Genomic DNA, 228,257 nt, shown 5'->3' on the forward strand with positions numbered 1-228,257 from the left:
CTGTCCTTCACACCGGACTTCGACCAGCCGGTCATCTTCGGCACGAGGGCGATGTTCTCCGCGACCGTCATGTGCGGGAAGAGACCGGAGGACTGGATCGCGTAACCGATCTTCCGGCGCAGCTTCACCGGGTCCATGTCGGTGACGTCCTCGTCGTTGATCCTGATCCGCCCGGACGTCGGCTCGATCAGGCGGTTGATCATCTTCAGGGTGGTGGACTTCCCGCAGCCGGAGGGGCCCACGAGGATCACGGTCTCGCCGGCCTTGATGTCCATGGAGACGTTGTCCACGGCCGGGGCCGCATTGCCGGGGTAGGACTTGCTGAGGTTTTCGAGCTGGATGGTGGCACCCGAGGCGGTGGTGCGTTCCGGGGCCGACTCCGTCGGCCCGGTGGTGGTCTCAGGCACGGATCCCCCTGGGGATGGTCAGCCGCCCGAGGAGGACGTAGGCGGCGTCGAAGAGCAGAGCGAGGATGACGATGCCGATGGTGCCGGCGAGGACCTGGTTGATGGCGTTCGCGCTTCCGAGTGAGGCGAGGCCGCGGAAGATCTCGTTGCCGAGTCCGGGGCCCGAGGCGTAGGCGGCGATGGCGGCGATCCCCATCAGCATCTGGGTGGAGACCCGGATGCCAGTGAGGATGGGCGGCCACGCGAGGGGCAGTTCCACCTTGAGCAGCCGCCGCGTCCGGGACATGCCGATGCCCTTCGCCGCGTCGACGAGGGTCGGGTCGACCCCGCGCAGTCCGACGATGCAGTTGCGGACGATGGGCAGCAGCCCGTACAGCGTCAGGATGATCACGGTGGGCGGTACCCCGAGGCCGACCAGGGGGATCAGCAGACCGATCGCGGCGAGCGAGGGGATCGTGAGGATCGCCGAGGTGGAGGTGATCGCCAGTGAGCCGCCCCAGCCGCTCCGGTAGCTGACGACACCGATCAGGACGCCGAGGAGGGTGGCGATGACCATGCACTGGAAGACGGCGCTGGCGTGCTGATACGTGTCGGTGAGCAGTTGCTGGTGGCGGGTGCCCACATACTCCCAGAAGTTCACATGTTGCTCCGTAGGCTCAGTCGGTGTCCTCTGCAGCCTGCTCAACCAGCGGGATAATACGCAGCGGTACCGGGTTTTCCATGACGATCGCCGTCGAGGCCCGGACGATGCCATCAAAGCCGACCACGCGGTCGATCACCCGCTGGAGATCGGCGTTCGAGCGGGCGACCAGCCGGCAGAGCATGTCCCCGTGCCCGGTCGTCGTGTGCAGTTCCAGCACCTCCGGGACGCCACTCAAGTGGGCCCGTACGTCGGCCCCTTGTCCCTGCTTGATCTCCAGGGTGGCGAAGGCCGTGACCGGGTAGCCGAGTGCCGCCGGGTCCACCTCGGGCCCGAAGCCGCGGATGACGCCATTCGACTGAAGGCGGTCCAGCCTCGCCTGGACGGTGCCGCGCGCCACCCCGAGCCGCCTGGACGCCTCGAGTACACCGATGCGGGGCTCACGGGCCAGGAGCAGGATGAGCCGGCCGTCCAGATGATCGATCGCCATGATCCTTCTCCCGATGGTCAGGCTGTACACATAGTCCGCACATCCTGGCGTGAGGCTGAGCACATTGACCAGTGGATGCGCGAACTGTTGCGCACCTTGCGAAGCGGCGGGAACCTTCGGACATGACTGAGACTCTGCACACCACCCCCGACACCGCCCGGCAGGCCGATCCCTTCCCGGTCAAGGGAATGGACGCGGTGGTCTTCGCCGTGGGCAACGCCAAGCAGGCCGCGCACTACTACTCGACCGCCTTCGGCATGAAGCTCGTCGCCTACTCCGGACCGGAGAACGGCAGCCGCGAGACCGCGAGTTACGTCCTGACCAACGGCTCCGCCCGCTTCGTCCTCACCTCCGTCGTCAAGGCGTCCACGGAGTGGGGCACCTTCCTCACCGACCACGTGCACGCCCACGGCGACGGTGTGGTCGACCTCGCCATCGAGGTCCCCGACGCCCGGAAGGCCTACGCCTACGCCGTCGAGCACGGCGCGACGGGTATCACGGAGCCCTACGAGGTCAAGGACGAGCACGGCACGGTGGTGCTGGCCGCCATCGCCACGTACGGCAAGACCCGCCACACGCTCGTGGAGCGTTCGGGTTACGACGGCCCCTACCTCCCCGGTTACGTCGCGGCGGCGCCGATCGTGGAGCCGGCCGCCAAGCGGACCTTCCAGGCCATCGACCACTGCGTCGGCAACGTCGAACTCGGCCGGATGAACGAATGGGTGACCTTCTACAACAAGGTCATGGGCTTCACCAACATGAAGGAGTTCGTGGGCGACGACATCGCCACCGAGTACTCCGCCCTGATGTCGAAGGTCGTCGCCGACGGCACGCTCAAGGTGAAGTTCCCCATCAACGAGCCGGCGATCGCGAAGAAGAAGTCGCAGATCGACGAGTACCTGGAGTTCTACGGCGGCGCGGGTGTCCAGCACATCGCCCTCGCCACGAACGACATCGTCGCGTCCGTGCGGGCCATGCGGGCGGCGGGTGTGCAGTTCCTCGACACCCCGGACTCCTACTACGACACGCTGGGCGAGTGGGCGGGCGAGACCCGGGTCCCCGTGGAGACGCTGCGCGAGCTCAAGATCCTGGTCGACCGCGACGAGGACGGCTACCTGCTGCAGATCTTCACCAAGCCGGTGCAGGACCGCCCGACGGTCTTCTTCGAGATGATCGAGCGCCACGGCTCGATGGGCTTCGGCAAGGGCAACTTCAAGGCGCTCTTCGAGGCCATCGAGCGCGAGCAGGAGAAGCGCGGCAACCTCTAGGCGTCCTGTCCGGATCGGACCGGCCTTCACGTGAAGGGCGCCCCCTCCCGGCCGGGAGGGGGCGCCCTTCACGCCGTCTACGCGCCGGCCGACGCGCTCGGCTTCACCGCACGGGGTGACGGGGACGGGGCCGCCGACCGCGACGCCTCCGGCTTCTGCCCGGACCCGGACCCGGCCTCGGACTTCGGCGCGGTGTCGGGCGTGGCCCCCGGCTTCGCCGTGGCGGAGGCCGGGGGAGAAGCCGAGGTGGAGGGCTCCGGGTCCGGCGGCGGCCGCATGTCCGCCGGGCCGCCCGCGTCCGGGTCGCCCAGCGATTCCAGTGCCTCCTGGGCCAGGGGGGCCGCCAGCGGGGAGAAGTCCGGATTCGTCCGCAGGGCCTCCGCCAGATGACCGCGGGCCGGTCCGTCCTGGCCGAGGGCCGCCTCGATCGTGCCCAGGTGGTAGGCGTACGAGGCGTCCCGCACGCCCGTCTCCACGGCCTGGTCGGCGTACTGCATCGCCTCCTCCGACTGCCCCGCGCGGTGCAGCGACCAGGCCAGCGTGTCCGCGATCTCGGCGCTGCGGCGCTGTGACGCCCACTCGGTGCGCATCAGCTCGACCGCCGCCTCCGGGTCGCCGTGGTCGGCCTCGAAGCGGGCCTCCGTCAGCGACTCGTCGACCCCGGCGGCCTTGGCCTCGGCGAGGAGCGTGCGGAGCCTCGCGTACTGGGTGCGTGCGTCGCCGTCCAGCTCCAGCGACTCGTACAGCTCGCCGAGTTCGAGCACGTATTCGGGGCGGGGCAGCTTCGCCGTCACCGTCCGGTAGTCCGCCTGCGCCTCGCCCGTGCGGTCCAGCGCCACCAGCGCCCGGGCCCGGCCCGCGAGGGAGGCGAGATGTCCGGGGTCCGTGCGCAGGGCGGCGTCGTACTGCGCGAGGGCCTCGGCGGGCTCGCCGCGCTCCGCCGCGTACTCGCCGAGCCGGTGCAGGGCCGCCGCCTTCTCGGCGGGGGAGGAGGCCCGGTCCGCCGCCTCCTGGGCCGTCGCCAGGGCGTCCTCGCGCCAGCCCTGGTTGCGGTACATCTGGGCCGTCCTGGCCAGGGCCGGGACCCCCTTGCGCAGGGTGCCGAACTTCTCGGTGGCCTTGGCCGCCGCCGCGTACTCGCCGAGGCCGTTGTAGGCGTCGATCAGGACCGGATACGCCGCCCAGGTCTTCGGAGACCGCGCGCGCACCGTCTCGCCCCACTTCTTCGCCGCGAGGTAGTCGTGCCGGGCGTTCGCCAGCGCGCCCAGACCCACCCAGGCGGCCGTGTTCCCGCGTTCGCCGGGCTGGGCGGCCAGCGAGCGCTGGAGCGCCTGTTCGGCGCGGGTGAAGTACGCCGCGTCGGCGGACCGCCGTCCCCACTCCGCGTAGGCCGTGCCGAGCTGCGCCCATGACGGCGCGTCGGACGGGTGCGTCTCCACCCACTTCTGCCGGTCGCCGATGAGCGCCGTGAGGTCGGACAGGGATGCCGGGGACCCGGCCGCCGCGGCGTTCTCGGCCCGCGCGACGGGCCCGGGCAAGGGGGGCGCGGCCTCCTCCGAGTCGTCGGGCACGGCGATCACCGCACCGGCCACGAGTACGGCACCGGCCATCGCGCCGAACGCCGCGCGGCGCAGCGTGGTGCGCATCGACGCGGGAGGCGGGGGGAGGGACGTCGCACCCTGGGGCGGCAGGGTGGAGGCGGGCTGCTCCGGGTTCTGCTGCGGCTTGGCATCCATGGCCATCACTGTGCGTCAGTACGAAGATCGCATCGCGCTGGACGAACGTCGGCGCAGACGGGTTCACACCATTGGCCCTGGGTGCCAGGCTTGGATCATGGACGCTCTCCTCGAACGACTGCGCACGGGTCTCCCGGCCGAGGCCCTGATCACGGACCCGGACATCACCGCCTCGTACGCCCACGACATGGCGAGCTTCTGCGAGGCGGGCAGCCCCGCGGTCGTGGTGCTGCCCCGCACGGTCGAGGAGGTCCAGCACGTCATGCGGACCGCGACCGCGCTCCGGGTCCCCGTGGTGCCCCAGGGCGCGCGGACGGGCCTGTCGGGTGCCGCCAACGCCTCCGACGGCTGCATCGTGCTGTCGCTGATCAGGATGGACCGGATCCTGGAGATCAGCCCGGTCGACCGGATCGCCGTGGTCGAACCCGGCGTCGTCAACGCGACGCTGTCCCGGGCCGTCAACGAGCACGGGCTGTACTACCCGCCGGACCCGTCGAGCTGGGAGATGTGCACCATCGGCGGCAACATCGGCACCGCGTCCGGCGGTCTGTGCTGCGTGAAGTACGGCGTCACCGCCGAATACGTCCTCGGCCTGGAGGTCGTCCTGGCCGACGGGCGGCTGCTGAACACCGGCCGCCGCACCGCGAAGGGCGTCGCGGGATACGACCTCACCCGGCTGTTCGTCGGCTCGGAAGGCAGCCTCGGCATCGTTGTCAAGGCCGTACTCGCGCTCCGCCCCCAGCCGCCGCAGCAACTGGTGCTGGCCGCCGAGTTCCCCTCCGCGGCGGCCGCCTGCGACGCGGTGTGCCGGATCATGGAGCGGGGACACACCCCGTCACTCCTCGAACTGATGGACCGTACGACCGTGCGTGCCGTCAACGCGATGGCCTCCATGGGACTCCCCGAATCGACCGAGGCGCTGCTGCTCTGTGCCTTCGACACACCCGATCCGGCCGCCGACCTCGCCGCCGTAGGAGAGCTGTGCGCCGCGGCCGGCGCCACGGAGGTCGTGCCCGCCGAGGACGTCGCCGAGTCCGAACTCCTGCTCCAGGCACGCCGGCTCGCGCTGCCGGCCCTGGAGACGGTCAAGTCCGCCACGATGATCGACGACGTCTGCGTGCCGCGCTCCAGGCTCGGGGCGATGATCGAGGGCACGGCAGCCATCGCGGAGAAGTTCGGCCTCACCATCGGTGTCTGCGCCCACGCCGGCGACGGCAACACCCACCCCGTCGTGTGCTTCGACCACACCGACGCCGACGAGTCCCGCAGGGCCCGTGAGTCCTTCGACGAGATCATGGCGCTCGGCCTCGAACTCGGCGGGACCATCACCGGAGAGCACGGCGTGGGCGTGCTCAAGAAGGAGTGGCTCGCCCGTGAACTGGGCGAGGTGGGCCTGGAGGTGCAGCGCGGGATCAAGGCGGCCTTCGACCCGCTGGGGCTGCTCAATCCGGGCAAGCTGTTCTGACGGCCCCGCACCCGGTCAGGCCTCACCGTCCGGCGTCTCGTCCTGGGACCAGGGATCGGTCAGCCACAGGTCGTCGGCCGGGAGCGGGGCGAGCAGTTCGGCGAGGGCGCCGTCCAGGCCGAGCAGGGTGCTCTCGGTGCCCGGGGGAACGACCCGCAGGGTGCGTTCCACCCAGGCGGCGACCGCGACGGACGGCACCTCCAGCAGGGCGTTGCCGTCCGGTGAGGTGAGGGCGAAACAGATGACGGCCCGGTCACCGACCTTGGTCGGCCAGATCCGTACGTCGCCGTGTCCGCAGGGCCGGAACACCCCTTCCACCAGCAGTTCCCGGGCGAACGTCCAGTGCACGGGCGATTCGGAACCGATGTGGAAGACGATGTGCACCGCGTACGGGTCGTCGGTGAGGTAGGAGAGGCGGGCGGGCACGGGGACGGACCGCTCGGGCGACAGGACCAGCTTCACTTCCAACTCGCGTTCCACGGCGTTCTGCATGAGGGTGCACGACCTTCCGATGCTCGTGGGCCGGTCCCGTGACCGGCCCGCACGGGGTGAGAGCGCCCTCCCGGACGTCTATGACGCGACTTCCCAGAAAAACTTCCCGCGACCTGGAAAGTGGTCCAAACGACAGGACCGGCCCGGGGGCGCTCGGTGGTCTGATAGATGTGGACCCTTGTATTGAGGCCTCGAAGAGATACGGGACCACGGTGATGAGCGCCCCAACCCCGGCACCCGGTGACGAACGCCCCAGCGAGGGGTACTACCCCGACCCGTCCATTCCCGGATACGTCCGGTACTGGAACGGCGCCTCCTGGGTCCCCGGCACGAGCCGGCCCGCGCCCGCGCAGAGCGGGCCGGCCCCCGCGCCGCAGTCCGCCCCGCCCGCGGACCCGGCGCCGCGGCGTCCGGCCGCCCCGGTCGAGGAGACCGGACCGATGTACTTCGACGAGGTGCCGGGGACGGCCGGGGCCGACGGGGCGCAGGGGAACGTCACCGGTGGGTCCGACGCACCCGGACGGCCCCTGCCCGCGTCCGCGTGGCAGGCGGACACCTCCCGGCAGACCGGCTTCGGCGGCGACCGGGACCGCCTCGTCTCCTGGGGCGGCCAGGACCCGCGTACGCCCGACGCCCCGGCACCCGCCGCCTCCGCGCAGCCCGCGCTGCCGGCCGGCCGGACTCCCGCCGGCCCCGCTCGGGCCGCCGCTCCCGATCCGACCCGGGGCGCGCTGCCGGGCATGCGTGACGGCGGCTCCGCCGCCGGCCGGCCGGAGGCCGGCGAGACCACCGCGGGCGGGGACGCGGCCCGTGCGCCCTCGGGCGGCGAGGCCGTCCGCGCCCCGGGCCCGCGTGAGGAGGGCCCGGTGCGCGCCGAGGGCACGATGGCGATCCGCGCGGTGCAGCCCGGCGCCACCGCGCAGCCCTCCGCCCCGGACCGGCAGCAGGCACCTCACGTACCGCAGGCACAGGCACAGGCACCGGCGGCACAGGTCCAGGCGCCGGGGCTGAGCACGCCTCTGACGCCCGGCCCCGGTGGCGGCTCTGCTTCCTGGGCGCAGCAGGCCCACCAGCTCGCCCGTCCCGAGCAGGCGGCCCGCCCGCAGCAGCCCCGGCCTCAGCCGCAGAGCCCGATGCCGCCCCAGCAGCAGGGCGTCCGCCCCGAGCAGCGTCAGCCGGTCGTGCCCTGGAAGCCGCCGGTGGACGACCCCTTCCAGCAGCTGGCGCGTGCCCAGGCATCCGCCCGGCCCGCCGGTCTGGGCAGGCGGCTGGCCGCGCGGCTCGTCGACTCCGTCGTCCTGGGGGCGCTCGTGGGAGCGGTCGCCCTTCCGCTGGTCACCCGTGCCGTGGAGCACATCGACCGGAAGATCGAGGCGGCCGAGCAGTCCGGTGAGACGGTCACGGTCTGGCTGCTGGACTCCACCACGGCCGGCCTGTTCGGCGGGGTGCTCGCCGCGTTCCTGGTGCTCGGATTCCTCCTGGAGGCCCTGCCGACCGCCAAATGGGGCCGCACGCTGGGCAAGCGTCTGTGCGGTCTGGAGGTGCGCGACATCGAGTCCCACGACGCGCCCTCCCTGGGAGCCGCCCTGCGCCGGTGGCTCGTCTACGGGGTGCTGGCCCTCGTCGTCGTCGGCGTGGTCAACGTGCTCTGGTGCCTGGTCGACCGGCCGTGGCGCCAGTGCTGGCACGACAAGGCGGCCCGCACCTTCGTCGCGGGCTGAGACCCGGCGTACGCCCGTGTGCTGACGCACCGTCCCCCGAAAGCACCTCAGCCCTTGCGGGCCCCCGCGGGCCGGGGTGCACTGCCCCCATGAGCAACGAGCCACCGCCTCCGCCGCCGGGGCAGCCGCCCGAGGACGACCCCTTCTCCAAGCGGCCGCCGCAGGGGCCTCCGCCGGGCGGTTCGCCCTACGGCGGGGAGTCGCCGCCACCTCCGCCCCCGCCGAACGACCCGTACGGCGGCGGGCCCTACGGTGGCGCCGATCCGCTGGCGGGCATGCCGCCGCTCGCGGAGCCGGGCAAGCGGATCCTGGCGCGGCTGATCGACTTCCTCATCATCTCGGTGCCGCTGTACCTGATCTCGCTGCCCTGGGGCGGGGCGGTCGACGTCTCGGACGACGACGACGACTTCGGCAACGCCGTCGGGGACGCCTACAGCGGGCACCAGCTGGTCTGGTCGCTGATCGCCCTCGTGCTGTACGTCGCCTACGACACGTACTTCACGCACAAGGACGGCCGGACGCCGGGCAAGCGGCTGCTCAAGATGCGCGTGGCGATGCTCAACGACGGATCGGTGCCGGACACCAGTTCCTCGTTGATGCGGGCCGCGGTGCTGTGGGTCCCGGCCCTGTTGTGCTGTCCGTGCCTGTGGTGGCTGATCAACATCGTGCTGATGTTCACCAGCAAGCCCTACCGGCAGACCCTGGAGGACAAGGCGGGCAGGACGGTGGTCGTCAGTACCCGCTGAGGCGTGCTGTTCAGCGGTGCAGCGAGTGCTCGCCGATGTGCTCGCGCCGCGCGGCGGCCAGCTCGATCTCCTCGACGGTGCGGTGGGTCCGGGCGGCGGCCGACGGCGCCGTGGAGCTCGGCGTCCTCTTCGCGCTCTTCGCGCGGGCGGGCAGCTGCACGGTCAGGGCGACCAGGAGGCCCAGCGCCAGTGCGGAGCCGCAGACGGCTGCGATCCCGATGCCGGATTCCGCGCCCGACAGCAGCAGCATGGCGAACGCCGAGAGGACGACGGTGACCGAACCGTAGGAGAACTGTGCGGCAGTCGGATGCGGCATGGCGGTATCCGTCCTCGGGGCGTCGTATGGGGGAGTCGCTCGGCACGTTCGCACTGTCAATCGACTCTACGACGGTGGATGCCCGGGAGGGACCGGCGGTAAGCGCGACCTGACCCACGGTACCGGTGCACGGGGGGCGCACGGAGTCACGCTGCCGACGGGCTCGGGATTCGGCGCGCCGGTCGGGCGGATCGCAGGCCCGGATGCCACGTCCGGATAGCGGAACCGGACTCCCACATAGTGCACTTGGCTTGGTCAAGTCAAGATCTGTCTTTTCTCTCATAACTCCGATCGAATGTCGTCACTTGTGACGCGTTTAATCGCGCGCGGCCCTGATTCACACCCGGCCGCGGACGCGAACGCCGGGGAGGACTGCATCAAGTGACCACTCAGAGACGAGCGCTGCGCGCCACCGCCGTGGCCGTGGCGCTGGCCGCCACCGCCGCGACGGCATCCGCCTTCGCCACCGCGCAGGCGTATGACGGGGCGTCGGCATCCGGCGCCTCCAGCGTCGACCGGCGCGACCCCGCGCCGGTCAAGGCGCACGAGCACGACCTGGAAGGCCCCTTCAGCAAGGAGCAGGACGCACAGCGTCAGGCCGCGCTGGAGCAGGTGCTGTCCGGGGACAAGAAGGTGACCGCCCGGGGCGGCTCCAAGGTCGTCCAGCTCGGCAAGAGCAAGTACGTCGAGCTCGGCCGGGAGAAGACCGACAAGATCTTCACGATCCTCGTGGAGTTCGGCGACCAGGTCGACAACACCACGATGTTCGACCCGGACGGGGCCGCCGGCCCGCTGCCGCCCGTCAAGAAGTACGGCGGCACGCCCGGCCCCCTGCACAACAAGATAGCCAAGCCGGACCCGAAGAAGGACAACAGCACCGCCTGGCAGGCCGATTACAACCAGGCCCACTTCCAGGAGCTCTACTTCGGCCAGGGCGCGGGCAAGGACTCCCTCAAGACGTACTACGAGAAGACGTCCTCCGGGCGCTACTCGGTCGACGGCGAGGTCTCCGACTGGGTCAAGGTCCCGTACAACGAGGCCCGCTACGGCTCGGACTACTGCGGCCAGACCAACTGCGCCAACGTCTGGGACACCGTCCGCGACGGCGTCAACGCCTGGGCCGCGGACCAGAAGGCCAAGGGCCGTACGCCGGCCCAGATCAAGGCCGACCTGGCGCAGTACGACCAGTGGGACCGCTACGACTTCGACGGCGACGGCAACTTCAACGAGCCGGACGGCTACATCGACCACTTCCAGCTGGTCCACGCCGGCGAGGACCAGTCCGCGGGTGGCGGAGTCCAGGGCTCCGACGCCATCTGGGCGCACCGCTGGTACGCCTACGGCACCAACGCCGGCGCGACGGGCCCCGCGAACAACAAGGCCGGCGGCGCCGAGATCGGCGACACGGGTATCTGGGTCGGTGACTACACCGCGCAGCCCGAGAACGGCGGCCTGGGCGTCTTCGCCCACGAGTACGCCCACGACCTGGGTCTCCCGGACCTGTACGACACCTCCGGCGGCGGCGAGAACTCGGTCGGCTTCTGGTCCCTCATGTCGGCGGGCTCCTGGCTCGGCACCGGCAAGGGCCAGATCGGCAACCTCCCCGGCGACATGACCGCCTGGGACAAGCTCCAGCTCGGCTGGCTCGACTACGACAAGGCCAAGGCCGCGACGGCGTCGACCCACAAGCTGGGCGTCTCGGAGTACAACACCAAGGACAAGCAGGCGCTCGTCGTCGAGCTGCCCGACAAGGAAGTCACCACCACCGTCGCGAAGCCCGCGGAGGGCTCGAAGCAGTGGTGGAGCGACATGGGCGACGACCTGTCGAACACCCTGACGCGCTCGGTCGACCTGACCGGCAAGACGTCCGCCTCGCTGGACCTGTCCGGCTGGTACGACATCGAGGCCGACTACGACTACCTCTACACCGAGGTCTCGGACAACGGCGGCTCCTCCTGGACCGCGCTCGACGGCACGGCGGACGGCATGGCCATCCCGCGTGACGCCAGCGACAAGCCGGCCCTCACCGGCGTCTCCGGCGCGGTCAAGAGGCTCTCGTACCCGCTGAACGCCTACGCGGGCAAGAAGATCGACCTGCGCTTCCGCTACCAGACGGACGGCGGCGCGGGCGGCAAGGGCTTCACCGCCGACGCCGTCACCGTCACCGCCGACGGCGCGGTGCTCTTCACGGACGGCGCCGAGGGCGACGACAACGGCTGGACCGCGAAGGGCTTCTCGCGGATCGGTGAGTCGTTCACCAACGACTACCCGCAGTACTACCTCGCCGAGAACCGCCAGTACGTCTCGTACGACAAGACCCTTGAGGTCGGCCCGTACAACTTCGGCTTCCTCAAGACCCGTCCGGACTGGGTCGAGCACTACGCGTACCAGAACGGCCTGATGGTGTGGCTCTGGGACACCTCCCAGAAGGACAACAACACCTCGGTCCACCCGGGCCAGGGTCTGATCCTTCCGGTGGACTCCCACGCCAAGCCGCTGAAGTGGACGGACGGCACGCTCCTGCGCAACAAGATCCAGCCCTTCGACGCGCCGTTCAGCTGGTACCCGAACAAGGGCTTCACGCTGCACAACGCGGACGTGGCGCTGAGGATCAAGCCGTCGCTGGGCGTCCCCGCCTTCGACGACCGCAAGGGCACCTACTGGTACAAGGAGAACCCGACGGGAAGTGTCAAGGTTTCTGACACCAACACCCGGATCTCCATCGTCGGCGAGCCGCGCGACGGCTCCACGATGACGGTCAAGGTCGGCCCCTCGGGCAAGTAGTCGACAAAACAGCAGGTCACAGCATGATCGGCCGTCGCCCTCTAGCGGGCGGCGGCCGATCGTGTTTAGGTGCGTCCTACCGGATCCTTATTGACACGAAGTCTTACGGGGGAGCGCGAAGCATGGCAGGCGGAGGTTTCTGCAGATTGCCCAACGGCACGGTGGTGGTGGCACTGGCCCTGAACAGACCGGCGGACGGAGCCGGACCGGGAGGACCCGTGCGGGTCCTCGTCCACGCGGCGAACCGGGCGCGCGCCCTGACCAGGCTGCGCAACCTCGGACTGCGCGCCGTCTATCTCCGGGGCAACTCCCACCCGCCCACCCCGGACGAGATAACGGCCGTCCTGCACCACCCGGACGGGCTGCTGTGGCGGACCGCGCCGCAGGCGGGGCAGGAGCTCTGGCACCCCATACGGGCGCTGCTCGGGCCGTCCGGATACGCCGGGCCGGCCCGCCCGGCCGCCTGAGCGCGGGCCGCTCCCGGGACGGCGGGTCCGGCCGCGCCGGATACGCCTTCCCCGGAGGGTCAGACGACCGGCTTGCCGGACAGCTCCACGCCGGCGGTCCGCATCTCGCCGAGGGCCCGTTCCGTCGTCGCCTCGGCGACGCCGGCGGTCAGGTCCAGCAGCACGTGCGTGGCGAAGCCCTCGCGGGCGGCGTCCAGGGCCGTGGCCCGCACGCAGTGGTCCGTGGCGATTCCGACGACGTCGACGGCCGTCACCGACCGGTCCCGCAGCCACTGGGCCAGCCCGGTGCCGTTCTCGTCGACGCCCTCGAAGCCGCTGTAGGCGACGGCGTAGGCACCCTTGTCGAACACGGTGTCGATGGCGCCGGAGGCGACGGCCGGGGCGAAGTTCGGGTGGAAGCCCACGCCCTCCGTACCCGCGACGCAGTGCGGCGGCCAGGAGCGCTCGAAGTCCGGGGACGCGGAGAAGTGGTCACCCGGGTCGATGTGGTGGTCACGGGTGGCCACCACGTGGCTGTACCCGGGCTGGGCCTCGCCGATCAGGTCGGTGATGGCGGCGGCGACATCGGCGCCGCCCGCCACCGCGAGGCTGCCGCCCTCGCAGAAGTCGTTCTGAACGTCAACGACGATCAAGGCGCGATGCATGACGGTTGTCCTTCGGTGGGGGTCCTGCGTTGCTGTGGACGGGGACGGTGGGGATGCCATCGAGCCTAGAGACTCGGCGCACCGTGCGGGAGGGGGCGCACACGTCGGCTCTCCCTCCCCGGCGCGCCCTGCCCGGCGGGAGCGGCCCCCGGACGGGCCCGGGGGGCTCGGGCCCGCCCGGCGGCCCGGACAGGCCTCACGCCTGCCCCGTGGGTCACTCTCGTACCCCGCCGCCTCAGACGTACTCCGTGGACAGCACGGGCTCCCCGCGTGACAGCTGCATCGCCGACATCGGCAGTCCCGCCCGCGCCGCGGTGTGCCGCTCCCGCGCCGCCTCCAGCGGCTCCCTGCCGACCACCTCGCCGCCCCTGACGAGCTCCACCAGCAGCTGCCCGTCCGCGTACTCCTCGGGCACCTCGCCCGTGCCGATCACCTCGGCCTCGGCGACGCCGTACTCGTCCAGGCGGCGTGCCGCCCACTTGCGGCCACCCCTCGACGTCTTCGCGCCCAGCGACTTCTTCGCCACCGGAAGCACCGGGTCCGCCGGATCGGCCGACCGCGCACGCGCCACCAGCTTGTAGACCATGGAACACGTGGGGTGCCCGCTGCCGGTGACCAGCTGCGTCCCCACCCCGTAGGTGTCCACCGGGGCGGCGGCCAGCGAGGCGATGGCGTACTCGTCCAGGTCGGAGGTCACCACGATCTTCGTCTCCGTGGCCCCGAGCTCGTCGAGCTGCTGCCGGACGCGGTGCGCGACGAGCAGCAGGTCGCCCGAGTCGATGCGTACGGCGCCGAGCTCCGGGCCCGCGATCTCCACCGCCGTGCGCACGGCCTCGGTCACGTCGTAGGTGTCCACCAGCAGCGAGGTGCCCCGGCCCAGCGAGTCCACCTGCGCCCGGAACGCGTCGCGCTCGCTGTCGTGCAGCAGGGTGAAGGCGTGCGCGCTCGTCCCGACGGTCGGGATGTTGTAGCGGAAGCCCGCCGCGAGGTCCGAGGTGGAGTGGAAGCCGCCGATGTACGCGGCGCGGGCCGACGCCACCGCCGACAGCTCGTGGGTGCGCCGGGCGCCCATCTCGATGAGCCGCCTGCCGCTCGCCGCGGCCGACATCCGGGACGCGGCGGCGGCGATCGCGGAGTCGTGGTTCAGGATCGACAGGATCACGGTCTCCAGCAGCACGCACTCGGCGAAGGAGCCCTCGACCCGCAGGAGCGGCGAGCCCGGGAAGTACACCTCGCCCTCCGGGTAGCCCCAGATGTCGCCGCTGAAGCGGTAGTCCGCCAGCCAGTCGACGGTCGGCCCGTCCACGATCCTCTGGTCGCGCAGGAAGGCGAGCATCTCCTCGTCGAAGTGGAAGTTCTCCACCGCGTCCAGCACGCGTCCGGTTCCCGCCACCACGCCGTAGCGCCGGCCCTCGGGGAGGCGGCGGGTGAAGGCCTCGAAGACGGAGCGCCGGTCCGCGGTGCCCGCCTTCAGCGCCGCCTGCACCATCGTGAGCTCGTACTGGTCGGTGAAGAGCGCGGTCGACGGCACACCGACCCGTCGCCCAAGGTCCGCTGAGTTCATGCCGGGGATGCTACTCCCTATTCGTCAAAGTGACGAGATGGGGGCGCCGTTTGTGCGCGGGCCCCTCCCTGGTGGCAGCATGGGGTAGGTGAGCGTTGCTGCCCCCGTAGAGATCGAACGTCCCGAATCGGCCGAGGAGACCTTCGCCGTCCCCGAGCCCGACGTCCCCTGGGTGACGCTGGTGCACAACGACCCGGTGAACCTCATGAGCTACGTGACCTACGTCTTCCAGGCGTACTTCGGCTACTCGAAGGACAAGGCGCACAAGCTGATGCTCGACGTCCACCAGAAGGGCCGCGCGGTCGTCTCCAGCGGAAGCCGCGAGGAGATGGAACGCGACGTACAGGCCATGCACGGCTACGGGCTCTGGGCCACCCTGACCCAGGACCGGAACTGACCGGTCGCCCCCTTCCCCTCCGCCCGACCCACTCATCGGAGAACTCATGGCCGGCCACTTCGAGGCCAACCCAGGCGGCGGCGCGTCCGTCGCGCTCGACGAGGTCGAGGTCGCCATCCTGCGCTCCCTCGCCGTGCAGCTGCTCGAACTGATCGGCCCGGGCGACGAGCCCGCCGAGGGCGAGGACCCCCTCGCCGCCCTCTTCGCCGAGGGGCCGAGCGAACCGCCCTCCGACCCGGCCCTCGCCCGGCTCTTCCCGGAGGCCTACGGCGACGCGGACAAGGAGCTGCGCGAGGCGTCCGCCGAGTTCCGCCGCTTCACCGAGAACGACCTGCGCACCCGCAAGCGCGACGACGCCCTCGCCGTCGTGCGGTCGCTCGACGCGCTCGCGCCCGTGGCCGACAGCGGCGCCGTACTCACCCTCACCGGCGACGAGTGCCACCACTGGCTCGGCTCGCTCAACGACCTCCGGCTCACCATCGGCACGCGGCTGGAGGTCTCGGACGAGGACGAGGGCCAGGACGGATCGCTCTACCGGCTCCCCGACGACGACCCCCGCAAGCCGATGGTGATGGCCTACCTCTGGCTCGGTGCGCTCCAGGAGACGCTCGTCGAAACCCTGATGCAGGACTGAGGCGCTTCGGGCCCGCTCCTGCCGATCCGTTCTTCCCGGTCCGTTCTTCCCGGTCCGTGCTCCGGGTCCGTTCCTCCGGGTTCACTCCTTCGGGTTCGCTCAACTGATGCTCAAATCGGAATAACGATCCCGTCACCTGAATGGCGTTCTTTGCAGCGCCTGGAAACGCTTGTCCGCTTTTTCCTGTGGTGTGCGCCACATAATGTCCGTCGGCCCTGCCGGGCGACCGTGATAAATCTTCACGACCGCCCGGGGACGCCACCCCTGTTCCCGGGGGCGCTACAAGCCGGCCGAACGCCGGCGGCACTCCATCCATATCCGGGGGGATCAGGACCTGATCCGACGCCGACGACGGCGCGGATCGGCGTGGAGAAAGGCGCACCACCATGACATCGGCGCAGGTCGACAACGGACAGGCGGACGGCCCGAAGGCCGTCGACGCCCCGGCGGGCGAGGGCTACCAGCGTGGCCTCGGAGCCCGTCAGATCCAGATGATCGCCATCGGCGGAGCCATCGGCACGGGACTCTTCCTCGGCGCGGGCAAGGCCATCGACAGGGCCGGACCCAGCCTCATCCTGGCGTACGCCATCGCGGGCCTGGTCATCTTCTTCATCATGCGCGCCCTGGGCGAACTCCTCATGTACCGCCCGGTGTCCGGCTCCTTCTCGGAGTACGCACGCGAATTCCTCGGCCCCTTCTTCGGATTCGTGACCGGATGGACGTACTGGCTCTTCTGGGTCGTCACCGGCATCACCGAAGTCACCGCCGCGGCAACGTATATGACGTACTGGTGGGATATCCCGCAGTGGCTGTCGGCGCTCGTGTTCACCTTCATTCTGTACGGCGCCAACCTGATCTCGGTGAAGCTCTTCGGCGAGCTGGAGTTCTGGTTCTCGATGGTCAAGGTCACCGCGATCCTCGGCATGATCCTCATCTGCGCCGGTGTGCTCACGATCGGCTTCTCCGACGCCGGTGACACCGCGACCGTCGCCAACCTGTGGAACGACGGCGGCTTCTTCCCCGAAGGCATCAGCGGCACGCTGATGACCCTCCAGATCGTCATGTTCGCCTTCCTCGCCGTCGAACTCGTCGGCGTCACCGCGGGTGAGTCCAAGGACCCGAAGACGGTCCTGCCGAAGGCCATCAACACCGTGCCGTGGCGCATCGCCGTCTTCTACGTCGGCGCGCTGATCATGATCCTGTCCGTGGTCCCGTGGAGCACCTTCAAGCCCGGCGTCTCCCCGTTCGTCGCCGCGTTCCAGGAGATGGGCCTCGGCATCGGCGCCGCGATCGTCAACTTCGTCGTGCTCACCGCCGCACTGTCCTCGTGCAACTCCGGCATGTACTCCACCGGCCGCATGCTGCGCGACCTCGCCCTCAACGGTCAGGGGCCGAAGGCCTTCACCAGGCTGACGAAGAACGGCCTCCCGCTGGTCGGCACCACCGCCTCCGCCGCACTCATGCTCGTCGGCGTCTGGATCAACTACCAGTGGCCCGGAGACGCGTTCACCTACGTCGTCTCCTTCGCGACCATCTCCGGCATGTGGGCCTGGATCATGATCCTCGTCTGCCAGATCCGCTACCGGGCCAAGGCCGACCGCGGCGAGCTCCCGCAGCCCACCTTCAAGGCGCCGGGCGCACCCTTCACCAGCTGGTTCGCGCTCGCGTTCATCGGCCTCGTCATCATCATGATGGCCGTCGACAAGGACGCCAGGATCTCCCTGTACTGCGCACCGCTGTGGGGCCTCATCCTGGGCGTCTCCTACCTGGTGCTCAAGTCCCGCAACCCCGACAACAAGGCCTTCGCCAAGCGCTGACCCGCGCGACGGCATCCCCGGGACACCGCCGCCCCAACGGCCACGTCCGGCATACGGGCCCTCACGTACCACTCCTCGGTACGCGGGGGCCCGTCTGCTTATCCTGACGCCATGCTGACCCTCACCCAGGCGCTCCACGACCAGATCGTCGCGCACGCCCGCGCCGACCACCCCGACGAGGCGTGCGGAGTGGTGGCGGGCCCGGCCGGGACGGGCCGCGCCGAACGCTTCGTCCCCATGCTCAACGCCGCACGCTCGCCCACGTTCTACGAGTTCGACTCCGGGGACCTGCTCAAGCTCTACCGCGAGATGGACGACCGCGACGAGGAGCCGGTGATCATCTACCACTCCCACACCGCGACCGAGGCCTACCCCTCACGCACCGACCTCACCTACGCCAACGAGCCCGGCGCCCACTACGTGCTGGTCTCCACCGCCGACACCGACGACGCGGGCCCCTTCCAGTTCCGCTCGTACCGCATCGTCGACGGCGAGATCACGGAGGAAGAGGTCCAGGTCGTGGAGGCGTACCCCACCACCGCCTGACGTCCTCGGGGCGGCGCCGCATGCGCCGCCCCGACCCTGCTGTCCGACTCGTGAACGCTCGCCATCCACCATGTGGGATCACACTCCGGATTCCCGGTGGGGAATCGATACGATGAGCCCATGGTTCCCCATGACGTGAGCGACAAGACGCCGGGCATGCTGCTCGTCGCGCGGCTGCACGTCGACCTGTGCAGGCTGTCCAGCGCGATGTGTCCCGCCGCGGCCTGCCCGTGAACCGCCGGGCCTGAGCCGCGGCCCGAGCGCCACCACGCACGCACCACCCCCGCGCGGGGGCAGTCACACGCGCGCCCCACGCCACCTCCCCGCATCCGACAGGAGCCCACGCCATGGCCATCGAGGTCCGCATCCCGACCATCCTCCGCACCTACACCGACGGCGCCAAGGCGGTCGAGGGCAGCGGGGACACCATCGCCGACCTCCTCGCCGACCTGGAGAGCCGCCACACCGGCATCCGCGAGCGCATCGTCGACGGCGACCAGCTGCGCCGCTTCGTGAACGTCTACCTCAACGACGAGGACGTCCGCTTCCTCGACGGCATCTCCACCAAGCTCACCGACGGCGACAACATCACCATTCTCCCGGCCGTCGCCGGCGGCATGCGCTGATGCGGTACGACTCCCCGCTCGCGGCCGTGGGCAACACGCCCCTCGTCCGCCTGCCGCGGCTGTCACCGTCCGACGAGGTCCGGATCTGGGCCAAGCTGGAGGACCGCAACCCCACCGGCTCCGTCAAGGACCGCCCCGCGCTCCACATGGTCGAACAGGCCGAGAAGGACGGCCGGCTGACACCCGGCTGCACGATCCTCGAACCGACCAGCGGCAACACCGGCATCTCGCTCGCCATGGCGGCCAAGCTCAAGGGCTACCGCATCGTGTGCGTCATGCCGGAGAACACCTCGCAGGAACGGCGCGACCTCCTCACCATGTGGGGCGCGGAGATCATCCCGTCGCCCGCCGCGGGAGGCTCCAACACAGCCGTACGCGTGGCCAGGGAACTCGCCGCCGAGCACCCCGACTGGGTCATGCTCTACCAGTACGGCAACCCCGACAACGCGGGCGCCCACTACGCCACCACCGGCCCGGAGATCCTCGCCGACCTCCCGTCCGTCACCCACTTCGTGGCGGGCCTCGGCACCACCGGAACCCTCATGGGCGTCGGCCGCTACCTGCGCGAGAACAAGCCCGACGTCAGCATCGTCGCCGCCGAACCCCGCTACGACGACCTCGTCTACGGCCTGCGCAACCTCGACGAGGGCTTCGTCCCCGAGCTCTACGACGCCTCCGTGCTCACCACCCGCTTCTCCGTCGGCTCCGCCGACGCCGTCACCCGCACCCGCGAGCTCCTCCAGCAGGAGGGCATCTTCGCGGGCGTCTCCACCGGCGCCGCGCTCCACGCCGCGATCGGCGTCGGCCGGAAGGCGGTCAAGGCGGGGGAGAGCGCCGACATCGTCTTCGTCGTCGCCGACGGCGGCTGGAAGTACCTCTCCACCGGCGTCTACACCGCCCCCACGACCGAGGCGGCCATCGAGACACTGCACGGCCAGCTCTGGGCGTGACACGCGCCGGACCGGAACGGGCCCGCGCGAACCAGCGGGACCCAGGACCTCAGGAGGCGTGGGGCGGGGATCACGGTCCGCCCCGCGCCTCCCGCGCGCTCACCCCAGACCGCGCACCCGGTCCCACAGCCCCGGCTCCACCTCACCGGCCTTACGGCGGAACGCCGACACCGCCACGTCCCGCAGCTCGTCCGTCTCCAGGAAGCTCCGCCGGCCCCGCGCGTCCCCCACCGCACCCGGCGGCAACGCGATCACCCCCGGACGCTCCTCATGGTGCTTACTGGTGATCTTGGCGACGACGGCCGTGCCACCCCGCACCGACAGCACCAGACACGGCCGGTCCTTCGACCCGGGCCCGTCCTCGTACGGCACGTCGGCCCACCAGATCTCCCCCGGCCGCGGCTCACCGTGCGGCCGGCCCCTCTTCCGCTCCGGAGCCCGCCCCGGCGGACGGCTCCGCCCGCCCGGACGCCGCGGACCACGCCCGCCCCGGCCCCGCGCATCGGAGACCGACGCCACGAGCGCCAGCAGGACCACGGCGGCCAGCGCCGCCCACCACCACGTGTTCATCCCCCGACCGTACCCGCGCCCCACGGCACCCGGTCTTCCATCGAACCGGTGACAGCACAGGTGAGTTCCCCCACAACGGCAGGCCATGGAGGAGCGACCGCCCGTTTCGCGCCTTAGGCTCGACGGATCGCACGAACCCTCCCCGTTCCCAGGCCTCGGAGGTTCACGCTCCATGAAGCTCACCGTCGTCGGCTGCTCCGGCTCGTTCCCCTCCACGGGTTCGGCATGCTCGAGCTACCTCGTAGAGGCCGACGGCTTCCGGCTGCTCCTCGACATGGGCAACGGTGCCCTCGGCGAGCTGCAGCGCCATGTCGGTCTCTACGACCTCGACGCCATCTTCCTCAGCCACCTCCATGCCGATCACTGCATCGACATGTGCGCGTACTTCGTCGTCCGCTACTACCGGTTCGACGGCGGCCGACCCGCCGCGATCCCCGTGTACGGACCCGAGGGCACCGAAAGGCGCCTGACCACGGCTCACGCCGACACCCCGTCCGACCACGCGATGAGCGAGGTCTTCGACTTCCACACGCTGAAGTCCGGATCCTTCGAGATCGGCCCCTTCTCCGTCCGCACGGAAAAGGTCTGCCACCCCGTCGAGACCTTCGGCATCCGAGTCGAGCACGAGGGCCGGGCCCTCACGTACTCGGGCGACACGGGCACCTGCGAGGCGCTGGCCGAACTCGCGGAGGGCGCCGACCTGTTCCTCTGCGAAGCATCGTTCATCCACGGCAAGGAGGACATCCCGGACCTCCACCTCAACGGCCGGGAAGCCGGCGAGTACGCCGCACGCGCCGGAGCGGGCCGCCTGGTCCTCACCCACATCCCGCCGTGGACGGACGCCGAACGCAATCTCTCCGACGCCCGCGAGGTGTACGACGGCCCGGTCGAGCTGGCGGTACCCGGCGCGGTGTACGAGGTCTGAGTCCCGGCCCGCGCAGGACGAAGCCCCCACCTCCCGGATCGGGCGGTGGGGGCTTCTCGGTTCCGTCTGCCAGGGCTTACGCCTTGGTGAGGTCCTCGACCTCCTCCTCGGGCTCACGGCCCGGGGTGGGGAGGTTGAACTTCGTGATGGCGAAGCGGAATACCGCGTAGTAGATCACCGCGAAGACCAGACCGATCGGGATGATCAGCCAGGGCTTGGTCGCCAGGTTCCAGTTCAGGCCGTAGTCGATCGCGCCTGCGGAGAAGGTGAAGCCGGCGTGCACGCCGAACGCCCAGGTAACCGCCATGGACACGGCGGTGAGGACTGCGTGGATCCCGTACAGCACCGGGGCGATGAACATGAACGAGAACTCGATCGGCTCGGTCACACCCGTCACGAACGAGGTGAGCGCGAGCGAGACCATCATGCCCATCACGGCCTTGCGGCGTTCGGGGCGGGCGGAGTGAGCGATGGCTATCGCGGCCGCCGGGAGGCCGAACATCATGATCGGGAAGAAGCCCGACATGAACTGTCCCGCGTGGGGGTCCCCCGCGAAGAAGCGGTTGAGGTCACCGTGGACGACCGCGCCCGCGGAGTTGGTGAAGTCGCCGATCTGGAACCAGGAGACGGTGTTCACGAACTGGTGCATGCCGACCGGGATCAGTGCGCGGTTGATCAGACCGAACAGGCCGGCGCCCACGGCACCCAGGCCGGTCATCCACTCGCCGAAGTCCGAGATGACCTCACCGATCGGCTCCCAGACCAGGCCGAAGAAGACGCCCATGAGGGTGCCGACGAAGGCCATGATGATCGGAACGAGCCGGCGGCCGTTGAAGAAGCCGAGCCAGTCCACGAGCTTCTTGCGATGGAACCTCTGCCACAGCACGGCAGCGAGGAGGCCCATGACGATGCCGCCGAGCACGCCGGGGTTGTTGTAGGTCGCGGCTATGTCCGCGCCGTCCTGGACCTTGGCCTCGGTGACCGGGAAGGCCTTCAGGACGTTGCTGTAGACCAGGAAGCCGACGAGGGCCGCGAGGGCCGTGGAACCGTCCGCCTTCTTGGCGAAGCCGATCGCGACACCGACGCAGAACAGCAGCGGCAGGTTGTCGAAGATCGCACCACCGGCGGTGGCGAACACCGCTGTGACCTTGTCCGGCAGGTTGAGCTTGTCGTGGACGTCACCCTGTCCGAGTCGCAGCAGAAGGCCTGCCGCCGGCAGAACGGCGATCGGCAGCTGCAGGCTGCGCCCGATCTTCTGCAGGCCCTGGAACACGCCGGCACCCCGCTTCTTCGCGGGTGCCGCCGGGGCGGCAGCGGTGTCCGTACTCATGAACTTCCTCCGGTAAGGCAAGGCGTCGCCGGGGACGGGGATACCGGGGAGGCGACGACTTGAGGAACGCGGCGGAGAGACAGCCGCGTGGTCTGGACCACTCAGTGGTGTAGACCAGTTTTAGCACGGTGAGGGTTGGATAAGGAACCTTCGAATACCTCCTGTTTGCGGCGTAGTTCCACCGCCACCCTGGGTGACACGGCGAAGGCCCCCGGACCGGTGGGTCCGGGGGCCTTGCGGAAGGGAAGGGGCCTCTACTACTTGGTGAGGTCCTCCTCCGTCTTCCTCTCCTCCTCCACGGGCTCCCGCCCGGGGGTCTGGAGATTGAACTTGGTGATCGCGAACCGGAAGATCACATAATAGATCACCGCGAAGCACAGCCCGATCGGGACGATCAGCCACGGTTTGGTGTCCAGGTGCCAGTTGACGACGTAGTCGATCAGTCCCGCCGAGAAGCTGAATCCGGCGTGCACGCCGAACGCCCACGTGACGCCCATCGAGACACCGGTGAGGATGGCGTGCACCCCGTACAGCAGCGGAGCGACGAAGAGGAACGAGAACTCGATCGGCTCCGTCACACCCGTCACGAACGACGTCAGTGCCACGGAGAGCATGAGCCCGGACACCTCCTTGCGCCGCTCCGGCCGCGCGGTGTGCGCGATGGCCAGGGCGGCGGCGGGCAGCCCGAACATGAAGATCGGGAAGAAGCCCGAGGTGAACTGACCCGCCGACGGGTCTCCGGCGAAGAACCGGGAGATGTCGCCCTGGACGGTCGCCCCGTCCCCGCCGGTGAACTCACCCGCCTGGAACCAGAAGAAGGTGTTCAGGAACTGGTGCATGCCGATCGGGATCAGCAGCCGGTTCGCGAACCCGAAGATCGCCGCACCCCAGGCGCCCAGATCGATCAACTGCTTGGCGAACCAGGTCAGCGCGTCACCGACCGGCTGCCAGAGCAGGCCGAACAGGGTGCCCAGGATCACGCAGAGGAACGCCATCAGGATCGGGACCAGGCGGCGGCCGTTGAAGAAGCCGAGCCAGTCGACCAGCTTGGTGCGGTGGTAGCGCTGCCAGACGACCGCGGTCAGCAGGCCGATGATGATGCCGCCGAGGACCCCCGGGTTCTGGGGCGTCCCGGCGGGCAGCGCCTTGGTCACCGAGCCGTCGACCGGGAACGCCGTCAGCACACCCCGGTAGACGAGGAACCCGACCACCGCCGCGAGCGCGGTCGAACCGTCGGCCTTCTTCGCGAAACCGATGGCCACGCCGATGCAGAACAGCAGGGGCAGGCCCAGGTCGCCGTTGAGGATCGCCCCGCCGCCGTTGAGCAGGACCTTGGAGAACTTGTCCCAGAAGGCGCCGTGCAGCGAGGAGCCGAAGAGATTGCCGAGGCTGACCAGGAGGCCGGCGGCGGGCAGGACGGCCACCGGCAGCTGCAGGCTGCGGCCCACCTTCTGCAGGCCCTGGACCGGCCCGTTCCACCACTGCCGCTGCGGTACTGCCGCCGCGCTCGAACTCATCGGCTTCCTCCCGGAACAAGCCTGGTTTGGCCGTCGTTGGAAACTGGTGTAGACCAGTTGCGATACGGTGCGGAGCCCTGCCGGAAGGCAGGGTGCCGGTGATCGTCATCATTGGGGACCGTGCGGTTACTCGCCCGCGAAGTTGGGCCAACCGTGCGTTACCGTGACGAAACGGACCCACGGTGGGCCGCCCCACGCACGCACAGACCAGGGAGAAGGACATGGCCAGCAAGGCTGAGAAGATCGTCGCCGGCCTCGGCGGTATCGAGAACATCGACGAGATCGAAGGCTGCATCACCCGCCTCCGCACCGAGGTCCACGACCCCAGCAAGGTCGACGAAGCCGCGCTCAAGGCCGCCGGAGCCCACGGCGTCGTCAAGATGGGCACCGCGATCCAGGTCGTCATCGGCACCGACGCCGACCCCATCGCCGCCGACATCGAAGACATGATGTGACCGGCTGACACCACCGGCCCACCCGAACCCACGCGCAGGCCCCGCTCCGCCCCCGACCGGCAAGGAGCGGGGCCTGCCGTGCACCCGAACAGACCCCGCGTCCCCAGCCGATAGGCTCGACGCCATGTCTCGCATCGACGGCCGCACCCCCGAACAGCTCCGCCCCGTCACCATCGAACGCGGATGGAGCAAGCACGCCGAAGGCTCCGTGCTCATCTCCTTCGGCGACACCAAGGTCTTCTGCACGGCCTCCGTCACCGAAGGCGTCCCCCGCTGGCGCAAAGGCAGCGGCGAAGGCTGGGTCACCGCCGAGTACTCCATGCTGCCCCGCTCCACCAACACCCGCGGCGACCGCGAATCCGTACGCGGCAAGATCGGCGGCCGCACCCACGAGATCAGCCGCCTCATCGGCCGCTCCCTGCGCGCGGTGATCGACTACAAGGCCCTCGGCGAGAACACCATCGTCCTCGACTGCGACGTCCTCCAGGCCGACGGCGGCACCCGCACCGCCGCCATCACCGGCGCCTACGTCGCCCTCGCCGACGCCGTCGCCTGGGCCCAGGGCAAGAAGATCATCAAGCACGGCCGCAAGCCCCTCACCGGCACCGTCGCCGCCGTCAGCGTCGGCATCGTCGACGGCACCCCCCTCCTCGACCTCTGCTACGAGGAGGACGTCCGCGCCGACACCGACATGAACGTCGTCTGCACCGGCGACGGCCGCTTCGTCGAAGTCCAGGGAACCGCCGAGGCCCAGCCCTTCGACCGCACCGAACTCGACGCCCTCCTCGACCTCGCCACCGCCGGCTGCGTCGACCTCGCCAAGCTCCAGGAAGAAGCCCTCGCCCGCACACTCGGCGAGTAAAGAAGCAACCAAAAGCGCAGCGCACAGCGTCGTAACGAGCACGGGCGCACGGGTCGAACCGTGTGCCCGTCCACGCATCCGCTCCGGGGAGGGACCGCACCATGGCCTCGCGCCGCCACCACCGCACCGCACTCGCCGTCACCGCAACCCTGCTGACCCTCACCGCCGCGGCAGGCTGCGGCGCCGTCGACAAGGCCCTCGACTGCGTACGCACCGCCGACGCCATCGCCACCAGCGTCAACAGCCTCCAACAGGCGATATCCAACGCTTCCAACGACCCCACGCAAGCCTCGGAAGCCCTGGACCAGATCGACAAGGACCTCAAGGACCTCGGCGACACCACCGACAACGCCGACCTCAGCAAGGCGGTCGACGACCTCCAGGCCGGCGTCACCAACGTCCGCGACTCCCTCGACAAGGGCGACGCCACCCCCGACATCACTCCCGTCACCGACGCGGCCACCGAGATCGGCAAGGTCTGCACCCCCTGACCGGGAACGGCCCCACCCCGGGACCGGGAGGGCCGAACCCGTCGGCAGGCGGCGATAATCGACGCATGACGCGCCTGATCCTCGCCACCCGCAACGCCGGGAAAATCACCGAACTCCACGCGATCCTCGCCGACGCGGGCCTGACCCACGACCTCGTCGGCGCGGACGCGTACCCGGACATCCCCGACGTCAAGGAAACCGGCGTCACCTTCGCCGAGAACGCACTCCTCAAGGCGCACGCCCTGGCCCAGGCCACCGGCCACCCCGCCATCGCCGACGACTCGGGCCTCTGCGTCGACGTGCTCGGCGGCGCACCCGGCATCTTCTCCGCCCGCTGGTCCGGCACCCACGGCGACGACCGGGCCAACCTGGACCTGCTCCTGGCCCAGCTCGGCGACATCGACGCCCCCCACCGCGGCGCCTACTTCGCCTGCGCCGCCGCCCTGGCCCTGCCCGACGGCACGGAACGGGTGGTCGAGGGCCGCCTCAACGGCACCCTGCGCCACACCCCGGCCGGCACGCACGGCTTCGGCTACGACCCGATCCTCCAGCCGGACGACGAGACCCGCACGTGCGCGGAACTCACGCCGGCGGAGAAGAACGCGATCAGCCACCGGGGGAAGGCGTTCCGGGCGCTGGTGCCGGTGGTGCGGGAGCTGGTGGGGTAAGTCTCCGGACGCACAAACGGCCTGCGCATCGATCCTTCGATGCGCAGGCCGTTCAGAGTGCGGCGGAAGGGATTCGAACCCTCAAGCCGTTTCACGGGCCACAGATCCTAAGTCTGCTGTGTCACCGATGCACCACCGCCGCTAGCCGTCCGCCATGATACCGGCCTGTCGGCTCGGGTGGTGTGTGAGTCTCGAGGGTGCCCTGTTCGGTGCGCGCCTCCTCGGCACCACGTGCTGGTGATGGCGTGACAGTTCGGGCAGAGGAGACGCAGATTCTCGGCTCGGTCATCCCTCCAGTCACCGTTGATGTGGTCGATCTCCAGGGTGATCGGATTCCCGCGCCAGAGCGGTCCGGTTCCGCATCCACCGCACCGCTCGGGTACGCCGACCTCGGAGAGGGCGCGGCGCAGAAGCGCGGTCTTGGTGCGGCGCTCACCGCGGTGCCTCACCAGTAGATCCCTCGGGTGCCGGGCAGGCGTCGGAGAGGACTTGCCGCGCTGGTGTGCCTGCCCCAGGAAGTGCGAGGTTGACACGCCTTCTTCCGCCATCCACCGGTGCAGCAGATTCCGTTGATGTCCGTTGTCCCGACGGCCAAGCACGCGCAGCAGTTCCGCCAGTGATCGAGAGTTCGCCACTGCCTCACGCAACTCTTCCCGGGATGGGCGGGACGCGACTGTGTCGGAGCCTGTGCGGCGAAAGTGGGAGACATCGATCCCGAAGTGGGCGAACCGTCGTAACAAGTATCGGCCAAGCTGCCCGTGGGGACGAGCGCCGAAGAAGGTCATGACCTCGTCGATGTTCGAGCAGCGCTCTGCGGCATCGGTCAGCCGGTCACGGGGGTACTGGCGCCTCGGGCTCACAGGTCGCTCCGTGCGCGGCGGCCTTTGGCGCGGCCGCGGTATGTGTCGGTCGCCGAATGGCAGTTGGGACAGAGCAGACGAAGATTCTCCAGGCGGTTGTCGCGCCAGTTCCCGTTGATGTGGTCCACTTCGAGCGGGAGCGGGCGCCCTTGCCAGACCGGTTCTGTCTCGCAGAGGGCGCAGAGTTCTGCGACACCCAGTGCTGACATGGCGGATTTGAGGCGGGCGCCCGGAACTCGGCGAGCAGTGGGAGAAGCGTCCTCCGACAGCCACTCCCGGGGCGTGCGGCGCCGCTGCTTCATCCCTGCTCTGGTCAACGGGGTGAAATGCGAGGTACTGATGCCGTATGCCTTGATGCGGCGGCTGATGTTGGTGTGGTGGCCTCCCACCGCTTCGAGTCCGAGGTGATGAAGCACCTCGTACACGCTCGTCGACGCGGCCACCACAGGCTCCAGGACTTCCTTGGTCCATCGAGCACCCTCGCGCTCGAAGTGCCCGGTGGCGACACCCAACTTCTTCATGCGCTCCTGCACGTACCGCCGCGACCCGCTTTTCGGGTCGGCTCCGAGCTTGGTCAGTGCCTCCGAGAGCGTGCGCGACGACGTGGCCGCCTCTGCGAGGCGTTCGCGCGTGTACGGGCTTACTGGCATGTCCCCCTCCGCATCCGGCCACGCGTTCGCGGCCTCGTACGGATCAACGAACCGTTTATCGGATGGTCACGTCCGGAATGCGGCGAGATGCGGAAGGGCCCGTACCGCTTGTGGGGAGGCGGTACGGGCCCTTCCGGGAGGGGGGCGTGTCAGAACTTCGGGTCCGGGCTCTGGGCCTGGACCAGATCGGCCGCCTCCTGCTCCGTCTCCACCGAGGGCGGGGAGCCGGCCAGGGGCTGGTTGGCGGTCTCCTTCATGCAGGCCACCGCGATCACGCCGACCAGGGCCGCCGCCATCGCGTAGTACGCCGGCATGAGGTTCGTGCCGCTCCAGCTGATCAGGGCCGTGATCACCAGCGGTGTGGTGCCGCCGAAGATCGAGGCCGAGAGGTTGTAGCCGACCGACAGGGAGCCGTAGCGGACGTTGGTCGGGAACAGGGCGGGGAGGGCCGCCGACATGGTGCCCAGCAGGCAGACCAGGGAGAGTCCGAGCATCAGCATGCCGGCGGTGATCGCCGGGATGCTGCCCTGGCGGATGAGCAGGAAGGCCGGCAGGGACAGGAACAGGAATCCCAGCATCCCGGTCATCAGCAGGGGCTTGCGTCCGAAGCGGTCGGAGAGCTTGCCGAACCGGCTGATGATCACCATCAGGACCACCATGACGCCGAGCAGGATGAGCAGCCCGTGGGTCTCGCTGTAGCCGAGCTCGTCGGAGAGGTAGGTCGGCATGTAGGACAGGAGCATGTAGTCGGTGATGTTGTACGCGCCGACCAGGGCGATGCAGAGGATCAGTGTCGGCCAGTACTGGCGGAAGATCTTGGCCAGGTCGCCCTTGGCGGTGGACTCGACGTGGTCGGCCGCCTCCGTGGCGTGGGCGGTGCCGCCTTCGAGCTTCTGGAAGGCGGGCGTCTCGTCCAGGCGCAGTCGCAGGTAGAGGCCGACGAGGCCGAGGGGTCCGGCGACGAGGAACGGGATGCGCCAGCCCCAGGACTCCATCTGGCCGGTGTCCAGGAGGGCGTAGAGGAGGGTGACCAGGCCGGCGGCGCCGACGTAGCCGGCGAGGGTGCCGAATTCGAGGAAGCTGCCGAAGAAGCCCCGGCGCTTGTCGGGGGCGTATTCGGCGATGAAGGTCGATGCGCCGCCGTACTCGCCGCCGGTGGAGAAGCCCTGGAGCATCCGGAAGAAGATCAGGAGGACCGCCGCCCACACGCCGATGGTGCCGTGGGAGGGGATGAGGCCGATCGCGAAGGTGCCGACCGCCATGAGGATCATCGTGAGGGCGAGGACCTTCTTGCGGCCGATCTTGTCGCCCATGGGGCCGAAGAACATGCCGCCGAGCGGCCGTACGAGGAAGGCGACGGCGAAGGTGGCGAACGACGAGAGGAGCTGGGTGGTGTCGTTCCCGGACGGGAAGAAGACGTGCCCGATGGTGACGGCCAGGTAGGAGTAGATGCCGAAGTCGAACCACTCCATGGCGTTACCGAGCGACGCCGCCTTCACCGCGCGCTTGACCGCCTGGTCGTCGGTGACGGTGATGTCCGTCCGGCGGAGCCGGGGGTTCTGGCGTTTCCGGATGGCCCGGAAGAGCGCGGGGTGCCGTTTGACCGCATCAGGGTCGGCCGCCTGGTGGGGGTCGGAGGCCGCCATGGCCGGTTCCTTTCGTCGAACGGTGTTCCAGGAAAGGCTTCTGCGCGGTCATGGCGGTTGCAAACCGAATTCACGGTCGTTTGCGACGTCGGTCACATCGTGTGGCGGGGATCGCCCCGGACGGGGTCAGATGCCCAGGTCCTTGATGATCTTGGCGACGTGTCCGGTCGCCTTGACGTTGTAGAGGGCCTTCTCCACCTTGCCCTCTTCGTCGACGACGATCGTGGAGCGGATGACCCCCGTCACCACTTTGCCGTAGAGCTTCTTCTCGCCGTAGGCGCCGTACGCCTCCAGGGTCTCCTTGGAGGGGTCGCCGACCAGGGTGACCTTGAGGTTCTCCTTCTCGCGGAACGTGGCGAGCTTCTCCGGCTTGTCGGGCGACACGCCGATGACGTCGTATCCGGCGCCCGTCAGCAGCTCCAGGTTGTCGGTGAAGTCGCAGGCCTGCTTGGTGCAACCGGGGGTAAGCGCCGCGGGGTAGAAGTAGACGATGACCTTGCGGCCCCTGTGGTCCGAGAGCGAGACCTCCTTGCCGTCGGCGTCCGGAAGGGTGAAGGCGGGGGCGGTGTCGCCTGTCTGCAGTCGCTCGCTCATGTTTCTCCTCGAGTGGCACGCGGGCTGTGTCGCACCGAGCGTAATAGGGGGTGCCGCCGGGTGTAGGGGCGGTCGAGCTGACAGACTGTCGATGAAGGTTTACCGACGACGACCACGGAGGCGGCGCAGTGTCGGATACGAGGACCCCTGCGCAGATCGAGGCGGACATCATCAGCAGGCGGCAGCAGCTTGCGTTGGTGCTGGACGAGATCGGCGTGCGGGTGCACCCGAAGACGATCATGGGTGACGCGAAGGCCAAGGTCGCGTCGACGGTGGACCGGACGGCCGGGCGCGCTTTCGTCGCTGTGAACCGTTCGGTTTCGGACGTGCGGGCACAGTTCGTGTCGGAGGACGGTTCGCCGCGGCTGGAGCGGGTCATTCCGGCGGCGGTGGTGGTGGTCGGCGTGGTGGCGCTGCTGACGCTGTCGACGGGTCGCCGGAAGCGCTGAGGGCCCGTGCCGGGCGTGGCGCGGGGCCGCCGAGGGCCGCTGCCGGCGTGTCGTGTGCCGTGCCGGTGGCCGGTGCCGGCGTGTCGGGCGGCGTGCCGGCGGAGGTTTCCGGGCGGGCCCTGGGGCGTGTCGTGCGGTGCGGGACAGGTAGGTTTCTGCGCGTGAGCGACAACGGCATGAGCAACACCGACGACAAGCTGCCGATCCGGATGCTGCACGACCGTGTGCTGGTCCGGTCGGATTCGCCCGAGGGCGAGCGGCGTTCCGGCGGCGGCATCCTGATTCCGGCGACGGCGGCGGTGGGCCGGCGTCTGGCGTGGGCCGTGGTGGTCGCGGTGGGCCAGAACGTGCGGACGGTGGAGCCGGGTGACCGGGTGCTGTACGACCCGGAGGACCGTGCCGAGGTCGAGGTGCGGGGCGTGGCGTACGTGCTGATGCGGGAGCGGGATCTGCATGCCGTGGCCGCTGACCGGTTCGAGGGTTCGGTGGATTCGACGGGGCTCTACCTGTAGGGCGCGGTGGCGTGCCCGTGAGGCCTGGTGACGGTTTTCACCAGGCCTTTTGCCTGCCCTTTGCTACGGTGGTGGGACCCCGACGAGACGCGCCGTACCGGGTTTTCCGTAAAGACGACGCACCCGTTCTGTTCGCGTGTCTCGTCGTGGAGGTGCTGTCGTGGCCTGGGTTCTGCTGATCGTCGCGGGTCTGCTCGAGGTGGGCTGGTCGATCGGGATGAAGTACACCGACGGGTTCACGCGGCTGTGGCCGAGTGTGTTCACCGGTATGGGGATCGTGGCCAGCATGATGCTGCTGTCGCAGGCGGCGAAGACACTGCCGATCGGTACCGCGTACGGGGTGTGGGTCGGGATCGGCGCGGCGGGTGCGGCGGTGCTGGGCATGGTGGTGCTGCACGAGCCGGTGACGGCGGCCCGGATCTTCTTCGTCTGTCTGCTGCTCGTCGCGGTGGTGGGGCTGAAGGCGACCTCCGGGCACTGACGGTTCAGGTGCGGCCGGGGGCGAGGGGGGCCGTGTCGGCGGGGTGGTGTTCCTCTTCCGGCGCGCCGTGTTCTTGCCGCGCGCCGTGCACTTCGCCCCATGCGCCGTGTTCCTCCTCGGCGGGACGGTTCCGGTCTCCGCCCGGGCGGTTGTCGTCGGGGGTCCTGGGGGCGCTGCCCGCGTTCTCGCGGTCTTCGGACCTCTGTCCTGCCGTTTCCCGGCGGGGCCCGGGGTTGGCGATGCCGTCAGGGGCGGTGGTTCGGGGTGTGCGCGGGACGCGGGAGCTCTCGGTGGTGGTGCGGGTGCCGTCCTGCCCCTCGCCGGATTCACGGGCCTCGCCGGATTCGCGGGCCTCGCGGGACGCGCGGGGGCCGGGGGTCTTATCGGCGTCCCGGGTGTCCCGCGTGTCTCCGGCTTCTTCCGTGTCTTCGGTGTTCTCGGTTTCCTCTTCCCCGTCACTCTCGTCCGGGTCGGGTTCCTCGGGGCCTTCGTCCGCCTCCAGGTCGAAGTCCCGCACCTCGGTGCCTTCCAGCGCTGCCCGGGTGTAGGCGGCCCAGGTCTGGGCGGGTGCGCCGCCGCCGTTCATGCGGGCCAGGCCGAGGGCGCCGTACAGCGGTTTCTGTACTCCGGTCTCGGGGTCCTGGCCCATGACGGCGATGACGGTGGCGAGGTCGGGGGTGTAACCGGCGAACCAGGCGGCCTTGTCCTCCTCGGCGGTGCCCGTCTTTCCGGCGGCGGGGCGGCCCGCGCCCTGGGCGGCGGTTCCGGTGCCGCCGTCGACGACGCTGCGCAGGACGGAGGTCGTGGTGTCGGCGGCCTCGCGGCTGATGGCGCGTCGGGTGGTCCTGGCGGGGAGGGGGAGCGCGTCGCCGTTCTTGCTGATCTTCGCGACGAGCGTGTACGGCCGCTGTTTCCCGTGGTCGGCGAGGGTGGCGTAGGCCGACGCCATGTCGACGGCGCTGGCGGTGGCGGGGCCGAGTGCGATGGAGGGGGAGGCGGTGAGGTCGGGGGTGTCGCGGGGGATGCCGAGGGCGATCGCGGTGTCCTTGACCTCGTCGGGTCCGACGTCCTGGGCCATCTGGGCGTAGACGGCGTTGACGGATTTGTCGGTGGCCTCGCGGACGGTGATGGAGCCGTAGTCGACGTCGTCCTCGTTGGCGGGGGAGTAGCCGGTGGAGCCGGTGGCGCCGCGGACGGTGCGTTCGTTGGTGCCGTCGTAGCGGGTGTTGGGGGTGATCGCGCGGCCCTTCTGGGTGGTGGACCCGTTGGCGAGGGCGGCGGCGAGGACGATGGGCTTGAAGGTGGATCCGACCTGGTAGTCGCGCCGGGTCGCGTTGTTGACGTACTGCCGGGTGTAGTCGATGCCGCCGTAGAGGGCGACCACGTGGCCGTTGGCGGGGTCGATGGAGGCTCCACCGGCGCGTACGTTGCGGTCGGCCTCGCGGTCCTCGCTGGTCTTCGCGAGGACGTTGTCCTTGACGGCGTCGACGAGGGCGTGCTGCTTCTTCTTCTGCAGTGTGGTGGTGATGCGGTAGCCGCCGGTGGCGAGGGTGTCCTCGCCGATGATGCGGTGGGCGGCGAGGTAGTCGTTGACGGCCTTGACGATGTAGCCGCGCTGGCCGGAGAGGGCGGTGGCGGGCTTCACCTTCCCGGGGACGGGGAAGGTCATGGCGTCGCGGTCGGCGGGGGTGAGCCAGTGCTGCTTGACCATGCCGTCGAGGACGTATTTCCAGCGGGCGAGCACGGCGGGCTTGTTCTCCGGGTGGGCGACGACGTCGTAGGAGCTGGGGGCGTTGAGGAGGGAGGCGAGGTAGGCGCCTTCGCCCGCGTCGAGGCGGTCGACGTCCTTGCCGTAGTAGGCGTGGGCGGCGGCCTGGATGCCGTAGGCGTTGCGGCCGAAGTAGCTGGTGTTGAGGTAGCCCTCCAGGATCTCGTCCTTGCTCTGTTCGCGGTCGAGCTTGATGGAGATGAAGAGTTCCTTGGCCTTGCGGACGAGGGTCTGCTCCTGGCCCAGGTAGTAGTTCTTGACGTACTGCTGGGTGATCGTGGAGCCGCCTTGTCTGCCCTTGCCGGTGGCGGTGTTCCAGCCGGCGCGGAGGGTGGCCTTGATGTCGATGGCGTCCTCGGAGTAGAAGTCCCGGTCCTCCGCGGCGAGTACGGCGTGCTGGATGGTGCGGGGGATCTTGCGGAGCGGGATGTTCTCGCGGTTGATCTCACCGTCGCGGGCGATGACGGTGCCGTCCTCGTAGAGGTAGACGTTCGACTGCGCGGTGGCGCTGGCGTTGGCGGCGGGGATGTCGACGAGCTGGTAGCCGGCGATGAATCCGCCGACGAGGACCAGGGCGAGGAAGAGGAAGCCGGCGAGGGTCATGCGCCAGGTGGGGACGGCACGGCGCCATCCGGTGCGTTTGGGCCGCTTGGAGCGCTTCTTGCGCCCTTTGCCGTCCCGTGCGCCGTCGGGCTGCGGGGGCCGGGGGGTCGCGGCCGCGGTCGAGGGGTCCCGGGGGGCCCAGCCCCCGGAGCCCGGCTGACCAGGGTCTCCGCTGTTCTGCGGTGGCTCGTCGCTCATGACTGTGGAGGCTCCTCGACTGCGGACGATTATCCCATAGTGCACTTTTCGGACGGAGAACCCTTGGATCCCTCCACGGAAATGGGGTCGCGGCGGCCGAACGCCCTGGACTAGGGTCGTGCGCTTTGGTCCTGAGTGCCGGAAACGCGAAGGGGGAGGGCCCGCGGTGCGGCTCTATGCGGTGGTTGCGGCCGGTGGGTTCCGGCGGTACGCCACCTACCGGACGGCGACGCTGGCGGGGGTGTTCACGAACACCGTCTTCGGTTTCATCGTCGCGTACACCTATCTGGCCCTGTGGGACGAGCGCCCGCAGCTCGGCGGGTACGACCAGTCGGAGGCCCTGACCTATGTGTGGCTGGGTCAGGCGCTGCTGATGACCTGCGCGATGATGGGCAGCGGCTTCGAGAGCGAGCTGACGGAGCGGATCCGTACGGGTGACATCGCGGTCGACCTGTACCGGCCCGCCGACCTCCAGTTGTGGTGGCTGGCCGGGGACCTGGGCCGGGCGGCGTTCCATCTGCTGGGGCGCGGGGTCGCGCCGATGGTGCTGGGGTCCCTGGCCTTCGACCTGGCGTTGCCGGGTTCGCCGTGGATGTGGCCGGCCTTCCTGGTGTCGGTGCTGCTGGGGGTGGTGGTCAGCTTCGCGCTGCGGTTCCTGGTCGCGCTGTCGGCGTTCTGGCTGATGGACGGGGCCGGTGCGCTGCAGATGGCGATGCTGGCGGGCCTCTTCTTCTCCGGGATGCTCCTGCCCCTGACGCTGTTCCCGGGTGTGCTGGGCGAGGTGGCGAGGGCTCTGCCGTGGTCGTCGCTGCTCCAGGTCCCGGCGGACGTGTTCCTCGGCAGGTACACGGGGTGGGGCCTGTTGAGCGCGTACGCCTTCCAGGCGGGGTGGGCGGTCGTGCTGCTGCTGGCCGGACGTCTGCTGCAGTCCGTCGCGACGAGGAGGGTGGTGGTGCAGGGTGGCTGACGTCCGGGTGGAGGCGGTGGCCGCGCCGGGGCCGGATATCGCGGAGGCCGCCTTCGCCGACCGGTCGAGGTTCGTGGAGGGGGTCCGGGCGTACGGGCTGATCGTGGCGATGTGGGTGCGTTCGACGATGGCCTACCGGGCGTCGTTCGTGATGACGACGGTCGGGAACTTCCTGATGACGGGGTTCGACTTCGTCACGATCATGCTGATGTTCTCGCACGTGGACGCGCTGGGCGGCTACACGCTGCCGGAGGTCGCTCTGCTGTACGGGATGTCGGCGACGGCGTTCGGGCTGTGCGATCTGCTGCTGGGTTCGGTGGACCGGCTGGGGCAGCGGGTGCGGGACGGGACGCTCGACACGCTGCTGGTGCGGCCGGTCCCGGTGCTGGCACAGGTGGCGGCGGACCGGTTCGCGCTGCGCCGGCTGGGCCGGATCTCCCAGGCGCTCCTTGTGCTGGGGTACGCGCTGGTGACGCTGGACATCGAGTGGACCGCGCTGAAGGTGGTCCTGCTGCCGGTGATGGTGCTCAGCGGGGCGGCGATCTTCGGGGCGGTGTTCGTGGCGGGTGCGGCGTTCCAGTTCTACGCGCAGGACGCCTCGGAGGTGCAGAACGCGTTCACGTACGGGGGGACGACGCTGCTCCAGTACCCCCCGTCGGTCTTCGCCCGGGACCTGGTGCGCGGGGTGACGTTCATCGTGCCGCTGGCGTTCGTGAGCTGGCTGCCCGCGCTGTACGTGCTGGGGCGTGACTATCCGCTGGACCTGCCCCGGTGGGTGGCTTTCCTGCCACCGTTGGTCGCGGGTGGCTGCTGGGTGCTCGCGGGTCTGGTGTGGCGGGTGGGGCTGCGGTCGTACCGCAGCACGGGAAGCTGAGGAGTGGGACGTGGACGACATGGACTTCATCGAACTCGACGGCATCGAGAAGGTGTTCGACGTGCGGCGCAGGACGGGCTTCCTGCGCCGTGAGCGGCGGGAGGTGCGGGCGGTGGACGGGATCAGCTTCCGGGTGCCGCGTGGTGAGATGGTCGGCTACATCGGCCCTAACGGGGCGGGCAAGTCGACGACCATCAAGATGCTGACAGGCATCCTGACGCCGAGCGGCGGGCGGTTGCGAGTGGCGGGCATCGACCCGTCGAGGGAGCGGACGAGGCTGGCGCACCGGATCGGGGTGGTGTTCGGGCAGCGCACGACCCTGTGGTGGGACCTGCCGCTGCGGGACTCGTACCGGCTGATGCACCGGATGTACCGGATCCCCGACCGTCGCTACCGGGAGAACCTGGACCGCTGTGTCGAACTCCTCGATCTGGCGGCACTGCTGGAGGTCCCGGTGCGCCAGCTGTCGCTGGGGCAGCGGATGCGGGGAGACATCGCGGCGGCCCTGCTCCATGATCCGGAGGTGCTGTACCTGGACGAACCGACGATCGGGCTCGACGTGGTCTCGAAGGCCAGGGTGCGCGGTTTCCTACGGGACCTGAACGCGGAGCGCGCCACGACGGTGCTCCTGACGACCCACGATCTGACCGACATCGAGCAGCTCTGCGAGCGGGTGATGGTGATCGACCACGGCCGCCTGGTGTACGACGGTGCGCTCGCCGGGCTGCACGAGGTGGGGGAGAGCGAGCGGACGCTGGTCGTGGACCTGGAGCGCGAACTCCCGCCGATCGAGCTGGCGTCGGAGCCCGCGGTGCGGGTGGTGAAGGTGGAGGGTCCGCGGCAGTGGCTGGCCTTCCCGGCGGCCGCGTCGGCCGCGCCGCTGGTGGCGCGCATCGCGGCGGACTATCCGCTGGCCGATCTGTCGGTGCGTGAGCCGGACATCGAGTCCGTCATCGCGAAGATGTACGCACAGGAACCGGTCTCCGAGCGGGCCGGCGGATGAGCCGACCGGTTCGCGGTGCGACACCGGGATGAGTGTCATGGGGTGACCGGTTGTGGGAACCCTGCTTCGTTGCTTCGTTGCTTCGTTGCTTCGTTGCTTCGGCGCCGCGCCTGTAGCAATCATTTGACGAGTCAATTAAATGTGGATTGACTGTTGTTCGACCTCGGAGACGGGCGCCGGTCCGGCCCCGTGCGGCCGAACCACATACGAACCCACTCCCCGGCAGACGGAAAGCAGCGAGATGACAGACGTACTGAGCGGTAAGAAGGCGCTGGTCACCGGAGGCTCGCGTGGCATCGGCGCGGGTGTGGTGCGCCGGCTGGCCGCCGACGGTGCCGCGGTGGCATTCACCTACGTCCGGGCGAAGGACACGGCGGACGCCCTGGTCGCGGAGATAGCGGCGGCCGGAGGCAGGGCCGTGGCCATCCAGGCCGACGCCGCGGACCGCAGCGCCGTCCGCTCGGCGGTGGCGACCACCGTCGCCGAGCTGGGCGGACTCGACATCCTGGTCAACAACGCGGGCCACGGAGAGGTCGCTCCGCTGGCGGAGTTCACGGACGAGGCCTTCGACCGGATCATGGCTCTGAACGTCACCGCCGTCTTCACCGCGATCCAGGCGGCTTCCGAGCACTTCACCGAGGGTGCGCGGGTGATCAACATCGGGAGCGTCGTCGCCGACAGCGTGCCCTTCGGCGGCATGGGGGCGTACAGCGCGTCCAAGGCCGCGGTCGCCGGACTGACGCGGGCCGTCGCCGTCGAGCTCGGTCCCCGGGGTATCACGGTGAACAACCTGCAGGTGGGACCCACGAACACCGAGTCGAACCCGGATTCGGGGCCCGTCGCGCAGTTGATGACGGGGTTCATGCCGATCGGCAAGTACGCCCAGCCGTCCGACATCGCCGACGCGGTGGCCTATCTCGCCAGCCCGGCCGCCTGGTACGTGACCGGTGCGAGCTGGAACGTCGACGGTGGAAGCGGCCTCGGCTTCCACGTCTGACCACGTGTTCCGGCCATGAGGGAGCACGGCCGGGACGGCCGTGGGCTCCGCAGGAGAACGGACGGCCTCCCGCGTCGCGGCGCGGCGCGTGCGACGCGGCGTCGATCCCCCCGTGAATGGCGCAACGGCCGGTAGGCCGACCGGTCATTGCTCTATAGGGTGCGCGGTATGACAAGCGAAAACCCGGACATGCGTGCCTCCGACGCGGAACGTGAGCGGGTCGCGGAGACCCTGCGGGAGGCCGTGGCCGAGGGCCGGCTGGAGATGGACGAGTTCGAGCAGCGGCTGGACGCGACCTACCGGGCGCGCACGCACGGGGAGTTGGTGCCGCTCGTGCAGGACCTCCCGGTCCCCGGCACCCCCGACCGGCCCACGACCGGCCCGGTCGCCGCGCGGACGGGGCGGGACGCCGACTGGGCCGGGCGGATCGGGGGGCGGGCGACGTCGTCGGGGGCCTTCGCCTTCTGGGGCGGCTTCAGCCGCAAGGGCCGGTGGACGGTGGGGCGGCAGTTCACCGCCTTCGCGATGTGGGGCGGCGGGGAGATCGACCTGCGCGAGGCGCACTTCGCGGAGCGCGACGTCGTGATCCGCTGCTTCACCATCATGGGCGGGATGCAGGTGACGGTCCCGCCGGACCTCGACGTCCAGGTGAGCGGGCTGGGCGTCATGGGCGGTTTCGGCGAGCACTCCAAGATCGACGAGGAGGACCCCCACCCGGACTCCCCGCGGGTGAGGATCACCGGGTTCGCGCTGATGGGCGGCGTCGGTGTGGAGCGCAAGCGGAGCAAGGCGGAGAAGCGGCGGCTGCGGGAGCTGGAGGCGGAGCGGCTGCGTCTCCGGAAGCCGGACACGGGAGACGGGCGCAAGGAGCTGGGCTGAACCCCGGCGGCCCGTGCCGGGAGCGCCCCGGGTTTCCCGGCGGCCCGTGCCGGGAGCGCCCGGTGGAGCAGCCCGGTCCTCCCGTCAGAACACGTCGCTCCTCCGCGCCCCGTCGACCTCGTCGAGGTCGACGGCGTGCCCCAGGGTGCGGTAGCCGGTGTCGTTGAAGTGCAGGTGGTCACCGGAGTCGTAGGCGGGCAGGATCCGGTTCGGGGCGTACGGGTCGCGGACCGCCCGGTCGAAGTCGACGAAGGAGTCGAAGACCCGGCCGGACCGGATCTCGTCGTTGACCGCCAGGCGTACGGCGTTGCGCTCGGGCGTCCAGCTCGGGTAGCCCTGGAAGGGGGTCAGCGTCGCCCCGACGACCTTCAGCCCCCGGTCGCGCGCCCGCTCGGCGAGTGCGCGGAGTCCGGCGGTGATGCGGCGGGCGTCCACCTCCTGGGGAGCCTGCTGCACGTCGTTGATGCCGAGCGAGATCACGACGGTCTTCGCTCCGGCGACGGAGAGCACGTCGCGCTCGAAGCGTTGCGTGGCGCTCGGGCCGCCCAGTTTCTTCACGCCGCGGCGGCTCAGCGGGCTGTCGCGCAGGAGACGGTTTCCCGCGATGCCCTGGTTGGCCACGCCGAAGCGGTGTCGCAACCGGTCGGAGAGGACGTCCGGCCAGCGGCTGTTGGCGTCGGTGGTGGAGCCGCTGCCGGCGGTCAGCGAGTCGCCGATCACGACGATCGCGCCGGGCGAGGCGTCGTTGTGGACGTCGACCGCCGTGAGGTAGCGCCACTGAGTGGTGCTCCAGGTGCCGTGTCCGTCGGCCAGGTATGACGTCTGGTGACTCGTGGGGTGCTGGGTGACGGGCCCGGAGGCGTGCGGAGTGCGCAGCGCCACGACGAGGTCGGCGTCGGGTGCGACGGGGACGACGACCGGGTCGCTGACGACCTGTCCGCCCGCGGGGACGGTGACGGCGGGCCGGCCGCGGAAGGTGACCCGGCGGGTGTTGACGGTGGCCTGGTCGATGACGAGGGGGGTGGCACCGAAGAGGTTGGAGAGCGTGATGCGTGCCGCGTCGCCGCCGATGCTGGTGTGCACGATGTTCCGGATGGTGCGGCCGGGGTACCCGTGGGTGGAGTCCGGCTCGGCGCTGACGGGTGCCGCGGTCCAGGTGGCGACCCAGGTGCCGGTGGAGTTCGCCGGGGCGGCCTGGTTACGGGACGCCGCGTGTGCCTCGGGCCCGGGCGGTGCCGTCCGCCGTGCCGCCATGAACGACGTACCGAACGCCACCGCGGCGGCGAGTGCGGCGGTGCCGGCCACGAGGGCGATGAGCAGGGCGTACCCCTGGCGCCTGGGCATGTGCGGTGTTTCTCCTCGCGGTGTGCTGCCCGGCGCAGGGTGCTGCGCGCGGGGTGGTGTCCGAGTCGTTCTCATGATGCGACAGCCCCCGGGGAACTCGGCATGCGGCCCGGGAGTAGGTGGGGTAGGGACAATGCGTACGGCACGGCGTGAGGCGTACGCGGACGGGTGGAGCGGATGGAACAGGACGCGGGGCAGGGAGCGGGACGCGGGCCGGACGGTGACGGCCCCGGGGGTCCGGGGATCGCACCGGCGGGCACCGGGGCCGGGGGGCCGGGGGCCGGGCCGGGCGGTGCGCCGGCCGGGACGTCCGGTGCACGGCCGTCCGGGCTGCCGTTGGGCGGGTTCGCGTACACGGCCGCCGACGAGGAGAAACAGCGCGGCGTGCGCCGCATGAAGACCACCGCCACGGGACTGCTCCTCCTCGTCGCGCTCGTGTACGTCCTCGCCACCTGGGCGGAGAACTCGGGTGTGGGGGGCTGGCCGGGCTACGTCGCAGCGGCTGCCGAGGCCGGAATGGTGGGTGCGCTGGCGGACTGGTTCGCCGTCACGGCGCTGTTCCGGCGCCCGCTCGGCCTGCCCATCCCCCACACTGCCATCATTCCCACCAAGAAGGACCAGTTGGGGGAGTCACTCGGTTCCTTCGTGGGCGAGAATTTTCTCTCCGGAGACGTCGTTCGTGACCGGATTCACGCGCTGCGGGTCGGTGCGCGCCTGGGGACGTGGCTCGCGGAGCCCGCGCACGCCGACCGGGTGACGGCCGAGCTCGCCACGGCTCTGCGGGGTGCGCTGACGGTGCTTCGGGACTCCGACGTGCAGGCCGTCGTCGGGGAGGCGATCACCCGGCGGGCGGACGCCGCGGAAGTCGGTCCGGGCATGGGCAAGATGCTGGAGAGGATCGTCGCGGACGGCGGGCACCGCCGGGTCGTCGATCTCGTCTGCGTGCGGGCGCACGACTGGCTGGTGCTGCACGGCGACTCCGTCATGGACGCGGTGCAGGGCGGGGCGCCCGGCTGGACCCCGCGCTTCGTCGACAAGCGGGTGGGGGAGCGGGTCTACAAGGAGCTGCTGCGCTTCGTCACGGAGATGCGGGACATGCCCGGGCATCCGGCGCGCGGTTCGATCGACACGTTCCTGACCGACTTCGCCGCCGACCTCCAGACGGACAGTGACACCCGGGCCCGGGTCGACCGGCTGAAGTCGGAGATCCTGGGGCGCGGCGAGGTCCAGGACGTCATCGCGTCGGCCTGGTCGTCCGTGCGCTCGATGATCCTGGCGGCGGCCGAGGACGAGCGCAGCGAGCTGCGGCTGCGGGCCAGGGCCTCGCTGATGTCACTCGGCGCGAGGCTGTCCACGGACGAGCGGCTGCAGGCGAAGCTGGAGGGGTGGCTGGAGGACGCGGCGGCGTATGTCGTCACGACGTACCGCACCGAGATCACGTCGCTGATCAGTGACACCGTGGCCGGCTGGGACGCCCGCCAGACGTCGAAGAAGATCGAGGCGCACATCGGCCGCGACCTGCAGTTCATCCGGATCAACGGCACCGTGGTCGGCGCGCTGGCCGGTCTGGCGATCTACTCCGTGTCGAAGGCCCTGGGGGGCTGACCGGGGGCATGCCCGTCCTGTCGTACGGACACGCCCCCGGGTCGTGCGGGGAGTTGCAGTTCAGTACGCACCGCGCGGCGCCCGTGTTCAATCCCCCGGTACGCGCATTCTGCGCGGCGCGTGTTTTCCTTCGCGGTCCGTGGGCCGTCTCAGGCGCTGCGCCGGGTGACGGCCCAGGACGCGGCGGCGATGCCGCCCGCCACGGTGAACACGGCGGGCCAGGCGCCGACCTTCTTGGCCAGCGGGTGCGATCCGGCGAACGCGGCGACGTAGGCGACGGTCAGGGCGGTGGCCGCGCGGGGTCCGGCCTGCCGGTTCCATCCGTACGCCGCCACCGATCCGGCCGCGGCCAGGGCGACGCCGCCCAGCTGGCGCTTCCGGGTCCACCGGGCGATTCCGTACCCGCCGACGAGTCCGCTCGCCGCCACTGCCGTTGCCGGGACCTTCGCCATTGCCGCCACCTTCGATCTCGCGGGTGCCGGCCTGCTGCCGGCATGTGCCGAGGACCCGAGAATAGTTCTCGGGTCCTCGGTGCCACTCGGCCGGGCCGGTCCGCGGGCAGGTGATCGTGCGGGGCCCGGCGGGCGGGGACGCCGGGCGCACCCGTCTCCCCAGGCCGTCCGGGACGCCGGGTGTACGGGCCGCCCGGCGCATGGGCCGCCCGGTCAGTCGGTGCCGAACTCCATTGCCGCGCGGTCCAGCAGCTCGTCGTCGCCCGAGACCTCGCCGCGCGAGGCGATCGCCTGGGCGCCGCCCTCCGGCATGGCCCCGATCAGGCCGGTCGCCGCGGCCTGGGCCGCACCGATCAGCGCCGGCTGGGCGGTGCCGACGAGGCCGAGGCCCGCGAACTGCTCCAGCCTGGCGCGCGAGTCGGCGATGTCGAGGTTCCGCATGGTCAGCTGGCCGATCCGGTCCACCGGGCCGAACGCCGAGTCCTCGGTGCGCTCCATCGACAGCTTGTCCGGGTGGTAGCTGAAGGCGGGGCCGGTGGTGTTCAGGATCGAGTAGTCCTCGCCGCGCCGCAGCCGCAGCGTGACCTCGCCGGTGACGGCGGAGCCGACCCAGCGCTGCAGGGACTCACGGACCATGAGGGCCTGCGGGTCCAGCCAGCGGCCCTCGTACATCAGCCGGCCGAGGCGCCGTCCCTCGTTGTGGTAGTGGGCGAGGGTGTCCTCGTTGTGGATGGCGTTGACGAGGCGCTCGTAGGCGGCGTGCAGGAGCGCCAGGCCCGGGGCCTCGTAGATGCCGCGGCTCTTCGCCTCGATGATGCGGTTCTCGATCTGGTCAGACATGCCCAGGCCGTGGCGTCCGCCGATGGCGTTTGCCTCCATCACCAGGTCGACGGCGGTGGCGAAGGGCTTGCCGTTGATCGTCACCGGGCGGCCCTGGTCGAAGCCGATCGTGACGTCCTCGGGCGCGATCTCGACGGAGGGGTCCCAGAAGCGGACGCCCATGATCGGGTCGACGGTCTCCACCCCGGTGTCGAGGTGTTCCAGCGTCTTCGCCTCGTGGGTGGCGCCCCAGATGTTGGCGTCGGTGGAGTAGGCCTTCTCCGTGCTGTCGCGGTAGGGCAGGCCGTGGGCCACCAGCCACTCGGACATCTCCTTGCGCCCGCCGAGTTCGGTGACGAAGTCGGCGTCGAGCCACGGCTTGTAGATGCGCAGGTGGGGGTTGGCCAGGAGGCCGTAGCGGTAGAACCGCTCGATGTCGTTGCCCTTGAAGGTCGAGCCGTCGCCCCAGATCTGGACGTCGTCCTCCAGCATCGCCCGGACCAGCAGGGTCCCGGTGACGGCCCTGCCGAGCGGCGTCGTGTTGAAGTAGGCGCGGCCGCCGGAGCGGATGTGGAACGCGCCGCAGGCGAGCGCGGCCAGGCCCTCCTCGACCAGTGCCGCCCGGCAGTCGACCAGGCGCGCGATCTCGGCGCCGTAGGCCTTCGCGCGGCCCGGCACGGAGGCGATGTCGGGCTCGTCGTACTGGCCGATGTCGGCGGTGTAGGTGCACGGGACGGCACCCTTGTCGCGCATCCACGCGACCGCGACGGACGTGTCGAGGCCGCCCGAGAAAGCGATGCCGACGCGGTCGCCGGTGGGCAGGGAGGTGAGAACCTTAGACATGGGAAGAGTATGCATGCTCTTGCATGTATATGCAAATGTGCGGGCTGCGGGAGTGTGGCCCGGGGTGCCGGCCGGCCGGCCCGCTCGCGCCGGCTTTTTGATCATTTCGCGACCGGAGTCCGTCGGTCGTGCGTGACGTGACTTCTCGTCCGGCCTTCGGGGCGGAGGGGTGGGGCGACATCCGATCGAGATGTTGATCATCATCTACAGGGGGTACTCTTCGCAGTAGTAACACTCTGTCCGCTGCGGGGTGTATTGGCCTGTTCGCTGGCGGCGACGCCTGGAGTTCGTGCAACGAGCGTGCGACGCAGCCTCCTCCGGCCATTTGCTGCCGAATGGTAGCGCTGCGCGGCGAACTCATTAGCGTAGGAAAGAAACTTGCTTCGAACAATTAAAAAGTTCCGCCTCGCCGTGATCGCCCTCGTCGCTGCTGCCGCGGTCACCGTCGGCTTCGCGGGACCCGCTTTCGCCTACAACGGTCTGCCCGGAGAAACGAATTCCTGGGCCAATGAAGTCGAGAACAACGTGCCGCTGCGGTCCTCGGCCACCGTCTCCGAGGCGTTTGACAACAACGGAAACCTTCTCCAGGTGTGGCGCGGTGCCGACAACGACAACATCTGGGTCTCGTTCAACCACGGGCCGCCGCAGGCCTGGCCTTCGGGTGCCGGGGCCGGGGCGACCGCTCACACCTACGCCGCGCCGCGCGTGATCTACACGTCGTACGGCTTCCGGGTCTTCCACACCGGGACCGACGGGCACATCTACTACGCGGGGCTGCGGTACGCCACCAACATCATCCAGCTGGGTGGTTGGGTCCAGGTGCCCAACAACACCGTGACGGCGAGCTGGTCGCCGCCGTCGGCGACGGCGCTGCCCAACGGTTCCTGGTATCTCGTCTGGACGGGAGCCACGGGACTCGACGTGTGGGGCACCTACTTCAACGGCCCGAACGGCACCTACTCCCTGCCCCGCAACATTCCGGGGGCAGAGACGATCGGAAGCCCCGCGATCAGCTTCGACTCCTCCTGGAATCAGATCGTGGTGACCTGGCGGGGACTGGACAACTTCGTCTACTTCTCGCGGCAGTGGTACGGCCAGAGCGACTGGTCGACTCCGGCTGCCCTCGGGGGAATCCGAACCAATCAGGATCCCGCTGTCAGGCTTCTGGGCAATGGATATGGTGCAATCACCATCCAGAACGCCGCTGACAGGACCCTGCACACTGCGGTCATCTCCAGGGACGGACGTGCCAACGCCTGGTACGACGAAACCAGCCACTGGCAGTCCAACAGCATTGTGTGGCTGACGGCGGTGGGGACGATTCTCTATTACATCTTCACCGCGGACAACGGATTGGTGTACTGGAAGCAGGCGGGCAATTTCAACGCCTTCCCGCCCGCCGGTCCTTCTTCCTGACCGAGGTCTCTCCTGAGGGGCCGCCGACCTGGTCGGCGGCCCCTCAGGCGTGTATCCGGCGCGATGCCGCCGGTCAGACCCTCAGACCCGCAGGACCTCGACGCCCAGCGCGCCGAACTCCTCGACGACGTCCTCCGGTGCCCCCCGGTCCGTGACCAGGACGGACACCGCCCCGGTCTCGCACACCTGGGCGAAGGCCCGGCGCCCGAGTTTCGACGAGTCGGCCACCACGATCACCGTGCCGGCGCATTCGGCGAGGGCTCGGTTGGCGCCGGCCTCGGACTCGTCGTGTGTGGCCGCGCCGAAGCGGGGGTGCACGGCGTCCACGCCGAGGATCGTGTAGTCGAGCGCGAGGGTGCGCAGGACGGAGTCGACCAGGGGGCCGACGAGTTCGTACGAATTCGGCCTGGCGACCCCGCCGGTGACGACGATCTTGACCTGCGGCCGGACCGCGAGCTCGTTGGCGATGTTGATCGCGTTGGTCACCACGGTGAGCGCCGTGCCGCCGCCCGCGGGTTCGGGCCGCACGGCCAGCTCCCTGGCCACCTCGGAGGTCGTCGTACCCCCGTTGATGCCCACGGTGGAGCCGGAGGGGACGAGTTCCGCAGCGGCCTTCGCGATGCGCTGCTTCTCGTCGGCCCTGCGGGCCGCCTTGTACCGCAGCGGCAGGTCGTAGGCGACGGTGCTCACCACCGCGCCGCCCCGGGTGCGGGTCAGGAGGTTCTGCCGCGCGAGTTCGTCCAGGTCGCGGCGGACGGTGGCGGGGGAGCAGCCGAGCTGTTCGGCTGCTTCGAGTACGTCGAGGTGGCCCTGGTCGCCGAGGATCTCCAGCAGCCGGGTCCATCGTGTGTGCGCCGCCACCTGGTCCTCCTTGCTCCGAGCGAACCCTATCGCCCGGGGCGTGCGAGCAGTGCGAGCAGGCGGGCCACCTCCGTGGCGACGGCTTCGCGGGCGGGACCGAGGTAGGCGCGGGGGTCGGCGGCGTTGGCGTGGGTGTCCAGATAGCCGCGGACGGCGCGCGTGAACAGCTTGTTGAGGTGGGTGGAGATGTTGATCTTTGTCATGCCCGCGATGATCGCCTCGGTGAGGCCCCGGTCTCCGACGCCGGAGGAGCCGTGCAGGACGAGCGGGACGCCCACCGCGTCACGCAGCCGGGTGATGAGCGCGAAGTCGAGGGCGGCGTCGCGGGTCAGCATCGCGTGGGAACTGCCGACGGCGACGGCGAGGGCGTCGACGCCCGTGGCTTCGACGAAGGCGCGCGCCTCGTCCGGGTCCGTGCGCACACCCGGGGCGTGCGCACCGTCCTTGCCGCCGATCTCGCCGAGTTCGGCCTCCACCCACACGCCCTCGCCGTGGCAGTAGTCGGCGATCTCCCGGGTGGCGGCCACGTTGTCGTCGTAGGGCAGCTTCGACGCGTCGAACATGACGGAGGTGAAGCCGAGCCGGACTGCCTCGCGGACCAGGGCGGCCGACTCGGCGTGGTCGAGGTGGACGGCCACCGGCACGCCCGCCGTCCGAGCCACGGAGAGCGACGCGAGTCCGATCGCTTCGAGGGAGCCGTGGTAGCGGGCGGTGTTCTCGCTGACCTGGAGGATCACCGGCAGCCCGGCCGTCTCCGCCCCGCGCGCGATCGCCTGCGCGTGTTCGATCTGCACGACGTTGAAGGCCCCGACGCCGGCCGCCCCGGTGCGGGCGCCGTGGGTGATGTCACCGGTGGATATGAGCGGCATGGGCGTCCTTCGCGGAAGCGGGCTGCGTGAACCCAGGCGGGTGATGCTCGAAGTTGCTCATTTATAGCGCGCAGTGAGCAACTTTGAAAGCAAGGGCGCGGCTGGGAGTTCCTTCCCGCCGTTGTCGTGGCGGGTGCGGCGAGAGGCCCGGTCCGCAGCCCGCCGGGCGCGGCTGTAACCGGGTGAACCTCGACCCGGATGGCCGTCCGCGAAGCCCATCGGGAGGCGGTGCAGGCGTAGTTGTCCAACATTGGGCGCACATCCCCCAGAGAGAGGTTGACGTTCCCATGCGTCGTTCCCTACTCGCCGCGTTCACCGCGGCGACCGCCCTCACGGCCATGCTGCCCCTGGCCCTGAGTACACCTGCCGCGTCCGCCGGGGCCGGTGGGGGCGAGCGTGAGCCCTGGGTGGTCCGCAGCGCCGTGATGCGCGCGGACGCCAAGGAGTTCCGCTCCCTGTGCGGCAAGCCGAAGGAGGGCAAGCCCGAGCGCCGCACCTTCCCGCTCTTCCGTCACGGCAAGGGCTTCACGGCGGTGCAGGACTTCCGGCGCAAGGACGCGAACGGCACGGTGTACTGGGGCGGTCACGACCCGAAGCACCCCGAGAACACCATCTCCGTGTCCGTCATCGGCGCGTGCAACGGCGGGCCGGTCACCCTCTCGGGGGCGATCGAATCAGGCTTCCGGCAGTACCAGTACACGCCGTCGGTCAAGCGCTCGGGCGGATACGTGCTGACGGAGATCGACTCCCTGGCGCTTCCCCCCAACGGGCACGGCGTCGACACCGTCGACGTACCCGCGCGCAAGCCGCACAAGCCCCACAAGCCCCACAAGCCACACAAGCCGCACAAGCCCGGTGTGAGGATCGCTACCCCCGAGAACCCCGCGGCCATCGACCTCGTCGTCGCCTACACCCCGGCCAGCGTCGCCGAACTCGGTGGCGTCCCGGCCGTGCAGGCCCGGATCACCTACGGCGTGAACCAGCTGAACAGGGCACTCGCGACGAGCGGCGTGCCGGCCAGCGTGCACGTCGTCAACACCTACCAGACGCAGGCGACCGGCGTCCCGCGCGAGAACGCCGGAACCCTGCTGGGCATGCTCAGCAATTCCGCGAACCCGGTCCTCGGTGCCCCGGCCGCCACGGCGCGAACGACGTACAGCGCCGACCTCGTCGCGCTCCTCGCCGCCATCCCCCCGGAGGACAGCTCCGGGCAGGCCAACCTGCCGACCCCGGCCGCCGCCCCGACCACGGACAGCGCCGCGTTCTCCGTCACGAGCGTCTTCTCCGTGACGGCGTGGGAGAACCTCGCACACGAGATCGGCCACAACTTCGGCCTGAAGCACGACCGTCAGACCGTCGTGAACCAGGGAGGGACCACCCCTCCGAACACCGCCAACTACGGTTTCATCACCGCGGACCAGCAGCACCACACGATCATGGCCTACTCCAGCGCCTGCGCCCAGCCGTGCAAGGTGGTCAACCAGTACTCGAACCTGGAGAACCTGTTCAACGGCCAGGCCGTCGGTGACGAGAACAACAACAACGCCGCCACCGCGACGCGGAGCGCCGACATCCTGGCCGCCTATCGGCCGAGTCTGGTCACCAACCGGGTCTCGCTCAGCCTCGCCTCCAGCCCCGTGGCCGGGGCCGCCAGCCTGAAGCCGAGTGAATACGGTCCGTACGACCCCGGTGTCCAGGTCACCGTGACGGCGACCCCCAACCCCGGCTTCCAGTTCACCGGCTGGCGGGTCGACGGCGTGGCCCAGACCGTCACGACGCCCAGCATCCAGATCACCATGAACGCCAACCGCAGTGTCGTCGCGGAGTTCAGCGAGATCCCGTGACCGTAGGAGCCCTCCACGGCAGGGCAGTTCACTGCCGGGCGGTCCGAGGCGCGGCGCGCCACGCGAAGACGGCCCGGACCGCCTGACGTCTGACGGCCACGCCCCTGGTCCCCTCCGCCCCGCTCAGGGCCGGAGGGGATCCGCGCGCACCGGACCCGGACTTGGACCCGGACCCGGACCCGGGCTCGTACGGGAGGCGCGGGGGATTCTTCGACGTGGACGCCCTCGCCGCCTGGTGACCACGCTCCCGGGGCGGGCGCCGAAATCGGTGGTCAGGTGCCCCGGGCCACCCGTACGGTGCCCGCATGAACACGCAGCTCCGTCTGGAGAAGGTGACCCCGGCCAACGTCCTCGACGCGTGCCGCCTGCGGGTCGCACCCGAGCAGGAACGGTTCGTCGCCCCGGTCGCCAGATCCCTCGCCGAGGCGTACGCCGACCCCGGCACGGCATGGCCCCGGCTGGTCTACGACGGTGACCGGCTGGTCGGCTTCGTGATGGCCTTCTTCGACGTGCGCTTCGACCCCTCGAACCCGCAGGACCGGCCCCGCTCCGGGCTCTGGCGCCTCGCCGTCGCGGCCGGGGAGCAGGGCCGCGGGTACGGCCGCTTCGCCGCGGAGGCCGTCTGCGAGGAGGTACGCCGGCGCGGCGGTGAGCGCGTGACGGTGACGTGGGGCGAGGGGGAGCACGGACCCGAGGAGTTCTACCTCCGGCTGGGGTTCCGGAAGACCGGAGAGAAGAGCGAGGACCAGGTGATCGGCGAGCTGGACCTGCCCTGAGGACTGTGCCGGCCGCCTGCCGGTGACCGCGCGGCCCTTCCGCTCCGGCGGCGGGCCCGGTGATCCACATGCGGTCCGCAGGCGGGGGCGCGAGTATCGGTTCTACGGGCGGTGGCCCGGCTGCGCCTCGGCCCTCTCGGGCCGGTTCTCCCTTCCAGGCGTCCCGGTCCACCTCCCGGCCCAGCCGCCAGGGGGGACTGGAGGAAACCGGATGCCGAGGCCCCTGTGGACCGGAGCGATCAGCTTCGGACTGGTCACCATCCCCATCAAGGTGGTGTCCGCCACCGAGAACCACTCGATCTCCTTCCACCAGTACCACCGGGAGGACATGGGGCGGATCCGCACCCGCAAGGTGTGCGAGCTCGACGGCGAGGTCCTCACCCAGGAGGAGATCGGCAAGGGCTACGAGATCGCCAAGGACCGGACCGTGCCCGTCACGGACGAGGAACTCGACCGGATGCCACTGCCGACGGCCAAGGCCATCGAGATCGTGGCGTTCGTCGACGCCGACAGCATCGACCCCGTCCGGATCAGCGACAGCTACTACCTCGCGGTCGACGGCCAGGTCGCGGCGAAGCCGTACACCCTGCTGCGCAGGGCGCTGGAGCGCAGCGACAAGGTCGCCGTGGCGAAGTTCGCCTGGCACAACCGTGAGCGGCTGGGGCTCCTGCGGGTGCGGGAGGACGCGATCGTGCTGCACTCCATGCGGTGGCCGGACGAGATCCGCAGCCCCGAATCGCTGGCCCCCCGGGAGACGGAGCTGGACGAGGACGAGATCGAACGGGCCGTGCAACTCACGGACAGCATGGCCCTGGACGGCATCTCCGGCTTCCGCGATCGCTACCGGGAGGCCCTGGAGGAGCTGATCGCGGCCAAGTCCGAGGGCAAGCCCCTGCCGGCCGCTCCGGGCGGCGAGGAGGAGGAACCGGGCAAGGTCATGGACCTGATGGCCGCGCTCAACGCTTCGGTGAAGGCGGCGAAGGAGACGCGGGGCGAGGACGCCACCGTGCACGAGATGACGCCCGGCAAGCCCCGCACCCGGAAGAAGGCGGCGTCGGCGCCCCGGAAGACGACGGCCGGGAAGACGGCCGGCCGCAAGACCGCCGCCAAGAAGACCGCCTCCGCCTCCGGTAAGTCGGCGGCGAAGAAGCAGCCGGCCCGGAAGACGGCGGCGAGGAAGAGGACGGCGTCCTGACCGGGCCCTCCGGGCCCGTCCGCCGGGGCGGGGCGAGGGGAACGCTGTGGCCCGCTCAGCCGATGTCGTCCGGCGCGAGATCGGGCCGCAGCCGGTGCCAGGAGGGGTGGCGCAGCCGCCCGGCCTTCGTGCGTGTCGCGTAGCCCACCTCACCGACCAGCCGCGGGAGCACCCACCGCGCGCCCGTGACCCGCGGATCCTCGTCGAAGGGGCACGTGCCGACGGCGGCCACGTCGAGCAGCCCCGCGAGCCGGGTCCGCTCGGCGTCGCTCCACCCCGTGCCGACGCTGCCGGCGTACCGGAGCCCGCCCGGATGCCGCTCACCCACGAGCAGCGCGCCCGGCAGACCGCCGAGGCGGCCGCGGCCGGGCACCCAGCCGCCGACGATCACGTCGACCGTGCGGACGTGCCGGATCTTGATCCAGCTACGGGCCCTGACCCCGGGCTCGTACACCGACGTCAGCCGCTTCGCGATGACGCCTTCGAGCCCGGCCTCCCGTGTCATCGCCAGTGCGCTCTCGCCGTGCCCGACGACGGCCGCGGGCGTCGACCAGTGGGGCCCGTCCAGGGCCAGAGCCTCCAGCGCCGCCCGCCGCTCTGCGTAGGGCCGCGCCGTCAGACTCGTCCCGTCCAGGAACACGACGTCGAACAGCACCAGGTGGGCGGGGACCAGCCGCGCCATGCGGGCCGCCTTCCCCGGTGACCCCGAGAGGCCCATCCGCGACTGCAACCGCTCGAAGTCACCGCGCCCCTGGCCGTCCAGGGCGACGATCTCACCGTCCAGCACCGCCGGCACGCCGCCGAGAGCGTCCCCGAGCGCCGCCAGATCCGGATAGGCGGGGGTGATGTCGGTGCCCGACCTGGCCAGCAGCCGGAGCGTACCGTCCCCCTCCGCGTAGACCATGGCGCGCTGGCCGTCCTGCTTCACCTCGTACGCCCACAGGTCGTCGACGGCGGCGGACGGCAGGCGGCCGGGGGTGGCGAGCATCGGGGCGGTGTGCGGCAGGGAGGCCATGGCAGCACCTTCTCAGCACAGCCCGCGCGGGGCAGGTGATCAGGGCCGGTGAGCCCGCGCGAAACGCCGTGCGCCGATCCGGAGGGGCCGGTAGGGTCACGATCTTCGGAAGGCGCAGGCCCCCGGAGTCCCGAAGGCGCGACGCCCATGGACCAGACCGCTCCCACCCCCGCCCGGCGCGAACTGCGCACCGCCCTGGAGGACCTGTCCGCCGTCTTCGGCGGAATGACGGCCCGGCCGGACGAGATCAACTGCGAGTGCCACTGGGGCAGTGCGGAGGAGCTCGCCCTGCTGAAGGTGCCGGACGTACCGCTCGATCCCGACCTGCTGCGGCGCACCTGGGAGGCCGTCGACTGGACGGACCACGCCGCCGTGCTGCGCCGCGTGCTCCCGCAGTTCGCGGCCGAGCTGGTCGCGGGCCGGGTGGAGCCGCTCTTCGACATGGGCGACGTCGGGCAGTCCTTCGGGCGGGGTCGCTGGCAGGAGTGGCCCGCTGACCAGGCCGGGGCGGTCAGGACCTTCCTGCGCGCCTGGCTCACCGACGTGCTCCGGTCCGAGGACACCCCCGTACCGGCGTACGAGGTGTTCGCGGTCTGCGCCGAGGGCTCGGGCACGGCCGTCCCGTGGCTGGAGGTGTGGGAGGAGACCGCGCATCCGATGGCCGACCGGCACCTGAGGACGGCCGTGGAGCACTGGGAGTACGAGCTGCTGGGGGGCGTCCTTCCCTGGTACGCCTGGGAGCGCGACGGCCCGATGGTGGGGGAGATGACCGCCTGGCTGCTCAGGCACGCCCCGGCGCGGCTGAGGTCGGCGGGTGCGTCCGATGACCTCCTCCACCGGGTCCGGCTGCTGGGCCTCACGGGCGAAGCCCGCTGGGACGACCCGCACTGGCCCGGCCACCGGTACTGAGCGCTCGCCTACCGGTCGGGTCCCCTCGGGTGACTCAGGGGGCGGGGAACGGCGGGGCGGTGAAGGTGACGTCGGCGGCGTGCACGGTGACGTCCGCGTCCCGGCTGAGCGGCCACGCGGCCACCCGCGCGACGGCCGCGGCCGGGACGACGGGGCTGATGCCGGGCTCCGCCGGGATGTCGTAGGTCGCGTGGGCGTCGTGCGGCAGCACGACCCGGTAGGAGAGCGCCACGGCCGTACGCGCCGTGGCCTGCACACACATCTCCGACATCAGGCCGCAGACGGCGAGCGAGTCCACCCCCGCCGAGGTCAGCAGGCCGCCGAGCCCGGTCTCCTGGAAGGCGTCGTCATGCGTCTTGCGGACCACCACTTCCGCCGGGCCGCTCGTCACGGGGTGGTGGAGCTCCCAGCCGGGGGAGCCGGGCTCGTCGGGCGCTCCGGGTTCCCCGTCGTTCTGGACGTGCACGACCAGCGCCCCGGCCGACCGGGCCCGCGCGATCAGGCCGGCCGTCCGGTCCACCAGGCGTGCGGCATCGGGCAGGGCGCCGTCACCGCCGACGAACGCCTTCTGCACGTCGACAACGACGAGTGCCTGCACCGGACTTGTGTGAGTCGTCATGCGGTCATGATGACGTGCGGCGCCGACGTCACGCCTCCAGGGCGTGCCCGGCGAGCGAGAGGCGCAGGGTGCAGACGTCCTCCGCCTCGACGGTGACGGCCAGGCCCCAGTGCTCGCTCAGCATGCGGCCCACGTCCACGAGCCGCCTGCGGTCCTCGGGGGTGTGGGCCGGGTAGCGCGCCCACCCGTGGTCGGCGACCGCATTGCCCAGCTCGGTGAACAGGAGCGCTCTGAACCGCTGTTCCTCGTCGGCCGTCAGCGGGGTGCGCCCGGGCTCGGAGGGCACGGCACGCACGTGGTACAGGTCGCGGATCACGGACGCATTCTGCCAGGCGGGCCCGGCCGCACAGGGGCTCGGCGATGCAGCCGCGCCCGTTGGACCGCCGGCACGCGGCCCGACGGGGCCAGGGGCCTCGCGGGTTCCGCGCGGCGAGCGCGCGGGCCCCGTCGGCGGCCGCGTCAGGCCTTCTTGGTGCAGATCGCGTCGTACGGACGGCCGGGGCTCGGGAAGAGCTCGATGGGGTTGTCCGCGTCCGCCGGGCACGCGTCGGCGTCCTTGGCCAGGGCGAGCACCTTGTTGCCGCCGCCGGCGCACGCGATCTCCTTGGCCTGGTCGTCGACGCAGTCACCCACCACCAACTGGCCGCCGCCCGCGCCCGCGTCACCGGGGTGGTCGCCGGAGAGGTTGCGGCCGCAGACCGTCTTGCTGGGAATGCCGCTGGTCGCGGCGTCCCCGCCGAAGGACACCTTCACGGAGATGATCTCGTCCGTGCCCGCCGGGCATTCGACGGCCCCGGCGAAGATCTCGCCGTCCTTGACCGCGAGCGCCTTGATCGTCGCCTTGGGGTCGTCGCAGTCGACGGCCTGGAAACCGTCCTTGGACTCGGACGTGTCCGGCCCGGCGCAGTCGCCGACCTTCCACTCCTTGGCCGGTTTGCTGCCGCCCTCCGACGTCTGACTGCACGCGGTGGCGGCGCCGAGCACGAGTGCGAGCGTCAGCACCGCCTTCGCGGAGCGCAGGAGGGCCGGGCGAGCACCGCGTCCCGACGCGGAACCGGTGCTCCCTGGGCGGCTGTTCCGGGGTGACGTACTGCCGGGGACGGTCATGCTGCTCCTTGGATACCAGGCGTGTCCCGCACGGCACCCTTCGTGACCGCACGGTGGTTCGGGCGGGAGGACGGCGGGGGTGCGCGCCGTGGTTCCCGGGAGACGGGGCGGGCGCGGGACCGTCACGCAGTCGCAACCGGGCGGCCCGTGCCGGCAACGGGCGGTGCCCGCAACAGCCCGTGCCCGCAACGAGCGGTGCCCGCAACAGCCCGTGCCCGCAACGAGCGGTGCCCGGAGGGGGCGGTACCCGATACCGTCTCGCCCATGGACGAACCGATCTCGGAGCCCCGGCAGTCGGCACCCGGCGACCCGGCCCCCGGGACCGCCGAGACGGACCCGGCCCCCGGGACCGCCGAGACGGCCCCGGACCTGGCGGCGCTGCTCGCCCGTGCGGACGGGCCCGTCACCCGGGACCTGCTCGTCCGCGACCTGAGGGCGCTCGGGCTGGCCGACGGCGACACCGTCATGTTCCACACCCGGATGTCCGCCATCGGATATGTGACCGGCGGGTCCCAGACGCTGATCGGCGCTCTGAGGCACGTCGTGGGCGAGCGGGGCACCCTCGTGGTGACCTGCGGCTGGAACGACGCCCCGCCCTACGACTTCACCGACTGGCCGCAGGCCTGGCAGGACGCCGTACGCGCCGGGCACCCCGCCTACGATCCCCGGACCAGCGAGGCCGAGCACGACAACGGCCGCCTCCCGGAGGCACTGCGCAGGTGGCCCGGGGCCGTACGCAGCCGGCACCCCGACGTGAGCCTCGCCGCGCTCGGGCGGTCGGCCGACGAGCTGATGGCCGACCACCCCTGGGACGACCCGCACGGCCCGGACAGTCCGCTCGCCAGGCTCGTCGCCGCGGGCGGCCGGGTGCTGATGCTGGGCGCGCCCCTGGAGACGCTCACCCTGCTGCACCACGCCGAGGCGCTCGCCGACCTGACGGGCAAGCGGTACGTGGAGTACGAGCAGCCCGTCATGATCGACGGCGAGCGGGTCTGGCGCCGGTTCCGGGACATCGACTCCTCGGGCGGGGCCTTCGACTACTCCTCCGTCACGCCCGCAGGCCGGGATCCGTTCGAGACGATCACGCGCGACATGCTCGCGACCGGGCTGGGCCTGTCGGGCAGGGTGGGCGCGGCGGACAGCCACCTGTTCGAGGCCGCCGAGGTGGTGGACCACGGCCTCGCCTGGATGCGGGCGAAGCTCGGCGGCACCCGCTGACGGACCCGCCCGGCCGGACCGCGCCCCTCGACAGGTCCCCCGATGCCTGCCGGTCCGGCTCCGGTGACAGCCCCGGCCCGGCGAGCGCGCCGTACCGCCGGTGATCAGGCGGCGGAACGCTCCACGGGAATCCACAGCTGTGCGTCCGCCGTGGCCCCGTCCTCGGCCACCCGCACGCTGAGGATCTCCGGGCCGGGCCTGCTCGCGTACGGATTCGACGGGAACCACTGCGTGAACACGTCCCGCCACAGGTGCTGGAGTGCCTGCGGGAACGCCCCCGAGGTGTCGAAGACGGCCCACAGCCCCGCCGGGACGGTGAGCGCATCCAGGTCGTCGGGGACCTCGGCGCCCGTCACCACCCCGTGCCAGTAGTCGAGTTCGGTCCCCTCCGCGCGGCTCGGGTCCAGCTGGTCGCTCACCCCGACGATCCCTGCGGGCTCCTGGTCGGACAGTCCGGCGATCCTCTCCAGGGTTTCCCTGCCGATGCCCCTGATGAAGTCGGCGATCGCCGGATTGACCCCCTCGTGGACGAGCGGTACCCGGGCCTTCCTGCCCACCACGCGGAATTCCGTCCGCTCCACGATCCTGTATCGCATGCTGCTGCTCCCTTCGATGACGAGCCGGAAGGACATCCGGGGCTGGGAGTGCAAGGCCGCACCCGTGCGCCTGGCCTCGCTCGGACCCACGCCGTGCATGGCACGGAACGCCCGGGCGAAAGCCTCGCCGGAGCCGTAGCCGTAACGCGTCGCGATGTCGAGGAGCGTCCGCTCCCCGGCGAGCACCTCGGCGCCCGCCACGGTCAGCCGCCTGCGCCGGATGTACTCCGACAGGGGGAGGCCCGCGAGCGCTGAGAACATCCGCCGGAAGTGGTACTCCGACGTCACGGCGATGCGCGCGAGACCGGCGACGTCGACCGGCTCGTCGAGGTGCGCCTCGATGTGCTCCAGGGCCTTGTTCAGCCGGTCCAGCATCCCGGACTCCTTCCTTTCGGCACTCACGTTAGGAAGCCCCCACCCTGCCGGACCCGACATCCTGTGCACGAAGCGGTCGGGTGGCGCTGAGGCTCGCCGATCCCCACTCGGGCCATGAAGCCGGCCGCCCGGCGCTCCGTTCCGATCCGCACGCCCCCATCCGCACGCCCCCAATGGGTGCTGCACGGCACGGCCATGATCTCCGTCCGGCCGACGGGCGCACCGGCGCTCGCGCAACGCCTGACGATGATGCGACGGGCTTATGCGACACGGAGAGTGATGAGACTGCGGGATCATCCGTTGCGTGATGGGTCTTCTTGCCCCTATGTGGTGAGTGTGCGCTCACCGAGGGTCATATTCGGTGGGTGTGCCGCGCTGAGGCACCTGCGCCCGCAGAGAGCCCTGCGCCTACCGGAAAGGGAATGAGTGTGAGCACTCACTTCGGTGTGATCCGAGGCCGCGCCCTCGCGGTCGCAGTCCTGGCCGTGATCGTCTCCTCGGCGACTGCCATATCGGGGCCCGCCGTCGCGGACGGGGACGACGGCCGCGAGGGAAACGACGGGAACCAGGCGCGCCACTCGGACCACTGGGGCGTGATTGCCCGTAACACCATCGGCTCTCCCGTCGCCGAGCTGCGGAACGGCCCGTTCGGCTCGTTCGACGTCGCAGATCCTTCGGCCGCACCGCCCTACGGGCGGGGCAGTCTCGGCATCGCGGTGGCGGACAACTCCACCTCGCTCAACCCTCCCAGCGAGAAGGTCGACTTCGGCAACGAGGTCGACTTCTTCGGGGACCCCGTGCGGGGCCTGCGCCAGGTCGGGTTCCACGTCTTCCAGACCGGGGAGAACGTGACCTACGGCGGCGCGGAGAACATGCCGAACATCAGGTTCGAGATCGATCCGAACCTGGCCGCGCTTCCGGCCGACAACTACTCCACGATGGTGTGGGTGCCGGATGCCTCGCCCGTGACGAACCGCTGGAGCGACTTCATCGACGCCACCTCGTCCGGCTACTGGTACCTCACGGGCAACGAGGCCCCTGCCTGCAACCAGGCTGCCAGGTGCTCCCTCCAGCAGCTGCAGGCAGCGCTCAACGACGGCGGCCCCGGAGCGACGATCCTCACGGCTGCGGTGGGCAAGGGCCGTGACCACATGTGGATCGGCGCGGTCGACGGTCTCCGCGTCAATCAGAACATCTTCGACTTCGAGGCCAGGGGCGTCAGGACGCATCAGGCCGACTGACGCGGCCGGTTGAACCCTGGACCGGCCGCCGCATCCGCTGGTCCAGGGCTGCGGTCGCGTCGAGCCTGGCCAAGATCTCGACGAACACGTCCTCGCGCAGGGCGACTTGAGCCAGGCGCGGACGGGTCTCGGCGGCGCATGTGGGAGTGGGTAAACGGGTGGCCGCTCGCTTCAACGCCCTGCATCCTGTCCCGGTGGCGGACACTCGTACGGATCAGGACCTGGACCAGGACCAGGAGCGGGGCACCCGGCGCAAGGTCGTCGTCGATCTCGTCGTCATCGCGGTCCTGCTGCTGCCTCTGCTGTTCTCCCTGTGGAGAGGTGCGGCGGACGCGCGGGCGCACCTGAGCACCGACTGGGAGGTCAACCACCGGACCAAGGAGTCGCTTCAGCGGTACGCACTGATGATCATCGGCCTGCCGTCGGCGGGAGCCCTCTGCGGCTGGACGATCGCCGCGCTGCGGGACCGCCCGGCTCTTCTGCCCATGGTCAGGGGCGCGTTGGCCGGGACGCTCACGCTGTGGGCCCTGGGCATCGTGACGTTCGTCAGCGCGCTGATGAACCTGACGAGCACCCCGTGACGTCCGGCCGCTGCGGCAGGGCGAAACCCGCTCGGTCAGGGTGACTTGAGCAGGACGCGGAGCTCGGCGGCGAAGGCGTGCACGTCCCGTTCGCTCGGCAGCCCGGCCGGGGGCTCGGGCACTGCGGCTTCTGCTGCTGCTCCCGCTGTTCCCTGGGCGGAGGTGCGGCAGGTGCGGCAGAGGCCGCCGGGGAGGGCTTCGGGGCGGCCGGGTGCCGCGCACTTGACGCATTCCTCCATCGCCCGGCGCGCGGGCCCGCCGGGCGGGCGCGGCGCGGGGGCGTCGGAGACGTGGGGCGGGATCTTGTCGGTGAGGCGGCGGCGTACGAACCCCACGGGGGAATCCACGTGGGGCGGGAGCCCCGCGGTGAGTGCCTGCGTCAGGTATTCGGTGTCCACCCCGCGCGCGAGCCACCCGGCTGCCCGGCCTTCCAGGACGGCGCAGTCGGCGGCGGACAGGGTGAGCCGGGAGTCGATGCGGCCGAGTCTCGCCAGCGCGAGGTAGGCGGCGGAATGCCCACCGGGTGCGGCGGTCCGCTGCTGAGGCGGGGCGGCAGGGGCGGGCGGCGCAGCGGGAGAGAGCCGGTCCGGTGCCGGGATGCCGGATGCCCGGCGGCCGGATGCGTCGAGGCCGGGCGAGGGTGGCGAGGCGGGTGCCTGCGGCGTGTCCGGCCCGGAGGCGGCGGCAGGGGCGGGCGACGGGGCCTCGGCGGGCGTGGGTGCGTCGACCGGCCCGCCGACGAAGCCGCCTTCGGTGTCCTGGACGCCGATGATGATGCTTCTGATGACGCCCGGAAGGTCCTTGACCGCAGCGGCCCACCACGCGTTGTCCCGGGCTGTGCGCGACCAGAACGTCCGGAACACCCAGCGGAATTGGCCCATCACACGCACCAGGCATCGCACGCGGCGCAGGTGACCCGCGTACGCCACGGTTCTGAGGGCGGTGCCCACGGCCTGCTGGCCGTACAGCGGCAGCTGCTTGGCGAGGCTCTTGACGTCCATCGCCGCGCCGTCGGGAAGCCGGTCGATGAACCCGGCGACGTAGCGCTCGCGTTCGGGCAGCAGCGCGAAGTCGGCTGTGGGGCAGGGAGGTTGTCCGGGCACCGCGCGCTTGCCGTAACCGGGCTTGGCCATCGGGTAGGGCTTCGAGGATGCGGGGGCGCGCAGGGCGGAGCTACTGTGCTGGGTAACCACGGGATCGCCTTCGTGATCGATCTTGCGGTGAGACCCCGGCCTGGTGCGACTAACACCGTGTCGGGGTCGTCTGGTTCTCGCACCGTAGGCAGCAGCCACGCTCCGCCGCAAGTTGCTCACGATTAGTCATACTTGCTGGCCGTGACGGGTCAGGGGGGTCGGGAGGGTTTTCCTGAACCTTCTTTTTCCCCCGGATAAAAGACAGCGCTCGAATCCCGGATCTCGTATCCCGGCGCCCGGGTCCCGAAGCTCAAGCTTCGGGCGGACGAGCCCTTTCGGGTCCCCCGAAGGTGTGATGCGAAGTCCCGGAGCCCGGGACCCGAGCTTCGGGACCCGGGATACGGGAAGCGGGCTTCGGAAGCCGGGAGACGGGACCCGGGAGACGGGACCGGGGACCAGGGAGACGGGACCGGGCCTCGGGACCGCTCGTCGGCCCGCCGCGTCAGCGCAGCGAGTCGGGCAGCTCCTCCCGGTGGATGATGCCGAGGCGCTGGGTCGCGCGGGTCAGTGCCACGTACAGGTCGCTGGCCCCGAAACGCGCGGGCTCCACGACCAGGACGTGGTCGAACTCCAGGCCCTTCGCCTCCCGAGGACCGAGCAGCACCACGGTGTGGGTGAGGTCGGGTTCCGCACCGGCCGTGACGCCGTCGAGCGGGCCCGCGATCTCCTCGTGCAGTGCGCGCGGCGCGATCACCGCGAGCCGCCCCTCCTCGGGCGTCAGCTCGGCCACCGCGCTCGCGACCGCAGCCGCCAGATCGGCCCCGGACTCGCGCGTCCACGGCTTCTCGCCCGTGGAACGCACCGACCCCGGCGGTTCGAACGAAGGGTCCTCGGCCCGGACGACCTTGGCCGCCAGGTCCATGATTTCGGCGGGCGTACGGTAGTTGACCCTCAGCCGCACATGATCGAAGCGGTCGCCGACGTACGGTTCGAGGATCTTGTCCCAGGACCCGACGCCGGCCTCCTCGGACGTCTGCGCGGGGTCGCCCACGAGTGTCAGCGAGCGGGTGGGCGACCGTCGCATCAGCAGCCGCCACGCCATCGGTGACAGCTCCTGCGCCTCGTCGACGATGATGTGGCCGAAGGCCCAGGTCCGGTCGGCGGCGGCGCGTTCGGCCGCGCTGCGGTGATCGGCCTCCTCCTGCCGCTCGGCCATCCGCTCGGCGTCGATGATGTCGTGGGCGGCCAGCCGCTCGGACTCCTCGTCCTCGAACTCGTACGTCTCCGAACCCCGGGAGAGCTCCAGCACACCCTGCGCATAGGCGACCCGCTCCTGGCGCTCGGCTTCCGCCGCCGCCCGCGCGGCGCTGTCGTCGGACCCGAGCAGTTCGGCCGCCTCGTCGAGGAGCGGCACGTCGGCCGGCGTCCACGCGCCGCCGGGAGAGCGCCGGATGGCGTCGGCCTCCCCGTCCGGCACGTACACGGGCTCGGCGAGATAGTCGGCGAGGAACTCCTCGGGGGTGAGCATCGGCCACAGCTCGGCGACGGCGGCGTGCACCTGCTCGCTCGCGGCGACCGCCTTCCCGAGCTGGGCGATGTCGTCCGCACCGAGGAAGTTGGGCCCGCCGTACGGGTCCGCGCCGATGCGCTCCGTGAGCTGCGCGGTGAGGGCGTCGATGATCTGGAACGCGAAGTAGGGGCGGGCGAGGTTGTGCGGCAGCAGGGTGTCGCGGGCGACCTGCCGGGCCTCGTAGGCGATCTCCCAGTCCAGGATGAGGTCACCGTCGTCGTGCGGGACGACGATCGGGGCGCCGGGCTCGGGCAGCGTCTGCCGGTCGCGTACGGCCAGGGCGAGCGCCTCCGCCATCCCCGCCCCGCCCTTGACGGCCGCCGCACGCGGGGTGTCCGTGCCCCGGGCGTGTACGCCGGGGAAGAGCTCGGCCTGCGTGGCGAGCATGACACCGGTCTCACCGAGCGCGGGCAGCACCTCACCGATGTAGCGGAGGAACGCCGGGTTCGGGCCCACGACCAGTACCGCGCGCTTGGCCAGCAGCTCACGGTGCTCATACAGCAGGAAGGCGGCACGGTGCAGGGCGACCGCCGTCTTGCCCGTGCCGGGGCCGCCCTCGACGACGAGGACGCCGCGGTGCGGGGCGCGGATGATGCGGTCCTGCTCGGCCTGGATGGTCCGCACGATGTCGCCCATGCGGCCCGTACGCGCGGAACTCAGCGCGGCGAGCAGCACCGCGTCACCGGTCGGGTCCTCGAAACCGCTGCGCTCGTCGTCCCCGAGGTCCAGGATCTCGTCGTGCAGCTCGGTCACCGTGCGGCCCTCGCTGGTGATGTGCCGACGCCGGCGCAGCCCCATCGGCGTATGCCCGGTGGCGAGATAGAAAGGCCGGGCGACGGGAGCGCGCCAGTCGATCAGAAGGGGTGTGTGCTCGCTGTCGTCCTCGCGAATTCCGATACGGCCGATATGGTGCGCGGCCCCGTCGAGAAGATCGATGCGTCCGAAGCACAGCGAACCGTCCACCGCGTTGAGGGCGGCCAGAAGGCCCGAGCGCTCGGAGACCAGCACGTCACGCTCCAGGCGGGCCTGGAGGCCGTTCCCGACCGGGGTCAGCGCATCCTCGACGCCCTGCGCGGTGTCGCCGCGAAGCGCGTCGACCCGGTCGTAGAGCCGGTCGACGAATTCCTGCTCCTTCTGCAATTCGACGTTTTCGCGAGTTGACAAAACCGCTCCCTGCCGGATAAGGTGATTCTTGTTGCCCCCGGTGTGGGGCCTTTTCTGTGGGCGCACAGAAACACCCAATGTACGTGAGGAAATCCCCGTCCGGCAATTGCGGAGCGGGGATTTCGTGCGTTCGGGGGTGTGCGCGGCCGGCTGTTCGCCCCGGGGCGGCTCGGGTGCCGCCATGGCATCAGCGCCGCAGATCCCGCCCGGTCGACCCGGCCTTGCGGGCCGCCCCGACCAGCGGCACGGCCCCGCGCTTGCACCGCACCATCTGCCGCATGCAGCCCAAGGGCGACCAGCGCCGGGGCGCCGTGCTCGCCCGGCAGGCCGGCCTCCTGTGAATCCGCCGGAGGCCGGCCTGCCGGGCGAAGGGCGGATTCACCCGCCTTCGTACCGCTTACGCGGGTCCGCCGCCGCTTCCCTGCCACGGATACAGGCCGAGCGCCAGGTACCCCAGAGCGCGAGCAACCGTAGTGATGTACGGGACGTGTGATCCCACGTAGTGGCCGGGCTGATCCGAGCCCGAAGTTGCATAGACGGAAAGACCGCGCCAGTCGTTTTCGAGTTCCTGCTGCACCGCGGGCATGGTGAACTGGTAGCTCTGGTTTGCCATCATCTGAATGATGATGCCCTGTACGTCACGGAAGCGGGCCGCTTCGGACGTGGCCTGGATGATGCGCAAGAGCGACGCGGCAGTAGCCTGGAAGTTGTTGCCGCCGTTCTGTTCCGAGCCCCGCTGGAGATACGCCAGCTGGAAAACGGAGTTGTACAGCGAGGCGTAGCTCATCTGCGTGTTGTCGCGGGTGACTCCCGGACCTCCCTGCGCCGGCGGCCGTGCCATCGAGGTGTAGGCGCCGCTGTACTGGAGCCTCTGGTAGTTGGCCGGAGGAAGCAGTCCACGGTCCGAGCTACTGTTACGAAGGTAGTTCATCTCACCTTCGAGATTGAAGTCGCTGTCGTTGAAGTAGTAGGTCACGTTCCCGTTGTTCGGGGAACTCGCATCGACGCTCGTTGTGGTGAATCCGCGCAGGTACATGTTGTTCGGGGTGTACCAAAGTCGCAATTCGGTCTGGTGGCCCTGGGCATTGGTCACGTTCAGGTCTGCCCGCAGCAGGGCGTGAGGAGAAGAGTCCCCGTTCTGCGTGAGGCTGGTGTCCTGTGCGTACCAGTGGCCCGCGGAATTTCGGATGCTCTGCAGGAACGTGCCCCAGGAGCCTGCCATGGCAGCCGGGTTGTCCCACTCCCCGCGCATGTTCACATACACATGCGCGATGCGGAAGTTGCCGGTGTCGGCGTGTGCTGTGCCGGCTCCCGTCAGGAAGGTGGCCGCAGCGATGAGGAGCGCCGTGAGAAGCGCGATGAGACGAGCCGGCTTGCCTTGAATCAAGGAGGGGAGCCGCGTCGGACTGGGGGGCATGGTGCTATTCCTTGGTGTTTTCTCGGTGGTGTCGAAGCTCTTGACGAGGTTGTTTGCTCCGGAAACCGACCATACCAAGTGGATGATGCTTATAATCCATTCACCAGTGTGGTTTCCGTCACGGGCGCACTTTACTGTCCGTATCCGGCCCATCGAGGCGGCCGTGCACCGCCGCCTCGCGGCCGCCATGGTGCGCGCGAACAAGGGCTAAGATCCAATTCCGGTCCCTCGCTGAATCTCCTGTCGCCTCATCTGCTCCCGCGAACCCAGTAAATATGACGACCCCGGTGAGTAGGCCTGGACGGCTACCCCACCATCTTTTTCTAGGCCTTTGTGGCTCCGGAAGCCGGTACATCAAGCTGTGGGGCGGGGAGGGGAAGGTGATTGCGGGTAAGTGACGCATCATCAACCTGTCCGGAGATGTGCTGAGTCAGCGAGGCCGATACCGCAAGGATTGCCCGTTCCTGACGGTCCAGCGGCTCGTCGTCTTTCCGGTCGCGGTTGCCATCAGCCTGATCGTTGGAGGGCTCGCCGCCGTAGCCTGCTTCACATGTCAGAGAGTGGTACGCCCGCAGCACGCGACGACAACCCCGAGGAGACCCGCCGGCTGCGCCTGCGCCGGACGTTCGACGAGGACGCGGAACTGTACGACAGGGCGAGACCCGGATACCCGACGGAGCTCTAATCGACGGTGCGGACCACGCGGCGGAGGTCGCGCGAAGCGGCCGGTTCGGCCCGACGGCCTTCCGCCGCTACGCGCAGGACATCACCTACAGCACGGTGAAGTACCTGGAGACACTGCGGAGTTACTCAGGTCATCGGGCCCTTCCGGAATCCGCCAGGGATGGGCTGCTGGCATGCATCGCGAGCCTGATCGACGGACGGTACGGCGGCAGGGTGACCAAGCGGTACCTGATCGAGCTGGCGGTGTCACGCAGGCGGTGAGGCCCGTGGGCAGCATGGTCAGGCCGTCTCACCCCCGACTCCCGTCGTGGACGGGCAGCCCGGTCCCGAGGGCTCCTGCTGTCCTGGAGAGTGCGCATTCCGCCCAGACCGTCTTGCCCGGACCGAGGCGGTCACGGACGCCCCAGCGGACCGCGAGCGCGTCGACGAGGATCAGACCGCGGCCGTGTTCCTCGTCGTGGGCCGGCAGGACACGGATCTCCGGCCGGGAGGGGTGGATCCTCGGTCGGGAGGGATGGGTGTCGGACACTTCGATACGGATGACGCCCCTGCCGCCGTCGTGAGCGAGGAGCAGAGCGAAGCCCCGGCCGGGGACGAGACCGTGCAGCACGGCGTTGGCGGCGAGCTCGGCGACGACGACGGTGACCGCGTCATGGTGCTCCGATCCGCGCGGATGCCCCCACTCGACGAGTTGAAGTGCGGCGAGCAGGCGCGCGAGGCGTGCCCCGCGCCGGGTGGCGGAGAAGGTCTGGGCGAACACGCCTGGGGTGAGGGTCGCTCGGGTGTGAGGGGCTGGCATGGAATCCAGCCTGCGGAGATGCGGGATCCGGCGGCAGGCACGGCACCGATACAGATCGCCTTGTACTGGTTCACGCGCTGGACTGGGTGGGTCACGGTGCGTAACCATGGGTGGGTCGGGCGGTCGGGCGGAGCTCAGTGAGGCACAAGGAGATACGGGCGCGAATGGTGACGGACAATGGCGGTGCCAGGGGTGGAGCCGGCGCAGGCTGCGGAGAGCCCGAGCTGTCCGACAGCCTCCGGACGTTCGGGGCGGTGCTCAAGGCGCTGCGCGACGAAGCCCGCCTGACCCAGGAGCAGTTCGCGCCGCTGGTCCAGTACTCCACGGCGTACATCGCCAAGATCGAGCAGGGCAAGCGGTACCCGCCCCGGGACCTGTTGGACCGTGCGGAGGAGGTGCTGGGGGACACGGCTGCGCGGGTGCTGGAGGCGGCGGCGAAGAGCCTGACGCGGAAGGCGGGGCTGGCGTCATGGTTCCTGCAGTGGGCGGCCATCGAGGAGGACACGACCTCGCTCTACGCCTACGAGTGCCGGGTCATCCCCGGCCTCCTGCAGCCTGCGCCGTACATCAAGGCACTCTTCGAGCGCCATCTGCCTCCGCTCACCCAAGAGCAGTGTGAACGGCAGGTGTCGGCCCGGCTGGCCCGCCAGCAGCTCCTTGTCGAACGTCCGAACACCATGTTCAGCTTCATCATTGAGCAAGCGCTTCTGGAGCGGCGTCTGGGTGGTTCGGAGGTGACGAATGCTCTCGTCGATCATTTGCTCGTGGTGGGGCGGTACCGCAACGTGGAACTCCAGGTGATGCCTCTGGTCCAGGAGGACCACGCAGGCTTCGAAGGCGAGATGTATCTGGCAGAAACCGCCGATCACCGATGGGCCGGCTACGTCGAAGGACACGGCACCAGCGTGCTCATCAGCGATCCGAAGGCTGCAAGTCACATGCTGCACCGCTATGGCAAGATGCGCTCGCAGGCGCTGAGCCATCAGGCAACGACACGCCTGTTGGAACGGATGCGAGGAGGGTGATGAGCAGCGTGGAGCCGGCCTGGTTCAAGAGCAGTTACAGCGGGGGCGGAGGGGACAACTGCGTAGAGATCGCAGTGCTTCCCGAGGTCGTACTGGTCCGGGACTCGAAGGACGCGCAGAGGTCCGCACTGGCGGTGTCTCCTCGCGCGTGGTCTGCGTTCACGGCACTGGCCGCAGACGCGCACCTCTGAACGGCCCGACCTGTTGGTGAGTGCGTGCTACCCCGCGGCGATCGCGGAGAACGTCAGCACGTCGGCAGGGATCTGGTGACGAAGCTTCCAGACGATGCCCATGGGTTTGCTGCCCTCATGCTCGACGTACTCGGCAGGGCCGAGGAGCATCCAAGGCTGCGGGCCGCCGATGTCCGTCTTCTTGAAGCGCCGCACGAAGAGCAAGACGTGCGTGCCCATAGTTCTATGCGTTCGGTAGCGGATGCCTGTGGGGGACGACTCTGACGTCTGGTGCTGTGACTCCCAGTGGAACAGGAAGTCGTTGCGTGCGTAGTCCTTGTAGCGGGTCTCCGGGGAAAAGTCTTTCTCGTCCTTCTCCAGCGTGATGAACAGGGCATCAGTCTGAATCCCCTCGCACCACCTCACGCCCTCGCGGAAGTTCCCTGGCAGCGAGCCGCCCAAGGCGGACTGGCCCAAGGCGGGAAGAATCTCCTCGCGGCTGTACGAAGCGTGCACCGTCAACGGCAGGCGTGCATGCGTGCCGAGGAGCGGGAGCGGCACATGGTCGGTCTGGCTGAGTCCATGGGCAAGCACCTGCAGCAGCTCGTCGCGGAAGGTTGCCTGAGTGCGCAGTGCGTCGAATCCTGCCTGGTAGCTGCTGAAGCCACCGCCCAACGGCCAGAGGGAGAAGAAGAGCATCCGGGCGAAAGATCGATCCCTTTCGGACAGGTCTGCGTATGCGGGTGGGTCGGTGGCCAGCAGTCGGCTGTAAGCGTCGACCCGCATCGGATCGTCGACGTGCAGGAATGCAGGGGCACGCTTCAGGAGTGCAGCTTCCCCCTGTGGGGCCTCTCCGTGGAGGAGCTTCGCTCGACGCAGCAGGCCCGTCCACGAGTTTCCGTTCCCCCGGTACAACTCCTTGATATCCCGGCCGCTCTCAGCGAGATAGGGTCCCAGGCGGGGCTCGGCGTATGCTGCCACTTCCTGGGCCAGCTGAGTGACGTTGACGCCGATTTGATTGCGGATGTTGTCGATGATCAGGTCCTTGGCCTTCGACTCAAGGATGATCTGGCAGCCGGACGGCAATTGCGGGAAACCTTGCTCCACGCTCGCCAGGAGGCGATTGCGAGTGAGGTTCGTCAGAGCGCGGAACTGGCTTTCGAAGCGGAACTCCTTTCGATGCTGTCCGATGAAGTCCAAGACGGTGAGAACCGCCTTGTCGTCGGTGCGGCGCAGCCCGCGCCCGAGCTGCTGGAGGAAGACGGTGGCGCTGGACGTCGGACGGAGGAGGAGTAGGGTGTCCACGTCAGGGATATCGAGTCCCTCGTTGAACAGATCGACCGAGAAGATCACTTGAAGTGCGCCCGCCCGGAGATCGTCCAGAGCCGCCTTCCGCTCAAGGGGCGGTGTATCTCCCGAAAGTGCACGGGCGTTGAGCCCCGCCCGGCGGAAGAAGTCGGCCATGAAGTGGGCGTGCGCCACCGAGACGCAGAAGCCGAGGGCGCGCATGGCGCCCGGGTTGGTCACCTTGTCCCGGACCGCTTGCACGACCAGTCGGGCCCGCGCGTCGTTGCCGGTGAAGAGATTGCTCAGACCCGCAGCGTCGTATGCTCCGCGCTTCCAGGTGACTGCGCGCATGTCGGTGTTGTCCGTGATGCCGAAATAGTGGAATGGGCTGAGGAGTTCGTTCTCCAGCGCCTCCCACAGCCGCATCTCCGCGGCGATCCGGCCGTCGAAGAACTCGTCCTGGACGTTCAGCCCGTCCATTCGCTCCGGCGTCGCGGTGAGGCCGAGGAGTTCCCGCGGTGCGAAGTGGTCCAGGAGCTTGCGATACGTGGGTGATGTGCCGTGATGGAACTCATCGATCACGATGACGTCGAAGTGATCGGGCGCGAAGCGCTCCAGCGTCCGGGTGTTCAGTGATTGCACACTGGCGAAGACGTGAGTCCAGTCTTCGGGGACTTCTCCCCCGAAGCACAGTTCGCCGAAGTTTGCGTCGGTGAGTACGTTCTGGTATACCCGCAGCGACTGTTCGAGGATTTCCTTGCGGTGGGCCACGAAGAGCAGCCGAGAGCTCTGGTCGAGGGTATGGCGAAGGCGCTTGTAGTCCAAGGCGGCCATCACTGTCTTTCCTGTGCCCGTCGCCGCCACGAGAAGGTTGCGGTGGCGGTCATGCACAGTGCGCTCGACTTCGAGGCGTTCGAGCATGTCGCGCTGATGAGGGTAGGGGCGGACCTCAAGTCCAGAGAGGGTGATCGTGTTGCGTTCGCGATGATCTGAACTACCGGCACGCGACAGCGCGTCGTCCAGTCGCGCTGCGTCCACGTCGGGGTCGTACGGCTCGAATGCCTGCTCGCTCCAGTACGCGTCGAACGTGGCCTCGAATTTGCGCAGCACCGACGGCGTCGCGATGGAGGACAGCCGCACGTTCCATTCGAGCCCGTCGAGGAGGGCCGCCTTCGAGAGGTTTGAGCTTCCGACGTATGCGGTGTCGAAGCCGCTACCTCTGCGGAAGAGCCACGCCTTGGCGTGCAGTCTGGTGGAACGCAGCTCGTAGTTGACCTTCACCTCTGCGCCGAAATCACGAACGAGACGGTCAAGCGCACGCCTCTCGGTGGCACCGATGTACGTGGTGGTCAGGACGCGGATGGGGACGCCGCGAGAGTGCGCAGAAGCCAGGGACTCTTCGAGTACGCGCAGGCCGTGCCACTTCACGAAGGCGCAGAGCAGGTCGACACGGTCGGCCGTCGCCAACTCGGCGCGCAGCTCGAAACCCAGGCTGGGATCATCGGGCGAGTTGGTGATGAGCGCCGTATCGGAGAGCGGAGTTGCGGGGCGGATGGCGTACACGCCTGGGGCTTCCTGCTCCGCGACGGAGAGCAACTGACGAGGTCCGTCAGTGACGAGATCGATCCACTGGGCCGCGCCTTCGATCGTATTGAGGGATTCCAGGATGTGGTTCGCCGCAAGCACCTGCTCGGCAGGGGACAGCCCGTCGAGGATCCGGCGCACGGTTTCGCCGATGTGCCGCGCCAGCACGCGAGGTGCGGACTCCGGTCCGACCAAACCGTCGATGGCCCGCCGACCTGCAGAGTCGAACTGCTGAAGCCGCTCCTGAAGGCGGTGCGTGACGAGCGTTTCGTAGAGGCCGACGACCGGGGTCGCTACCTCTGGAAAGTCGCTGGGCATGGCCGAGTCCCCCTCATCTCGTCACGTACAAGTGCAGTTGTATCAAGTGGCACTGACGGCGACCTCGGGATGGCATTGGCCGATCAACTCGCCCCCGTTTCCGCCAGTGTGGTTACGGCGTGAGCCTGCCAGGGGCGATGCCTTCACCCACGGGCTGGGCATTGCCGCGGTCGGCGCGGCGGCGGTCATCGGGGGCCCGCGGTCCTCTCCGAGGGCTTTCTACGAGGGTGGGCGCGGCAGGCCCAGTGGTGCTGTCGGCTTCCCGCCGTTCCGGGGAGCGGACTCGGGGCCAGGCGTCGCAGCCTTTCGGCCCTGCCGGCGGGAGAGGCCCGCTGGCACCCCGCCCGAAGCCCGGAGCCCCGCCATCCACCCCGCCCTCCTCCTGCCCTCAGGTAGCGAGCGCCGGAGCGGGGGCCGATGCTGGTTCGGTAGGGGTCGTCGAGTGCGGAGGTCCGTCCCCAGGGCTCCGCGAGGGGGCTAAGGAGCTTGCCTAATGGCTGATGCGCCCCTGATGGTCGTGGACGGGGCCGGAGTGGTCACCGGGTGGAGCCGGGCGGCCGAGCGGCGTTTCGGTCCTGCGACCGCCGACGCGCTCGGACTGCACGTCATGGACGTGCTGGCCGGTGACACCGGTCGTGCGGCCGGTGACGGCGAGGTGACGGGGCTGCGGCTGGAACCCCTCGCCGGGTCCGACTGGGCTTTCTGGGCCGCCGCGCCGGACGAGGGCGGGGGCGGTGACGCGGTCGGGACGGCGCTGCTGGACGTGATGTTCACCCAGGCGCGGGTGCGGCTGCATGTGCTCGACCCCGACCTCGACGTCCTGCGGGTCAGCGACCCCTCCGCCGAGGCGGGTGAGACGGCGCGGCTGCACGGACGGCCGTTCCGCTCCGTGTGCGACTTCGAGGAACCGGACCGGGTCGAAGCCTTCGTGCGCGAGGTCATACGCACCGGGGTGCCCGGTGTCGAGGAGCCGTTCAGGGCGCATCCGGACGCGGTGGCGGGCGGCACGCGCACCCTCTCCCTGACGGCGTTCCGGCTCCAGGAGGTGCACGGGACGCGGCTCGGTGCCCGCGGCAGTGTGCTGGGTGCGGCCGTCGCGGTGGTCGACGTCAGCGACCGGGTGCGCCGCCGGCAGCGCGAGACGGCTCTCCTCGCGGTCCGCGACTCCGTGGGCCGCACCCTGGACGTCGAGGCCACCTGCCGCGACCTCGTCGGCGCGCTGGTGCCCGGTTACGCCGACGTGGGTGTGGTCGAGGTCGTCGACGACGTCCTGCGCGGGGAGGCACCCCAGCCGGGGCCACTGGGGCCCGATGTTCCCATGAGGCGCGCGGGGTACAAGGGGGAGAACGAGGCCGCCCATCCGATCGGCGACATCCGCGCGGTGCCGGCGGGCACGCCCTACCGGCGGGCCGTCTCCGACCTGCGGGCCAGGGTCCTGCCCCTGGACGATCTCACCTGGGCCGACGCAGACCCCGCCCGCGCGGGTTCCATCCGCCGCGTCGGGGCCCACACCCTCCTCGTGGCGCCGCTCACGGTACGCGGGGCGGTGCTGGGGCTGCTGACGCTCTACCGGTGCGGGGCCTCCGAACCGTTCACCGAGGAGGACCTGCCCGCGGCCCTCGCGATGGCGTCCCGCGCCGCGCTCGGCATCGACAACGCCTGCCGGTACGTGCACGAGTACACCATCGCCAGCGCCCTCCAGCGCAGACTGCTGCCGCAGAGCCCCGCGCCCCAGCCCGCCGTCGAGAGCGATCATCTGCTGCTGCCCGGCGGGGGATCCGGGAACTGGTTCGACACGATCGCCCTGTCCGGGGCCCGAACGGCCCTGGTCATAGGGGAGGTGGCCGAGCGGGGCATCTACGCGGCCACCACCATGGGACAGCTCCGCACCGTCGTCCACGCCCTCGCGGCGCTGGACCTGGAGCCCGACGAGCTCCTCGCGCGGCTGTACGACACCGCGGCACGCCTGGCCGAGGAACGTGCCCACCTGCCGCAGAGCGACCCGCTGCACCGTGAGCCACTGGCCGCGACCTGCGCGTACGCCGTGTACGACCCCTTCACCGAGAAGGCGACCGTGGCGTCCGCCGGTCATCCCGCTCCGCTCGTCGTCGAGCCGGACGGCGCCGCCTTCGTGGTGGGCCTGCCCGTCGGGCCGCCGCTCGGGGCGCTGGACCGGGCGCCCGTCGCCGCGGTGTCCCTCGCGCTCCCGGAAGGCAGCCTGCTCGCGCTCCACACCAACGCGCTGCGGGGCTACTCCCAGCCGTCCTCCGGTGCCCTGCGCCAGGCGCTGACTCCCACCGACCGGCCGCTGAAGGACCTGTGCGACGCCGTCGCGCGCTCCCTGCCCGACAGCGCCGATCTCCGGGGCGCCGCGCTGCTCCTCGCCCGGACCCACGCCATGCCCCCGGACCGCTACGCCGCGTGGGAACTGCCCTACGACAAGACCGCTCCCGCGACCGCGCGCCGCCTCACGTCCAAGACGCTCGCCGAGTGGCGCATCGAGGACGACACCGGGGACGCGACCGAGCTGATCGTCAGCGAGCTCGTCACCAACGCCGTGCGCTACGGAACCCCGCCGGTGGTCCTGCGGCTGATCCTCGACCGCGGACTGATCTGCGAGATCCGGGACGGCAGCACCACCGCGCCGTACATGAAGTACGCGGGAGCCGTGGACGAGGGCGGCCGGGGGCTCTTCATCATGTCCCACCTCGCCTCGCTGTGGGGCACCCGTTACGCCGCCGACGGCAAGACCGTCTGGTCCGAGCAGACGCTCCGGGAGGGCGGCGCCTGACGGCTCCCGTCCCCGGCCGGGGGTCACACCGGCTTCACGCGGGCTCGTCCTCGGCGAGGGTGTGCGCGACCAGGGCGTTCGCATGGCCGTGTCCCAGGCCGTGTTCCGTCTTGAGCCAGGAGACGATCTCCATGTGCCGGGTCAGGGGCGAGGAGCGGATGAGGTCCTTCCACTCCGCGACGGGGCGGCCGTACTTCTTCTCGATCGAGGGGAAGTAGCTCGCGGGGCCCTTCACTGCGTCGGTCATGCCGTCGTCCCGTCCGTCGTGTTCGCCGTCGTGCGGCGCCGGTGCGCCGTACCGCGCATATGACCGTGGGCGGGCGCGGAAGTCATCGGTGGGACACGGAATCGGTGCGGCGGCGACGCGCGTCCGGCTGCGTCCGGCCGGGTGTGGGAGTGCGCCCGGACGTGCCCGGGCGCACCCGCGTCTCAGCCCGTCCCGTGGCACTCCCGGTACGTGCGCTCCGCGCCGCACCAGCAGGCCGCGCTGCGCGCCGGGGGCCAAGGGACGGCGCGGCCCCGGGCCGCCAGCGTCGTGGCGTACTGGGGGAGGAGGTCCGGGTCGGAGGGCGAGGCGGCCTCCGACGCGGCGAACGCCTCGTAGGACGGGACCGTGCCCGTCACGATGCCCAGGTTGGGCGTGCCCGCCGCGTGCAGGTCGCGCAACGCGGCCTCCAGGCGCGCGAGATGGTCCTCGTGCGAGAGGTATTCCTGGGTGAGTTCCGGGTACGCCGCCAGGAGTTCGCGCAGCTCGTCACCGGGCCAGCGCAGCACCGCGACGGGGAAGGGGCGGGACAACGCCGTGCGATAGGTGCCCAGTTCGGCGCGGAGCCGGTTGATCTCCGCCTGCAGCTCGCTCGGGTCCGACGAGCCGAGGGCCCACAGGCGCTTCGGGTCGTGCAGCTCGTCCAGCGGCACGGCGGCCGTGTGCAGGGTGTCGGCCAGTTCGTCCCAGGCGTCGTGACCGACGCCCATCAGCCGGCGTACCCGGTGCCGTCCGATGAGCAACGACTGGGTCGCGTAGGGGACTTCCTCACCCGGGGCGATCAGTAGGGTCAGCGCCGTCGAGAAGAAGTCGTGGGCGGACTCCAGCTCGTCGTGGGCTTCGAGGGTCTCCGCGGCGATCTCCCACGGGGCCGCGTCCAGCGGGCCGGCCGTGCGGATGCCGTCGATGATCGCGCGGGCCTCGGCCTCGTGGCCGTACTCCCAGAGGTTGGCCGCCTTGAGGGCTTTGACCAGGTGCGGCTGTTCGACGGGGATGTCGGGCGATCCGAGCAGTTCGTCGTAGAGGGTGGTCGCGCGGGCGCGGTCCCCGGCGAGCTCCAGATGGGCCGCTGCCTGGAGGAACAGCGGCTCGTGGTCCTCGGGGTACTGCGCCGCGGTGCGCAGCAGGCGCTCGGCTTCGGTGGTGTGGTCGGCAGGCGTGTCGGGGCGCATGGACCACACGGTACTGCGGGAGGGGGGCGGGATGAGAGGGAGCGTGCTGGAGTGGTGGTGAAGGCCGGAAGACCGCCCGGGGAACGCCCGGCGGCTCCCTCCCGGGAGGGAGCCGCCCGCACGGGGAGGCACCCGCCCACCCGTGGGACCCGGCGCGGGGCACGGCTCCCGGCCGCCGCCGGGCCGTACGGCGTGCTCAGCGCTCCCGCCGGCGTGCTCAGCGCTCCCGCAGGAACAGGACGGCGACCACGGCCACGACCGCCAGGCCTGCCGAGAGCAGGACCGCTCCGTTCGCCCCGGCCGGAGTGGTCGCCACCGCGATCGTCACGGCCACCCCGGCGGAGGAGCCGAGGTAGCGGGCCGTGTTGTTGGCGCCGGACCCCATGGCGGCACGGTCGGCGGGTACGGACTCGACGGCGAGGCGGGGCAGGGCCGCGTTGATCAGGCCGCTGCCCACGCCCGCGACGACCAGTGCCGGGACGAGGCGCAGCCACACCGACCCGGAGGGGTCGCCCGGTGTGCCGCTCAGGATTCCGAGGATCGGAAGCACCGCCACCGCGTGGAGTGCGAAGCCGATGGCGAGCTGGTGGCGTGCGGCGACCCGGCCCGCCAGGCGCCGGGCCTGGAGCGCCACGGCGAACGACGTGCCCGACCAGAGCAGGAACAGCCAGGCCGAGTCGAGTGACGAGAGCGAGAGTGAGTGCTGGAGGAGGGTGGGGAGATAGCTGAACAGCCCGATCACGGCGAGACCGGTGAACAGTCCGCCGGTCCCGGCCGCCAGGAAGGCGCGGCTGCGGAACAGTGCCAGGTCGATGAGCGGGGCCGCGGCCCGGCGTTCCACCGCCGCGAACACGGCGGTCAGGGCCACCGTCGCGAGCAGCAGCAGGCCGACGGGTGCGCGCAGCCAGCCGTCCCGGCCGAGGGTGAGCGCGGTCAGCAGCGCCGTCATGGCCAGTCCGAGCGCGACGGCTCCGGCGAGGTCGGGGCGGCCGGTGCGCGGGGTGCGGGACTCCGCGAGCGCACGGAAGGCGAAGGCCCCGGTGACGAGGGCGCCGGCGCCCAGCGCGAGATACGTCAGGCGCCAGTCGACGGCGCCGAGCGAACCGCTCAGCAAGGGGCCGAGTGCTATCCCGGCGCTGACGAACGCACCCCAGACGCCCATCGCCCTGATCCGGGCATGGCCGGCCGGATACGCGCCGACCAGCAGGCCGAGGCTGGTGGCCAGGATCGCGGCGCTCGCCGCGCCCTGGCCCGCCCGGGCGAGGGTGAAGCCGAGGGTGTCCGTGGCCAGGGCGCCGAGTCCGGCGGTGAGGCCGAGGCCCAGGGTGCCGATGAGGAAGATCCGGCGGCGCCCGAAGTCGTCGGCGAGGCTGCCCGCGACGAGCAGGACGACGGCGAGACCGAGCGGGGTCCCGTTGAGCAGCCATGCCTGGGCGGAAGGCGGGGTGGAGAAGGCGGCGGTGAGGGTGGGCAGGGCGGTCGTCGGCGCGGTGAAGTTCATCAGCGCGACGGTCGTGGCGGCGCTCGTCACGGCCAGGGTCGCGCCCGGCCGGTGCGGGCGGGCCGGCCGGGGCCCGGCGACGGGGCCGGCCGCTACGGACTGCTGGGTCATGACGTCCCTCCGGGGTGGGCCCGCCTGGGGTCCGGGGTTCACGGGCGCCCGGACGGTTCGATGAGCGAACCTTCCGGGCGGCTGAACGCTAACACGTCAAGGTTCATTCATTGAACCTACGGGGAGTAAAGTGGCGCCATGGCTCTCGGCAAGGACTACGCGGCACAGCAGTGCTCGATCGCCCGCGCGCTCGAAGTGATCGGCGAACGCTGGACGCTGCTCGTCGTGCGCGACGCCTTCTACGGTGTGCGCCGCTACAACGACTTCCTGAGCCACCTGGGCATCCCGCGCGCCGTCCTGGCCGCCCGCCTCCAGACGCTGACCGAGGCCGGAGTCCTGGCGAAGCACCGCTACCAGGAGTCGCCCCCGCGTGACGAGTACGTCCTCACCGACCGGGGCAAGGCGCTGTGGCCCACCCTCCGCTCCCTCGGCCTCTGGGGCCGCGAGCACGTCGACGGGACCGCCCCCGTGCGTTACTTCCACCACGCCACGTGCGGGACGGAGCTCGGTCCGTACGGCCAGTGCGCTGCCTGCGGCGGCATCGGCGTACCGCCCGAGGACGTGGAGGTGCGGCCCGGTGCGGGACTCGATCCCGACCCCGGCGACCCCGTCGGCCGTGCCCTGCTCGCGCCCCGGCGACTGCTTCGGCCGCTGGACGCCGATCGTGTATAACGGCTGAAGGACACATACGGCCGCGAAGTGAACGGGAGGGCCGATGAGCGACAACACGAACCGTGTGCGCCGCGGGATCGCCCGCCTGCTCCGCCCCGCCGCCTTCCTGGTCCTGTTCGTCGCCGAGGTCCTCCTCGCCGAAGGCGGCAGCCTCTCCGCCGCCGTCGCCCTCGCCGCCACCGCGGCCGCCGGCTCCGCGCTCCTCGTCTGCTCCGTCATCAACGCGCGCTGCGCCTGCCCCGTGCCCCGGACCAGGGTGCGTACGGCCATGCGCGACCGCGAGAAGCGCACCGCGTTCCTGCCGCAACGGGATCCCGACGCCCGAGGGCGCCGCAGGCCCCGAGCGCCCGGGGCCGCCCTCCTGACGGCCGCGTAGAGCACCCCTCAGCACCTTCTGCGCGGTTCGTCCTGCCGAGTTCCAGTCATCCCGGCACGACGAGACCCCCGGAGGGCTCACCCATGTCCGCATTCATGTCCGCCTTCGCGAACCTGGTCGGCGCGTTCGCCGACCTCCTGCAGCCGCTCTTCCACCACGCGTCCACGGCCGCCGCGATCATCCTGTTCACCGCACTGGTCAGGCTCGCCGTCCACCCCCTGTCGCGGGCGGCCGCGCGCGGCCAGAAGGCCCGCACCAAGCTCCAGCCGCAGATCGCCGAGCTGCGCAAGAAGCACGCCAAGAACCCCGACAGGATGCAGAAGGCGCTCATGGAGCTCCACGCGAAGGAGAAGGTCTCCCCGCTCTCCGGCTGCCTGCCGAGCCTCCTCCAGATGCCTGCCTTCTTCCTGCTCTACCACGTCTTCTCCAGCCAGAAGATCGGCGGCGAGGCCAATTCGCTGCTCGGCCACGAACTCCTCGGCGCCCCGCTCGGCGAGCGCTGGCACAACGCCCTCGCGGACGGCGGGCCCTTCGGCGGACAGGGGCTGGTCTACCTCGCGCTCTTCGCGATCGTCGCCGCCGTCGCCACCTTCAACTACGGCCGGACCAAGCGGCAGATGGCCGCCAACCCGGTCGCGCCCGCCACCGGCCCTGACGGGCAGCCCGTGCCCGGCATGGGCGCGATGACGAAGGTGATGCCGCTGATGTCGTTCCTGACGCTCTTCTCGGTGGCCTTCGTGCCGCTGGCCGCCGCGCTGTACATCGTCACCAGCACCACCTGGACCGCCATCGAGAGGGCCTACCTCTACCGCGACGTCCCGGCGGCGGAGGCCGCACTCGCCCCCGCCGTCTGAGGGAGCGGTGGCCAGTGTGTGAGCGGGTCCAGTGTGTGAACGGGGTCTTGCGGGGTGATCCGATGTCTTGGAGGATCGGCCAAGCCCTCGCTGGCCGCAACCCATCGACGGGCTCGACCTCGACCAAGGGGAGATGGACCGTTGAAGCTGCTTCGAGTGGGTACGGCGGGCGCGGAACGCCCCGCGCTGCTTGACCGTGACGGGACCCTGCGCGACCTCTCGGGCCTCGTCACCGACATCGACGGCGGGCTGCTCGCCGACGCCGCGGCCCTGGCCCGGGTGCGGGAGGCGGCGGGCACGCCCGAGGCGCTGCCCGCGCTGGACGCCGGCGGACTGCGCATCGGTCCGCCGCTCGCCCGGATCGGCAAGATCGTGTGCATCGGGCTGAACTACCACGACCACGCGGCCGAGACCGGCGCGGCCATCCCGGACGAACCGATCCTGTTCTTCAAGGCGCCGGACACCGTGGTGGGCCCGGACGACACCGTGCTCGTGCCGCGCGGCAGCCGCAAGACCGACTGGGAGGTCGAGCTCGCCGTCGTCATCGGCCGCACCGCCCGCTACCTGGATTCCGCCGAGGAGGCGCTCGGTCACATCGCCGGGTACGCGACGTCGCACGACGTCTCCGAGCGGGAGTTCCAGATAGAGCGCGGCGGCACCTGGGACAAGGGCAAGAACTGCGAGACGTTCAACCCGCTCGGGCCCTGGCTCGTCACGGCCGACGAGGTGGCCGACCCGCAGGCGCTGCCCCTGAAACTCTGGGTCAACGGGGAACTGAAGCAGGACGGCACGACGGCCCGGCAGATCTTCCCGGTCGGCGAGGTCGTCCGCTACCTGAGCCACTTCATGACGCTCTACCCCGGCGACGTCATCAACACCGGCACCCCGGCCGGCGTGGCCATGGGCCGGCCCGAGCCGAAGCCCTACCTCCGGGCGGGCGACGTCGTGGAGCTGGAGGTCGAGGGGCTGGGGCGCCAGCGCCAGGAACTCAAGGACGCCTGAGTCCCCACGCGGCCCTCGCCGCAGGGGCGCACGTGCGCGAACGGCCGCCGGGGTCTCCCGGCGGCCGTTCGTCCACGGTGGTCCTCAGGCCTGCGGCCCGGCCGTGAAGCGCTCCAGCGCCTCCACCACCAGTGCGTGGTCCTCGGCCTGCGGGAGACCGGAGACCGTGACCGTGCCGATCACGCCCGCGCCCTCCACCGCGATGGGGAACGACCCGCCGTGCGCGGCGTAGACGTCCGGGTCCAGCCGGGAGGAGTCCTCGAAGGTGGTGCCCTTGGCACGGAACCGCGTGCCGACGAGGTAGGAGCTCTCGCCGTACCGCTCCACCACCTTGCGCTTGCGGTCGATCCAGGCGTCGTTGTCCGCGCTCGAACCGGGCAGCGCGGCGTGGAACAGCTGCTGGCCGCCGCGCCGGATGTCGATGGCGACGGGGGCGTGCCGCTCGCGGGCCAGCGTGACCAGCAGGCCGCCCAGCGCGTACGCGTCGTCGTAACCGAAGTGCGGGAGCGTCAGGCGGCGCTCCTGCGCGATCAGCTCGGAAATGGTGGGAGCACCGGTGTTCATGCGTGCCGCTCCTCGTCGTGGTGGGGGGTGAGGGTCATGGACGTGCCCTCGCGAGCGGAGCGCCGCGCGGCTTCGAGGACCTCCAGCGTGGCCGCGGCCTGCAGGGCCGTCACGGGGTTCTCGCCCTCGCCGCGCAGGGCGGCGGCGATCGCGGCGTAGTACGCGGGATAGTCGCCCGGCAGGGTGCGGACGGGATCGCCGCCGCCGGTCAGCGGGGACTCGCCCGAACCGACCCGGCCCCACAGCTCCGCCGGCTCCTCGCCCCACGGCGCCCCGGCGCGCGGGCGCTGCCCCTCGCGCAGGGCGGCCTCCTGCGGGTCCAGGCCGTACTTCACGTAACCCGCCTTCGAGCCGAGCACCCGGAAGCGCGGGCCGAGCTGGGCGGTGGTGGCGGAGGCGTACAGGTGCGAGCGGACGCCGTTCGCGTGGGTGATCGCGATGAACGTGTCGTCGTCGGCGGCCGCACCCGGGCGGCGCACGTCGGACTCCGCGTACACCTGGACCGCGGGCCCGAACAGGGTCAGTGCCTGGTCGGCGATGTGGCTGCCCAGGTCGTAGAGCAGTCCGCCGATCTCCTCCGGATCGCCCGACTCGCGCCAGCCGCCCTTCAGCTGCGGACGCCACCGCTCGAAGCGGGACTCGAAGCGCTGGACCTCGCCCAGCTCGCCGTCCTGGATCAGGCCGGCCAGCGTGAGGAAGTCGTTGTCCCAGCGGCGGTTCTGGAAGACCGAGAGCAGGAGGCCGCGCTCAGCGGCGAGCGCGGCCAGCTCACGGGCCTCGGCGGCGGTGCCGGCGATCGGCTTGTCCACGACCACCGGAAGACCCGCTTCCAGCGCCGCCCGTGCGAGCGGCACATGGGACTTGTTCGGCGAGGCGATCACGATCAGGTCCAGCTCGTCCGCGCGCGGCCACAGCTCGTCGGGCGAGGCCGCGAGGCGCACGTCGGGGAACTCGGCGCGGGCCTGGGCCCGCCGCTCCTCGTTCGAGGTGACGACCGTGTCGAGGACGAGGCCCTCGGTCGCGGAGACCAGCGGGGCGTGGAAGACGGAACCCGCCAGGCCGTAGCCGACGAGCCCGACGCGGAGAGGAGCGTGGACAGTCATGCGAACCACTTAAGCAACGCTGTTGCCAAAGTGCAAGCGATAGGCACAATGGTGCGGTGAACAGGAGCAGCAGCAGGAGCGGCGGGGCGAATCTTCCGGCCCTGCGCCACCACAACGCCTCGCTCGTGCTCGACCTGCTGCGCACGGCCGGTGAGCAGGGCATCAGCAGGCTGGAGCTCGCCGAGCGCACCGGACTCACCCCGCAGGCCGTCAGCAAGATCACCGCCAGACTGCGGACCGAGGGCCTCGCCGCGGAAGCCGGCCGACTCGCCTCCACCGGCGGCAAGCCCCGCACCGTGCTGCGGCTCGTCCCCGACGCCGGATACGCGGTCGGCCTGCACCTGGACCGCGACGAACTCACCGCCGTCCTGGCCGACCTCGCCGGCACGACGGTCGCCACCCGCACCTTCCCGCTCGACCTCGGAGCCCCCGCCCCCGAGGTCCTGGCGACGGCGGCCCACGCGGTGCAGACGGTACGTGCGGACGTCCCCCGGACCGAGGACCGCCGCGTCGTCGGCGTGGGCGCGGCGCTCCCCGGCCCGCTGGACCACCGCGAGGGCGTGCTGCACCGGGTCACGGGCTTCCCCCGGTGGGACGGGTACCCGCTGCGCGACGCCCTCGCCGCGCACACGGGACTGCCCGTCGTCGTCGACAAGGACACCAACGCCGCCGCCCTCGGCCTCGCCCTGCGCGAACCGGCCGACGCCGACTTCGCCTATCTCCACCTGGGCACCGGCCTCGGCGCCGGACTCGTCCTCGGCGGGACCGTGCACCGCGGAGCGCGCACCGGCGCCGGCGAGTTCGGCCACCAGACCCTGCAGCTGGACGGGCCGCCGTGCGACTGCGGCGGGCGCGGCTGCATCGAGGCCCTCTGCCTCGCCGCCGCCGCCCGCGGGGACATCGCCGAAGCGGCCAGGGTCCTCGGCGCGGGAGCCGCCAACCTCGTCGGGCTCCTCGACATCGACCGGGTCGTCCTCGGCGGCCGTACGGTCGCCGAGGACGAGGACGCCTATGTGAACGGGGTCCGCGCGGTCATCGAGGAGCGCGCCCGGCGCGAGGGCACGGGCACCGCCGTGCCCGTCACCGTGGCGGGCGGCGGCGACCGGCCGGTCGCCGAGGGAGCCGCGCACCTGGTCCTCGCCCCGCTCTTCGGCCGTGCCGGGGAGGACGGCGGCGCGATCGCCTGACCCCGCGCGGGGTGGCGAGACGGCGCCCCGCGGTCTGCCCCGCACGGCCGGTCGGGCGGACTTCGACGCCCGAACGGGCGGTGTACGCCGTCCGCGGGTGGCTCCCCCCGCGGGTGCGTGGCAGCGTCGGGCACTGACACGCGGGCCCCGGCCCCGGCGTCCGGCCGCGCACGGCAGCGCCGCCACGGCCGGCGGCCCCGCCCCCGACCGTTCGCGAGAAGCAAAGGGTGACCCCCTATGCCCACCAGACCACCCGCACGACTGCGCGACGGCCGCGCCCTCACCCGGCTCGGACTGGCCGCCGGCCTCGTCGTCCCGGCCGGTCTCCTCGGTGTTCCGGCCGCCATCGCCATCCCGGTCACGGCCCCCGCCACGGCCGGTGCCGTGGTCGCGGGCCCGGAGCTGCCCGGCTGCGGCGACCCGGCCGCCGAGGACTTCCCCATCGAGACCCGCATCCACGGCGGGCCCGACACCTACGCCTCCGGCGGCGGCTACGGCACCTGGTACCTCGACCTGACGAACACCACGGCCCGGGCCTGCCACTCCATCCACCCGGTCCTGGTGCTCACCGACGAGGACCGGAGGCTGACGGCCGAACAGATCCAGCTGGAGTTCACCGAGCGCGCCCACCCCGACGAGGAACACCGGGTGAGCTGGGAGTCCACCGAACGCGACGAGCAGATCGGCGTCTTCGGCGGCGGGGAGCAGGACGACGACTTCCCCGGCTTCACCGTCCCGGCGAGGAAGACGGTCACCGTCGAGGTGCGGATGGCCTTCACCTCCGACACCCTGCCGGGCGAGGTCACGGCCCGCGCGGCCATCGTCCAGCGGCGCACCGCCCAGGACGACCCGGGAGCCGACGGCGAGACGGCCGACGGGGAGTGGGTGGGGGAGTCGGCGGCGTACACCTTCGCCATCGTCGACAGCGGCACAGAGGCGCCCGCGGACACCCAGGGCATGCGCGACGCGACGGGCGAGGACCGGCCCGAACTCGCCCGCACCGGACGGACGCGGGCGCTCCCGGCAGGTCTCGCCGCCGGGGCGCTCGTCCTCGCGGGAGGCGCCGCCATGGTCCTCGCGCGACGGCTCCGGTCGGCGCACCGGTGATCCGTACCGGAGGTTCCCCCTGATCAAACGGTTCCTTCCGGCGGAGCGGGCGGCCTAAAATCGGGGCGTCGGCGCTGCACAGCGCGGTGCCGCCGGCGTCCAGCACCCCGAGCGCACAGCGCCTACGGCAGGAGCCCGTCACATGGCAGAGCGCAAGCCGATCGAATCCTGGCTGACCGACATGGACGGTGTCCTCATCCACGAGGGCACGCCGATCCCCGGGGCCGACGCCTTCATCAAGCGGCTGCGGGATTCCGGTCTGCCGTTCCTCGTCCTCACGAACAACTCCATCTACACCGCCCGCGACCTGCACGCCCGCCTCAAGCGCATGGGCCTGGACGTGCCCGTGGAGAACATCTGGACCTCCGCCCTGGCGACCGCCCAGTTCCTGGACGACCAGCGGCCGCGCGGCACGGCGTACGTCATCGGCGAGGCCGGGCTCACCACCGCGCTGCACGACATCGGCTACGTCCTCACCGACCACGAACCCGACTACGTCGTCCTCGGCGAGACCCGCACCTACAGCTTCGAGGCGCTCACCAAGGCCATCCGGCTGATCAACGGCGGCGCCCGCTTCATCTGCACCAACCCGGACGAGACCGGCCCGTCCGCCGAGGGCCCGCTGCCCGCGACCGGCTCGGTCGCCGCCCTGATCACCAAGGCCACGGGCAAGGCACCGTACTTCGCCGGCAAGCCCAACCCGCTGATGATGCGCACCGGCCTCAACGCCATCGGCGCGCACTCCGAGACCTCGGCCATGATCGGCGACCGGATGGACACCGACGTGCTCGCCGGGCTGGAGGCCGGGATGCAGACCTTCCTGGTCCTCACCGGGCTCACCACCGAGGCGGACATGGACCGCTACCCCTTCCGGCCGTCCACGGTCGTCGACTCGATCGCCGACCTGGTCGACCTGGTGGACCTCCCGCTGCCGTAACCCGACCGGCCGACTGCGGATGCGGGATGCCGCCCCACGCGTGAACCTTCCCTCAGGAGGTTTACGATGCGTTCACTGCCCATCACATTCTGTGCCGCCGTCGCGGCCGCGACGATAGCCCTTCCCGCGTCCACCGCCCTGGCGGAGTCGAAGGCCGACGACTCCAGGGACGAGAAGCGCTCCGGGACGGTCTCCGTCGACCCGTCCCGCGTCTCCCCGGGCGGGGAGGTGGAGCTCTGGGTCGACGTCTGCGGCAAGGGCAGGTCGGCCCGGGGCAACTCCGAGGCGTTCGCCTCCGAGGCGCACTTCGCCCCGGCCGGCGGGAAGGGCCTCTCCGCGACGGCCCGGATCCGCCGCGACGCGGCGCCCGACGACTACGAGATCTGGGTGACCTGCAAGGACGGTCACGGCAGGGCGACCGGCACGGTCACCGTCGTGCACCACGGCCGCCCCTCGCCCGTCGCCCCGGTCCGGGCCGGCGGCGGAGGCACCGCCGCACTCGCCGAGAAGGCCGCGTCCGAGGGCCCCGGCACCCGGCACGCGGTGATCGGACTCGGACTCGGCGCCGTCGCCGCCGTGGCCGTCGCGTTCCGCAGCACGCGCCGCCGCCGTACGGCCCAGCACTGACATGACCGCCACGGAACGCCCCGCCGGAACCGGACGCCTGCTCACCGGTGTCGCGTGGGCCGTACTCCTGCTGGGACTGTGGCTGTGGGGCCGCGCGGCCACCGCCGGGAACTCGGCCCCCACGACCGGTGACGTCGCCGCGGTCGGACGCCCCCTGGGCGTCCCGCTGCCCCCCGCCCACGACCCCCTCGACGGGGCCGCGCCGCAACGGGTCGAGATCCCCTCCCTCGGGATCGACGCGGGCATCGTACGGCGCGGGCTGGACGGCGAGGGGGCGATCGAGCCACCGCCGTTCGCCAAGCCGAAGGACGTCGGCTGGTACGCCGACGGCACCGAACCCGGGACCGAGGGCGCCGCGATCTTCGTGGGCCACGTGGACACCGAGACGAAGCCCGCCGTCTTCTACGGACTCAGCGCGGCCCGTCCCGGCGAGAAGGTCCGGGTGAGCCGGTCCGACGGCAAGGTCGCCGAGTTCACCATCGACGACGTCCAGGTCTTCACCCGGGAACGCTTCGACGCGCAGAAGGCGTACGGGCCCCGTGAGGACGGCCGGGCCGAGCTCCGCCTGATCACCTGCGGCGGGACGTACGACCGCGAGGCCCACGCGTACACGGCCAACGTCGTCGTCTCCGCCTACCTGACGGACGAGAGGACCGGCGCGAAGAGCCGCGTCTGAGGACCCCGGTGCCGGGTGTCCGGAGACGACCCGGCCCGGCCGGTGCCCGCTCCCCCTGGAGCCGCCGGCCGGGCCGGTCCTCGACCACGACGTCCGGGCCGCGGGAGTGACCCGGACGCTGCGTGGGAGATCGGGAGGTTCGTGCCGGCTCGCCGACACGACACTCTAGGACGGCCGCCCCGCGCGGCCCAGTGATTTTCTGGCAGGTTGTCCGGATCCGGGCGGGAGCGTCCGGCGTCCGGACCGTTGTGCTTGGATGGCCGGACGGGGGCGCACCGGCACAAGGGGGAGTGGATGTACGGCAGTTGCACCCGGCTGCGGGCGAGCGCCGCAACCGGGATGGGGGCCCTCCTGCTGGTCGCCGGATGCTCCCCGCCCGACGACGACCGGTCGGCGGACACCCCGCCCGCCGCAGACCGGCAGGCCCGGGAGGAGACCCCGTACTGGGTCAACCCCGAAGGGAACGCCGCACGTCAGGCCGACGCCTACGCCGAGGACGGCGAGCGGGGTGACGCCGAACTGATCCGCAGGATCGCCGAGCGGCCCGTGGCCGAGTGGCTCCGCCCGGAGGACCCCCGGGGCGCGGCACAGGGCCTCACCGAGGCGGCCGAGCGGGCCGGCCGGGAGGCGGTCCTCGTCCTCTACAACATCCCGCACCGGGACTGCGGCCAGTACTCGCGGGGCGGGGCCGCCGACGGCGACGCGTACCGCGCTTGGCTGGACGGCGTCGCGCAGGGCATCGGCGACCGCCGGGCCACGGTGGTCCTGGAACCGGACGCCGTGCTGCACCTGGTCGACGGCTGCACCCCGCGGAAGCACCATGCGGAGCGCTACGGTCTGCTCAAGGGCGCGGTCGAACGCCTGAAGCGACAGCCCCGCACCACGGTGTACATCGACGCGGGCAACGCCGGATGGCAGGCGCCCGACGCCCTGTTCGAGCCGCTGCGGCGGGCCGGCATCGATGCGGCGGACGGGTTCGCGGTGAACGTCTCCAACTTCCGTACGACGGCCGAGAGCACGGAGTTCGGCAAGCGGCTGTCGGCGAAGGTCGGCGGCAAGCCGTTCGTGATCGACACCAGCCGCAACGGCAACGGGCCCTACGAGGGGGGCGATCCCGCGGAGTCCTGGTGCAACCCGCCCGGCCGCGCCCTCGGCGAGCCGCCGACGACGGAGACGGGCGACGCACTGGTGGACGCCTACCTGTGGATCAAGCGGCCCGGCGAGTCGGACGGCGAGTGCCGGGGCGGGCCGAAGGCGGGCGACTGGTGGCCCGAATACGCGCTGGGACTGGCCCGTGCCAGTAGAAAGTAGGCCCGCCGGCCGGGTGCCCCGTCGTGCGGGCCCTCGACCGGCAGGCCTGGTGGCTGTCCGGGAAGTGACGTGGTGCGCCGGGCGGTGGCCCGGTGGTGGGGCGGCCGCGAGGAGAGGCGGCGGCGCAGACCCGGGTGGTGCCGGTGTGCGCCGCCTTCGGGTGGACCGGTGCGGGGCGGTGGCCCGCGTGCTCATGGCGCCTACCTGGGGTCGCGGTCGAACTGTGCCTTCGACCAGCGGTAGCCCAGGACCGTGAGGCCCAGGCACCAGGCGACGGCGATCCACCCGTTGTCGCCGATCTCGGTGCCGAGGAGGAGTCCGCGCAGGGTCTCGATTGCGGGGGTGAAGGGCTGGTACTCCGCGATCGGCCGGAACCAGCCGGGCATGGAGTCCAGCGGGACGAAGGCGCTGGAGATGAGAGGCAGCAGGATCAGCGGCATCGCGCTGTTGCCGGCGGCCTCCGCGTTCGGGCTGGCCATGCCCATCCCCACCGCGATCCAGGTGAGGGCCAGGGCGAACAGGGCGAGGAGCCCGAAGGCCGCGAGCCACTCCAGGGCGGTGGCGTCGGTGGATCTGAAGCCGATGGCCACACCGACGGCACCGACGAGGACCACGCTGGCGAGCGACTGGAGGACGCTGCCGATGACGTGCCCGATGATCACGGAGCCCCGGTGGATGGCCATGGTGCGGAAGCGGGCCATGAGGCCCTCGGCCATGTCGGTGCAGACCGACACCGCGGCCCCGACGACGGTGGAGCCGATGGTCATCAGCAGCAGGCCCGGGACGATGTACGCGATGTAGGCGCCCCGCCCGCCGCCCCCGATGCCGGCGCTCATGGTGTCTCCGAAGACGTACACGAAGAGCAGGAGCAGCATGATCGGGGTGAGCAGCAGGTTCAGGGTGAGCGACGGGTAGCGCCGTGCGTGCAGCAGGTTGCGGCGCAGCATGGTGGCCGAGTCGCGGGCGGCGAGGGTGAGGCTGCTCATCGGGCTGTCTCCTTGGGCTGGTTGGGGTGGTCGGGGTTGGTCTGTGTGGGGAGGGTGGGGCTGGTGAGGGCGAAGAAGACGTCGTCGAGGTCGGGGGTGTGGACGGTGAGTTCGTCGGCGTGGATGTGGTGGGTGTCGAGGCGGTCGAGGATGGTGCGCAGGTCGTGCTGGCTGCCGTCGGAGGGGAGGGTGAGGGTGAGGGCTTCGTCGTCGTGGGTGGTGGGGGTGAGGGTGGTGGTGGCTGTGCGGTAGGCGGTGGGGTCGGTGAAGCGCAGTCGGACGTGGCCGCCGGGGATGAGGCGTTTGAGTTCGGCGGGGGTGCCTTGGGCGGCGATGGTGCCGTTGTGGAGTACGGCGATGCGGTCGGCGAGTTCGTCGGCTTCCTGGAGGTACTGGGTGGTGAGGAGGACGGTGACGCCGTCGGTGACGAGTTGTCGGATGATCTGCCACATGGTGTGGCGGCTGCGGGGGTCGAGGCCGGTGGTGGGTTCGTCGAGGAAGATGACGCGGGGGCTGCCGACGAGGGTCATGGCGATGTCGAGGCGTCGTTTCATGCCGCCGGAGTAGGTGGAGGCGGGTTTCTTCGCGGCGTCGGTGAGGTCGAAGCGTTCGAGGAGTTCGGCGGTGGTGCGGCGTCCCTCGGCCTTGGGCAGGTGGTGCAGGTCTGCCATGAGGAGCATGTTCTCCTCGCCGGTGATGAGTCCGTCGACGGCGGAGAACTGACCGGTCACCCCGATTGCCGCACGCACCGCCTGCGGGTCGGAGGCCAGGTCGTGGCCCGCGACGCGCAGTTCGCCGGCGTCGGCGGTGACGAGGGTGGAGAGGATCTTGACGGCGGTGGTCTTGCCGGCCCCGTTCGGACCGAGGAGGGCGAAGACGGTGCCCTCGGGTACCGCCAGGTCGATGCCGTCCAGGACGGTCCTGTCGCCGTACGACTTGTGCAACCCGTGTGCGGTGATGGCCATGTTCGTCATGGGGAGAGCTCCTTCTAGAGGCTGCGGGCGGTGATGTCGCCGTAAGAGGTGGTCGCGTGGATGGTGAGGTCGGGAGTGCCGTCGGTGTTCCTGAGCGCGTTGTCGATCCGGCCGTAGGCGGTGCCGGCGTCCAGAGAGGCGGAGATCCCGCGGGCGGCGCCGGCCGTGATGTCGCCCTTGTCGGTGCGCAGGGTGACGGTGCCGTGCAGCGCTTCGGTGACGGTGATGTCGCCCTTGCTGGTGCTGATCTCGGCCGGGCCGCCGAGGCGCCCGACCGTGATGTCGCCGGCGAGGACGGTGAGGCGGGCGGTCGCGGCCTCGTCGAGCTTGACGGTGGCCTGCGCGCTGTCGAACGTGACGTCGCCGAGCCTTCCGACGCCCCGGAGTTCGGCGTCGGCGGCCTTCGCCTCGACGTGCGAGCCGACGGGCAGCCGGACCGTCACCTCGACGTATCCGGAAGTGCCGAGGACGCGGTTCTTCGCGGTCGAGGCGTCGATCCGCAGGACTCCGTCGGCGTGGACGACCTCGGTCTGCTCGGCCGCCTTCACGTCGCGGCTCTTCGAGGCGTCCGCCGGGAGGACCTCGACGACGGTGTCGGCGCGGTCGGCGGCGATGAACCGGATGCGTCCCGCGGGGACGTCGACGACGACCGAGACCGGGGCGGGGGTGTCGAACTTCTGCATGGTGTGCTCCTCGGGCTGCGTGCTCCGTGTTTCTGATAGGTGAAACGCTACGTTGCGTTCGCAGTCCCGGCAATGACGTTGTCGCACAACGAGCCCGTAATGGCAGGTCGTTGCGGCTATTTTGTTGCAATGGCGCTGCAGGCTAATGCAACGCGCGGGCCATGTTCGTTGCAATGGCATGAAGGTGAACGCTATAGTCGGGGCCTCACGGACCACGAAGGAGACCCCCGATGCCGGGAGGCAGGCTCACCCAGCAGGAACGCCGGCAGATCGCGCTGGGACTGGCGGACGACCTCCCCTACGCGGAGATCGCCCGGGGCCTCGACCGCCCCACCTCGACGATCACGCGCGAGGTCATGCGCAACGGAGGACCGGCCGCCTACCGCGCCGACGCCGCCCACCGCGCCACCGAACACCGCTCGCAGCGGCGCAAACAGGCCGCGCACCGGGACCCGGCGGCGACACCCGTGGCCCCGGGGCGGGACGCCGAGGAGGTGCGTGCGTTCGAGGAGTCGTACACCACCGTCCTCATACAGTCGGGCGTGCCGAAGATGATGGCCCGGGTGCTGGCCGCCCTCACCATCACCGACTCCGGCACCCTCACGGCGTCGGAACTCGTCGAACGCCTGCAGGTCAGCCCGGCATCCGTCTCCAAGGCGATAGCGTTCCTCGACAGCCAGGGCCTCGTCCGCCGGGAGCGCGACGAACGCCGCCGGGAGCGCTACAGCGTCGACAACGACGTCTGGTTCCAGTCGATGATGGCCAGCGCCCGCGCGACCCAGCAGCTCATCGCGACCGCGCGCCAGGGCGTGGGGGTCCTCGGTCCCGACACGGAGGCCGGTACCCGCCTCGAAAACGTGGCCCGCTTCATGGACTTCGTGTCCGAGAGCATCACGCGCGCCGCCGAGCAGGCCCGCGACGTGCTCTTCACGAAACCGCCCTCCGGGAGCCACGCCGAGCCGGGGCCGGACCGCGCCTAGCGGGGTGTCAGGGGACCTCGACCCACATGCCCTCCGACGGCGTGCCGTCGGCGTCGGTGACGAAGAGCATGTACCAGCCGGAAGGGACCAGCGCCCGGTTGCCGGGGACCGTCACGGTGATGCTGTCGCCGGACTTCTCCAGGCCCAGCGCGATCGACCGCTGGTCCGTGTCCGTGACGTGCGTGACGGCCCCGGGGCGCATCAGCTTCGCCGAGGTGATCGACGAGGCGTGACGCGTCGTGAACAGCCCCTTGCCGCCCCGGTCGATGCGCGCGGGCCCCGCCGTCAGCTCCGGCCGGCCGTCCCGGTAGAGGTACGGCGGCGTGTAGATCTCGATGCGCTGCTCGAAGGTGCCCGGCCGCGTGCCGGCCCGGTCCGCGTACAGCGGGTCGGAGCCGAAGATCATGACCCGGCCGTCCGGCAGCAGCACGGACCCCGAGTGGTAGTTGCGGCCCACCGCCGGGTCCGCGACACGCCGGTAGGAGTCCGACCGTGCGTCGTACAGCCTGGCCTGCAGGACGTCCGAACCACCGCGCCCGCGGTAGTCGTTGGAGCCGCCGGTGACCAGCAGCGAATCGTCGGGGAGCAGGGAGGCGCTGGGGTAGCGGGTGCCCTCACCGAGCGGGGCGCCGTCCCTGAAGCGCGGGTGTTCCTCCGTCAGGTCGACCAGCCGTGACTTCTCGCTGGACCGCCGTGACTCACCGACGCCGCCGCCGCCGATCACCAGGTACCTCTCGTCCTGCGCGGGAGCCAGCCGCACGGTCGCCGAGGTCTCCATCCGGTCCGGGTCGCCGAGCCCCGGGATCTTCTCGAAGGTGTTGGACTCCAGGTCCCACACCCCCGGATCGCGGCCCACGTCGGCGGGGCCGTAGCCGGCGTTCGACCCGGAGTAGAAGAGCTTTCCGTTGCTCATGAGGAAGACCGCGGGGTAGGTGGGGAACCTCCGGACCACGCCCGTGTACGCCCACTTCCCTGTCTCCGGGTCGTAGACCTCGTCCTTGCCCGGCACGATCTGGCCGATCTCGTCCAGACCGGAGAGGGAGAGGACCCTGCCGTCCGCCAGGGTCGTGAGCGTCGGGTACCAGCGGGCCTCCTTCATGGGGTCGACGGCGATGTACCTCTCGGCGACCGGGTCGAACTCGAAGGCCTCCCTGATGCCCTGGAAGTCCTTCTTGTCGAGGGCCAGCTTCTGCGCGATCCCGTACACGTTGCGTGCGTCGGAGCCGGAGAGCCCGGAGATCCGGTAGTTGTCCTCGGCGCCCGTGCCGTACTGCGTGCCGGACTTCCGGGCCTCGACGTAGATCCTGCCGAGACCGGGTTCGGTGCGGACGAAGGCGCCGGTCCGCTTGTCGAAGACCTTTCTGGCCCTCTCCACCAGCACCGGGTCCTTGGACACGAAGGTCCTGCCGTTGCCCCTGCCGGTGAAGCGGGTGCCCGCGGGCACCGTGACCGGCTTGTCCGGGTCCTCGTTGTGGACGATCATCAGGCCTCCGGCCTTGGTGACGTCGCCCTCCAGCTTCTCGTACCGCTTCGTGCCGCCGGCTATGAGCAGCTTCCCGTCCGGCAGCTGGGTGTGGCCCGCGCAGAACATGTCCTTCGGCGTCGGGATGTCCTTGAAGGTGTTCCCCTCCGGGTCCCACAGCACCGAACGGAAGGACTTCGCGTCGAAGTTCTTCCGGTTGTTGCCGGAGCCGGCGACGAGGAGCACCTTGCCGGTGTGCAGCAGTGCCGCGTGGATCGTGTTGACGCGGTACTCGGCGGGGACGTCCAGGAAGTCCCAGTGGCCGTTCGCCGCCTTGTAGTCCGGCCTGTCGACCGCGTAGGCGCGGTAGCGCTCGGTGCCGAAGCGGTGCAGCCACGGGCCGTTCGTCGCGGCGAGCGCGAGGACCACCGCCGATCCGATCGCCAGGCGGCGGGTGCGGCGGTTCGGGCGGTACTTCATCGGTGACGTCCCCCAAGGGCGATCTGCGTGGTCCGGTCGTCGTCCGCAGCCGGCGGCTGCCCGGACGGCATGGGTCCGGAGGGCGGTGCGGGCGGCCCGCTCCGTCGCCTTCTCCGCTCCGCGCGGACCGTGTGCCGCCAGCCGGCGATCGGAGCGGCGGTGATCAGCAGGGCCAGGCAGGCCCAGGTGAGCATCGCCGGGTGGCTGTGCCCGAGGACGAAGGAGGCGGCGATCGAACCGCCGAAGACCGCGAGGAAGAACAGGTGGATGCGGAAGGTGCCGAAGAGGGTGTCCGGGCTGGAGGAGTCGCCCTTCGGCGTCACCACGAACGAACTCCCGCGCCGCAGCACCGCGTCCATCAGGGAACGGGCGTAGACCGGGGCGGAGAGGGCGGACATCAGCATGCCGGCCAGGCCGCCGGAGCCCTCGGGTTCGTGCGGCGAGACGTTGTGGCGGCGGTTCCAGACGTAGAGCCCGATCTGGAGGGCCGACGCGTTGCCGTACAGCATCATCCAGATCACCGGGTCGATCTGCACGCCCGAGGCACCCATACCGAGGAAGAGGGCGCAGCTCACGGCGGCGAGGATCCAGTTCAGGGCCGACATCGGATAGAAGATGATCATCATCGTGTAGTTGAAGAGCTTGCCCGCCGGCAGTGAGAACCAGCCCTTCCAGTACTGCTTGAGGATCGTCTCGTAGGTACCCCGGGACCAGCGCAGCTGCTGGGTGAAGAAGTCCGTCCACGCCGTCGGCCCCTCGCCGACGGCCAGGACGTCGGGGGTGTAGACCGAGCGCCACTTCCTGCCGGTCAGGGGGTTGCGGTGGCGGTGGATCTCGAAGCCCGTGGCCATGTCCTCGGTGATCGAGTCGTAGAGGCCGCCGATCTGCCTGAGGGCACTGATCCGGACCGCGTTGCTCGTGCCGACGAACATGGGGGCGCCGTAGCGGTTCCCGGCTCGCTGGATCAGGGCGTGGAAGAGGAACTGCTGCGACTCGGCGGCCTTCGTGACGAACGTGTCGTAGTTGCCGTAGACCTGCGGGCCTATGACGAAGCCGATGTCCGGGTCGCGGAAGTAACCGAGCATCCGCTCCAGGTAGTTGGGCAGCGGCACGTGGTCGGTGTCCACCGAGGCGAAGAAGTCGTAGGCGTCGCCGTGGGCGTCGAGCCAGGCGTTGTAGTTGCCGTGCTTCGTCTTCGCGCGGTGCGGGCCCGCGGCCTGGTTCCAGCGCGCCACTCCCTTGCGGGAGAAGTGGCGCACCCCGAGCCGGGCGCAGACCTCCTTGACCGCCGGGTCGTCGCCCTCGTCCAGCAGCCAGACGTCCATCGGTCCGCGGTGCCGGATCAGGACGGCCGCTTCGAGCGTCCTCGTCACCATCTCCAGGGGCTCCTTGCCCGGGACGAAGGACGTCAGGAAGGCGACCCGCGTGCCGCTCTCGGGCACCACCGGGACCGGGTCGCGGGCCACGAGGGTCGCGTGTGCGTTCGACAGGACGTTCATCGTGCGGAAGAGCTCGATGAGGCCGATCGACACCAGCATCACGACGTCGAGGACGAGCAGGGTGTCGTCACGGAGGTTCGGGTCGCGCTTCGTCCAGTGCTCGGGCTGCATGAGCCAGACGAAGAGGCCGAGCGAGACGAGCGGGGCGGCGCCGAGCAGCAGGGCCGCGCGTATCCGGTGGGTCTCCTGCGAGAGGAGCGAGCGGTAACGCACCGTGTACGGAAGGTCGGCCTCCGGCTCGGTCAGAGGCCCGGCGAGCCGGCTGTAGTGCTCGTAGTCGTAGCGCGGCAGCGGCTTCTGCCGCTGTCCCCGCCCTCCGGGGCGCGGCTGCGGAGGCACGCGCAGCCGGATGGTCGCGGAAGGGTCGTGGTGGTCGCGGTGCTGCCGGTCGCCTGACGGCGTCGACGTCATGGTCATCCCCCTGCGCGCAGGATTCCTGCGCGATTCGTGCCTGTTCGTACACGAGCGGGGTCCTCGTCCCGCGAGAAGACCGCCCCTCGATCACCCGTCCGGGATTCGCGGCCCCCCTGACGGCACCCGGTCAGGCTGTCCGAGAGCGAAGCGTGAAGGCAAGGAGGAAAAGGGCTGTTTGCCAGCCATACATACGATTTGCGGATTAGCGCCAGGGGGGCGCACGGGGGTGGCCCAAGGCGCCCCGGGGGCGCTTCCGCGCCGGGGTCGAACACGAGCAAGGCCCCTTCACTCGGAGTGAAGGGGCCTTGCTGTTGCGTGCGCCGTCAGGGACTCGAACCCCGGACCCGCTGATTAAGAGTCAGCTGCTCTAACCAACTGAGCTAACGGCGCCTGCTGACCTGGAGAACTTTACCCGATGAGCGGGGGTGCTCCTGACCAAATCCCGTCCGCCCGGCCTGTCGCATGGTCGTTTTGTCCCTTTAGTCCGTCAACATGAGTTATGCCGGGAAAGTTGAGTCGCGGAAGTTCTGGACGGCTGCCGAGGGAAGAGGAGTGGGCGCATGACTGTGCCGGTCTTCGAGGAGTACGAACCCGCCGCCGACTGCGGATGCGCAGGATGCGCGCAGGGACGGCGTGAGGCCGTCGCGCTGCCCGTGCGCCACGGGGGCCACCCCGCGGCGCACGGTGTGCGGCGAGCGCTGGTGCTCGTCACCGCGGCGGGCATGGTCCTGTCCTGCGGGGCGGACGGGGCGGCAGCGGCCGCCGCCGGACGGGACACCCGGGCCGGCACGCCGGCCGACCCGCAGCCGGTCACCCCGCAGGGATCGGTGGGGCCCCTGAACAGCGGCGGGACCCCGGGACCGCCGTCCACCCCCGGCACGGCCCAGCGCACGACGACCCGCGCCGACATCATCAACCGGGCCAAGAAGTGGGTGACCGCGAAGGTCCCGTACGACATGGCGGCGTACTGGTCGGACGGGTACCGGCAGGACTGCTCCGGATTCGTGTCGATGGTCTGGAACCTCGGCAGCAACGAATGGACCGGCAGCCTCGCCACCTTCGGCACGAAGATCGCCCGGGCCGATCTGCAGCCCGGCGACATCCTCCTCTTCCACAACCTGGCGGACCCCGCGGTCGGCTCCCACGTCACGGTCTTCGGCGGCTGGAGCGACCACACGCACAGCCACTACCTCGCCTACGAGCTGACGCGCCCGAACGCGCGGAAGGCGACGACGCCGATGGCGTACTGGAGCAACTCCTCCAAGTACGTCGCCTACCGCTACAAGGGCGTCGTCGGCGCCGGGTCGGCGACCGCGTTCCCCGGGGCGGAGAAGTTCGGCCCGGGCGCCGACAACGCCCACGTGACCCGGCTCGGCACCCTGCTCATCGCCCAGGGCGGCAAGCGCTTCTACACGCAGGGCGCGGGACCGCGCTGGAGCGACGCGGACAAGCGGGCGACGCAGGCGTTCCAGCTGGCGCAGGGGTGGAAGGGCAAGGAGGCCGACGGACTCCCCGGCCCGCACACCTGGCGGCTGCTGGTCGCCGGAACGGGCAAGCGGATCCCCGCCGCCGGAGCCGGCGGCAGCCCCAGCGGGACCGAGGCGTACCCCGGCCGGAGCTTCTTCGCCCCCGGCCGGTCCAGCGCCCACGTCCAGAAGCTCGGCACACGCCTGGTGGAGAAGGGATACGGCAAGCACTACGCGACGGGCCCCGGGCCGGACTGGACGGAGGCGGACCGCCGCAACGTCGAGGCCTTCCAGCGGGCCCAGGGCTGGAGCGGCGGCGCGGCGGACGGTTACCCGGGGCCGGAGACATGGCGCCGGCTCTTCGCGTGACGGCTCAGGTGACGGAACGGACATGACGGAGGCGGGAATGCGATCCACGGAGAACGTACGGGGCGAGTGGGACGAGCTGGGAGAGAGGGGTCCACGGGCCGTCGTGCCCGGACCCGGCGCGGGTGACGCGGCGTCCGGCACGACGGACGGCGCCCGGCCTGCGGAGGACGGCGCGGGGGCCGACGGCCTGCCGGTCACGGGGGACGAGTCCTTCGGCGCGGCGGCAGCGGCGCAGGACTCCGCCCCCGCGTCGGCACCCGTGCCGGAACAGGTACGGGAGACGCAGGGCGCGCCGGACGTGCCGGACGTGCAGGACGTGCCGGACGTGCCGGAGTCCACCTGGGCCGGTACGGACCCGGGTGACGCCGGCTACACGGCGGTGGACATCGAGGACATCCCGGCCGACCTGGGCCCCGCACTGGACGCGGTGGCCGGGGTGGGCAGGGCGTCGGGCGGCGCCCCGCTCGACCTCGGGCCCGCGCTCGACCTCCTGCCGGCCACGGACGACGCGTACGCACGTGAGCCGGTCCGGGAGTACGCACGCGAGCCGGTCCGCGAGCCGGTACCGATGGCGAAGCCCGCGTGGGGCACCGGGCCGGTGCGGGCCCGTGCGGCAGACGCGGCGGACGAGCCGCCCGCGCGTCCGAAGCCGAGGTGGGGAGCGGTGGGGGAGCCGCTGCCCAGGTGGGGCGCGGCGCAGGTGGACGAGCCGAAGCCCGCCTGGGGGATCCGGCCTTCGCCGGACCCGGACCCGGACCCGGACCCGGACCCGGCGCCGATCCCGGACCCGGACCCGGTGTGCGAGGCCGGAGGCGCGCAGGATGCGGCCGAGGCGGTCGTGCCGGTTCTGGACGCGTCCCCGGTGGCGGATTCCGTCCCGGTGGTGGACGCGGTGCCGGTGATCGACCTCGGACCCGCGCCGGACCTCGGACCCGCGCCGGACCTCGGGCCCGCGCCGGACTTCGGTTCCGCGCCGGACTTCGGTTCCGCGCCGGACTTCGGGCCCGCGCTCGGCCGGGGTGCCGTCGACGACCTGGACGCCGTCGCCGTGGCGCGGGCCGAGCCTGTGCTCGACAAGGACCTGGGAGCCGGGCCGGTGACCCTCGCGGAGGCGGACGCCCTGGACGCCGCACCGTTGTCCGCCCCCGACGCGGTGACCCGCGAAGCCGCTCCGGCGGCGGAGGCCGCGCTGGAGCCTGCCGAGGCCGAGGCCGAGGTGGCGGACGCGGCGTCGGACGCCGACACGACCCTGCTGCCGGAGTACGCGCCCGCGCTCTCCACGGGCACGGCCCGGCCTCCCGAGGGCACGCACGTGTCGTCCGGTGACGCGGTCCCGCCGTCCGTGGGCGTGGCCCCGGCGCGCGAGGAGGCCCGCGCTCCGGTGACCATGACCGTCGGGGCCGCCGACCCCGTCGCCTGGTGGGGTGCCGGGCGCCGGCACCCCGTCATCAGTACCGAGACGACCGCGCCCATCCCCGTCCACCTGCTCTTCCGCGACGAGGACCACGGCGGCGGGTCCGGCGCGGGGGCCGGCACGCAGCGGGCCGGTGCACGGCGCCCCCCGATGCCGCGCTCGCCGCAGACGCGCAGGCCCGGCCGGCCCGCACCGCTCGCCGACCCCCGGCTCGCCGAGCGGCCCGGGCCCGCGCTGCCCGGCTGGGCGGCGCTGCTCACCGCCGCGGCCGGCACCGCAGCAGGACTCGCCGTGCTGTGGTGGCACGGCGCACTCCCGGCCGCCGTGCCCGGCCGGCTCGGGATCGGAGCGCGCCCGTACGCCGGTATGGGCACCGGGGCCTGGGCGCTGATCGCCCTGCTGGTGACTCTGGTGCTCCTCGCACTCGGGGGCCTCGGGCGGGGGCGGGTCGGGCACGCCTCGGTGCTGACGCTCTTCGGGGACTACCGGGGCACCGTACGGCGGACCGGACTCCTCTGGATCTCCCCGCTCCTGCTGCGGCGCCGCGTCGACGTACGCCTGCGGCACTGGCGCAGCGAGCCGCTGCCCGCCGTGGACGCGAGCGGCACCGCGCTGCGGGTCGTCGTCCTCGTCGTCTGGCGGGTGAAGGACACGGTGCGTGCCGCGCTCGGCGTCGCCGACCACGAGCGTTATCTGCGCGACCAGGTGGAGGCGGCGCTGGCGCGGGTGCTCTCGCAGCTCCCGGCCGACGCGTTCCACGAGGACACCCGCACCCTGCGTGACGCGGAGGCGGTGGGCGACGCGCTGACCCGTGTGCTGAGGGCGGACTGCGAGCCCGTGGGCGTCGAGGTGTACTCGGCCCAGCCGACCGGGATCGAGTACGCCCCCGAGGTCGCGGCCGCGATGCAGCGGTGCCGGGTGGCGGCCATCGACGCGAAGCACCGCGACGGCGTCCTCACCTCGGTCGTCGACGCGGTGGACGACACCGTCGGCCGGCTGACCGCCCGGGGCATCGTCGAACTGGACGCTTATGAACACAAGGCGCTGGTCAGGGATCTGACGGTGGCCTTCTACACCGGCCGCGGCGGCGGCGAGGGCGCCTGACCGCATCCGCGCGCTCCTCGATTCGCGCCCAAACCCGGCTCACATTGGTCTGGACATGTCCATGGCATGTCAATAATCTGGACTTGGTCTAGACCGCAAAAGTGATGCGCGCGGCACAGCTCGGATCATCCCCAGAACATCCCCCACGTTCTCGAGGAGCGACACAGCATGCGGAAAAGGGCAAGCGCGGCCGTCATCGGCCTGGCGATAGCGGGCGTCTCCATGCTCGCGACCGGCAGTGCGAGCAGCCACGGGTACACGGACACACCCATCAGCCGGCAGAAGCTCTGCGCCAACGGCACCGTCACCAACTGCGGCAACATCCAGTGGGAGCCGCAGAGCGTCGAAGGCCCCAAGGGCTTCCCGGCGGCAGGGCCGGCGGACGGCAAGATATGTTCCGGCGGGCTCGGCCAGTTCGCCCAGCTCGACGACCCGCGCGGTGGCGGCTGGCCCGCCACCAGGGTCACCTCCGGGCAGGGCTACAGCTTCCGCTGGCAGTTCACGGCCCGCCACTCCACGACCGACTTCCGGTACTACATCACCAAGAACGGCTGGGACCCCACCAAGCCGCTCACCAGGGCCGCCCTGGAATCGCAGCCCTTCATGACGGTGCCGTACGGGAACCAGCAGCCGCCGGCGACGCTGACCCACCAGGGATCCATGCCGACCCAGAAGTCCGGCAAGCACATCATCCTGGCGGTGTGGAACATCGCGGACACCGGCAACGCGTTCTACGCGTGCTCCGACGTGCAGTTCTGATCCGGTACGACGCACATTGGGCGGTCTCCTCGGAGGGAGACCGCCCAATGTGGTGTCTGTGCGCCGTCAGGGACTCGAACCCCGGACCCGCTGATTAAGAGTCAGCTGCTCTAACCAACTGAGCTAACGGCGCCGGCTGACTCGAAAATAATACCTGGCCGAAAGGGGTGCTGATGACACGCGCCCCCGGTCGCCTCGCCGATGGGCGTGAAGGAGCTCCCGGACCCCGCACCGGCTGGACCCACCTCCTCCGTGCCCCGTATCGACGCCTGCCCGGACCCCGTCGCGTCCCGCTTCGGCAAGTTCGTCGATTTTTTTCGTAAGTGATCTTCATTTTTGCGTAGCGCTTTGTAGGGTGAGCTCCGTGGCGAAACGACGACTCTCTCAAGTGGCCGAGTACGCGGGTGTCAGTGAGGCGACGGTCAGTCGCGTCCTGAACGGCAGCCCCGACGTGGCGAGCGCGACCCGCGAGGCGGTGCTCAGCGCGCTCGACGTGTGCGGGATCGAAAGGCCCCGCCGGTACCGGGCCGACCGGGCCGCCCTCATCGGCCTGGTGGTGCCCGACCTGCAGAATCCGATCTTCTCGGCCTTCGCCGAGGCGCTGTGCGGACTGCTGAACAAGCGCGGCCTCATACCCGTGCTGTGCACCAGGACCGCCGACGGCGTCTCCGAGGCGCACTACATCGAGATGCTGCTCCAGCAGAACATCGGCGGCATCGTCTTCATCGGGGCCAGCTACGCCGACGCGGGGCCGGAACACGGCCGTGCGCTGCGCGAACGCAGGATCCCGATGGTGCTGATCAACGCCGCCGACGAGAACCTCGGGGTCGCCCAGGTCCGCGTGGACGACGCGCTCGCCGCCGACCAGGCGCTGACCCACCTCGCGGCTCTGGGGCACGAGCGGATCGGCATGGTCCTCGGCCCGGTCGGGCACGTCCCGTCGGCCCGCAAGCTCGCCGGCTTCGCCGCCTTCTGTGCCCGCCGGGGCGTCGCCGCCGACGACTGGCGGCGCCTGGTGGTGCACGCGCTCTTCACCATGGAGGGGGGTGCCACCGCGCTGCCGCGCCTGCTGGCCGAAGGGGTCACAGGGATCGTTTGCGCCAGTGACGCGCTGGCGCTCGGGGCGGTCCGCGGCGCCCGTCGGCAGGGGGTGTCCGTGCCGCGGGACCTCTCCGTGGTGGGGTTCGACGACTCACCCTTCATGGTGGCCACGGACCCGCCGCTGACCACCGCGCGGCAGCCGATCCAGGCGATGGCCTCGGCGGTCGTGGCCTCGCTGGCGGCGCAGATCGAAGGCCATGCGGGCGCAAACGAACTCATGATGTTCGACACCGAGCTGATCGTCCGCGGCTCCACCGCCGCGCGGCCGGTCTGAGGGGTGCCGGGGGCCGGCCGTGTTTCTTGCGCAAGCCGTGGAGATTACTTTCTTGCGTTGATGCATTGACTTCTTGCGTAACCGGCTTCTACCTTCAGCGCAGCTCAGTGCTCGGGGTCCGACAGCCCCGCAGCGGACCCCGAGGAAGGCGCGAATCCCATGGTTGGCATGCCAGGCATCAGCAGACGTCAGGTTCTCGGCTCGGCGACGGCCGCCGCCCTCGCCCTCGCGCTCACGGCGTGCGGCGGCTCCGGCTCCTCGCCCTCCGGCGTGGACAAGGACGGGGTGGTCACGATCAGCGTGAACGGCATGCCCGCCAAGACGCAGGCCGTCGACCGCAAGAACTTCATGGAGGACGTCGCGGCCTTCGAGAAGAGCCACCCGAAGATCAGGATCGACGCCCGTGAGGGCCAGATGGATCCGAAGACCTTCGCGGCCAAGCTCGCGGGCGGCCAGCTGGAGGACGTCTACTACGTCTATTTCACCGACCCGGCCGGGCTGATCCAGCGCCGCCAGGCGGCCGACATCAGCGAGTACGTAGGTGACGTGCCGTACTTCGGAGACATCGACCCGGCGCTGATGAAGGTCTTCAAGGACGCCGAGGGCAAGACGTACGGCCTGCCCACCGGCAACTACTCGATGGGCCTGCTCTACAACCGCGAGCTGTTCACCAAGGCCGGACTCGACCCCGACAAGCCGCCGGCCACCTGGGAGGACGTGCGCACCGCGGCGAAGAGGATCAGCGCGCTCGGTGACGGCACGGTCGGATACGCCGACTACAGCAAGAACAACCAGGGCGGCTGGCACCTCACCTCGTGGATCTACTCCATGGGCGGGGAGGTGGCCAAGGAGCAGGACGGCCGCTGGAAGGCCGCCTTCGACAGCGAGGCCGGCCGCAAGGCGCTCGACGCCCTGCACGACATGCGCTGGACGGACAGGAGCATGGGCACCCGCCAGCTCCTGGAGATAGCCGACGTCCAGAAGATGATGGGTTCCGGCAAGCTGGGGATGTACATGGCGGGACCCGACAACATCCCCACGATCGTGAAGCAGTTCGAGCGCGAGTACGAGGAGTACGGCCTGGCCGCGCTGCCCGGCACCGCGACCCTCGGTGGCGGCGACGGATTCATGTTCAACCCGAAGGCCTCACCGGAGAAGATCAAGGCCGGGCTGACCTGGGTCCAGTGGAAGTACCTGCGCAGCCCCGAGCGCGAAGCGGTCGACAGCAAGAGGTCCAAGGAGACGGGCGTGCCGATCGGGCTGCCGCAGCCCCGGCTGTTCGCCGGCGAGGCGCAGGCCGAGATCGACCGGATCCACGACCAGTACGCCAACACCCCGGTCGAGAACTACCGGCCGTTCATCGAGCGGAACGCCCAGGTGGAGACCAAGGTCGAGCCGCCCAACGCCCAGCAGCTCTACACGATCCTCGACGGAGTCATGCAGTCGGTGCTGACCAAGGAGGACGCGGACATCGACGCGCTGCTGGCCGAGGCCGCGAAGAAGGCCGACGTCGTTCTCGCCTCGGTGAAGTGACGATGTCCGCCCAGCCGCTCTCCGCCGCCGCGGAGAAGACCACGGAAGAAGGTCCCCCGCCTTCGCCCCGGCCCCCGGCCGGGACGCGGGCGGAGGCCGGGGCCGGAAGCTCCCGGCTCCGCCGGGCCGTCCGCGAGACCCTGGTCGCATACCTCTTCCTGGCCGCCGGGGTGCTGTGCTTCGCGCTCTTCTCCTGGTACCCGATCGTGCGCGGCTTCCTGCTCGGCTTCCAGCAGGTCACCTTCGCCGAACCCGCCCGCTGGGTGGGCCTGGACAACTTCCGGCGGCTGTTCGACGACCCGCTGTTCCTGACCGCCTGGCAGAACACCGGCTACTTCACCCTGCTCGCCCTGGTCCTCGGATTCGCGGCACCCTTCGCCACCGCGGTCGTCCTGAACGAACTGCGGCACGGGCGGCCGTATCTGCGCATGACCGTCTACCTGCCGGTCATGCTGCCCCCCATCGTCACCATGCTGCTCTGGCGGGGCTTCTACGATCCAGGCCCGGGCCTGTTCAACAACGCGCTGGAGGTCCTCCAGCTGCCGGCCCAGCAGTGGCTGGAGTCGGAGAACCTCGCCATGGTCTCGCTGGTCCTCGTCTCGACGTGGGCCAACATGGGCACCACCACCCTGATCTACCTGGCGGCGCTCGGCGGAATCCCCGGAGAGCTGTACGAGGCCGCCGAGCTGGACGGTGCGTCGATCCGGCAGCGGCTGTGGCACGTCACGATCCCGCAGATGCGGTTCATCCTGATGATCACCCTGCTGCTCCAGGTCATCGGCACCATGCAGGTCTTCGTCGAACCCTTCGTCCTCACCGGCGGCGGGCCCGACGACGCCACCGTCACCGTGCTCCTGCTCCTCTACCGCTACGCCTTCGTCTACAACGACTTCGGCCTGGCCAGCGCCATGAGCACGCTGCTCTTCGCCGTGCTCGGCCTCTTCTCCGTCGTCTATCTGCGCCTCACCCGGAGCAAGGGCTGAGAGGGAGTACCGCCATGGCTGCCGAAACCCCCGCACGCACACTGATCGCTCCCGCCGAGATGAACCGGCGCACCGGGCGGTTCCTCTACCGCTTCGTCCTCGCGGCGACCCTGACCGGCTTCACCGTCGCCTTCGTCTTCCCCCTCTACTGGATGACGTCGGGCGCGCTGAAGTCCTCCTCCGAGCTGGCCGACCCGAACCCCACCCTGTTCCCGGAGAGCTGGCACCCGGAGAGCTACACCGACGCCTGGACGAACGTCGGGCTCGGCCACTTCTTCCTCAACACGCTGGTGCTCGCTCTCGGCGCCTGGCTGACGCAGCTGCTGGTGGACGTGTCCGCCGCCTACGCCCTGTCGAAGCTCCGGCCGGTGCTCGGCAACGTCGTCCTGGGCATGATGCTGGCGACGCTGATGCTGCCGGTGTCGGCGCTGCTCGTGCCGACGTACCTGGCCGTGGTCGACGTGCCGCTCTTCCACGTCAACCTGATCAACACCCCGTTCGCGATCTGGCTGCCCGCCGCGGCCAACGCCTTCAACATCTTCATCCTCAAGCGGTTCTTCGACCAGATACCCGCCGAACTCCTGGACTCCGCACGGATCGACGGAGCGGGCACGCTCAGGGTCCTGGTGTCCGTGGTCCTGCCGCTTTCCCGCCCGGTGCTCGCCGTCGTGTCGATCTTCGCGGTCGTCGGAGTCTGGAAGGACTTCCTCTGGCCCATGCTCGTCCTCCCCGACGAGGCGAAGCAGCCGATCACCGTCGCGCTCAACCGGCTCTCCGAGTTCATGCCGGCCAACCAGTTGCTGGCCGGGATGGTCATGGCGAGCATCCCCCTGCTCGTCCTCTTCCTGATCTTCCAGCGCCACATCATCGCGGGTCTCACCGCGGGCAGCCTCAAGGGCTGACCCGCCCCCAAGGGAAGGACACACTGCCGTGTCTCCTGTACCAGGAAAGCGCTCCCGGGCCGCCGTCCGGCTCACGTTCCCCGTCCTCGCGTCCCTGCTCGGCGCCCTGCTCTGCGGGGCGGGGGCCGCCCAGGCGGCCACCGTCACCGTGGAGGCCGAGTCGTCCCAGCTGTCCGGGGGCGCCGCCGTCTCCACCGAGCACAGCGGCTACACCGGATCCGGTTTCGTCGGCGGCTTCACCGACGCCCACAAGGGCGCCGCCTCCGTGTCCTTCGGCGTGACCGCCCCGGCCGCCGGCGCCGGTTCCGTGACGCTGCGGTACGCCAACGGCACCGGCGCCACGATGACGCTGAGCCTGTACGTCAACGGGGCCAAGGTCCGTCAGGTCAGCCTGCCGCCCACGGCGAACTGGGACACCTGGGCCACGCAACGCGAGACGGTCACCTACGCCAAGGGCGCCAACACCGTCGCCTGGACGTTCACCAGCGCCGACAGCGGCAACGTCAACATCGACAACAGCACCGCCGACACATCGGCGGGCACGGGCGACCCGACCCCGGCCGGTGCCCTGGAGGCGGAGTCCGCGCAGCTCTCGGGCGGCGCCGCCGTCGCCGCCGACCACACGGGCTTCACCGGCACGGGCTTCGCGGGCGGCCTCACCGACGCCAACAAGGGCTCCGCCTCCGTCGCCTTCGGCGTGAACTCCGCCGAAGCCGGCGCCGGTTCCGTGACGCTGCGGTACGCCAACGGCACCGGCGCCACGATGACGCTGAGCCTGTACGTCAACGGGGCCAAGGTCCGTCAGGTCAGCCTGCCGCCCACCGCGAACTGGGACACCTGGGCCACACGGGAGGAGGCGGTGACGTACGCCAAGGGGGCCAACACCGTCGCCTGGACGTTCACCAGCGCCGACAGCGGCAACGTCAACATCGACAGCCTCACCCCGGCCACACCCACCACGCCGACCGACCCCGGCGGCCCCACCACCCTGACCCACCAGGCCGAGGACGCCTTCGCCTCCGGCGGACCGGCGAAGGCCACCGCCGTCACCGGCTACGAGGGCGGCGGCTACCTCTCCGGCTTCACCGCCACCGGGGCCCGCGCCGTATTCGCGGTCAACGCACCCGGCGCCGCGACGTACCCGGTGACCGTGCGCTACCGCACCCCAGACGCCACCGCGTCGACCGTCACCCTGCTGGCCAACGGCACCACCGTCCGGCGGCTGACGCTGCCCGGCACCGGGGGTGCCTGGAAGAGCGCCGCCACCGACGCGCCCCTGCGCGCCGCGCTCAACCACCTCACCCTGCGGACCGCCTCCGGGGACAACGGCACCCTCCAGCTCGACGGCATCGGGGTCACCGGCTCCACGCCCAGCAGCACCCGGGGCGCGACCATGCCGTACACGGCCTACGAGGCGGAGAGCGGCAGCACGAACGCCGGCACGACCGGCCCCGACCGCACCTACCTGACCGTGCCGTCCGAGGCGTCGGGCCGCAAGGCCGTCGTCCTGGACGCCACCGGCGAGTACGTGCAGTTCACGCTGACCAAGCCCGCCAACGCCCTGACCCTGCGCTACTCCGTCCCGGACAACGCGGCGGGCACCGGCATCGACACCACCCTCAGCGTCTACGCCGACGGCACCCAGCTCCGGGACCTGCCCCTCACCTCCAAGTACAGCTGGGTCTACGGCGGCTACCCCTACACCAACAACCCGTCCCAGAGCTCCGGCCACCACTTCTTCGACGAGACCAGGACGCTGCTCACCGGCACGCTCCCGGCGGGCACCGTGCTGAAGTTCCAGAAGGACGCGGGCGACACCGCCGCCTCCTACACCCTGGACCTCGTCGAGACCGAGGCCGCGCCCGCCGCGCTCACCATGCCGTCCACCGGCTTCGTCTCCGCTACCACGCTCGGCGTCACCCCGAACGACTCCGGCGACGACACCAACGCCCTGAACACGGCGCTGAGCACGGCCACGTCCCAGGGCAAGGGTCTCTGGCTGCCCGCCGGTACGTACGACATCTCCGGGCACGTCGACCTCGCCGGCGCCGACCTGCGCGGCGCGGGCCAGTGGCACACCGTGCTGCGCGGCAGGAACGGCAAGGGCGGGCTCTTCGGACGCGGCGGCACCAGCAACGTCCAGGACCTGATGATCGCCGGTGACGTCTCCTACCGTGACGACGCCAACTTCGACGCGGCGATCGAGGGCGACTTCGGCAACGGGTCCACCCTGACGAACATCTGGATCCAGCACACCAAGGTCGGACTCTGGATCGACGCCCCGACCAACGGTCTGTACGCCTCGGGTCTCCGCATCCGCGACACCTTCGCGGACGGCGTCAACCTCCACAAGGGCACCAGGGCGACCGAAGTCTCGCAGAGCAGCGTCCGCAACACCGGTGACGACGGACTCGCGATGTTCTCCGAGGCCCAGGCCGTCACCGACAGCGCGTTCCGCTTCAACACCGTGCAGCTCCCGATGCTCGCCAACACCGTCGGCATCTACGGCGGCCACGGCAACCGGGTCGAGGACAACATCCTGGCCGACACGGTCACCGGCTCCTCCGGTATCGCCATCAGCAGCCGCTTCGCACCGGTGCCCTTCAGCGGGACGACGTCCGTGCAGCGCAACACCCTTACCCGCACAGGCGGTTACGAACCCAACTGGCAGAGCAAGCTCGGCGCCCTCTGGATCTACGCCGACTCCTCCGACATCACCGCGCCCGTCCTGGTCAAGGACAACGAGATCCTCGACAGCACCTACAGCGGGCTGCTGGTCTCGTGGCAGAAGAACGTCAGCGCGCTCACCGTCGACGGACTCAGGATCGACAAGGCCGGTTCGTACGGCATCGAGATCAACTCCGCGGGAGCGGGAACCTTCTCCCGCGTGACCGTGAACGGCGCGGTCGCCGGCGGACTCTCCAGTGCGGGTGGTTTCACGATCACCCGGGGCGCCGGCAACACCGGCTGGTAGCCCGACCGGTGCGGGCCCGCCCCTGACCTGCGGGCCCGCACCACCTCATATATACCGAGCAAGGAGTCTCAGTGACCACCCACTGGTGGCGGCACGCCGCGATCTACCAGATCTACGTACGCAGTTTCGCGGACGGCGACGGAGACGGCACCGGCGACCTCGCCGGCGTCCGCAGCCGCCTCCCCTACCTGCGCGAGCTCGGCGTGGACGCCCTGTGGTTCACCCCCTGGTACACCTCGCCGATGGCCGACGGAGGCTACGACGTCGCGGACTACCGTGACATCGACCCGCGTTTCGGCACCCTCGCCGAAGCCGAACTGCTCATCACCGAGGCCCACGGGCACGGCCTGCGCGTCATCGTCGACCTCGTGCCCAACCACTGCTCCGACCAGCACGCCTGGTTCAGGGCCGCGCTCGCCGCCGGCCCCGGATCGCCGGAGCGCGAGCGCTTCTGGTTCGTCCCGGGCCGCGGCGCGGACGGCGAACTCCCGCCCAACGACTGGACCTCCTACTTCGGCGGCAGCGCGTGGACGCGGGTTACCGAGGCGGACGGCAGCCCGGGCCCCTGGTACCTCCACATGTTCGCCCCCGAACAGCCGGACCTGAACTGGGAGCACCCCGAGGTACGTGCCGAGTTCGAGGACATCCTGCGCTTCTGGCTGGACCGGGGCGTCGACGGCTTCCGCATCGATGTCGCCCACGGTCTGGCGAAGAAGCCCGGCCTGCCCGACGTCGGAGCGGACCCGGACGTCACGGACCTGCCCTACCAGGACTGCGACGCGGTCCACGACATCTACCGCTCCTGGCGCAAGATCCTCGACACCTACGACGGCGAGCGCACCTTCGTCGGCGAGGTCTGGCTGCCCACCCCCGAGCAGTCGGCGCGCTACCTCCGGCCCGACGAGCTCCACTCGGCGTTCAACTTCGAGTTCCTGTGCTGCGCGTGGGACGCGGACGCACTCCGCCGGGTCGTCGAGGAGACCTTCGCCGGCCTCGCACCGGTGGGAGCGCCGCCCACCTGGGTCCTGTCCAACCACGACACGATCAGGCACGTCACGCGCTACGGCCGCGCGGACACCTCGTTCGACATGGGCGACAAGCGGCTGCTCGACCCGAGCGACCCGGTGCTCGGCCGCCGCCGGGCCAGGGCGGCCGCGCTGCTGACCCTCTCCCTGCCCGGTGGGGTCTACGTCTACCAGGGGGACGAACTGGGCCTCCCCGAGGTGCAGGACCTGCCCGACGAACTGCTCCAGGACCCCACCTACGTGCGCTCGGGAGGTACGGACCGGGGCCGCGACGGCTGCCGGGTGCCGTTGCCGTGGGGCGGTCCCGGCACGTCGCTCGGCTTCTCGCCGGACGGGGCCGCACCCTCCTGGCTGCCGCAGCCGGCGTCCTGGTCCGGGCTGAGCGTGGCGGCGCAGCAGGACGATCCGGAGTCCGTCCTGAGCCTCTACCGCGCCGCGCTCTCGCTGCGCCGGGCACGTCTGGTCCCCCTGCCGGAGACGCTGACCTGGGTGGACGCCGGGCCCGGGACGGTGTGCTTCGACCGGCAGGACGGCTTCCGCTGCCTGCTCAACGCGTCCTCCGCGGCGGTCGAGCTGCCCGACGGCGCGCGGGTCCTGCTCGCCAGCGGCCCGCTTGAAGACGGCGCCGTACCGCCGGACACGACGGTGTGGCTCTCGCTCTGACCGTGCGGGCACGGGGGGTGTTCCGGGTGTCCGGAGAACCTCCGTGTCCGGGTTCAGTTCAGAGGGCGAGCGACAGGAGCACGGGCGCCGCGCGCCGGTTCAGCGTGGCCGCGGCGGCCCGCAGCCGGTGCGCGTGCTCGATCGGGAGCGACAGCGCCAGGCACCCGGCCGACGAACCCGCCGTCAGGGGGACCGCCGCGCAGACGGTGCCCACGGCGTACTCCTGCAGGTCGAGGACGGGCACCGTCGCCGGCTGGCTGTCCAGCTTGGAGAAGAGCACCTTCTCGCTGGTGATGGTCCGGGACGTCAGCCGCGCGATCCGGTGCCGCGACAGGTGGTCGCGCCGGCCGTTCTGGTCGAGCTGCGTCAGCAGGCACTTGCCGATCGCGCTCGCGTGCGCCGCCGAGCGGAAGTCCACCCACTCGTTGACGGCGGGAGTGCGCGGACCGTCCGCCATCTGCGTCACGCGGATCTCGCCGTCGACGTACCGGCTGACGTAGACGGCCGCGCCGACCGAGTCCCGGAGCTGCACCAGGGTCTGCTGGAGCTTCGCCTCCAGGGCCTGCCGGCGGGCCGTGCCGGAGCCGAGTTCCAGCAGTGAGGGTCCGATGACGTACGCGCCGTCGGTGACCTGCTCGACGTACCCCTCGCGGCGCAGGGTCAGCAGGAGGGGCGCGAGGTGCCCGGCCGGCAGTCCGGTCTCGCGGGAGAGCTGGGCGCCGGTCACGCCGTCACCGTGCGTGGACACCGATTCGAGCACACGCAGCGCGTACTGCACCGAATGGAAGGCTGCCTTCGGCTCCGGCTTCAACGCCACGGGGTCCCCCTCAGGTCCTCTGCCAGGTCGTGACCGCAAGCTCGCGTCTCACGATAGTCGCCAAGAGGGCTGTTCGGAGAGGGTGTTGACGACTAATTGGCGCGCGCCGACGCCGTCAGCTGGGGCGCACGCCGGAGGCATATGCCAGCGTCACGCGCACCGCGCCAATGGCAAGGTCACAGGACCGCGTTCAGGAATTCGCGTGTACGTTCGTGCTCCGGATCGGAGAAGATTTTTTCCGGCGAACCGGACTCCACGACCTTCCCGGCGTCGAACATCAGGACCTTCTCCGAAACGTCCCGGGCGAAGTTCATCTCGTGGGTCACACAGAGCATCGTGATGTTGGTGTTCCTGGCGATGTCGACCAGCAGCCCCAGCACACCGGCCACCAGCTCGGGATCGAGCGCGGACGTCACCTCGTCGAGCAGCAGGACCTCGGGCCGCATCGCGAGCGCCCTGGCGATGGCCACACGCTGCTGCTGTCCGCCCGACAGCTGCGAGGGGTGGGCGTCGGTCTTCCCGGCGAGTCCCACCAGGTCGAGCAGCTCCCGGGCCCGGGTCTCCGCCTCGTCCTTGTCCATGCCGAGGACGTTGACCGGCGCCTCGGTGATGTTCTGGAGGACCTTCATGTTCGGGAAGAGGTTGAACTGCTGGAAGACCATCCCGATCTTCTTCCGGGACACGCGCAGATCCTTCTCGCCCGCGGGCTTCAGCGCGCCGGAGGGCGTACGCACGTGGGACAGCGGCGAGCCGTCGACCCAGATCACGCCGTCGCTGACCCGCTCCAGGGTCATCAGCAGCCGCAGGATCGTGGTCTTCCCCGAACCGCTCGGCCCGATCAGCGTGACGTGCTCGCCGCGCCGGACGGTGAAGTCCAGCTCGTCCAGGACGACGTGGTCGCCGTAACGCTTGACGACCCGGTCGAAGCGGACCAGGGGTTCCGCGGCGGTCGTCCCGGTGGCCGGAGCCACGTCCGCGGATTCCCCGATGGGCTCCGCCGGATCCTTGATGGGTGCGGATTCAGTGGCCAAGGCGCTTCTCCAGCTTTCTCATCAGCAGCGAGGTCGGGTAGCTCGCGACCAGGAAGATCAGGCCCGCGAGCGTCCACGCCTCGGTGTAGGCGAAGTGGTCGGCCCCGTACTTCCGGGCCTCGAAGACCATCTCCTGCACCGTGATCACGGCCAGGAAAGGGGTCTCCTTGAACATCGAGACGGCGTAGTTGCCGAGGGCGGGCAGCACGTTGCGCACGGCCTGCGGCAGGATCACCGCCTGCCAGGTGCGCCGGGGTGACATGGAGAGGGCCCGGCAGGCCTCCCACTGGCCCTTGGGCACGCCGTCGATCCCGGCCCTGTAGACCTCCGAGGTGTACGCGGCGTAGTGGACGCCCAGGACGGCGATGCCGACGGTGAGCGGCTCCACGGAGGTGAAGACCGCCGCCGCGCCGACCAGTTGCACCAGCAGCGGGGTCGAGCGGACGAACTCCATCACGGTCCTCACCGGCACCGTGACGAGCCGCGAGGCGGCCCGCCCGGCCACCGCGATCGCGAGTCCGAGCACCGCCGCCACCAGCGTGCCGAGCACGGTCGCGAGCAGGGTGACCCGGAAGCCTTCGAGCAGCAGGGGGAGGGCCTCACGGGCGGCCTCCCAGTCGAATGTCCGGTTCACCGGGTCCCTCCGGCCGTCGTGACGGGTTCGGCGCTGCGGGTCCCGAACACACCTGCCGCGCCGGTGTGCAGGCCGAGTCGCCGCTTGGCGGTCCGTTCCAGCAGGTTCATCAGCAGTGTCAGCGCGTAGGCGAGCACGAAGTAGGCGGCCAGCAGCAGGAGGTAGGCGGTGAGGCTCTCACCGGTCAGGCTGCGGACGTGCTCGATCGCCGTCATCAGATCGGCCGCCGAGAGCAGCCACAGCAGGGGTGTGGCCTTCAGCAGCTGGATCAGCAGGTTGGTGAAGGAGGGGATCATCTGCACCCAGGCCTGGGGCAGGATCACCTTCCGCATCCGGTGGAAGGGCGTCATGTTCAGTGCCACGGCCGCCTCGTACTGGGCACGCGGCACGGAGTTGACCGCACCGCGCACGACCTCCGAGCCGTAGGCGCCGAAGTTCAGGCCGAAGGCCACCACCCCGCAGAGCAGCGGCGTCAGTTCGTAACCCGTCAGCTGCGGCATCGCGTAGTAGAACCAGAACAGCTGGACGTAGAGCGAGGTGCCGCGGAAGAACTCCACGACGGTCCGGGAGGCCCCGCGCACCGGCAGCAGCCGGCTGCCGGCCGCCAGGCCGAGGACGAACGACAGCGTCAGCGCGAGGAGCGAGCCGAGGACGGTCGCCTCCAGCGTCACCCGCAGGCCCGATCCGATCTGCGGGAGTTCGTCGAGGAAGGTGGAGAAGAAGTCGCTCATGCGGTGCGCTCCGCCTCCGTCAGCCCTTGCACAGGTCGGCGGTCTTCAGCGTGGCCGGCGGGACCTCGGTCGGCCCGAAACCGTAGTCCCGCAGCAGGCTCACATAGCGCGACCGGTCCGAGACGATCTTCTTCAGCTCGCGGTTGAAGGAGTCCCGCAGGTCCTCGTTGCCCTGGCGGAACACCGCGCCGCCCGGGGAGAACTGCTGCTCGCCGTCCAGTTCCGGCACGAAGGGCTCGGTGACCTCGGTGTCCGGGTTGGTCTTCGCCAGCCAGCGCAGCGAGATGCCGGTGAGCAGGAAGGCGTCGACCCGGCCGCCCTTCACGGCGTCCGCCCCGTCCTGCGGCTTCTGCAGCGTCTTGATCCTGCCCTCGGGAATGCCCGCGCCCTTGGCGTACGACGCCTCGACCGCCCCCGACATCACGCCGACTGTGACCCCGGCCGCCTTCGCGGACGCCAGGTCGGTCAGCTTGCGCGGGTTGCCCTTCTTCACCATCAGGGCGGTCGGGGAGATGAACTCCGGCTCGGAGAACAGCGCGTTGGCGCAGCGCTCGGGGGTGATGGCCATGCCCGCGCTGACCACGTCGTACTTCCCGGCCTGCAGACCGGGGATCAGTCCGTCCCACTCGGAGAGCGTGGGCCTCAGCTCGTCGACGCCGAGCGCCTTGAATATCTCCCGGTGCAGGGTGGGCGCCTCGCCCTTGAGCTGCTTGCCCTCCATGTAGCCGTAAGGGGCCTCGTTGGCGTACGCGACGCGGACGAAGCCCTGCTCGCGGAGCTTGTCCAGGGCGCCCTCGCCGTCCGCGGCGCCGGCGTCGGTTTTGCTGCATGCGGAGAGCAGACCCGGGACGACGAGCAGACCTCCCACGGCCGCGGTTCGGTTGAGGAAGCCCCGGCGGGACAGGTGAGGGAAGTCAGCCATGGTTCGCGGTCTCCTGATGAAATCGGGGTGTGACACGTTCCGGACAGGCTGAGCACCTGCCCGGAACGGGACTTCTATGCAGGAAGCACCGCCATGTGATCGAACGGTGGCCGGAGGGAGACCTTCCCGTGTCCCTCCGGGGGCGGAGGGCGACGACCGGTGCGCGGGACGTATCGGCCCCGGCCGGTACGTTCATGACTGGTCGTCATGCCGGAATGTCAGAGCGGGATGTCCGGGGAGGGGACGTAACCACGCCGTATGTCCACCACGTTGGGCAGCGGGTCACCCGATGCCCAACGCTCGTACATCGAAACGAACTGCTCGCCCAGCCGGTCGCGCCAGCCGGCGGTGTCGCCGCTCATGTGCGGGGACACCAGCAGGCCCGGCACGTCCCAGAGGGGGCTCGTGGGGTCCAGCGGCTCCTCCTGGAACACGTCGAGCGCGGCGCCCGCGATCCACCGCCGGCGGAGCGCCTCGGCGAGGTCGTCCTCGACGGTCAGCTGTCCCCGGCCCACGTTCACGAAGTGGGCCGAGGGCTGGAGCAGACCGAAGAACCGGGCGTCGAACATCCCGCGCGTCGCGTCCGTCAGGGGAGCGGCCGAGATCACCCAGTCCGCACCGGCGGCCAGCCGGTCCAGGTCCTCGGCCCCGTGGATCGACCGCCGGGCCGTGCGCCCCACGAGTGCCACCCGGACGCCGAGGCCGTGCAGGAGCCGCATGATCTCCCGGCCGACGGGGCCCGCGCCGACGACGACCGCGCGGCTGCCCGCGAGCCGGCGGGTCTCGCGGTGGCGCCACCGGTGTTCGCGCTGCAGCGCGAGTGTGCCGGGCAGGTCCTTCGCGAACGCGAGCACCAGGCCGGCGACGTATTCGGCGATCGGCAGCTCGAAGACGCCCCGGGCGTTGGTGACGACGGTGGACGACGCGGCCAGCTCCGGGCACAGCAGCCGGTCCACCCCCGCACTCGCCGTGTGCACCCAGCCGGGGCGGGGCCCGTCGCCCGGCCACGCCTCGCGGACGGCGTCGGAGGTGAAGTCCCAGACGAGCAGCACATCGGCCTCGGGCAGTTGTGCGGCGAGGGTCCGCGCGTCGGCGTACCGGACGCGGGCGCGGCCGGTCAGCCGGCCCAGGCGCGGTGGCGGGTCGGCCTCCAGGACGAGGATCACGGGAGTGTTCATCAGGAATGACCACGCTCGCACCGGGGCACACGCCCGTCAACACGGCCTCCGGTGCTGCGGAAGAAACCCCAGGTCACGGGCGTTTCGGGCGGCAGTATGCCCCTAAAAGGGGAATACTTGTCCCAGGCAGGGGCAGCGGTGGAGGCACGGCATCCGGACGCACGGGAAGGACGGACATGACGACCGTAGGACTTCTTTATCCGGGCCACTCCGCGGAGGACGACTTCCCGCGGATCGAGGTCATGCTCGACAGTGACATCAGGGTGCCGCTGTTCCACACCGAGATCGACGAGGACGCCCGCAGGCCCGAGTCCCTCCGTGGCGCCGGTACACCGGACCGCCTGGCCGCCGGCGTCGAGGAGCTGCGGATGGCCGGCGCCGAGTCGCTGGTCTGGGCCTGCTCGGGCGGGAGCTTCGCCTACGGCTGGGACGGCGCGCACGAGCAGATCGCGGAGCTGGCCAGGGCGGCCGGGCTCCCCGCCTCCAGCAGCTCCTTCGCCTTCGTGCACGCGGTGCGCGAACTGGGCGCGTCCCGGGTCGCCGTCGCGGCGACCTACTCCGAGGACGTCGCTGCGCTCTTCGCGGACTTCCTCGGGGCCGGAGGCGTCGAAGTGACCGCGACCCGGGGCGCGGGCATCATCAACGCCTCCGACGCCGCGGCCGCGGACGTGGACCGGGTCAAGGAGCTGGCCGTGGCCGGGAACCACCCCGACGCCGAGGTCGTCCTGCTCCCCGACAACGCCCTGCACACCGCCGCGTTCGTCCCCGAGCTGGAGGAACTCCTCGGCAAGCCGGTCCTCACCGCGAACCAGGTGGCGGTGTGGGAAGGGCTCCGGCTCGCCGAACGCCGCATCTGGGCACCGACCCTCGGCACCCTCTTCGCGACCCGTGAACCCCCGGTGGGCGCCGCCGAGCCGCGGGGCATCGAGGTGCGCGAATAGCCGCGCCGGCGCGTCCGCGCGGGAATAAGCGGAGCCGTCCTCCTGTTTGCACCCTCCGATACGCAGACGCACCGGAGAGGCCGAACACGTGGAAGAGAACCGAGGCGACGGGATTCGCGGCACCGCGGGAGGGACGGCTCCCGTCCCCCTCTCCGTACTCGACCTGGTGAGCGTGGGCGCGGGCCGCACCGCGAGCCAGGCCCTGCGCACCAGCGTGGACATCGCGAAGCTCGCCGAGCGGCGCGGCTTCCACCGCTACTGGGTCGCCGAGCACCACTCGATGCCCGGCGTGGCCTCCTCGTCGCCGGCCGTCATCCTGGCGCACCTGGCCGCCTACACCGAACGCATCCGGCTCGGGTCCGGCGGTGTGATGCTGCCCAACCACGCGCCCCTGGTCATCGCGGAGCAGTTCGGCACCCTGGAGGCGATGGCGCCCGGACGCGTCGACCTCGGCCTCGGGCGCGCACCCGGTACGGACGGGGCCACCGCGGCCGCCCTGCGCCGCACGGACCGGCTCAACGAGGGCGCCGACGACTTCCCGGAACAGCTGGCCGAGCTCACCCGCTTCCTGGACGACGACTTCCCTGACGGCCACCCCTACGCCCGGATCCACGCCGTACCCGGCCCCGTCCAGGCCACCTCGCCCGGCGGGGTCCAGTCGGCTTTCCGGCCCCCCGTCTGGCTGCTGGGTTCCTCCGGCTTCAGCGCCCGGCTGGCCGGCATCCTCGGGCTGCCCTTCGCCTTCGCCCACCACTTCTCCGCCCGCAACACCGTGCCCGCCCTGGACCTGTACCGCGAGTCCTTCCGGCCCTCCGCGGTGCTCGACGCCCCCTACGCCCTCATCGGGGTCGCGGCGCTGGCCGCCGACGACGAACGCGAGGCCCGGCGGCAGGTCCTGACCGGCGCCCTGTCGATGGTCCGGCTGCGCACCGGCCGCCCCGGTCTGGTGCCGAGCCCCGAGGAGGCGGCGGCCTACGACTTCAGCCCGATGGAGCGCGAGTTCGTCGACGGCTGGCTGAAGGACATCGTCCACGGCACCCCGGACGAGGTCCGCAGCGGCCTGGACGACCTGGCCAAGCGGACCGGTGCCGACGAGCTGATGATCACGGCCAACGCACACGGCGGCGAGGCGCGGCTGCGCTCGTACGAGCTGATCGCGGACGCCTACGGTCTGCCCGGGGCGGCCTGACCGGCGACGTCCCCGGATCCCGTCCGGCGCCCCGCCCCGAGGCCTCAGCCTTCCAGGGGCCGGGTGCCGATCAGTTCGGCGATGCGCTCCGGCGCCACCGCGCGCGAGTACAGCCAGCCCTGCCCGGTGTCGCAGCCGATCCGCCGCAGGCGCTCCGCCTGGCCCGAGGTCTCCACGCACTCCGCGGTGACCGTCAGGCCCAGGCGGTGCGCGAGCTGCACCATGGCCTCCACGATCGTCTCGTCGGCCGGGCTGGGATGCGCGCCGTCCTCGTAACGGAAGCCGCGCACGAAGGAGCCGTCCAGCTTCAGCACCGAGACGGGCAGCCGGCTGAGGTAGGCCAGGTTGGAGTAGCCGGTGCCGAAGTCGTCGATCGCGATCCGCACCCCCATGTCGCTGAGCGCCTGGAGGACCCGCAGCGGCCGGCCCGACGAACCCATCACGGCTGACTCGGTCAGCTCCAGTTGCAGCAGACCCGGGTCGAGGCCGGTCTCCGTGAGGATCTCCGCGACGTCGGCGACCAGGTCGGAGTCCCGGATCTGCCGCACGGCGACGTTGACGCTGATGAACAGCGGCCGCTCGTCCGGGTGTTCCAGCTGCCAGCACCTCGCCTGGCGGCAGGCCGTACGCAGCACCCACCGGCCGAGTTCGACGATCGTGCCGTCCTCCTCCGCGATCGGCACGAACCGGCTCGGGGCCAGCAGCCCGAAGCGCGGGTGGTTCCAGCGCACCAGGGCCTCGACACCCCGTACGACCTCGTCGGCCATGCCGACCAGCGGCTGGTACTCCAGCGTGAACTCACCGCGGTCGACCGCGGGCCGGAGCGTGGAGGAGAGTGCCTGCCGGGTCATCCGGTGCGCGTTGCGCTCGGGGTCGAAGAGGGTCCAGCGGGCCCTGCCGTCCGCCTTGGCCCAGTACAGCGTGGTGTCGGCGGCCTGCATCAGGGCGGTGGCCGACGTGCCCGCCGAGGCCCGCTCCACCACTCCGATGGACGCGGTCACCGACAGCAGGGTCCCCGAGACGTCGAACGGGCGCCGCAGCGCGGTGAGCACCGAGCGGGCGAGCTCGGTGAGCTGGTGCGTGCCCGCCGAGTCCTCGATCAGGATCGCGAACTCGTCACCGCCCAGGCGCGCCACCAGGTGACCGCCGGTGCGGTGCGCGCCGGCCTCGGCGCAGTCGGTGAGCCGTCCGGCGACGGCGGCGAGCAGCCGGTCCCCGATGCGGTGCCCCAGGGTGTCGTTGACCGCCTTGAAGCCGTCGATGTCGAGATAGCAGAGACCGATCCGGCCCTCGCGCGGCGCCGCACCCTCCTGGAGGGGCGTGCTCTCCAGGGCGCCCGTGAGGCGTTCGAAGAACAGCGTGCGGTTGGGCAGACGGGTCACGGGATCGTGTATGCGCAGATGCCGCAGGCGCTCCCGCAGCTCGCGCCGGTCGCTCACATCGGCGAGGGACAGCAGCACGCGGCCCGTGCCGGTGGCGGGGTCTCCCATGGGGACGACGGTGACCTCCGCCCACAGCGGCCTTCCGTCGGCGTGCTTGAGCCGCAGGGTGCACCGCAGCCGGTGACGGTCCCCGCTCAGCACCTCGCCGTACGCACGCCAGGTGGAGCTGTCCGAGGTCAGGCCGACGAGCTCCGCCGCCGGCCGCTGCACCAGGGCCGCGGGGTCGGCGCCGAGCAGGCAGCCCAGCGCGTCGTTCGCCCGGACGACCTGGCCCCGGTCGTCGACCACGGCCATGGGGAGGGCGGCGGCCGAGAACGCGGCACGGTAGTCACGCAGCTCGGAGAGCCCGGACCGCTGGTGATCACGCTCGGTGACCTCCGGTGGCCGGGTTCCGGGGGTCACGCCCGCCCGGGGCGCCGGCCCTTCGGGGGTTCCGCTCACCACTCGCTCCCCCTGTGCAGATCGTCGTGAACAGTTGTCGCCGGGCAGGGTTTTCCGGTCGGCGTGCCGCGCCGGAGGCGGTGCCCACGCGGGAAAACGAGGTGAAGCATAGAGGGTGGCGCGTCGGCGGTACCAGCGTGCCCGACGTTTCGGGCCCACGGCACGCGCATGGCCCACGGCTGTCCCTCGCTCGGCGGCGTTCCGCATCTTGCCCAGAGATGATCGGTTCTGTGGGGATCTGCTCTCTCTAGGCTCCAGGGTGAGCGATTGTGACTTTCCGTGAGTGAGCGCTGTCGGGGTCATGACGGCGGCTGACCCGTGTGGGGCAGCACAACAGGGCGTACGCCGCCGAGTCGGCCCAGGGTGAGGAGAAGTCCCGCATTCGCCACCCGGAGGTAGATGTGCCGCGTCAGCACGGACCCGGGGGAGTGGCGAGGCCGAGCCTGCGCAGCGTCGCGGCGGCCTTCACCTCCCTCCTGGCGCTCGCCGCCACCGGACTCGTGGCCGGCCCCGCGGTGGCGGCCTCGCGGGACGCGGGACCCTGCGCGCTCCCCAGGACCGGAGCCCACCACTCGCTGGGCCTCGACACGTGGAACGGCTCCTATCCGCGCCCCGACCGCGCCCTCGACGCGGTCATGGTGTTCCTGTCCTTCCCGGACTCCGAGCCCGCGGTGCCCCCCGACGTGCTGGCCGCCGACTACTTCCCCTCCACCACCCGCTTCTTCGAGCGGGCCTCGTACGGCAAGTTCGAACTCCGGGCACATCCGCAGCGCCAGTGGATCCGCATGCCCCGCCCCTCCACCTGGTACGGGATACAGCGGGACTGGGGCTCCGAGCGGCGCAGCGCCTACCTGCGCGACGCGATCGCGGCGGCCGACCGGCGGATCGACTTCTCGGAGTACGACATCGTCTACCTCGTGGCCGATCCGGACGCGCCGGGAGTCGACTCCGACGCCACGAAGGTCGTCAACTTCGACCGGCCGCTGAGGGCCGACGGCACGGACATCCGGCGCGTGGTCACCGTCTTCGAGGAGCACCCCCCGGACCGCAACGTCCTGGCGCACGAGACCGGGCACGTCTTCGACCTGGCCGACCTGTACCACCGGCCCGAGGACGGCAAGGGCGACTGGGACACCTACGTCGGCGACTGGGACGTGATGGGCAGCCAGTTCGGGCTCTCGCCCGACCTGTTCGGCTGGCACAAGTGGAAGCTCGGATGGCTCGGCGGGGAACAGGTGGTCTGCGTGCAGGGCGCCGCCGACCTCACCCTGGAACCCATGGCCGAGGTGCCCGTGCCCGGCGCGTCCCTCGGCACCCGGCTCGCCGTCATCAGGACCGGCCCGGACACCGCACTGGCCATCGAGGCCCGTAGTGCCACCGGCAACGACCGGACCACCTGCACCGAGGGCGTGCTGATCTACCGCATCCGCAACGCCACGCCGTCCGGCGGCGGGCCGGTCGAGGTGCTGGACACCCACCCCGACTCCGACGCCTGCTGGGACCGTTCGGTCTACCCGCCCCTCGCGGACGCCCCCCTGCGGGAGGGCGAGCGGTTCTCGGTGCCGGGGGAGCGCATCCGGGTGGAGGTCACCGACCGGACGAAGTCCGGAGCGTGGACCGTCCGGGTCACCACCGGCGTCTGAACCGCGACCCGCCGGCGGCTGCCGGCGGGTCCGCCCGCCACGGTTCGCGAGGCGAGCCCGGCGTCCCGGCGGTACCCCGTGCGACGCCGACCGGGAGCCGTGGCGCTCCGGCTCTCCACGGCCTCGGGGCCGCCGTACCCGCACTCGCCGTCACTCACCTGCGGAAACGCCTCACTTGGGTGGGTGGAGCCGACTCCGCGCGCGGCAAAGTTCCTGTGATCTGACTCCGTTACCATCCGCGCAGCAAGCGCATGATCGCTGCGCGGAACGCCCCGCCGGAGACCCCGGCGGGAAGAAGGAGTCACAGGTGCGAATACCAGTCACCGACGCAGGTGCCAGCTGGAGGGCGTTGAGAGCCTCCGGACGGGCCGCGGCCATAGCCGCGGCCCTCTGCGGCGCCGTCGTCACGACACTCGCGGTGCCGTCGTCCGCGGAGGCGCGGACCACCGCGGACACCGCCGCCGAAGCGGATCCGTCCACGGGCCGCGACCGGGTGGAGACGGAACCGCTGTGCGGCACCCCGGCGCCCGGCGCGGCGAGTTGCTTCGCCGTGCGCCGCACGGACGTGAAGAGCAGGACGGCTTCCGGCGCGGCCGGACAGGACCCCGCCGGATACGGCCCCGCGGACCTCCGCGACGCCTACGGCCTGCCCACGGGCGGGGGCGCCGGACTGACCATCGCCGTCGTCGTCGCCTACGACGCTCCCAAGGCCGAGGAGGACCTGGCGGTCTACCGGGCGCAGTACGGCCTGCCGGCCTGCACCGGCGCCGACGGCTGCTTCACCAAGGTCGACCAGCGCGGCGGAACGTCGTACCCCGAGCCCGACGAGGGCTGGGCCGGCGAGGCCGCGCTCGACCTCGACATGGTCTCCGCGGCGGCTCCCGACGCCCGCCTGCTGCTGGTGGAGGCCGACGGCCCCGAGATCGAGAACCTCGGCGCCGCCGTCCAACAGGCCGTCGCCCTCGGCGCGGACGTGGTCTCCAACTCCTACGGCACCCGCTACTCCCTGTTCGAGGAGGACCCCGCGGTGACCGCGTGGGACTCCTACTACGACCATCCCGGAGTGGCGGTGGTCGCCTCGTCCGGCGACGACAACCACGGAGTGTCGTTCCCCGCCGCGTCGCCCCACGTCACCGCGGTGGGAGGCACCACGCTGCGCCGTGACACCGGTGCGGCCCGCGGCTGGTCCGAGTCGGTCTGGTCGCACGACGGCTACGGCGCCGGGTCGGGGTGCTCCCGCTACCTGCCCAAGCCCGCCTTCCAGAAGGACACCGGCTGCGACAAGCGGACCGTCGCCGACGTCTCCGCCGTCGCCGACCCGGCCACCGGCGTCGCCGTCTACAACAGCTTCGGCTCCACCGGCTGGAACGTGTACGGCGGCACCAGCGCCTCCGCCCCGCTGATCGCGGGCGTCTACGCCACCGCCGGCCGGCCGGCCGAGGGGAGCGAGCCCAACACCTACCCCTACGCGGCGAAAGCCTCGGCGCTCAACGACGTGACGGCGGGGGCCAACGGCACCTGCACCCCGGCCTATCTGTGCGCCGCCGGCACCGGTTACGACGGCCCGACCGGCCTGGGCACCCCCAACGGCCTCGACGCCTTCCGCATGGGCCCGCACGGCCGCCTCTCCGGCACCGTCACCGACAGGCGCACGGGGAAGGCCGTCGTCGGCGCCTCCGTCACCGCCGGTTCCGACTACCGCACCCACACCGACGGCCAGGGCCGCTACGCGCTCACCCTGCCCGCCGGAAAGCACGACGTCACCGTGGACGCGTACGGCTACGGCACCCTCCGCGTCACCGGGGTCACGGTCGACGACGGCGGTGCCCTCACCCGCGACCTGGCCATCGACACGGTGCCGAGCAGGACCGTGTCCGGGACCGTCACCGACGCCTCCGGGCACGGCTGGCCGCTCTACGCCTCGATCACCGTGGACGGCGCCCCCCAGGCCCCGGTGTGGACCGACCCCAGGACCGGCCGCTACCAGGTCTCGCTCCCGGTCGACCACCGCTACACCCTCCGCGTCGCCAGTGCCTACCCCGGCTACCGGGCCGCGAGCCGGACGGTCGAACTCGCCCGCACCGCGCGCACCCTGGACATCGGCGTCCCGGTGGACGACGGGACGGCCACCGCCCCCGGCTACGAGGTGAAGCGGTCCGGCAGCACCGAACCGTTCGCCTCGGCCGGCTCGGCACCCGCCGGCTGGAGCGTGTCCAACGCCGAGGGCACCACGGGCGGCTGGGTCTTCGACGACCCCGCCGGGCGCGGCAACACCACGGGCGGTGACGGCGCGTTCGCCGTCGCCGACAGCGACTACTACGGCTCCGAGGGCGCACAGGACTCCCAGCTCCTCAGCCCCGAATACGACCTGACGCACCGGACCGTGCCGTACGTCGCGTTCGACACCGACTACCGCGGCTACGACGGGCAGTCCGCGTCCGTCGACGTCAGCACCGACCACGGCCGCTCCTGGACGAGCGTCTGGAAGCACTCCGCCGACTCCGTCGCCGGCCCCGCGCGCGTCGAGATCCCCCTCACCGGATACGCGGGCCTGCCCGGCGTCCGGCTGCGCTTCCACTTCACCGGCAGCTTCGGCTGGCTGTGGGCGGTGGACAACGTCTTCGTCGGTGACCGCACCTACGACGCGGTGCCCGGAGGGCTGGTCGTCGGCCGTACCGTCGACGCCAACACCTCCGACCCGGTCGACGGCGTCCGGGTGACCGGCGTGGAGGGAAGCTCCCCGAGGCCCGCCGTCTCCGCGGCCACCCCCGCCGACCCCGGCCTCGAAGACGGCTTCTACTGGATGTTCGCCCCCACCGGTGACGCCGCCCGCAGCGCCGTACAGCCGGTGACGGCGTCGCGGCACCTCTACTCCGACCGCACCGAGAAGGTCCGCGTCGTCCGCGACGGGACCGCTCACCAGGTGCTCTCCCTGGAGGCCGGGCGCATCAAGGTCTCCCCCGGCACGATCGAGCGGACCGTACGGTCCGGCCACAGCGTCCGGAAGAAGGTGACCCTGCGCAACACCGGCGGCGCGGCCGCCACCGTCACCCTCCACGAGGCCACCGAGGCCGTCACCGGTCCGCCGGCCGGCGACACCTGGCAGTCCCTCCCGGGCCTGCCCTACGGCATCATCGACAACGCCGTGGACACCTACCGCGGCATCGTCTACAGCGGCTTCGGCATGCAGGGCGACGACACGGTGCAGCGGCAGCTGCACGCGTACGACCCCTCGGCCGGTGAGGGCGCCGCGTGGAAGGAGCTGGCCCCCGCGCCCGAGGCCCGCCGCGGCACCGTCCACGGCTTCATCGACGGCAAGTGGTACGTGGCCGGAGGCAAGAACGACTCCGGCGCGAACGTCCGGGAGGTCGCCGTCTACGACCCGGCCACCGACACCTGGTCCTCGCGTGCCGCGGCACCCGCCGCCTACTCGCTGTCCGGCAGCGCGGTGCTCGACGGCCGGCTCTACATGATCGGCGGCTGCGCCGACAGCTGCGGGGTGACCCGGGCCCAGGCCTACGACGTCGCGTCCGACAGCTGGCGGACCCTGGCGCCGTACCCCCTGCCCATCGCCTACCTGGCGTGCGGAGGGGTCGGCGGCCACGTGGTCTGCGCGGGCGGCCAGAGCCCCGGCACCGGCGTCGTGGACAGCGCCTACTCCTACGACCCGGCCACCGACACCTGGTCGCCGGCCGCCGCCCTCCCGGTCGGACTGTGGGGCTCGTCGTACACGACGGCGAACGACCTGCTGCTGGTCTCCGGCGGCTCCACCGGCAGCGCGGCCGCCGCGTCGGTCACCGGCCGGGGCTTCGCCTACGACCCGGACACCGGTGCCTGGACGCCGCTGCCCGAGAGCGGCACCCCCGTCTACCGCGGCGGCGCGGGCGCCGGCCTGTACAAGGTCGGCGGCAGCACGGGCAACGGCAGCTCCAACGGCGTCACCACCGCCGAGTACCTGCCCGGATACGCGCTGCCCGGCTCCACGGACGTCGGCTGGCTGAGCGTGAGCGCGAAGAAGGTCACGGTCCCCGCGCACTCCTCGGTCACGGTCGAGACGGTGCTGGACGCCTCCACACCCGCGACGGGGAAGGCCGGCACGTACCGTGCCGCGCTCGGTCTGTCGCACACCACTCCCTACCCGCTCGCCCCCGTCACGGTCACGATGAAGGTGACCGCCGGCCGGCACGGGCACTGACGAGGCCGGTCCATCGGACCGGCTCTCGACACGGCAGGGCGGGCCGGTCCCCGGGGACCGGCCCGCCCTGCCGTCGTTCCGGTGGTTACTGCTTCTTCAGAGTGAAGTCGCCGGTGACGACCGCCCCCTTCGTGATCTTCAGGGTGGTGGCCACCGGCCGGTAGCCGTCCTTGGCGACGATGACCTGCAGCGGGTTGTTCCGGGCGTCCAGCCACAGGGAGTACGTGCCGTCGGCAGCCGTCCTGAGGGAGTAGCCCGCCGCCCAGCTGGTGATCTCGACGGTCGCGCCGGCGAGCGGCTTGGTGGTGCCGTCGCTCTGGACACCGCGGATCGTCCCGGTGATCTTGCCCCAGGTCTTCGGCGGGTCGACGTGCAGCGACACCGGGAGCTTCCGCATCCCGTACGGGGTGTCGTTGTCGAGCGTCAGCACGGCGGTGAAGTCACCGGGCTGGGCGACTTCGGGCACCGAGGCGTCCAGCGTGACGGCCACCGTCGTACTCGCCCCCGGCTGCAGCGTGAACCGCTTGGCATCCGTGCTCAGCCAGGTGACGTCGGTCTCCCCGCCCTGGTCGTAACCCGGCAGCAGCTCCACGGTGTTGCTGGGGGTGTACGGCGCGCTTCCGCCGCCGACCTTGTAGAGGCCGAGGCCGGCGCCGCCGCGGTACGTCGCCAGGTTGGCGTTGGGCAGCGCGGACCAGGAACCGGCCTCCGGGTCGAAGGCGAAGCCCTGGTTCGTGATCGCCTCGCCGGTGATACCGCTCGACATCACGAGCTGGTCGCCGGCCGCGGCGTAGGACGAACTCCACAGCGGGATCGGGAGGTCGGGAAGCGCCGTCCAGGAGTCGGCACCCGGGTCGTAGACGTAGGCGTGGTCGCTCTCGCCGACGGAGTCGGCGTTGCCCCCGGCGCAGTACAGCTTGCCGTTGACACCGGCGCAGGACTCCCAGGAGGTCCGCTCCGGGTAGTCGGCGATCCGGGACCACGCGTCGGCGTCGGGGTCGTAGGCGTACGCCTCGGCGGTGCCGCAGCCGACGTCACAGCCGCCCACGGTGTAGAGCTTGCCGTCGAGCGCCGCGTTGCCCTGTCCCGCGTAGGCCACGGGGGCCGGTGCCCCGGTGGTCCAGGTGTCGGTGCCGGGATCGTAGATCTCCAGCTTGGGGTCGGTGGTGCCGTCCGCGCGCCAGCCGCCGACGGCGTAGAACCTGCCGTCGATGAACTGGCCCGAGGGTGCCTCCCGGCCGTCGGCGGCGCCGGCCGCCTCGGTCCAGGTGCCGACGACCGGGTCCAGGACGAACATCTTGCCGGTGACGTCACGCCCGTTGAACCCGAAGGCGGAGTACACCTTGCCCTCGTGGGTGCCGACCGCGTTGCCGAGGGTCGTCTCCGGGAGGTCGGGCGCGCTCTGCCAGGCGGAGCCGGACGGAGCGGCGGACGTCCGCCGGGCCGGTGCCGTGCCCTTCTTGCTCGCGTACGGGGAGAACTTCCCCTTGACGGTCTGCAGCGGCGCGCCGGCTCCCGCGGACTGGGGGTGGAAACCGCCCGACCTCTCGCCCACGGTGACCGAGACGGGCGCGCCGCCGGTGTTCTTCACCGTCAGGTTCCGGACGGCCGACTTCCCCCATCCGACGGTGGCTCCGACGGATTGCGGGTTCACGGTGAGCTGTCCGGCCCGGAGCTTGAAGGAGGCCGGGACGACACTGTCCGCGGCGACGGCCACGGTCTTCGTGAGCTGCGTGTAGCGGGGTCTCGCCGCGGTGACGTCATGCCTGCCCGCGCCCGGCGAGAACAGGAGGTAGAGGCCGTCGTCGAGCGCGGGGTCGCCGGGGGTGGCGACCGTGGTCGCGGTCACCTTCGGATCGTCCTTCGCGGTGACGGTGGCGCCGACCAGGCCCTTGCCCGTGTTGGCGTCGGTCACCGTGCCGGTGACGAGACCGCCGGGGGTCGGGGCGTAGTCCCGGTTGCCGACGAAGACGTCGTCGACGCCCCACCACCACGCGAACTGGGTGACGAAGTGGAAGCGCACCCGGACGTCCGGCTCCCCGGCGAAGCCGGTGAGCGGGACCTCGATCCTCGCGTGGTCCGCGAAGCCCGCCGTCGTCCTCCACACGGTCTTCCAGGTGACTCCGCCGTCGGAACTGGCGTCGGCCGAGATCGCGTCGTCGCCCGCCGCCCAGTACATGGCGCCGAAGGCGAGTTCGGGATCGGCCGTGCCGGTGAGGTCGAAGGCGGGGCTGATCAGCTGGGAGTCGAAGGGCGACCCGATCGTGGCGTTGTCGGCGACGGCGAAGGCGCCGTCACCGCCGGTCTGGTTGCCCTGCCCGCCCGGGTCGTCGAACGCCCAGCCGCCCTCGGTGCCGTCGGCGTTGACGACCTTCCAGCCCTGCGGGGCCGAGTCGGTGGCGGCGAAGTGCTCGGTGGGTCCCGCCAGGTGCACGGCGTAGCCCGGCGCGGTGGCCTTCCAGGGGTCGGCCGACAGCGGCACCTTCAGCGACTGGGGCGCGTCGTCGACCGTGACGGTCCTGGTCACGGGCGTGTAGCCGGGCAGGTAGGCCTCCGCGCGCAGCGTGTAGGCGTGCCCCTGCGGGAGGCTCAGCGTGAACGCACCGGTGGCCGGGTCGGTCCACACCGGGCCTCCGGGAACCCCGCCCACGGTGATCCTCGCGTACAGCGGCCAGTCGTGCCCCGAGCCGTCGGTGACCTTGCCGGAGACCGGCTGGCTCGGAACGGGAGCCAGCGCGAAGTCCCTGCCGAGCGTGGCGCCGTCGGTGACGGCCACGTCCTCGGCGGTGCCGGTGGCGTAGCCGTAGGCGTCGGCGGTGACGTCGTGCGTGCCCACCGGGATGTCGAGGGTGTAGCCCCCGTCGGCTCCGCTGCGGGTGGCGATGCCGTCACCGGTGCCGACCACGGCACCTGCGAGCGGCGCGCCCGTGGCCCGGTCGGTCACGGTGCCGGACAGCGTCCCGTGCGGGCCGGCGCGGAAGGCCCGCAGGCCGTCGGGAGTACCCAGGCCCGTCGGGCCGTCGTATCCGGCGGCGCCCGAGCAGAGGTAGGCCGGGGCGCAGGTGCCGTTGCTGCCGCCGGTCACGTCGTGGAGACCGGAACCCGCCGCATAGGGATAGGAGTTGGGGTAGGTCCCGTCGGCAGGGGTGCCGGCGCTCGCGTAGACCGCGGCGATGATGGGGGCGCCGGCGCTCGTGCCGCCGTACTGCGCCCAGCCGCCGGCACCGTACGTCTGGTACACGGCGACGGGGGTGGCGGGGTCGGCGACGGCGGAGACGTCGGCGACCGCCCGGTTCTCGCAGCCGGTGTCCTCCTGGAAGGCCGGCTTCGGCTGGTAGAGCGAGCATCCCGACCCGGCGCCGTCCCAGGCGGTCTCGGACCAGCCCCGCTCCGTGCCGCTGTCGGCGGTCAGCGAGGTGCCGCCCACCGCGGTCACGTGCGGCGACGCGGCCGGGTAGGACACGCCGTACCCGAAGTCGCCGGAGGAGGCGACCATCGCCACACCGGGGTGGTCGTAGTGCGCCTCCATCTCCGTGGCGTCGGAGGGGTCCTCGCCGCTGCCGGAGCGGTAGTCGGTCCCGTAGGAGTTGGACACGAACCCGGCACCCAGCTCCACCGCCTTGTCCACGGCCGCGCCGAGGTCCTCGAAGGTGGGGCTGTCGGCCTCGACGAGCAGGATGCGGGCGTTCGGGGCGACCGCGGAGACCATGTCGAGGTCGAGGGATATCTCCCCGGCCCAGCCGGGGTCGGGCTGCGGATAGTCGGTGCCGCCGCGCTGGTCGACCTTCCGGAAGCAGCCGTTGTCCGTGGTGCACGCGGGCAGGCCGTACTGCTCGCGGTAGACCGCGAGGTCGGCCTCGGCGGTCGGGCCGTCGTACGCGTCGACGACGGCGATGGTCTGCCCCGCACCACCGTCGTCGGGCAGGTTGTAGGCCGAACGCAGGTCGGCCGGACCGAAGCCGCCCGGTGCGTTCGCCGTCCGCAGGCCCTTCGACGGCTTCACATCGGTGCGCCGCAGGGCGAAACAGGTGGCCTCGCCCTTCTTCGCGGCGCCGCAGGCGGCCTCGAAGGGCTTGGGGGCGTCACCCGCGGCGGCGGGTGCGGCCGCGGTCCCGGCCGCGAGGGAGGGGGAGGGGTTCTGGGCGTAGGACGGTGTCTGGACGCCGAGCACCGCCACCGCTGCCGCGCTGAGCGCCGCCAGCCAGGTGGACAGCGCCCGTCCGAGGGGTGGGCGGGATATGAGTAAAGCGCGCAATGTCCGGCTCTCCTGTCAACACGCAAGAATTCGGAATTCGTGAAGGTTCGGCGGCGATCTTGCAGCGGCCGGAATCCATTAGCGGAGTGATCTTGCTTACGTGTCAACGTCCGTCAGGACGGGAAAAAGGGGCCGGTCCGCGTCACGGTCCGGCCCGATGCGGACGTATCCGGAAATCGGGAGCCCCTCGCCGGTCCGGTGTCCGCGCCGGACACACGAAGAAGCCCCCTCGCTTCCGCGAGGGGGCTTCTTCCGTCTGTGCGCCGTCAGGGACTCGAACCCCGGACCCGCTGATTAAGAGTCAGCTGCTCTAACCAACTGAGCTAACGGCGCCTGGTGACGTCGTAGACATTAGCACCCGGATCGGCGGGAGGAAAAATCGAATATCCGGTGGTCGACGGGGCCGCCGACCTGCCCACGCGTACGCAGGCCCAAAGGAGCACGTCCGGCCCCGGCAGCCAGGGGTTCCGGGTGTCCGGGGCGACCACCCAGCGGGGCCCGCCGGCCCCCGCGACGCCGGCCAGGGGCGGGACGGTGACCGCGTCGCCCGTGCCGTGGCAGAGCACGGGGGGCAGGGCGCCCTGCTGCTCCCGGGAGCCCTCACCGGAGCCGGTGCCCCATTCCTCCCAGGCCAGCAGGGACGGGAGCCGCTGGGCGGTGCCGGGCGAGGCGAACAGCAGCATCCGGCCCCGGTGCGTGGCGACCGGGCCGGAGCCGGGGCCCTCCGCCCAGAGCCGCTCCAGCATCCGCCGGCCGAACAGTGCGGGCACGTTCACGATGTCGAAGGAGGAGCCGCAGGGCAGCACGCCCGGAGAACCGGGGCTGGCCTCCCACCGGGAGAGCGTGCTGCGGGGGTAGGGCGAGGCGGCGGCCAGCCAGGCGGCCCCCGCGGCGGTGACCTGAGCGGCCCGGTCGTCGGTCCGGTTGCCGGCCCGCTCCCGCAGCAGCGTGAAGATGTCCACACCCTGGCGCGGGTCGGCACCGGTCCGCAGGGTCGTTTCGTCACTCAGCCAAGCGCTCATGGCGTCATGTCTACCGGGCGTGACGCCCCAGCTCCCGAGAGTTGCGGAAAGCCGGACAGGGCGAACCCGGACGGAGTATCTTGCCCGACGGCATATGCCACGGGTGTACCCGCCGTCGCACGGCCGGGACCGCCCACCGTCCGGCCGGCGCCCCGGCTGCGGCGGATCAGGGGGCCGGGTTGTCCAGCAGGGATCTGCCGAACTCGATCATCTTCTTGGCGTAGTCCTCGGTCCACTCCGCCCGCTCCGCTATGTCGGCGGCGGTGAGCCGGTCGAACCTGCGCGGATCGGCGAGCTGGGCGGCCGCCACGGCCTGGAACTCCACGGCCCGGTCGGTGGCCGCCCGGAAGGCGAGCGTCAGCTCCGTCGCGCGGGCCAGGAGCTCCTTCGGATCGTCCATCGACTCCAGGTCGAAGAAGTGTTCCGGGTCGGCTGCCGCCGCCGACGGCTCGAAGAGCAGCGGCGCCGGACGCAGCCTCTGCCGCTCGTTCCGCTCGGGTTGTGCCATGTGGTCTTCCCTCCTCGTGCGGCCGGACGGCCACCTTCCATTGTCCAGCCAGGCGCAAGAGCGCTGCCCAGGATCAGGGCGACCAATGCACGCGATGCTCGGCGAGGTGGGCCAGGACCGCGTGATTGGCCTCCCAGCCGTCGGGGAATTTGACGGTGACGCCCAGCTGGACCGGCTCCGTCGACGGGTGCTCGTCCAGCAGGTCGGCCACGCCCTCCCGGCACACCACCACGCACGCGTGCCGGTGCCTGGAGGCGAGCACACACAGCCGCCCCGTCTCCAGGTGGAACGCCGTCGCGTCCGGACGGCCCGACAGCGGATGCAGGACCACCGTCACGTCGAACTCACGGCCCTGCAGCCGGTTCGCCGTGTCCACCGCCACACCCGTCACACCCAGCTCGGCGAGCGCCGCCCGCACCGCCGCCGCCTGGTCGCGGTGGGCCGTGCCGACCGCGACCCGCTCCGCCGTCACCGGAACCGGGTCCGGGCCGCGCTCGCTCGTCGCCGCGCCGCCCCGGTCCAGCAGCCTGCGCACCACCAGGGCAACCGCCCGCACCGCCTCCGGGTCCGTGCGCGGGGTGTGCCGGGCCGGGAGCTCCAGCAGCCCCCACCCGGACTCCGCGGCCTCGTCCAGCACCCGGTCGGGGCCCGACCCGTCCGAGGGCACACCGAACGACAGCCGCCGGTCACCGTGGTCCGTACCGCTGCGGAAGGGCGTGTACGGGTAGAAGGCGCCCGAGACCAGCGGGGCGGCCGACGCCGGAAGCCGCCACGACACCGGCAGACGGTGCTGCGGCAGCCGGGGGTTGTGGGCCAGCAGCGTCGAGACCGCGCTCGCCGAGGGGTCGTACGACAGACCGGCCCACTGGTCCGCGCCCACGATCGAGAACGGATCGAGCTGCCCCGGGTCCCCGACGAACAGCGCCCGCTCGAACAGACCCGCCACGGCCAGCAGCGCGTCCGACCGCATCTGGTACGCCTCGTCGACGATCGCGTGCCCCCACGGCTCCACGTTCTTCACGTGGGCCCACTTGGCCGCCGTCGAGATCACGATGTCCAGTCCGGCCAGATCCGCCGCCTTCGCCGACTTCCGTACGTGCTCCAGGTCGTCCAGCGCCTTGTCGTACGGATCGGAGTCGCTGCTGTGGAGACGGCCCACCGGCAGATCGGGGGCCTTCTCGGCCAGCCGCAGGACCAGGTCGTCCACCTGGGCGTTGGTCTGCGCGACCACCATCAGCGGGCGTCCGGCCGCGGCCAGCTCCAGCGCGGCACGCACCACCAGGGTCGACTTGCCCGCGCCCGGCGGGGAGTCCACCACGATGCCGCGCGACGTGCCGCGCAGGGTGTCACCGAGGATCGCGTCGGTCGCCCTGGCCGCGGCGGCGCCCGGGTCGGTCACGGCTGTCACAGGAGGTCCTCCGTGGTCACGGGGTCGGGCTGCTCCGGCTGCCCCCCGGGCGGGCCGCCGTGCGTCCACGGGGTGTCGTCCGGGTCGGGAAGCTTCGGGCCGCCCCGCTGGTCGTGCTCGAACAGCGTCCAGGCGATCCGGTCGCCGGGCTCCGGCAGCGAACCCGGCGCGGGCTCCTTGCCGCGCCCCATGCGGTCGGTGATCCGCAGGACGAGGTGCACGGCGTCCGCGTCCTGCGCGCCGCCGCGGTCCTCCGCCTCGACACGGCCCACGAACTCCGCCGTCTGCGGCTTGCCGTCCAGCGATCGGTACACCTTGGTCCGCTCGCCGAGATGCGGGTGTTCGGCGGTGCGGACGGTGACCAGCGGGCGCGGCGCGGGCCGCTTCGACTCGCTGTACGCCATCCGCACCTCCGTCACCTCCCCGACGAACGCCTCGCCCGCCAGCCGGCGCCCGGCGAGCACCAGCGGGTCGTCCAGAGCCTCCTGGGCGTCCAGCTGTGCCTGCGCCGTCTCCCGCGAGGCCAGCTTCTGCGCCGCCGTCACCGCGTCGTCACGGCGCGGCTGCGGCGGCTCACCCGCCCGCACCCGGTCCCGGTGCGCGGTGAAGGACCAGCGGTCCCGGGTCCAGCGGTCCTCGGCCCTCGACCCCTCCGGCAGTTCCCGCAACAGGTCCAGCCCCCGCCACACGGCGTCCCACGTGGGCAGCAGCACCCCGGCGAGGAGCGACCTGATGTCCCGCTCGGCGGCGGCCAGTTCGCCGAGCCGGGCGTCGGCCGAGAGGCCGTCCTCGGCCGACGCCAGCGCCGTGCGCGCCCGGTCGAACCGCTCGATCGCGGGCGCCAGCAGCTTGTTGTCGAACGCCGGATCCGTCGCCGGACCCGCCGGGGGGCAGACCAGCTGGCCGGCCCGGTCCCGGTCCAGCTCCGCCCGCAGCGCCGCCTCCGCCCCGGACGCGCCGGCCGGCGGGTCGACCCAGGCGAGCAGCGCGCCCAGGTGCTGGTCCTCCAGGCTGCTCTGCCCCGTCGCCCAGTGGCGGTTGAGCAGATCGGTCGTGGCGAGCAGCAGCGACGAACCGGGGACCCGCGCCCGCTCGCCGTAGTGCGTCAGCCAGCGCCCGAGGAGCGGCACGCGGGCGGGCGCCGGGTACGGCGTGTCCGGGTCGTCCTCCACCGTGCGGCGGAAGCGCATGGACCGGCCCAGCAGCCGCACGAAGTCGATCCCCGCCCGGCTGGGGACCACCAGCTGGGCGGCGTCCGAGCAGAGTTCGACCTCGACCTTGACCCTCTTGCCGGTCTCCGGGTCGGTCTCCGCGCGTTCGGCGGGCTCGACGGCGTCCGCGCGGGACTCGATGTGCGGGAGCACCGCCTCGGCCAGTTCGGCGAGGAAGGCGAACCGCAGGTCGCGGTCGCGGGGCTGTGCCACCGTCAGCAGCCGGGGCGCCGTGCGGTCCGTGCCGACGAGAGCGCCGAGCGGGGCGCCGGCCTCACCCGCGGTGGTCAACGGCACGAGCACGAGCGGTTCGTCGGTCAGATGGCGGTGGCGCACGGTCGCCAGCGGCTGGGCCCGCCCGCTGTCCACCGCCTCCAGCCGTGCCAGCGTGGTGATCAGCGACATGCGGCGCCGTCCCTCGCGCCCAGGAGCGCCTCGGCCCGCAGCGCGGCGGCCCGGCGCAGGGCCGCGACCGTCGGGTCCGCGGGGTCGCCCTCCTTGCCGGCCGCGGCGGCCAGCACCCCGGCGACCGTCGTCAGGCCGCCGAGCTCGCCCCGCACGCTCCGGCCCAGTGACTCCACCGCGCCCCCCGCGCGTGCCCTCGCCCGGCAGTGGAAGGCCAGCTCGCAGGCGGCGAGGCACTCGGGTGCGTACGCCGCGGGGACCGCCTCCACTGCGGTGCCGAGCTCCTCGGCGGTGCGGTCGGGGGCGAAGGTCGTGCCCTCGGGGAGCGCCGCCGCGATGTCCTCGACGCGCGCGAGCCTGGTCAGCTGGCGGAGCGTGACGGCGCGCTGCTTGCGCACGTCCACGACCGAGGCAGTCGGCAGGTTGGAGAAGTCCTTCGGGCAGACCAGCAGGACCCGGTGCCCGACCCGGGCGCCCTCGGTCACCGCGGCCACCCGCTCCAGGGCGAGGACGTAGACGGCGGACTGGCGGGCGGCCGCTCCGACCTTCGCCGCGTCCGCCGAACCGTCGATCATGGGGAAGGACTTGATCTCGACGACCGTCCAGGTGCCGTCGGGGTGCACCACCACGGCGTCGGGTTCCAGATAGGCGGGGGAGCCCGCCACCTCCAGGGCCAGCATCGGATGGTCCAGAAGTGCCCAGCCGCCGGCCTCGGTGGCCTCCCGGAGCGCCAGCGCCGTGCGCGCGGCGCGTCCCTCGGGGCCGGCGGCCGTCAGGTCGGGGACCGAGGCCTCGCCGGGGGAGTCGGCCCCGTCGCCGAGGCGTTCGAAGAGCAGGCGCAGCAGTTCCGTGCCGCCGTCCGCCTTGACCTTCGCCTCGAAGGCGTTGCCCCGGACGAACGCGAACTGCGACTGGCCGAACGTGGCGCCGGAGCCGAGCGCGACGGCCAGCCCGGCCTTGTCGACACCCGCGCCGTCGAGCAGGGCGCGTCGTCTGCATCCGGGATTCGCGGCGAGCGCGGCCAGGGCGCGCGCGTCGAGCGGATGCGGCGCGACGGACGGACCGCGCAGCTCAGCGAGCCGCTGCCGGAGCGTCGTCGCTGGCCTGGGCCGCGAAGCCGGTGCTCGCGTCGCTGGAATCTGCGGAGGGGGTCCGCCTGCCGGGTATTCGCTCACCCGCGGAAGTCTTGCATCCGTCACTGACAAACGTGGATTTCACGGGGGTGGCGACGGCCGGGGGCCGGGCGAACGCGGCGCCGACCCGGCCCTTGACGCCGTCCGCGACCCGCATGAACGGCCTGGTCAGCAGAGCTCCGGCGGCCATCACGGCGGCCCCGGCCACGGCGTCGAGGAAATAGTGGTTGGCCGTGCCCATGACGACGAGGACGGTGAGCAGCGGATAGGCGACGCCGGCGGCCCGGACGAGGGGGTGGCGGCCGTGCCGCCACAGCAGCACACCGCACCACAGGGCCCAGCCGACGTGGAGGCTCGGCATCGCCGCGTACTGGTTGGTCATCCCGCTGAGTCCGCGCGGGGCGCTCGCGCCGGCGCCCCACCAGCCGTACGCGCTGTACTGGGCCATCGTGTCGACGAAACCGTGGTGGGCGTCGAGCAGCCGGGGCGGGCAGGTCGGCATCAGCGTGAAGCCGACGAGACCGAGGAGCGTGGAGGTCATCAGCCAGGTGCGGGCGGCGCGGTAGGCCCCGACGCGGCGCCGGAACAGCCATATCAGTACGGCCGGGGTGACGAGGTAGTGCAGCGAGGCGTAGGCGAAGTCGGCGGGTATCCCCAGGGAGGGGTGGGCGGTGAGCAGCCGGTTGAGGGGGTGCTCGGCGTTCAGGTGGAGTGACTTCTCCAGCCGGAGTATCGCCAGCCCGTGCTCCACGGCCGCGGGCACGTCCTCCCTGACCAGGAGCCGCCCCGCCGAGTACAGCCCGTACACCACCGCTATCAGAGGGAGCTCCGTCCACCACCGGGGCCGAGGACCGGAGGACGGTGTCGCGGTGGTGGCGTGCGGCATCCGGTAGCTCTCCCCAGGTTCATGCGGTCGACGGCGGGCGTTCAACCGTACGGCGGTCGTGGGCCTTGTTCTGCCCCGGGGGCGCCCCCTGCGAACGCCCCCGCCCATACGAGGGGAGGGACGCCGGGACCGCCCCGCGGGTTGCCCGTGGAGCAGGTGCGGGATGATGGAAGCGGGGCCCTTGCCCGCATCCGTCTCCCACCGGTTGCCCGCGATCGCCGCCCCGAAGCCGTCCCGGACACCGTTGTCCCGGACCCGTCAGATCCTAGGGTCCCCGGATCATCGGATCTCAGTATTTTCAGGAGAGCCGTATGGCACCGCGCATCCTGCTCGCCCGGCACGGCCAGACACAGTGGTCGGTGCAGGGCAATCACACCGGCAGGACCGACATCCCCCTGCTCGACACCGGCCGCGAGGGCGCCAAGCTGCTCGGCGAGCGGCTGCACCGGCAGCCCTGGAACGGCCTGCCCGGAGTGGAGGTGCGCACCAGCCCGCTCGTCCGGGCCGCCGAGACGTGCGGGCTCGCGGGCTTCGGGGACCGCGCCGAGCCGTGGGACGCGCTCATGGAGTGGGACTACGGCGACTACGAGGGCCTGACCCCCGCGCAGATCAAGGCCGGCCGGCCCGACTGGCTCATCTGGCGCGACGGGGTCCCCGGCGGCGAGACCCTGGCCGAGCTGACGGCCCGGGCCGACGAGGTCGTGGCGTGGGCGCGGTCCGCCGACCGCGACGTGCTGGTCTTCGCCCACGGCCACATCCTGCGGGCGCTGGGCGCGCGGTGGCTGGGCGAGGACGTGTCCTTCGCCGCGCGGATCCGCCTGGAGCCGACCTCGCTGTCGGTGCTCGGCTGGGCCTACGGCCTGCCCGCCCTGGAGCGCTGGAACGACACGGGCCACCTGGACCGCTAGGGCCTCTCCTTCGGATCATGCTGGGCTTGCGTGCCCCGGCCGGAGCGGGCCGATCGGGTCCCCAGTCGGCTCCGCCGCGGCCGTCGCGGCGGAGGGCGGCCGGCTGACCGGTACAACCACGGCCGGCTCCACGGTGGGATCGGCCACGTCCCGCCCATCGGTGCGAGACCAACCACTGCCCGGAAGCCGCGAAATCCCAGGTCGCCACCATCCTCCGAGATCTCTGCCCAGCCCGGGGAGGCCCAGGCGACTACTTGCTTAAGCAATTATCCAGTATGCTTGCTCAGGCAAGTAAATTTGGATGGGTTCAACGAGAGGTCTAGCCGCCCCGCGTCCATCGACATCACCGCGACAACCGGAGGTACTGCCATGAATCGTCTCGAGGGACGTGCTGCGCTGGTCACAGGCTCGACGAGCGGAATCGGGCGCGGTGTCGCGGAGGCGATGGCCCGCGAGGGCGCCATCGTCGTCGTGACCGGACTCGGCTCCGAATCCGGCGCTCAGGTCGTCGACGGGGTCGTCGCGGAGGGCGGCACCGCCCACTTCGTCGAGGCAGACCTCTCTGCGGGCGGCTCCGAGGTCCGCCGCCTCGCGCAGGAGGCGACGGCCCTGGCGGGTCGGCCGATCGATATTCTCGTCAACAATGCGGCCTTTCTCGTGCCGCCTCACCCCATGACGGAGTCGACCGAGGAACAGATCGACAAGGTCCTGGAGGTCAACGTCAAGGCCCCGTACCTTCTGACGGCCGCCCTGGTGCCCGGCATGGTGGAGAGCGGCGGCGGCTCAGTGATCAACATGGGCTCGATCGGCGGCGTGGAGGGAATCAAGTTCACCTCGCTGTACGGCGCCAGCAAGGCAGGCCTGCACTCGCTGACGAGGTCGTGGGCCGCGGAGCTGGCCGCCGACGGGGTGCGGGTGAACACCGTCGCCCCCGGACCCACCGTCACGGGGGGGAACGAAGAACTCCGCCCCCTCCTGGAGAAGCTTGCCGAGGGCAACCCGGACAGGCGTACGGGCAGTGTTCAGGACACCGCCGCGGCTGTGATCTTCCTCGCCAGTGAGGACGCGTCACACATCCACGGTGTGCTCCTCCCCGTGGACGGCGGGGCCCTCGCGATCTGACGAGAGGCCGGCTCGGCGCGTCGCCGCCGAGCCTCCCTCGCGCTCAATGATCGATAGGGGCTGTCCCGAGATCCGCACGTCGCGCTGGAGGCCGCGGGCAGGCCCGGTCCCCGAGCTCGGGCGGCCGGTTCAGGCGCCGGGCGGGAGCTCCTCGTAACGGGCCAGCAGCGCCGCCACCTCCGGGCCGCCGCGCGGCCTCAGCACGCGTACGGCGCTCGCCAGCATCCCCCTGATGCGGGAGGACTGGACCCGGTCGAGCAGATCCAGCACCTGGTGCCCCGCGGCCGCCGCCTCGTCCGCCGTGCCCGCGCGCGCCAGGTCACCGGCCAGCTGGGCCCGGTACAGCGCGAGGTTCCGGGTGAAGTGAGGGTCCTGGAGCCGGGTGGCCCGCCGGGCATGGCGTGCCGCCCTCGGCCAGTCGCCCAGGGCCGACCAGCACTGGGCCTCCAGCAGTTCGAGCTCGGCCTCCCGGAAGAAGCTCATCCACTCCGGGTCCGCGTCGCAGGGCCCTCGGTCGAACGCCGTGCGGGCCCGGCCGATCGCCTGTTCGCACCCCGTGCGGTCCCCGAGCCACGCCCGGGCACCCGCCTCCCGCAGCGCGAGCAGGGCCAGCAGCCGCGGAGAGCCGAGCGGACCGGCCGCGCGCTGCCCGGCCTCCGCCGCCCGGACCGCCTCCCGGGCCCGTCCCGTGTCGCGGGCCAGGAACGAGGCGTTGCAGAACGCGTGCGCCTCCAGCGCGGCGTCGCCGGCCAGCCTGGCCGTGGCGAGGGCCTCCGCGTAGTGGGAGCGGGCGTCGTCGAAGCGCCCCGAGTCGTGGGCCAGCCAGCCCACCGAGATCGCCAGCTCGCCGGCGCCGGCGTGCAGCCGGTCGACGGTGCTTCGGCGGCTCGCGGTCCCCGAGTCGAGCAGCGCGTACGCGGCCCGCAGGGGCTGGGAGGCGCGGCGGTAGAGCCCGTCGGCGCCGTGCCGGTCGTCCAGCAGCCGGATCTGGCGGACGGCCTCCTCGACGGCGCTGACCTCGGCCTCGCCGACCCGGCGCTGGGCGGGGACGCCGAGGGGGCTCGCCGCGGCGGACCGGCCGCCCAGGCCCAGGGACGCGGCCGCCATCGTGGCGGTACCACTGGTCATGAACACGCGACGCAGCACGTCGCTCTCCTCGTGGATGTCACTGTCGAGCGTGGGGGGTGTGGTGGGAGGGGGCACGGACGCACTGCGGGCCCCCCGGCCGCGCACGCTCTCACGGTCCGAGAAGCCCAGGTCCGCCAGGGTCGCCCCGGGGAACATGTGCAGGAACACCCGTTCGTACGCGTAGTTGGGGCAGCGGATCTCGCCGGACTCCACGCGTCCGATGTACCGGGCGTCGCACGCGACCTGTTCACCGATCTCGCGGGCGGCCCTGCGGACCGCTGCCGCGAACTCCCCCGCGGAGCGCTGTGCGCGCAGCCGCCGGAAGACGAGGTTGGGAACTGCCCGTGTCGACACCATGGCGGGGCCCTCTCTGGTGCAGCCGGGCTCCTGCTTCCGGTGTCCCGGCGGAGCAAGAACGTACCTGCTGTGACGACGCCCGCACGCTGCGTTTACCTATAAAACGGACATCTCACCCGTGATTTGCCATGAACTGCCACCCTTTGCGGCGGCGTGCCGCCGTAGCCCTTGACGCCGTCGGCGCGTTGGTCCATGTGGCGACGGGGCGTGGCCCGGTCTCGAGACGAGAAGGAGGGGTTCCCTTGCCGCACACGGGCTCGGAATCCACACCGTGCGACCTGGTGACAGTCCCGGCACGTCAGGGACTGGAGGCAGTGGACATCCTGCGCAGGGGCTCGGACCACGAGGCCGTGGGCCCCGTCCTGCACGACGGCGCGTGCGCCGTCCTCGGCTTCCTCGTGCCCCCCGGGACCGCCGAGGCGTGGGACGTGCCCGGCAGCGCCTGTACGAGGACGGACGGCCGCGGGCTGCGCGTCCCCGCCGAGCCGCCCGTCTCCGGCGGCGGCTGGCTCCTCCCGCCCGGAGCCGAGGCCCCCGTCACCGACCCCGCGGTCCTGCGGGCCGCCCTCGACCAGGCGGCCCGGCTCATCGAGGCGGCCGACAACTGCCGCTGAGGCCATAATGAACCGGTGGGCGGATCTCCCGCCCGCAGCCGGACATCCCCAGGTGACCGGCCCGGACCCGGTGAACGAGGACGAGCGCGCGTGGCACGTCGAGGAGCGGCCAGGGGCGCGGGCGACCGCAAGCGGTCCGAGCGCGGGCAGGAGCCCGTCGCCGAGACGGTGGACGGCGGCCTCGCCGAACTCGTCCCCGACCGTGAGCGCCCGCGCGCGTGGACGCTGCTCCTGGACGGAGCCCCGCAGTCCCATGTGGACCTGGACGACCCCGCGTACCTCTCCTTCGAGTACCAGCGGCGGCTCGGCCACGTCATCGACCTCGCCGCGCCTCCCGGGCGCCCGCTCCAGGCGGTCCACCTGGGTGGCGGGGCCTTCACCCTCGCCCGTTACATCGCCGCGAGCCGCCCCCGCTCCACCCAGCAGGTCGTCGAGCTGGACGCGCCCCTCGTCCAGCTCGTCCGCCGCGAACTGCCCCTCGATCCGCAGGCCCGGATACGGGTCCGGTCCATGGACGCCCGCGAGGGGCTCGGCAGAATCCAGGACGGCTGGGCGGACCTGGTGATCGCCGACGTGTTCAGCGGGGCCAGGACCCCGGCGCACCTCACGTCCGCCGAATTCCTGACCGAGGTGCGCCGGGTCCTGAAGCCCGGCGGCCAGTACGCCGCCAACCTCGCCGACGGCCCGCCGCTGGCCCACCTGCGCGGCCAGGTCGCCACGGCGGCCTCGCTCTTCCCCGAGCTGGCCCTCGCGGCCGACCCGACCGTCTGGCGCGGCCGCCGCTTCGGCAACGCTGTGCTGGTCGCCTCCGACCTGCCGATCGCCGTCGCCGAGCTGACCCGCCGGATCGCCGGCGACCCGCACCCCGGCCGCGTCGAACACGGCCGTGCGCTCACCGACTTCACCGGCGGCGCCGCCGTCGTCACCGACGCCGCGGCCAAGGCGTCCCCGGCCCCGCCGCCCGGCGCCTTCTCCTGAGCGCGCTCACTGGTCGACGATCTCCACGACCGGCGGATGGCCGTTCCACGTACAGAACACGGAGACCGTCGCCCCCGCGCCATCGCCGAAGTCCACCCGGATCCACTCCGGGTTCGTCCACACCTGCATCGACCAGCCCTGCTCGGGGGTGGCCGAGACCAACGTCCCCGCGTCGTCCGTCAGTTCGAGGACGACCCGGCCGCCCCGCGTCGGGTAGCTCTTCACGTCGCCCGCCGCGGCCGAGGGCCCGGAGGACTTCGCCGGGCCCGGCACGGCGGACGGCGGCGGGGTGGACGGCCGCCGCGAGGGCCGGGGCGCGGGCGCCGAGGGCTCGGCGCTGGTCGGCGCGGGGGCCGGCGGGGGCGGTGACGCCCGGTGCGTGGAGGACGAGACCGGCTCGTCCGCCGCCCTCGCGCCCACCGAGATCGGCACAGCGCGCGGAGGGTCGTACGCCGTCCCCGCCATCACCGTGTGCACGCCCCACCACGACAGGGTCACCGCCGCCCCCGTGGCGAGCGACCACGCCGACGCGTGTACGAATCCTCGTTGCATCGGGCACATCCTGCACCACCCGTCCCGGTGCTGTCCCGGACGGGACCGGGTTCCTCCGTATGGGTTACGGTGCGGCGCATGCCTAGTGTGCTTGTGGTCGAGGACGACCAGTTCGTGCGTTCCGCCCTCATCCGGCACCTGACTGAGGCCTCCCACACGGTGCGGAGCGTCGGGACCGCCCTCGAAGCGCTGCGCGAGGTCGCGCACTTCCGCTTCGACGTCGTCATCCTCGACCTCGGTCTCCCCGACCTCGACGGCGCCGAGGCGCTGAAGATGCTGCGGTCCATCACCGACGTACCCGTGATCATCGCGACGGCGCGGGACGACGAGGCCGAGATCGTGCGGCTCCTCAACGACGGCGCCGACGACTACCTGACCAAGCCCTTCTCGGTGGAGCACCTTTCCGCCCGGATGGCCGCGGTGCTGCGCCGTACCCGCGGGCCCGCGGGTAGGGCGACGCCCCCGCGCGTCATCCAGGTCGGCGGACTCTCCATCGACCCCCTGCGACGCCAGGCCGAACTGGACGGCACGGCCCTGGACCTGACCCGGCGCGAGTTCGACCTGCTGGCCTTCCTCGCGGGGCGCCCCGGCGTCGTCGTACCGCGCCGTGAGCTGCTGGCCGAGGTCTGGCAGCAGTCGTACGGCGACGACCAGACCATCGACGTCCACCTGTCCTGGCTGCGGCGCAAGCTGGGCGAGACGGCCGCCCGGCCGCGCTACCTGCACACCCTGCGCGGCGTCGGCGTCAAGCTCGAACCCCCGGCGCAGCCCGCATGAGATGGGCGCTGGTCAAGGTGTGCCTGGCCGTCACCGCCATGGTCGTGATCGCCTTCGCCGTGCCGCTCGGCCTCGTCATCAGGGAGATGGCCCGCGACCGGGCCCTCTCCGACGCCGAACGGCAGGCCGCCACCATCGGCCCCACCCTCACCATCACCACCGACCGTGAGGAACTGACCCGCGCCGTCCTGTCCACCGAGCCGGGCGGCCGGGGCCGGCTCGCCGTGCACGTCCCCGCGACCGGACCGGGTGGCACCCGCCTGGAGATCGGCACCCGCAGGGCCGCCCGCGAGGACGTGGAGACGGTGGGCAGGTCCGGCCGCGCGTCGATCGCCGAGGTGCGCGGCGGCTCCGTCCTGCTCCAGCCCACCGCGCTGGGCTCCGGGGGTATCGCGGTCGTGGAGGTCTTCGTCGCCGACGACGACGTGTCCCACGGGGTCGGCGCCGCCTGGCTGGTGCTCGCGGGCGTCGGTATCGCGCTGATCGTCGGCTCGGTGGCCGTGGCCGACCGGCTCGGCGTGCGCATGGTCGAGCCCGCCCAGCGCCTCGCGGGCGCCGCGCAGGACCTGGGGGAGGGGAGGCTGGGGACCAGGGTGCCCGAGGACGGGCCCGCCGAACTCCGCTCCGCGGCCGTGGCGTTCAACTCGATGGCCGACCAGGTGGTCCGGCTCCTGGCCAACGAGCGTGAACTGGCCGCCGACCTCTCGCACCGGCTCCGGACGCCGCTGACCGTCCTCCGCCTGAACGCGGCCTCGCTGGGCGAGAGCCCGGCCGCCGACCAGACCCGGGCCGCGGTCGAGCAGTTGGAGCGCGAGGTCGACACGATCATCCGCACCGCGCGTGAGCAGCGCCCGCAGACCCAGGGCGGCCGGCCGGGCCCCGGGGCCGGGTGCGACGCGTCCGAGGTCATCCGGGAGCGCATGGGCTTCTGGTCCGCCCTGGCCGAGGACGAGGGGCGCACCGTGCGCCTCGCCGGAGTGGACCGCACCGTACGCATCCCGGTGGCCCGCCCCGAACTGGCGGCCGCACTGGACGCGTTGCTCGGCAACGTGTTCCGCCACACACCGGAGGGGACCGCCTTCGCCGTCGACGTGCACCACAGCGGTGACGCGGTGCTCGTGCTGGTCTCGGACGCCGGACCCGGCATCCCCGACCCGGCGGCCGCCCTCGCCCGCGGCGCCAGCGGACCCGACGGGGCGCGGGAAACCGTGGGCTCCACCGGACTCGGCCTCGACATCGTGCGCAGGGTCGCCGAGTCCACGGGCGGAGACCTGCGGATCGGGCGTTCCGTGCTCGGCGGCACGGAGGTGCGCATCTGGATCGGGCTCGACGGCGGCCCGGCCGAACGCTCCCGCCGCGGGCACCGGGTGGGCGGACGGGGCGGCAAGCGGCAGCGACGCCCGGTGAGCGGCCGGAACACAGAGTTCCGGAGCTCCTCGGGTGCGGGGCCCGATCTTTAACCGGCGCCGATGGGCTCCTTAAGCGAACCCTAAGAACATCAACTCAGCTCCCATCAGTGCCTTTTGCCCGTTTCGGGGCGGCTAGCGTGCAGACGCAACCACCACCCCCCGCAGGACAGAGGCAGGACGCGATGAGCACCAGCACGCACCGCCGCACGACGAGCACCCGCACGAAGGCGCTCGGCGCCCTCGTCGCCGCGGCGGCCGTCGGCGGCACGGTCTTCGCACTCACGGGCACGGCCCAGGCGGCGGGCGTCGGTGCCGCGTACACGAGGGCCAGCGGCTGGACGGGCGGCTACACCGGGCAGTACGTCGTCACGAACGACGCCGGAACGGCCCGGTCCGGGTGGACGCTGGAGTTCGACCTGCCGTCCGGTACGAAGATCGACTCGCTCTGGAACGGCGAGTACACCGTCAGCGGCGGCCACGTCACCGTGAAGCCCGCGAGCTGGAACAAGGACCTGGCCCCCGGCGGCTCCGTGACGGTCGGCTTCGTCACCGCCTCGTCGGCGAAGGCCGCCGATCCCACGGGCTGCCGCATCGACGGCGCCGCGTGCTCCGCGGACGGCGGCGCCACCCCGGAGCCCGGCGGGCGCCCGACCGTAACCCCGGAACCCACGGCGACGGCCACCCCGACGAAGGACGCCACGACCCCGCCGCCCACGACGAACCCGCCCGCGACGCCCCGACCCTCGGACACCCCCACCCCGGGCAGTGGCGGCACGGCAGCCGGCGCCGGATTCGCCCCCTACGTCGACACCTCCCTCCACCCCTCCTACGACCTGCTGGACACCGTCTCCAGGGCGGGCGTGAAGGAGTTCACCCTCGCGTTCATCACCTCCGGTGGCGGCTGCGCACCGCTGTGGGGCGGGGTCACCGCGCTCGGCGACGACAAGGTGGCCGCCCAGATCACCGCCCTGCGGGCCGAGGGCGGCGACGTGCGGGTCTCCTTCGGCGGCGCCACCGGAGCGGAACTCGCCCTGCACTGCTCGTCCGCGGCCGACCTCGCCGCGGCGTACGGCGAGGTGGTCGACGCCTACGCGCTGACCAAGGTCGACTTCGACATCGAGGGCGGCGCGCTGCCCGACACCGCGGCCAACTCCCGCCGCTCGGCCGCCATCGCCCTGCTGCAGAAGGACCACCCCGGGCTCGACGTCTCCTTCACGCTGCCGGTGATGCCCGAGGGGCTGACCCAGCCGGGCGTGGACCTCGTCGCGGACGCGAAGAAGAACGGCGTCGGGATCGACGCGGTCAACATCATGGCCATGGACTACGGCGCGTCCTACAGCGGCGACATGGGCGACTACGCCACCCAGGCGGCCACCGCCACGCAGGCCCAGCTCAAGGGCGTGCTCGGGCTCTCCGACGCCGCCGCCTGGAAGACGGTCGCGGTCACCCCGATGATCGGCGTGAACGACGTCGCCACCGAGATCTTCACCGTCGAGGACGCCACGCAGCTCGTGAAGTTCGCCCGGGAGAAGGGTATCGGGCGCCTGGCGATGTGGTCCGGCACCCGGGACGCGCAGTGCCCGGGCGGCGCCAAGCCCACCGCGGACGCGACCTGCAGCTCGATCCTCCAGGAACCGCTGGCCTTCACGAAGGCGTTCGGCGCCTTCGGGTAGCCGCCGCCCCCACGAACCACCACCTCGACGCGCGCGCCCCGGCCGGCCCCACACCCCCCACAACCGGCCGGGGCGCGCGCCCCCCTGTCCGGAACCTCCGCGCGGCCGATGCCTCCGACGGGCGCGAACGGAACCTTCCGGCCGGGGGGTGGAGTTCGGGGAAAGAACACGGAAACCCCCGACGGCCGCTCTCCGCGCCCCGCACGCACCCGCCCCGTTCATCTTCCGGCGGGCCCTCTCCCGGTCACGGGGCCGGCCGGCGCGCCCCGGCGCCGGGTGCCGGAATCCGCGCCGACCGCCCGCCGCCACGGGGCCCCGATGGGTGAAACACGCTCAAAGCCGCTCTGACCTGCGGTGATTGAGGAGGCTGCGGGTGCGGCATGCAGCGCGTGCGAGTGAACGCAAGCCCTCGGTCGGACACGTTCGCGTGACTTGCAGGACACGCTCGGGCAACAGAAGCGTCTTCAAGTCTTGACACCCGCCCCCTTGAGGCAGCAATGTTCCGGCATCAGCGCATGGGAGCGCTCCCATATCGATCGAGGTTTTTCGCTCGTACGGGGACGGCACCGCCCATGTCCTCTCCGTACCACTGGCACCCGCACCACCAGCGCGTATGCCGAGCACGAACGCCAGTCCCACCCTGGAACAAGGAGTAGTGGAATGCGCATCACCCGCACCGTCGCAGGTCGAAGCCGCAGAACCGCCGTCATGGCCACCACGGGTCTCACGGCCGCAGCCCTGCTGATGACCGGCTGCAGCGACTCGGGATCGGATTCCGACGAGGCCGACGCCAACGGGAACATCACCCTGACCGTCGCCGACTTCGGACAGTTCGGCTACAAGGAGGCGGGGCTCTTCGCGAAGTACCACGAGCTCCACCCGAACATCACGGTCAAGGAGAACGTCACCGCCCAGGAGACGGTCTACTACCCCAAGTTCCTCCAGCAGCTCAACACGGGCAGCGGGCTGGCCGACGTGCAGGGCATCGAGGTCGGCCGGGTGAAGGAGCTCGTCGACACCAAGGCCGACGCCTTCGCCGACCTCTCCAAGGTCGTCGACCCCGCCCAGTGGGTCAACTGGAAGGCGCTGCAGGCGACCACCGAGGAGGGCAAGGTCATAGGCGCCGGCACCGACATCGGCCCGATGTCGATCTGCTACCGCCGCGACCTGTTCGAGCAGGCGGGCCTGCCGTCCGACCGCACCGAGGTCGCCGCGAAGTTCGCCGGCGGCTGGAAGGACTACCTCGCGCTCGGTGAGGCGTACAAGGCGAAGGCACCCAAGGGCACCTTCTTCATGGACTCCGCCAGCGCCATGTACAACGGCGTGGTCAGCTCGGACTCGGAGCAGTACTACTCCAAGGACGGCAAGGCGATCTACAAGGACAGCGCCGGCGTCAAGGCGGGCTGGCAGCTCGCCTCCCAGGCCGTCGACAAGAAGCTGACCCAGGGCCTCGCCCAGTTCAGCCCGCCGTGGCAGGCGGCCCTGCGCAAGGGCAGCATCGCCACCGTGGCCTGCCCCGCGTGGATGGCGGCGCAGATCTCCACGTACTCCGGTGACGAGTTCAAGGGCAAGTGGGACATCGCCCGCACCCCCGGTCAGACCGCTGCCAACTGGGGCGGCTCCTTCCTCTCCGTGCCCGCCAAGGGCAAGCACGTCAAGGAGGCCGGTGAGCTCGTCAAGTGGCTGACCGCGCCCGAGCAGCAGGCGGCCGTCTTCAAGGCGGCCGGCCTCTTCCCGTCGAACAAGGGCGCCTACGAGCTCCCCGACGTGAAGACCGCCAAGCTGGAGTACTTCAACAACGCCCCCATCGGTGAGATCTACGCCGAAGAGGCGCAGGTCATCCCCGCGGCCGTGCTCGGCCCGAAGGACGGCGTCATCAAGGACACCATCTCCACGCAGATCAACAACATGGAGCAGCGCGGCACCAAGCCGGACGACGCCTGGAAGGCCGCGACCGAGGCCATCGACAAGGTGATCGGCTGATCCTCGCCGGTGCGGGCCGCCTGGACGCCCATCGGCGTCCCGGCCGGCCCGCACCGGTGCCGGTTCCCCACCGGCACCGCGCACCTTCTCCGACACCCCGCCGGACCCGACCGGAGGCCCGGCCTTGCCCCTGAGGTGTCGGCACACCCCAGGGAAGGACTCCCACCTGTGGCAACCACGACCCCCACGAGGGGCGCACACGGCTCACGGCCCGGCCGTCGCACCCCCGAGCAGCCCATGACCGCCCGCCGGCAGGCGTGGCGCAGCCGGCTGTGGCGCTTCGACGACAAGGCGTCGCCGTACGCCTACATCGCGCCCTTCTTCCTCGTCTTCGGGGCCTTCGGGCTCTACCCCCTCGTCTACACCGGCTGGATCGCCCTCCACCGCGTGGAGATGACCGGCCTCGACCAGATGGAATGGGTCGGCTGGGAGAACTTCGGCAACATCCTCCAGGACTCGGAGTTCTGGACCGCGGTCGCCAACACCTTCGTCATCGGCGTCATATCCACCGTGCCGCAGCTGATGATCGCGCTCGGCCTGGCCCACCTGCTGAACTACAAGCTCCGCGCCAGCACCTTCTGGCGCACGGTGATCCTGACGCCCTACGCCACCTCGGTCGCGTCGGCGGCCCTGGTCTTCGCCCTGGTGTTCCGGGCCGACGGCGGACTGCTGAACTGGGTCCTCGGCTTCTTCGGCGCCGGCGAGACGAACTGGGCCAACGGCCACTGGTCGTCCAACATCGCCATCGCCGTCATCGTCATCTGGCGCTGGACCGGCTACAACACGCTGATCTACCTGGCCGCGATGCAGGCGGTCCCGTCCGACCTCTACGAGGCGGCGTCGCTCGACGGGGCCTCGCGCTGGCAGCAGTTCCGCAACGTGACGATCCCTTCGCTGCGGCCGACGATCCTCTTCACGATCGTCATCTCGACCATCGGATCGATGCAGCTGTTCGGTGAGCCCCTGCTGCTCGAAGGCGGCCAGATCGGCGCCCAGGGCGGCACCGAGCACCAGTACGAGACCCTCAGCATCTACCTCTACAACTACGGCTGGAACCTCGGACACCTCGGTCCGGCCGCCGCGGTCGCCTGGGCCATGCTCGTCCTGCTGCTGCTCATTGCCGCGATCAACTGGCTCATCGGGCGCTTCGTGCGCAAGACCGCGGCCTGACGGGGAGCGATTCGAATGACCACCACACACACCGTCACCGCGCCGGACGCCGGCCGTGTCTCCAAGGCCGACGGCCGCCAGGACCCGCCGCGCCGCAACCGGTTCAAGCAGGGCGCCGGCCGCCAGCACCACGCGGGTCCCTTCGCCTACATCGCCCTCGCCGTCGTCGGCCTCGGCTCGCTGTTCCCGCTGTACTGGACCCTCGTCGCCGCGTCCCGCACGCAGGACGAGGTCCTCGACACCACACCGCCGCTGCTGCCCGGCGGCAACCTCTTCAACAACCTCGAAGCGGCCTGGGAACAGGCCAGTCTCGGCAAGGCCATCGTCAACACGGTCATCGTGTCCGGCAGCATCACCCTGGCGACGCTGTTCTTCTGCACCCTGGCCGGCTACGCCTTCGCCAAGATGCGCTTCAAGGGGCGCGGCGCGCTGATGACGACGGTCATCGCGACGCTGACGATCCCCCCGCAGCTCAGCGTCGTGCCGCTGTTCATGATGATGTCGGACATCGGCTGGGGCGGTCAGCTGGAGTCGGTGATCTTCCCGACCCTGGTGAGCGCGTTCGGCGTGTTCTTCATGCGCCAGTACCTCCTGGAGGCGCTGCCGTACGAGCTCATCGAGGCGGGCCGGGTCGACGGGGCGAACAACCTGCGCATCGTGTGGAGCATCGTGCTCCCGGTGGCCCGCCCGGCCATGATGGTGCTCGGCATGCTCACCTTCGTCCAGGCCTGGAACGACTTCTTCTGGCCCTACCTCGCGCTGAACCAGCAGAACCCGACGCTCCAGGTGGCCCTCGGCCAGCTGAGCGCGTCCTACGTGCCCGACCAGAGCATCGTCATGGCGGGCGCGCTCATCAGCACCCTTCCCCTGCTCGTCGTCTTCGTGATCTTCGGCAAGCAGATCGTCGGGGGAATCATGTCCGGCGCCGTCAAGGGCTGACCCCACCCCCGTTCCGCCCCGGTCCGATCCCGGCGTCCGCCCGGCCCGGGCCCGCCGTCCCCGGTCCGGCCGCCAAGCCGTCCCGTACGGCCTGTACCTGACCGCAGGCCGTACGGGACCCGGGCCCGTGCACTTCACGCCCAGTCCCTCTGCACCCATGGGAGCGCTCCCGTATGACTGCCGTACGACCCGACACCACCCCCAAGCAGGCCCCCGAGGCGCAGTTCCCCACGGGATTCATCTGGGGCGCGGCGACCGCGTCCTACCAGGTCGAGGGCGCTGCCGCCGAGGACGGCCGCACGCCGTCCATCTGGGACACCTTCAGCCGCACCCCCGGCAAGGTCCGCAACGGCGACACCGGTGACATCGCCGCCGACCACTACCACCGCTACCGCGACGACGTCGCCCTGATGAAGGAGCTCGGCCTCAAGGCGTACCGCTTCTCCGTCTCGTGGTCCAGGGTCCAGCCCACCGGCCGCGGACCGGCCGTGGAGCGCGGCCTGGACTTCTACCGCAAGCTCGTCGACGAGCTGCTCGACGCCGGCATCATGCCCGTCGCCACGCTCTACCACTGGGACCTGCCCCAGGAGCTCGAGGACGCCGGCGGCTGGCCCGAGCGCGTGACCGCCGACAGGTTCGCCGACTACGCCGCCATCGTGTCCGGCGCCCTCGGCGACCGGGTCGGCATGTGGACCACCCTCAACGAGCCCTGGTGCTCGGCCTACCTCGGCTACGGCTCGGGTGTGCACGCCCCCGGCCGCACCGAGCCCGCGGCGGCGCTGCGGGCTGCCCACCACCTCAACCTCGCCCACGGCCGGGCGATCGAGGTCCTGCGCGACCGGCTCCCCGCATCCGCGCAGACCTCGGTCACGCTCAACCTCCACCAGGTCCGCCCGCTCACCGACAGCCCGGCCGACCTGGACGCCGCCCGGCGCATCGACGCCGTCGGCAACCGCGTCTTCACCGGCCCGATGTTCCGCGGGGCCTACCCCGAGGACCTGATCGCGGACACCTCGCACCTGGTGGACTGGTCGAAGCTGGTCAAGGACGGCGACCTCGCCACCATCTCCCGTCCGGTGGACGCCCTCGGCATCAACTACTACACGCCGACGCTGGTCTCCGACCCCGTCGCAGGGGCCGACTACGCGCGCAGCGACGCCCACGGCGCCAGCGACCACTCCCCGTGGCCCGGTTCCGAGCACGTCGCCTTCCACCACGCCGAGGGGAAGGAGCGGACCGCGATGGACTGGTCGATCGATCCCGAGGGGCTCTACAACCTCCTGATGGATACGCAACGGGACCACCCCGGGCTGCCGTTGATGGTCACCGAGAACGGCGCCGCCTTCGACGACCACGTCACTCCCGAGGGCACGGTGGAGGACCCGGAGCGCGTCGCGTATCTGCACGGGCACCTCGACGCCGTGCGGCGCGCGATCGCCGACGGCGCGGACGTCCGCGGCTACTTCCTGTGGTCCCTGATGGACAACTTCGAGTGGGCGTACGGCTATTCGAAGCGCTTCGGTGCCGTGTACGTCGACTACGCGTCGCAGCGCCGCATCCCCAAGGCCAGCGCGCACTGGTACTCCGATGTGATCCGCCGTCACGGACTGCCGGCCGCCGGCGGGACCGTCTGACCGTCCGACCAGCACACGGAGCGGGACCCGGCACGCCGCCGGGTCCCGCTTTTCCGTGCCCCGTCCCGCGCGTCCACCGCGCCCGACCCGTAAGCTTGGGAGCGCTCCCAAGAGTGGTGGCGCTCAGGGCGGACCGCTCGGTCCGGACGAGTGTCAAGGGATCGGACAGCGGGACTTGGATTGGCCAGGGCGCTGTGAGAAATTGACCGCGAACGGGAGGCAGCCATGGCGGCAGCGCGAGTACGGAGTGGCGGGCGGCCCACGCTCGAAGAGGTGGCGGCCAGGGCCGGAGTGGGGCGGGGCACGGCCTCACGCGTCATCAACGGCTCGCCGCGGGTCAGCGCGCAGACCCGCGAGGCCGTCGAGGCCGCCGTCGCCGAACTGGGGTACGTCCCCAACCGCGCGGCACGCGCCCTCGCGGGCAACCGGACGGACGCCATCGCCCTCGTGGTGCCCGAGTCCGAGACCCGGTTCTTCGCCGAGCCGTACTTCTCCGACATCGTGCGTGGCGTCGGAGCGGCCCTGGCCGACACCGAGATGCAGCTGCTGCTGACGCTCGCGGGCAACGACCGCGAGCGGCGGAGGCTGGCGCAGTACCTCACCGCGCACCGCGTCGACGGTGTGCTCCTGGTCTCCGTGCACGCCGACGACCCGCTGCCCGATCTTCTCGAACAGCTCGGCATGCCCTCGGTGATCAGCGGCCGCAGACACGCGGCGGAGACGCTGCCCTCCGTCGACTCCGACAACTTCGAAGGAGCCCGCGCGGCCGTCGACCACTTCATCGCGCGAGGCCGCCGTTCCATCGCCACGATCACCGGACGGCTCGACGTGTACGGCGCGCAGCGCCGCCTGGACGGCTACCGCAAGGCCGTCGCCGCCGCGGGCCTCGACCCCGACGAGCGGCTGATCGCCCCCGCCGACTTCAGCGAGGAGGGCGGCGCCCGTGCCATGCGCGAACTGCTCGAACGCAGGCCCGATGTCGACGCGGTCTTCGCCGCCTCGGACGTGATGGCGGCCGGCGCCCGTCAGGTCCTGCGCGAGTCGGGCCGCCGCATCCCGGACGACGTGGCGCTGATCGGCTTCGACGATTCCGCGGTGGCCCGCCACATGGACCCGCCGTTGACGAGCGTCCGCCAGCCGATCGAGGAGATGGGCCGCACGATGGCCCGCGTCCTGCTCCAGGAGATCGCGCACCGCACGGAGGGCGACGACGCCCGGGAGCGCCCGCGGATCGTGCTGCCCACGGAGCTGGTGGTGCGGGAGTCGTCCTGAGAGGCGGCGAGCGGGGGTCTTCCCGAGGGCGGCGAGCGGCAGATCCTGGACCGGGCAAAGACTTTCACAACTCCTCCATAAGCGGAGCAAGTGACCGCTAGAGTTCCCCCGAACACGAAGCGTGTGTGACGTGCGTCTCGTGCGTCACGCGATGAGCTGCCGGGGCCGTGGGGCGGCCCGGCGGCGTTTTTCATGGGGGCCGCATGCGGAAGATGACCAAGGGCGCGAACGTCGGGCTGGCCACGCTCAGCGAGAACGCCGGCTCGGTGGTGATGAGCCTGGGCTGGAGCAGCCCGACCGGGGAGGGCGACGCCGACGTCTCGGTGCTCCTGCTCGACGAGAACGGCAAGGTCGGCAGCGACGCCGACTTCTGTTTCTACAACAACCCGGTCGCGGGCGACGGCAGTGTGCAGCTGCTCGGGAAGACCCCGACCGCGGACGGCGACGAGGACCGCATCGGCTTCGATCTGGACGCGGTGCCGGCGGAGGTCGAGCGGATCGTCGTGGCGGCGAGCCGCTACCGGGGGGCCGGGTTCGGGGACCTGGACGACCTCCACCTGACGCTCGCCGACGGCGCCGGAGACGGTCTGGCGCAGTTCTCCGTCGAGGACGCGGGCGAGGTGAGCGCCCTCATCTTCGGCGAGCTCTACCGGCGCGGTGGTGAATGGAAGTTCCGGGCCGTCGGGCAGGGGTACGCATCCGGTCTGGCCGGTCTCGCGACGGATTTCGGTGTGGACATCGACGACGACGCGGAGGCGGAGGCGGAGGCGGAGGCCGAGGAACGGGCGGAGGCCACCGGGACCGGTCCCGGGGCGGACGCGGACCGTGGGACCGGGCCGGAGGGCATTCCGGCGCAGAGGGCGTCGGAGCCCGCCCTCGCGCCGCCCGCCGAAGCCGTCGTGGAGAAGGCCGAGGAGGCGAAACCCCGCACCCGGCCCCGCACGGCCAGGAAGAAGGTCACGCTTCCCCGGAGTGCGAAGAAGTCCCTCGCCGAGAACGACTCCTGGCGGACCGCCCGGCTGTTTCCGCTCTCCGCGCTCAGGAACGACCGCGAGCGGGAGACGCGGGCCACCTCGGTCCTCCTGTCCGTCATGGCCCAGGTGCCGGAGTTCGGCCGGCGCCTCACCGCGGGCTTCGGGGCGCCCGCCGGACGCATGGAGACGTTCACCGAGGTGTCCCTGCCGCACGGGGACTCGCCGCGCCGCCCGGACGGGGTCATCCGCGTCGAGCGCGCCGGCAGGCTGTGGACCGCCCTGGTCGAGACGAAGACGAACGGCAACCCCCTCAAGCCGGACCAGGTGCAGGCCTACATGGACATCGCCGCCCGGCGCGGCTACGAGGCCGTCATCACCCTGTCCAACGACGTCGCCCTCGAAGGCAGCCCGCTCGTCGACGTCAGGATCGACGGCCGCCGCAAGCACAAGGTCGCGCTCTGGCACCTGTCCTGGGCCGAAGTGGCGCACCAGGCGCAGATGCTGATCCGCCACGAGGGGGTGGGCACGGCCGCGCACGCGTGGCTGCTGCAGGAACTGCTCCACTACCTCCAGCACGAGCACTCGGGCTGCCACGGATTCCAGAACATGGGGTCGGCCTGGGTGCCCGTGCGCAAGGGGATCGACGACGAGACCCTGTGCCAGGGCGATCCCCGCGCCACGGAGGTCATCGAGAGCTGGGAGCGACTGGTCCGGCAGGTCTGCCTGCGGCTCGGCGGCGAGCTGGGCCAGAAGGTGCTTCCCGTCCAGCGCGCCAAGCGGGGATCCGACCCCCGGGCCCGCCGGGCCGATCTGGCCGATCAGCTCTGTGCCCACGGAAGGCTGCACGCCGAGCTCCGTATCGAGGGGACCCCCGGGATCCTCGCGATGACGGCAGATCTCCGCACAGGCAAGCTCCGCACCTCGATCGAGGTCCCCGCGTCCGAGCAGGGGTACCCGCTCAGCAAGGTGAAGCGGCTGATCCGGCAGCTCGAGACGGCCCCGGCGGACCTGCACATCGAGACCCTGGTCGAGGGGGAGGGCGTGGGACCCCGCGGGACGCTGGAACGGCTGCGCCCGGAACCCGGTGACCTCCTCCCCAGGGACGGTGCCGAGATGGTGGGGTTCCGCCTCTCCCTGTTCAAGGGCATGGGCAACGGCCGCGGCAGCGCGGAGACGGGATTCATCCGCAGTGTCGACGACGCGGTGGACCGGTTCCACGCCGGCGTGGTCGCGCCGCTGGAGCTCCGCGTGCCGGCCCGTCGTACCGGTGCGGGAGAACGCTGACCGCCTGACCGCCGTCACCGGGGGTGTCCGGCGGTCAGGCGGCCCTGCCGCGTCGGGGGATGGCACGGCAGGGCCGTCACGTCGGATGCCCGGCAAGGCGGGCCCCATGCGGCACCAGACCGCCTGTGGTGCGGCTCACGCGATCTTCGGGGGAGGATCGGAGGGCGGTGTCGAGAATCCCCGACCGGCTCCGTCCCCGTAGTGAGAGCGGCCACCACGGGTCGCACCAGCGAGGAGAGACACCATGGCCAAGTACCTGCTGCTGAAGCACTACCGCGGCGCACCGGCCCCGGCCAACGACGTGCCGATGGACCGGTGGACGCCCCAGGAGATCTCGGCGCACATGCGGTACATGCACGACTTCGCGGCCCGGCTGGAGAACACCGGCGAGTTCGTCGACGGTCAGGCACTCGCCCCCGAGGGGGCGTGGGTCCGTTACGACGGCGAGGGGCGCCCGCCGGTCACCGACGGCCCGTTCGCCGAGACCAAGGACCTCATCGCCGGCTGGATGGTGATCGATGTCGACGGCTACGAGCGGGCCGTCGAGCTGGCCGGAGAACTGTCCGCCGCTCCCGGGGCGGGCGGTAAGCCGATCCACGAGTGGCTCGAGGTGCGCCCGTTCCTGACCGCGCCGCCCACCATCACAGAGTGACCGTACCGATGGACGAGGCCCTGCTCCGCAGCCTCACACCGAGTGTGCTTGCCGTCCTCGTCCGCCGCGGAGCCGACTTCGCGGCGGCCGAGGACGCCGTGCAGGACGCGTTGGTCGAGGCGGTCCGCAGCTGGCCCTCCGAGGTGCCACGTGACCCGAAGGCGTGGCTGGTCACCGTGGCCTGGCGCCGGTTCCTCGACGCGACGCGCGCGGACTCCGCCCGCCGTCGGCGCGAGGACCTCGCCGACGAGGAACCGGCACCCGGGCCCGCACCGGCCGTGGACGACACGCTCCAGCTCTACTTCCTGTGCGCCCACCCGTCGCTGACGCCGTCGTCCGCGGTCGCGCTCACCCTGCGCGCCGTGGGCGGGCTCACCACCCGCCAGATCGCCCGGGCCTACCTGGTGCCCGAGGCGACCATGGCGCAGCGCATCAGCCGCGCCAAACGCACGCTGGCCGGCAACGGGGTCTCGCCGCGCAGCGGCGAGGCGGGGGCCCGGGGAGGGTTCGGCCGGCCCGGCGACGTGGCCACCGTGCTGCGCGTCCTCTACCTGGTCTTCAACGAGGGCTACTCCGGTGACGTCGACCTGGCCGCCGAGGCCATCAGGCTCACTCGGCAGGTCACGGCGCTGGTCGACCATCCGGAGGCGGCCGGGCTGCTCGCCCTCATGCTGCTTCACCACGCCCGGCGCGCCGCCCGGACCGCCTCCGACGGCAGTCTGGTGCCGCTCGCCGAGCAGGACCGGAGCCGGTGGGACACCGGAGCGATCGCCGAGGGTGTCGCGATTCTCCAGGCCGCCCTTGCGCGCGACCGGCTGGGAGAGTTCCAGGCCCAGGCGGCCATCGCAGCCCTCCACGCGGACGCCCCCACCGCCGAGGAGACCGACTGGGGGCAGATCGTCGAGTGGTACGACGAACTCGCGGGACTCACGGACAGCCCCGTCGTCCGCCTCAACCGCGCGGTGGCCGTCGGCGAGGCCGACGGACCGCGCGCCGGCCTGGCGGCACTCGCGGCGCTGGACCCCTCACTGCCCCGCCACGCCGCCGTGGCGGCGTACCTCCACGAGCGCGACGGCGACCCGGTGACGGCGGCACGCTTGTACGCCGAGGCCGCGCTCAAGGCGCCGGACCTCGCCGAGCGCGACCACCTGACGCGCCAGGCCGCCCGGCTCAACGCCCGTGGGCCCCGCTGACGGGCCGCGCCGCCCGGAAGCCGCCACGGCGGCGTAAGGAAACAGCCCCTGACCTGTCGCAGCGAGAGCACCATCTCCTGGCGTGACTCGACACCACAGACCAAGCACCCGATTCCGGGATGGAACACGGGGAGAAGGCGACCTCTGATCGTCGACCGCAGGGCACCCGCTCGCCGTCACGATCCCCGGCGGAAACCGCCACGACTCATCCAGCTCCTTCCACTGCTGGATGCGCCGATCGGGGCTACTTCGACACGTACCGCCGACTGCTGTGGAAGCAAGGCATCAAGCCGATGATCGCCCGGCACGGCGTCATGCGCGGCTCCGGGCTGGGCGAGGTGCGCTGGGTGGCCGAGCGTGTCTTCGCCTGGCTGTACCAGTTCGAGCGGCTCCGCGTCCGCTACTGACTCCCCACCTATGGTCGAAGATCGTCCTAATCAGTATCAAATAGGGGCAAACTTTCACGCCTCCGGTCTCGAATGCTTGGTAGAGAGCGTCCGCGTACGGCTCACCTGGAGTCGTATTCGACGCGGAACGCGCCTTCCGAAGGAGTTGCTCATGACCGGAACGCGGGTCGACACGTTGCTCCCGCCCGGGGATGCCTCCGCCCCTTACGAACCCGAACCGGTCGCCCGCATCGAAGCGGCACTCGCCGCAGTGCTGGCCGACGTCCTGCGACGGGATCATGTAGCAGCCGACAGTCACTTCTTCGAGGACTTGGGCGCTGATTCGCTGGTGATGGCTCACTTCTGCGCGCGAGTCAGAAAGCACGCCGTCCTTCCACCTGTCGCGATGCGCGATGTCTACGCACACAGCACCATCCGCAGTCTTGCCCTCGCGCTGACGACCGATGTGGCCACCGCACCCCTCGAACCGGCGCACCCAGTCCTCGCCCCGTCGTCCCCGGCGCCGACGAGCGCTTCGGGCAGGCCCAGGTACGTTCTGTGCGGGTTGTTGCAGTTTCTCGCGTTCCTCGTCTACTCATGCCTCGTCGCGTTCGTCGGTGTCCGGGGCTACGAGTGGATATCAGCCGGGTCCAGCGTGCTCGACGCGTACTTCCGGTCGGCCGTCTTCGGTGCTGTGGTGTTTCTGGGACTGTCGGTCGCGCCAATACTCGTCAAGTGGATCCTTGTGGGGCACTGGAAGCCTCAGCAGATCCGTATCTGGAGTCTTGCCTACTTTCGGCTCTGGGTCGTCAAGACGCTCGTCCGCTCGGACCCGCTCGTGCTCTTCGTCGGATCGCCGCTCTACACGCTCTACCTCAGGGCGCTGGGAGCGCGGATCGGGGTGGGCGTCGCGATCTTCTCCCGTCATGTGCCCGTCTGTGCGGACTTGCTGACTGTCGGTGATTTCGCGGTCATCCGCAAGGACTCGTTCTTCACCTGCTACCGCGCCCGCGACGGGCTGATCGAGACCGGCAGGGTGACGCTCGGGAAGGACGTGGTCGTTGCCGAGGCCTCGGTGCTCGACATCGGGACGTCCCTTGGCGACGGCGCCCGGTTGGCCCATGCGTCCGCTCTCCACAGCGGGCAGGAGATACCCGCCGGTGAACACTGGCACGGTTCACCGGCGCGGCGCGCGGGCGGGGAGTACCCGGTGGTGGAGCCCGCGTCCTGCGGCCCCGTGCGCAGGACGGTCCACTGTGTGACGCAGCTGCTCAGCGCACTGCTCGTGTATCTCCCGCTTGCCGTCGGCGGCATCGGGATCCTGCTCGTCGAGGCCCCGCAGTTGTCCGCGGTTCTCGAACCAGGGCCCTCGATCCTCACCACATGGGTGTTCTACCGCGACGCCCTGGCCATCACCTTCGTGCTGCTCTTCGTGATCATGCCGCTCGGCTTCCTCCTTCTCGCCACGGTCCCCCGGCTGCTCGGCCGCACCATCGTGCCGGACAAGGTCTATCCGCTCTACGGCTTCCACTACGGAGTGCACCGGGCGATCACCCTGATGACCAACCGGCCTTTCCTGACAAGGCTGTTCGGCGACAGCTCCGCCATCGTCCCCTATCTCCGTCTGCTCGGGTACGACCTCTCCCGGGTCGAGCAGACAGGATCGAACTTCGGGACCGAGGTCAAGCACGAGACGCCCTATCTCAGTACGGTCGGGACGGGGACGATGGTCGCCGACGGACTGTCGATCAACAACGCGGAGTTCTCCAGCACCTCCTTCCGCGTCTCCCGTACAGCCATTGGACCGCAGAACTTTCTGGGCAACAGGATCGCCTACCCCGCCCGCGGCCGAACCGGGGCCAACTGCCTGCTGGCGACCAAGGTCATGGTCCCGGTCGACGGACGGATCCGGGAGGGAGTCGGCCTCCTGGGCTCGCCCAGCTTCGAGATACCCCGGTCCGTCCAGCGGGACAGCAGCTTCGACCCCATGAAGAGCGGCGAGCATCTGCGCGTCCGCCTGGCCACGAAGAACAGGCACAATGCCGGCTCCATGGGTCTGTATCTGCTTGTCCGGTGGATCTACGCGTTCGTGCTCACGCTCGTCGTGTCGGGATCCGCCGAGCTCTACACCTCCATCGGCGCCGTCTCCGTAGCGCTGGGCAACGTCTTCGTCGTGCTCGTCAGTGCCGTGTACTTCGTCCTCGTGGAACGTGTGGCCACGGCCTCCCACGCTCCGGGCCCGCTGTTCTGCTCGATCTACGACAGCCGCTTCTGGCAGCGTGAACGCTACTGGAAGGTGCCGTCAGAGACGTACCTCAAGGCCTTCGACGGGACTCCCTTCAAGGGGCTGATCTGGCGACTGCTGGGGGTGCGGATCGGACGCAGGGTCTTCGACGACGGTTGCAGCCTGACGGAGCGCACGATGGTCACCATCGGTGACGACTCCACGCTCAACACCGGCAGCGTCGTGCAATGTCACTCGCAGGAGGACGGCGCGTTCAAGTCCGACCGTTCCGCCATCGGAAGCGGCTGCACGCTCGGGGTCGGAGCCTTCGTGCACTACGGCGTCACCATCGGCGACGGAGCGGTGCTCGCGCCGGACTCCTTCCTCATGAAGGGTGAATCGGTCCCGGAGAACGCCCGGTGGGGCGGAAATCCCGCTCAGAGCGACGGGGCAGCTTCTCGCAGTGAGGAGGCGACACGATGAATACGCCGATACGCACCAGCGCGGAGTACTGGCGCGATGTGCTCGCCGCCGGAGGGGTCACCGAGGTGGCCCGGTGGACTCGCACACCAGTGCCCGGCACCGCCGATGCCGAGGCGGTCATCCCTCGAGCGCTGGTCGCCGAACTGGACGATCTGACGACCTCGATGCGGGTCTCCGCCACCTCGCCGATGCTGGCCGCCCACGCCAAGGTGCTCTCCCTGTTGACCGGGGAATCCGCCGTCACCACGGGCTATGCCACGGCCTGTGGTCCCCTGCCGTGCCGGCTGACAACCGGTGCCGTCTCGTGGCGGACGCTGTTGCAGCACGCGCACCGCACAGAAGCGGGGCTACTGGCCCACAAGGACTTTCCCGTCGACGCGCTCCGCGCGGAGCTGGGTCTCCCGCCCACCGCACTCGAGACGGTGTTCGATCCCGCCGGCGACAGTGAACCGGCAAAGGACACCGTGCTCCAGGTGGCGGTCACCCGTCGCGACGGCGGGACCGTACTCCGGCTGCGGTACAGGACCGAGGTTCTCGACGAGGAGTACGCCAACAGAATCATCGGCTACCACCTCGCCGCGCTCAGGCTGATCGCGGCTGATCCGGATATGCCGCACGGGCGACAGAGCCTGTTGTCCCAGGAGGAACTCCGCCACCAGATCGACGGGCTCGCGGGGCCGCACCGCGAAGTCCCCGACCTGCGCTTCCACGCGCTGTTCGAACAGCGGGCGCACGCAGGCCCGAACGCGGTCGCCGCGGTCGAGGGCGAACGGCAGTGGACCTACCAGCACCTCAACGACCGGGCCAACCGGCTGGCACACGCCCTGCTGGGCGCCGGGCTCGGCCGGCAGGACGTCGTCGCCGTGGTGACGGAACGAAATCTGGACTGGTTGACCGCAGTCCTCGCGATCCTCAAGGCGGGCGGCGTATACCTGCCCGTCGAACCCCACTTCCCGGCCGACCGCGTCGCCACGATGCTCAGCCGGGCCGACTGCGGGCTGGTGCTCACCGAACCCGGCAGCACCACCTCGCTCGACCGTGCCGTTGACTCCTTGCCATGGGTGCGGACATGGTTCATCGGCACGCGCTGCGAGGAGAGCGACGAGACGTCCGATCCCTGCGTGCCGGTCGCCCCGGACGATCTCGCGTACGTCATCTTCACCTCAGGCTCCACCGGCGAACCCAAAGGCGCGATGGTGGAGCACGCCGGAATGCTCAACCACCTCTTCGCGAAGGCCGAGGATCTGGGGATCGGGGAGGGCGATGTGGTCGCCCAGACCGCACCCCAGTGCTTCGACATCTCCGTGTGGCAGCTCCTGTCCGCACTGCTGGTCGGCGGACGCACCCTGCTGGTCGAGCAGGAGGCGATTCTGGACGTCCGCAAGCTCGTCGACACACTGGCCGACGGCAGGGCCGGTGTCCTTCAGGTGGTCCCGTCCTACCTCGACGCGGTTCTGGCCTTCCTGGAACGGCACCCGCGCGAACTGCCGGACCTGCGATGCGTGTCGGTCACCGGCGAAGCACTGAAGAAGGGCCTCGTCCAGCGCTGGTTCACCGCCATGCCGGGTGTCAGGCTGGTCAACGCCTACGGCCTGACCGAGACGTCCGACGACACCAACCACGCGATCATGGACAGGGTGCCGGACACCGACGGTGTGCCACTCGGCCGCCCGGTCAAAAACGTACGCGTCTACCTCCTCGGCGAGCATCTCTCCCTGGTGCCGCTCGGCGCCCCGGGTGCCATCGCTCTCTCCGGAATCTGCGTCGGCCGTGGGTACATCAACGATCCGGAGCGGACGCGGGCGGTCTTCCTGCCGGATCCGTTCCGCCCGGGCGAGCGTCTCCACCTGGGAGGGGACTACGGACGCTGGCTCCCCGACGGGCAGCTGGAATTCCTCGGCCGCCGGGACTCACAGGTCAAGATCCGCGGATTCCGGATCGAGATCGGTGAGATCGAGAACGCACTGCTGCAGGCGGCAGGCGTGCGGGACGGCGCAGTGGTGGTCGCCGAACGGGCCGGGCGAGGACGGCAGCTGATCGCCTTCTACAGCGGCGGTCGTCCTCTCAGCGCCGAGGTTCTGCGGGATCATCTCGGCAGTACCCTGCCCGCCTACATGGTTCCGTCGGCCTTCCACTGGCAGAAGGCCCTGCCGCTGACCGCAAACGGGAAGATCGACCGCCGGGAACTGGCGGTACGGGCAGCGGAGTCGGACAGGACCGTCGTGGACGAGAACGACAACCTGCCCCACACACCCACCGAGCAGCGTCTGGCGGCGGTCTGGGCCGAGGTGCTCGGCGTACCCCGGAAGCTCATCGGGCGGCAGGACAACTTCTTCGACCGCGGAGGCACCTCACTGTCGGCGGTCAAGGTGGCGATCTCCCTGGACCGAGAGGTGTCGCTCAAGGACCTGGTCCTTCACCCCGTACTCACCGAACTCGCCGCCTGCGTTGACGCACGTTCCACCTCGTGAACCGATCACAAACCGTGAGGAGATCATGATGACTGCGATGGAAAGGACGGCCGCTCCGCTCGAACTGGACTGGGGACCGGACCGGCCCGCGATGCTGGAGGTCCAGGCCGCCGGCGATCCGGCAGGCTGGGCGGCCGGAGCCCGGGACGGGCTCCACGCCGCACTCGTCGAACACGGTGCCGTCCTGGTCCGCGGACTGGGCCTGCACGACGCAGACGGCGTCACCGCGGTCCTCGAGCGGCTCGCCGCCGAACCCGTGACGGAACGGGAGACCTTCGCGCCCAGGCAGACGTACTCGCCCGGCGTCCACTCATCCTCCCCATGGCCGCCGAACCAACCGATGTGCATGCACCATGAATCGAGCTACACGCTGGGCTCACCCGGCCTGCTGCTCTTCGCCTGCCTCTCGGAACCCACGACGGGCGGAGCCACCTGCCTCGCCGACGCGTCGGGCGTCCTCGACGCCCTGCCCAGCGGGCTGACCGAGAGGTTCGAGCGCGAGGGATGGCTTCTGACCCGCAGCTACAACGGCGAGATCGGAGCCACGGTGGCCGAGGCGTTCGGCACCGACGACCGTGATGCGGTGGAGCGCTATTGCCACGACCACGCCATCGCCTGCTCCTGGCAGCCCGACGGAGGGCTGCGCACCGCGCAACGGCGCAGCGCCGTAGTGCGTCACCCGGATGACGGACGGCGCTGCTGGTTCAACCAGATCGCGTTTCTGAACGAGTGGACGCTGGCACCCGAGGTGCGCGAGTACCTCGTCGACGAGTACGGACCCGACGGGCTGCCGTTCAACACGAGGTACGGCGAAGGCGAGGCCATCGGAGAGGACGTCGTCCAGCTCATCAACTCGGTCTACGAGGAGCACACCGTGAGCCGGCCGTGGAAGTCCGGTGACCTGCTCCTCGTCGACAACATCCGTACCGCGCACAGCAGGGAGGCCTACGAGGGACCTCGCGAGGTCGTCGTAGCCATGGCCTCGCCGACCGGGATGGCCGCCTGCTCACCAGTGATCGAGAAGGTGCAGCGATGAACACGAATCGCACGGGTTCGCCCGTATCCATCAAGGCCGAGCACGTCACCGTTCCCTCGTTCGCGGTGATCCCCGGCAGCCAGGTCCGAAGCGCCCTCGAAGGGCGTGAGAAGGAGATCGTGGAGGTGGTCGAAGCGGCCTACCGGCTGCACGGTGCGGGCCGGACGGTGAACCCGCCCTCCTCATTCCTGCGCTTCCCTGACCGCGCTGCCTCCCGGATGATCGCGCTGCCCGCTTCCCTCGGCGGCGATTCGCCGGTGGACGGCCTGAAGTGGATCTCCAGCTTCCCTGACAACGTGAGGTCCGGTGTCCCCCGTGCCTCGGCCGTGCTGATCCTCAACGACCCGGGCTCGGGCTACCCGTTCGCCTGTCTGGAGGCCTCGATCATCAGTGCCACGAGAACGGCCGCGTCCGCCGTCTCGGCGGCCGACCGGCTCAGCCGCGACCGGCCGCGTCCCACCCGTGTCGGCTTCTTCGGCACGGGCCTGATCGCCCGGTACATCCACACGTTCCTCGAGGGCTCGGGCTGGTCGTTCGACGACATCGGGGTGTACGACGTCTCCCCGGAGAGCGCGGCCGGATTCCGGCTGTACGTGGAACAGTCCGGCAGCACCGCCCCCGTGACGGTGCACGACTGCCCGGAGAATCTGATCCGCACCAGCGATCTCGTGGTCTTCGCGACCGTAGCCGGCACGCCTCATGTCGAGGATCCGGCGTGGTTCGGCCACAACCCCGTGGTGCTGCACGTCTCGCTGCGCGATCTCGCCCCGGGGGTCCTGCTGGCCTCCACCAACATCGTGGACGACATCGAGCACTGCCTCAGGGCGGCCACCTCCCCTCATCTGACCGAGCAGCTCACGGGCAACCGGGACTTTGTGCACGGCACGCTGGACGACGTGATCGCGGGGCGGGTGACCGTGCCGAGGGACCGGCCTGCGGTCTTCTCGCCGTTCGGACTCGGCGTGCTCGATCTCGCAGTCGGCGGCTTCGTCTATGACCGTGTCGCCCGCTCCGGCGAACTGCGCACCCTCGACGACTTCTTCCACGAAAGGCGCCGCTACGGGTGAGGGCGGTCACCCCGCACCGGATTCGGCCCGCCCAGCAGGCCCACTGGAAGACGTTCGGAAGAGGAGTTCACCGTGCCGGTCATCACTGTTCCCCAGGCCTTCGACGAAGAAGACCTTTATGTGGACATCGAACGAATTTTCGGTGAGGCGCTGCTCCTCAAATGTGAGGGCTTCAACTTCGCCGGCTCGATCAAGCTGAAGGCCGCTGCCGCGATGGTGGCATCGGCCGAGCGCGACGGCAGCCTGACGGCTGATTCCGTACTCGTCGAGTCCTCCTCAGGGAACCTCGGCGTGGCACTGAGCATGATCGCGGCCAGTAAGGGCTACCGGTTCGTATGCGTGACGGACTCACGCTGCAACCTCGGCACCCGGCTGATGATGGAGGCTCTCGGCGGCGAGGTTCAGCTGGTGGCCGGCCAGGAGGCCGGCGGCGGTTTCCTCGGAGCACGGCTGGACCACGTCCGGCGCCTGTGTGCTTCCGACGACCGGTACGTGTGGCTGAGCCAGTACTCCAATCCGGCCAACTGGAGGGCGCACTACCGAACGACGGCTGTGGAGATCGCCCGTTCTTTCCCGCGGCTGGACGTGCTGTTCGTGGGGGCCGGGACGACTGGGACGCTGATGGGCTGCGCACGGTTCTTCCGGGCCTGGCACCGTCCGGTACGGATGGTCGCGGTGGACACCATCGGCTCGGTGGCGTTCGGGGGAGACCCCGGCCGCCGAATGATCCCGGGGCTGGGCATGAGCATGCGTCCACCGCTCCTGGACGAGTCGTACGTGGACGAGGTGGTGAGGGTCGAGGAGGCGGACGCGGTCCGCGCCTGCCGCCGCCTGGCCAGGAGCGGCTTCCTCTTCGGCGGGTCCACCGGCACCGTGGTGAGCGGGGCGACCGACTGGCTGGCGCGCCACGGGACGCGGGACCTCACATCGGTGGCCATTGCGCCCGACCTCGGCGAGCGCTATCTCGACACCGTGTACCAGGACAACTGGGTCCAGGACCTCTACGGCGAAGATCCGCTCGACACCACGCGCCCACCGTCGCAGAACGCGAATTCACCGCTTTGATACACGTGAATGGCCTCCGCTGCCACGCGGTGCTTGTATCGCCGAGGAATGGTCTCTGTACCCGGTGTCGACAGCGAGGTATCCAGGTGCGATCCGCCGATCACGGAGAGGGAGCCGGCCAGCGGACGGACGAACCCGATCTGGACCAGCTGATGCTGCGGACGGCTGACGGGGACCGTGAGGCCTTCACCGGTGTCTACGACCGGGCCGCCGGACCGGTGATGGGCCTGGTCCACCGGGTCCTGAGAGACCCGGCGCAGTCGGAGGAGGTGGTCCAGGACGTGCTGCTCGAGGTGTGGCGCACATCCGGCCGGTTCCACCCCGGCCGGGGCAGTGCGATGACGTGGATCATGACTCTGGCCCACCGCCGAGCGGTGGACCGGGTGCGGTCGTCTCAAGCCAGAGCGGACCGCGAGCGCAGGGTGGCGGTGCTGACCCCTGGGCCGCCCTTCGACGACGTGACCGAGCAGGTCGAAACCCATCTGGAGTGGCAGAGGGTACGCCGCTGCGTGCACGCCCTCACCGATGTGCAGCGCGAGACGGTGGCACTCGCCTACTACGGAGGGCTCAGCTACAAGGAGGTAGCACAGTCGCTGGCCGTACCGCTGGGCACGGTGAAGACCCGCTTGCGTGACGGGCTGATCCGGCTGCGTGCCTGCCTGGGAGGGACGCCGTGAACACTGTGGACCCGCACGACGCGAGCGGTGCCTACGCCCTGCACGCCCTCCCCGAAGGCGAACGGCTGGCCTTCGAGCGGCACCTGGAGGATTGCGAGTCCTGCCGCGAGGAGGTCGCCGAACTACAGGCCACTGCCGCACTGCTGGGGCAGGCCGCGGCGGTGACTCCGCCGGCGGCACTGCGTGAGAAGGTGCTCCGCAAGGTAGCCACCACACCGCAGGAGGCGCCCGCCGGCCCCCGGGAGGCGCCCGTGCCGCCGCCGGCGGCACCCGTTGCGGCACAGCCGGTACCTGTCAGGGCGGCAGCGGACGGCCGAGCCTATGCTCCGGGCCCACTACCCCGTCTCGTGCTGGCGGCCTGCGTGGCAGCCGTGCTTGCCGGCCTCGGCATCGCCGCGTGGCAGTATCAGGAAGCCCAGGACGCCAGAGCCACGGCCGAGCAGGTGCACAAGCAGCAGGACGATGTGGCACGCGTGGTCACCGCGCCCGACGTCCAGCTCAGAACCCAGAAGCTGCGTGGCGGCGGCACAGCCACGGTCGCCGTCTCCCGCGCCGAGGACGCAGCCACGCTCGCCGTCCACGACCTGCCCCCACTTCCCGCGGGCAGGGAGTACGAGGCCTGGTTCATCGAGGACGGGACACCGGTGCCGGCCGGGCTGCTGAGCCGAAGCCCCGGCCGCCAGTTGACCCTGTTGGACGGGCCGGTCGACAATGCCACCGCCGTGGCCCTGTCCGTCGAACCCACAGGGGGCTCCGAACAACCCACCACCGACCCCCTCGGAGCGGTAGAACTCCCTGCCTGACACACAGCCCGCGCAACGCGGCTCCCGCTGACCGCCGCTGTCTTGCCGACTCCTGGGCGAAGGCCCGCTTTTTGCGCGAGATCGTCAGTTCACCCCAAACAATCCCACCGGTGCCTACGAATCCCTTGTGTAAAGCGCTCACGTCCCGGGTGACGATTCCGCCAGGATCGGGACCCGCCCTCCAGCGCCACCTCCGGTACCACGCCAGGCGCCGCAAGGCCGTCGCGGCATCATTGGAAACCTGTCATGACTACAACAGTCGTACCGACACTCACGCCAAGCCGACTCGGCACGCAGACCATCCCTCTGCCGTCCGCTCCGGAAGCTCCCGCGCATGCCCGCCGGGCGACCGTCGCCTTTCTCCACCGAACCCGGCCCGCACTCGACACCGGTCGGCATGACGATGCCCTGCTCATCGTGTCCGAACTGGTCACAAACGCGGTCCGGCATGCCCCCGGCCCCATCGCCCTCACCCTGACCACTACTGCGAGCACCCTGGAGATCGCGGTGACCGACTGCTCACGCATCGCACCAGCCCCGCGCCGCCCGGACCTGACCGACGGCACAGGGGGCATGGGCCTGCACATCGCCGAGGAACTAGGGGTCCGGATCTTCAGCGAACCACGTCCCGGCGGAAAGTGCGTGCACGCATCCTTCGAGGACGCCTGACATCGCCGAGCGGCGCCTACCGATGCCCGCACGGCAGCGATCCTTCTGCGACCGTGGGTCGGCCGGCCCGGAACACGAAGAAGCCCCTGATCTACGTTTCCGCAGATCAGGGGCTTCCCCTTCAGGGTGAGTAACGGGACTTGAACCCGCGACATCCTGGACCACAACCAGGTGCTCTGCCAGCTGAGCTATACCCACCATGTCGCCCGGTCCATTTCCTGACCGGCCGAGAAAAAGTGTACAGGGTCCGGGAGGGTGCTCGCGCCCGACTTCCTCAGGCGTGGCGCACGGGCCCCGGAGGGCCCGTGACCAGCGAGTCTCCTACGGCTGTCCGGCCGGCGGGGTGTGGCGTGCCGCGATCTCCTTGGCACGGGCCGAGTCCGGGCCGGGCTGCGGCACGAACACCGCGTCCCGGTAGTAGCGCAGCTCCGTGATCGAGTCGCGGATGTCCGCCAGCGCCCGGTGGTTCCCGTTCTTGTCCGGACTGTTGAAGTACGCCCTCGGGTACCAGCGGCGCGCCAGCTCCTTGACCGAGGACACATCGACGATCCGGTAGTGGAGATACCCCTCCAGCGACGGCATGTCCCGCGCGAGGAAGCCGCGGTCGGTGCCGACCGAGTTCCCGCACAGCGGAGCCTTGCCGGGCTCCTTCACGTGCTCGCTGATGTAGGCCAGGACCCGTTCCTCGGCGTCGGCCAGGGTCGTGCCCCCGGCCAGCTCGTCGAGGAGTCCCGAGGTGGTGTGCATCTGCCGCACCACCTCGGGCATGGTCTCCAGGGCCGCGTCCGGCGGGCGGATCACGATGTCCACCCCGTCGCCGAGCACGTTCAGTTCCGAGTCGGTGACCAGCGCGGCCACCTCGATGAGTGCGTCGTCCGTCAGCGAGAGCCCGGTCATCTCGCAGTCGATCCACACCATGCGATCGTTCATGAACCCACCCTACGGGGCGCTGCGCTGCCCCGGCAGGGCCGGGCGGCCCTGGACGTACGCCTCGGGACCCGGCCCGAAGCGCTCCCCGGCGCCCCCCGGACCCGTCGACGCGGTGACCGGGGACGGGCCGGGGGAGGCCGCGGCGGCGGCTCGACGGCTCGACGCCGTGCCCTGGACGGGCACGGACGTGTCGAGCGCCGTACTGACGCTCTCCAGCACCCCGCCCTGCGGACGGCGGGCCCGGTAGGCGGCCCTGTACGCGGCGGGGGAGGAGCCCAGCTGGCGGCGGAAGTGCCCGCGCAGCGCGACGGGTGAGCGGAAGCCGCAGCGCCCGGCGACCTCGTCGACCGAGTAGTCGGAGGTCTCCAGGAGCCGCTGCGCCTGCAGTACGCGCTGGGTGATGAGCCACTGGAGCGGTGCGCTGCCCGTGAGCGAACGGAACCTGCGGTCGAAGGTCCGCCTGCTCATGTAGGCGCGCGCGGCGAGCGTCTCCACGTCGAACTGCTCGTGGAGGTGCTCCAGTGCCCAGGCCACGACCTCGGCGAGCGGGTCGGAGCCGATCTCTTCGGGTAAAGACCTGTCCAGGTAGCGCTCCTGGCCGCCACTGCGCCGCGGCGGTACGACGAGCCGGCGCGCCAGCGCCCCGGCGGCCTCGGTGCCGTGGTCGGTACGGACTATGTGGAGGCACAGATCGATACCGGCCGCGGTCCCGGCCGAGGTGAGCACGTCGCCGTCGTCGACGAACAGCTCACGCGGATCGACGTGCACCGACGGGTAGCGCTTGGCCAGCGTCGGTGCGTACATCCAGTGCGTGGTGGCCGGCCGGCCGTCCAGCAGGCCGGCCGCGGCGAGGACGAAGGCCCCCGTGCACAGTCCGACGATGCGGGCACCCTCCTCGTGGGCGCGGCGCAGCGCGTCCAGGGCCTCGGCGGGCGGCGGGGAGGTGATGGACCGCCAGGCGGGCACCACGACGGTGCCGGCCCTGCTGATCGCCTCCAGGCCGTACGGCGTGCTGAGTTCGAGGCCGCCAGTGGTGCGCAGCGGTCCCTCCTCGCCTCCGCAGACCAGCAGGCGGTAGCGCGGAACTCCCGCGTCCTGCCGGTCGATTCCGAAGACTGAGAGCGGAATGGAGCTCTCGAAGATCGGGCCGCCGCTGAACAGCAGTACGGCTACCACTTCCCGGCGTCGCCGCCCGGAAAGCTTCCGTGCCACCTCCGTCGCGGTGGCGGAGTCCTGGCTCATGACGCTAAGCCCCCCTCGGTGTTCGCGTCTTCCTGGTCCCTACGGGCCTGTCGCTCCTGCACGTTTCCCCTCGGTCTTGCACGCGTCCCCAGCCTCCGACTCAAGATCGAATCTACTGCGTCCCGTGGTGCCGACGTGACACGTTCCCCCACCGGCACTATGTCGACAAGGCAACTTGGCGCGAAGCGTTCGATCACGAAGCGTTTCACCCACGGAGCCCCCTGGGAAGTGCGCCTCGCGATCATGGCCCGTCCCCATAGGGTCAAAGCGTACCGCGCGGTCTATTCCTGCCTGCTGGCACGTGGGTTGGGCGGCCATGACACCAAGGAAATGGGGTTCTGGTGAAGTTGGCCGAAAACTGACGGTCGCGTGCGCACATTCCAGTCATGCGACCGGCGCACGCCCCTTGTTCTCATGAGCCTCTGTGCGCCTCAGGTGCCTCTGTGAGCCGTCCTGACACCCGGGGTGAACGAAGCGCAGCGACGCGATGGCTGGGTGTGACGGCCCGGACGGGCGGGACCGGGTGGCGCATTCGGCCGCCTTGCACGTGTCGGTGCCGGAGCCGGCCCGAAGCCGGGCCGAAAGGTGTCAGTGGCTGTCGCGAGCTGCATGTAGAACACAACCGGCATTGCCATACCGGGGCCGTGTCCGGCATGCTCCCTCCATTGCCGCACGCGGGCTTCGCGAGGACTGGGCAGCGGAGGAGTGGCGCCGTACCCTTGGGGGTAGGGGCTTGGGAAGATGTTTCCCGGACACAGCTTCACCGCTCGCAGCCCCACCTCCGAACCGCTCTCTCCTCACGAGGACTCTCTTCGCCGAGACACCGATGGCCGGTCACGAAATCCCTGAACCCGCAGACCGCAAGCAGGTAGCCGACCCAGGGTCGGAGCCCCAGACGGTCGGAGAGTCGCGCCCTTCCTGCGATCCCGCCTTCCGGCATGGCGTCGTGGTCGGTTTCGACGGCTCCATGTCCAGCGAGCGCGCCCTCGCCTACGCCATCGGCATGGCGCACCGGCACAGCTCGGGCCTGATCATCGTCCACGTCGCGAACAGGCTTCCCACCACGGTGTGGGCGGGTTGCGAGCCGCCCGTGTTCGTGGACGTGCCCGACCACCGCACCGAGGTCCTCGGGCTGGAGCTGGCCTGCGCCGACTACCTCGCCGAGGTGCCCTGGGTCCTCGTCGAGCGGGGCGGGGACATCTGCCACGAACTCGAGGAGGTCGGCCGGGAGTACTCGGCCGACGCGATCGTCGTCGGTTCGACCCACGGCATCGTGGGCCGGATCTTCGGATCCGTGGCGGGCCGTCTCGCGCGCCGTGCCCAGCGCCCGGTCATCGTCATCCCCTGAGTCGCCCGCGTGCTTACCAGTCGTCATGCATGGTGTGAGGAAAGGCTCCTGACGTCGCGTCAGGAGCCTTTCCTCGATGCTTCCCGCAGTGTGCGGTGTTCTCCGCGGCGGGCGGCCGGCTGTTTCCGCTACTCGACGGTGACCGACTTCGCCAGGTTGCGCGGCTTGTCGATGTCACGGCCCATGGCCAGAGCCGTGTGGTAGGCGAGGAGCTGCAGCGGGATGCCCATCAGGATGGGGTCGAGCTCGTTCTCGTTCTTCGGGACGACGATCGTGTGGTCGGCCTTCTCCTGCTCGCGGTGGGCGACGGCGAGGATGCGCCCGCTGCGGGCCTTGATCTCCTCCAGTGCCGCGCGGTTCTTCTCCAGCAGGTCGTCGTCCGGGACGATCGCCACGGTGGGGAGCGCCGGCTCGATGAGCGCGAGCGGGCCGTGCTTCAGCTCCGAGGCCGGGTAGGCCTCGGCGTGGATGTAGGAGATCTCCTTGAGCTTCAGGGAGGCCTCCAGGGCCACGGGGTAGCCCCGGACGCGGCCGATGAACATCATCGACTGCGCGCCCGCGTACTCCTCGGCCAGCTTCTTGATGTCGTCCTCGGCCTCCAGGATCTGGCCGATCTGCTCGGGCAGCTTCCGCAGGCCCTCGATGATCCGCTTGCCGTCGGACACCGACAGGTCGCGGATGCGGCCCAGGTGCAGGGCGAGCAGGGCGAAGGCGACGACGGTGTTGGTGAAGCACTTCGTGGAGACCACGCAGACCTCGGGGCCGGCGTGGACGTACATGCCGCCGTCCGCCTCGCGGGCGATCGCCGAGCCGACGACGTTCACCACGCCCAGCACGCGCGCGCCCTTGCGCTTGAGCTCCTGCACGGCGGCCAGGACGTCGTAGGTCTCGCCGGACTGGGATACCGCGACGTACAGGGTGTCGGGGTCCACCACGGGGTTGCGGTAGCGGAACTCCGACGCGGGCTCGGCGTCCGCCGGGATGCGGGCCAGCTCCTCGATGAGGCCGGCGCCGATCAGACCCGCGTGGTAGGAGGTGCCGCAGCCCAGGATCTTGATCCGGCGGACACCGCGGGCCTCGCGGGCGTCCAGGTTCAGCCCGCCAAGGTGCACCGTGGAGAAGCGGTCGTCGATGCGTCCGCGCAGCACGCGGTCCACGGCGTCGGCCTGCTCGGAGATCTCCTTGTGCATGTACGTGTCGTGGCCGCCCATGTCGTACGACTCGGCCTCCCACTCCACCGTGGTCGGCGTGGCCGTCGTGGTCGAGCCCTCGGTGGTGTACGTGCGGAAGTCGTCGGCCTTGAGGGTGGCCATCTCGCCGTCGTCGAGGGTGACGATCTGGCGGGTGTGCGCGACCAGGGCCGCGACGTCGGAGGCGACGAACATCTCCTTCTCGCCGATGCCGAGCACGACCGGCGAGCCGTTGCGGGCGACGACGATGCGGTCGTTGAAGTCGGCGTGCAGGACGGCGATGCCGTACGTGCCCTCGACGGACCTCAGCGCCTCGCGGACCTTCTCCTCCAGGGTGAGCGCCTGCGAGCGGGAGATGAGGTGGACCAGCACCTCGGTGTCGGTCTCGGACAGGAAGACGATCCCGTCGGCGACGAGCTTCGCGCGGAGCTCGGAGGCGTTGTCGATGATGCCGTTGTGGACGACGGCGACCTTGTTCTCCGCGTCCAGGTGCGGGTGCGCGTTCTCGTCGCTCGGGGCGCCGTGGGTGGCCCAGCGGGTGTGGGCGATGCCCGTGGTGCCCGCGAACCGCTTGGGGACGCGGGCCTCCAGTTCGCGGACCCGACCCTTGGCCTTGACCGTCTTCAGCGTGCCGGCCTTGCCCGCGGCCGCCTTGCCCGTGATGACGATGCCCGCGGAGTCGTAGCCCCGGTACTCCAGCCGCTGCAGGCCTTCCAGCAGCAGCGGAGCCACGTCACGCTTGCCGATGTAACCGACGATCCCGCACATGGATTCTCTGCCCTCCGTCGACGTACAAAAGTCCGTGCCCGACCGCGCGTCCCGCTCAGCCGTAGACGATGCGGCGCAGCTGCCGGAGCGAGAGCTCCTGCGGTGCCACCGCGCGGTGCGGCAGCTCGGCCGCGATCCGCTCGAAGATCTCCGTGTTGACCAGGCCGCCCGACTGCAGCTCCCGGTGGCGGCGCCGGACGAAGGCCTCGGCCGTCTCGTCGAAGTACGCCAGCACGTCGAGGATCACCCTGGCCGCCTCACCGCGTTGCAGCGCGGTGGAGCGTACGAGGTGGTCGATGAGGTCGTCATGCGTGGGGCGGCGTTCGAGCACTCGTCGATATTGCGTGGATCGGGCTCGCTACGCAAGAAATCTGCCCGATATCGGGCAGGAATCTCGCACAGTGCGACTCGTTTGGCGGAAATGTCGCTTACGTCTCGATCGGGAGGCCCCGGTCCCGTGCCTGGGCGGTCGTCGAGGTCGAGCCCGAGGCCGTGCATCCGGGCGGCGAACCGGCCGGGGGACTCCTCACCCGGCTCGTCGGCGATCAGCCCCGGGCGGCCGAGGCCGGCGCCCGCGGCGAACGTGGCGTGATCACGCCGCGCGGCCGGTCGGGCGAGTGTGATTCCGGCCGCCGCCTCGGGGGCATACGCACGATATTCGTCCACCCCGAAACCGGGCCGCCCGTTGTTGGCGACAAAACAGGGGTGCCCTTCGGTCATGCCCGTCTCGATGACCTGGAAACCGGCCATGGAGGGCTGTGCGGACGTGGTCGGTTCCTTGGTCGGCCTGTACGCGGTTCCGGCCAGTGTGGAGGGGATCTCCGCCGACAGGCCGGGCGTGGAACGCGGTTCGACGAAGAAGTCCGGCGCGTCCAGGGGGAGGCCCGGGCGGTAAGTGCTGTCGGCCGTGCGGACGGTGTGGACTCCGCCGCCCTCGTCACGGGTAACCGACTGAACGGTTTGGTTGAACGGGATACTGCTCAGTCGTGCGGCCGCCCACCGGCAGTAGTCGTCGTGCTCGGCGCGCGGCGGGGGGAAGTTCTCCCGGTTCTCCCTGATGGGGAACGGGTAGAGCCTGCCGCGCTCCGGCCGGTACCGCAGGGGGTGCGGAGGAGATACGCGCGGTCTCCGCGCACGAGCTGGCCGCGATCGCGAAACGCCACTGCACCGCCAAGAACCTGGCCCGAGCCGGCGCTGACGTCGTCGACGCCCACCTCGACCTGGACCTGGTGCAGGCGTGGGGCAACGGATCGGTGGCAGCGGTGGACGGCACCATGATGGACGCCGCGGTCGATAATCCCCTCGCCGAGACGTCGATCCGCTACGGCGGCTATGGCGGCATCGCCCAGTCGTTCCCTGTTTTCGGGCTAGCGCATGTGTTGGGGATCGATCTTCTGCCCAGGATCCGGAACTTCCAGGACCTGACGTTCCACCGCCCAGACCCCGCGGTGCGATACCGGCACATCGACCAGTTGTTCTCCACCGACGCCCGCACAGCGATCGGCTGGGACCTTCTGCGCGGCCACTGGCCCGACCTCATGCAGGTGCTCGTTCGCTACTTGTCCGACCCCGCGCTGCGTGAGCAGATCCAGCGGGCGGCCAACAAGGCCGAGGCTGAGTAACCATCGCTCTGCGGCCCGCCTCAAGGCAGCCCCCGGGGGGCAAAACAGCCGACCGGGGCCAGCCTTGAGGTCCGGTCACTTTCGCCAGAACAGGTGGTGCGTCACCCCGCTCGGGCTGGGAACGACCTCCAGGTGGAACCGGTCGAGCAGTTCATCGGGGGACTCCCAGAGTCGTACTCCGGACCCGAGCTTCACCGGCGAGACCGCCACGTGCAGGGTGTCGACGAGGTCGGCGTCGAGGAACTGCCGGATGGTGGTGGCCCCGCCGCCGAGTCGGACGTCCTTGCCCTGCGCCGCCTCCCGGGCCTGTTCGAGGACCGTGGCAGGGTCGCCGTCGACGAAGTGGAACGTGGTGTCGGAGAGCGTGAACGAAGGACGCTTGTGGTGGGTCATGACGAACACCGGGGTGCGGAACGGGGGCTCGTCACCCCACCAGCCGCGCCACTCGTGGTTGTGCCAGGGCCCGCGCTGGGGACCGAACTTGTTGCGGCCCATGATCTCGGCGCCGATGTTGCGGGCGTAGTCCCGCGTGAGGTAGTCGTCGAGACCCCGGCTGCCCCCGGGGTCGGTGCGCATGGGCCAACTCGCAGTGGCGCCGGCCCAGGCGAACAGCCTCTCGGGCTCGACATGACCGAATGGCTTCTTGAGGGTCTGGTCCTTACCGGCACCGATTCCGTCACTCGAGACGTTGAAGTTCTGGACTCTCAGTAGCTGAGCCACGTGTTCCTCCTGTAAGGGCGATGACGGTGGCGGGACTTGGATCGTCACCGTGAGGTCGGAGCCGATCGACGGATCTTGACCCGTACCGGCAGAATCATCTGATCTGCTGAACCCGCCGCCGGCATGTCAAGAGCGGTTGGCCCGCGACGACCACCCGATGACGGTGCCCGACCGGGCGCCACGACGGTGAGGAGTTGGATATGAAGTTCCTGCTGATCATGCACATCAACCCGGCCATCATGGAGGAGCTGACTGAGGCCGAGCGCCAGGAGATCATGGAAGGCCACGGCGAGTTCATGAAGACGCTTGGCGAGTCCGGCGAGATGATCAGCACCGAGGCGCTGGCCGACCCGTCCCAGAGCTCCGTGGTTCGCGTCCGCGAGGGTGTGCCGGTCGTCACCGATGGTCCCTACCTGGAGGCCAAGGAGTTCCTGGGCGGCTACTACCTGGTGGACGTCGCGAGCAGGGACCGCGCGCTGGAGCTGGCCGCGATGATCCCGGACGCCCGGTTCAACGGCCTGGGCATCGAGGTCCGCCAGGTGATCTTCTCCGGAGGCCCGACTGCGTGAGCGCCGACCGCGCCACCATCGAGGGCCTGCTGCGCGCGCTGGCGCCGCAGGCCCTGGGCGCGCTGGTGCGCCGGTACGGGCAGTTCGAGCTGAGCGAGGACGCCGTGCAGGAGGCGCTGCTCGCCGCGGCGACGCGCTGGCCGGCCGAGGGCGTCCCGGACAACCCGCGCGGCTGGCTGACCACGGTCGCCGGTCGCCGCCTGGTCGACCAGATTCGCAGCGAACAGGCCCGGCGCCGACGCGAGGACGAGGTGGCCGCCCGGGAGCCGGATCCTACGTCGCCCGGACCCGGCGAGGACACCCCGGCCAACCGGGACGACACGCTCACCCTGCTGTTCCTGTGCTGCCACCCGGCGCTGAGCCCGGCCTCGCAGATCGCGCTGACGCTGCGCGCGGTCGGCGGCCTGACCACTGCGGAGATCGCACGCGCCTACTTCGTGCCGGAACCGACCATGGCGGCCCGGATCAGCCGGGCCAAGCAGCGGATCAGGGCCGTCGGCAGCGAGTTCACCATGCCGGTCGGGCAGGATCGGGTGGAGCGACTGCGGGCAGTGCTGCACGTGCTGTACGTGATCTTCAACGAGGGCTACACCGCCAGCTCCGGAGACCGGCTCCGGCGCGACGACCTGGCCGCCGAGGCGATCCGGCTGACCCGCCTGCTGCACCGGCTGCTGCCGGATGACGGCGCGGTGGCCGGCCTGCTGGCCCTGATGCTGCTCACCGACGCCCGCCGGGCCGCCCGCACCGGCCCGCACGGCGAGCTGATCCCGCTCGACGAGCAGGACCGCTCGCGCTGGGACCGCGGTCGCATCGCCGAGGGCGTCGCGATGGTCACTGCCGCGATGACCCGCTCGACACTCGGCCCCTACCAGTTGCAGGCAGCCATCGCCGCGCTGCACGACGAGGCGCCCAGCACCGGCGAGACCGACTGGCGTCAGATCAACACGCTGTACAAGATCCTGGAGCGGCTCTCGCCGAACCCGATGGCCAGCCTGAACCGGGCGGTGGCGGTCACCATGATCGACGGACCGCAGGCCGGCCTGGCCCTCCTGGACGAGCTGGCCGCAGACGACCGGATCACCGACCACCACCGGCTGCACGCGGTCCGCGCACACCTGCTGGAGATGGCCGGCGACCATCCGGCAGCCCGGGAGTACTACCACCGCGCCGCCCGCGGCACCACCAGCCTGACCGAGCGCCGCTACCTGGAAACCCGCGCCGCCCGACTGGCGCCACGTCCCGCCTCCGGCTGACCCGCCCCGCCCCGCCCCGCGCACGGGCCGGGCTCCGACGCACGCAGGCCCGGCCCGAAGTGGATCCGGGCCGGGCCTGCGTGCGTCACGTGCCGTGCGTCAGCTGCCGTGTGTCAGGCCGCCGTGGCGGGTCAGCCGGCCTTCTTGGCCTTCTCGATCGCCTCGGCGAGGGCGTCGAGGATCGGGGCGCACTTGGCGTACGAGTAGATGGGCTCCGTCGTGCGCGGGATGACCTGCCCGGCCTTCACGGCGGGCAGTCGGGCCCAGGTCGGCCTGGTGGCCAGGGCGTCGGGCTGGAGGGCCGAGGAGCGGTTGTCCATCATGATGATGTCCGCGTCGTACTTGTCGACGTTCTCCCAGCTCAGCTCCTCGAAGAAGCCGGCCTTGTTGACCTTCGGCTCGACGAACTTCACGCCGAGCTCCTGGAAGTACAGGGTGTCGGCGGACATCTTGGCGAGCGAGACGTAGAAGAGGTCCTGACTGGCCGAGCCGACCAGCACCTTGATGTTCGGCTGGGACTTCGCGGCGGCGCGCAGCCGGGCGGCCGCCTTCTCGAAGGCCGCCTTCGCGTCGGTGACCCTCTCGGCCTTCACATCGGCGCCGAGGGACGCGGCGAGGTCCTCGTGACGCTGGATCGCCTTCGGCACCGTGGTCTGCGCGGCCCACAGGGCGACGCTCGGGGCCAGCTCGAGGATCTTGTCCTTGGACTCGTCCGGCACGTACCAGAGGGCGTCCTTCTCCCACATGGCGGTGACCAGGAGGTCCGGCGCGAGGCCCGCGTACTTCTCGACGTTGAACTCGCCCCAGACGTTGCCCAGTACCTCGACCTTGCTGATGTCGAGGTCGCCGGCCTGCACGTCGGGCTTGCCGTCGGCGGTCTTCGTCGGGCCGAAGACGCCCTTCACCTCGACGCCGTAGTCGTGGAGCGCGGCGGCGACGCCGACGAAGGCGACTATGTTCTTCGGCGTCGACTTCGCCTCGGCGTTCTGGCCCCGGTCGTCCTTGAAGGACCAGGGGCCGGACTTGCCGGCGCCCGAACCCGAGCCGGAGCCCTTCGAGTCACTGTCCCCGCACGCTGCGAGGGCGGCACCGAGGCCTACGGCACCACCGGCGGCCAGCAGGCCGCGGCGGGAGAGTGAACTGGTCCGGAGGTTGGGCATGAGGGGGTCCGCTTTCGTACGCGCCGAGGGCGCCCGCTGACGATTCGAAGGAAGGCTAGCCTAACCTCACACACCGGGCGCGGCCGGGGCAAGGGGAAGCCGCCCTCCCGTCGTCCGGGAGGGCGGCTCGGGGTCGCCGGCGGGGCCGCGGGAGCCCTTCGCTCAGGCGTCCATGCCCAGTTCCCGGGCGATCAGCATCCGCTGGACCTCGCTCGTGCCCTCGCCGATCTCCAGGATCTTGGAGTCGCGCCACATCCGGGCCACCGGGTACTCGTTCATGAAGCCGTAGCCGCCGTGGATCTGTGTCGCCTCGCGGGCGTTGTCCACCGCGACGGTCGAGGAGTAGAGCTTCGCGATCGCCGCCTCCTTCTTGAACGGCTCGCCCGCCAGCAGCCGCGAGGCCGCGTCCCGCCAGCCGATCCGGGCCATGTGCGCCCGCGTCTCCATGTCGGCGATCTTGAACTGGATGGCCTGGTTGGCGCCGATCGGCTTACCGAAGGCGTGCCGCTCCTTCGCGTATTTCACCGACTCGTCCACACAGCCCTGGGCCAGGCCCGTCGACAGCGCCGAGATGGCGATCCGCCCCTCGTCCAGGATCCGCAGGAACTGGGCGTACCCGCGGCCCTCCTCGCCCAGCAGGTTCGCCGCCGGGACGCGCACGTCGGAGAAGGACAGCTCTCGCGTGTCCGAGGCGTTCCATCCGACCTTGGAGTACGGGGCGGCGACCGTGAAGCCCGGGGTGCCCGACGGCACGATGATCGAGGAGATGAGCGGCGCGCCGTTCTCCTTGCGACCGGTGACCGCCGTGACCGTCACCAGTTCGGTGATGTCCGTACCGGAGTTGGTGATGAAGCACTTGGAACCGTTGATGACCCACTCGCCGGCCGCCTCGTCCAGCACGGCGGTCGTGCGTGTGCCGCCCGCGTCCGAGCCGCCGTCCGGCTCCGTCAGCCCGAACGCGCCGAGCGCCTCGCCCGAGCAGAGCCTCGGCAGCCAGCGCTGCTTCTGCTCCTCGGTGCCGAAGCGGTAGACGGGCATGGCGCCGAGCGACACACCCGCCTCCAGTGTGATCGCCACGGAGGAGTCGACGCGGGCCAGCTCCTCCAGGGCGATCCCGAGGGCGAGGTAGTCGCCGCCCATGCCGCCGTACTCCTCCGGGAACGGCAGGCCGAAGAGGCCCATGCGGCCCATCTCGCGCACGATCTCGTAGGGGAACTCGTGGCGCTCGTAGAAGTCGCCGATCTTCGGGGCGATCACATCGTGTGCGAAATCCTCGACGGTACGGCGGAGTTCCTCGTGCTCGGCGGTCAGCCGGTGGTCAAGGGACATGGGGGCTTCACTCCTTGTGGGACAGCGCGCGGACGGTACGGGACGGGCTCGGGCGGCCCAGCTGTTCGGCCATCCACACGCTTGTGGCGGTGAGTGCGCCGAGATCGACCCCGGTGTCCACACCGAGGCCGTCGAGCATCCACACGAGGTCCTCGGTGGCGAGATTTCCGGTGGCGCTCTTCGCGTAGGGGCAGCCGCCCAGGCCGCCCGCCGAGGCGTCGACCGTGGTCACCCCGTGCTGGAGCGCGGCCAGGGTGTTGGACAGCGCCTGGCCGTAGGTGTCGTGGAAGTGCACCCCGATCGTGTCGGTGGACACCCCCGCCTCGTTCAACGCGGCCAGCAGCGCCACCACATGGCCCGGGGTGGCGACACCGATCGTGTCGCCGAGGGACAGCTCGTCGCAGCCGAGGTCCATGAGTGCCTTCGCGACCCTGACGACCTGGGGGACGGGCACGGCGCCCTCCCACGGGTCGCCGAAGCACATGGACAGATAGCCCCGCACATGCCCTCCGGCCTCCCGCGCCCGGGCGACGACGGGCTCGAACATGGCGAGCGACTCGTCCACCGTGCGGTTGAGGTTGCGGGCGGCGAACGTCTCCGTCGCCGAACCGAACACGGCGACCCGGCGCGCGCCGAGCGCGAGCGCGCGGTCCAGCCCGCGCTCGTTCGGCACGAGGACGGGAAGTGCCGCGTCCACGTCGCCGAGCATCGGGAACAGCTGCTCGGCGTCGGCGAGCTGGGGCACCCACTTCGGGTGGACGAAGCTCGTCGCCTCGATCGTGGAGAGCCCGGCCGCCGCGAGCCTGTGGACGAACTCCGCCTTCACCTCGGTCGGTACGACGGACTTCTCGTTCTGCAGGCCGTCGCGCGCGCCGACCTCGTGGATGCGGATCCGGGCCGGCAGCCCGGGGGCCGGCACCGTCATGGGCAGTCCGGTGCCGGTCACGACTCCTCCTTCGGGGCCACCACGGCCAGGATCTGGTCCATGGCGACGGTGGCGCCCGCGACGACGTCCAGCTCGGTGACGGTCCCGGCGTGCGGCGCGGAGATGACGTGCTCCATCTTCATCGCCTCCACGACCAGCAGGCTCTGTCCGGCGGCGACCTCGTCGCCGACGGCCACCTTCACCACCGTGACGGTCCCGGGCATGGGTGCGGCCAGGGTGTCCGCGCCGGAGCGGGCCGCGCCGCCCAGGGACGCCTCCACCGGGTCGTGGTCCTGGACGTGCCAGGTGTCCCCGTCCCGCCCGAGCCAGATCCCGTCCGGGGCGGACACACAGCTGAACACGTGCGTCAGCCCGTCGGACTCGACGACGACCCGGTGCCCGGACCGCTCGACGAGCCGGGCGTCCGCCGAGGGGACCGGCGGGGGAACGGGACCGCAGGTGTCCGGCGTGCCCGCGCGGTCGTCCGCGTGGCCGAACGTCAGGCGGGCTTCGCCCCCGGGGAGCGGGCGAAGCCCCACCCGCACCGGCTCGTGGCCCGGGACCCGGAAGTGGTGGAAGGTCTCGGCAGGAGTGCCGCCCAGCCGCCAGCCACTGGGTACGGAGAAGGGGTCGACCCAGCCCGCCGAAGGCGCCGGAGCCTGGCGCAGCAGGGCCGCCACCGCGTACACCTCCTCCGGCACCCCGTCCGGCACCAGGCCGTCCGCCTCACGCTCGACGAGCCCCGTGTCCAGCTCGCCCGCGGCGACCGCCGGATGGGCCAGCAGGCGCCGCAGGAAGCCGGCGTTCGTCGGGACGCCGAGCACCACCGTGTCCGCCAGCGCCGCGCGCAGCCTGCGCAGGGCGGTGGCCCGGTCGGGGCCGTAGGCGATGACCTTGGAGAGCATCGGGTCGTACGTGCTGCCGACCGGGACGCCCTCGCTGAGCCCCGAGTCGGTCCGCGTCCCGCCGCCCTGCGGTTCGTGCAGCGCCAGCACGGTGCCGCCGGACGGCAGGAAGCCGCGCGCCGGGTCCTCCGCGCAGACCCTGGCCTCGACGGCGTGCCCGGTGAGGGTGATGTCGTCCTGGGCGTACGGGAGGCGCTCGCCCGCGGCCACCCGCAGCTGCCACTCCACCAGGTCCAGCCCCGTGATCAGCTCGGTGACGGGGTGCTCGACCTGGAGGCGGGTGTTCATCTCCATGAAGTAGTACGAGGCCGGGTCGTTGCCCGGGACGATGAACTCCACCGTCCCCGCGCCGACGTAGCCGCAGGAGCGGGCCGCCTGGACGGCCGCCTCGCCCATCGCCGCCCGGGTCTTCTCGTCCAGCAGGACCGAGGGCGCCTCCTCGATGATCTTCTGGTGGCGGCGCTGCAGCGAGCACTCGCGTTCGCCGAGGTGGACCACGGTGCCGTGACCGTCGGCGAGGACCTGGATCTCGATGTGGCGCGGCCGGTCGATCCACCGCTCCACCAGCAGCGTGTCGTCGCCGAAGGAGGCGCGCGCCTCACGCCTGGCGGCCGCGATCTCGTCCGCCAGCAGCGACGCGTCGCGCACCAGGCGCATGCCCTTGCCGCCGCCGCCCGCCGACGGCTTCAGCAGGACCGGCATGCCGATCTCCCGGGCCGCGTCGGCCAGTTGACCGTCGGTGAGTCCGCTGCCCGACGACCCGGGAACCACGGGGACGCCGGCGGCCGCGACGGTCTCCTTGGCGCGGATCTTGTCACCCATCAGCGAGATTGCCGAGGCGGGCGGACCGATGAAGACGAGCCCGGCCTCGGCGCAGGCCCGGGCGAAGCCGGCGTTCTCCGCGAGGAAGCCGTAGCCCGGGTGGACGGCCTCGGCGCCCGTGCGGCGGGCGGCGTCCAGCAGCCGCTCCACCGACAGATAGCTCTCGGCCGCGGGTGCGGGGCCGATCCGCACCGCCGTGTCGGCCTCCCGCACATGGCGGGCGTCCGCATCGGCGTCGCTGAACACGGCGACCGACCGCACGCCGAGCTCGCGCAGGGTCCGGATGACCCGGACCGCGATCTCGCCACGGTTGGCGACCAGAACAGTGCTGAACATGGAAGTCCTCACATCACATCCGGAAGACGCCGAAACTGGGCTCGGCCAGCGGGGCGTTGGCACACGCGGTCAGGGCGAGACCCAGCACCTGCCGCGTCTCCGTCGGGTCGATGACACCGTCGTCCCAGAGACGGGCGGTGGCGTAGTAGGCGTTGCCCTGCTGCTCGTACTGCGCGCGGACCGGATCCTTGAAGGCCTCCTCGTCCTCGGCGGGCCACTCCTCGCCGCGCCCCTCGATCTGGTCCCGCTTGACGGTGGCCAGCACGGACGCGGCCTGCTCGCCGCCCATGACGGAGATCTTGGCGTTGGGCCACATCCACAGGAAGCGGGGCGAATAGGCCCGCCCGCACATGGAGTAGTTGCCGGCGCCGTAGGAACCGCCGACGACCACGGTCAGCTTCGGCACCCGGGTGCACGCGACGGCCGTGACCATCTTGGCGCCGTGCTTGGCGATGCCGCCGGCCTCGTAGTCCTTGCCGACCATGAAGCCGGAGATGTTCTGCAGGAACACCAGCGGGATGCCGCGCTGGTCGCACAGCTCGATGAAGTGGGCGCCCTTCTGGGCGGACTCCGCGAACAGGATGCCGTTGTTCGCGACGATCCCGACGGGGTGGCCGTGGATGCGGGCGAAGCCGGTGATCAGCGTCTGGCCGTACTCCGCCTTGAACTCGGCGAAGCGCGAGCCGTCCACGACCCGGGCGATGACCTCGCGGACGTCGTACGGAGTGCGCGAGTCGACCGGTACCGCGCCGTACAGCCCGGCCGGATCGGCCTTGGGTTCCTCGGCGGGCTCGACGGACCAGGGGAGCGGTCCGCGGTCCGGGAGTGTCGCGACGATGTTCCGCACGATCCGCAGCGCGTGCGCGTCGTCCTCGGCGAGGTGGTCGGTGACCCCGGACGTGCGGGAGTGCACCTCGCCGCCGCCCAGCTCCTCCGCCGTCACGACCTCACCCGTGGCGGCCTTCACGAGCGGCGGGCCGCCCAGGAAGATCGTGCCCTGGTTCCGGACGATGACGGCCTCGTCGCTCATGGCCGGCACATAGGCGCCGCCCGCCGTGCAGGAGCCGAGGACCGCCGCGATCTGGGGGATGCCGGCGCCCGACATCCGCGCCTGGTTGTAGAAGATGCGCCCGAAGTGGTCCCGGTCCGGGAACACCTCGTCCTGCAGGGGCAGGAACGCGCCGCCGGAGTCCACGAGGTAGAGGCACGGCAGCCGGTTGTCGAGGGCCACCTCCTGGGCGCGGAGGTGCTTCTTCACCGTCATCGGGTAGTAGGTGCCGCCCTTGACGGTCGCGTCGTTGGCGACGATCACGCATTCGCGCCCGCTGACCCGCCCGATCCCGGCGATCACTCCGGCCGCGGGCGCGGCGCCCCCGTACAGCCCCTCGGCCGCCAGCGGGGCGAGCTCCAGGAAGGGCGAGCCGGGGTCGAGCAGCGCGTCCACGCGCTCCCGGGGCAGCAGCTTGCCGCGCGCCACATGCCGGGCGCGGGCCTTCTCACCCCCGCCGAGCCGTGCCGTGGCGAGCCGCGTGCGCAGCTCCTCGGCGAGTGCGTGATGCGCCGCCTCGTTGGCCTGCCAGGCCTCCGAGGCGGGATCGGCCGCACTCACCAGGACCGGTGCCTGCTGCATCCTGTCGAGCCCCCTTGCCCGTACCGCAGTAGTCGGATGAGAGTTAATGAGCGTTAACGCATTGCGGCCCAGGTTAACGAGCGCTAACCCGCCTGTCTAGAATGAATCCTCATGAGCACCCATGCCGCCGCCCGAGTCGCGGCTCCCACCCGCCGCGAGCAGATCCTCCGGGAGGCCGCCCGCCTCTTCGCCGAGCGCGGTTTCCACGGTGTCGGGGTCGACGAGATAGGGGCGGCGGTCGGCATCAGCGGGCCCGGCCTGTACCGGCACTTCCCGGGCAAGGACGCCATGCTCGCCGAGCTGCTCGTCGGCATCAGCGAGCGCCTGCTGGCGGGCGGGCGGCTGCGCGTCACCGAGGACGGGGCCTCCCGGGCAAGATCCCCCGAGGCGCTGCTGGACGCCCTCATCGAGGGCCACATCGACTTCGCGCTGGACGACCGGCCCCTGATCACGCTCCACGACCGCGAGCTGGACCGGCTGCGCGACTCCGACCGCAAGCGGGTGCGCCAGCTGCAGCGGCAGTACGTCGAGGTCTGGGTCGAGGCCGTGCGCGCCCTCTACCCCGCGCTCGCGGAGAGCGAGGCCAGGGTCACCGTCCACGCGGTGTTCGGCCTGCTGAACTCCACGCCCCACCTCACCCGGCCCGAGGCCCTTCCGGACCGCACGGCGACCGCGGCCCTCCTGCACCGGCTCGCGCGCGGCGCGTTCGCGGCGGCCGCGGCCTAAGGTCCTTCCGGTCCGGCCGGGCCGGGCCGGGACTCGTCGGCGCCCGCCCCGGCCCTGATCTCGTCCAGCGACTCCTGCATGGCGGCCCGGGCCCGGCCGAACCAGTCGGCCAGTACGGCGATCTCCTCCGGCCCGTAGTCGGCGAACAGGGTGCCCAGACGGGCGTAGAACGGGCCGTACACCGCGAGGATCCGCTCCTGCGCGGACTCCTCCATCACGACGTGCACCCGCCGCCGGTCGCCCGGGACGGGCTGCCGTCTGGCGTAACCGGCCTTCTCCAGCCGGTTGAGCACGCCCGTCACCCCGCCGGTGGTCAGCCGTGCCCGTTCGGCGAGGTCGCCGGCGGCCAGCGGCCGGCCGGTCAGCGCCGCCTCCATCACGAAGCCGAGGCAGGTCAGGTCGGTGGTGTTGAGGCCGAGCCGCCCGGCGATGTCGTGCTGCCCGAACTGGGCCAGCGCGATCATCCGGTCCATCGCCTGCAGCGCCTGGTCGGCCGTCGCCTCCGGGCGCTTCTTGCCGTCCACCCAAAATCCCCTTAGCATCTAAGTTACTTAGCTCGTAAGTTATTGGCCGGGTGACCACCGGTCGCTGAACTATCACACCCCGAGGAGCCGACGTGAGCGCACACGGTGACTACGACCTGGGCCACACCGTCGCCGGCTGGACCGGTACGGCCATCGGCGTCCTGGGCAGCGCGGTGCTGGGAGCGGGGGTCGTCACCGGCTCCGCGGCGGTCCTGTGGGCGGGCGCGGCGGTGGTCGTGCTGGCGGCACTGACCTGCTGGGTACTCCATCTGGCGGGCTGGGGCAAAGCCACGGGGCTGCGCCCGAGGGCCGAGCAGGACTGGCGCGTCCGGGACACCGGGGCCGGCGGCGGCCACCCGGACTGCCTCGGCTGCCGGATGGCCGGACGGGGCCGCTCCCGGACGGCGGCCGCCGGCGAACCGGCACCGTCCTCCCGGTCCGCCGCTGCGTGAGGCCGGGCCCGCCCCGTCGGGGCGCGCCGGACCCCGCCGCATCCCGCGGTGCAAGACGCCCGGCACGCGAAGCACCCGTGACGGCACAATGGGTGCATGCCCATACCCAACCGCGCCGCCCTCGTCGAGCACCTCGTCCGCACACGCATCGCGGGCGACGTCGCCACCCCCCGGGACAACAACCTCTCCCACTACCGCCAGCTCGCCAACGGCAACCGCCACTTCTGGCTGGGCCTGGAGCTCGGCGACCGGTGGACCGACGAGCAGGACGTGCTGGCCGTGATGGCCGAGCGGTGCGGTGTCGTCGACGACCCCGGGCACCGGCAGGGGCAGGACACCATCGACCCGGAGCTGACGGTCGACGCCCTGGACCGGATGGCGGCCCGCCTGCGGAAGGCGGCGGCGGACGGGGAGCGGGTGCTGTTCGCCACCGGCCACCCCGGCGGACTGCTCGACGTCCACCGGCAGACCGCGAACGCGCTGCGTGCGGCCGGATGCGAGATCGTCAGGATCCCCGGCGGCCTGATGGCCGACGAGGGCATGGTCTTCCAGTTCGCCGACGTCGCCGTGCTGGAGCGCGGTGCCACCCTCTGGCACACGCACTCCCCGGTCCCCATGGCCACCATCCTGGACGCACTCGAACGCGAGGGCCGGCCCATGCCCGACCTGGTCGTGGCCGACCACGGCTGGGCCGGGTGCGCGGGTCAGCGCGGCATCGACTCGATCGGCTACGCGGACTGCAACGACCCCGCGCTCTTCCTCGGGGAGGCGGAGGGCACCCTCCAGGTCACCGTCCCGCTCGACGACCACGTCGCCGACCCGCGGTTCTACGACCCCATGACGGACTACCTCCTGGACGCAGCCGGACTGCTTCCCTCCGACGCGTGACGGGCCGCCGGCGGCGCGCCGGGGCTCAGGTCCGCGTCGACCTGGCGTAGCGCGCCGCCAGCTCCTCCAGATGGCGGACCAGCTCGGGCGGCCGGGTCACGGTGAAGTCGTGGCCCAGCATGCCCAGGTGGACGCCGAGCGATTCCAGGGAGTCGGCGCCGGTCTCCAGGACGCAGGTCTCCGCGTCGACGGGCTCCACCGTGCCCACCGCCGGGTTGATCCGCTCCAGCACCGCCTCCGCCGGGGCGTGGACCGTCACCCGGGCGCGGTGGCGCCACGCCGCCGCCGACGCCTTGCCCGCGACGTACGCGGCCGCGTCGCCCTCCGGGTCCCCGCGGGGCGCGAAGCGCGGTCCGGCCGGCGGCAGGGGCGTCAGCCGGTCCACGCGGAAGGTGCGCCAGTCGTCGCGGTCCACGTCCCACGCGACCAGGTACCACCGGCGGCCCCAGTTCACGACGCGCTGGGGCTCCACCAGGCGGCGTGCCGTCGCGCCCGCGTGGTCCCGGTAGTCCATGCGCAGGCGCTCGTGGTCCCGGCAGGCGGCCGTCAGGGTCATCAGCAGCCCGGTGTCGGTGTGCGGCGCGGGCCGGTCGGCCGGGACCGGGACGGCGTACTGCTGGAGGGCGCGGACCCGGCGGCGCAGCCGCGAGGGCAGGACCTGCTCCAGCTTGGCCAGGGCCCTGCCGGCCGTCTCCTCCGTCCCGGCCAGGGCGCTCCGGGACACGTTGCGCAGGGCCACCGCGACCGCGACCGCCTCGTCGTCCTCCAGGAGCAGCGGGGGCATCGCGCTGCCGGCGGCGAGCCGGTAGCCGCCCGTCGCCCCGCGCGACGCGTCCACCGGGTAGCCGAGGGTGCGGAGCCGCTCGATGTCGTTGCGCACGGTCCGGCCGCTCACGCCGAGGCGCTCGGCGAGTTCCGCGCCGGGCCACTCGCGAGGGGTCTGCAGCAGCGAGAGCAGCCGCAGGAGGCGCGCGGAGGTTTCGAGCATCGGGATGCGCCCGCCTGTCTCTTTAGGAATGAACCGTGCCTATATGGATCCTAGAATTCCACTCATGGAGAACAGCAGCAACACCGCAGCTCAGGCCGTCCGTTCCTTCCGCATCGACATCCCCCAGGCGGACGTGGAGGACCTGCGGGACCGGCTCGCCCGCACCCGCTGGAACACCGGGGTGCAGGGGGTCGGGGACTGGTCCCGCGGCGTGCCCGCCGACTACCTGAAGGACCTCGCCTCCTACTGGGCGGACGGCTTCGACTGGCGCAAGGCGGAGGCGCGGCTGAACGACTTCCCCCAGTACGTCACCGAGATCGACGGCCAGGACATCCACTTCGCGCACGTGCGCTCGGAGCGCCCCGACGCCACCCCGCTGCTCCTGATCCACGACTGGCCCGGATCGTTCGTCCAGTTCGTCGACGTCATCGAACCGCTCTCGCGCGACTTCCACGTCGTCGTCACGTCCACCCCGGGCGTCGGCTTCTCCGGACCGCTGACCTCGCCCGGCTGGAACACCGGCAGGATCGCCCGGGCATTCACCGAGCTCATGGCCCGCCTCGGCTACGACCGCTACGGCGTCCAGGGCAACGGCGGCGGGGCCTGGACCGCGGGCGAGATGGGCCGGATCGCGCCCGGCCGCGTCATCGGCGTCCACGTGAACGGCCTGGTCACCTTCCCGTCGGACGACCCCGCGGACTTCGCGGACCTGACGGAGTCCGAGCAGACCCGGCTGGAGCGGCTGCGGCACTTCCGCGACGACAAGATGGGCTTCAACGCCATCCAGTCGACCCGGCCGGACACGGTCGCCTACGGCCTGAACGACTCGCCGGTGGGTCAACTCGCCTGGATCGTCGAGAAGTTCAAGGAGTGGACCGACACCGCGAAGGAACTCCCCGAGGACGCCGTGGACCGGGACACCCTGCTCACCAACGTCAGCGTGTACTGGTTCACCGGCACCGCGGGGTCGTCGGCCCACCTCTACTACGAGACGGCCCACGACCCGGCCGCCTGGGCGCCGAAGGAACGCGGCACCGTGCCCACCGCCGTCGCCGTCGCGCTCCCGTCCGACGTCGCCGTCCGCCGCTTCGCCGAACGCGACCACAACGTCGTCCGCTGGACCGAGTTCGACCGCGGGGGCAACTTCCTCTCCCTCGAACAGCCCGAGCTCCTGACCGAGGACGTACGGGAGTTCTTCGCGGACCTCGGCTGAGCCGCGCGCCCCCGGCGCCCCCGGGGGTTACGCCTCCCGGCGTTCCGAGGGGTCACGCCTCCCGGGGGCGCAGGCGCACGGGCAGGGACCGGTGGCCGTTGCTGATCAGCGAGGGCACCGACTCCAGGTCCTCCTGCGGCGAGGCGAGTGCGGCGTCCGGGAACCTCTCGAAGAATCGGGACAGCGCGACCTCGCCCTCCATCCTGGCCAGCGCGGCGCCCAGGCAGAAGTGGATGCCGTGCCCGAAGGCGAGGTGGTCCTTGCTGATCCGGGTGACCTCGAAGGCGTCGGCGTCGTCGTGCCATTCCGGGTGGCGGTTCGCGGCCGCGTAGGAGGCGAGGATCGCCTCCCCCTTCGCGATGTGCCCGCCGCCCGGCAGCGGTATGTCGGCGACCGCGTAGCGCAGGGGGAGGTGTTTGACCGGCGGCGAGTGGCGCAGCGTCTCCTCCACGACGTCCAGCCACGTCGCGCGCCCCTCGCGCACGTGGGCCAGTTGCGCGGGGCGGGAGAGCAGCAGCGTGACGGCCTGGTCGATCAGGTTGACGGTGGTCTCGTAGCCGGCGTTGATCATCAGCAGGAGCGTGTCGCGGAGTTCCTCCTCGGACAGCCGCCGGCCCTCGGCCCCCTCCTCGCTGAGGGCGATCAGCGCGGACGCCATGTCGTCACCGGGCGCGGCCCGCTTGGCGGCGATGAGGGCGTCCAGCATCGCGTACAGCCGTCCCGCGTTCCCGGCCGCTTCGGCGGGTGTCAGGGTGGTGTCGAACACGTCGTCGACGAGGGCGCGGAACTCGTCGCCCCGGCTGTCGGGCACACCCAGCAGGTGCCCGATGACCGCGATGGGCAGCGGATACGCGAAGCGCTCCCGCAGATCCGTGACGTCACCCGGGGCTGCGGCCTCCAGACCGGCCAGCAGCCCGTCGACGATGCCTTCGACGGTCGGCCGGAGCGCGGCGACCCGCCGCGCGCTGAACGCCGGGGCGACGGTGCCGCGCAGCCGGCGGTGGTCGCCCCCGTAGGCGGTGAACATGTTCGTCACGGCGACCCACAGGGCCAGCGGCCAGGTCTGGACGGCGTCCTCGAATCCGGGCCAGTGCCGGCGCGCGTCCTTGGAGACGTCCGGGCTGGTCAGGAGGTTCTTGAGCAGCGCCGGGTCGGTCACCGACCAGGCGGGGACACCGAGGATGTCGATGCGCGTGGCGGGCCCCGCGGCCCGTAAGAGCCGGTGTTCGGCGTCCGCGTCGCGGGCGGCCGGGTCGAGGACGACAGGGGCGGGGACGACGGGGGCGGAGTGCTGGGTCATGGCCGGTTCTCCTCGTCAGCGAAGAAATCGGCAGGTTTCTACCCGTCGCCACCGCACCGGACCCGGCGCCTTGACGCACGACCGCGTCCCGGACCGCAACCGGCGCACCGGAAGCCGCCCGCGTGCGCTTCAGCCCCTGGAGCGCGCCTCCGAGCGCTGTGCGCGCCCCGGTGTCGGATCCAGGTACACCCGGCGGATCGCCGGATAGCGCTCCCGGAGCTGCTGCTCCGCCTCCTCGCACGCCCACTCCACCTGGGCCGCCGTCGAAGCGTCCCGGAAGTCGACCTTCGCCGCGACGAGCATCTCCGACGGCCCCTGGATCAGCGTGGTCAGCTCCAGCACCTCGACGACGTGCGGCACGGACAGCAGTTCCTCGCGCACCCCGGCGCGCATCCGCGCCGGCATCGGCCGCCCGATCAGCAGCTGGGCGTTCGACCGGCAGAGCACCCACGCCACGTACACCAGCAGCGCCCCGATGAGGATCGACGCGACGCCGTCCCACACGGCGGACCCGGTCAGCTGCCCGCCGAGCAGACCGCCGGCGGCCAGGAGGAGGCCCACCAGGGCCGCGGAGTCCTCCATCACCACCGCCTTGACCGCCGTGTCGGGGGTCCGGCGGAGGTACGACGGCGCAGGCACCCGCAGCCGCGCCGCCTCGCCCCGCACCTGCCGGACGCCCGTGCGCAGCGAGAAGCCCTCCAGCAGGAAGGCCACGGCGAGGACGATGTACGACACGAGCGGATCGCCCAGCTCCTCGCCCTTCAGCAGGGTGTGGATGCCGTCGTAGAGGGAGAACACCGCGCCGCCGACGAACGTCGCGACGGCGGCGAGCATGGCCCAGATGTACCGCTCGGGGCCGTATCCCAGCGGATGGTCCTCGTCGGCGGGCTTCTCGCTGCGCTTGAGGGCGGTGAGGAGCATGACCTCGGTGACGGTGTCGGCCACCGAGTGCGCGGCCTCCGAGAGCATCGCGCTCGAACCGCTGATCAGTCCCGCCACCAGTTTCGCCGCGGCGATCCCGAGGTTCGCCGCCGCCGCGACGACGACGGTGAACGTGGACTCGCCGCCGCCGGCCCGCTCGTCGCTCATGGTGGGCAGTATGTCCGAACAGTGCGGCCTCAGTCCCTCGGGACGCGGACCAGACCCTCCTGGATGACCGTGATGGCCAGCTTCCCGTCAGCCGTGTAGATCCTCGCCTGGCCGAGACCGCGGCCACCGGACGCCGAGGGCGACTGCTGGTCGTAGAGCAGCCACTCGTCCGCGCGGAACGGGCGGTGGAACCACATCGCGTGGTCCAGGCTGGCCCCCACCACGTCCCCGATCGCCCAGCCGCCGCGCCCGTGGGCGAGCAGCACCGAGTCGAGCAGCGTCATGTCGGAGACGTACGTCGCCATGCAGACGTGCAGCAGCGGGTCGTCCGCCAGCTTGCCGTGCGTGCGGAACCAGACCTGCGAGCGCGGCTCGCGCGGCTCACCCGCCGTGGCGAACGGCGGCGCGTCCACGTATCTCAGGTCGACCGCGGCCCGGGCCTCCAGCAGGCGTTCGGCCATCCGCGGATCGCTGAAGCGGTCGGCGTACCGCGGCAGCATCTCCGCGGCGGTGGGCAGCGTCTCCGGGTCCGGGGCCGCGGGCATGTCCGCCTGGTGGTCCATGCCCTCCTCGTGCACCTGGAAGGACGCCGAGAGGTGGAAGACGGGCTTGCCGTGCTGGACCGCGACGACCCGGCGCGTGGTGAACGAACGCCCGTCGCGGATGCGGTCCACGGTGTAGACGATCGGCGCGCCCGGGTCCCCCGGGCGCAGGAAGTACGCGTGGAGGGAGTGGGCGCCCCGGTCGTCCGGCACCGTGCGCCCGGCGGCGACCAGGGCCTGGGCCGCGACCTGGCCGCCGAAGACACGGGGTACGACCGCCGAACGGCTCGTGCCCCGGAAGATGTCCCGCTCGATCCGCTCGACGTCGAGCAGATCGAGCAGGGAGTCGAGTGCCGTGCTCATGGAGGAGGACGCAGCCGCTCTCAGAGACCCATGGACTTGGCGATGATCGACTTCATGACCTCGCTGGTGCCGCCGTAGATGCGGTTGACCCGGTTGTCCGTGTAGAGGCGGGCGATCGGGTACTCGTTCATGAAGCCGTAGCCGCCGTGCAGCTGGAGGCAGCGGTCGATCACGCGGTGCGCGACCTCGGTGCAGAACAGCTTCGCCGACGCGGCCTCGGCGGGCGTGAGCTCGCCGGCGTCCAGTGCCTCGATGGCGCGGTCGCAGACGGCCTCGGCCGCGTCGACCTCGGCCTTGCAGGCGGCCAGCTCGAACTTGGTGTTCTGGAACGACGCGACGGTCTTGCCGAAGACGGTGCGGTCCTGCGTGTACTGCTGGGCGAAGCGCACCGCGGCCGCGGCCTGCGCGTAGGCGCCGACGGCGATGCCGAGGCGCTCCTGCGGGAGGTTCTGGCCGAGGTAGGAGAAGCCCTTGTTCTCCTCGCCCAGCAGGTCCTCGACGGGCACCTTGACGTCCACGAAGGCGAGTTCGGCCGTGTCGGAGACCTTGAGGCCCAGCTTGTCGAGCTTGCGGCCGACCGAGTAGCCCTCGGACTTGGTGTCGACCACCAGGAGGGAGATGCCGTGGCGGCGGTCGTCCGCCTTGGGGGCGTCCGTGCGGGCGCAGACGATGACCTTGTCGGCGTGGACGCCACCGGTGATGAAGGTCTTGGCGCCGTTGAGGACGTAGTGCGTGCCGTCCTCCGAGAGCTTGGCGGTCGTCTTCATGCCGGCCAGGTCCGAACCGGTGCCCGGCTCGGTCATGGCTATCGCGTACATCGACTTGCCGGAGACGAAGTCGGGCAGCCAGCGCTTCTTCTGCTCCTCGGTGGCGTACGCCTTGAGGTACGGCAGGCAGAGCAGGACATGGACGCCGGAGCCGCCGAAGGAGACGCCCGCGCGCGCGGTCTCCTCGTAGAGCACCGCCTCGAACTTGAAGGACTCCTCGCCCGCGCCGCCGTACTCCTCGGGCACCTCGATGCCGAAGATGCCCAGCTCGGCGAGCTTGTAGTAGAAGTCGCGGGGCGCCTGGCCCGCCGCGAACCACTCGTCGTAGACGGGGACGACCTCGGCCTCGATGAAGGCGCGGATGGTCTCCCGGAACGCCTCGTGGTCCTCGTTGTAAACCGTACGGCGCACGGGTGCCTCCTGGTGTCAGCTTCGGCTTCGGTCGCGTGGCTAAGCGCTTGCTCAGACCAGCTCAGAAGTTACCCGGCGGTCAGGGTGGCTGTCCAGGGTGATGCTGAGCACGCCGCAGCCCTTCAGCGGCAAGGGCCGCCGGGGGCCCGGACCGGTTCCGGACCCGAGTCGCGGAGCGTGGCGGCGGGCAGCGCTCTGTAACCCCGATGGCGGCAGGCGACGGGCGGGCGCACAGTGAAACGAGGGGCCGGTGAGAACGGGCCGGCCCGTCGTACCGACACCTGTGAGGCAGTCATGGCTGATGTGGACGGGAATGCGGAACGGACCGGACGCGGCACGACCACCATCTCGGACAACGTCGTGTCCACCATCGCCGGAATCGCCATCCGCGAGACGGACGGTGTGCACTCGGTGGGCAAGGGCGCGTCGAAGGCCCTCGGGGCCGTCACCGGCCGGGTCTCCGGATCCAGCGGGGCGGGGCGCTCCATCAAGGTGGAGGTGGGCGAGAAGCAGACCGCGATCGATGTCGACATCGAAGTGGAGTACGGCATCCCGATCCACGAACTCGCCGACCGGATCAGGACCCACGTGACGGACGCCGTCGAGACCATGACCGGTCTCGAAGTCGTCGAGATCAACATCAACGTCTTCGACGTCCACATCCCCGGCGATGACGACGACGAGGACGAGGACGAGCAGAAGAGCTCGCGCGGGCAGTCCTCGCGCGTGCAGTGAGCCCGTGCGGCAGGCCCGTGCGGCGAGACCGGGGGGCTCACGACGGGGTGCCCGCCCGGGGCGTCATCGCGGGCCGGGCGCCGCCGTGACCGAGAGACGCGCCTCCCTGGTGTGCCCGGAGGACCGGCCGGTCCCGATGGCGAACTCGCCCGGCTCCACGGCCCACAGTCCCTCCTGCGTGAAGGAGGCCAGCGTCCGCGCCCCCACCGCGAAGGTCACCTCCGCACTCGCGCCCGCCGCCAGCTCCACCCGTGCGAAGCCGCGCAGCTCGCGCACCCGCGGCCACGTCGTGCCGCCGGACTCCCTGCGCACGTAGAGCTGGACCGTCTCACGCACCGGCCGGGCGCCCGTGTTGGAGACCCGCACCACGCACCGCACGGGCGCGTCACCGCCGTCCGGCGCGAACTCGCCCGCCCCCACCACCGCCCGGGACAGCCGTGGCACGTCGTAGACGACCGTCGTGTACGACAGCCCGTGGCCGAACGGGTGCCGTGCGGTGGCGGGCTGGTCGACGTAACCCCGGTAGCCGTGGTCCTTGGCGTTGTAGAAGACGGGCAACTGGGCCGCCGAACGCGGCACGGAGACGGGCAGCCGCCCCTGGGGCCCGGCCGCCCCGAACAGCACGTCGGCCACCGCCCTGCCGCCCCAGGGGCCGGGATACCAGGCGCTCAGCACCGCCGCGGCCCGGCCGGTGAGGTCCGGCAGGGCGTGCGGCCGGCCCTGGACCAGTACCACGACCACCGGGGTCCCGGTCCCGGTCACCGCGTCGAGCAGCGCCGCCTGGGCCTGGGGCAGGCCGAGTTCGGCGAGGTCCACCCCCTCGCCGCAGGTCATCTCCACGGGATTGCCCGAAGCGACCACCGCGGCCCCGTTGGCGTCGAAGCGTGTCCCGGACTCCCGGGCGCTGGACCCGCCCAGCACCAGGACCACCACGTCGGCCGATGCGGCGACGGCCACCGCCTCGGGCACGCCGGAGAGGTCCCCGCCGACAAGGGAGCAGCCCCGCGCGTGGGTGACGGCCGTGCCGACGGGCGCCGCGGCCCGTATCCCCGCGAGCACGCTGACACCCGTGCCGTGCCGCTGGGGCGCGGTGTAGTCGCCGATCTGCTGCGGAACGGAGTCGGCGTTCGGCCCGATGACCGCCACGGTTTTGCCACGGCCGCCCGCGAACGGCAGCGTCGCGCCGTCGTGTTCGAGGAGCGTGACGGACTCGCGGGCGACGCGCTCGCTCAGCCGCTCCAGCCGCCCCGGGTCGAGCCCCCGGGCACCGGTGTACGGCTGCTCGAAGAGGCCGAGACGGAACTTCAGCGCCAGCACGCGTCCGACCGCCGTGTCGAGCGTGGACTCCTCGACCAGCCCCCGCCGGACCGCCTCCGCCAGCCGGGGATAGCAGTCGTCCCACAGGCTCAGGTCCGTCCCCGCCCGGAGCGCCAGCGCACCGGCCGCCACCGGATCACCCGCCATCCGGACCAGGCGGTCGATCGCGAGGCCGTCGGCCATCACCAGGCCCCCGAAACCCCACTCCTCCCGCAGAATCCCGGTCAGCAGACGGCGGTTGGCCACACAGGGGACGCCGTCGAACTCGTTGTACGCGGCCATGACGCCCGCCGCGCCCGCCCGCACACCCGCCAGCGCCGCCACCAGGTGGATCTCCCGCAGTTCCCGCTCGCCCAGCTCCGTGGCCGCGCTGTTGCGGCCGCCCACCGTGGCCCCCTGCCCCGCGAAGTGCTTCAGGACGACGGCCGCCCGGTCCGGGGCGATCGGCTCCCCGGCAGCACCCGCACCCTGCACACCGCGCACCAGCGCCTCGGTGAAGCGCGCCGCCAGATACGGATCCTCACCGAAGCACTCCTCCGCACGTCCCCAGCGCGGATCACGCACCAGGTCGAGTGCGGAGACCAGCGCGACGTGGCCCCCGCGGGACCGCAGTTGCGCGGCCGCCAGGGCGGCCGCCTCCTCGTACAGCTCCGGGTTCCACGTGGCGCCGACCGCCAGATTCACCGGCAGCACGGTCCCGTCCAGCGCCTGCAGGCCGTGCGGCATCTCCTCGACGAGCAGGACGGGAATCCCGAGCCTGGTGTTCTCCACGACGTGCCGCTGCACGGCGTCGGCGACCCGGGCCGCGTCCGCCGCGCCGATGCCGGTCTCGGCCGTCACCCCGGACCACGGGTCGGCACGCTGAAGGCCGTACAGCGCGCCCATCCCGTCGTAGGCGGCGACCTCCTTCCGGAACGCGTCCGTCAGCCGGTGACCGGAGGCGGTGCGCTCGTACGCGTCCCAGCCGTACATCCGCTGGTTGACCTGGCCCACCTTCTCGCCGAGCGTCATCCGCGACAGCAGGTCGCGCACACGGTCGGCGACGGGCATCCCGGGATCGCGGAACAGGGGCTCGGACATCGGTGGCTCCTCTCGGGGGCGTCGGGGCGGGGCGGTCAGCGCAGTTCGAGGACGCGCACGCCGTACGGCGCGAGGGTCACGTCTCCGACCGGGTCCCCGCCGGCCGGCTCGCACAGCTCCCCGTCCACGACCGGGCGCACGGTGAGCTCGCCGGCGGACTGGCTCACCAGCCACACGAAGCGCGCGCCGTCCTCCCGCACCAGGGTGTCGGCGCTGACGTACGGGGTGTCGACCGTCACCGGCCGCCTGGCCCCGGCGAGTGCGGCGAGCGCCGCGTACAACCGGTGGGTCTGCTCCGGGTTGGCGCGCGCCGTGCGGGCGGCCATGTGCTCCAGCGGGTACGTCGCCAGGACGGTGCGGCCCGCCCCCGTCTCGTACCGCAGCAGCGCGGGCCGGCCGTGCGCGTCGGTCGCGACGACCCGCGCGCCGTCCGGGACGACCGGCAGATAGGCGCGGCTGTCCTCGTTGCCGGCGACCGGGAAGGTCAGCACCTCGCCCGCCGCTATCGACCCGAAGTCCTCGGCGAACGTCATCTCCAGCACGTCGTCCTCGATCGGCTCGGCGACCCCGTAGGACAGCTGGAGCTCCACCCCGAACAGCCCGTCCAGGTCGTGGAACCACGGGCCGCGCGTCGTCGGGTACTCGCCCGAGCAGAACGACAGGTAGACCGTGGCCCCCTCCTTCGCCCGCCGCTCCAGGTCACGCCGGGTGCGGGTCGTCAGCTGGCGGGTCGACGGCAGCAGATACAGCGACACGTCGTCCGGCAGCCCGTCCGCCTCCCGGGCGAAGCCCACCGGCAGATCGGCGCCGCGCGCGGCCACGTACCCCTGGTGCAGCGAGGTGAAGATCAACGGACGGTCGGCGGGCCGGCTGTAGGGGTAGCCCCGCTCCAGGAAGGCGGGCACGACGAGCGCCGCGTCGGCGTCACCGCGGCGGCAGCGCGGGAAGTCGACCTGCTCCAGCACCTTCGCGAAGGCGGCCAGTTCGCGCAGCGGCTCCTTGGGGCGCCCGGCGCCGTCGGTGATCCCGAAGTGCATTTCGAAGGGGTGGTGGTCGTACGGCGACTGCTCCCACAGGCCGTCGTAGTCCGTGTTGTTCCAGGCCACCCAGCCGGTCGCCCCGCCGAGCAGCGAGTTGTGGAGCGTCTGCCGGTAGAAGATCCCGGCGTTCGCCGCCGAGACGGTGTCGGTGGAGAGCCCGAACTCCTCCAGGACGACGGGCTGTCCGGTCACGGCGGCCAGCTCGCACTCGAACGCGGCCCGGTAGTGCTGGCGCGGCCGGTCCGTGTCGGAGCGGTAGACGTGCGGCCCGACGAAGTCGACGTACTCGGCGGTCTCCCGCAGTGAGAAGCCGTTGTCGCGGCCCGTCACCTCGATCCCCCAGGCCCCGTCGCCGAGTGACACGGGCTGGGTTCCGCCCGCCGCGCGCACGGCGTCGCACATGAACTGCGCCCAGGCGGTGACGACATCGCTGGAGGGCGGGTCCACCTGGTAGATCCGGCCGTAGCCGGGCATCTCGTTGGTGATCAGCCAGCCCGTGACCGCCGGGTGGTCCTTGAAGCGCCGGGTCATCTGGGAGACGAACCACGCCTGCCGGCCGACGAGCCACACGTCCTCGTACAGATCGCGGTCACCGCGCCAGGCCGGATCCCAGTTCTCGCCCGACATGTGGCCCACGATGAAGGTGGGGACGGTGCCCATGCCCGCCTCGCTGTGGGCGTCCAGGAAGTCGCGGAACCGGTCGCAGAGCTCCTCGTCGATCCGGCCGGGCTCCGGGTGGAAGTCCGGCCAGTAGAAGAACGACCGCGTCATGTTCAGACCGTGCTCCCTGAGCACGGCCAGTTCCTCGCGCACCGTCGCCGGCTCGTAGTTCCGCCACATCAGCGGACCGCCCGTACGGGACCAGAAGTTGGTGCCGAGCCACGGAAGGACGGCGGAGTCGTGGGTGAGCTGGGCGCTGTGGCGTCGCATGGTGCTACGGGTCCTCTTCGGTGTGCGGGGGTGGTGCCGGAAACGGTCCGGCGGTTCAGACGGGGTCCGGGAGCGGGCCGGTCGAATCCCTGACGACCAGACGGGGCCGGCCGTCGAGTACGGGCGGGGGCACGTCCTCGCCGCACTGGGCGAGAAGGGCGCGGGCCGCGGCGGCACCGACGCGCTGCACCTGCTGGTCGACGGTGGTGAGCCGTGGATGGACCCAGCGGCCCAGCGAGAGGTTGTCGTACCCGACCACCGACAGGTCCTCCGGCACCCGGAGCCCGGCGCGCTGCGCCGTGCCGATGCCGCAGACGGCCATGGAGTCGTTGGGGAAGACGAGGGCCGTCGGCCGCTCGGGCAGCGCGAGGAGATCCTCGGTGACGTCGACGGCGGCCCGCTCGGTGAAGTCGCTGTGCCGCACGGCGACCGGACGCAGACCCGCCTCGGCCAGGGCCTCCTCGAAGGCGGCCAGGCGCAGCCGGGTGTGCAGCAGTTCGGCCGGGCCCGCGACGTACGCGATGCGCCGGTGTCCGAGGTCCAGCAGATGGGCGACCACCTCCCGGACCCCCTCACCCTGTCCGCTGAGGCCCACCCGGAGTACGGGCGATCCGGGGTCCGGGGCACCCAGCAGCACGGCGGGCAGGCCGAGGCCGCGCAGCAGGTCCGGGCGCGGGTCGTCGGCCCGGGCGTCGGTCAGGACGGCGCCGTCTATACGGCTCTCCGCGACCAGGCGTTCGTACAGCGCGCTCTCCTGGACCATGTCGGCGACCAGGTGGAGCAGCAGACCGTAGCCGCGCGGGGCGAGTTCGCCCTCCAGACCGGTGATCAGCTCGCTGAAGTGCGGGTCGGAGCCGAGCACATCGGTCGGCCGCCGCACGACGAGTGCGATCGTCCGTGTGCGCGCCCGGCGCAGCGCCGTCGCGGAGGCACTGGGCGACCAGCCGAGCTCCGTGGCCGCGTCCAGGACCCGCCGGCGGGTGGCCTCGGAGATCCGGCCGGTGCCGTTGACGGCCTGGGAGACCGCGGCGGTGGAGACGCCTGCCGCAGCTGCCACGGCCTTGATGGTGGGGCGCACGGCGGTACGCCCTTCGGGAGGCTTGTTCACATTTTCACCGCTCCGCTGACGAGGGCCTGCTGCATCCGCTTCTGGAGCACGGTGTAGACCACCCAGACCGGGACCAGGGTCAGCACCGTGCCCGCCGTAAGAATGCCGTAGTCCGTACCCGTCAGGGACTTGAGCGTCGGCAGGGCCACCTGCACGGTCCGCAGGTCCGGGTCCGGGCCGACGATCACGAGCGAGTAGAGGTACTCGTTCCAGAAGGTCAGGAAGTTCAGCAGCAGGATCGTCGCGATGCCCGGCATGCACATCGGTGTGTAGACGTGCCGCAGGACGGCGAAGGTGGACGCCCCGTCCATGCGGGCCGCCTCCTCCATCTCGCGCGGGATGGTCCGCATGAACTGCACCAGGATGACGACGGACAGCGGCATCGCCGTCGCCGGCAGGAACAGCACCATGAACGCGCGGGTGTGGAACAGCCCGGTGGCCGCGGAGAGCAGGAAGGTCGGGAACAGGGCCGCGAAGGTGGGGATCAGGAAGCCCAGCGAGAACACCCGCTCCACCAGGGCCCCGAGACGGCCCTCGCTCCGCGCGACGGCGAAGGCGGCGGGTATCGCGAGCACGAGGGTCAGCACCAGCGCCAGCGCCGTCACGAGCATCGAGTTGACGACGGCCGGCCCGAGGTGCGCCGAGGAGAACGACTCGGTGAAGTTGGTGGTGGAGAGAGAGGTGGGCAGGGAGAACGGGCTCCCGAAGATCTGGTCGTTCGTCTTGAACGCCGAGACCAGCAGGTAGTAGAGGGGGACGACCAGCAGCAGCGTGTACAGCCAGGCGAAGACGTGCGCCGGCAGCCAGGACCTTCCGAACTTCATGGGACCTGCTCCGATCAGTAGTTCTGGCGGAAGACACGGCGGATGGTGAGCAGCCCGGCCAGACCCACCAGGAAGAGGACGACGCCGACGGTCTGGCTGTAGCCGAGGTCGGCCGCGATGAACGCCTTCTGGTAGACGAGGAAGGACAGCGTCGTCGACGAGCTTCCCGGGCCGCCCTGGGTGAGCAGCAGGACGTTCTGCGCGGAGCCGAACAGCGTCCAGAGGAACTGGAGCATCGTCACGACGCCGACGAAGTCCCGGATGACGGGGAAGTGGATGCGCCACATGGCGCGCCAGTGGCCGGCGCCGTCGAGCTGTGCGGCCTCACCGATCTCCTCCGGAACGCTGCCGAGCCGGGCCGCGAACAGCACGGCGGTGAACCCGATGCCGCTCCACACGTCGAGGAGGACGAGGGAGGCGAGCGCGGTGGACGGGGAGGCGAGCCAGGCATCGGTGAGCGAGCCGAGACCGGCCTTGTCCAGGGCGCCGTTGAGCAGGCCGTCCGGCGAGAGGACCGCGTAGAACACCATGGCCTTGGCGGGAGTGGAGATCAGCCCGGGGATGAAGAGCAGGTAGCGCAGGACGCGGTGTCCCGGCGGCTTCCGGGCGACGTAGTAGCCGAGCATGTACGCCCCGGTGATCATCAGGGGTACGGCGACGGCGAGTTGTACGGCGGTGTTCCGCACCGCGTCCCAGAACACCGGGTCGTCGAACACGGCGCGTACGTTGCCGGTGCCCGCGAAGGAGACGGGCTGGAGCATCCCGGGCCAGCGCAGGACCGCGATCACGAAGATGGCGACCAGCGGGCCGACCATGAAGACCAGGTACCAGGCCAGGGCGGGCACGGCGAGGACGACCCCGCCCTGTGTCCGGCGCTTCGTGGTGGTGGCGGCGGACGGCGGGGGAGTTGCCGCCCCGCGGACCGAGGCGCCGCCCGGGGCGGACGAGAGCATCGTCATTGGAGGACTCGCTAAGGCTCGGGCGCGCGGATCAGGCCGTGCGGTAGGCGGATTCCAGGGCGAAGCGCACGGAGGCCGCGCTCGTGCCCCGGGTGAAGGCGGTGCTGGTCGCGGTGATCAGCGGCTGGGTGGCGGTGGGCGGGACGTAGAGGTCGGGCAGCAGCACCTGGCCGACCCCGTCGCCGAGCTGTTGTGCCTTCGCCACCAGCGGGAAGTCCTTGCTGACCGTGCCGGTCACGAGCGCCATGTCCCGGCCGCTCTCGGTGATGAAGCGCGACACGATGTCGGGGCGGTACATGAAGCGGAGGAACTTCTCCACGGACGACAGCTTCTTGACGCCGTTGGGGCTGATCCAGAAGCCGATGAGGGTGTACGAACGCAGGATGGTCGGCTTCTCGTGAGCGGCGCCCGGCGCCAGCGGCCATCCGCCGACCTCGGTGTGACCGGCGGTCCTCGCCGGCACCTTCGCCAGCGCGGAGGACATCGCGGACTGGATGGCCGCGGCCTCCGTGTTGTACTGCGTGGTCATCGAGTCGGAGGTCAGCCCCTGCGCCTTGTCGGCGAAGACACCGGCGTCCCGGAGCGTCACGAAGTAGTCGATGCCCTCGCGGGCGCCCCGGCTCCCGCTGAAGTCGCCCGTCGTGTAGACCTGCCGCGCCTCATCCGTGGTGAGGAAGGTCTGGATGATCTGGGCCAGCAGCTTCTGCCCGGTCCAGTCGTTGCCGCCGACGGTGACCGGCGCGATGCCCTTGGCCCGCAGCTTCCGGGCGGCGCCGATGAGCTGGTCCCCGGTGGTGGGCACGGAACCGACTCCGGCGCGGTCGAGCAGGTGGGTGTTGAAGGCGACGGGCCAGTTGGTGGCGAAGTAGGGGAAGGCGCGGAGCCGGCCCTTGTCGTCGGTCCAGGCCGTCAGGGCTGCGGGCAGGACGCGCTCGCGCAGCCCCCAGTCGTCGAGGTAGCCCTTGACGTCGACGGTGGCGCCGACGTCGGTCCAGGCGAGCGTCTTGTCGTACAGGTTGACCATGACCACGTCCGGCTCCTTGCGGGCCAGTCGCGACGTCTCGTACACCTGGGGGAGGTCGTCGCCGTTGACGAGGTTCTTGACCCGGAGCCCGGGGTTCTCCTCCTCGAAGGCCTTGACGGCGGCGGTGTACGTGGGCGAGCCCGGCGCGGTGGTCCCGAGCTGGGTGTGGACGACGAGCGTGCCGGGGTCGGAATCGGCCGAGGCGAGTGTGGAGCAGCCGGACATTGCGGGCAGCGCGGCAGCGGCGGCGAGGCCGGAACCAGCGGCAAGGAAACCGCGCCGACTCAGGGGTGAGCGCACAGCGGGATGTCTCCAACCAGGACGTTGACCAGGGTGGTTAATCGATGTACCAGCGGGTTGCGAGAAACCTAGGGGTGGTTGACGGAATGGTCAACCCCCGGTTGCGCATGCTGGAAAGAGCGACATTTCGGTCAGTCCGGGACCCGTGGCGCCCGATCGGGGGTGGACGGGCCGGTCCGGCGTCCGGAGTCATGTGTCCGGCAGGGTGATGCGGCCGACGGGTGCGGCTCAGGCGGAGAAGCGCCCGGCCTTCACTGCGGCGACGAACGACGACCAGCCTGCGGGCGGTATCACCAGGGCGGGGCCGTGGGGCGACTTGGAGTCGCGGACGGGGACGCCGGAGGGGTGATGGTCCAGGACCTCCACGCAACTGCCCGATTCGGGACCGCTGTGCGTCGACCTGCGCCAGCCGCGCAGCACGGACGAGTCCGGGATCGTGCGCTCAAGCATCATGCCCATAGTCCTTAGCTGTCGCTCGCAGCATGGCGAGTGATTCCGTCTGTGGAAGTGCGTCGCTCAGGGCGAGAGCGTAAATGTCCTGGAGCCGGGCGACAACGGCGGGCGATTCGTGGACCTTTCCCGTCGAAAGGCCTTCGCTGTACGCGGCGGGGGGCTGATCCTCGAACGACATGAGCGTGACCATGCCCTGGCTGATCGGGTGGATGCCCACACCCAGGGGCAGGACGTGCACGCGCACTCGGCCGCGCTCTCCCAGGCGTACGACGTGCATGATCTGTTCGGCCATGACCTGCGGAGTACCGGCCGGGCGTCGTAGCACCGCCTCGTCGAGCAGCGCCCAGACTACGGGCGTGACCGGATCGTCGAGGACCTTTGCCCGCTCCAGGCGTGTGACAACGTGCCTGTCACATTCCTCATCACTCCTGGGAGGGAACGCCGTACTGAGGACGGCCCTGGCGTAGCGCTCCGTCTGCAGGATGCCGGGCATGAACGTGAGCGCGTATTCGCGGATCATCGTCGCCTGGTGTTCGAGCCGACGGGCCGACTCGAAGTAGTCGGCGATCGTGCCGTCGTCCTTCGGCAGGAAACTGCTCAGCACATTCCCCGTGTTCAGGGCGTTGTCGAGCCGTCGCGCGTCTTCCTTCGACGGAATCCGGCGCCCCGCCTCGATGTGCGCGATGTGCGAACGGGTCATGATCGCGGCGTCGGCCAGCTCCTGCTGGGTCAGCCCTGCGGCGAGGCGCTGCTCCTTGAACCAGTCCCCATAGCTGTTACTCAACGTCAACTCCCGTGTGACGAAGCACGTGTCACCAACGCCCCCCTGGCGAGCCTAGTCCCGACCGTCCCACTCTGTGACTGGATCGCTACCGAGCGACAGATGTCCAGGGTGTGCCCGCAGACCGCGGCCTCTGGTATCGCCCCCATGCAACGGAGTTGACGGCATGCTGCACCGCACCATCCGCATCCTTGAGACGCTGCTGCGTCTCCTTCAACCGGTCCCGTCGGTCCCGGCGGACTACCGGCTGCCCCCTCCTCCCGGGCGCGAGCCGTCCGGTCCGGCGCGAGAGAGGCCGCTGTGGCTCGCGATGTACGGGGTCGACGTCAGGCGCTGCCCCGGGTGCGGCGTGGGGTGGGTCCTGTGACCGGTCCGACGCCCGACGTGCCGCGACTGCTGCCGTGGGCCGGACCGGAGGGCAAGCCCTGCTATGTCCTCGGTGACGGCACGGGGTACGTCTCCCGGGTGGCGGACGGCGTCGAGAGTGTGCAGCTCGGCATGGCCGCCGAACTACTCCGTCACGCCGACGACATGCGTGACGACCCGCATGTGACGCTCCCTCAACTGCGCTTTCTCGTGGCGCGTATCGCCGAGTCGCTGAGGGACGTCCACCGGATCGCGCGGAGCAGGGGCGAACGCCTCTCCGTCCGAGAGTCCGGGCCGGTGGGTCGGATGTGACCGGCGGGGCGTCGGACGCGGTTCGCGGCGGGTGGCCGGTCATGCGGAATGCTGCCTTCCGAATCCAACGCTTGACGTGTCAAATAAAGGTGGCTTAAATCCCCTCCATGATCAAGAAATTCTGGCACCTCGGTGCCGGTGTCCTCATGGCCACCACCGCCGCCACCGGTCTTGTCACCGCCGGTGTCGCCCACGCCGCGGAGCTGCACAACGACAGGATCGGCACCTACTGGGGGACCCCCCAGCAGACGCCGTACGTGCAGTGCAAGTGGGAGGCCGATGACAGGAACAAGAAGCAGTACGGCAGCACGAACCCCCGCCCGGAGTTCTACTACTGCGCCGAAGGTGACGGCATCTCCTACAACCTGTGGTGGGCGCACTACCGCTGACCGGGCCGTAGGAGGCTCAACGCAGACGCTCGGCCGGAAGCCCCCGGCCGAGCGTCTTGCTGCCTGGCGGGGTGCCGTTGGTGTCGGCATGACGCGCCGGACCCCCACGGGTGCCGAGGCCGTTCCCGAGGCTCGGTCCGGAGGGCGGGCCGTGCCGCGTCCTCGGTGCCGGGGTGCGCGACGACCGGCACGGGGCGTGCCGCCTCGACGTACCTTCCCGCAGCGCGTGCCGGGGAGCCGCCGTCAGTCGCGTACGGCGGCGACGGCTTCGATTTCCACGAGTTGGTCGTGGTACCCGAGGACCGTGACGCCCAGCAGCGTGCTCGGGGCGTCGTGGTCGCCGAAGCCGGCCCGGACCACGCGCCAGGCGGTCACCAGGTCCTCCTGCCGCGAGGACGCGACGAGTACCCGGGTGCTGATGACGTCGTCCAGGCGGGCGCCCGCGTCGCCGAGGGCGATGCGCATGTTCTCGAACGCCTTCGCCGCTTGGCCCGCGTAGTCGCCGACCGCGGCCGTCGAACCGTCCTCGTTCAGCGGGCAGGACCCGGCGAGGAAGATCAGGCGTGCGTCGGCGGGGGCGGTGGCGGCGTAGGCGTACTCGGCCACGTCGGACAGGGAAGCCGACCTGATGAGTGTGACCGTGCGGGCCATGGGGGTTCACGTCCTTCGGAGAGGGTGGTCAGAGAGCTCATCCTCACAGGGGGCCGTCGTCGCCGCCTCGTCTTTTCCTTCGGGCCGGGCCACGTCATCCCTGCCGCAGCGCGAACCACAACTCCGTCCGTACGTCCATGTCGTCCAGGTCCGCGTCCAGCAGCGCCGCACACCGCGCGATGCGCTGGCGGACCGTGTTGCGGTGGACCTTGAGCGCCACCGCCGTGCGGTCCCAGCTGCCGTGGAGGCTGAGCCAGCAGCGCAGTGTCCCGGCCAGCGGTTCGGTGAGCGGGGCCAGCAGTGCCCGGGCGTGGGCCTCGGCACGGTCGGCCGGGATCAGCGCGGACAGACCTCCGGTGCCGGGGCTGTGGGTGCCCAGCGGGGCACGGGTCGCCTCGGCGTGGCCCAGGGCCCGGGATGCCTGGGTGTCGGCGTCGGGCAGGGCGCTGACCGGGGCGGGGCCGGAGACGCCGAGGGTCCAGCCGGGCTGCGGGCCCACCGGTTCGTGCGGGCCGGGGAGCAGGATGCGTACGGTCTCCCGGTCCGTGTCCGACAGGGCCGAGCCCAGGGCCGCGCCGAGGGCTCCGGCGCTCAGCGCGTCGGCCGGGGAACCGTCGGCGCGGCGGGCGTGGACCACCGTCCAGGAGTCCCCGGCGCCCAGCAGCGGGGCGACGTCCTGCGGCGCCGCGCCCAGGAGGAGCCGGACGAGCGCGGCCGAACGTCCCGCCGCGTCGGCCCCCTGGTGCGGGGCGGTGAGCAGGGACAGCAGCACGACGGCGATCCCCGCGACGGTGTGGTCGCCGGAGTCGCGGCGGGGCGTCGCCAGGGCGAGGGCCAGTCCCTGGCCGCCGCCGAGTGCGTACGCGAACAGATGGGTGCCGCCCCGGGTGTCGGTGGCGGTCGACGGGCTCGGCTTCCGGCCCGCCGCGGCACCGGGGGCGGGCGGCGCCCCGGGCAGCGTGGCGGGTGCCACCACCCGGGCGAGCCGGGCCAGTGCCGTCCGCACGTCCGGCGCCGTGCGCCCGCCCGCCGCGTGCAGCACCGCGCCGTCCGCCGTGAGGAGGGCGACCCGGCCCTCCAGGTGCACGGCGAGCTGCCGCAGCACCGCCGGTACCGGGTCGGGGCGGGCCGCCGCCGTCGCCAGTGCCTGCTGGGCCCGCGTCACCCGGCGCAGCTCGCGGTGCCGCGCCTCGGCCATCAGGCGCCACACCGCCCGGGCGATCGCGGTGAAGCGGGTCTCGCGGGGCACCTCCACCAGTGGCAGGCCGTGCCGCTCGCACGCCTCCACCAGCGCGTCGGGGACCGTGTCGTGCACCGGCGCCAGCCCGAAACCCAGCGCCGCCGCCCCCGCCTGGACGAGGCGCGCCACATAGGTGTCCGCGTCGGCGAGCTGGACGCCGGCCGTCAGCAGCAGCTCACCGCCGAGCAGATAGGGATAGGGGTCGGCCATCTCCGAGGTGTGCACCCACAGCAGGTCCGTGTGTTCCGGACCGGCGATCCGGCGCAGGCCCAGTTCCTCCCGTGCGAGCAGTTCGGCCAGGGGAATCGGAGGGGCGGGTGGCCCGGCAGGTGAGTCCGGCATGGATCATCCATCCACTCGCGGCGGTCAGAATGGAGGAAACGTACACTTCAGCGTCGGCTTTCGGCCACCTAGCGTCTTCCTGACCGCACGACCCCGGAGCGGAACCGAGACGGAGGAAGGCCCATGGCTGTCGACTACGCGGTGATCGTCGTCTATCTGGCCGGCATGCTCGCCATGGGCTGGTGGGGCATGCGCCGCGCCAGGTCCAAGAGCGAGTTCCTGGTCGCCGGGCGCAGGCTCGGCCCCTGGATGTACTCCGGCACCATGGCCGCGATCGTCCTCGGCGGGGCCTCGACGATCGGCGGCGTGGGCCTCGGCTACCAGTACGGCCTCTCCGGCGCCTGGATGGTCTTCACCATCGGCCTAGGGCTGCTCGCCCTGTCCGTCTTCTTCTCGGCCCGCATCGCCCGGCTGAAGGTCTACACCGTCTCCGAGATGCTCGACCTGCGCTACGGCGGCCGGGCCGGAGTCATATCCGGCGTCGTGATGTGGGCGTACACGCTGATGCTCGCGGTCACGTCGACCATCGCCTACGCCACCATCTTCGACGTCCTGTTCGACGTGAACCGCACCGTCGCGATCATCCTCGGCGGCACCATCGTCGTCGCCTACTCGACGCTCGGCGGCATGTGGTCGATCACGATCACCGACATGGTGCAGTTCGTCGTGAAGACGATCGGCGTCCTGCTCCTGCTCCTGCCGATCGCCGTAATCAAGGCGGGCGGCTTCAGCGAGATGAAGGCGAAGCTCCCGACGGAGTACTTCGACCCGCTGGGCATCGGCGGCGAGACGATCTTCACGTACGTCCTGATCTACACCTTCGGCATGCTCATCGGCCAGGACATCTGGCAGCGGGTGTTCACCGCCCGCAGTGACAGCACGGCCCGCTGGGGCGGCACCGTCGCCGGCACCTACTGCCTGGTGTACGCGCTCGCCGGTGCCGTCATCGGCACGGCCGCCAAGGTGATGTACCCGAAGCTGCCCAGCGCCGACGCCGCGTTCGCGACGATCGTGAAGGACGAACTGCCGGTCGGGGTGCGCGGACTGGTGCTGGCCGCCGCGCTCGCCGCGGTGATGTCCACCTCCTCCGGCGCCCTCATCGCCTGCGCGACCGTGGCCAACAACGACATCTGGTCGCGGCTGAGGGGTGCGGTGGCCGGGGAGGGCGGAGAGGAGCGGGACGAGGTGAAGGGCAACCGGGCCTTCATCCTCGTCATGGGTGTGGCCGTCATCGTGATTGCCATCGCGCTCAACAACGTCGTCGAGGCGCTGACCGTCGCCTACAACCTGCTGGTCGGCGGGCTCCTGGTGCCGATCCTGGGCGGTCTGCTGTGGCGCCGCGGGACGGCGGCCGGGGCGCTGGCCGCCGTGGCCGTGGGCGGTGCGGCCGTGATCGGGCTGATGGCGGGCTACGGGATCCTCGCCAACGAGCCGGTGTACTACGGGCTGATCGCGTCGCTCGCCGTGTACGTCGTCGTCTCGCTGGCGACCAAGCCGACCGACGCGGCCGTGCTGACGGCCTGGCGCGAACGTCTGGCCGGCCGGGACGCCGAGGAGCCCTCCCCTCAGGCCCCGGTCACCGTCTGACCGGCCGCCCCGGTCCGGCCGCCCTCGGGCTCCGGTCCGGGGCGGCCGTGTGCCCCGTCCCGCCGCCGGACCGGACCACGGTCCGGTCTCCTGACACACTGATAACCGTATGAACGCCCACAAGGCGTGCACGGCCCAACGAAAGGCACCCGCACCCATGAGCAGCACCGAGACGCCGCGCGGCCCCGTCGACTCCTCCCGCGTCCCGCGGTACGCCGGACCCGCGACGTTCGCCCGGCTGCCGCGGCTCGACGAGGTCGGCACCGCCGATGTCGCCGTCGTCGGCGTGCCGTTCGACAGCGGCGTCTCCTACCGCCCCGGCGCCCGCTTCGGCGGCAACGCCATCCGCGAGGCCTCGCGCCTCCTGCGCCCCTACAACCCCGCGCAGGACGCCTCCCCCTTCGCCCTGGCCCAGGTGGCCGACGCGGGTGACATCGCGGCGAACCCCTTCAACATCAACGAGGCCGTCGAGACCGTCGAGGCGGCTGCCGACGACCTGCTCGGCACCGGCGCCCGGCTGATGACGCTCGGCGGCGACCACACCATCGCCCTGCCCCTGCTGCGGTCCGTCGCCAAGAAGCACGGGCCCGTCGCCCTGCTGCACTTCGACGCGCACCTGGACACCTGGGACACCTACTTCGGCGCGGAGTACACCCACGGGACCCCGTTCCGCCGGGCCGTCGAGGAAGGCATCCTCGACACCGAGGCGCTGTCCCACGTCGGCACCCGGGGCCCGTTGTACGGCAAGCAGGACCTCACCGACGACGCCAAGATGGGCTTCGGCATCGTGACCTCGGCCGACGTCATGCGGCGCGGCGTCGACGAGATCGCCGACCAGCTGCGGCAGCGCATCGGCGACCGGCCGCTCTACATCTCCATCGACATCGACGTGCTCGACCCGGCCCACGCCCCCGGCACCGGCACCCCCGAGGCGGGCGGCCTCACCTCGCGCGAGCTCCTGGAGATCCTGCGCGGGCTGTCCTCCTGCCACCTCGTCTCGGCCGACCTGGTCGAGGTCGCCCCGGCGTACGACCACGCGGAGATCACGTCCGTCGCCGCCTCGCACACCGCTTACGAGCTGACGACGATCATGTCCCGCCAGATCGCGGAAGGCCGAGCCAAGTGAGCCACGACCACGACGACCGCCCGCAGCTCACCGCCGCACAGGCCGAGGCGGCCCTGAACCCGCCGCCCGGCCGCAACGGCGGCGACCTGGTGGTCGAGACCCTCCAGGGCCTCGGCGCCACCACCGTCTTCGGGCTCCCCGGCCAGCACGCGCTCGGCATGTTCGACGCGCTGCGCCGCTCCTCTCTCTCGTACGTCGGACTGCGGGTGGAGAACAACGCGGGCTTCGCCGCCGACGCCTACGGCCGGATCACCGGCGAGGTCGCGCCCCTGCTGCTCTCCACCGGCCCCGGCGCGCTGACCTCGCTGGCAGCTCTCCAGGAGGCCGCCGCGGCCTCGGCCCCCGTGCTGGCGGTCTCCAGCCAGATCCCGACCGCCGGGCTCGGCGGCGGACGCCACGGCTACCTGCACGAGCTCCCCGACCAGCAGGCGTCCTTCCGCGGTGTCGTGAAGTCCGTGCACACCGTGCGCACGGCGTCCCAGATCCCCTCCGCGATCGCAGCCGCCTGGGAGTCCGCCCTGACCGCCCCGCACGGGCCGGTCTGGGTCGAGATCCCGCAGGACGTGCTGCTCGCCGAGACGGTCCTGCCCGTCGTCAGCGCGCTCGACGCCACCCCGCGCGAGCTCTACCCGCGCCCCGAGCTCACCGTCGCGGCCGCCCACCTGCTGTCGAACGCGAAGCGCCCGGCGATCATCGCGGGCGGCGGTGTCGTCCGCTCGGACGCGGCGGGCAAGCTGCTCGCGCTCGCGGAGAGGATCGACGCACCCGTCGTCACCACCTTCGGCGGCAAGGGCGCCTTCCCGTGGGAGCACCCGCTCTCGCTCCAGTCCTGGCTGGAGGACCGGTACACGACGGACTTCCTGGAGTCCGCGGACGTGCTGCTGGTCGTCGGTTCCGGACTCGGTGAGCTGTCCTCGAACTACCACACGTTCGCTCCGCGCGGCCGGGTGATCCAGATCGAGGCGGACGCCGGGAAGCTGGAGTCCAACCACCCCGCGCTCGGCATCCACTCCGACGCCCGGGAGGCGCTGGCCGACCTCCTGGACGCGGTGGAGCCCCGCCGGGACGAGAGCGCGGCCGAGCGCGTGCGCGCGGTGCTCGGCAAGGTCCACGACCGCATCGCGGCGCAGGACCTCACCCTGGAACAGCGGGTGCTCGACTCCGTGCGCGAGGCGCTGCCCGACACCTCGCCCAGCTTCTGGGACATGACGATCCTGGCCTACTGGGCCTGGTCGGCCTTCGACGCCCGCCACCCGAACACCATGCACTCGGCGCAGGGCGCGGGCGGCCTCGGCTACGCCTTCCCCGCCGCGATCGGCGCGGCGGCCGCCGACCGGACCAGGCCGGTGCTCGCGGTCTCCGGCGACGGCGGCGCGATGTACTCGATCGCGGAGCTCGCCACCGCGCGGCAGTACGACCTGCCCGTCACCTGGCTGATCGTGGACGACGGGGGCTACGGCATCCTGCGCGAGTACATGACGGGCGCCTTCGGCGAGTCCACGGGGACCGAGCTGTCCCGCCCGGACTTCGTCGCCCTCGCCGAGTCCTTCGGGGTCCCCGCGGTCCGCACGGCCCCGGAGTCCCTGGCCGCCGACCTCGGCAAGGCCCTGGCGTCCCCCGGCCCGTCCGTGGTCGTGCTCCCGGCCCTGCTGAGGATGTTCGAGCCGACGCACCTGTAACGGAACCCGTGCGGCCGGGTCCCGGGCGGAGAGCCCGCGGGCCCGGCCGCACGGCCGCTCAGCGTGACGTGTCGATCTCCGCCTTCTGCACGGCGACGCCCTCGTGGAAGCGCTCCTGCAGCGCGCTGTCACGCAGGGAGCCGGGCAGGTCCCGGCCCGAGGGCAGCAGCTCCGGGAGGGACCTGAACACCGCGGCGGCGCGGCCTCCCCTGTTGTTGGCGGTCGCCATGTGCAGGTACTTCCCGGCCAGGTGAAGGTGCACGGTCAGATGCTTCGACGGTTCCAGGATCAGCTTCCTCTGCACATCGGACCTGCTGAGCGAGTGGTGATCACCCTCGGCGAGCCGCCCCAGCTCCGCCAGCGCCGCGTACAGCCGGCCGCAGAGGTAGGCGTCTGTCTTCTGGTCGTTCGCCATCGTCATTCCCCGTTCCCGTGAACGCCTCGTCCACGCGCCCATCCCTACCCCGGTCGTCCCGGGACCACCCGGGCGTGACCCGGACCATGGACCGGGTTTTGTTGCGGAAGGATGAAATCCGGGGTCGGCGGCGTTGGGGAGTTGCGGTAGGTCAGGTGGGGCGGAGCGGCACAGGAGGTACGGGTGGCAGGCGCGGAGGAACAGGGGTGGGTCCGGAGGCTGTCCGGATATGCCTGGCGCTACCGGCGCAACGTGGTGCTGGCCCTAGGGTCCTCCCTCGCGGGCATGGCCGTACTCGCCCTGGTCCCGCTGATCACCAAGGTGATCATCGACGACGTGGTCTCCGACAGCACGGGCTCGATCGGCCTCTGGACGGGCCTGCTCGTCGGTGCGGCCGTCCTCGTCTACGTCACCACCTTCGTCCGCCGCTACTACGGCGGACGGCTCGCCCTGGACGTCCAGCACGACCTGCGGACCGAGATGTACTCCACCCTCACCCGCCTCGACGGGAAGCGGCAGGACGAGATCTCCACCGGGCAGATCGTGGGGCGTGCCACGAGTGACCTGCAGCTGATCCAGGGGCTCCTCTTCATGCTCCCGATGACCATCGGGAACGTCCTGCTCTTCCTCATCTCCCTGGTGATCATGGCGTGGCTCTCGCTGCCCCTGACCCTCATCGCCCTCGCCGTGGCCCCGGCCCTGTGGTTCATCGCAGGCCGCTCCAAGGCCCGGCTCTTCCCCGCCACCTGGTACGCGCAGAGCCAGGCCGCCGCCGTCGCGGGCGTGGTCGACGGGGCCGTCACCGGCGTCCGGGTCGTCAAGGGCTTCGGACAGGAGGAGCAGGAGACCGGCAAGCTCCGCGAGGTCAGCCGCAGACTCTTCGCGGGCCGGCTGCGCACCATCCGGCTCAACTCCCGCTACACCCCGGCGCTCCAGGCCGTGCCCGCGCTCGGGCAGGTCGCGATGCTCGCGCTCGGCGGCTGGCTGGCCACCAGGGGGGAGATCACGCTCGGCACGTTCGTCGCCTTCTCCACCTACCTCGCGCAGCTCGTCGGTCCGGTCCGGCTGCTCGCCGTGGTCCTCACCGTCGGCCAGCAGGCACGGGCCGGTGCGGAGCGCGTCCTGGAGCTCATCGACACCGAGCCCTCGATGCGGGACGGCACGAAGGAACTCCCGGCGGACGCCCCCGCAGGCATCGAGTTCGACGACGTCCGCTTCGGCTACGAGGACGGCCGCCCCGTCCTGGACGGCTTCTCGCTCACGGTCGAGCCCGGCGAGACCGTCGCCGTCGTCGGGTCCTCCGGCAGCGGCAAGTCCACCGTCTCGCTCCTGATCCCGCGCTTCTACGACGTCTCGCACGGGGCCGTCCTGGTCGGCGGCCACGACGTCCGCGAGCTGACCCAGGGGTCGCTGCGCGCGGCCATCGGGCTCGTACCCGAGGAAAGCCTCCTCTTCTCGGACTCGGTCGGCGCCAACATCGCCTTCGGACACCCGGGAGCCACCCAGGACGAGATCGAGCGCGCCGCGCGTGCCGCACAGGCGCACGGCTTCATCTCCGAGCTGCCCGACGGCTACGACACCAAGGTCGGCGAAGCACGGGCTCACCCTGTCCGGCGGCCAGCGCCAGCGCGTCGCGCTCGCCCGGGCCATCCTCACCGACCCCCGCCTGCTGGTCCTGGACGACGCCACGTCCGCGGTGGACGCCCGCGTCGAGCACGAGATCCACGAGGCCCTGACCGAGGTCATGCGGGGCCGCACGACCCTGCTGATAGCCCACCGGCGTTCCACCCTCGGCCTCGCCGACCGCATCGCCGTGCTCGACCGCGGGCGGCTCGCCGACATCGGCACGCACGCGGAGCTGGAGGCCCGTTCCGCGCTCTACCGGCGTCTGCTGACCGACCCGGACGAGCTGGGCGGCACCTCTCCGGGGCACCGTCCCGCCGTGACCGCGAGGGTCGAGGACGACCGTGCCCTCCAGGACGAGCTCGACACCGAGTTCGACGTCGACCAGGGCGTGACCCCCGCCCTGTGGATCAGGCAGGAGGAGCAGCGCGAGACGGCGGCCGCGGCCGCGGGCATGCCCGCGACACCGGAGCTCCTGGCCCAGGTCGAAGCACTGCCCCCGGCCACCGACCTCCCCGACATCGACGAGGCGGGCGCGGTGCGCCCGGAGAAGTCCTACGGTCTGCGCAGGCTGCTGCGCGGCTTCGGGCCTCCGCTGGCGGTGAGCCTGGGGCTGGTCGCGGTCGACGCGGGCATGGGCCTGCTCCTGCCGGTGCTGATCCGGCACGGCATCGACGACGGCGTGACCAAGATGGCGCTCGGCGCGGTGTGGGTCGCCGCGGCGCTCGGTCTGCTCGCCGTGCTGGTGCAGTGGGTGGCCCAGATCGGTGAGACCCGGATGACGGGCCGGACCGGCGAGCGGGTGCTGTACTCACTGCGTCTCAAGATCTTCGCGCAGCTCCAGCGGCTCGGCCTGGACTACTACGAGCGCGAGCTGACCGGCCGGATCATGACCAGGATGACGACGGACGTGGACGCCCTGTCCACGTTCCTGCAGACGGGCCTGGTCACCGCCTTCGTCTCGCTCGTCACCTTCTTCGGCATCACGGTCGTGCTGCTCGTCCTGGACGTCCAGCTCGCGCTGGTCGTCTTCGCGACACTGCCGGTGCTGATCGTCGCCACGTTCTTCTTCCGCCGCAAGAGCGTCAAGGCCTACGAGCTCGCCCGCGAGCGCATCAGCGTCGTCAACGCCGACCTCCAGGAGTCCGTCGCCGGGCTGCGGATCGTGCAGGCGTTCCGACGCGAGGCCGACGGCGCCGAGCGGTTCGCGCGGCGCAGTGACCACTACCGCCAGGCCAGGGTGCGGGGGCAGTGGCTGATCTCGGTCTACTTCCCGTTCGTGCAGCTGCTGGCCTCGGTCGCGGCGGCCGCCGTGCTGATGGTCGGCGCGCACCGTGTCGACAACGGCACGCTGACCGCCGGAGCGCTGGTCGCCTACCTCCTCTACATCGACCTGTTCTTCGCCCCCGTGCAGCAGCTGTCCCAGGTCTTCGACGGCTACCAGCAGGCCAGCGTCTCCCTCGGCCGGATCCAGGAGCTCCTGCGGGAGCCGACGTCCACGGCCGACCACGAGGAGGCGCTGGACGTCACGTCGCTGCGCGGCGAGATCGCCTTCGAGGACGTGTCGTTCGCTTACGCCGGTGACGAGGAGGCACTCACCGGTGTCGCCCTGCGGATCCCGGCCGGCCAGACGGTCGCCTTCGTCGGTGAGACGGGCGCCGGCAAATCCACGCTGGTCAAGCTCGTGGCCCGGTTCTACGACCCCACCAGCGGGAGGGTCACCGCGGACGGCACGGACCTGCGGCGGCTCGACCGGACGGCCTACCGGCACCGGCTCGGAGTCGTGCCCCAGGAGGCCTACCTCTTCGAGGGGACGGTCCGTGACGCCATCGCGTACGGACTTCCCGACGCGACCGACGCGCGGGTGGAGGCGGCGGCCCGGGCGGTGGGCGCACACGACATGATCGCCACCCTGGAGGGCGGCTATCTGCACGAGGTCGCCGAGCGGGGCCGCAACCTCTCGGCGGGCCAGCGCCAGCTCATCGCGCTGGCCAGGGCCGAGCTGGTCGACCCCGACATCCTGCTGCTCGACGAGGCGACCGCCTCGCTCGACCTCGCCAGCGAGGCCCAGGTCAACCTGGCCACCGACCGGCTGGCCGGCCGCCGGACCACACTGGTCGTCGCGCACCGGCTGACCACCGCCGCCCGCGCGGACCGGGTCGTGGTGATGGACCGGGGCCGGGTCGCCGAGGACGGCACCCACGACGAACTGCTGGCCATGGACGGCGCGTACGCCCGGCTGTGGCGCACCTTCATAGGCGAGGGCATAGGGGAGGACACCCCGGCAGGAGTATGAGGTCCGCCGGACGGCTCGCGGCTCCGGGACACTCCGGGAGCGGCGGCCGTCCGTCCCTCCCGCCGTACCGGAACCCGATGGCCCTCCCCGTGCGTCGTACACCCGTACGTACGTGTGTCGGGTGATGGCCGGTGTGTTCGAGGGGGACGAGGGCGTGGATGCGAAGGACGGCACCGTGAGGCGGCCGGTGCCGCAGGGACGGACGGGGCGAGCGGCGATGCTCCTCCTGCCCCTGCTGGGGTCACTCGGCCTGGCGCTCGGCCCCGCCGGGGCAGCACCCGCGGAGGCCGCGTCCGGCTGTTCCGGGCGGCTGGCCAAGACGGTGAGGTTCGCCACCGGCTCGCTGCGCGTCTACGAGAGCCGCTCCTACGCCTGCGCCGTGGCCGTGGCCGTGAAACCGGGCGCGCGCCGGACGATGCGGGTGTCCCTGCAGCCCCGCGGGGGCCGGGCGGTCGTCGACAGCGGCACGTTCACCACGATGGCGGGGCCCGTCACGGTGCACGCCCTGAACCGGTGCGTCAGGGCGTCGGGCGCCGTCGCCGGCTCCTCCGTCTCCACCGGCTGGATCCTCTGCTGACGGACAACTGGGGCTGGCGTGCCAGGTGTTCCCCGGCTAGGTTCACGGCGTCTGTCGTGAATCAAGGGGAGGGTGCATGCGCAAGGCGCTCAGAGGCGTTCTGTCGCTCGCGGTGCTCATAGGCACAGTGAGTGCGACCGGTGCCTCGGCCGGTGCGGCCACCGCCGCAGAACCGGCCGCGAAGCAGAGCAACGGCTCCGCCGGCGGCGAGAGCAGCAACGAGGACATCAAGGACCGCATCCTGGCCATCCCGGGGATGAGCCTGATCGAGGAGAAGCCGTATCCCGGCTACCGCTTCTTCGTCCTGAACTACACCCAGCCGGTCGACCACAAGCACCCGTCCAAGGGCACCTTCCAGCAGCGGATCACCCTGCTGCACAAGGACACGACCCGCCCGACGGTCTTCTTCACCAGCGGCTACAACGTCAACACCAACCCGAGCCGCAGCGAGCCGACCCAGATCGTCGACGGCAACCAGGTCTCCCTCGAATACCGGTTCTTCACCCCGTCCCGTCCGGCCCCCGCGGACTGGTCGAAGCTCGACATCTGGCAGGCCGCCAGCGACCAGCACCGCGTCTTCAGCGCGCTGAAGAAGATCTACTCCAAGAACTGGCTGACCACGGGCGGCTCGAAGGGCGGCATGACCGCCACCTACTTCGAGCGCTTCTACCCGAAGGACATGGACGGCGTCGTCGCGTACGTCGCGCCCAACGACGTCGTCAACGACGAGGACTCGGCGTACGACCGCTTCTTCGCCCGGGTCGGGACCAAGGAGTGCCGCGACCGGCTGGCCGGCGTCCAGCGCGAGGCCCTCGTCCGGCGCGAGCCGCTGGAGAAGAAGCTCGCGGCCTACGCGACCGAGAGCGGCTTCACCTTCAACACCGTCGGCACGCTCGACAAGGCCTACGAGGCCGTCGTCATGGACTACGTCTGGGCGTACTGGCAGTACAGCCTGGTCGCCGACTGCGACACCATTCCGGCCGACGCGAAGAACGCCACCGACCAGGAGATCTGGGACTCCGTCGACGCCATCTCGGGCTTCTCCGCCTACGCCGACCAGGGCCTGGAGACGTACACGCCGTACTACTACCAGGCGGGCACCCAGCTCGGCTCGCCCGACATCCGGCAGCCCTGGCTCGGCAAGCTGAGCCGCTACGGCTACCAGCCGCCGCGCTCCTTCGTGCCGCGCTCCATCCCGATGAAGTTCAAGCCCTCCGCGATGCGGGACGTGGACAGCTGGGTGCGGAACAACGCCCGGCACATGCTGTACGTCTACGGCGAGAACGACCCGTGGGGTGCCGAGCCCTTCCGGCTGGGCCGCGGCGCCCGTGACAGCTACGTCTACACGGTGCCCGGTGGCAACCACGGTTCGAAGGTGGCCGGCCTCGTCGCCGACGAGAAGGCGAAGGCCACCGCCGCCATCCTGCGCTGGGCCGGGGTCGCGCCCGCGGCCGTGCAGGCCGACCCGGCGAAGGCGAAGCCCCTCGCGAAGTTCGACTCCCGCCTCGACAAGCGGGACGCCGAACTCCAGCGGGACCAGGGGACGCTGCGCCCGTGACGCACCGACGGGGTGCGCCCGCCCGGCGCACCCCGTCGGTCCCCGCCCGCCCCCGGCCGGACGATTCCGGCCGGGGGCGGGCACGTGCGCCCGGACTCAGGACCTGTACGTCAGTCCGTGACCCACCGGGTACAGCGCCTGCGTGGGCGCGTCCGCCCGCTGCACCGGGACCGGCAGTCTGCCGCCCGGCTCGGCCCGGCCCGCGATCACCCGTGCGGCGGCCCGCAGTTCGACGTCGGTCCACGAGTAGGCGGCGAGGCTCGCCGCATACCCCGTACCCGCCAGCTGGGCGATGTCGTAGGGGTTCCGGATCGCGAGGGTGATCACCGGGACGCCGGTCGCCGCGAGCGCGGACACCAGGGTGCGCTGCGAACTGGTCGCCGACACGTTGTACGTGCCCACCACCACCGCGTCCTTGCCCGCGGCGGCCGCGACCGCCTCGGCGATCTTCGCCTGCGTGGGTGCCGTGCCGGTCGACAGCGCCGTCGCCGTGTACCCCAGTGCTCCGAACTCCGCGGCGAGCGTCGTGGTCGGGGGGCCCGTCGTACCGGACGGCGAGGCCGGATCCGCCCCCACCACGAGGATGCTGCGGTGGGAGCGGCGAGAGAGCGGCAGCAGCGCACCGTCGTTCGCGAGCAGCGTGGTCGTCCGCTCGGCGATCCGGTCGGCCGCGGCCAGATGCGACCGCACGCCCACCGTGCGGTCGACGCCCCGGTGCGTGACGTAGGGGTCGCGGAACAGACCGAGCCTCGTCTTCAGACGCAGGATGCGCAGAATCGATTCCTCGATGCGTGTCTCGCTGAGCTCGCCGCTCCTCACGGCGTTCAGCACCGCGTTCCAGGCGACCTTGAGGTCCGGCGGGTTGAGCAGCTGGTCGACACCGGCCAGCAGCGCCAGGACGGGGACGCGCTCGTCGCCGTACTTCGTGCGGACGCCCTCCATCCCCAGGGCGTCGGTGACCACGACGCCGTCGTAGCCGAGTTCCTCGCGCAGGATGCCGGTGAGGATCGGGCGGGACAGCGTCGCCGGGTCCTCGGACGGGTCCAGGGCGGGCACCACGATGTGCGCCGTCATGATCGAGTCGATGCCGGCGGCCACCGCCGCCCGGAACGGCGGGGCGTCCAGTTCCTCCCACTGCTCCCGGGTGTGCGTGATGACGGGGAGACCGGTGTGACTGTCGGTGCTGGTGTCGCCGTGGCCGGGGAAGTGCTTGGCCGTGGAGGCGATTCCGGCGCCCTGATAGCCCTTCACCTGGGCCGCCACCATGGCGGCCACGGAATCCGGCACCGAGCCGAAGGAGCGCACCCCGATGACCGGGTTGGCGGGGTTCACGTTGACGTCCGCGTCCGGCGCGTAGTTCTGGTTGATGCCCATGGCCGCCAGTTCGGCCCCGGCGATCAGGCCCGCCCTGCGCGCGTCGGAGGGCGAACCGCCGGCGCCCAGTGCCATGGCACCCGGCAGCAGCGTCGCCGGCTCCCCGACCCGGCACACGATGCCGTGCTCCTGGTCCGTGGAGACGAGGAGCGGCAGAGGGGTGCGCCCGGCGAGCCCCGCACGCTGGATGCCGTTGGAGAGGTCCGCGATCTGGTGCGGGTCGCGGGTGTTGTGGGCCCAGGCGAAGTAGATGATCCCGCCGACGTGGTAGGTCGAGATCAGCTCGGCGGCCGTGCGGACCCCGATCTCCTTCAGGTTGGCGTCGATGTCCGCCTGGTCCGGCGCGGTGGCGGAGTGCCCGTACACCCGCATCACGAAGAGCTGGCCGACCTTCTCCTCCAGGCTCATCCGGGCGATGAGCCGCTTCAGATGCCGGTCGGACGCCGCGCCGGACGCGGAAGCCCGGGCGCTTGCGGGGACGGCCGCCACGCCGGTCACGGCGGCTACGGCCGTGGCTGCCGTGGCGGTGAGGAGGGTGCGTCTGGAGGTGCGGTAGTGCACGTGAGCCCCTTCCGGTGCTGAAAGAAACTTCCAAGAAGTACGGATATATGGAAAGTAACTACCAGTCAAGGGGGCGGTCCGAGAAAGCGGAGGACGCACGGAGGGGCCGGCCGGCCTCCCGGGGAGCGTGGACGTCCACCGCGACGGCGGAGGCGGACCGCTCCGCCGGCCGCCCGGAGCCCGGGGGGCGGACCCGCCGTCAGGACAGTCCGGCGCCCGCCCCGTGCCCCCGCAGCGCGGACACCGCGGCGACGACAGCGGGGCGCCGCGCCGTCTCCGTGCGCCACAGTGCGTACAGCCGTCGCACCGGCACGGGGTCCAGGCGTACGGCGACCACGCCCGACGGCAGCGGGCCCCGGCCCAGCCGGGGGATCATGGCGACGCCGAGACCGGCGGCGACCAGGGCGAGCTGTGTGTGGTTCTCCTCCGCCTGATGCCGGATGTCCGGCTCGCAGCCCGCCGCGCGCAACGTGCGGACGAGCCAGTCGTGGCACACCGTGCCGGGCGGCTGGCACACCCAGCGCTCCCGCGCCAGCTCCTCCCGCCGCACCGACTCCCTCCCGGCGAGGGCGTGCCCCTCCGGCACCAGCAGATCGCACCGGTCGTCGCCGAGCACCGCCTGCGAGACGCCCTCCGGGGCCGGCAGCGGTGCGATGTCCCAGTCGTGCGCGACCGCGAGGTCGATGACCCCCTTCGCCACCAGGTCGACCGAGAGATGGGGATCGACCTCCGTCAGCCGTGCGTCGAGCGCCGGATGCTCCCTGGCCAGGTCCGCCAGCACCCCGGGCAGCAGCCCGCGCGCCGCCGAGGCGAAGGCGCCGACCGAGAGCCGTCCGGTGGGCCGGCCCCGGCGTTCCTCCAGCGTCGTCTCGGCCTGCTCCACGATCGCCAGCAACCGCTGGGCGGTGGCGGCGAGATGCATCGCGTCGTCCGTGAGGGCGACCCCCCGTCCGCGCCGTTCGAGGAGCGTCGTGCGGGTCTCCCGCTCCAGCTTGGTGATCTGCTGCGACACCGCCGAGGCCGTGTAGCCGAGCGCGGCGGCGGCGCCCGCGACGGAGCCGTGGACGGAGACGGCGTGCAGGGCACGCAGCCGGGACAGGTCGAGCACAGTGACCCCCGAGCGGACAGGAGACGTCCGTGCCCGCGTCCGTCCGCGCCGGCGTCCGTCGGCGGTGGTGGGCGCCTGCGGTGACGTCCGGCGGTGGTGAACGGACGGCAGTGGCGACGTCCGGCGATGGTGAACGGACGGCAGGGGCGACGTCCGGCGGTGGTGGCATTCGTTAGCAGTGCTCAATCCAACCATGAAGAAATCCGCGCTGGTGCTTGACGGTCCTCGCGCCGGATGCTCGCTCCATGCGTCCTTCCCACATCGCCCTGGCCGCGCTGGTCGCCGCCGTCTGGGGCGTGAACTTCGTCGTCGTCGAGCTGGGGCTCGCCCACTTCCCGCCCCTGCTCTTCTCGGCCCTGCGCTTCCTCGTCGCCGCGCTTCCCGCCGTCTTCCTCGTCGGGCGGCCCACCGTCGCCTGGAAGTGGATCGCCGGTGTCGGTCTCGCGCTCGGCGTCGCCAAGTTCGGGCTGCTCTTCATCGGCATGGACCGGGGGATGCCCGCGGGTCTCTCCTCCCTCGTGCTCCAGGTCCAGGCCGTCTTCACCGCCCTCTTCGCGGCCGTGGCGCTCGGTGAACGGCCGGGTGGGGCGAAGATCCTGGGAATGGCCGTCGCCCTCGCGGGCATCGGGGTCGCCGCCGCCGACGAGGGTGCGAGCGGACCCGTACTCGCGTTCGTCCTCGTCGTGGCGGCCGCGGCCTGCTGGGGCGTGTCGAACGTCCTCACCCGCAAGGCGGCCCCGTCCGATCCGCTCAACTTCATGGTCTGGGTCTCGACCGTGCCCGTCCTGCCGCTCCTCGGCCTGTCCCTGCTCTTCGAGGGCTGGGACCGGGACGCCGCCGCCCTGGCCGCGCTCGACCCGGTCGGCGCCGGCGCCCTCGTCTACGTCGCCTGGGTCTCCACCGTCTTCGGCTTCGCCGCGTGGGGCTTCCTGCTCCGCCACCATCCCGCCTCGTCCGTGGCCCCGTTCACCCTGCTGGTCCCCGTCTTCGGGATGTCCTCGGCGGCCCTCCTGCTCGGTGAGCCGATCAGCCCCCTGCGCTGGTGCGCGGCGGCGCTGCTGGTGGGCGGGGTGGCGCTGACCTCGCTCGCCCGGCCCCGCGCCGCCGCCCCACCGCTGACGGAGACCGAGGGAGTGCGCGTCTGAGCCACCGCTTCGGTGGAGGCCGAGGGGGTACGCAGGTGCGCTCCTACTGCTTCGGTGAGCCGAGCCGCAGGATGTGCTCCCGTCCCGCGGCCAGCAGCTCCGGCAGGTCGGCGGCTCCGGGGTACCAGCGCTTCTCGTACTCCCAGCAGACCCAGCTGTCCGGGTCCAGTGTGTCCAGACACGCCTTCAGGGGCAGCACACCGGCACCCAGTGCGAGCGGCGTGGTGTCCTCGGCGGACGCGACGTCCTTGAACTGGACGTAGCCCAGGTGAGGCGCCAGCACGGCGTGGCTGGCCGCCGGGTCCTCGCCCGCCAGCCAGGTGTGCATGACGTCCCACAGCGCGCCGATCCGCCCGTGCCCGACGGTGCCCACCACACGGGCCACGTCGGCCCCGGCGCGGTGCGAGTCGTGGGTCTCCAGCAGGATGCGCACATCCAGGTCGGCGGCGTGCGGGGCGGCGGCGCCCAGCCGGCGGGCGGCGACGGCGTCGGCCTCGGCGGGGTCCTGGTCCCCGCCTCCCGGGAACACCCGGACGTACGGCGCGCCGAGGTCGTGTGCCAGCTGCACCAGTCCGGCGAGCTCCGCGAGCACCGGCTCGTCGTCACCCGCGGCGGCGACCCTCGCGTACCCGGCGACGGTGAGGACCTCGACACCGCCGCGCTTGAACTCCTCGGCCACGGCGGCCCGTTCGGCCGGGCCGAGACCGGGGTGCACCGGCTCCTCGGGATGGGCGCGCAGCTCGACTCCCTGGTACCCGTGCCGCGCGGCGAGCCGCACGACCTCCGCGACGGGCATCCCCGGCACTCCGAGCGTCGAGAAAGCGAGCTTCACGATGTACGTCCTTTCGTCGGTGCGGGCCCCGCGCCGTACGCCTGCCCGTGGCGGAACGCCTCATCCCTCCCTGGGTGCGGCCGTCGATCCGCGTTCCATGAGCTCGGCCTCGATGGTGGCGATCCCCCCGGCAGGCGGCGTCTCCTTGCCCATCGCCAGCCGGCCGGCCCGCGCCCCCGCCTCGAAGAGGGGCAGCCGCACGGTCGTCAGCGCGGGTACGGCGTCCACCGAGAACGGCAGGTCGTCGAACCCGGCCACCGACACGTCCTCGGGGATGCGGAGCCCGCGGTCCCTGAGGGCGGCGCACGCACCCAGTGCCACCGTGTCGTTGGCGGCGACCACGGCCGTCAGGCCGGGCTCGCGGCGCAGGAGTTCGAGCGTGGCGTCGTAGCCGGAGCTCCGGTCGTACGGGCCGTGCACGGTGACGTTCTCCTCGTCCCCCTGCAGCCCCGCCGCCCTCATGGCCTCGCGGTGGCCCTCCAGCCGGTGCCGGGTCGTGGTGCGCTCCAGAGGACCGGCGACGTAACCGACGCGCCGGTGCCCGAGCGCGATCAGGTGCTCCGTCAGGCGCCGTGCACCGCCCCGGTTGTCGAAGGCCAGTGCGGCGAGCACCGCGTCGCCCTCCTGGAGCGGGGGCCGTCCGCAGAAGACGACCCTGGTCCCGGCATCCGCCAGCTTCGTGAGCTTCGCGGTCATCGCGGCCTGGTGGGCGGGGTCCTCCAGCGCGCCGCCGGTGAGGACGACGGCGGCGGCCCGCTGGCGCTGGAGCAGCGTCAGATAGGTGAGTTCGCGCTCGGGGGAGCCGCCGGTGTTGCAGACGACGGCGAGCTTCTCGCCGCCCGCGCGGCCGGACCCGTCGCCGGGTCCTCCGATCTGGGTCTGTGCGGCCCCGGCCATGATCCCGAAGAACGGGTCGGCGATGTCGTTGACCAGGATGCCCACGAGGTCGGACGTGGCGGCGGCGAGTGAACTGGCGGGGCCGTTCAGGACGTAGTCCAGGTCGTCCACCGCGCGCAGGACCCTTTCCCGGGTGGACGACGCCACCGGGTAGTTGCCGTTCAGGACACGGGACACGGTGGCCGGGGACACCCGGGCGCGGGCCGCGACGTCCGCCAGGGTGACTGTCATGGCTCTCCTCCGAGGAGTGGTGAAGCGGCCCCTCTTGTCCGGGCCGCTGTCGGCAGGCTAGCGTCATACCGCATAGAAAGCGCTTGCTACGGCTGTATGGAGGAACTTTCGTGACACGCAGGACAGTGCGCATCGCCATGAACGGCGTCACGGGGCGCATGGGGTACCGGCAGCACCTGGTGCGCTCGATCCTCGCGATCCGGGAGCAGGGCGGCCTCGACCTCGGCGACGGCGACGTGCTCTGGCCCGAGCCCGTGCTCGTCGGCCGCCGCGCCCACGCGCTGGAGGCGCTCGCCGCCCGGCACGGTCTGACCGAGTGGTCGACGGACCTCGACGCGGTCCTCGCCGACGAGTCCGTCGACCTCTACTTCGACGCCCAGGTCACCTCCGCCCGCGTCGACGCGATCAGGAAGGCGATCGCCGCCGGCAAGCACGTCTACACCGAGAAGCCCACCGCCACCGACGTCAGGGGCGCCCTCGAACTCGCCCGCCTCGCCCGGGACGCGGGCATCAGGCACGGCGTCGTCCAGGACAAGATCTTCCTGCCGGGCCTGCTCAAGCTGAAGCGCCTCATCGACGGCGGATTCTTCGGCGAGATCCTGTCCGTGCGCGGCGAGTTCGGCTACTGGGTCTTCGAAGGCGACTGGCAGGACGCCCAGCGTCCCTCCTGGAACTACCGCGCGGAGGACGGCGGCGGCATCGTCGTCGACATGTTCCCGCACTGGGAGTACGTCCTGCACGAACTGTTCGGCCGGGTCGAGTCGGTGCAGGCGCTCGTCAGGACGCACATCCCGCAGCGCTGGGACGAGCAGGGCAAGCCCTACGCCGCCACCGCCGACGACGCCGCCTACGGCACCTTCCAGCTGGCCGGCGGCGCCGTCGCCCAGATCAACTCCTCCTGGGCCGTGCGCGTCAACCGCGACGAGCTCGTCGAGTTCCAGGTCGACGGCACCCACGGCTCCGCCGTCGCCGGGCTGCGCGACTGCCGCGTCCAGCACCGCTCCGCCACGCCCAAGCCGGTCTGGAACCCGGACCTGCCCGTCACCGAGCCCTTCCGCGACCAGTGGCAGGAGGTCCCGGACAACACCGTGTTCGACAACGGCTTCAAGGCCCAGTGGGAACTCTTCCTGCGCCACGTCGTCCTCGACGAGCCCTACACCTGGGACCTCATGGCCGGTGCCCGGGGCGTCCAGCTGGCCGAGCTCGGCCTCAGGTCGTCCGCCGAGGGCCGCCGCTTCGACGTACCGGAGCTGAGCCTGTGACCATCCAGCTCCCGCAGGGCCCGTACGAACCGAGGGCCACGCCGCTCGACCTGAAGCCGTCCGGCGCACCGCCCGCCTCCCGCACGGTGTTCTCCGCCGCGCACGTCGTGGCCGACCCGTACGCCGACGTCGGCCACGACGGCCCCGCCGCCGTCGACTGGGACGCCACCCTCGCCTTCCGCCGCCACCTCTGGTCGCACGGCCTGGGCGTCGCCGAGGCCATGGACACCGCGCAGCGCGGCATGGGCCTGGACTGGACGGGGGCCGCCGAACTCATCCGCCGCTCCGCTGCCGAGGCGAGATCCGTCGGCGGCAGGATCGCCTGCGGCGTTGGCACCGACCAGCTCGACGGCCCGGCGACCCTGCCCGAGGTCCGCGCGGCGTTCGAGGAGCAGCTCGCCCTGGTCGAGGAGAGCGGCGCGCAGCCCGTCCTGATGGCGTCCCGCGCGCTCGCCGCCGCGGCGGACGGCCCCGAGGACTACCTGGAGACGTACGCCCACCTGCTGCGCCAGACCACCGAGCCGGTCGTCCTGCACTGGCTCGGCCCCATGTTCGACCCGGCTCTGGACGGCTACTGGGGCAGCACGGACCTCGACGCCGCCACCGAGACCTTCCTGAGGGTCATCGCCGAGCACCCGGACAAGGTCGACGGCATCAAGATCTCGCTCCTGGACGCCGGGCGGGAGGTCGACGTACGCCGCCGGCTCCCCGGCGGGGTGCGCTGCTACACCGGCGACGACTTCCACTACCCCGAGCTGATCGCGGGCGACGACCGGGGGTTCAGCCACGCGCTGCTCGGCATCTTCGACCCGCTCGGCCCGCTGGCCGCACACGCGGTGCGCGTCCTGGACACCGGTGACGTGGCGGGCTTCCGCGCCCTCCTGGACCCCACGGTCGAGCTGTCCCGACACCTCTTCCGCGCGCCGACCCGCTTCTACAAGACGGGCGTCGTCCTCCTCGCCTGGCTCGCGGGCCACCAGGAACACTTCACGATGGTCGGCGGCCTGCAGTCCGCCCGCTCGCTGCCGCACCTGGCGACCGCCTACGAACTGGCCGACCGTCTCGGCCTGTTCCCCGACCCGGAGCTGGCCGAGTCCCGCATGCGCGCGCTGCTGGCCGTCCACGGAGGTGGCCGATGAGCACCGGCCTGTCCCGCCTGTCCGTCAATCAGGAGACGGTCCGGCAGCTGTCCCTGCCGGAACTCGCCGAGGCCTGCGCCACGTCCGGGATCGGACAGGTCGGGCTCTGGCGGGCCCCCGTACAGGCCTACGGGGTGGAGCGCGCGGGGCGGCTGTTCAGGGACGCGGGCCTCACCGTCACCAGCCTCTGCCGGGGCGGCTTCCTCACCGCGACCGACCCCGCCGAGCGCGCCCGCGCCCTGGAGGACAACCGGGCGGCGGTCGACGAGGCCGCCGGAGTGCACACCGACACCCTGGTCCTGGTCTCCGGCGGACTCCCGGACGGACAGAAGGACCTGCACGCCGCCCGGGAGCGGATCGCCGACGCGCTGGCCGAACTCGCGCCGTACGCACAGGAGCGCGGCGTGCGTCTCGCCATCGAACCGCTTCACCCGATGTTCGCCTCGGACCGCTGCGTCGTCTCCACCTTGTCCCAGGCACTGGACCTCGCCGAGCGCTTCCCCCCGGAGCAGGTCGGCGTGGTGGTCGACACCTACCACGTCTGGTGGGACGACCGGGCGCCCGCGCAGATCGCCCGGGCCGGTGCGGGCGGCCGGATCCACTCCTTCCAGCTCGCCGACTGGATCACCCCGCTCCCGGCCGGAGTCCTCGTGGGCCGGGGCCAACTGGGCGACGGCTGCGTGGACTTCCGCGCGCTCCGCGCCCAGGTGGAGGCGGCCGGGTTCGACGGGCCGATCGAGGTCGAGATCTTCAACGAAGGGCTGTGGGCCCGCGACGGCGCCGAGGTGGTCGCGGAGGTCGCCGCGCGCTACACGGAACACGCCTGCTGAGAACCCCGCCGGACACCCCGGGTAAAGAGAAGGTCAAGACGTACAACCATGGTGCGCCTTCCCCTGTCGTACTCAGCGTCGGGACTTCCGGGGAGGGGTCCGGGGGGATTCGGGAAGCCCGACGGAGGGGGAGAGCGAGGGGGGTCCGGCCTGACGGCCGGGCCCCATTCCGCTTTCGCGAGGCGCCCGTGCGACGGCTCGCGAGGCGTTACGCGGGCCGTCCGGGGCCCGGCGCGACGAATCCGGTCCCGGCCCCCGCCGCTCGGTCCCGAGACCAGCGGCCCGGACGCCCGCGCGCCCGCACACACGAAGGTCCATGGAATGCCCAGAGTCAGAGTCAGCGTGATCGTGCCCGTCTACAACACCGGGAAGTACGTCGACGAGTGCGCCCCGTCGCTGCTCGGGCAGAGCCTCCCGGCCGACGAGTACGAGGTCATCTACGTCGACGACGGTTCCACGGACGACACCCTGGCACGCCTGGAGAAGCTCGCTGCCGCACACGGCCATGTCCGCGTGTACAGCCAGCCGAACTCCGGCTGGCCGGGTGCGCCGCGCAACCTCGGCATGAAGCACGCCAGGGGCGAGTACGTGCAGTTCGTCGACCACGACGACATGCTCGGGCCCGAGGCCCTGGAGCGGCTGCACGCGCACGCGACACGCAACCGGGCCGACGTGGTGATCGGCAAGATGTCCAGCACGATGGTGCGGCCCCGGCGGCTGTTCCGGCACACCCTGGACAGCTGCACCATCGAGAACGACGAGCTCATGCAGAGCATGTCACCGCACAAGATGTTCCGCCGGGCCTTCGTCGAGCAGCACGGGCTGCGCTTCCCCGAGGGCCCGTGGATCATGGAGGACCTGGCCTTCGTCACCGCCGCCTACCTGAAGGCGGAACGGATATCGGTCCTCGCCGACTACCCCTGCTACTACTGGATGAAGCGGGACGACGGCGGCAACAACACCCGCCACCGGTTCAGTCCGCGGCACGGGTTCTGGCCCAACCTCCGCACCATCATCGGTCAGATCAAGGACGGCACGCAGCCCTCCGACGACGTCGACGCGTTGCAGAACCGGCTGCTCCACCGCCTCTACCACGTCGAGGTCCTGTCCAGGGCCCGCGAGCCCGAGATCCTGCGCGAGGACCCGGCCGAGCAGCGCCGGCGATTCGCGACGGCCCGCGAGGTGGCGCTGGAGGAGTTCCCCGCCGCCGTACGGCGTGCGCTGCCGGCGGTGAGCGGACTGAGGGCCGACCTCCTCGAACGCGACGTCTTCGACGGTGCGTTCGCGTTCGCGGAGCACATCGCCGCCGTGTCCGTCCGCAGCACACTCGGCACCCCGCACTGGCAGGACGGCTGCCTCGTCGCCGACATCACGCTGGAACTGCTGCGCGGTGACGGTGAGCCGATGGTCCTGACCGAACGCGACGGGACGTGGTGGCTGGACCCGGAACTCCTGACCGGGGTGCCGGGAGCCCAGGACGGATGGGAGGTCCGCGACCCGTTCCGCATGGCGTACGCGGAACTGGTCGTCAAGGACCGGGACCGGGAGGACTGGTGGTACCCGGAGGGCGACCTGGAGGTCCGGCTCGAACCGGTGGGGGAGGGCCGTTCCGTGCTCCGCGCCTCCGGACGACTGAGCCTCGATCCGCGGCGGCTGGCCGGCGGGCAGCGGCTGGAGCGCGGGGTGTACGACGTGTGGGCCTTCGTCAACCTGCTGGGCATCGACCGGATGGCCCGTGTGACCGGGCAGGGCGTTCCCGGCGGACCGGCGGCCGGCCCGGCGCTCCTCGACGGAGGGCTCGCGCTCCCGTACTGGACCACCGGCCGCGGCCAGCTGGCCCTCGACATGGACCAGCGCCTTCGCGGACTCGGCCCTGACACGGCCGGTGCCGCCGCCGCGAACGCCGAGCGGGGCGAGCCGGCGCTCCCGCTGCCGCACGTCGCCGCGGTGCCCGGGGCCCCCGCCCGCGTCAAGGCCACCGTGTCCGCCCTGAAGGTCACCGCCGAAGTGGTTCCCGGCCCCGACGGGCTGACGGCACTGCTGCGCCTGCCCGCCCGTCTGAAGCTGCCGGACGGGCGCCATCCGGTCACCCTGCCGAAGACGGCCGCGCCTGTCGCGTACGCCGTGGTCCGCGGCGGCTCACTGCTGCGGCTGGAGGGACCCGCCTACGAGGCGGGCGCCGGACGCCGGATCCTCGACACGGTCGCCGACAACCGCCAGGTCCGGCGCGTACGCCGACGGCTGCCCGGCCGGCCGCGCTGAGGACGGGCGCGGTGCGGGGCCGGGACGCCCCGGGGGAGCGGCGTCCCGGCCCTGCGGCCCGAGACGGTTCAGGATGCCCGGCCGGGCTTCCTGAACAGCGCGGTCCAGAGGAAGTCCTTGCCGAAGGAGGGGGAGCCGGCCGGCTCGTCCCGCATCCGCCGGAGTTCGATCTCCTCCATGTCGGCGAAGATCCAGCGCAGTTCCTCCGGCGTGTAGGCGAGGCCTCCGAGCAGGCCCGCCTCGCCGTAGAAGGC

The 228,257-nt window shown here is 71.3% G+C and carries 195 protein-coding genes, 5 tRNA genes, 5 pseudogenes and 1 riboswitch (2 of these 206 running past the window's edge); of the genes and pseudogenes, 111 read left to right on the top strand and 94 right to left on the bottom strand.

Features of this window, described 5'->3' with window-relative positions; translation table 11 throughout:
* The 3 genes in view from ACFYY2_RS19975 to ACFYY2_RS19985 are tightly spaced (at most 16 nt apart) and all read right to left on the bottom strand, a layout consistent with a single transcriptional unit that may run on beyond the window.
* Window positions 1–407, bottom strand: the 5' portion of a protein-coding gene (locus tag ACFYY2_RS19975) for an ABC transporter ATP-binding protein (RefSeq protein ID WP_388744573.1). It extends 862 nt beyond the left edge of the window; the window shows 407 of its 1,269 coding nt (coding positions 1–407); the start codon lies at window positions 405–407; its stop codon lies off the left edge, out of view.
* Window positions 400–1,047: an ABC transporter permease gene (locus ACFYY2_RS19980; protein WP_327118098.1), complete on the bottom strand. Its 648-nt coding sequence runs from the start codon at window positions 1,045–1,047 to the stop codon at window positions 400–402. Before ACFYY2_RS19980 ends, ACFYY2_RS19975 begins: the two co-directional genes overlap by 8 nt.
* A 16-nt stretch (window positions 1,048–1,063) precedes the next feature.
* A complete protein-coding gene (locus tag ACFYY2_RS19985) occupies window positions 1,064–1,537 on the bottom strand; it encodes an Lrp/AsnC family transcriptional regulator (protein WP_329043217.1) in 474 nt (157 codons plus the stop codon).
* A 122-nt stretch (window positions 1,538–1,659) separates the two neighbouring features.
* On the opposite strand from ACFYY2_RS19985, the gene hppD reads away from it, so the two are divergent.
* On the top strand, window positions 1,660–2,805 hold the full coding sequence (hppD, locus tag ACFYY2_RS19990; protein WP_388744577.1) for a 4-hydroxyphenylpyruvate dioxygenase: 1,146 nt from the start codon (window positions 1,660–1,662) through the stop codon (window positions 2,803–2,805).
* Between the two features lie 77 nt (window positions 2,806–2,882).
* On the opposite strand, the gene ACFYY2_RS19995 is transcribed toward hppD, so the two are convergent.
* Window positions 2,883–4,541 (bottom strand): tetratricopeptide repeat protein, encoded by a 1,659-nt coding sequence (locus ACFYY2_RS19995; RefSeq protein WP_388744580.1) that lies wholly within the window; start codon window positions 4,539–4,541, stop codon window positions 2,883–2,885.
* 97 nt (window positions 4,542–4,638) lie between these two features.
* Between ACFYY2_RS19995 and ACFYY2_RS20000 the strand changes: the two genes are divergently transcribed.
* Window positions 4,639–6,006, top strand: a complete 1,368-nt coding sequence (locus ACFYY2_RS20000; protein ID WP_388744583.1) for an FAD-binding oxidoreductase — start codon at window positions 4,639–4,641, stop codon at window positions 6,004–6,006.
* 15 nt (window positions 6,007–6,021) lie between these two features.
* Here ACFYY2_RS20000 and ACFYY2_RS20005 read toward each other — a convergent pair whose 3' ends face one another.
* On the bottom strand, window positions 6,022–6,498 hold the full coding sequence (locus tag ACFYY2_RS20005; RefSeq protein ID WP_388744586.1) for an SsgA family sporulation/cell division regulator: 477 nt from the start codon (window positions 6,496–6,498) through the stop codon (window positions 6,022–6,024).
* A 215-nt stretch (window positions 6,499–6,713) separates the two neighbouring features.
* Here ACFYY2_RS20005 and ACFYY2_RS20010 point away from each other — a divergent pair, with 215 nt between their 5' ends.
* Both ACFYY2_RS20010 and ACFYY2_RS20015 read left to right on the top strand, forming a co-directional pair.
* A complete protein-coding gene (locus ACFYY2_RS20010) occupies window positions 6,714–8,219 on the top strand; it encodes an RDD family protein (protein WP_388744589.1) in 1,506 nt (501 codons plus the stop codon).
* Window positions 8,220–8,308: 89 nt separating this feature from the next.
* Window positions 8,309–8,965, top strand: coding sequence for an RDD family protein (locus ACFYY2_RS20015; RefSeq protein ID WP_388744592.1), 657 nt, complete (start codon window positions 8,309–8,311; stop codon window positions 8,963–8,965).
* 10 nt (window positions 8,966–8,975) lie between these two features.
* Here ACFYY2_RS20015 and ACFYY2_RS20020 read toward each other — a convergent pair whose 3' ends face one another.
* Window positions 8,976–9,281, bottom strand: a complete 306-nt coding sequence (locus tag ACFYY2_RS20020; protein WP_388744594.1) for a hypothetical protein — start codon at window positions 9,279–9,281, stop codon at window positions 8,976–8,978.
* Between the two features lie 381 nt (window positions 9,282–9,662).
* Between ACFYY2_RS20020 and ACFYY2_RS20025 the strand changes: the two genes are divergently transcribed.
* Together ACFYY2_RS20025 and ACFYY2_RS20030 are read left to right on the top strand one after the other, a co-directional pair.
* Complete coding sequence (locus ACFYY2_RS20025; protein ID WP_388744597.1) at window positions 9,663–12,065, top strand: immune inhibitor A domain-containing protein; 2,403 nt, start codon at window positions 9,663–9,665, stop codon at window positions 12,063–12,065.
* Window positions 12,066–12,187: 122 nt separating this feature from the next.
* Window positions 12,188–12,532, top strand: coding sequence for a hypothetical protein (locus ACFYY2_RS20030; RefSeq protein ID WP_388744600.1), 345 nt, complete (start codon window positions 12,188–12,190; stop codon window positions 12,530–12,532).
* Between the two features lie 59 nt (window positions 12,533–12,591).
* Here ACFYY2_RS20030 and ACFYY2_RS20035 read toward each other — a convergent pair whose 3' ends face one another.
* Both ACFYY2_RS20035 and ACFYY2_RS20040 read right to left on the bottom strand, forming a co-directional pair.
* Window positions 12,592–13,176: an isochorismatase family protein gene (locus tag ACFYY2_RS20035; RefSeq protein WP_388744603.1), complete on the bottom strand. Its 585-nt coding sequence runs from the start codon at window positions 13,174–13,176 to the stop codon at window positions 12,592–12,594.
* 235 nt (window positions 13,177–13,411) lie between these two features.
* Complete coding sequence (locus ACFYY2_RS20040) at window positions 13,412–14,740, bottom strand: nicotinate phosphoribosyltransferase (protein WP_388744605.1); 1,329 nt, start codon at window positions 14,738–14,740, stop codon at window positions 13,412–13,414.
* Between the two features lie 88 nt (window positions 14,741–14,828).
* On the opposite strand from ACFYY2_RS20040, the gene clpS reads away from it, so the two are divergent.
* From clpS to ACFYY2_RS20075, 7 genes are all read left to right on the top strand, one after another.
* Complete coding sequence (gene clpS / locus ACFYY2_RS20045) at window positions 14,829–15,137, top strand: ATP-dependent Clp protease adapter ClpS (protein ID WP_031100168.1); 309 nt, start codon at window positions 14,829–14,831, stop codon at window positions 15,135–15,137.
* Between the two features lie 46 nt (window positions 15,138–15,183).
* Window positions 15,184–15,771, top strand: coding sequence for a DUF2017 domain-containing protein (locus tag ACFYY2_RS20050; RefSeq protein WP_388744608.1), 588 nt, complete (start codon window positions 15,184–15,186; stop codon window positions 15,769–15,771).
* 386 nt (window positions 15,772–16,157) lie between these two features.
* Window positions 16,158–17,588 (top strand): amino acid permease, encoded by a 1,431-nt coding sequence (locus ACFYY2_RS20055; protein ID WP_388744611.1) that lies wholly within the window; start codon window positions 16,158–16,160, stop codon window positions 17,586–17,588.
* A 111-nt stretch (window positions 17,589–17,699) separates the two neighbouring features.
* A complete protein-coding gene (locus tag ACFYY2_RS20060) occupies window positions 17,700–18,134 on the top strand; it encodes a Mov34/MPN/PAD-1 family protein (RefSeq protein ID WP_388744614.1) in 435 nt (144 codons plus the stop codon).
* Window positions 18,135–18,254: 120 nt separating this feature from the next.
* The gene (locus ACFYY2_RS20065; RefSeq protein WP_015577357.1) at window positions 18,255–18,368 is read left to right on the top strand and encodes a putative leader peptide; all 114 of its coding nucleotides are present in this window, start codon (window positions 18,255–18,257) and stop codon (window positions 18,366–18,368) included.
* A gap of 113 nt (window positions 18,369–18,481) precedes the next feature.
* Window positions 18,482–18,760 (top strand): MoaD family protein, encoded by a 279-nt coding sequence (locus ACFYY2_RS20070; RefSeq protein ID WP_329037736.1) that lies wholly within the window; start codon window positions 18,482–18,484, stop codon window positions 18,758–18,760.
* Complete coding sequence (locus ACFYY2_RS20075) at window positions 18,760–19,710, top strand: PLP-dependent cysteine synthase family protein (protein ID WP_388744618.1); 951 nt, start codon at window positions 18,760–18,762, stop codon at window positions 19,708–19,710. The genes ACFYY2_RS20070 and ACFYY2_RS20075 overlap by 1 nt, the downstream gene beginning before the upstream one ends.
* 99 nt (window positions 19,711–19,809) lie before the next feature.
* Here ACFYY2_RS20075 and ACFYY2_RS20080 read toward each other — a convergent pair whose 3' ends face one another.
* A complete protein-coding gene (locus ACFYY2_RS20080) occupies window positions 19,810–20,280 on the bottom strand; it encodes a type II toxin-antitoxin system PemK/MazF family toxin (RefSeq protein WP_388744621.1) in 471 nt (156 codons plus the stop codon).
* Window positions 20,281–20,452: 172 nt separating this feature from the next.
* On the opposite strand from ACFYY2_RS20080, the gene ACFYY2_RS20085 reads away from it, so the two are divergent.
* A complete protein-coding gene (locus ACFYY2_RS20085) occupies window positions 20,453–21,205 on the top strand; it encodes an MBL fold metallo-hydrolase (protein WP_388744624.1) in 753 nt (250 codons plus the stop codon).
* Between the two features lie 76 nt (window positions 21,206–21,281).
* Here ACFYY2_RS20085 and ACFYY2_RS20090 read toward each other — a convergent pair whose 3' ends face one another.
* Window positions 21,282–22,535, bottom strand: a complete 1,254-nt coding sequence (locus ACFYY2_RS20090; RefSeq protein WP_388744627.1) for a PTS transporter subunit EIIC — start codon at window positions 22,533–22,535, stop codon at window positions 21,282–21,284.
* Between the two features lie 257 nt (window positions 22,536–22,792).
* Window positions 22,793–24,052, bottom strand: coding sequence for a PTS transporter subunit EIIC (locus ACFYY2_RS20095; RefSeq protein WP_388744630.1), 1,260 nt, complete (start codon window positions 24,050–24,052; stop codon window positions 22,793–22,795).
* Between the two features lie 182 nt (window positions 24,053–24,234).
* Between ACFYY2_RS20095 and ACFYY2_RS20100 the strand changes: the two genes are divergently transcribed.
* The 4 genes from ACFYY2_RS20100 to rdgB all read left to right on the top strand — a co-directional run bounded on the left by ACFYY2_RS20100 (window position 24,235) and on the right by rdgB (window position 26,528).
* Window positions 24,235–24,507, top strand: coding sequence for a glucose PTS transporter subunit EIIB (locus ACFYY2_RS20100; protein WP_078597797.1), 273 nt, complete (start codon window positions 24,235–24,237; stop codon window positions 24,505–24,507).
* Between the two features lie 124 nt (window positions 24,508–24,631).
* Window positions 24,632–25,369 (top strand): ribonuclease PH, encoded by a 738-nt coding sequence (gene rph / locus ACFYY2_RS20105; protein ID WP_388744633.1) that lies wholly within the window; start codon window positions 24,632–24,634, stop codon window positions 25,367–25,369.
* A gap of 101 nt (window positions 25,370–25,470) precedes the next feature.
* Window positions 25,471–25,860 (top strand): hypothetical protein, encoded by a 390-nt coding sequence (locus ACFYY2_RS20110; RefSeq protein WP_388744636.1) that lies wholly within the window; start codon window positions 25,471–25,473, stop codon window positions 25,858–25,860.
* A gap of 65 nt (window positions 25,861–25,925) precedes the next feature.
* Entirely contained in the window at window positions 25,926–26,528 is a 603-nt protein-coding gene (gene rdgB / locus ACFYY2_RS20115) for an RdgB/HAM1 family non-canonical purine NTP pyrophosphatase (protein WP_388744639.1), read from the top strand.
* Window positions 26,529–26,586: 58 nt separating this feature from the next.
* On the opposite strand, the gene ACFYY2_RS20120 is transcribed toward rdgB, so the two are convergent.
* The 4 genes from ACFYY2_RS20120 to bcp all read right to left on the bottom strand — a co-directional run bounded on the left by ACFYY2_RS20120 (window position 26,587) and on the right by bcp (window position 30,278).
* A tRNA-Leu gene (locus ACFYY2_RS20120) sits at window positions 26,587–26,670 on the bottom strand.
* A 714-nt stretch (window positions 26,671–27,384) separates the two neighbouring features.
* Window positions 27,385–28,038 carry an HNH endonuclease gene (locus ACFYY2_RS20125; protein WP_388744641.1) on the bottom strand — a complete coding sequence of 218 codons (654 nt, stop codon included), beginning with the start codon at window positions 28,036–28,038 and terminating at the stop codon, window positions 27,385–27,387.
* A gap of 149 nt (window positions 28,039–28,187) precedes the next feature.
* Window positions 28,188–29,684 carry a glycine betaine/L-proline transporter ProP gene (gene proP, locus ACFYY2_RS20130; protein ID WP_388744644.1) on the bottom strand — a complete coding sequence of 499 codons (1,497 nt, stop codon included), beginning with the start codon at window positions 29,682–29,684 and terminating at the stop codon, window positions 28,188–28,190.
* A gap of 126 nt (window positions 29,685–29,810) precedes the next feature.
* Window positions 29,811–30,278, bottom strand: a complete 468-nt coding sequence (gene bcp / locus ACFYY2_RS20135) for a thioredoxin-dependent thiol peroxidase (RefSeq protein ID WP_388744647.1) — start codon at window positions 30,276–30,278, stop codon at window positions 29,811–29,813.
* Between the two features lie 128 nt (window positions 30,279–30,406).
* On the opposite strand from bcp, the gene ACFYY2_RS20140 reads away from it, so the two are divergent.
* The 3 genes from ACFYY2_RS20140 to ACFYY2_RS20150 all read left to right on the top strand — a co-directional run bounded on the left by ACFYY2_RS20140 (window position 30,407) and on the right by ACFYY2_RS20150 (window position 31,720).
* Window positions 30,407–30,727, top strand: a complete 321-nt coding sequence (locus ACFYY2_RS20140) for a DUF3618 domain-containing protein (protein ID WP_388744650.1) — start codon at window positions 30,407–30,409, stop codon at window positions 30,725–30,727.
* 176 nt (window positions 30,728–30,903) lie between these two features.
* Window positions 30,904–31,239 (top strand): co-chaperone GroES, encoded by a 336-nt coding sequence (locus ACFYY2_RS20145; RefSeq protein ID WP_073747983.1) that lies wholly within the window; start codon window positions 30,904–30,906, stop codon window positions 31,237–31,239.
* 51 nt (window positions 31,240–31,290) lie between these two features.
* Window positions 31,291–31,363: riboswitch (guanidine-III (ykkC-III) riboswitch) on the top strand.
* Window positions 31,364–31,399: 36 nt separating this feature from the next.
* On the top strand, window positions 31,400–31,720 hold the full coding sequence (locus ACFYY2_RS20150) for a multidrug efflux SMR transporter (protein WP_329037710.1): 321 nt from the start codon (window positions 31,400–31,402) through the stop codon (window positions 31,718–31,720).
* A gap of 4 nt (window positions 31,721–31,724) precedes the next feature.
* Here ACFYY2_RS20150 and ACFYY2_RS20155 read toward each other — a convergent pair whose 3' ends face one another.
* Complete coding sequence (locus ACFYY2_RS20155) at window positions 31,725–34,289, bottom strand: transglycosylase domain-containing protein (RefSeq protein ID WP_388744655.1); 2,565 nt, start codon at window positions 34,287–34,289, stop codon at window positions 31,725–31,727.
* A gap of 166 nt (window positions 34,290–34,455) precedes the next feature.
* Here ACFYY2_RS20155 and ACFYY2_RS20160 point away from each other — a divergent pair, with 166 nt between their 5' ends.
* The 5 genes from ACFYY2_RS20160 to ACFYY2_RS20180 all read left to right on the top strand — a co-directional run bounded on the left by ACFYY2_RS20160 (window position 34,456) and on the right by ACFYY2_RS20180 (window position 39,009).
* Complete coding sequence (locus ACFYY2_RS20160; RefSeq protein WP_388744658.1) at window positions 34,456–35,256, top strand: ABC transporter permease; 801 nt, start codon at window positions 34,456–34,458, stop codon at window positions 35,254–35,256.
* Window positions 35,249–36,130: an ABC transporter permease gene (locus tag ACFYY2_RS20165; RefSeq protein ID WP_388744661.1), complete on the top strand. Its 882-nt coding sequence runs from the start codon at window positions 35,249–35,251 to the stop codon at window positions 36,128–36,130. The genes ACFYY2_RS20160 and ACFYY2_RS20165 overlap by 8 nt, the downstream gene beginning before the upstream one ends.
* A gap of 19 nt (window positions 36,131–36,149) precedes the next feature.
* Window positions 36,150–37,133: an ATP-binding cassette domain-containing protein gene (locus ACFYY2_RS20170; RefSeq protein WP_388745078.1), complete on the top strand. Its 984-nt coding sequence runs from the start codon at window positions 36,150–36,152 to the stop codon at window positions 37,131–37,133.
* A 241-nt stretch (window positions 37,134–37,374) separates the two neighbouring features.
* The gene (locus ACFYY2_RS20175; protein WP_388744664.1) at window positions 37,375–38,130 is read left to right on the top strand and encodes a 3-oxoacyl-ACP reductase family protein; all 756 of its coding nucleotides are present in this window, start codon (window positions 37,375–37,377) and stop codon (window positions 38,128–38,130) included.
* Between the two features lie 168 nt (window positions 38,131–38,298).
* Window positions 38,299–39,009 carry a DUF1707 domain-containing protein gene (locus ACFYY2_RS20180; RefSeq protein WP_388744667.1) on the top strand — a complete coding sequence of 237 codons (711 nt, stop codon included), beginning with the start codon at window positions 38,299–38,301 and terminating at the stop codon, window positions 39,007–39,009.
* Window positions 39,010–39,093: 84 nt separating this feature from the next.
* Here the strand turns inward: ACFYY2_RS20180 and ACFYY2_RS20185 are convergent, their stop codons facing one another.
* Complete coding sequence (locus ACFYY2_RS20185; protein WP_388744670.1) at window positions 39,094–40,353, bottom strand: SGNH/GDSL hydrolase family protein; 1,260 nt, start codon at window positions 40,351–40,353, stop codon at window positions 39,094–39,096.
* A gap of 177 nt (window positions 40,354–40,530) precedes the next feature.
* Between ACFYY2_RS20185 and ACFYY2_RS20190 the strand changes: the two genes are divergently transcribed.
* Window positions 40,531–41,958, top strand: coding sequence for a DUF445 domain-containing protein (locus ACFYY2_RS20190; protein WP_388744673.1), 1,428 nt, complete (start codon window positions 40,531–40,533; stop codon window positions 41,956–41,958).
* Between the two features lie 149 nt (window positions 41,959–42,107).
* Here the strand turns inward: ACFYY2_RS20190 and ACFYY2_RS20195 are convergent, their stop codons facing one another.
* Together ACFYY2_RS20195 and argG are read right to left on the bottom strand one after the other, a co-directional pair.
* Window positions 42,108–42,410, bottom strand: coding sequence for a hypothetical protein (locus ACFYY2_RS20195; protein ID WP_388744676.1), 303 nt, complete (start codon window positions 42,408–42,410; stop codon window positions 42,108–42,110).
* A gap of 213 nt (window positions 42,411–42,623) precedes the next feature.
* Window positions 42,624–44,072: an argininosuccinate synthase gene (argG, locus tag ACFYY2_RS20200; RefSeq protein ID WP_388744679.1), complete on the bottom strand. Its 1,449-nt coding sequence runs from the start codon at window positions 44,070–44,072 to the stop codon at window positions 42,624–42,626.
* A 378-nt stretch (window positions 44,073–44,450) separates the two neighbouring features.
* Here argG and ACFYY2_RS20205 point away from each other — a divergent pair, with 378 nt between their 5' ends.
* Window positions 44,451–45,488, top strand: coding sequence for a hypothetical protein (locus tag ACFYY2_RS20205; protein WP_388744682.1), 1,038 nt, complete (start codon window positions 44,451–44,453; stop codon window positions 45,486–45,488).
* 81 nt (window positions 45,489–45,569) lie between these two features.
* Here the strand turns inward: ACFYY2_RS20205 and ACFYY2_RS20210 are convergent, their stop codons facing one another.
* Both ACFYY2_RS20210 and ACFYY2_RS20215 read right to left on the bottom strand, forming a co-directional pair.
* On the bottom strand, window positions 45,570–46,349 hold the full coding sequence (locus tag ACFYY2_RS20210) for a DeoR/GlpR family DNA-binding transcription regulator (protein ID WP_388744685.1): 780 nt from the start codon (window positions 46,347–46,349) through the stop codon (window positions 45,570–45,572).
* 26 nt (window positions 46,350–46,375) lie between these two features.
* The gene (locus ACFYY2_RS20215; protein WP_388744688.1) at window positions 46,376–47,218 is read right to left on the bottom strand and encodes a ketose-bisphosphate aldolase; all 843 of its coding nucleotides are present in this window, start codon (window positions 47,216–47,218) and stop codon (window positions 46,376–46,378) included.
* A 287-nt stretch (window positions 47,219–47,505) separates the two neighbouring features.
* Here ACFYY2_RS20215 and ACFYY2_RS20220 point away from each other — a divergent pair, with 287 nt between their 5' ends.
* The 3 genes from ACFYY2_RS20220 to ACFYY2_RS20230 all read left to right on the top strand — a co-directional run bounded on the left by ACFYY2_RS20220 (window position 47,506) and on the right by ACFYY2_RS20230 (window position 51,033).
* The gene (locus ACFYY2_RS20220; RefSeq protein WP_388744691.1) at window positions 47,506–49,062 is read left to right on the top strand and encodes a M12 family metallo-peptidase; all 1,557 of its coding nucleotides are present in this window, start codon (window positions 47,506–47,508) and stop codon (window positions 49,060–49,062) included.
* A 305-nt stretch (window positions 49,063–49,367) separates the two neighbouring features.
* A complete protein-coding gene (locus ACFYY2_RS20225; RefSeq protein ID WP_388744693.1) occupies window positions 49,368–49,838 on the top strand; it encodes a GNAT family N-acetyltransferase in 471 nt (156 codons plus the stop codon).
* A gap of 211 nt (window positions 49,839–50,049) precedes the next feature.
* Window positions 50,050–51,033 (top strand): Ku protein, encoded by a 984-nt coding sequence (locus ACFYY2_RS20230; protein ID WP_388744696.1) that lies wholly within the window; start codon window positions 50,050–50,052, stop codon window positions 51,031–51,033.
* Window positions 51,034–51,088: 55 nt separating this feature from the next.
* On the opposite strand, the gene ligD is transcribed toward ACFYY2_RS20230, so the two are convergent.
* Window positions 51,089–52,048, bottom strand: coding sequence for a non-homologous end-joining DNA ligase (ligD, locus tag ACFYY2_RS20235; protein ID WP_388744700.1), 960 nt, complete (start codon window positions 52,046–52,048; stop codon window positions 51,089–51,091).
* Window positions 52,049–52,195: 147 nt separating this feature from the next.
* On the opposite strand from ligD, the gene ACFYY2_RS20240 reads away from it, so the two are divergent.
* The gene (locus ACFYY2_RS20240; protein ID WP_388744703.1) at window positions 52,196–52,957 is read left to right on the top strand and encodes a hypothetical protein; all 762 of its coding nucleotides are present in this window, start codon (window positions 52,196–52,198) and stop codon (window positions 52,955–52,957) included.
* A 34-nt stretch (window positions 52,958–52,991) separates the two neighbouring features.
* Here ACFYY2_RS20240 and ACFYY2_RS20245 read toward each other — a convergent pair whose 3' ends face one another.
* The 3 genes from ACFYY2_RS20245 to ACFYY2_RS20255 form a co-directional block, all read right to left on the bottom strand.
* Window positions 52,992–53,576: a cysteine hydrolase family protein gene (locus ACFYY2_RS20245; RefSeq protein ID WP_388744706.1), complete on the bottom strand. Its 585-nt coding sequence runs from the start codon at window positions 53,574–53,576 to the stop codon at window positions 52,992–52,994.
* A 28-nt stretch (window positions 53,577–53,604) separates the two neighbouring features.
* Window positions 53,605–53,892 carry a hypothetical protein gene (locus ACFYY2_RS20250; RefSeq protein WP_388744712.1) on the bottom strand — a complete coding sequence of 96 codons (288 nt, stop codon included), beginning with the start codon at window positions 53,890–53,892 and terminating at the stop codon, window positions 53,605–53,607.
* A 143-nt stretch (window positions 53,893–54,035) separates the two neighbouring features.
* A complete protein-coding gene (locus ACFYY2_RS20255) occupies window positions 54,036–54,683 on the bottom strand; it encodes a hypothetical protein (RefSeq protein WP_388744715.1) in 648 nt (215 codons plus the stop codon).
* Window positions 54,684–54,947: 264 nt separating this feature from the next.
* On the opposite strand from ACFYY2_RS20255, the gene aac(3) reads away from it, so the two are divergent.
* Complete coding sequence (gene aac(3), locus ACFYY2_RS20260; RefSeq protein WP_388744718.1) at window positions 54,948–55,901, top strand: aminoglycoside 3-N-acetyltransferase; 954 nt, start codon at window positions 54,948–54,950, stop codon at window positions 55,899–55,901.
* Between the two features lie 104 nt (window positions 55,902–56,005).
* Here the strand turns inward: aac(3) and ACFYY2_RS20265 are convergent, their stop codons facing one another.
* Entirely contained in the window at window positions 56,006–56,872 is an 867-nt protein-coding gene (locus tag ACFYY2_RS20265; RefSeq protein ID WP_388744720.1) for a GyrI-like domain-containing protein, read from the bottom strand.
* 428 nt (window positions 56,873–57,300) lie between these two features.
* On the opposite strand from ACFYY2_RS20265, the gene ACFYY2_RS20270 reads away from it, so the two are divergent.
* Both ACFYY2_RS20270 and ACFYY2_RS20275 read left to right on the top strand, forming a co-directional pair.
* Window positions 57,301–58,113, top strand: coding sequence for a hypothetical protein (locus tag ACFYY2_RS20270; protein ID WP_388744723.1), 813 nt, complete (start codon window positions 57,301–57,303; stop codon window positions 58,111–58,113).
* Between the two features lie 194 nt (window positions 58,114–58,307).
* Window positions 58,308–58,694, top strand: a complete 387-nt coding sequence (locus ACFYY2_RS20275; protein ID WP_388744726.1) for a hypothetical protein — start codon at window positions 58,308–58,310, stop codon at window positions 58,692–58,694.
* Window positions 58,695–58,729: 35 nt separating this feature from the next.
* Here ACFYY2_RS20275 and ACFYY2_RS20280 read toward each other — a convergent pair whose 3' ends face one another.
* Both ACFYY2_RS20280 and ACFYY2_RS20285 read right to left on the bottom strand, forming a co-directional pair.
* Window positions 58,730–59,887, bottom strand: a complete 1,158-nt coding sequence (locus ACFYY2_RS20280; protein WP_388744729.1) for a MarR family transcriptional regulator — start codon at window positions 59,885–59,887, stop codon at window positions 58,730–58,732.
* Window positions 59,888–60,329: 442 nt separating this feature from the next.
* A complete protein-coding gene (locus ACFYY2_RS20285) occupies window positions 60,330–62,537 on the bottom strand; it encodes a HelD family protein (RefSeq protein ID WP_388745080.1) in 2,208 nt (735 codons plus the stop codon).
* Between the two features lie 197 nt (window positions 62,538–62,734).
* Between ACFYY2_RS20285 and ACFYY2_RS20290 the strand changes: the two genes are divergently transcribed.
* Entirely contained in the window at window positions 62,735–62,902 is a 168-nt protein-coding gene (locus ACFYY2_RS20290; protein ID WP_388744732.1) for a hypothetical protein, read from the top strand.
* A gap of 56 nt (window positions 62,903–62,958) precedes the next feature.
* On the opposite strand, the gene ACFYY2_RS20295 is transcribed toward ACFYY2_RS20290, so the two are convergent.
* The gene (locus ACFYY2_RS20295) at window positions 62,959–63,978 is read right to left on the bottom strand and encodes a ribosome-inactivating family protein (RefSeq protein ID WP_388744735.1); all 1,020 of its coding nucleotides are present in this window, start codon (window positions 63,976–63,978) and stop codon (window positions 62,959–62,961) included.
* 549 nt (window positions 63,979–64,527) lie between these two features.
* Between ACFYY2_RS20295 and ACFYY2_RS20300 the strand changes: the two are divergent.
* Window positions 64,528–64,923 (top strand): annotated as a pseudogene (locus ACFYY2_RS20300) (hypothetical protein); the annotation flags it as partial.
* A 28-nt stretch (window positions 64,924–64,951) separates the two neighbouring features.
* Here the strand turns inward: ACFYY2_RS20300 and ACFYY2_RS20305 are convergent.
* Window positions 64,952–65,461 (bottom strand): ATP-binding protein, encoded by a 510-nt coding sequence (locus ACFYY2_RS20305; RefSeq protein WP_388744738.1) that lies wholly within the window; start codon window positions 65,459–65,461, stop codon window positions 64,952–64,954.
* Window positions 65,462–65,625: 164 nt separating this feature from the next.
* On the opposite strand from ACFYY2_RS20305, the gene ACFYY2_RS20310 reads away from it, so the two are divergent.
* Window positions 65,626–66,486, top strand: coding sequence for a helix-turn-helix domain-containing protein (locus ACFYY2_RS20310; protein WP_388744742.1), 861 nt, complete (start codon window positions 65,626–65,628; stop codon window positions 66,484–66,486).
* Entirely contained in the window at window positions 66,486–66,677 is a 192-nt protein-coding gene (locus tag ACFYY2_RS20315) for a DUF397 domain-containing protein (RefSeq protein ID WP_388744745.1), read from the top strand. The genes ACFYY2_RS20310 and ACFYY2_RS20315 overlap by 1 nt, the downstream gene beginning before the upstream one ends.
* A gap of 27 nt (window positions 66,678–66,704) precedes the next feature.
* Here the strand turns inward: ACFYY2_RS20315 and ACFYY2_RS20320 are convergent, their stop codons facing one another.
* Window positions 66,705–69,845: a DUF3427 domain-containing protein gene (locus ACFYY2_RS20320; protein ID WP_388744748.1), complete on the bottom strand. Its 3,141-nt coding sequence runs from the start codon at window positions 69,843–69,845 to the stop codon at window positions 66,705–66,707.
* 493 nt (window positions 69,846–70,338) lie between these two features.
* Between ACFYY2_RS20320 and ACFYY2_RS20325 the strand changes: the two genes are divergently transcribed.
* A complete protein-coding gene (locus ACFYY2_RS20325; protein ID WP_388744751.1) occupies window positions 70,339–72,636 on the top strand; it encodes a SpoIIE family protein phosphatase in 2,298 nt (765 codons plus the stop codon).
* A gap of 34 nt (window positions 72,637–72,670) precedes the next feature.
* On the opposite strand, the gene ACFYY2_RS20330 is transcribed toward ACFYY2_RS20325, so the two are convergent.
* The 3 genes from ACFYY2_RS20330 to ACFYY2_RS20340 all read right to left on the bottom strand — a co-directional run bounded on the left by ACFYY2_RS20330 (window position 72,671) and on the right by ACFYY2_RS20340 (window position 75,685).
* A complete protein-coding gene (locus ACFYY2_RS20330) occupies window positions 72,671–72,883 on the bottom strand; it encodes a DUF4287 domain-containing protein (protein WP_388744755.1) in 213 nt (70 codons plus the stop codon).
* 182 nt (window positions 72,884–73,065) lie between these two features.
* Complete coding sequence (locus ACFYY2_RS20335) at window positions 73,066–74,073, bottom strand: SEC-C domain-containing protein (protein ID WP_388744758.1); 1,008 nt, start codon at window positions 74,071–74,073, stop codon at window positions 73,066–73,068.
* 217 nt (window positions 74,074–74,290) lie between these two features.
* Window positions 74,291–75,685 (bottom strand): MFS transporter, encoded by a 1,395-nt coding sequence (locus tag ACFYY2_RS20340; protein WP_388744761.1) that lies wholly within the window; start codon window positions 75,683–75,685, stop codon window positions 74,291–74,293.
* A gap of 138 nt (window positions 75,686–75,823) precedes the next feature.
* Here ACFYY2_RS20340 and ACFYY2_RS20345 point away from each other — a divergent pair, with 138 nt between their 5' ends.
* From ACFYY2_RS20345 to ACFYY2_RS20360, 4 genes are all read left to right on the top strand, one after another.
* The gene (locus ACFYY2_RS20345; protein WP_388744764.1) at window positions 75,824–76,357 is read left to right on the top strand and encodes a winged helix-turn-helix transcriptional regulator; all 534 of its coding nucleotides are present in this window, start codon (window positions 75,824–75,826) and stop codon (window positions 76,355–76,357) included.
* A gap of 43 nt (window positions 76,358–76,400) precedes the next feature.
* Window positions 76,401–76,733 carry a DUF6412 domain-containing protein gene (locus ACFYY2_RS20350; RefSeq protein WP_388744766.1) on the top strand — a complete coding sequence of 111 codons (333 nt, stop codon included), beginning with the start codon at window positions 76,401–76,403 and terminating at the stop codon, window positions 76,731–76,733.
* 83 nt (window positions 76,734–76,816) lie between these two features.
* On the top strand, window positions 76,817–77,587 hold the full coding sequence (locus tag ACFYY2_RS20355; protein WP_388744769.1) for a YidC/Oxa1 family membrane protein insertase: 771 nt from the start codon (window positions 76,817–76,819) through the stop codon (window positions 77,585–77,587).
* A gap of 141 nt (window positions 77,588–77,728) precedes the next feature.
* Window positions 77,729–78,589, top strand: coding sequence for a fumarylacetoacetate hydrolase family protein (locus ACFYY2_RS20360; RefSeq protein WP_388744772.1), 861 nt, complete (start codon window positions 77,729–77,731; stop codon window positions 78,587–78,589).
* Window positions 78,590–78,673: 84 nt separating this feature from the next.
* Here the strand turns inward: ACFYY2_RS20360 and ACFYY2_RS20365 are convergent, their stop codons facing one another.
* On the bottom strand, window positions 78,674–79,153 hold the full coding sequence (locus ACFYY2_RS20365; RefSeq protein WP_388744774.1) for a heme-degrading domain-containing protein: 480 nt from the start codon (window positions 79,151–79,153) through the stop codon (window positions 78,674–78,676).
* Window positions 79,150–80,256, bottom strand: coding sequence for a Gfo/Idh/MocA family oxidoreductase (locus ACFYY2_RS20370; protein WP_388744777.1), 1,107 nt, complete (start codon window positions 80,254–80,256; stop codon window positions 79,150–79,152). Before ACFYY2_RS20370 ends, ACFYY2_RS20365 begins: the two co-directional genes overlap by 4 nt.
* A 56-nt stretch (window positions 80,257–80,312) precedes the next feature.
* Here ACFYY2_RS20370 and ACFYY2_RS20375 point away from each other — a divergent pair, with 56 nt between their 5' ends.
* The 6 genes from ACFYY2_RS20375 (at window position 80,313) to ACFYY2_RS20400 (ending at window position 86,101) form a co-directional block, all read left to right on the top strand.
* Window positions 80,313–81,443: an ROK family protein gene (locus ACFYY2_RS20375; protein WP_388744780.1), complete on the top strand. Its 1,131-nt coding sequence runs from the start codon at window positions 80,313–80,315 to the stop codon at window positions 81,441–81,443.
* Window positions 81,444–81,680: 237 nt separating this feature from the next.
* Window positions 81,681–82,550 carry a hypothetical protein gene (locus ACFYY2_RS20380; protein ID WP_388744782.1) on the top strand — a complete coding sequence of 290 codons (870 nt, stop codon included), beginning with the start codon at window positions 81,681–81,683 and terminating at the stop codon, window positions 82,548–82,550.
* Between the two features lie 142 nt (window positions 82,551–82,692).
* Window positions 82,693–83,487, top strand: a complete 795-nt coding sequence (locus tag ACFYY2_RS20385) for an HAD-IIA family hydrolase (RefSeq protein WP_103514844.1) — start codon at window positions 82,693–82,695, stop codon at window positions 83,485–83,487.
* A gap of 66 nt (window positions 83,488–83,553) precedes the next feature.
* The gene (locus tag ACFYY2_RS20390; RefSeq protein WP_388744785.1) at window positions 83,554–84,114 is read left to right on the top strand and encodes a hypothetical protein; all 561 of its coding nucleotides are present in this window, start codon (window positions 83,554–83,556) and stop codon (window positions 84,112–84,114) included.
* A gap of 1 nt (window position 84,115) precedes the next feature.
* Window positions 84,116–84,790, top strand: a complete 675-nt coding sequence (locus ACFYY2_RS20395) for a class F sortase (protein ID WP_388744788.1) — start codon at window positions 84,116–84,118, stop codon at window positions 84,788–84,790.
* Between the two features lie 294 nt (window positions 84,791–85,084).
* Entirely contained in the window at window positions 85,085–86,101 is a 1,017-nt protein-coding gene (locus ACFYY2_RS20400; protein ID WP_388744791.1) for a glycoside hydrolase family 6 protein, read from the top strand.
* Between the two features lie 200 nt (window positions 86,102–86,301).
* Here ACFYY2_RS20400 and ACFYY2_RS20405 read toward each other — a convergent pair whose 3' ends face one another.
* The 3 genes from ACFYY2_RS20405 to ACFYY2_RS20415 are packed head-to-tail and all read right to left on the bottom strand — an operon-like array spanning window position 86,302 to window position 88,744.
* Window positions 86,302–87,087 (bottom strand): ABC transporter permease, encoded by a 786-nt coding sequence (locus tag ACFYY2_RS20405; protein WP_388744794.1) that lies wholly within the window; start codon window positions 87,085–87,087, stop codon window positions 86,302–86,304.
* Window positions 87,084–88,061: an ATP-binding cassette domain-containing protein gene (locus ACFYY2_RS20410; RefSeq protein ID WP_388744797.1), complete on the bottom strand. Its 978-nt coding sequence runs from the start codon at window positions 88,059–88,061 to the stop codon at window positions 87,084–87,086. Before ACFYY2_RS20410 ends, ACFYY2_RS20405 begins: the two co-directional genes overlap by 4 nt.
* Window positions 88,062–88,075: 14 nt before the next feature.
* The gene (locus ACFYY2_RS20415) at window positions 88,076–88,744 is read right to left on the bottom strand and encodes a DUF4097 family beta strand repeat-containing protein (protein ID WP_388744800.1); all 669 of its coding nucleotides are present in this window, start codon (window positions 88,742–88,744) and stop codon (window positions 88,076–88,078) included.
* A 230-nt stretch (window positions 88,745–88,974) separates the two neighbouring features.
* Here ACFYY2_RS20415 and ACFYY2_RS20420 point away from each other — a divergent pair, with 230 nt between their 5' ends.
* Window positions 88,975–89,724 (top strand): helix-turn-helix domain-containing protein, encoded by a 750-nt coding sequence (locus tag ACFYY2_RS20420; RefSeq protein WP_388744803.1) that lies wholly within the window; start codon window positions 88,975–88,977, stop codon window positions 89,722–89,724.
* Between the two features lie 7 nt (window positions 89,725–89,731).
* On the opposite strand, the gene ACFYY2_RS20425 is transcribed toward ACFYY2_RS20420, so the two are convergent.
* From ACFYY2_RS20425 to ACFYY2_RS20435, 3 genes are all read right to left on the bottom strand, one after another.
* Window positions 89,732–91,666 (bottom strand): galactose oxidase-like domain-containing protein, encoded by a 1,935-nt coding sequence (locus ACFYY2_RS20425; RefSeq protein WP_388744806.1) that lies wholly within the window; start codon window positions 91,664–91,666, stop codon window positions 89,732–89,734.
* Window positions 91,663–93,576 carry a glycosyltransferase family 2 protein gene (locus ACFYY2_RS20430; protein WP_388744809.1) on the bottom strand — a complete coding sequence of 638 codons (1,914 nt, stop codon included), beginning with the start codon at window positions 93,574–93,576 and terminating at the stop codon, window positions 91,663–91,665. Before ACFYY2_RS20430 ends, ACFYY2_RS20425 begins: the two co-directional genes overlap by 4 nt.
* Window positions 93,577–93,895: 319 nt before the next feature.
* Window positions 93,896–93,969 (bottom strand) — tRNA-Lys (locus tag ACFYY2_RS20435).
* A gap of 170 nt (window positions 93,970–94,139) precedes the next feature.
* Here ACFYY2_RS20435 and ACFYY2_RS20440 point away from each other — a divergent pair.
* The 3 genes from ACFYY2_RS20440 to ACFYY2_RS20450 all read left to right on the top strand — a co-directional run bounded on the left by ACFYY2_RS20440 (window position 94,140) and on the right by ACFYY2_RS20450 (window position 98,691).
* Window positions 94,140–95,414 carry a peptidoglycan-binding protein gene (locus tag ACFYY2_RS20440; RefSeq protein WP_388744811.1) on the top strand — a complete coding sequence of 425 codons (1,275 nt, stop codon included), beginning with the start codon at window positions 94,140–94,142 and terminating at the stop codon, window positions 95,412–95,414.
* A gap of 568 nt (window positions 95,415–95,982) precedes the next feature.
* A complete protein-coding gene (locus ACFYY2_RS20445; protein ID WP_388745082.1) occupies window positions 95,983–97,932 on the top strand; it encodes an SPFH domain-containing protein in 1,950 nt (649 codons plus the stop codon).
* Window positions 97,933–98,100: 168 nt separating this feature from the next.
* On the top strand, window positions 98,101–98,691 hold the full coding sequence (locus ACFYY2_RS20450) for a lytic polysaccharide monooxygenase (protein ID WP_388744813.1): 591 nt from the start codon (window positions 98,101–98,103) through the stop codon (window positions 98,689–98,691).
* 59 nt (window positions 98,692–98,750) lie between these two features.
* On the opposite strand, the gene ACFYY2_RS20455 is transcribed toward ACFYY2_RS20450, so the two are convergent.
* Window positions 98,751–98,824 (bottom strand) — tRNA-Lys (locus ACFYY2_RS20455).
* Between the two features lie 231 nt (window positions 98,825–99,055).
* On the opposite strand from ACFYY2_RS20455, the gene ACFYY2_RS20460 reads away from it, so the two are divergent.
* From ACFYY2_RS20460 to ACFYY2_RS20485, 6 genes are all read left to right on the top strand, one after another.
* Window positions 99,056–100,066 (top strand): LacI family DNA-binding transcriptional regulator, encoded by a 1,011-nt coding sequence (locus ACFYY2_RS20460; RefSeq protein WP_388744815.1) that lies wholly within the window; start codon window positions 99,056–99,058, stop codon window positions 100,064–100,066.
* Window positions 100,067–100,234: 168 nt separating this feature from the next.
* Window positions 100,235–101,599 carry an extracellular solute-binding protein gene (locus ACFYY2_RS20465; RefSeq protein WP_388744817.1) on the top strand — a complete coding sequence of 455 codons (1,365 nt, stop codon included), beginning with the start codon at window positions 100,235–100,237 and terminating at the stop codon, window positions 101,597–101,599.
* A gap of 2 nt (window positions 101,600–101,601) precedes the next feature.
* Window positions 101,602–102,582 (top strand): carbohydrate ABC transporter permease, encoded by a 981-nt coding sequence (locus ACFYY2_RS20470; protein ID WP_388745084.1) that lies wholly within the window; start codon window positions 101,602–101,604, stop codon window positions 102,580–102,582.
* 14 nt (window positions 102,583–102,596) lie between these two features.
* Window positions 102,597–103,484, top strand: a complete 888-nt coding sequence (locus ACFYY2_RS20475; RefSeq protein ID WP_388744819.1) for a carbohydrate ABC transporter permease — start codon at window positions 102,597–102,599, stop codon at window positions 103,482–103,484.
* 28 nt (window positions 103,485–103,512) lie between these two features.
* Window positions 103,513–106,458, top strand: coding sequence for a carbohydrate-binding protein (locus tag ACFYY2_RS20480; RefSeq protein WP_388744821.1), 2,946 nt, complete (start codon window positions 103,513–103,515; stop codon window positions 106,456–106,458).
* Window positions 106,459–106,529: 71 nt separating this feature from the next.
* Window positions 106,530–108,146, top strand: a complete 1,617-nt coding sequence (locus tag ACFYY2_RS20485; RefSeq protein ID WP_388744823.1) for a glycoside hydrolase family 13 protein — start codon at window positions 106,530–106,532, stop codon at window positions 108,144–108,146.
* A 58-nt stretch (window positions 108,147–108,204) separates the two neighbouring features.
* On the opposite strand, the gene ACFYY2_RS20490 is transcribed toward ACFYY2_RS20485, so the two are convergent.
* The 6 genes from ACFYY2_RS20490 to ACFYY2_RS20515 all read right to left on the bottom strand — a co-directional run bounded on the left by ACFYY2_RS20490 (window position 108,205) and on the right by ACFYY2_RS20515 (window position 113,459).
* Complete coding sequence (locus tag ACFYY2_RS20490) at window positions 108,205–108,963, bottom strand: IclR family transcriptional regulator (RefSeq protein WP_388744825.1); 759 nt, start codon at window positions 108,961–108,963, stop codon at window positions 108,205–108,207.
* 176 nt (window positions 108,964–109,139) lie between these two features.
* Window positions 109,140–109,994 (bottom strand): ectoine/hydroxyectoine ABC transporter ATP-binding protein EhuA, encoded by an 855-nt coding sequence (ehuA, locus tag ACFYY2_RS20495; RefSeq protein WP_388744827.1) that lies wholly within the window; start codon window positions 109,992–109,994, stop codon window positions 109,140–109,142.
* Window positions 109,984–110,628, bottom strand: coding sequence for an ectoine/hydroxyectoine ABC transporter permease subunit EhuD (ehuD, locus tag ACFYY2_RS20500; protein WP_388744829.1), 645 nt, complete (start codon window positions 110,626–110,628; stop codon window positions 109,984–109,986). The genes ehuA and ehuD overlap by 11 nt, the downstream gene beginning before the upstream one ends.
* A complete protein-coding gene (ehuC, locus tag ACFYY2_RS20505; RefSeq protein WP_388744831.1) occupies window positions 110,625–111,359 on the bottom strand; it encodes an ectoine/hydroxyectoine ABC transporter permease subunit EhuC in 735 nt (244 codons plus the stop codon). Before ehuC ends, ehuD begins: the two co-directional genes overlap by 4 nt.
* Before the next feature lie 19 nt (window positions 111,360–111,378).
* Window positions 111,379–112,281 (bottom strand): ectoine/hydroxyectoine ABC transporter substrate-binding protein EhuB, encoded by a 903-nt coding sequence (gene ehuB / locus ACFYY2_RS20510; RefSeq protein WP_388744833.1) that lies wholly within the window; start codon window positions 112,279–112,281, stop codon window positions 111,379–111,381.
* A gap of 218 nt (window positions 112,282–112,499) precedes the next feature.
* Window positions 112,500–113,459, bottom strand: a complete 960-nt coding sequence (locus tag ACFYY2_RS20515; protein ID WP_388744835.1) for a D-2-hydroxyacid dehydrogenase — start codon at window positions 113,457–113,459, stop codon at window positions 112,500–112,502.
* A 176-nt stretch (window positions 113,460–113,635) separates the two neighbouring features.
* Here ACFYY2_RS20515 and ACFYY2_RS20520 point away from each other — a divergent pair, with 176 nt between their 5' ends.
* Both ACFYY2_RS20520 and ACFYY2_RS20525 read left to right on the top strand, forming a co-directional pair.
* Complete coding sequence (locus ACFYY2_RS20520) at window positions 113,636–114,400, top strand: decarboxylase (RefSeq protein WP_388744837.1); 765 nt, start codon at window positions 113,636–113,638, stop codon at window positions 114,398–114,400.
* Window positions 114,401–114,488: 88 nt separating this feature from the next.
* Complete coding sequence (locus ACFYY2_RS20525) at window positions 114,489–115,589, top strand: LLM class flavin-dependent oxidoreductase (protein WP_388744839.1); 1,101 nt, start codon at window positions 114,489–114,491, stop codon at window positions 115,587–115,589.
* A 44-nt stretch (window positions 115,590–115,633) separates the two neighbouring features.
* Here the strand turns inward: ACFYY2_RS20525 and ACFYY2_RS20530 are convergent, their stop codons facing one another.
* A complete protein-coding gene (locus ACFYY2_RS20530; RefSeq protein WP_388744841.1) occupies window positions 115,634–117,472 on the bottom strand; it encodes a putative bifunctional diguanylate cyclase/phosphodiesterase in 1,839 nt (612 codons plus the stop codon).
* Between the two features lie 401 nt (window positions 117,473–117,873).
* Here ACFYY2_RS20530 and ACFYY2_RS20535 point away from each other — a divergent pair, with 401 nt between their 5' ends.
* Window positions 117,874–119,115 (top strand): M6 family metalloprotease domain-containing protein, encoded by a 1,242-nt coding sequence (locus ACFYY2_RS20535; protein ID WP_388745086.1) that lies wholly within the window; start codon window positions 117,874–117,876, stop codon window positions 119,113–119,115.
* Window positions 119,116–119,422: 307 nt separating this feature from the next.
* A complete protein-coding gene (locus ACFYY2_RS20540; protein ID WP_388744843.1) occupies window positions 119,423–123,310 on the top strand; it encodes a carboxypeptidase regulatory-like domain-containing protein in 3,888 nt (1,295 codons plus the stop codon).
* Window positions 123,311–123,395: 85 nt separating this feature from the next.
* Here ACFYY2_RS20540 and ACFYY2_RS20545 read toward each other — a convergent pair whose 3' ends face one another.
* The 8 genes from ACFYY2_RS20545 to ACFYY2_RS20580 form a co-directional block, all read right to left on the bottom strand.
* A complete protein-coding gene (locus ACFYY2_RS20545; RefSeq protein ID WP_388744845.1) occupies window positions 123,396–127,565 on the bottom strand; it encodes a carboxypeptidase regulatory-like domain-containing protein in 4,170 nt (1,389 codons plus the stop codon).
* Window positions 127,566–127,824: 259 nt separating this feature from the next.
* Window positions 127,825–127,898: transfer RNA gene (locus tag ACFYY2_RS20550), tRNA-Lys, on the bottom strand.
* Complete coding sequence (locus tag ACFYY2_RS20555) at window positions 127,889–128,587, bottom strand: hypothetical protein (protein WP_388744847.1); 699 nt, start codon at window positions 128,585–128,587, stop codon at window positions 127,889–127,891. Before ACFYY2_RS20555 ends, ACFYY2_RS20550 begins: the two co-directional genes overlap by 10 nt.
* Window positions 128,588–128,753: 166 nt before the next feature.
* The gene (locus tag ACFYY2_RS20560) at window positions 128,754–129,095 is read right to left on the bottom strand and encodes a hypothetical protein (protein WP_327118313.1); all 342 of its coding nucleotides are present in this window, start codon (window positions 129,093–129,095) and stop codon (window positions 128,754–128,756) included.
* Window positions 129,096–129,168: 73 nt separating this feature from the next.
* On the bottom strand, window positions 129,169–130,503 hold the full coding sequence (locus tag ACFYY2_RS20565) for an AAA domain-containing protein (RefSeq protein ID WP_388744849.1): 1,335 nt from the start codon (window positions 130,501–130,503) through the stop codon (window positions 129,169–129,171).
* Window positions 130,500–132,119 carry a hypothetical protein gene (locus ACFYY2_RS20570; protein WP_388744851.1) on the bottom strand — a complete coding sequence of 540 codons (1,620 nt, stop codon included), beginning with the start codon at window positions 132,117–132,119 and terminating at the stop codon, window positions 130,500–130,502. Before ACFYY2_RS20570 ends, ACFYY2_RS20565 begins: the two co-directional genes overlap by 4 nt.
* Entirely contained in the window at window positions 132,110–133,294 is a 1,185-nt protein-coding gene (locus tag ACFYY2_RS20575; protein ID WP_388744853.1) for a hypothetical protein, read from the bottom strand. The genes ACFYY2_RS20570 and ACFYY2_RS20575 overlap by 10 nt, the downstream gene beginning before the upstream one ends.
* Entirely contained in the window at window positions 133,191–134,138 is a 948-nt protein-coding gene (locus ACFYY2_RS20580) for a phosphatase PAP2 family protein (RefSeq protein ID WP_388744855.1), read from the bottom strand. The genes ACFYY2_RS20575 and ACFYY2_RS20580 overlap by 104 nt, the downstream gene beginning before the upstream one ends.
* Before the next feature lie 311 nt (window positions 134,139–134,449).
* Here ACFYY2_RS20580 and ACFYY2_RS20585 point away from each other — a divergent pair, with 311 nt between their 5' ends.
* Window positions 134,450–135,046, top strand: coding sequence for a histidine phosphatase family protein (locus ACFYY2_RS20585; RefSeq protein ID WP_388744857.1), 597 nt, complete (start codon window positions 134,450–134,452; stop codon window positions 135,044–135,046).
* Window positions 135,047–135,415: 369 nt separating this feature from the next.
* Window positions 135,416–136,168, top strand: coding sequence for an SDR family NAD(P)-dependent oxidoreductase (locus ACFYY2_RS20590; protein WP_388744859.1), 753 nt, complete (start codon window positions 135,416–135,418; stop codon window positions 136,166–136,168).
* A 129-nt stretch (window positions 136,169–136,297) separates the two neighbouring features.
* Here the strand turns inward: ACFYY2_RS20590 and ACFYY2_RS20595 are convergent, their stop codons facing one another.
* Window positions 136,298–137,653, bottom strand: coding sequence for a tetratricopeptide repeat protein (locus tag ACFYY2_RS20595; protein WP_388744861.1), 1,356 nt, complete (start codon window positions 137,651–137,653; stop codon window positions 136,298–136,300).
* A 242-nt stretch (window positions 137,654–137,895) separates the two neighbouring features.
* On the opposite strand from ACFYY2_RS20595, the gene ACFYY2_RS20600 reads away from it, so the two are divergent.
* Window positions 137,896–138,267 carry a hypothetical protein gene (locus ACFYY2_RS20600; protein ID WP_388744862.1) on the top strand — a complete coding sequence of 124 codons (372 nt, stop codon included), beginning with the start codon at window positions 137,896–137,898 and terminating at the stop codon, window positions 138,265–138,267.
* A gap of 90 nt (window positions 138,268–138,357) precedes the next feature.
* On the top strand, window positions 138,358–139,245 hold the full coding sequence (locus ACFYY2_RS20605; RefSeq protein ID WP_388744864.1) for a spermidine synthase: 888 nt from the start codon (window positions 138,358–138,360) through the stop codon (window positions 139,243–139,245).
* Between the two features lie 6 nt (window positions 139,246–139,251).
* On the opposite strand, the gene ACFYY2_RS20610 is transcribed toward ACFYY2_RS20605, so the two are convergent.
* Window positions 139,252–139,797, bottom strand: a complete 546-nt coding sequence (locus ACFYY2_RS20610) for a hypothetical protein (protein ID WP_388744866.1) — start codon at window positions 139,795–139,797, stop codon at window positions 139,252–139,254.
* 78 nt (window positions 139,798–139,875) lie between these two features.
* On the opposite strand from ACFYY2_RS20610, the gene ACFYY2_RS20615 reads away from it, so the two are divergent.
* The 20 genes and pseudogenes from ACFYY2_RS20615 (at window position 139,876) to ACFYY2_RS20710 (ending at window position 165,638) form a co-directional block, all read left to right on the top strand.
* Window positions 139,876–140,574 (top strand): response regulator transcription factor, encoded by a 699-nt coding sequence (locus ACFYY2_RS20615; protein ID WP_388744868.1) that lies wholly within the window; start codon window positions 139,876–139,878, stop codon window positions 140,572–140,574.
* A complete protein-coding gene (locus tag ACFYY2_RS20620) occupies window positions 140,571–142,034 on the top strand; it encodes a sensor histidine kinase (protein ID WP_388744870.1) in 1,464 nt (487 codons plus the stop codon). The genes ACFYY2_RS20615 and ACFYY2_RS20620 overlap by 4 nt, the downstream gene beginning before the upstream one ends.
* A gap of 131 nt (window positions 142,035–142,165) precedes the next feature.
* On the top strand, window positions 142,166–143,656 hold the full coding sequence (locus ACFYY2_RS20625; protein WP_388744872.1) for a cellulose binding domain-containing protein: 1,491 nt from the start codon (window positions 142,166–142,168) through the stop codon (window positions 143,654–143,656).
* A 660-nt stretch (window positions 143,657–144,316) separates the two neighbouring features.
* Window positions 144,317–145,639 (top strand): ABC transporter substrate-binding protein, encoded by a 1,323-nt coding sequence (locus ACFYY2_RS20630; RefSeq protein WP_388744874.1) that lies wholly within the window; start codon window positions 144,317–144,319, stop codon window positions 145,637–145,639.
* Window positions 145,640–145,807: 168 nt separating this feature from the next.
* Window positions 145,808–146,809 (top strand): carbohydrate ABC transporter permease, encoded by a 1,002-nt coding sequence (locus ACFYY2_RS20635; protein ID WP_388744876.1) that lies wholly within the window; start codon window positions 145,808–145,810, stop codon window positions 146,807–146,809.
* 15 nt (window positions 146,810–146,824) lie between these two features.
* Complete coding sequence (locus ACFYY2_RS20640) at window positions 146,825–147,748, top strand: carbohydrate ABC transporter permease (protein WP_388744878.1); 924 nt, start codon at window positions 146,825–146,827, stop codon at window positions 147,746–147,748.
* A 173-nt stretch (window positions 147,749–147,921) separates the two neighbouring features.
* On the top strand, window positions 147,922–149,382 hold the full coding sequence (locus tag ACFYY2_RS20645; RefSeq protein WP_388744880.1) for a GH1 family beta-glucosidase: 1,461 nt from the start codon (window positions 147,922–147,924) through the stop codon (window positions 149,380–149,382).
* Between the two features lie 225 nt (window positions 149,383–149,607).
* On the top strand, window positions 149,608–150,654 hold the full coding sequence (locus ACFYY2_RS20650; RefSeq protein WP_388744882.1) for a LacI family DNA-binding transcriptional regulator: 1,047 nt from the start codon (window positions 149,608–149,610) through the stop codon (window positions 150,652–150,654).
* A 203-nt stretch (window positions 150,655–150,857) separates the two neighbouring features.
* Window positions 150,858–152,912: a TerD family protein gene (locus tag ACFYY2_RS20655; protein ID WP_388744884.1), complete on the top strand. Its 2,055-nt coding sequence runs from the start codon at window positions 150,858–150,860 to the stop codon at window positions 152,910–152,912.
* Window positions 152,913–153,156: 244 nt separating this feature from the next.
* Window positions 153,157–153,564, top strand: coding sequence for a YciI family protein (locus tag ACFYY2_RS20660; RefSeq protein ID WP_388744886.1), 408 nt, complete (start codon window positions 153,157–153,159; stop codon window positions 153,562–153,564).
* 8 nt (window positions 153,565–153,572) lie between these two features.
* On the top strand, window positions 153,573–154,757 hold the full coding sequence (locus tag ACFYY2_RS20665; protein ID WP_388745088.1) for an RNA polymerase sigma factor: 1,185 nt from the start codon (window positions 153,573–153,575) through the stop codon (window positions 154,755–154,757).
* Between the two features lie 138 nt (window positions 154,758–154,895).
* Window positions 154,896–155,161: pseudogene (locus tag ACFYY2_RS20670) on the top strand (transposase); the annotation flags it as partial.
* Window positions 155,162–155,315: 154 nt separating this feature from the next.
* Entirely contained in the window at window positions 155,316–157,850 is a 2,535-nt protein-coding gene (locus ACFYY2_RS20675) for a Pls/PosA family non-ribosomal peptide synthetase (protein ID WP_388744888.1), read from the top strand.
* The gene (locus ACFYY2_RS20680) at window positions 157,847–160,321 is read left to right on the top strand and encodes an amino acid adenylation domain-containing protein (RefSeq protein ID WP_388744890.1); all 2,475 of its coding nucleotides are present in this window, start codon (window positions 157,847–157,849) and stop codon (window positions 160,319–160,321) included. The genes ACFYY2_RS20675 and ACFYY2_RS20680 overlap by 4 nt, the downstream gene beginning before the upstream one ends.
* Window positions 160,322–160,349: 28 nt before the next feature.
* On the top strand, window positions 160,350–161,357 hold the full coding sequence (locus tag ACFYY2_RS20685) for a TauD/TfdA family dioxygenase (RefSeq protein WP_388745090.1): 1,008 nt from the start codon (window positions 160,350–160,352) through the stop codon (window positions 161,355–161,357).
* Complete coding sequence (sbnB, locus tag ACFYY2_RS20690; RefSeq protein WP_388744892.1) at window positions 161,354–162,424, top strand: 2,3-diaminopropionate biosynthesis protein SbnB; 1,071 nt, start codon at window positions 161,354–161,356, stop codon at window positions 162,422–162,424. Before ACFYY2_RS20685 ends, sbnB begins: the two co-directional genes overlap by 4 nt.
* Before the next feature lie 72 nt (window positions 162,425–162,496).
* A complete protein-coding gene (gene sbnA / locus ACFYY2_RS20695) occupies window positions 162,497–163,489 on the top strand; it encodes a 2,3-diaminopropionate biosynthesis protein SbnA (RefSeq protein ID WP_388744896.1) in 993 nt (330 codons plus the stop codon).
* A gap of 86 nt (window positions 163,490–163,575) precedes the next feature.
* Window positions 163,576–164,166 carry an ECF RNA polymerase sigma factor SigK gene (sigK, locus tag ACFYY2_RS20700; RefSeq protein ID WP_388744898.1) on the top strand — a complete coding sequence of 197 codons (591 nt, stop codon included), beginning with the start codon at window positions 163,576–163,578 and terminating at the stop codon, window positions 164,164–164,166.
* Entirely contained in the window at window positions 164,163–164,969 is an 807-nt protein-coding gene (locus ACFYY2_RS20705; protein WP_388744900.1) for an anti-sigma factor domain-containing protein, read from the top strand. Before sigK ends, ACFYY2_RS20705 begins: the two co-directional genes overlap by 4 nt.
* Before the next feature lie 246 nt (window positions 164,970–165,215).
* On the top strand, window positions 165,216–165,638 hold the full coding sequence (locus ACFYY2_RS20710) for an ATP-binding protein (RefSeq protein ID WP_388744902.1): 423 nt from the start codon (window positions 165,216–165,218) through the stop codon (window positions 165,636–165,638).
* 125 nt (window positions 165,639–165,763) lie between these two features.
* On the opposite strand, the gene ACFYY2_RS20715 is transcribed toward ACFYY2_RS20710, so the two are convergent.
* The 3 genes from ACFYY2_RS20715 to ACFYY2_RS20725 form a co-directional block, all read right to left on the bottom strand.
* A tRNA-His gene (locus ACFYY2_RS20715) sits at window positions 165,764–165,836 on the bottom strand.
* Window positions 165,837–165,959: 123 nt separating this feature from the next.
* Window positions 165,960–166,568, bottom strand: a complete 609-nt coding sequence (gene orn / locus ACFYY2_RS20720) for an oligoribonuclease (protein WP_388744904.1) — start codon at window positions 166,566–166,568, stop codon at window positions 165,960–165,962.
* 9 nt (window positions 166,569–166,577) lie between these two features.
* Window positions 166,578–167,810: a helix-turn-helix domain-containing protein gene (locus ACFYY2_RS20725; RefSeq protein WP_388744906.1), complete on the bottom strand. Its 1,233-nt coding sequence runs from the start codon at window positions 167,808–167,810 to the stop codon at window positions 166,578–166,580.
* A gap of 826 nt (window positions 167,811–168,636) precedes the next feature.
* On the opposite strand from ACFYY2_RS20725, the gene ACFYY2_RS20730 reads away from it, so the two are divergent.
* Window positions 168,637–169,158, top strand: coding sequence for a universal stress protein (locus ACFYY2_RS20730; RefSeq protein WP_329037531.1), 522 nt, complete (start codon window positions 168,637–168,639; stop codon window positions 169,156–169,158).
* A 128-nt stretch (window positions 169,159–169,286) separates the two neighbouring features.
* Here ACFYY2_RS20730 and glmS read toward each other — a convergent pair whose 3' ends face one another.
* The 3 genes and pseudogenes from glmS to ACFYY2_RS20745 all read right to left on the bottom strand — a co-directional run.
* Window positions 169,287–171,116, bottom strand: a complete 1,830-nt coding sequence (gene glmS, locus ACFYY2_RS20735; protein WP_388744909.1) for a glutamine--fructose-6-phosphate transaminase (isomerizing) — start codon at window positions 171,114–171,116, stop codon at window positions 169,287–169,289.
* Window positions 171,117–171,171: 55 nt separating this feature from the next.
* Entirely contained in the window at window positions 171,172–171,447 is a 276-nt protein-coding gene (locus ACFYY2_RS20740) for a hypothetical protein (RefSeq protein ID WP_388744912.1), read from the bottom strand.
* A 137-nt stretch (window positions 171,448–171,584) separates the two neighbouring features.
* Window positions 171,585–172,217: pseudogene (locus tag ACFYY2_RS20745) on the bottom strand (IucA/IucC family protein); the annotation flags it as partial.
* A gap of 11 nt (window positions 172,218–172,228) precedes the next feature.
* On the opposite strand from ACFYY2_RS20745, the pseudogene ACFYY2_RS20750 reads away from it, so the two are divergent.
* Window positions 172,229–172,738, top strand: a pseudogene (locus ACFYY2_RS20750) (Tn3 family transposase); the annotation flags it as partial.
* A 75-nt stretch (window positions 172,739–172,813) separates the two neighbouring features.
* Here ACFYY2_RS20750 and ACFYY2_RS20755 read toward each other — a convergent pair.
* Window positions 172,814–173,458 carry a dihydrofolate reductase family protein gene (locus ACFYY2_RS20755; RefSeq protein ID WP_388744914.1) on the bottom strand — a complete coding sequence of 215 codons (645 nt, stop codon included), beginning with the start codon at window positions 173,456–173,458 and terminating at the stop codon, window positions 172,814–172,816.
* Between the two features lie 200 nt (window positions 173,459–173,658).
* Between ACFYY2_RS20755 and ACFYY2_RS20760 the strand changes: the two genes are divergently transcribed.
* Together ACFYY2_RS20760 and ACFYY2_RS20765 are read left to right on the top strand one after the other, a co-directional pair.
* The gene (locus ACFYY2_RS20760; RefSeq protein WP_388744916.1) at window positions 173,659–174,027 is read left to right on the top strand and encodes a YciI family protein; all 369 of its coding nucleotides are present in this window, start codon (window positions 173,659–173,661) and stop codon (window positions 174,025–174,027) included.
* Window positions 174,024–175,280 (top strand): RNA polymerase sigma factor, encoded by a 1,257-nt coding sequence (locus ACFYY2_RS20765; RefSeq protein WP_388744919.1) that lies wholly within the window; start codon window positions 174,024–174,026, stop codon window positions 175,278–175,280. The genes ACFYY2_RS20760 and ACFYY2_RS20765 overlap by 4 nt, the downstream gene beginning before the upstream one ends.
* Window positions 175,281–175,411: 131 nt before the next feature.
* On the opposite strand, the gene ACFYY2_RS20770 is transcribed toward ACFYY2_RS20765, so the two are convergent.
* The 5 genes from ACFYY2_RS20770 to ACFYY2_RS20790 all read right to left on the bottom strand — a co-directional run bounded on the left by ACFYY2_RS20770 (window position 175,412) and on the right by ACFYY2_RS20790 (window position 182,387).
* Complete coding sequence (locus ACFYY2_RS20770; RefSeq protein ID WP_388744921.1) at window positions 175,412–176,440, bottom strand: ABC transporter substrate-binding protein; 1,029 nt, start codon at window positions 176,438–176,440, stop codon at window positions 175,412–175,414.
* A gap of 162 nt (window positions 176,441–176,602) precedes the next feature.
* Complete coding sequence (locus ACFYY2_RS20775; protein WP_388744923.1) at window positions 176,603–177,769, bottom strand: acyl-CoA dehydrogenase family protein; 1,167 nt, start codon at window positions 177,767–177,769, stop codon at window positions 176,603–176,605.
* A 7-nt stretch (window positions 177,770–177,776) separates the two neighbouring features.
* Window positions 177,777–178,694, bottom strand: coding sequence for a hydroxymethylglutaryl-CoA lyase (locus ACFYY2_RS20780; RefSeq protein WP_388745092.1), 918 nt, complete (start codon window positions 178,692–178,694; stop codon window positions 177,777–177,779).
* A 17-nt stretch (window positions 178,695–178,711) separates the two neighbouring features.
* On the bottom strand, window positions 178,712–180,757 hold the full coding sequence (locus ACFYY2_RS20785) for a biotin carboxylase N-terminal domain-containing protein (RefSeq protein ID WP_388744925.1): 2,046 nt from the start codon (window positions 180,755–180,757) through the stop codon (window positions 178,712–178,714).
* Window positions 180,758–180,770: 13 nt separating this feature from the next.
* Window positions 180,771–182,387, bottom strand: a complete 1,617-nt coding sequence (locus ACFYY2_RS20790) for a carboxyl transferase domain-containing protein (protein ID WP_388744927.1) — start codon at window positions 182,385–182,387, stop codon at window positions 180,771–180,773.
* Window positions 182,388–182,498: 111 nt separating this feature from the next.
* Between ACFYY2_RS20790 and ACFYY2_RS20795 the strand changes: the two genes are divergently transcribed.
* On the top strand, window positions 182,499–183,113 hold the full coding sequence (locus tag ACFYY2_RS20795; protein WP_388744930.1) for a TetR/AcrR family transcriptional regulator: 615 nt from the start codon (window positions 182,499–182,501) through the stop codon (window positions 183,111–183,113).
* Here ACFYY2_RS20795 and ACFYY2_RS20800 read toward each other — a convergent pair.
* The gene (locus ACFYY2_RS20800; protein WP_388744932.1) at window positions 183,110–183,637 is read right to left on the bottom strand and encodes a MarR family winged helix-turn-helix transcriptional regulator; all 528 of its coding nucleotides are present in this window, start codon (window positions 183,635–183,637) and stop codon (window positions 183,110–183,112) included. The two genes, ACFYY2_RS20795 and ACFYY2_RS20800, sit on opposite strands and share 4 nt — an antisense overlap.
* Window positions 183,638–183,729: 92 nt before the next feature.
* Between ACFYY2_RS20800 and ACFYY2_RS20805 the strand changes: the two genes are divergently transcribed.
* On the top strand, window positions 183,730–184,089 hold the full coding sequence (locus ACFYY2_RS20805) for an HGxxPAAW family protein (protein ID WP_388744934.1): 360 nt from the start codon (window positions 183,730–183,732) through the stop codon (window positions 184,087–184,089).
* 96 nt (window positions 184,090–184,185) lie between these two features.
* Entirely contained in the window at window positions 184,186–184,977 is a 792-nt protein-coding gene (locus ACFYY2_RS20810) for a phosphatase (protein ID WP_388744936.1), read from the top strand.
* A 25-nt stretch (window positions 184,978–185,002) separates the two neighbouring features.
* Here the strand turns inward: ACFYY2_RS20810 and ACFYY2_RS20815 are convergent, their stop codons facing one another.
* Complete coding sequence (locus tag ACFYY2_RS20815) at window positions 185,003–185,965, bottom strand: helix-turn-helix transcriptional regulator (protein ID WP_388744938.1); 963 nt, start codon at window positions 185,963–185,965, stop codon at window positions 185,003–185,005.
* Between the two features lie 64 nt (window positions 185,966–186,029).
* Between ACFYY2_RS20815 and ACFYY2_RS20820 the strand changes: the two genes are divergently transcribed.
* Window positions 186,030–187,178 carry an epoxide hydrolase family protein gene (locus tag ACFYY2_RS20820; protein WP_388744940.1) on the top strand — a complete coding sequence of 383 codons (1,149 nt, stop codon included), beginning with the start codon at window positions 186,030–186,032 and terminating at the stop codon, window positions 187,176–187,178.
* Between the two features lie 52 nt (window positions 187,179–187,230).
* Here the strand turns inward: ACFYY2_RS20820 and ACFYY2_RS20825 are convergent, their stop codons facing one another.
* The 4 genes from ACFYY2_RS20825 to ACFYY2_RS20840 all read right to left on the bottom strand — a co-directional run bounded on the left by ACFYY2_RS20825 (window position 187,231) and on the right by ACFYY2_RS20840 (window position 191,650).
* Window positions 187,231–188,478, bottom strand: a complete 1,248-nt coding sequence (locus ACFYY2_RS20825) for a cytochrome P450 (RefSeq protein WP_388744942.1) — start codon at window positions 188,476–188,478, stop codon at window positions 187,231–187,233.
* Window positions 188,479–188,607: 129 nt separating this feature from the next.
* Entirely contained in the window at window positions 188,608–189,567 is a 960-nt protein-coding gene (locus tag ACFYY2_RS20830) for a cation diffusion facilitator family transporter (RefSeq protein WP_388744944.1), read from the bottom strand.
* A 29-nt stretch (window positions 189,568–189,596) separates the two neighbouring features.
* On the bottom strand, window positions 189,597–190,472 hold the full coding sequence (locus ACFYY2_RS20835) for an acyl-CoA thioesterase (protein ID WP_388744946.1): 876 nt from the start codon (window positions 190,470–190,472) through the stop codon (window positions 189,597–189,599).
* Window positions 190,473–190,492: 20 nt separating this feature from the next.
* Complete coding sequence (locus tag ACFYY2_RS20840; protein WP_329037495.1) at window positions 190,493–191,650, bottom strand: acyl-CoA dehydrogenase family protein; 1,158 nt, start codon at window positions 191,648–191,650, stop codon at window positions 190,493–190,495.
* Between the two features lie 294 nt (window positions 191,651–191,944).
* Between ACFYY2_RS20840 and ACFYY2_RS20845 the strand changes: the two genes are divergently transcribed.
* Window positions 191,945–192,385: an Asp23/Gls24 family envelope stress response protein gene (locus ACFYY2_RS20845; protein WP_388744948.1), complete on the top strand. Its 441-nt coding sequence runs from the start codon at window positions 191,945–191,947 to the stop codon at window positions 192,383–192,385.
* A gap of 63 nt (window positions 192,386–192,448) precedes the next feature.
* On the opposite strand, the gene ACFYY2_RS20850 is transcribed toward ACFYY2_RS20845, so the two are convergent.
* From ACFYY2_RS20850 to ACFYY2_RS20885, 8 genes are all read right to left on the bottom strand, one after another.
* Window positions 192,449–194,782: a glycoside hydrolase family 3 N-terminal domain-containing protein gene (locus ACFYY2_RS20850; protein WP_388744950.1), complete on the bottom strand. Its 2,334-nt coding sequence runs from the start codon at window positions 194,780–194,782 to the stop codon at window positions 192,449–192,451.
* A gap of 35 nt (window positions 194,783–194,817) precedes the next feature.
* Complete coding sequence (locus ACFYY2_RS20855; protein ID WP_388744952.1) at window positions 194,818–196,752, bottom strand: cellulase family glycosylhydrolase; 1,935 nt, start codon at window positions 196,750–196,752, stop codon at window positions 194,818–194,820.
* A gap of 55 nt (window positions 196,753–196,807) precedes the next feature.
* Window positions 196,808–197,860, bottom strand: coding sequence for a LacI family DNA-binding transcriptional regulator (locus ACFYY2_RS20860; RefSeq protein WP_388744954.1), 1,053 nt, complete (start codon window positions 197,858–197,860; stop codon window positions 196,808–196,810).
* Entirely contained in the window at window positions 197,857–198,684 is an 828-nt protein-coding gene (locus tag ACFYY2_RS20865; protein WP_388744956.1) for a carbohydrate ABC transporter permease, read from the bottom strand. Before ACFYY2_RS20865 ends, ACFYY2_RS20860 begins: the two co-directional genes overlap by 4 nt.
* 14 nt (window positions 198,685–198,698) lie before the next feature.
* The gene (locus ACFYY2_RS20870) at window positions 198,699–199,643 is read right to left on the bottom strand and encodes a carbohydrate ABC transporter permease (RefSeq protein ID WP_388744958.1); all 945 of its coding nucleotides are present in this window, start codon (window positions 199,641–199,643) and stop codon (window positions 198,699–198,701) included.
* A gap of 31 nt (window positions 199,644–199,674) precedes the next feature.
* Entirely contained in the window at window positions 199,675–200,967 is a 1,293-nt protein-coding gene (locus ACFYY2_RS20875) for an ABC transporter substrate-binding protein (protein WP_388744960.1), read from the bottom strand.
* 228 nt (window positions 200,968–201,195) lie between these two features.
* Window positions 201,196–201,417: a DUF397 domain-containing protein gene (locus ACFYY2_RS20880; protein WP_388745095.1), complete on the bottom strand. Its 222-nt coding sequence runs from the start codon at window positions 201,415–201,417 to the stop codon at window positions 201,196–201,198.
* The gene (locus ACFYY2_RS20885; RefSeq protein WP_388745096.1) at window positions 201,410–202,204 is read right to left on the bottom strand and encodes a helix-turn-helix domain-containing protein; all 795 of its coding nucleotides are present in this window, start codon (window positions 202,202–202,204) and stop codon (window positions 201,410–201,412) included. The genes ACFYY2_RS20880 and ACFYY2_RS20885 overlap by 8 nt, the downstream gene beginning before the upstream one ends.
* Window positions 202,205–202,367: 163 nt before the next feature.
* Here ACFYY2_RS20885 and ACFYY2_RS20890 point away from each other — a divergent pair, with 163 nt between their 5' ends.
* From ACFYY2_RS20890 to ACFYY2_RS20900, 3 genes are all read left to right on the top strand, one after another.
* Window positions 202,368–202,568 carry a hypothetical protein gene (locus ACFYY2_RS20890; protein WP_388744962.1) on the top strand — a complete coding sequence of 67 codons (201 nt, stop codon included), beginning with the start codon at window positions 202,368–202,370 and terminating at the stop codon, window positions 202,566–202,568.
* A complete protein-coding gene (locus ACFYY2_RS20895; RefSeq protein WP_388744964.1) occupies window positions 202,565–202,879 on the top strand; it encodes a hypothetical protein in 315 nt (104 codons plus the stop codon). The genes ACFYY2_RS20890 and ACFYY2_RS20895 overlap by 4 nt, the downstream gene beginning before the upstream one ends.
* A gap of 107 nt (window positions 202,880–202,986) precedes the next feature.
* The gene (locus ACFYY2_RS20900) at window positions 202,987–203,268 is read left to right on the top strand and encodes a hypothetical protein (RefSeq protein ID WP_388744966.1); all 282 of its coding nucleotides are present in this window, start codon (window positions 202,987–202,989) and stop codon (window positions 203,266–203,268) included.
* Between the two features lie 243 nt (window positions 203,269–203,511).
* Here the strand turns inward: ACFYY2_RS20900 and ACFYY2_RS20905 are convergent, their stop codons facing one another.
* Window positions 203,512–203,919, bottom strand: a complete 408-nt coding sequence (locus tag ACFYY2_RS20905) for a RidA family protein (RefSeq protein WP_388744968.1) — start codon at window positions 203,917–203,919, stop codon at window positions 203,512–203,514.
* Window positions 203,920–204,013: 94 nt separating this feature from the next.
* Window positions 204,014–205,501, bottom strand: coding sequence for a PucR family transcriptional regulator ligand-binding domain-containing protein (locus tag ACFYY2_RS20910; protein WP_388744970.1), 1,488 nt, complete (start codon window positions 205,499–205,501; stop codon window positions 204,014–204,016).
* A 123-nt stretch (window positions 205,502–205,624) separates the two neighbouring features.
* Between ACFYY2_RS20910 and ACFYY2_RS20915 the strand changes: the two genes are divergently transcribed.
* The 3 genes from ACFYY2_RS20915 (at window position 205,625) to ACFYY2_RS20925 (ending at window position 209,893) form a co-directional block, all read left to right on the top strand.
* Window positions 205,625–207,088, top strand: coding sequence for a sodium:solute symporter (locus ACFYY2_RS20915; protein ID WP_388744972.1), 1,464 nt, complete (start codon window positions 205,625–205,627; stop codon window positions 207,086–207,088).
* Between the two features lie 157 nt (window positions 207,089–207,245).
* Window positions 207,246–208,214 carry an agmatinase gene (speB, locus tag ACFYY2_RS20920; protein WP_388744974.1) on the top strand — a complete coding sequence of 323 codons (969 nt, stop codon included), beginning with the start codon at window positions 207,246–207,248 and terminating at the stop codon, window positions 208,212–208,214.
* On the top strand, window positions 208,211–209,893 hold the full coding sequence (locus tag ACFYY2_RS20925) for a thiamine pyrophosphate-binding protein (protein WP_388744976.1): 1,683 nt from the start codon (window positions 208,211–208,213) through the stop codon (window positions 209,891–209,893). Before speB ends, ACFYY2_RS20925 begins: the two co-directional genes overlap by 4 nt.
* Window positions 209,894–209,951: 58 nt before the next feature.
* On the opposite strand, the gene ACFYY2_RS20930 is transcribed toward ACFYY2_RS20925, so the two are convergent.
* The gene (locus ACFYY2_RS20930; RefSeq protein WP_388744978.1) at window positions 209,952–210,308 is read right to left on the bottom strand and encodes a hypothetical protein; all 357 of its coding nucleotides are present in this window, start codon (window positions 210,306–210,308) and stop codon (window positions 209,952–209,954) included.
* Between the two features lie 183 nt (window positions 210,309–210,491).
* On the opposite strand from ACFYY2_RS20930, the pseudogene ACFYY2_RS20935 reads away from it, so the two are divergent.
* The 3 genes and pseudogenes from ACFYY2_RS20935 to ACFYY2_RS20945 all read left to right on the top strand — a co-directional run bounded on the left by ACFYY2_RS20935 (window position 210,492) and on the right by ACFYY2_RS20945 (window position 216,362).
* Window positions 210,492–214,227: pseudogene (locus tag ACFYY2_RS20935) on the top strand (ABC transporter ATP-binding protein).
* Window positions 214,228–214,351: 124 nt separating this feature from the next.
* On the top strand, window positions 214,352–214,804 hold the full coding sequence (locus ACFYY2_RS20940; RefSeq protein ID WP_388744980.1) for a hypothetical protein: 453 nt from the start codon (window positions 214,352–214,354) through the stop codon (window positions 214,802–214,804).
* A gap of 76 nt (window positions 214,805–214,880) precedes the next feature.
* Window positions 214,881–216,362 carry a S28 family serine protease gene (locus ACFYY2_RS20945; RefSeq protein WP_388744982.1) on the top strand — a complete coding sequence of 494 codons (1,482 nt, stop codon included), beginning with the start codon at window positions 214,881–214,883 and terminating at the stop codon, window positions 216,360–216,362.
* Window positions 216,363–216,458: 96 nt separating this feature from the next.
* On the opposite strand, the gene ACFYY2_RS20950 is transcribed toward ACFYY2_RS20945, so the two are convergent.
* Both ACFYY2_RS20950 and ACFYY2_RS20955 read right to left on the bottom strand, forming a co-directional pair.
* Complete coding sequence (locus tag ACFYY2_RS20950) at window positions 216,459–218,297, bottom strand: glycoside hydrolase family 3 protein (RefSeq protein ID WP_388744984.1); 1,839 nt, start codon at window positions 218,295–218,297, stop codon at window positions 216,459–216,461.
* Between the two features lie 199 nt (window positions 218,298–218,496).
* Complete coding sequence (locus ACFYY2_RS20955; protein ID WP_388744986.1) at window positions 218,497–219,405, bottom strand: LysR family transcriptional regulator; 909 nt, start codon at window positions 219,403–219,405, stop codon at window positions 218,497–218,499.
* Between the two features lie 245 nt (window positions 219,406–219,650).
* On the opposite strand from ACFYY2_RS20955, the gene ACFYY2_RS20960 reads away from it, so the two are divergent.
* Window positions 219,651–220,550 (top strand): EamA family transporter, encoded by a 900-nt coding sequence (locus ACFYY2_RS20960; RefSeq protein WP_388744988.1) that lies wholly within the window; start codon window positions 219,651–219,653, stop codon window positions 220,548–220,550.
* 43 nt (window positions 220,551–220,593) lie between these two features.
* Here the strand turns inward: ACFYY2_RS20960 and ACFYY2_RS20965 are convergent, their stop codons facing one another.
* Window positions 220,594–221,382, bottom strand: coding sequence for a sugar phosphate isomerase/epimerase family protein (locus ACFYY2_RS20965; protein WP_388744990.1), 789 nt, complete (start codon window positions 221,380–221,382; stop codon window positions 220,594–220,596).
* 60 nt (window positions 221,383–221,442) lie between these two features.
* Window positions 221,443–222,510 (bottom strand): LacI family DNA-binding transcriptional regulator, encoded by a 1,068-nt coding sequence (locus ACFYY2_RS20970; RefSeq protein ID WP_388744992.1) that lies wholly within the window; start codon window positions 222,508–222,510, stop codon window positions 221,443–221,445.
* A 110-nt stretch (window positions 222,511–222,620) separates the two neighbouring features.
* On the opposite strand from ACFYY2_RS20970, the gene ACFYY2_RS20975 reads away from it, so the two are divergent.
* The 4 genes from ACFYY2_RS20975 (at window position 222,621) to ACFYY2_RS20990 (ending at window position 228,003) form a co-directional block, all read left to right on the top strand.
* Window positions 222,621–223,772 carry a Gfo/Idh/MocA family protein gene (locus tag ACFYY2_RS20975; RefSeq protein WP_388744994.1) on the top strand — a complete coding sequence of 384 codons (1,152 nt, stop codon included), beginning with the start codon at window positions 222,621–222,623 and terminating at the stop codon, window positions 223,770–223,772.
* On the top strand, window positions 223,769–224,911 hold the full coding sequence (locus ACFYY2_RS20980; RefSeq protein WP_388744996.1) for a dihydrodipicolinate synthase family protein: 1,143 nt from the start codon (window positions 223,769–223,771) through the stop codon (window positions 224,909–224,911). The genes ACFYY2_RS20975 and ACFYY2_RS20980 overlap by 4 nt, the downstream gene beginning before the upstream one ends.
* The gene (locus tag ACFYY2_RS20985; protein WP_388744999.1) at window positions 224,908–225,741 is read left to right on the top strand and encodes a sugar phosphate isomerase/epimerase family protein; all 834 of its coding nucleotides are present in this window, start codon (window positions 224,908–224,910) and stop codon (window positions 225,739–225,741) included. The genes ACFYY2_RS20980 and ACFYY2_RS20985 overlap by 4 nt, the downstream gene beginning before the upstream one ends.
* Window positions 225,742–226,062: 321 nt before the next feature.
* Window positions 226,063–228,003 carry a glycosyltransferase family 2 protein gene (locus ACFYY2_RS20990; protein ID WP_388745001.1) on the top strand — a complete coding sequence of 647 codons (1,941 nt, stop codon included), beginning with the start codon at window positions 226,063–226,065 and terminating at the stop codon, window positions 228,001–228,003.
* Window positions 228,004–228,071: 68 nt separating this feature from the next.
* Here ACFYY2_RS20990 and ACFYY2_RS20995 read toward each other — a convergent pair whose 3' ends face one another.
* Window positions 228,072–228,257: the 3' end of a class I SAM-dependent methyltransferase gene (locus tag ACFYY2_RS20995; protein WP_388745003.1), read on the bottom strand. Its footprint extends 549 nt past the window's final position; the window shows 186 of its 735 coding nt (coding positions 550–735); the start codon falls outside the window, past its right edge — the gene reads right to left on this strand; the stop codon is at window positions 228,072–228,074.

Source organism: Streptomyces sp. NPDC001822 (genome assembly GCF_042892135.1).
Taxonomy (GTDB): Bacteria; Actinomycetota; Actinomycetes; order Streptomycetales; family Streptomycetaceae; genus Streptomyces.

Coding starts and splice junctions, on each gene's coding strand:
- ACFYY2_RS19985 (WP_329043217.1), bottom strand. CDS start 1,537: ATGGCGATCGATCATCTGGACGGCCGGCTCATCCTGCTCCTGGCCCGT.
- hppD (WP_388744577.1), top strand. CDS start 1,660: ATGACTGAGACTCTGCACACCACCCCCGACACCGCCCGGCAGGCCGAT.
- ACFYY2_RS19995 (WP_388744580.1), bottom strand. CDS start 4,541: ATGGATGCCAAGCCGCAGCAGAACCCGGAGCAGCCCGCCTCCACCCTG.
- ACFYY2_RS20000 (WP_388744583.1), top strand. CDS start 4,639: ATGGACGCTCTCCTCGAACGACTGCGCACGGGTCTCCCGGCCGAGGCC.
- ACFYY2_RS20005 (WP_388744586.1), bottom strand. CDS start 6,498: ATGCAGAACGCCGTGGAACGCGAGTTGGAAGTGAAGCTGGTCCTGTCG.
- ACFYY2_RS20010 (WP_388744589.1), top strand. CDS start 6,714: ATGAGCGCCCCAACCCCGGCACCCGGTGACGAACGCCCCAGCGAGGGG.
- ACFYY2_RS20015 (WP_388744592.1), top strand. CDS start 8,309: ATGAGCAACGAGCCACCGCCTCCGCCGCCGGGGCAGCCGCCCGAGGAC.
- ACFYY2_RS20020 (WP_388744594.1), bottom strand. CDS start 9,281: ATGCCGCATCCGACTGCCGCACAGTTCTCCTACGGTTCGGTCACCGTC.
- ACFYY2_RS20030 (WP_388744600.1), top strand. CDS start 12,188: ATGGCAGGCGGAGGTTTCTGCAGATTGCCCAACGGCACGGTGGTGGTG.
- ACFYY2_RS20035 (WP_388744603.1), bottom strand. CDS start 13,176: ATGCATCGCGCCTTGATCGTCGTTGACGTTCAGAACGACTTCTGCGAG.
- ACFYY2_RS20040 (WP_388744605.1), bottom strand. CDS start 14,740: ATGAACTCAGCGGACCTTGGGCGACGGGTCGGTGTGCCGTCGACCGCG.
- ACFYY2_RS20050 (WP_388744608.1), top strand. CDS start 15,184: ATGGCCGGCCACTTCGAGGCCAACCCAGGCGGCGGCGCGTCCGTCGCG.
- ACFYY2_RS20055 (WP_388744611.1), top strand. CDS start 16,158: ATGACATCGGCGCAGGTCGACAACGGACAGGCGGACGGCCCGAAGGCC.
- ACFYY2_RS20060 (WP_388744614.1), top strand. CDS start 17,700: ATGCTGACCCTCACCCAGGCGCTCCACGACCAGATCGTCGCGCACGCC.
- ACFYY2_RS20065 (WP_015577357.1), top strand. CDS start 18,255: ATGGTTCCCCATGACGTGAGCGACAAGACGCCGGGCATGCTGCTCGTC.
- ACFYY2_RS20070 (WP_329037736.1), top strand. CDS start 18,482: ATGGCCATCGAGGTCCGCATCCCGACCATCCTCCGCACCTACACCGAC.
- ACFYY2_RS20075 (WP_388744618.1), top strand. CDS start 18,760: ATGCGGTACGACTCCCCGCTCGCGGCCGTGGGCAACACGCCCCTCGTC.
- ACFYY2_RS20080 (WP_388744621.1), bottom strand. CDS start 20,280: ATGAACACGTGGTGGTGGGCGGCGCTGGCCGCCGTGGTCCTGCTGGCG.
- ACFYY2_RS20085 (WP_388744624.1), top strand. CDS start 20,453: ATGAAGCTCACCGTCGTCGGCTGCTCCGGCTCGTTCCCCTCCACGGGT.
- ACFYY2_RS20090 (WP_388744627.1), bottom strand. CDS start 22,535: ATGAGTACGGACACCGCTGCCGCCCCGGCGGCACCCGCGAAGAAGCGG.
- ACFYY2_RS20095 (WP_388744630.1), bottom strand. CDS start 24,052: ATGAGTTCGAGCGCGGCGGCAGTACCGCAGCGGCAGTGGTGGAACGGG.
- rph (WP_388744633.1), top strand. CDS start 24,632: ATGTCTCGCATCGACGGCCGCACCCCCGAACAGCTCCGCCCCGTCACC.
- ACFYY2_RS20110 (WP_388744636.1), top strand. CDS start 25,471: ATGGCCTCGCGCCGCCACCACCGCACCGCACTCGCCGTCACCGCAACC.
- rdgB (WP_388744639.1), top strand. CDS start 25,926: ATGACGCGCCTGATCCTCGCCACCCGCAACGCCGGGAAAATCACCGAA.
- ACFYY2_RS20125 (WP_388744641.1), bottom strand. CDS start 28,038: ATGCCAGTAAGCCCGTACACGCGCGAACGCCTCGCAGAGGCGGCCACG.
- proP (WP_388744644.1), bottom strand. CDS start 29,684: ATGGCGGCCTCCGACCCCCACCAGGCGGCCGACCCTGATGCGGTCAAA.
- bcp (WP_388744647.1), bottom strand. CDS start 30,278: ATGAGCGAGCGACTGCAGACAGGCGACACCGCCCCCGCCTTCACCCTT.
- ACFYY2_RS20145 (WP_073747983.1), top strand. CDS start 30,904: ATGAGCAACACCGACGACAAGCTGCCGATCCGGATGCTGCACGACCGT.
- ACFYY2_RS20155 (WP_388744655.1), bottom strand. CDS start 34,289: ATGAGCGACGAGCCACCGCAGAACAGCGGAGACCCTGGTCAGCCGGGC.
- ACFYY2_RS20170 (WP_388745078.1), top strand. CDS start 36,150: ATGGACTTCATCGAACTCGACGGCATCGAGAAGGTGTTCGACGTGCGG.
- ACFYY2_RS20175 (WP_388744664.1), top strand. CDS start 37,375: ATGACAGACGTACTGAGCGGTAAGAAGGCGCTGGTCACCGGAGGCTCG.
- ACFYY2_RS20180 (WP_388744667.1), top strand. CDS start 38,299: ATGACAAGCGAAAACCCGGACATGCGTGCCTCCGACGCGGAACGTGAG.
- ACFYY2_RS20185 (WP_388744670.1), bottom strand. CDS start 40,353: ATGCCCAGGCGCCAGGGGTACGCCCTGCTCATCGCCCTCGTGGCCGGC.
- ACFYY2_RS20190 (WP_388744673.1), top strand. CDS start 40,531: ATGGAACAGGACGCGGGGCAGGGAGCGGGACGCGGGCCGGACGGTGAC.
- ACFYY2_RS20195 (WP_388744676.1), bottom strand. CDS start 42,410: ATGGCGAAGGTCCCGGCAACGGCAGTGGCGGCGAGCGGACTCGTCGGC.
- argG (WP_388744679.1), bottom strand. CDS start 44,072: ATGTCTAAGGTTCTCACCTCCCTGCCCACCGGCGACCGCGTCGGCATC.
- ACFYY2_RS20215 (WP_388744688.1), bottom strand. CDS start 47,218: ATGCCGCTCATATCCACCGGTGACATCACCCACGGCGCCCGCACCGGG.
- ACFYY2_RS20220 (WP_388744691.1), top strand. CDS start 47,506: ATGCGTCGTTCCCTACTCGCCGCGTTCACCGCGGCGACCGCCCTCACG.
- ACFYY2_RS20225 (WP_388744693.1), top strand. CDS start 49,368: ATGAACACGCAGCTCCGTCTGGAGAAGGTGACCCCGGCCAACGTCCTC.
- ACFYY2_RS20230 (WP_388744696.1), top strand. CDS start 50,050: ATGCCGAGGCCCCTGTGGACCGGAGCGATCAGCTTCGGACTGGTCACC.
- ligD (WP_388744700.1), bottom strand. CDS start 52,048: ATGGCCTCCCTGCCGCACACCGCCCCGATGCTCGCCACCCCCGGCCGC.
- ACFYY2_RS20240 (WP_388744703.1), top strand. CDS start 52,196: ATGGACCAGACCGCTCCCACCCCCGCCCGGCGCGAACTGCGCACCGCC.
- ACFYY2_RS20245 (WP_388744706.1), bottom strand. CDS start 53,576: ATGACGACTCACACAAGTCCGGTGCAGGCACTCGTCGTTGTCGACGTG.
- ACFYY2_RS20255 (WP_388744715.1), bottom strand. CDS start 54,683: ATGACCGTCCCCGGCAGTACGTCACCCCGGAACAGCCGCCCAGGGAGC.
- ACFYY2_RS20265 (WP_388744720.1), bottom strand. CDS start 56,872: ATGCTGGACCGGCTGAACAAGGCCCTGGAGCACATCGAGGCGCACCTC.
- ACFYY2_RS20295 (WP_388744735.1), bottom strand. CDS start 63,978: ATGCCCCCCAGTCCGACGCGGCTCCCCTCCTTGATTCAAGGCAAGCCG.
- ACFYY2_RS20305 (WP_388744738.1), bottom strand. CDS start 65,461: ATGCCAGCCCCTCACACCCGAGCGACCCTCACCCCAGGCGTGTTCGCC.
- ACFYY2_RS20310 (WP_388744742.1), top strand. CDS start 65,626: ATGGTGACGGACAATGGCGGTGCCAGGGGTGGAGCCGGCGCAGGCTGC.
- ACFYY2_RS20315 (WP_388744745.1), top strand. CDS start 66,486: ATGAGCAGCGTGGAGCCGGCCTGGTTCAAGAGCAGTTACAGCGGGGGC.
- ACFYY2_RS20320 (WP_388744748.1), bottom strand. CDS start 69,845: ATGCCCAGCGACTTTCCAGAGGTAGCGACCCCGGTCGTCGGCCTCTAC.
- ACFYY2_RS20325 (WP_388744751.1), top strand. CDS start 70,339: ATGGCTGATGCGCCCCTGATGGTCGTGGACGGGGCCGGAGTGGTCACC.
- ACFYY2_RS20330 (WP_388744755.1), bottom strand. CDS start 72,883: ATGACCGACGCAGTGAAGGGCCCCGCGAGCTACTTCCCCTCGATCGAG.
- ACFYY2_RS20335 (WP_388744758.1), bottom strand. CDS start 74,073: ATGCGCCCCGACACGCCTGCCGACCACACCACCGAAGCCGAGCGCCTG.
- ACFYY2_RS20340 (WP_388744761.1), bottom strand. CDS start 75,685: ATGACCCAGCAGTCCGTAGCGGCCGGCCCCGTCGCCGGGCCCCGGCCG.
- ACFYY2_RS20345 (WP_388744764.1), top strand. CDS start 75,824: ATGGCTCTCGGCAAGGACTACGCGGCACAGCAGTGCTCGATCGCCCGC.
- ACFYY2_RS20350 (WP_388744766.1), top strand. CDS start 76,401: ATGAGCGACAACACGAACCGTGTGCGCCGCGGGATCGCCCGCCTGCTC.
- ACFYY2_RS20355 (WP_388744769.1), top strand. CDS start 76,817: ATGTCCGCATTCATGTCCGCCTTCGCGAACCTGGTCGGCGCGTTCGCC.
- ACFYY2_RS20365 (WP_388744774.1), bottom strand. CDS start 79,153: ATGAACACCGGTGCTCCCACCATTTCCGAGCTGATCGCGCAGGAGCGC.
- ACFYY2_RS20370 (WP_388744777.1), bottom strand. CDS start 80,256: ATGACTGTCCACGCTCCTCTCCGCGTCGGGCTCGTCGGCTACGGCCTG.
- ACFYY2_RS20380 (WP_388744782.1), top strand. CDS start 81,681: ATGCCCACCAGACCACCCGCACGACTGCGCGACGGCCGCGCCCTCACC.
- ACFYY2_RS20385 (WP_103514844.1), top strand. CDS start 82,693: ATGGCAGAGCGCAAGCCGATCGAATCCTGGCTGACCGACATGGACGGT.
- ACFYY2_RS20390 (WP_388744785.1), top strand. CDS start 83,554: ATGCGTTCACTGCCCATCACATTCTGTGCCGCCGTCGCGGCCGCGACG.
- ACFYY2_RS20395 (WP_388744788.1), top strand. CDS start 84,116: ATGACCGCCACGGAACGCCCCGCCGGAACCGGACGCCTGCTCACCGGT.
- ACFYY2_RS20400 (WP_388744791.1), top strand. CDS start 85,085: ATGTACGGCAGTTGCACCCGGCTGCGGGCGAGCGCCGCAACCGGGATG.
- ACFYY2_RS20405 (WP_388744794.1), bottom strand. CDS start 87,087: ATGAGCAGCCTCACCCTCGCCGCCCGCGACTCGGCCACCATGCTGCGC.
- ACFYY2_RS20410 (WP_388744797.1), bottom strand. CDS start 88,061: ATGACGAACATGGCCATCACCGCACACGGGTTGCACAAGTCGTACGGC.
- ACFYY2_RS20415 (WP_388744800.1), bottom strand. CDS start 88,744: ATGCAGAAGTTCGACACCCCCGCCCCGGTCTCGGTCGTCGTCGACGTC.
- ACFYY2_RS20420 (WP_388744803.1), top strand. CDS start 88,975: ATGCCGGGAGGCAGGCTCACCCAGCAGGAACGCCGGCAGATCGCGCTG.
- ACFYY2_RS20425 (WP_388744806.1), bottom strand. CDS start 91,666: ATGAAGTACCGCCCGAACCGCCGCACCCGCCGCCTGGCGATCGGATCG.
- ACFYY2_RS20430 (WP_388744809.1), bottom strand. CDS start 93,576: ATGACGTCGACGCCGTCAGGCGACCGGCAGCACCGCGACCACCACGAC.
- ACFYY2_RS20440 (WP_388744811.1), top strand. CDS start 94,140: ATGACTGTGCCGGTCTTCGAGGAGTACGAACCCGCCGCCGACTGCGGA.
- ACFYY2_RS20445 (WP_388745082.1), top strand. CDS start 95,983: ATGGCGAAGCCCGCGTGGGGCACCGGGCCGGTGCGGGCCCGTGCGGCA.
- ACFYY2_RS20450 (WP_388744813.1), top strand. CDS start 98,101: ATGCGGAAAAGGGCAAGCGCGGCCGTCATCGGCCTGGCGATAGCGGGC.
- ACFYY2_RS20465 (WP_388744817.1), top strand. CDS start 100,235: ATGCCAGGCATCAGCAGACGTCAGGTTCTCGGCTCGGCGACGGCCGCC.
- ACFYY2_RS20470 (WP_388745084.1), top strand. CDS start 101,602: ATGTCCGCCCAGCCGCTCTCCGCCGCCGCGGAGAAGACCACGGAAGAA.
- ACFYY2_RS20475 (WP_388744819.1), top strand. CDS start 102,597: ATGGCTGCCGAAACCCCCGCACGCACACTGATCGCTCCCGCCGAGATG.
- ehuC (WP_388744831.1), bottom strand. CDS start 111,359: ATGAGCGACTTCTTCTCCACCTTCCTCGACGAACTCCCGCAGATCGGA.
- ehuB (WP_388744833.1), bottom strand. CDS start 112,281: ATGGCTGACTTCCCTCACCTGTCCCGCCGGGGCTTCCTCAACCGAACC.
- ACFYY2_RS20515 (WP_388744835.1), bottom strand. CDS start 113,459: ATGAACACTCCCGTGATCCTCGTCCTGGAGGCCGACCCGCCACCGCGC.
- ACFYY2_RS20520 (WP_388744837.1), top strand. CDS start 113,636: ATGACGACCGTAGGACTTCTTTATCCGGGCCACTCCGCGGAGGACGAC.
- ACFYY2_RS20555 (WP_388744847.1), bottom strand. CDS start 128,587: ATGAGCGCTTGGCTGAGTGACGAAACGACCCTGCGGACCGGTGCCGAC.
- ACFYY2_RS20560 (WP_327118313.1), bottom strand. CDS start 129,095: ATGGCACAACCCGAGCGGAACGAGCGGCAGAGGCTGCGTCCGGCGCCG.
- ACFYY2_RS20570 (WP_388744851.1), bottom strand. CDS start 132,119: ATGTCGCTGATCACCACGCTGGCACGGCTGGAGGCGGTGGACAGCGGG.
- ACFYY2_RS20580 (WP_388744855.1), bottom strand. CDS start 134,138: ATGCCGCACGCCACCACCGCGACACCGTCCTCCGGTCCTCGGCCCCGG.
- ACFYY2_RS20585 (WP_388744857.1), top strand. CDS start 134,450: ATGGCACCGCGCATCCTGCTCGCCCGGCACGGCCAGACACAGTGGTCG.
- ACFYY2_RS20590 (WP_388744859.1), top strand. CDS start 135,416: ATGAATCGTCTCGAGGGACGTGCTGCGCTGGTCACAGGCTCGACGAGC.
- ACFYY2_RS20595 (WP_388744861.1), bottom strand. CDS start 137,653: ATGGTGTCGACACGGGCAGTTCCCAACCTCGTCTTCCGGCGGCTGCGC.
- ACFYY2_RS20610 (WP_388744866.1), bottom strand. CDS start 139,797: ATGCAACGAGGATTCGTACACGCGTCGGCGTGGTCGCTCGCCACGGGG.
- ACFYY2_RS20615 (WP_388744868.1), top strand. CDS start 139,876: ATGCCTAGTGTGCTTGTGGTCGAGGACGACCAGTTCGTGCGTTCCGCC.
- ACFYY2_RS20620 (WP_388744870.1), top strand. CDS start 140,571: ATGAGATGGGCGCTGGTCAAGGTGTGCCTGGCCGTCACCGCCATGGTC.
- ACFYY2_RS20625 (WP_388744872.1), top strand. CDS start 142,166: ATGAGCACCAGCACGCACCGCCGCACGACGAGCACCCGCACGAAGGCG.
- ACFYY2_RS20630 (WP_388744874.1), top strand. CDS start 144,317: ATGCGCATCACCCGCACCGTCGCAGGTCGAAGCCGCAGAACCGCCGTC.
- ACFYY2_RS20640 (WP_388744878.1), top strand. CDS start 146,825: ATGACCACCACACACACCGTCACCGCGCCGGACGCCGGCCGTGTCTCC.
- ACFYY2_RS20645 (WP_388744880.1), top strand. CDS start 147,922: ATGACTGCCGTACGACCCGACACCACCCCCAAGCAGGCCCCCGAGGCG.
- ACFYY2_RS20650 (WP_388744882.1), top strand. CDS start 149,608: ATGGCGGCAGCGCGAGTACGGAGTGGCGGGCGGCCCACGCTCGAAGAG.
- ACFYY2_RS20655 (WP_388744884.1), top strand. CDS start 150,858: ATGCGGAAGATGACCAAGGGCGCGAACGTCGGGCTGGCCACGCTCAGC.
- ACFYY2_RS20660 (WP_388744886.1), top strand. CDS start 153,157: ATGGCCAAGTACCTGCTGCTGAAGCACTACCGCGGCGCACCGGCCCCG.
- ACFYY2_RS20665 (WP_388745088.1), top strand. CDS start 153,573: ATGGACGAGGCCCTGCTCCGCAGCCTCACACCGAGTGTGCTTGCCGTC.
- ACFYY2_RS20675 (WP_388744888.1), top strand. CDS start 155,316: ATGACCGGAACGCGGGTCGACACGTTGCTCCCGCCCGGGGATGCCTCC.
- ACFYY2_RS20680 (WP_388744890.1), top strand. CDS start 157,847: ATGAATACGCCGATACGCACCAGCGCGGAGTACTGGCGCGATGTGCTC.
- ACFYY2_RS20685 (WP_388745090.1), top strand. CDS start 160,350: ATGACTGCGATGGAAAGGACGGCCGCTCCGCTCGAACTGGACTGGGGA.
- sbnB (WP_388744892.1), top strand. CDS start 161,354: ATGAACACGAATCGCACGGGTTCGCCCGTATCCATCAAGGCCGAGCAC.
- ACFYY2_RS20710 (WP_388744902.1), top strand. CDS start 165,216: ATGACTACAACAGTCGTACCGACACTCACGCCAAGCCGACTCGGCACG.
- orn (WP_388744904.1), bottom strand. CDS start 166,568: ATGAACGATCGCATGGTGTGGATCGACTGCGAGATGACCGGGCTCTCG.
- ACFYY2_RS20725 (WP_388744906.1), bottom strand. CDS start 167,810: ATGAGCCAGGACTCCGCCACCGCGACGGAGGTGGCACGGAAGCTTTCC.
- ACFYY2_RS20730 (WP_329037531.1), top strand. CDS start 168,637: ATGGCCGGTCACGAAATCCCTGAACCCGCAGACCGCAAGCAGGTAGCC.
- glmS (WP_388744909.1), bottom strand. CDS start 171,116: ATGTGCGGGATCGTCGGTTACATCGGCAAGCGTGACGTGGCTCCGCTG.
- ACFYY2_RS20760 (WP_388744916.1), top strand. CDS start 173,659: ATGAAGTTCCTGCTGATCATGCACATCAACCCGGCCATCATGGAGGAG.
- ACFYY2_RS20770 (WP_388744921.1), bottom strand. CDS start 176,440: ATGCCCAACCTCCGGACCAGTTCACTCTCCCGCCGCGGCCTGCTGGCC.
- ACFYY2_RS20775 (WP_388744923.1), bottom strand. CDS start 177,769: ATGTCCCTTGACCACCGGCTGACCGCCGAGCACGAGGAACTCCGCCGT.
- ACFYY2_RS20780 (WP_388745092.1), bottom strand. CDS start 178,694: ATGACGGTGCCGGCCCCCGGGCTGCCGGCCCGGATCCGCATCCACGAG.
- ACFYY2_RS20785 (WP_388744925.1), bottom strand. CDS start 180,757: ATGTTCAGCACTGTTCTGGTCGCCAACCGTGGCGAGATCGCGGTCCGG.
- ACFYY2_RS20790 (WP_388744927.1), bottom strand. CDS start 182,387: ATGCAGCAGGCACCGGTCCTGGTGAGTGCGGCCGATCCCGCCTCGGAG.
- ACFYY2_RS20795 (WP_388744930.1), top strand. CDS start 182,499: ATGAGCACCCATGCCGCCGCCCGAGTCGCGGCTCCCACCCGCCGCGAG.
- ACFYY2_RS20810 (WP_388744936.1), top strand. CDS start 184,186: ATGCCCATACCCAACCGCGCCGCCCTCGTCGAGCACCTCGTCCGCACA.
- ACFYY2_RS20815 (WP_388744938.1), bottom strand. CDS start 185,965: ATGCTCGAAACCTCCGCGCGCCTCCTGCGGCTGCTCTCGCTGCTGCAG.
- ACFYY2_RS20820 (WP_388744940.1), top strand. CDS start 186,030: ATGGAGAACAGCAGCAACACCGCAGCTCAGGCCGTCCGTTCCTTCCGC.
- ACFYY2_RS20825 (WP_388744942.1), bottom strand. CDS start 188,478: ATGACCCAGCACTCCGCCCCCGTCGTCCCCGCCCCTGTCGTCCTCGAC.
- ACFYY2_RS20830 (WP_388744944.1), bottom strand. CDS start 189,567: ATGAGCGACGAGCGGGCCGGCGGCGGCGAGTCCACGTTCACCGTCGTC.
- ACFYY2_RS20835 (WP_388744946.1), bottom strand. CDS start 190,472: ATGAGCACGGCACTCGACTCCCTGCTCGATCTGCTCGACGTCGAGCGG.
- ACFYY2_RS20845 (WP_388744948.1), top strand. CDS start 191,945: ATGGCTGATGTGGACGGGAATGCGGAACGGACCGGACGCGGCACGACC.
- ACFYY2_RS20850 (WP_388744950.1), bottom strand. CDS start 194,782: ATGTCCGAGCCCCTGTTCCGCGATCCCGGGATGCCCGTCGCCGACCGT.
- ACFYY2_RS20855 (WP_388744952.1), bottom strand. CDS start 196,752: ATGCGACGCCACAGCGCCCAGCTCACCCACGACTCCGCCGTCCTTCCG.
- ACFYY2_RS20865 (WP_388744956.1), bottom strand. CDS start 198,684: ATGAAGTTCGGAAGGTCCTGGCTGCCGGCGCACGTCTTCGCCTGGCTG.
- ACFYY2_RS20870 (WP_388744958.1), bottom strand. CDS start 199,643: ATGACGATGCTCTCGTCCGCCCCGGGCGGCGCCTCGGTCCGCGGGGCG.
- ACFYY2_RS20880 (WP_388745095.1), bottom strand. CDS start 201,417: ATGCTTGAGCGCACGATCCCGGACTCGTCCGTGCTGCGCGGCTGGCGC.
- ACFYY2_RS20890 (WP_388744962.1), top strand. CDS start 202,368: ATGCTGCACCGCACCATCCGCATCCTTGAGACGCTGCTGCGTCTCCTT.
- ACFYY2_RS20900 (WP_388744966.1), top strand. CDS start 202,987: ATGATCAAGAAATTCTGGCACCTCGGTGCCGGTGTCCTCATGGCCACC.
- ACFYY2_RS20905 (WP_388744968.1), bottom strand. CDS start 203,919: ATGGCCCGCACGGTCACACTCATCAGGTCGGCTTCCCTGTCCGACGTG.
- ACFYY2_RS20910 (WP_388744970.1), bottom strand. CDS start 205,501: ATGCCGGACTCACCTGCCGGGCCACCCGCCCCTCCGATTCCCCTGGCC.
- ACFYY2_RS20915 (WP_388744972.1), top strand. CDS start 205,625: ATGGCTGTCGACTACGCGGTGATCGTCGTCTATCTGGCCGGCATGCTC.
- speB (WP_388744974.1), top strand. CDS start 207,246: ATGAGCAGCACCGAGACGCCGCGCGGCCCCGTCGACTCCTCCCGCGTC.
- ACFYY2_RS20930 (WP_388744978.1), bottom strand. CDS start 210,308: ATGGCGAACGACCAGAAGACAGACGCCTACCTCTGCGGCCGGCTGTAC.
- ACFYY2_RS20940 (WP_388744980.1), top strand. CDS start 214,352: ATGGCCGGTGTGTTCGAGGGGGACGAGGGCGTGGATGCGAAGGACGGC.
- ACFYY2_RS20945 (WP_388744982.1), top strand. CDS start 214,881: ATGCGCAAGGCGCTCAGAGGCGTTCTGTCGCTCGCGGTGCTCATAGGC.
- ACFYY2_RS20960 (WP_388744988.1), top strand. CDS start 219,651: ATGCGTCCTTCCCACATCGCCCTGGCCGCGCTGGTCGCCGCCGTCTGG.
- ACFYY2_RS20970 (WP_388744992.1), bottom strand. CDS start 222,510: ATGACAGTCACCCTGGCGGACGTCGCGGCCCGCGCCCGGGTGTCCCCG.
- ACFYY2_RS20985 (WP_388744999.1), top strand. CDS start 224,908: ATGAGCACCGGCCTGTCCCGCCTGTCCGTCAATCAGGAGACGGTCCGG.
- ACFYY2_RS20990 (WP_388745001.1), top strand. CDS start 226,063: ATGCCCAGAGTCAGAGTCAGCGTGATCGTGCCCGTCTACAACACCGGG.